A 230,686-nucleotide genomic window follows, 5' to 3' on the forward strand; every position below is an offset into this window, starting at 1 on the left:
ATTTTAAGCTGAAATATTTTGCGAAATCAATATTCTCTTTTACCAATTCATCCAAAACTTTCCAAAGGTTTTCAGGGTTTCTGAGTTGTTCCAAAACACCGATATAGCTTAGAGTAAACTTATCCTTCAATATGTTTTCAGTTTGTATTTTTGGTTTGTCGGAGTCACTTTCATCAAATCCATTGGTAATGCATACTGAATTAGCTCCTGCTTTACGGAAATTTTCAGCATCCGTATAACTTGTAGCAAGTGTAATGTCTGCATTTTTGAATACTGCACTTTCCAGTTGGCGGTGTTTTTTATCAGAGCTTTTGGTTAATTTTAAGTGCTTGTAATAGGAAATTTCAGTCCATGGATCACGAAAGTCAGCAATCCACTTAAGATTGGGGAATTTATCTTTTAATCCTAATCCAATCAGGTGAAGAGAGTGGGGCGGACCTGAAGTTACAATCGTATCAATATTATTTTCTTGTATGTATTTCTCAAGAAACTGAATGGAAGGTTTTACCCAGAAAACTCTTGCATCAGGAATGAAAAAGTTTCCTCTTACCCAAATAGATAATTTAGATTTCCAGCTTTGATTTTTACCAACATCAAATTGTCCTGCCTTAAATTTTTTATTGCTTTTATTAAGCTTTTCAGCCAGCTGATAAGGTTCCCATATTTTAGTTCTTACGATTTCAATATCTTCAGGAACGTCCTTCATTAGGGTCTCATCCAGTAATGGATAACTTGGATTTTCAGGAGTGTAAATGACCGGTTTCCAGCCGAATTCTGGCAGATATTTTGCAAACTTCAGCCATCTTTGAACACCAGGACCTCCCGCAGGAGGCCAGTAATAGGTGATGATCAATATTTTCTTTTGTTCCATTATTTATGAATCGTCTATTATTCATTTGTCATTCTGAACGGAGGGAAGCGTAGTGAAGAATCTCATTCTATCTCTTCATTCAGAAATTTCCAATCGGAATTAAATTCTGTAATTAAGGTTTCTTTCTTTTTCCGAGTCCAACCTTTTATTTGTTTTTCTCTCGCTATTGCGGTCTCAATGTCATCAAAATGTTCAAAATAAATTAAATAGAAGCATTTATATTTTGAGGTGAAACTTTTGTCAATAGCTTCTGGATGTTGATGCCAATATAATCTGTTTTTCAAATCATTAGTAACTCCTGTTTATAATACTGTTTTTATTTTGTTGGTCAGTATATAAACATAGTAATTATGAGTTCCTAGGGTTTTCATTTTAAGAGATTCTTCATTGTGCTATGCTTCATTCAGAATGACACAAAGCAACATTAGGCAGTTGGTTCAACTAAAGCTTCTTTCTTTTTGTTTTTATTCATCCAGAAAATTCCAAATGCTGCCAATGCAATGAATAGTCCGAAGCTAAGAAGAGAAAGCCATTTTCCTTTTTCAATTACCTCAGGTTCGAAAATCATTCTGATTTGGTGACTTCCTGCCGGTACATGCACTGCACGCAATAAATAATCTGCTTTAATATAAGGAACTTCTTTTCCGTCTACAGAAACTTTCCATCCGTGAGGATAATAAATTTCAGAGAAAACAGCAAGCTGAGGGGTTTTCGACTGAGATTTGAATTCAAGTTCATTCGGTTCATACTTCGTCAGATTGATGAATGCCGTAGAATCTGCCTGAACAGGTTTATTATCGAAATAAGCTTTGTCAGAAGAAGCTACAACAGCTGTCTTTTTATTATCGATAACACCGATTGACTTGATTTCTTCATTAGGAGTTTCTACAAACTTAATGTCGCTTACAAACCATGCGTTTCCGTTAGCTTTTGGATTAGGAACAACCTGTGGCTGTTCAGGACCTCCGAAAACCATATACTTTGCATTCAATAGATTGAGAACGTTTGGTGTTTTTACACTGTCAATACTATTGATATACTCATTAAGTACGTCGTCATATCTTCTCAGTTTTACAGCGTGATACCCCCCGATAGAAGCTTTGAAGTAAGAGGTATTTGTTTCGCTTGTTACCCCTAAAGTCTGGTTATAGATTCTGTAGTGTGCTTTGTCTTTATCAGCAATTGTTTCTAATGTCTTGTTGATATTTACTGTAGATAAAATAGATTCAAGGTTTGGATTTCCCTGTACTTTTTCTGCCAATAGATCAGAGCTTTCTGTTTGGAAAGGGTTTTCAGCAAAGATCTTGTCTACATAGTTTTCGTCATTTAAATAACGTTTGTTCACGCTCCATAGATCAAATAAACTTACTACGCCAATCACAACCAAAGCAATATTCTGGTTAAGTTTTTTCTTTAGACTTAAGAACAATGCCGCCGCAGTAATTGCAACATAGATGAATGCTTTGATGGCATCTATTCTGAACAGTTTATATCTTTCATCTACAAGATAATCCAGTAGGAAAGGAGGGAAGTATGTCTTCTCATTAGCTGTGGAGAATCCAAGTAAAGATTTTCCGAATACTAAAAGAATTAATAATAATCCCAATGTTCCACCACTTACATACATAAGGATTTTTTGTTTGTATTCCTCTGTAAGTTTTTCATCAGTAAAGAATCTGTATAGCCCTAAAATAGCAATTAAAGGGAATAGTAATTCAACTACGACAAGGATTGAAGATGGCGCTCTGAATTTGTTATAAAACGGAACGAAATCAATGAAGAAATCGGATAATGGCATAAAGTTGCTTCCCCAAGCCAATAAAACAGTCAGGATAGAAGCTCCTAAGATCCAGTAACGGTATTTTTTCGATGCAAAGAAAAATCCTAGCACAGCAAGGAAACATACAATAGCTCCTTGGTAAGCTGGTCCGGAAGTCCCGGGCTGATCTCCCCAATACGTCATTCCGCTGAAACCTTTTGAAATTCTGTCCATTTCAGCTTGTGAGCCTACATTTTCCTGTACAAGTTCCTGTACCCTGTTCATCATTGTTTTTGCTTCAGGCTCCTGACTTCCACCTCCCATTAATCTTGGGATGAATAGGTTTAATGTTTCAAGTTGTCCGTAGCTCCACATCAGCATACTTTCTTTATCCATTCCGGATTTCCCTGAAGTATGACTGTCGTTTGTTAAAATTTGTTTTCCACGTACGGTTTCTTTTACGTACTCAGAATTTGCCATGATTCTCTGAGAGTTCATTCCAACCCCGATTACACAAGATGCTGCAATGATTCCCGAAGAAATAAGGAAGTGCTTCATCGGTGTCTTTTTCTGAATCGCTCTGATCAGTTCAGACAGGAATAAAAATCCTAAGGCAATGAACAGATAATAGGTCATCTGCGGGTGGTTCGCTGCAATCTGAAGTCCCATAAAAAGGGTCGTTACAATGAATCCCCAGATATATTGTTTTCGGATATAAACTAATAAAATTCCGGCTAAAAGCGGAGCAAAATATTCAATGGTATTTACTTTTCCGTTGTGTCCCGCCGCAATAATAATATAGAAATAAGTGGAAAGTCCAAAGAACGTAGCACCCAGCAGGGCGTATTTCCAGTTTCTGACCACTACCATTCCCAAAAGGAAAAAACCTGCAAAAAGCAGGAAGAGATAATTAACCGGTCTTGGCAGAAAATTCAGATTGCTGTCGATTTTCTTGATGATATCACCTTTAAACTGGCTACCCATCTGATAAGTCGGCATTCCCCCGAACATGGAGTCACTCCAATAGGTTTCATTTCCTGTATTGGCTCTATAGTCTAGCAGTTCTTTTGCGCCTCCTCTGTATTGAACAATATCATGCTGAAAAAGCTGTTTACCTGAAAATACAGGGGTTGAATATAAAAATGCTAAAACTATAAATACTACTAATGAAATTGCAATATAAATTAAGTTTTTATTTTTTGCCATGCTGGTTATTATCTTTTATTTCTTGGATTTTCTACCTTTTGTCATTACTCTCTTTTACCTCTTCATAGTCTACGGTTTCAGCGTCCCATTTGAGGTTTTGTTTGTTATTCTTATTCGAGTTGTTGATGTCCTCATGTCTGTTATTATGGTTCTGATTATTGAACCTGTAGCTGTAAAAAGTCTTAAAGAAAATCCTTTTCAGAATATTCCAGACAAAGAAAATAACGATAGCAGAGAGTACTAACTCAAGAATGTACTTCATAACTTTTGAATTTAAAGTTCAAGGTTCAGTGTTTAATTGTTATACTGATTTTTGAACACTGAACCTCAAAAGTTTTGTTTTAATTATTTTGCAGAAGGGTTTACCATTACAGAAGAATTAGAAACACTTTTCATAGACTGTGATTGTTTTCCGTCAGAAAGCGTTTCAATCTGTGTTGTTTTTACAGTGATGTTCTGGTTGGTAATCCATCCTGAATTTTCATCAAATTTAATAGTTCCGTTCTGAACAAGTTCGCTGCTTAAGCTGTGAGTGATTCCTCCTTGGGTCTTCTTGTCAGCTTTTTTAGGGATACCACCTGTTACAGCAATTTCAGCAACTCCATTTCCTAAGCTTTTTAGTATGTAGTTTGAAGTTACTTTAATGTTTCCGCTTGGGTCAGCATTTTCAGAAGTTGTCCATTTTTCACCTATTTTTATTCCTTTTTTAGGAATAATAACAAGATTTTTATTGAATTGATCCTTCAATACTTTTTCGTTGAAAGATTCTTTTAAGCTTGCTACAACGCTTGCTTTCTCATTAGCATCTTTGATAAGCGTTCCTACAGCATTGGATACTTTGGTATAAACTGCATCAAAACCTGTGATAGAAATTACATTCCCTTTGTTGTCCATTTTCATGTCAAGCTTATTACTTGTAAGGGCTCTGTTGATATTCCAGATCATTTTAAGCTCATCTTCTTTAGGAATAGGAAGTTTTGTATCTACTACAATTGTTTTTCCCTGTGCAGACTGAGAGCTTCTTTTAGAAACAAGATTAAGGGTCATTTCATAGATATTTCCTTTAATATCATTAACGGTGAAGTTCATTTCATCTGTAGACTCCGAAGTAGCGGTCATAGATTTCCCCTGAGGATCAGTCATCGTTTTCGTGTCTCTCTGATACGTTGTAAGAGGATATGTTTTTCCTTTTTCAAGTTTAAAAGTTTGCGTAACGATACCAGCAGAGTCTTTAATAGCAGGGTTTTCTACAACCTTAGCCACAGAATCAGCCGGAACTTCTACGGTAACTGTTTTTCCGGTTTTAGGATCTACTTTGGTTACTTTTGCTGTTTCTTTTTTACAAGAAACAAGAGCTATAGATGAGAGTAGCGCTAATGCTGCTATGTTTTTCATTTTCTAATTTTTTTAAGTGTTGTGTTATTGGTACTAATTATTTCAACATTTTCTGTCTTACTGCTTCATATAAGATGGCTCCACATGCTACAGAAACGTTCAGTGATTGAGTTTTTCCCTCGATAGGAAGTTTTATTTTTTCATCAGAATGATGCAGTACTTCTTTAGAAATTCCGGTTTCCTCATTACCCATAACGATAGCGCATGGTTCTGTAAAGTTTACATCATAGATCAGCTTTTGTGCTTTTTCAGATGCTGCAAATACCGTAATTCCACTTTGTTGTAAGAAATCTACAGTATGGGCAAGGTTGTTTGCTTTACAGATTTTGATATTATAAATACCGCCTGCAGAAGTTTTGATCGCATCAGAATTAATAGGTGCTGCCCCTTTCTCGGGAATAATTACAGCGTCTACTCCTACACATTCTGCAGTTCTACAGATGGCTCCGAAGTTTCTTACATCAGTAAGTCTGTCCAAAATCAATAAGAAAGGAGTCTTTCCTTCCTCAAATAATTGTGGAACAATATCCTCCACTTTATGAAACGGAACATCCGAAATAAAAGCAACCACACCTTGGTGATTTTTTCTTGTAAAACGGTTCAGTTTTTCAACCGGAACATAATTGGGACGGATTTTATTTTTTGCTAAAATTGCTTTCAGTTCAGCATAAATAGGACCCTGAAGTGCATTTTGCACAAAGATCTTGTCAATCGTTTTTCCCGCTTCAATTGCTTCAATCACGGGACGCAGCCCGAAAATAAAATCGTCTTTCATTGAAAATTTGTTATATAGTTACAGAGTGAATAGTCAATCGTTAATTTTACCTTGTAAGCCAATTTGGTTGATGTATATTCACATTTGACCATTGACTTACTTTGCAAAATTTACTATCTCCCTTTTTCTCCTAAAATTGCTCTTTTCTGCGCCATTACATATCCATAATGCAGGCTTTCATGCATGTTGTTAAAGATAATGGCATCCTGAATACTCTTCAAATCCATGCCAAAACTGGTTGTATATGGAGTATAATCTGAAAAGAAATCACTGTCATAATCTTTCATCAGAATTTTTGAGGTTTCAGTAAGTAAAAACTCAAGATCCTCCACTTCCGATTTTTGAACATTTAAATTAGGTAATGTTCCTTTTTTGTAGGTTTCAATCCAGTATTTATCAATACGGAAAGGGTTTCCACTAAGGTAATAATGCAGCAGCTGCTGTGTGGCAACGGTATGAGCAATATTCCAGTAAATATTATTGTTGAAACCATCCGGAATCAGCAACAGATCCTCGTGAGAGGTGTTCTGTAGGATGTCTAAAAGATTTTTTCTTACCTGTCTGTGTGCTTGAAAATGATAATTCATTTTGCAGAAATTTTAATCTCCAAAAATAGTTTAATAATCTGGGAATGACAATTTTTTGTCTGAAGGATTAAAGCAAAAATTTTTGATTCGTGAAAAAAAGTATTATTTATTATTTTCTTTTTATGGAAAAAAATGATGGGATTGTAATTGCTTTTAGAAAATTTAACTTTGATCGTCTATTGAATTACCTGTTTTTATGAATGAAAATCCCTCTCGTGAAAATATTCAAAAGAGGGAATTATATTGTTTTTTTTGACTGTTTTTTATGATTTTCTTTGGAATAATTTAAGAATTTACAGTTTATTTCTTGATAATCTTATGTTTGAAGGAGACTCCGTTTTTCAATACAATATTCAAAAAGTAGACTCCTGCACTGTATGATGAAAGATTAATTCTGTTTTCTCTGAATGTTTCTGCTAATTTGCGCCCATCCATGCTAAAAAGAGTCATTGATGCAACATCTTCTTTGGATTTAATATTGACAAAATCAACGGTAGGATTAGGATAGATATTGACATCTATCGTTTTAACATCCTGAACGTTCAGTGAAGCATTACTTTTCCCCTGCATATATACAGAAAGATAAACATCACCTTTCTGTTGATTGAAAACTGCTGTAGGTATGCTGTGTTTTAAAGTGTGATTTCCTGCTGATAAACTTGGTAAAGTAAATCCTCTGATGGGAACAGAATTTCCCGGGCACCAATTATTCCATGATGTCCATTCAGCAAATGATGAAGGTGTAGTTCCATAAATACCGTTGCCTTGGGTATTGTATACTCGGTAAGGTTCACAGGAAGTTCCTCCCGGGGTATAAGTGAGCATCTGCACATCGTCCAGATAGGTGTAATTTTGTCTTCTGATATATTCTTCACCACCACTATCAGCTCCGTGAGGAGTGGAAATGACAAAAAACTTTGCATTGTTAACTGATTCCGGAAGATTGAAGTTGACAAGTCTTACTGTTTCACCAGTAACATCTGTGCTGTTATAGTTGTTTAATCGGTTATAGCTAAGAAGCGGAACAAGAGTGTTGTAATCACTTGGAGTGGCACCGTTATCTGTTGAGAAAAAAGTAAGCGTTCCTGAAAAGACATCAATCCTGTTGGCGCATCCCTGAACCTGTGTTTGAGCGGCATAAGGAACTCCAAAAACATCCAGTTCCATATATAAGTCATAAGCGTTACGGAGAGTGGTATCGTGAAATACACTGTAGAGATTGCTGATGTCGTAAGTGTAAGGAACCTCAATTGGGGAGCGATTCTTGTTCATAAAAGGGGTGATGTATCTCCCGACCTCAATTCTTTTTACATTAGGATCATTCATCTCATAGGTTGCCTGATTTTTAGGCACCATAGCCAGAAATACTTCTCCAAGTCGGTCATAATTGTCGCACAAAGCACCTATTGTTACTCTCATGGCAATTTTTGCTTTAAAGGAATTTAATTCAGCATCCGTCAGTTTTCGGGCGTATCGGGTATTTCCTAATCTTATTAAGCCTGGAGGGACAGGCGTAGATACGGTGGCTGCGTAACCATCATAATATACAGCATCCGAAATCAAATTGGTCATGCTGGTAGATTGCGATTTGAATAGCCCGGATAATAAGAGACCTGAAAAAAGTAATCTTTTAAACATATCATTGATATTTGTTGTAAATATATTAAAATATGCACTTTAATTTGTTTTTATTGAGTATTATTTTTGTTGTTTATGATGTTTTGTTGAATAAAATTTAAATTTCTTGAATTTTTTAAAATTAAAATATCATTTATTATGAATTTATATGATGAATATTTTTTTTATTATAGTAATTTCTGTTTTTATTATTAAATTAGCAAGGTAATTATTGTTAATATTATTAATAATGAAAAGAATTTTACTTTTGTCTTTCTTGTTTGCAGTGTTGAATATAAATGCTCAAATTAATTTAAATATTGGAAGTTCAGCTGTAGGTAGCGCCCCTGTAAGTAGCTTTTTTTCCTATTCCTATGTTCAGCAGATATATCCTAAACAGGAAATCAATGCTAGTGCAGCTGGAAATATTACAGGTTTTACTTTTTATGTTGATCCTTCTGCTACGATAAATGATTCCTCAAACTGGACAATTTATCTTGGGAATACCTCAAAAATGACTTTCACATCCGGTACAGACTGGATTCCTTCCTCACAGCTTACACAAGTATTTGCAGGTACTGTAACTAAGAATAATAACAAAGTTGAAGTCGTTTTTACAACTCCATTCGCTTATAATAATACTGATAACCTGGTTATTGCAGTGAAAGAAAACTCGCCAAGTATTGACATTAATAATTTTGATGAAGCTTTCAAAGTTTATCCATATTTACAGAATTCTACACTTGTTTATAAAGGTGATCGTGCTGTAGTAGATCCCGCGTCTCCTCCAGGTGGAATAAGAGTAGATTATAAATCTGCAATAAGTATAACAGGATTAACGGCTAATCTTGCCCCAGGGTGCCCGATTGTTATGTATCCTTCCAATAATGCACAATTTATTTCTTTATCACCTACCATTACCTGGCAGCAGGTTTTAGGAGCTGATTCTTATAGGATTTCTTTAGGTACAAGTCCAGGGGCAACAGATGTGATCAATCATCAGACTGTAAATGGAACAAGCTTTAGCCTTTCTCCATCTATTGTTCTTAATCGTAATACTAATTACTATTTAAAAGTTACCTCTTTTTCAGTTAATGGTGAATCTTCCGGCTGTACTGATTATACTTTTAAAACAATTCCTCCTATCCCTGCAAATGATGCGTGTTCCGGAGCGTTGCAAATTTCTGAATATCCTTATACATATGTGCAGTCAGACGGAATGTCTTCCACTAATAATGGCGGATTTGCATTGGCTTGCGCAAATGACGGTATGAACGATGGTTTATGGTTTAAGTTTACAGGAAACGGAACACCGTATACTATTAAAGTAAGTCCCGGAGTGGCTTCTTTTGATCCTAAAATAGGAGTATACAACGGAACATGTGATAATTTAGTTTGTGTGGGAACAATGGATAATAATGGTGGAGGTTCATCTGAAACAATTGTAGTGCAAACAACCGCAGGAACTGAATATTATGTAAACGTCGGTTCTTACGAAGATTCTGTAGATAAACCGGAAGATGTATTTACAATAAATATTACAAGACCTTAATTTTTCATTTTAAGAAAACTTTTAAATTCAAATAAAAATGTTGTGGTATTGATTTATCACAACATTTTTTATAACAGATTGAATGATAATATAAAAGATGATAATGAACAACAGAAACTATGTCGTAGAATTCATGTCATCTCGATGTAGAATTCTAAAAGGCTTGTTAAACCCGGAATTTTTAACAAACTTTAACTCAAATATGGCATTCATTGTGTTGATTAATGCAAGTATTTATCAGAAATTTACCACTTATTTTAAATCAAGCTATGTCAGATATACATCAAGCAGAAGATATCCGTCAGTTGACGGAAAAAGTAAAAGAAAAAAACTACTTATTTTCTCTTCTGAGACAAGAAATCAACAAGGTTATTATTGGGCAGGAATATATGATAGACCGTCTTTTGGTAGGGCTTTTAGGAAATGGTCACGTTCTTCTTGAAGGAGTTCCCGGGCTGGCGAAAACCTTAGCCATTAAAACCTTGGCGGATGCTGTTCATGGTGAGTTTTCAAGAATTCAGTTTACACCGGATTTGCTGCCTGCAGACGTTGTGGGAACAATGATCTACAACATCAAAGACAATGATTTCTCTATAAAAAAAGGTCCCGTATTTGCCAACTTTGTACTTGCGGATGAGATTAACCGTGCTCCGGCAAAGGTACAATCTGCACTTTTAGAGGTGATGCAGGAAAAGCAGGTGACTATCGGTGATGAAACCATGAAGCTTCCAAAGCCTTTCTTAGTTTTAGCAACACAGAACCCTATCGATCAGGAAGGAACTTATCTGTTGCCAGAAGCACAAAGTGACCGTTTCATGCTGAAATGTACTATCGATTATCCTTCTTTTGAAGACGAAAGACAGGTGATGAGAATGGTTTCCACATCCCATCAGCCAACGGTAAAACCAGTTGTTTCACTTCAGGATATTGTAGATGCTAAAGAATTGATCAATCAGATCTATCTTGATGAAAAAATAGAAAAATATATTCTGGATATGGTATTTGCAACCCGTTATCCTGAAAACTACGGATTGTCTGAACTGAAGAATTATATCAGCTTCGGAGCCTCTCCAAGAGCTTCTATTAACCTTGCTATTGCTTCAAGAGCTTATGCATTCTTAAAAGGAAGAGCCTTCGTTATTCCTGAAGATGTAAAAGCGCTGGCAAAAGATGTTTTGAGACATAGAATGGGCTTAACATTTGAAGCTGAAGCGGAGGAAATTACGACAGAAGAAATTATCAACAGAATCTTAGCAAAAATTCAGGCGCCATAATGAATGATGTGATGATAAGAAAAGCAGTTCAGGAGGACTGTGCTTCAATGCTGGAGCTAATTAAAGAACTTGCAGAATACGAAAAAGCATTACACGAAGTTACTGTAACATTAGATGAGTTTACAGCAGATGGCTTTGGTGCATCCCCCGTTTGGGGAGCTTTTGTGGCTGAATTAAATGGCGAAATTGTTGGAATTTCATTGTACTATGACAGATATTCTACCTGGAAAGGCAGAAGGTTGTATCTTGAAGATCTTGTTGTGACAGAAAGAATGAGAGGGAAAAAGATCGGAAAACTATTGTTTGATGCTACTTTAGAATACGGAAAGTCAAACCAGTACAGTGGAATGGTATTTCAAGTGTTGAACTGGAATGAATCCGCAATCAATTTTTATAAAAAATACAGTCCGAAATTTGATGATGAATGGCTGAATGTTTCGATAGAGTTTAAGTAAGAATTAAAACATAAGGAAATTCCGGAACTCGAATCCCGGAAGCCCTTAAAGATAATCCCTTTATGCAGATAAAAGATATTGTAAAGAAAGTAAAGCAGATAGAAATCCGTACCAGAAAAAAGACGGAGGCTGCTTTGATGGGGCAATATCACAGTGCCTTTAAAGGACAGGGAATGACTTTTTCAGAAGTGCGCCCTTACCAGTTTGGCGATGAGATCAGAAGAATAGACTGGAACAAAACAGCACGTTTCCGTGAACCTTTCGTAAAGGTGATGGAAGAGGAAAGAGAACTTACGATGATGATTTTGGTGGATATTTCCGCTTCAATGGATTATGGAACCAAAATTCAGTTGAAAAGAGAATATGTAGCGGAAATCGCAGCAAGTTTAGGATTTTCAGCAGCCGGGAATAATGATAAAGTAGGATTGATTCTGTTTGCAGATAAAGTATACAAAGTGATTCCTCCACAAAAAGGAAGAAAACATATTCTTTCCATTATCAGCAATATTCTGACAGCAGATTACGTTCCAGCTGAATCCAAAATAGATAAAGCTTTGGAATATATGATGGGAATCTTTAAAAGAAAATCCCTTGTTTTTTTATTTTCAGACTTTGAAGACGAATATGATTCCAAAATGCTGAGAGTAGCATCCAAGAAACATCAGCTGTTGGGAATGAGAGTATTCGATGAAAAAGATAACGAAATTCCTGATGTAGGATATACTTTATTATATGATGCGGAAACAGGAAAACAAATATGGGCAAATACTTCCAGTGCAAGATGGAGATATACTTTCGCGGAAGCCCAAAAGCAAAAACTGAGAGCATTGGAAGAAGACTTTGCAAATAGTTCAGCTAGTTTTATGAACATTAATACAGGCTCGGATTATTCAAAATTGTTGTATAATTACTTTCAGAAAAAGTAAATCGGGTTTTATCCACATTAAAACATAAGGTTATACCTTTATTATTTATTGAACATTGAGAAAAATATTTTTAATACTGTCTTTTCTAATCTGTGCGAATGCTTTTTCACAGATATTGTCTTCCAATGTAGAGAAGAAGACTATTGCCTTGGGAGAAATCAATCATCTTATTATTAAGGTTGATAATCTGCGTGGGCAAGAAGTGATTTCTGCACCTAAAAATGAATTGCTTCCTTTTCATTTTGAAGAAACCAAGGACAGCATCGGACAGAATATTAACCTATACGAGAGAAAAATAGAGTTTGCTGTTTTTGAAGAAGGAAAATTTACGATTCCTGAACTTGACTTTAAAGTAGGCGACAAAGTTCTTAAAACAATTCCTTACGAGATTGAAGTCATTAATACAGCCCAAAAAGCTGACCAGATTAATGATATTATGAAAAATAAGGAAGTAAAACTGCAAGCAGAAGATTATTGGGAGCTTTATAAATTCTATATTCTGGCTGCAATCGCTGGAATAGCACTTATACTTGCTATCATTATGATTGTAAAATGGGGCAGAAAAGCTAAGAGTAATCCTGCTGTAGCGACCAATCATACCTTAAAGGAACTAGATTCTCTAAAAAAGAAAAAGTATATAGAAGCTGGAAACTTCCGTTCATTTTATGTTGAACTGATTGATATTTCCAGAAACTTTATCACCAAACAATATCATCTTCCGGCAGATGTTCTTCTTACGGATGATCTTATTGATGTGATGAAAAAGAATAATACCATTTCTCAGGACAATGAAAAAATTGTGGAAGACGTTTTCCTTAGAGGAGACTTGGTGAAATTCGCAAAAACCTTTCCCGATCAGGAAACCATGGAAAAAGACTTTGCTAATATCAGAGATTTTGTGAAAAGATCATCCAAGGACTTAGAATTTGAAAACTTAAGAAAAGATGTTTGATTTTGAGTTTTATAGTCCGTGGTTCTTATTGCTTTTTCTGCTGTTTATTCCGCTCTTTATAAAAGATGTCAGAAAACAGAAAAGAAAAGGTATAAAAGTTCCTACCACAAAAAATATGGATGCCAGTGGCGGAATTCAGGGTGTACTTTTTTTATTGAAAATATCAAAGTATATCATACTTTCCGCTCTGATCATTGCTATGGCAAGACCCAGAACCTTTACCGTTTCACAAGATAGAGACGATACAAAAGGAGTAGATATAATGCTTTCTATTGACGTTTCTCTCAGTATGCTGGCAAAAGACCTTAATCCTGATCGTATCACTGCATTAAAGGATATTGCCATAAAATTTGTACAAAAACGTCCCAATGATAGGATAGGAGTTGTGGCATATGCTGCAGAAGCCTTTACAAAAGTTCCGGTAACATCAGATCACCAGGTTGTTATTGATGAAATTAAAAACCTGAACTCAGCAGGGCTTGAACCCGGAACAGCAATTGGAGAAGGACTTTCCGTTGCGGTAAACCATTTGGTTAAAAGTAAAGCAAAAAGTAAAGTGATCATTCTGATGACGGATGGAGTAAGTAATATTGAAAACGCTATTCCGCCACAGCTTGCTGCTGAACTTGCAAAAAATAATGATATTAAAGTATACACTATTGGTATCGGAACAAACGGATACGCACTGATGCCTACTGCGGTAGATTTTTTCGGTGACCTTATCTTTACTGAAACAGAAGTTACTATCGATGAAAATACATTGAGAGAAATTGCCGAAACTACAGGTGGTAAATACTTCAGAGCAACTTCAAACAGCAGTCTTGAAGAAGTGTATGATGAAATCAACCAGTTGGAAAAATCAGATGTGAAGGTTTCAAGGCTTTACAACTATCAGGAATACTTTACAGTTTTTCTTTGGATAGCATTGGGAGTCCTCTTTTTTGATGCGTTGTTGAGATGGGTTTTTTATAAAATTTTAAGCTGATGAGTTGGTCGTTAGGAAATTATTGGTATTTATTTTTACTGTTGCTTCTGCCGCTGTTAGCTTCCTTTTTGATCCGTTTTTTAAAATGGAGAAAGAAAAAAAGAGATCTCTTTGCAGCAAGCCAGTTTCATGATCATTTATTTGAAAAGAATTCAGGATTTACAAAGTTTTTTCCTGCATTATATCTCTTAGGCACATTGTTCCTGATATTCTCTATTATTGATCTACTGAATGGTTCAGAAGAAGTAAAGAGCAATCAGAAACTGAATAATGTGATCTTTATGCTGGATGTCTCCAATTCTATGAATGCGGAAGATATTGAGCCAAGCCGTCTCGTTGAGGCTAAAAACCTCATGATACAAACCATGCAGAAAATGAATAATGATAAGATAGGAATTGTCATTTTTGCAGGACAGGCGACTTCAATCATGCCATTAACCACAGACTATAGTTCCGCCGAAACCTACGTTACAGGAATAGAAACCAATTCCATGAAAATTCAGGGAACAGACTTTCTGAAAGGAATGCAGGCGGCAGCGGAAAAATTTAAAAATGTAAGCAAAGGGTCAAGAAAGGTTATATTGTTGAGTGATGGTGAAGATAATGAAGGAAATGACAACGCAGCTATAAGACTTGCTAATAAAGAAGGAATAACTATCACTTCTGTTGGAATAGGCTCAGACGAAGGGGCACCTGTTCCGGAATATACTGCCGGACAGCTGATGGGTTACAAATCTGACATAAACGGCAATACGGTAATCTCAAAAAGACAGACAGAAGCCTTAAACAAATTGGCAGGATCTACAGGGGGGACTTACATTGATGGAAATAATATCAATGAAGCACCGGACAGAATCATTGAAGCTATCAATAAGAAGTCTTCCGGATCAGAAACGCTTGTGAAATCACAGAATGCCAATCATTATTACCAATATTTTTTGGCTGTATCTATCCTGTTTTTCTTTTTAATTTATATTTTTAATCCTAAAAATGACTTTAATGTTTAGTCTCCCTATTATGGATAATGATTATAAAGACTACTTTAACCGAATTTTAACAAATAAAACCCTGTTTCTTAACATATAAAGGAATAATTTTGCAAGTGATGAATACTAAAATCATATTTTTAGCGTTAATAGTTGCTTTCTCCTTCTCAGGCATTATGTTTGGGCAGGAAAACTATAGAACATTGGTTCATGAAGGCAACCAGAAATTTGATGGTAAAGACTATGATGGAGCTTCCTCCAAATATATGGAAGCTGTAAAATCCAACGAAAAAGATTTTACGGCTCACTACAATATGGGAAATGCATTATATAAGAGTAAAAAATATGAAGAGGCAAAAGCAGAGTTTGAAAAAGCAGAACAGCTTTCACAGACTCTATCTGATAAATCAGCTGCACTTCATAATTTAGGAAATACTTATATGCAGATGAACCAGCCGGAAAAAGCGGCAGATTATTATAAAAAAGCTCTGAAGCAAAACCCATACAGTGAAGCAACCCGAAAAAATTATGAGATTGCGAAGCTGAAGGAAAAAGAAAACGAACAGAAGAAAAACCAGCAGAATAGCTCAGGAAAAGGTGGCGGTGGAAATGATCAGAATAAAGGTGACGATCAGAAAGGAGATAAAGACCAAAAACAGGATCAGGGAAAAGGTCAGCAGAATGAAGGTAAAAGCGATCAGGGAAATAACCCTCAGCAGAATCAGAATAATGAAGGGAAAATGCCAAAGAACCTCGAAGATGCTCTTTTGGATAAAATAAACAATAAGGAAAAAGAAACCGCCAAAAGAATTTTAAATAAGAATTCTTATTCGATGCCTGAAAGCAACGAGAAAGATTGGTGATGCAGAACAAATGGATTTACATATTGCTTACTCTAGCATCCGTAATTACTTACGGACAGGTAAACCTTACTCTGGACGCAGATAAAAATGAATACGGTGGAAAAGATATTGTAAACCTTACCATCGTTCTTGAACTGAACGGAAGCGATCTTGTTCAGCAAACAGGTTTCCAGCTTCCTGACCTTTCTAAATTTAATATTATAGGCAGCGGATCCGTTACCAATACTGTAATAGACCCGGCAACCAATACACTGATTACTCAAAAAGTATCCAGAATCGCTCTTGAGCCAAAGAAAAAAGGAAAAATAAAGATAGGTTCCGTTCTGGTGACCGTTAATAACAAAATCTACAAAACAGAACCTTTTGACGTCAATATTCGTGATATTGTTGACAAAAGATCGTTGGCAAGTAATACTTCCAATGAAGTATATCTGAATATGGAGATTGAAGACAGGGAAGTATACCAGGATCAGCCTACGATTGCTGTTCTTAAAGTATATTCCAGAAACATGGATAATCTTCGAAAAGTAAAGAATATCCGTCTTCCTCAGCAGGATAATATCAATGTACATCCTATCAATTTCGCGAAATCAGAAATAGACCCTTCCGGTAATGGGAATATGGCATCTCAGGTATTGGCAATGTTTATGGTGTTTCCAAACGAAGCAGGATATGTAGAAGTTCCCGGAGTATCCGCTTCGGTAAGCAGTTATTCTCACAAAAATAAAATAGTTTCCAACAAGGTAAAACTGAATGTCAGAAAACTTCCTGAAGGTGCTCCTGAAAGCTTTAAAAATGCTGTAGGAAACTTCAATGTGAGTGTTTACGGTACTTCAAAAGAAAAGCCGGAAGCAAAAAAACCGATGAATGTTGTGGTAAAAGTAGCTGGAGAAGGAAATTTACCTGACCTGGAACTTCCTAAAATTGCAGCATCTCCGGATTATGAAATTTTTGCCCCTAAAATTACCACTAAAGTATCTCCGGGTACTACTGGGATGAAAGGAGTAGTTCTTGCTAATTATGTGATCATTCCAAATAAATCAGGAGAGATTTCAATTAAAACAGAACCATTTGCTTTTTTTGATCCTCAGGATCGAGACTATGTAGACGTTGGGCAAAAGACTTTGGCTGTAAAAACTTTTTCTCATGATCAGATCATGGAGTCCCGAACTACGGTGGAGAAAGTAAATGAATACACCAATAATCTGCTTGAAACGGTAAATACCCCTGTTTTAAAAACCACTTCATTTAAAGTAAAAGAAAAGAGTAAATTCCATTGGAGTATTCTTTTGACCAATATTGCTATTCTTTTAGGTTTATTTATTGTCTATCTTTTATTTAAAACTTGGCAAAAAAAACGTACATTAGTTAGGGAAACCGTATCTCAGAAACCATTAGGTTCTGTAGCGGAAACAGAAAAGGAAATCAGAGAGTTGATGAAAACAGACATCAATGATTATTTCGGATATCTTGAAAATCTTAAAGACAACAATGATTATGATAAGTTCTTTGTAACATTGGAAGAGTTGGATCAGGAAGTAAGAAATCAGTATTTCAAAGGCTCTGTTACGGAGTTTAAGACTTTTCTAGAAAAGCACAAAGGTTCTTCTGTGGCAGAGGAATATGGAAATTTGCAGCAAAGAATTGAAATGGAGAAATATTCACCTGTGAAATCTTCGGAAGGAATTGAAGAACTTTTGAAAACTATTGTTAATTTATATTCACAAATTAGCAAATAGTTAATTTATTTTCATATTTTTGCGAAATTTTTAATTACAAAGGGATGGAAATTCTTGATGGATTCTCTTTCAAAGAGATCGTTACCAGCTTTATGGTTCTATTTGCCGTTATTGATATAATCGGTTCAGTTCCTATTATCGTAAGCCTTCAGCAAAAATTTGGAAAAATTGAGGCTGGTAAAGCAGCAATCACTGCCGGAGCAATTATGATTGTTTTCCTGTTTGTAGGAAACAAAATTCTTAAACTGATCGGAGTGGATGTAAATTCCTTCGCCATTGCCGGAGCTTTTGTGATTTTTGTCATAGCTTTGGAAATGATTTTAGGAATTGAAATCAACAAAACAACAGAAGCAAAGGCTGCATCCATCGTTCCCATCGCATTTCCACTGGTTGCAGGTGCGGGAACTTTAACGACTGCCTTATCTCTTAGAGCTGAATTTCATGATATTAATATTATCTGCGGAATTATTCTTAATACAATTTTCGTATATTTGGTGCTGAAATCAGCGAAATGGTTAGAGAAGAAAATTGGAGATGCTACATTGATGATTCTTCAGAAAGTTTTCGGTATTATCCTTTTAGCAATTTCAATTAAATTATTCACTGCAAATTTTGCCCAATTGGTGCTGAATTATGTTAATTTTTAAAAATTATGAAGAAGTTTTATAAAGTATTTTTAGTACTGTTCATCGTTTTCATCGCTATTAATTTGTATGCTATCAACTGGCAGAATGACCTTATCGCTGATGAAGACAACATTAAGTTTGTGTTTTCTGCAGCTGCAGCTGCTATAGGTCTTATCTTACTTTTTGTAATGGATACCTGGAGCAGAATCGGTGTGAAAAAATAATTCATATACTGATATTATAGATATAGCCTCTTTCGTTTTGAAAGAGGTTTTTTTATGGTAGAAAGTATTGCTGTTAAACATCGGTTTCGTTATCTATGATATCAATTACACGACTTTAGCCAAAACATGATATTTAAACACAACTATTACCAATGATTTCATAAATTTAGACCAATATTTTCTGTGTTGATTACAAAAAAGATACGCAAACATCTGTGAAAGTTTGCGTAAATTATATCAATGAAAAACTTATTATTTAAGAGATAGAAACCAGGTTCTTAAGAATCGCTTCAGATTTAAGCTCTGTTTCAATCCATTCTTTTTCTGGGTTACTTTGTGCAGTAATTCCGCCTCCTACAAAAATATGTACAGAATCTTTGTAAAGTCTTGCACATCTAAGATTCACAAAATATAAAATACTTTCCTCAGTTTCTATTTTAATATATCCAGCATAGAATTCACGTGGGAATTTTTCATACTTACGGATGTTCTCATTACAGAAATCTTTTGGAATACCACAAACAGCCGGAGTAGGATGGAGATCCTTGATCACACTGCCAAGATCTTCAGGTTTGATAACTGTTTTAAAATCTGTACGAAGATGTTTTATATTTCCGGAAATATGATCATAAGTTTCAGATTGTTGAATCTGGTTTGAATAGTTTTTAAGAATATTCTGAATATAACTGGTAACGGGTTTCTGTTCTTCAATTTCCTTTTCAGACCATTCTTCAGAGACAGGAAGAGTGCCTGCTAATGCCATAGTTTCAAACTCATGGGTTGTCTTATTGAATTTTCCCAAAACCTCCGAAAAAGCCCCCATCCATGCGTTTTCTCCATCATTGAATAAGTATCTGAATGCATTTGGATAAGTGTGGCAAAGATTATTGAAACTTTCTTTATAATCAATTCCTTTAAAGTCTGTAAAGATTTTTCTTCTGGAATAGACCAATTTGGGTAGATTGTTCTCTTTGATCACTTCAATAACCTGTTCTAATGTATTGCAATACTCTTCTCTGGTTTCAGGAGTAAAACCGGTAGTATCATGTATCAATAGATCGTTTGTTATTGAATTACTGTTGAATTCATCAGTCTTGACTTCAATACTATTTCCTTTGAAGCTGATTTGATTAAGGCTGTTGTATGAATAAAAATCGACAGCATTTGTATTGGTTTCTTCGTTTACAGAATATAATCCTTCGTTAAAGGGGAATTTGAAATAAATCATTAGCTATGAATGGATTTTGAAAAATCAGTGTCCGGAAATAATATAGGAAACTCCGAAGTTGATTTTCCTTTCTGCAAAGGTATTATTAGTCTGAAAAATGTCAAAATTATAAGAGCTGTTTTTTAATGAAACATTTCTCATTTTGTATTCCTGATATTCAAGTGATAAGAGAACCTTTTTCATAAGCTGATATTGCAGACCTAAAGAAAACCCTAGATTGATCTGTTGAGATTTAAAATCATCCAATTTAGTCATAACCATATGGTCAGGAACCAGGAACTGCATTTTATAGACGTTTTTATTGCCTAAAATTCCAATAAAAGGGCGGATGTTTTTCCATTTGTATTGTAGTTTGAGCTGCATGGCATATTCAACATGCTTATTATTAAATTTTTGGAAGAGCAAAGGCTGTGCATCTTCTGAAAAATAGTATCCATTTAGCCATGTGTCTTCTTTATTACCATCCAGATCAAAGGTGGAATTCCATTGATACATATGGGCAGATAATATTAATGAGAAATTATTGAAAATAGGCTTCGAAAGCCATAATCCCAGATTAAATCCTGTTTGTATATCTTTTCCTGCATCTTTAGCCCACGAGCTTTTTTTAAACCCAAATCCTGCTTCTATACCCAATTGAACCCTTTTATTTACATATTCCGTCTTTCCCTCTATTTTGTCTTTTATTGGAGTAAATTCTGTAATATCATTTGAAGACATGCTGAATTGCTTTATGGACATCTCTTTTGGCTTTAGTTTTATGGCTTTTTCCAGATAGATTGTGTCATAAACAATTACTTTTTCGTAGACATATACAGTATCTGCTTTTTTTCTTTGAGCATTAAAGGTTTGTAAAAAAATAAGAAACAGTATAAAAATAGTTTTCTTTAAAAGTAGGGTTGGTTTTAGGTTATCTTTCAACATATATCGTATCTCTCTGTATGATTTTCTTTACCACAATGATTTTTTGAGGAGTGTCATCTTTAACTGTATCCTTTACAGGTATGTGATGCTCTTTTTGTTTTATTTTGATGGTTTTTTCTTCCTGAATTTTGTATTTTTCGGAGATATTATCTTCGGTAACAATTCCTTGGTTTCGAGTATGCTGATCCTCAGTATTTAAAATAATATCATCTGTGTTTTCAATGAAAATTTCTTCTTTTTTCTGTTCTGTTTCCGGTTCTTTATCACGATTGGTATCATTGAAAACGCTGTTGTTATTCGGGCGGAAAATAATGACAACACTCACCGTAATGATTACAAGTGCAATACTTCCTGTAATAACACCAATTTTCGGAATAGCTGCTGAAGTGGTGGGAACAGTAAAGCTTTGAGAAGAAATAAGATCAGGTATTTCAAAATTTCGGGATGGAGATACTGAAAAATCTGAAAATTTGTTTTTAAAGGTTTGTGCCCATAATAATCCTCCAAACCCAAAGAAAATGAGCAGTTGGGTAATTTTTTTTCTGTTTTTCGGGGTTTCAGTATTTACTGTTTTGAGCAGAAAATTTTGTACTGCTTTTTTAGCTCTTAACAGATGAGATTTTGACGTGTTTACAGTGATTCCCAATTGGCTGGCTATCTCTGAATGGGAATAGTTTTCAATAAAGTATAAATTAAAAACAGATTTATGGTGATGAGGAAGACTGTCAATAGAAGACAAAAATTCTTCCTGTGTAAAGTCATAGGCAAGAACATGGTTTTTTTCTTCATTACTGTTCATAGCAAATAATGTTTCAGGGATTTCTGAAGGTTCTTCTGTAATAAATGTTTCTTTACTGCTTTTTCGGAGATGTTGTAACGCATTATTTACTACAATTTTTTTTAACCAGGCAAAAATCATCTTTTCATCCTTCAGTTGATGAACATTTTGAATCGCTGTTATAAAGCTGTCCTGAAGAATGTCTTCCGCTGCATGAGTATCCTGTATATATCTACGGCAAATCCCCAGTAATTTTGGGGAATATTCACTGTAAATTTTTTGCCAGTCATTGGTTTTTACCATCAAATATTTAGTTTTTTTATTGCAAATATAGAGGCGAATCTATTTTAGCAATTAAGTTGTTGATCTGTTTTCTAAAGTAAATTTTTTTCATAGTATGGATTTATAAAGTAGAGTATAATGAAGTTACGATGGTATAGTAAAGAAAGAAAAACCTATAGCAAAATTCCTGGTATTTATGAGGATTCTGCTATATGGCTTCAGTCTGAATGAAAAAGTTTAATTGTTTTTTACCACAAAAATTGAATTAAAGCACCCTTTCGAAATGTCAGGCAGGCTCTGTGCTTCCACATCATTGATATAAAACTTCACTGAGCTCATAGAAGGATGTAGTCTTGTCGTATAAATATTTTGATCTTTAACAGCAAAATGAGAAATATTATTGAATCCGTTTGAATTATTCATCTGGATAAGTGTATTGTTTTTGTAATAGAAATCTTTACCTATATAATATTTATCCGTACCTTCAGCATACATATCTATTATGCCACTTTGGATAATATTAGCGGGAATCTGTATATCATTCCCTGAAATAATATCTTTTACAGTATAGATATATTGAGAAAAATAAGAAGGGTTTGGATTTCTTGTTGATAAATAAAATTGAGAGGAACTAGATGGGTTTTTTATAAAATTCTGGAAGACAAGAGAATTGGATACAACATGAAATGTATTGTTTTTATAGTAACCCAAGTCCCAGCTAGGGGTATTATTAGTATACTGGAAGTTTTTACGGGAAGCTATATAAACATCATTATTAAAAATTTCAAGTCCACCTGAAAAAATAGCATTGGCATGGGAGTCCAAAATTGTTTTTATTCCGTTTTTCCAATAGCAATGTTGGTAGGTGTTTTGTCCGGTACTCGGGTTATAATGTCTGATAACGCCTGAAAAATAGACATCTCCGTTATTTACTTTTATCTGGCTTGCCAGAAATAGTTTATCATTGTCTGTTGCTGTATTGGGTTCTACATTTAAGTATTCTGCAACATTGTGTTTTACCCCGTTCTTCCAGAAATACCATTCTTTTATTTGATTCATAGGTTGAATAGTGGTTGCTAGCAGATAAATATCATTGTTATCTACCACTACCTGTATTACGTTCAGGTTTTCCCCTCCCGGAACAAATGTCTGTTGTCCGTTTTTCCAGTAGCAGGCTTTGTATTCATCAGTTCCTCCAAGATAGACATCATAGGAAGCTGTTTTCTTTTCCAAAGGATCGGAATTCTCATCACTGCAGGAGGCGCAGAATAAGAATAAAGTTAAGAATGCTAAAATTTGAGTTTTCATGGTTATTGTTTCTTATAAGATGCAAAAAAATAAAAAGGTTGCAGTAAGAATATAAAAAAAGACTCAAAAAAATTGAGCCTTGTATTTTCTTACCGGTTTCTGATTACCTCAAAATGATGTTATTGGTCATCGTTGTATGATTGATAAGAGTTCCTTTCTCATCCCTGATCTCAATTTCAGAAACATGCATTGTTTTTCCTTTTCTTATAAAACGTGCAGTAGCTGTTACCACTCCGTCTTTCTTACTTCTCAGGTGATTGGAGTTGATATTTGTTCCTACACCATAATATTTATCACCATCAATAAAGATATTGGATAGGCTTGAACCTAAAGTCTCAGCTAAAACACAGCTGGCTCCTCCATGCATGATCCCAAAAGGCTGATGCGTTCTCGGAAGTACAGGCATTGTTGCTGTAAGGGTTTCATTTTCAAGATCAATATCTATGAATTTTATTTCAAGTGTCTTTGCCAAGGTTACATCACCCCAGTTATTGATGAATTCTAATATTTCTTCTTTTGTTTTACCTTTCATTTTTTAATAATTATAATTAATGATTAGTTTCCTGCTTCTTCTCCATTCCCCATAATGTTGGGATTCCAGTTGGCAGGAATCTTAGGAGTGATATCATTCTTTATATAATATTCCTGAATTTCCTGCATGATCTCTGTAAAAGTAGCTGTTGCAAGTCTTTCATAAGGAATAGTATAGCCCAGATAAACAATATTTCTTTTAAAATCTCCGGCAGCCAATACAATAGGAACTTTTGCAGCCAGCGCCATATGATAGAACCCTTTTCTCCATTTCGGAACCCAGCTTCTGGTCCCTTCAGGAGTGATAACAAGACTAAAATCTTCTTTCTCGAATTGCTTTGCAACGAAGTTAACGAGGTCATTTTTCTGGCTTCTGTCGATTCCGATTCCGCCAAGTCCTTTTACAACACTTCCATACCATGCTTTGGTATGAGCGTCTTTAATGATAATCTTTAACGGCTTTTGTAAGGACCAATAGGCAAGGTTCCCTAAAATGTACTCCATATTGTGTGTATGTGGAGCAACCACAAGGATACACCTGTTCAGGCTGTTAACATCGCCCTGTAGCACGACTTTCCACCCTAATAATTTTAACATCAGTTTGCCTATCAGCTTTTTCATAGATTCTTGGATTAAAAACAAAAAAGTATAACCAAATATTGGTTATACTTTTACAAATATATTGAAATATTATTGCTCTTAAAACAAACCGTTAATTAAATCTACGATTTTCATTACGAATTCCATTGCAAATTGTATCATGATAAGAGTGTGTTTTTGGTTGATTGGTTATTAAATTTTTAACTATACGAAATTAAAACATTTTTTTCATATGAAGAACTAAATATGAATCTTTTTCACTTTTCTGAGAGAAGAAGGATGTGAATTTCAAACAATTGCCATCCATTCACATCTTCTACCACTCTCTGAAGTTAATTATTTAGTTTGTATGGAAATTTCGTTTTTTCCGTCTTTGATTTTGATGTCTACATCCTTGTTGATTTTTTTAATATCGGATGCTACAGAATCAATAACTTTCTTAGCCTGGTTATTAGGAACTTTCTTTCCGTTGATAATGATGCTGTCTTTATCATCAGAATTGTATTCTATGCTTGAGCCATTTATTGTGATCTTGTTTTTCTCAACTCTGATCCCGTTATGGTTTTCATTTTCGTAGTTATCATCATCATCTATTCCGTCTCCGTTTAGATCTCCATCAAAGCTGATATGGTCTTTTTTCACAGGAATTACAATGGTTCTTTGAGGAACTACAAGCTCATAATCTACTCTGTAATCTCTAAATCTTTGATCATAAGGATATTTGATGAAGTTTGGAAGCATTACTTTATTTCCGATGATCTCTACAGGAACTGTTACCTGAACAGGGATGTTGTATCCGTCACCTTCTTTCTTAATGATTAGATAAGGGGTTTTAATATCCGTCTTTCTAATTACATCTACAGAGATATAGTCTTCTTCATACACTGTTTTCTTATCAGAATAGATATCATCGTCATAAGCTTTGAAGTTCTGAGGAATCACTACCTGTTTTACATCTACATAAAGAGTATCTGATGTAGTATTGATGGCGATGTTTTCTGTATCTTCCTTGCTGCCTTTGTAGATTAGGTTTTTCTTCGCCATGCTTACTCCGAAATAAGCTCCCAGTCCAAGTAATAAAAGGAATACACCTCCTAATACCCAGCCAATGTTTCTTAATTTCGTCTTTGGAGAAAAGATTTTGATACTTAATAAGCTGAAAATGATTGCCGGAATTAAGCTTCCTAAGATCATGATTGCTACTAAAACTTTATCAAGACCGTTTTCACCCATGTAGAATTCAATCTTATTTGCTCCAGGAAAATCTGCACCTGTTCCAAAAAGTCCGAAGATTACAAAGATTCCGATAATGCTTCCTACCGCCATCAATACGAAAATTCCTCCTATGATATACTTTAGAATATTCCATACTCCACTTCCTGCATTGCTGATGTGAGGTTTGCTTTCGTTGTATATTTCTCCGACCCTCTGAGTAGATTCATTGGCAAATTGCACCAATTTATTAGACTCATTCTTAAGATTGTCGAAGTTCATAGGCTTTCCCTGCATTTTCAGGAAATCTGCTGCTGTTTCAGCTTTTGGAAGTACGATCCAAAGGATTACATATAAAAGACCGATCAATGAAGAAGAGATGGCTGCTGTGAAAATTCCCAGAATGAAAATTCCCAACCAGATTGCTCTCATTGCAGTAATATCCATTCCTACATATTGAGCTAAACCTGCGCATACACCTGCTACTTTTTGTTTTTCAGGGTCACGGAATAATTGTTTTTTGTCTGTGTAATTCGTTCCTGAATTAGTGTTCTTAGTTGTATTTTTTTCAGAAAAATAAGCTTCTTCCTGTTCTTCGATTTTTTCAGGAGTCCCGATCTGTGCGATTACTTTTTCTACATCCGTATCGTTGATCACTTCACGTTTTCCCAGAGAATCTCTGAATATCTCCACCATTCTTATTTCTATGTCATGCATTACCTCATCTGCTTCAGAAGCATCCAATGAGCTTCTTAGAGCATTCAGGTAGTCGCTGAGCTTTATATATGCGTGTTCTTCTATTGTAAAAGAAAAACCTGCGAGTCCTATTGAGAGTGTCTTGTTCATAGCTTTGTTTTTTAATTTTGTTGGGTGATTTGGTTTACTGAGGCGGTCAGCTCATTCCACGTATTTTGAAGTTCATCCAGAAACAGTTTTCCTTTATCTGTTATCTGATAATATTTTCTGGGTGGTCCTCCAGTTGATTCTTCCCATCTGTAAGAGAGAAACTCTCCGTTTTTCAATCTTGTAAGAAGAGGGTAGAGGGTCCCTTCCACTACATCCAGTTTTCCTTTTTTCAGTTCATCTATAAGATCGGAAACATACATTTCTCGATTATTGATGAGACTTAGAATACAGAATTCCAGAATCCCTTTTCGCATTTGCGCTTTGGTATTTTCAGTATTCATCTTTGATAAGTTTTGTTAATTAGTTATATTCTTAGAAAAATGCTCCTAGCTAGCTGAGCCTATTCTAATTTTACATTACAAAGATATGTAAATAAAATGGTATTATGCAATACAAAGTAGTGAAATTTTGAAAATTAAAGATTTAATCAATTGATAATCAGTTAAATAATTTTTATTATTGTTTTTGACTCCAATAGGTTTTGATCAAAAATATCTAAAAAAGCTAAAATTATAAGAATAAAAAGAGAGGTTTTATTATAATTCTTCCCTAATGAATTTTGAAATCGGGATCTTGATTCGTATTTTTGTTAGAAGACTAAAAAAACACTTAAATCCATTTTACTATTATCATGAATATTTTAAATTACTACAGAAGCATATCTGCATTTGTTTTACTGGGACCTCTATGTTTTGGACAATATCAGTTTGAGGTTAAAGATGCATCGAAAAATTATGATGCGATCATTCACATTGAAAATTGTTTTGGCGATCAATGTAAAGATAGAGGAACGGTGGAACTTTTTGATAACAAAAATACTAAGGTACAGTCATTCACTTCCGATGATCTGGTACTGTATCTGGATCAGGGACAGAGGCTGACACGCGGAAAAATGATAACATTGTCAAAAGAAAAAAGTCCCGTTATTTTCGGAGATTTTAATTTCGACGGAACTGAAGATGTTGCAATAAGAAACGGAAATTTGGGAAATTATAGCAGTGCATCTTATGATGTGTATGTATTCAACAGTACCAGAATGGCTTTTGTAAAAAGTGCAGAATTGACAGAGCTAGCATCAGATTCTTTTGATTTCTTTGAAACAGATCCGGTTCGTAAACGTCTGATAGCCTTTGGAAAATCCGGATGTTGCAATCTTTTCACTACAGAATATCAAGTGATTCCTGGGAAAGGTTTAGATAAAGTGCTGGTAAAAGAAGAAGATATGAGCGAAGAAGGGTATGTAAAAGTAACAACCGAAGAGAAAATAAAAAATAAATGGGTTACCAGAACCAAGGTATATCCATCAGATGAATATAATAAAGAAAAGTAAGATGAAGATACAGAAAGAGATCGATTTTATCTTGGCAGTGGATGCCCTGAAAAATGTACAGAGAAGAAATTATAATGCAGATGATTCCAGAAGAGAGAATACAGCTGAGCATTCATGGCAGATTATTATTCTTGCACAGATTCTTTATCCCTACGCAAAAAACCGCGCGGATATAGATTTGTTGAGAGTCATAAGAATGTTATCGATCCATGATTTGGTGGAGATTGAGGCAGGAGATACTTTCCTTTTTGATGAAGCGGCAATGGTAGGGAAGTTTGAAAGAGAAAAAATTTCAGCGCAAAAGATTTTCGGAATTTTAGATGAACCTTTGAGAACGGAATTCTTTAATCTGTGGCTTGAATTTGAGGAAGAAAAAACTCCTGATGCTATTTTTGCATGTTCTATCGACAGAATTATGCCTTTTATTCTTAATTCCTATACTTCAGGTAAAAGCTGGACGGAGGCTGGTGTTACCGAGAAACAGATCAGAAATATGCTTGAAAACGCAATTACCAGAGCTTCAGATGAAATGGGAGAGGCGTTTGAATTGCTCTTAAGCAAAAACCTGGAGACAGAAAAAGTACTGAAATAACAATAAACATAAATATTTAGGGGCAGCCTTTGGCTGCCCCTAAATATTTTATTATAGAATTTGAATTGGTTTCTTAAATTCATCAATTGCCACAAATGTGAAATCACCCACGATTGCTTTTTCTCTTTCATAAGAGTACATCTGCTCCGTATAGATCTCTACATTTACCTTCATACTTGTTTTTCCGACATAGGAAACCTTTCCGATCAGCTCTACAATCGTTCCGGCAGGAATAGGTTTTTTAAAATCGATCTTGTCACTGCTTACGGTTACCACTCTTTTTCTTGCAAATCGGGTAGCAGCAATAAAGGCAACTTCATCCATCAGCTGCATCGCAGTACCTCCGAAAAGAGTATCGTAATGATTGGTAGTGTTAGGAAAAACCGCTTTAAAAATTCTGGTTTCGGCAGCTTGAATTCTTTCTTCTGTAGTCATATTTCATTATTAATTAATGCGAAATGAAATAGTATCAAAACAACAGAATAATGACAGGAACTTTGGAAATCCCTGAAACAATCCATCAGATCAATAAAACTTCAAATCGCGAAAGTTTTTTGTTTAAGAAATCGGCAGGTCTCCTGACTTGTAACATCTTTTATCTCCTTCCCATGCCTCGCACAGTGGATCTTTTGATAAAGATTTCAGTTACTTACAGTTGCGCGACAGTCCGTGATTTTCACACGGTTCCCTTTTAATCTGCGGTTATGCAGAACCAGTTTCTGTGATGAATAAGCGTTAAAACTTTTCGGTGCAAAAATAATGAATTTATTCCGGATTATGATAAATAATCTGGCTGATGACTTTTCCCTTCTTGATGGTCCACAGTGTTGTATATCTATTTTCTCCTGAACCATTGATCATATAAAGGAAAATGTTGTCATTGTCTAATGAAGTGACTCCTATATTTTCGAAATCCATTGTAGGCTGGAACATATTTTTAATGGCTTCTCTTACAAAAACAGAACCTCTTCCGGGTTGCTGAACTCGGATCGATTTAATCTCCGTCATTCCTTCAGGCAGATCATTGCTGATTCCCCATGGCTTTACCTTATCAATGGTAAGAAGTTTACCGTCTGCATCTTTTTCTTTCTTACGATACCCTGCATTGGATGGGTAAACATCAATAACTACTTTGCTTCTTTGAGCTGTTGGAATCTTCGGATCAGAATTATCTGTGAAAATAAGAGATTTTCCATTTTTAGATTTTGAAGGAGTATAAGCAGGAAGCTGATCAATATAAGCAATACGGTCTTTGTTTACCATTCCTTCTTTGTCAAGAGTTTCATAACGTACAAACGGTTTGTCTTCGTCCTGCTTTTCCGGATATTTGATCCAGATCCATTCCGTTTCTCCCGGAGCAGGCTTTACATAAACAAAAACATCCCCTTTACGCATACGGATTTTATCTACAATTTTTCTGTAATTATCCTTATGTACACGTACATTGGCATAACCTTCTTCTGCTTTTACAACACCAAAAGGAACTTTATTCTGACCTTTAACGAAAGCTAAGGAAAAAATACTGAAAGCAGATAGGTACAATGCTTTGTTTACTGAAATCATCTTAACAAATTTTAGATCCCCAAATATATAAATTAAATGCTTTTCAGCAGTATGCAGACTATTTTTTAATTTGATTAATATCCAGTGTATAAATTTCGTTTGCCAAAATTTTATCAAGGACAAATTGAGGTTGAGTATAAATGTCAACTTTATCTATTACCTGTACAGAGAACTGCCCGGTTCCGATCATTTTTTCAACTTTTTCTTTCTTATTTTCATCAGACATCATAAAGAAGAGTGATTTAAGTTTCTTTCCTCCATAGTGACCAGAGTAAAGATTTTCTTCGCGTTCAAAATTTTTATCTTCAGAGTATTTTGCATTGTCGATAAGCCTTTCTCTGCCTTTTCCTTTCATATTATCTAATAATAAAAGGTCTTTTTGTTTACTCACAAAAGCTCTTGGAAATAGGAAGCTTACCACCGGGCTTGAAAGTAGTTTACTGAATAATACACTTCCTATGAATCTGGGCTCGGTTTCAGGATAAAACATAAAAGATTTTACAATAGATAAATCCATCCAGTTAAAAGCTTCCGCTCCCAATAGCCCTGAACATCCGTTTGCCACAATACGTACTTCTTCAATATGCTGTCTTTCCTGTTTCAGAATTTCTTTAGGGATAATAGAGCTTACATAATCTGCCTTTTCACCAAACTCTTCCTTTTCAATAGGGAAAATTTCATTGCCATTATTTTCTCTTTTAGGAAGATAGGTTCCACCAAATCCAATTCGGTCAACAGCTATGACATGAAATATTTTGTTTATATCCTTATTTTTAAAGTAATCTAGAAAATAACCGGAATTTTTACCGCTGTCATGAATTAAGAAAAGATAAGGTTTCTTGCGTCCTGTCTCTGGATTGGGAGAAACATTTTCATTTCCTCTATTAGTAAGATAACGGATATTGTAGCCTCTTAAATTTATAGAATCATAAACCGGAGCTTTAAGGTTTTCCTTTTTAAAAATGTCATTGATTTCTTCCTGAGAATAATTGGGGTATAAAAAATGATATTTGGTCCAGATAAAAATGATCCAAATAAAAACGAAAGCAAGAATTTCCAGGGTTATTTTTTTCAACATTTTCTTTGAAAGATACAAAAAGCTGAATAATTAAGGGAAATTATTAGCAATTGTACTTCGAAACTATAAACAAAAAGAGTGTTTGATTCAAACACTCTTTTTTATATCCACACTGATTTTACTTTAAGATTCTGTTTTTTGATCGGATGAACCATAAATAGCTTTTGGATCATTTTTGAGATAATAGGAAAATGCTCCATAAAATAAGAGAATAACCAGGAACAACGCTCCACAAAGGTAAAATGCGGTTCCAAAACCATAACTGATGGTCACTCCGCTACCTAATCCCATCCCGACTTTGTTATTGCCAAGTCCTTCCATTTTGGATTGGAATGTCAGGTAGAAAACCAAGAGAGAGACCAATCCCACCAGTGAAATGATGATATGGTACATGTATTTTTTCTTAATACTCTTTATAAACTGGATAATAATTCCGGCAACTGCAGCTAAAAATGCAATAATAACAAAAGGACTTGGAGGAATGTTCTCATTATCCTTTTTATCCTTGGAACCGGTAAGTGGAGTATATTCACTATCAGAATTTGAAGACGAGCTATCAGATTCATTTCCAAATGCAGAGCCAAAAGGAGAGCTGTTTTTCAGGCTTTCTTTCATCCTTTCATTCATTGTTTGTTTGGAAACTCCGGTTACCAGATCGGTTCCTTTGATAGACATTAAAGTGGTATCACCACATTTTATCAGGAAGAACGGGAAAAAGAAACATAGAATGATAACGGTATAACTCGGTATTGGAATAAGATCGGAAATTGCTTTTAGTGGTTTCATAATTATTGTTTTTGTTAAAAATAGGAAAATTATTGAGACTGACAATAAAAGAAAAAGAGAGTATCTTTAGACACTCTCTCTTGTTATTAGTATTCTTTTAATTTGAAATTCTCAAATTGATGTTTTTTCAAGCTGATTAAATTCTCTCAAGTTCATCCGCATCAATCGTTGTTTTGAAAGTTCCATAGTTGACAATTACCTTATTTCGGGAAATTTTTTCAATGGTTCCTACACTTGTACTTCCGGTAATACGAACACGTTGTCCAATCTTCATCCAAACTGCACGGTCACTTTTACGTTTTTCTTCCAGTTTTTCATTGGTTTCAGCAATTTTTTCAATGACATCCTCCTTTTTAAGTTGTTGTGTGATCTTTCTTTTAACGACCTGAAGACGTTTTGATTCATCCTTGTCAGCTCCAAGTTTTCTAAACTTTTCCTGTTCCAACAACTTCACGAAGTCTTTTACCACATCCTTTCTGGATTTTCCTTTGGTATAACTTTCGATGAACGTTTCAATCTTATTCCCAAACTGTAATTTTCTATGCTCTTCTTCATAAAGCTTTTGGAAATTGAACAGTTTCTGCTGAAGTTGGTCATTCAGTTTCTGAAGGTTATCACGCTTATCTTCTACAGATTCTTTCCTTTCAGCAAGATCGGACTTCAGTTTTTCAACTTCAAATTTTTCCTGTTGTAGCTTTACAATCGTCTTATCAAGGTTTACAATATCATGTTCTACCTTTTTCTTAGCAGAATGAATGATGAATCTTGGAATCTTATTCTTCTCTGCAACTTCAAAAGTAAAAGAGCTTCCTGCTTGTCCTACTTCCAGTTTGTACATTGGTTCCAGCGTTTCTTCATTGAAAAGCATGGCTGCATTCTGAGCATTCGGAAGCTGTTCTATGACTAATTTAATATTGGTATAGTGCGTTGTAATGATCGCAAAACTTTTCTTATCATAGAAAAACTCCATAAAGCTTTCTGCCAGAGCACCTCCAAGCTCAGGATCAGATCCTGTTCCAAACTCATCAATCAGTAAAAGAGTATTAGCATCAGCCTCACGGATGATTCCGGACATTTTCTTTAATCTCGAAGAGTAAGTGGATAAATGATTTTCAATAGATTGATTATCACCAATATCGGTCATGATCTTTTCAAAGAAAAACATCTCTGATTTCGGATGTACAGGAACAAGGATACCACTCTGAATCATCAGTTGAAGCAATCCTACCGTTTTCAAGGTAATTGATTTTCCACCGGCATTCGGTCCGGAAATACAGATAATTCTGTTGTGATCCGTTAAAGTGAGTGTCTGGGAGTGAATTATTTTATTTTCAACCTTGTTTCTCAACCATAATAAAGGGTGATAAGCATCCTTTAATCTCAATGTTTTATGGTGATTGATCTTTGGAAGAACTCCGTTGATGAGGTCTGCAAATTTCGCTTTAGCTCTTGTAAGGTCAAGATCAAAAATATAAACCTGATATCTCCAAAGCTGAGGCTGGAATTCTGCAAGTTCTGCAGTAAGTTGTCTCAAAACCTTATCAATTTCTTTTTTCTCTTCTTCTTCATTTTCACGAAGTTTGAAGTAATGCTTTACCACACTATCCGGTTGGATGTAAGTGATAGAACCTGTTTTTGAAATTCCCAATGTTCTTCCGGGAACTCTTTTCTTAAATCCTGATTTTACTGCTAAAACTCTTTGATCATCAATGATTGTTTCCCTGATGTCATCCAAAAAGTCACTCTGTCCATACGTGGTAAGAGCACGGTTGAAATTTTCCTGGATAGCTTTTTTAGCATGCTGTATTTCAGTTCTCAAGCCTTTTAGAGCGGGAGAAGCTTCACTTTTTACTTCACCAAAACGGTTGAAAACTTTGTCAACCTTGTCAATGATCTCTTTCTTGAATTCCAGTACAGAAACCTCTTCCAGTAAGGTTGGAAATGTTTCCGGCATGGTAGGGAAGAACTTCTGTAATCTTCCGATCTGTTCCGTGATGGTTTTTATTTTGATGAAAGCACTGTTTTCCAGACGGTAATTCTCAATCAGCATCAGTTTCAGCTCACTTTCAATATCTTCATATTCATCAAACGGAATCGCATTTGAACTTTCAAAACTAGACAGATATTCTGATGTTTTTTTCAATGAAAGTTCCGCCTCGTCAATTTCCATCGGACGAAGTTGAAGAATTTTTTCTCTTGTTTTGGGAGAATACGCAAATGGGGAGACTTCCGCGAGCAATTGCGGAAACTCTAATTCGTCTAAATCTTCTTTATCTATATACACAGTGCAAATTTAGTGAGAATTTTGATTATTACGTATATCTGAGCGATTTACAAAATAGATTAATGAAGAATTTTAGGCTTATTTTACAATTTCTGATGAGAAACCGAAGAATTTTAGGACTGAGAAAATATATTTTGAAGAAAATGCGGATTAATCTTATATTGCAATAGCTAAAATATATCCATGAAATACTTACTGCTTATATTACTTTTTTTATCCACCGGAATGAATGCACAGATGAGGAAAGCAATCCCGGGAAAAGTAAAGAAAATTGAAAAGAAATCTGGTTTTAAGAAGAATAAGAAAACCGGGTTTAAAAAGTATAGTATGAAAAACTTCAGGGATGAAGATATAAAGAGGATTATTAATCTCAGTCAGCAAAATGATACGCCTAAAAAAGAAATCGTAAAGAAAAACAATAGCGGCGGTGGATCAATTATTTATGAAGAAACTTCTTCTATGAAATATAAAATGTATCTGTTTATAGGTCTTGATGCTAGTAAGTCAGGTTCGTTATATGACGAGAAACTTGTAATTAGAGATATTTAATAAAGGTTTTTATCCACTTTAATAAATAAGGGCTAGGAAAAACAAGAAAGAGAAAAGGAGAGAATATATATGATACTGGAAACCGAAAGATTGATCCTGAGGCAGATCAATGAAAATCATACGGATGATATTCTGAAAATCAGAAGTAATGAAGTCATCAACCAATATGTGAAAAGAAACTCTCCAAAAACCAATTATGATGCCTTAGCATTTATCTTACACATTAAAAAGAAAACTCAGGATAAAGAAATTATTTTCTGGGGAATTTCATATAAAGATCATCCAAAACTTATCGGTACTATTTGCCTTTGGAACTTTTCCGATGATAGAAAAATAGCAGAGGTTGGATATGAGCTGCTTCCTGATTATCATAAAAAAGGAATCATGTCGGAAGCCTTCAGGAATGTTTTAATCTTTGGTTTTAATGATTTACAGTTACAGAAAATTTTAGCCTTTACGAATCAGTTTAACCACGACTCTCAAACATTACTTGTCAAACATGGGTTTGTTTTGGACGAAAAAATGAAAGGCAAGGAAATCCCGGACAATATTATTTTTAGTTTAAAAAATCCACTTTAAAGGAATTATTCTTGAATTTATTTTAGTTTTTTTTATCTTTTTTTATCTTTGTCGCCACGCGTATTGATATTATAAACTAGACATGAAAAATGAAATAAAATCCTTAACCGGATTAAGAGGAATTGTAGCACTATGGGTAACCTTTTTTCATTTTAACTGTTTCACCAATTATTTTATCGAAAGTATTACAGGAAAAGGATATTTAGCAGTAGATATTTTCTTTGTTTTAAGTGCCTTTCTATTAACGATTTCTTATTCCGGGAGATTTAAAAGTCTGACATTTAAAAATATTACAGATTTTTATAAAAAGAGAGTGAACAGGATTTATCCAGTGTATATTTTGTCGGTTATTATCATAGCATTATTTCTTGTAGATACTTCTAAAACCAAGTTTTTAATCAATGCAGCATTAGTACAATGCTTTTATAATCCTAATTACTCTCTTAATATTGTTTATTGGTCATTAAGTACAGAATGGATCTGCTATCTGATATTTCCTTTCTTACTTTTCTTTATTATACGCTTTAAAATACGTTGGGAAATACTCATTATACTAAGTCTGATATTAAGGTTCAGCTTGTTATATATTCCTGATAATCTGTATTTACAATCTGATCTTCCCCTTAAAACCGGAGAATCTTCAAGGTATATGGATGTTTCACATGGGTTAAGTTCTCTTGTAAGGACGATCTCTTCTTATTTTCTGGGAATAGGAGCCGCTCTTTTACCGAGGATCAATTCGGAAAATAAAAAAAACAATTACATCATGTATGCCTCTTCACTGGTATTTCTACTCTTGTTATATACTGAAAAAGGATTGTTTTTTATTCCATTAGTTTCTGCCGTAATCATTAAATCTCTGTATATAGGAGGAACCAATTATGTAAAAACATTGATGGAGAGCAAAGCCGTTTATTTTTTAGGAAACATTTCATATTCACTCTATATCATACATTATATTATCGTTCAGCATGTTGTTAAAGGAACCTATTTTACACTTACATCCTCGCATCTTCTGAATAGTTTTTTCTTAATAGCGGTTTCTATACTATTATCTTACTTTTCTTATATTCTGATTGAAAGAAAAGTGAAGATATTTAAAGTCTGAGTTGTGCTTTTGTTTTAATATTAATTACTTTTGCAGTATGACCTGGACAGAAATTTTAGCACCGATAAAGAGTACGGAATACTTTACAACCCTTTGGGAAAAAGTAAAAAATGAATATGCAACTACAACGGTTTTTCCACCTAAAAGTCAGATTTTCCGTGCATTGGAACTTACAGCATTTGATGATGTTGAGGTCGTTATTATTGGGCAGGATCCTTACCATAATGATTACCAGGCAAATGGTTTGTGTTTTTCCGTTTCTGAACAAGTTACAGCACCGCCATCCCTTAAGAATATTTTTATTGAATTAAAAGATGATCTTGGTGTAGTGAGAACCTCCAAAGAGTTGGATGATTGGGGAAAACAAGGCGTTCTTCTACTGAATGCAACACTTACAGTTCGTGCCCATTCACCAAACTCTCATAAAGATTTAGGTTGGGAAAAGTTTACGAACTATATTATTAAAGAAATTTCCGATAAAAAAGAAAACGTAGTCTTTGTATTGTGGGGCGCTTTTGCACAGAAAAAAGCCGAACTCATCGATCCGGCTAAGCATTTTATCATAAAATCGGCGCACCCGTCACCATTCTCTGTGTATAGAGGGTTTTTCGGAAGCAAACCTTTTTCAAAAATTAACGAATATCTTACATCAAAAGGGAAAAATCCTATTTCTTGGTAGAGTCGGAAGGAATTTCCATATTTTTGATACTAATTCCGATCTTATATTTTCCGGCTAAAGCACTTGTTCCGCCTTCTGCTTTTGGATAAGGAGTAACTTCCTCTAATGTAATGGTACGTCCATTGAAATCAGCAGACTGGCGATAGTTTTTCCCCGGATGATTCATCGTGGCAAGATATAACATCATGGGGCGGGTAGAAGTTCCCATTACCTCTACCTGAGCTACTGCAACACCAGCCCAGATACAATTTACACCTTCAGGACATCTGCTATCCTCCGAAATTCCTTTAAAGGTAACATTCATATCAGAATCTCTGAGAAATTTATTTTCTCCCTCATTCAAATAAATGATGCCATTCTTTTGGTCAGAAGTCGTAGTGTTCGTAGACATTTCAGTGTTTTTTTTGTCTGCTTTTGTTTTCTTTTGGGCATCGCATCCTGTTAATGCAAAAATTCCCAGACTGAATATGATGGCTTTATGGAACATGATTTCTATTTTTTTAGGTTAAATAATATCAAACATATTAAGAAGTACCACCAAAAACATTGCCACACCTACTACAAAGCTGAAACCGGTTCCATAAATAAATCCAATAAAAGCTCCTTTGGTAGATTGTAATGCCTTATTCATATCCTTGCTGTCATGGAGTAATTCACCAATGAAGACTCCGGCAAACATTCCGATCAGGAAGCCTAAAGGAATAGGAATAAAGATCCCGACAATAGTTCCAATCACCGATCCTATGCTTCCCCAGCGCGTACCACCATATTTTCTGTTGGTTTTTGCAGGGATTACATAGCTTAATACAACAGAAGCTGCTGTAAGAATTCCAAATGCCCAGATATAGATCATCGGAAGATCTGCATCTGTCCCGAATTTATAGATCAAAAGCCCGCAAATACTGAGTAAAAGCCCCGGTAGAACAGGAAGAAAAGTTCCCAGTATTCCAACAAATAATAAAATAAGACAGAGAATATTAATAATAGTGTTATCCATTCTTTAAAATATAAACGAAGATAAGAAAAAAGTGAAATTATGAAAGGTTTTAAAATTTGGGATGAAAATTGATTGGGAATAGTAAATTCATCATTCTTAATTTTATAAATTTGCTGTAATGAAAGATGACCTTCAAGATACCAGGAACTATTTGCAGGAATTAAGCGAACAGTTGTACATTTATATCACACAGATTTCTCCTACCGGGCTGGATTGGGTGATTCATATAATTGTAAAGCTGGCGCTGCTTTGTGCTGTATTTCTGATTGTAGATTTTGTACTGAAGTTTGCCATCAATTTTGTTTTTCGTCTTTTTCATGATGAAACAAAATTTCCGATTCTGAAATCAATTTATCAGTCTAAGATCACCAATTCCGTTGCTCATTTTATAGCACTTACCATTGCAGGAGGGATACAGGGATCTATATTTCCCGAAGGAGCTTTACCTAAAACAACCATTTTCATCATACGATGTATTAATCTGGGATTAGTAATGATTCTTGCGGGAATGCTTTACAGATCATTGTCTGCATTCAGGAATTATTTCTCCATCAAGCAGGATTTTTATAAAATAATGGCACTCAATGCCATCTCAGAAACTGTGAAAATCTTAGGGATTTTTGTGTTTTCTGTTGTAGGACTTTGTGTAATCTTCGGGATCAAAGGAACTACAATCGTAGGAAGTCTTGGGGCAATAACAGCAGTTTTAGTACTTGTTTTCAGAGATACTATTCTGGGATTTGTTACCGGTATTCACGTAGCTACGTCCAAGAATCTTAAAGTAGGAGACTGGATCAGCATTCCCAAATACAGCATAGAAGGAAATATTACAGAAATAAGCCTTCTGACTACAAAAATCACCAATTTTGATAAAACAATTTCTACCATTCCTACCTATGATTTCCTCACTACGGAGATTAAAAATATGCAGGTAATGTCTGAATCCAATAATAGAAGGATTAAGAAATCTATTTATTTTAACATCAATTCTTTTAAATTTCTTAACGAAGAAGATATTGACCGCTTAAAAGAGATTAATCTTATTGCAGATTATCTTGAGCAGAAAAGAGTTGAAATAAGAAGAGAAAAAGAAAGCCTGAGCAATAACGATAAAACGATTAACGGAAGACAATTAACCAACATCGGAGTCTTCAGATATTATGCACAGAAATATATAGAAAATGATCCTGATGTAGAGAAAAATGCCACAAGAATGGTTCGTCAGCTGGAAATTACACCACAAGGACTTCCTCTTGAGATCTATTGTTTTGCAAATGATTCCAAATGGGAACACTTTGAACAGATTCAGGCAGATATTTTTGATCATTTGCTGGTAGCTTCAAAAGAGTTTGAGCTTCAAGTAATGCAGGTAAGTGTAAAAGTATAAAAAGAGAAAGGTAATACTTACTCAAAAAAAATAAATTCAACTTAAGTGATAATGGAATTAGAACATCAAAAAAGAAGTAATAAGTCTGGAATTACTCCCAGCATCCAACTTCAAGGTTCTAACATCCTTTGTCTAATATCTAAATAAAAACATGACAAAACTAAGCGTAAACATCAATAAGATTGCGACCTTAAGAAATGCTAGAGGAGGTGAAACACCAAGTGTGACAGAAGCAGCTATTAAAATTCAGGAATTTGGAGGACAGGGAATTACCATTCACCCAAGACCCGACGAAAGACATATCACAAGAAAAGACGTTTATGATCTGAAACCATTTGTAACTACTGAATTTAATATTGAAGGAAATCCGCATCAGTCTTTTATTGATATGGTTTTAGATGTGAAACCTGAGCAGGTAACTTTAGTTCCTGATGCAGATGATGCCATTACTTCAAATGCCGGTTGGGATACCAAAAAACATTTAGACTATCTTACAGAAATCGTTGCTGAATTCAAGAATGCAGGAATCCGTACCTCAATTTTCCTTGATCCGATGCCGGAATTGGTAGAGTATGCCGCAAAAACTGGAACAGACAGAATTGAGCTGTACACAGAAGCATATGCAAAAAATTACCTTTCCAATAAAGAACAGGCGATAAAACCTTATTATGATACAGCTGTTGTGGCAAATGAATTCGGATTAGGAATCAATGCCGGACATGATTTAAGCTTAGAGAATCTGAAATATTTTGCAGACAACATTCCGAACCTGTTGGAAGTTTCTATTGGTCATGCTTTGGTCTCTGAAGCATTATATATGGGATTGGAAAATACAGTTCAGTCTTATTTGAAGAGATTAGCAAAATGGTAATTTTCACATGTAACATTTAAAATATGGAAATCTTAAACTCAAAAATATTTGGCGAAGAATCTACAGCTACGCCACTTTTGGTATTTCACGGATTATTTGGAATGCTTGACAACTGGGGAAGCTTTGGAAAAGACCTTGGAGAATATCTTCCGGTACACCTGATTGATCTTAGAAATCATGGAAGAAGCTTCCATTCAGATGATATGTCTCACGATGATCTGGCGGATGATATTGTACGTTATATGGATTATTACGGGATTCAGAAAGCCCATGTTTTAGGACATTCTTTAGGGGGGAAAGCGGTAATGCAGTTTGCTATAAAATATCCTGAGAGAGTAGAGAAATTAATCGTTGTTGATATTTCACCAAAAGCATATCCTCCACATCATCAGGGGATTATTAAAGCTTTGGAAACAGTGGATTTTAATACTGTTTCGTCAAGAAACGATGTAGAAGCTGTTTTGAATCAATATATTCCGGAGAAATCTACGATACAGTTTTTAACTAAGAACCTTTATTGGGATGATAATAAAAAGCTGAACTGGAGATTTAACCTTAAAACCTTAGCAGAAAAATATACTGAATTCGTTTCTAATGCTGTAAAGTTTGGAGTATTCAACGGTGAAGCTTTGTTTATTGCAGGATCAAAATCCAATTATATCTTACCACAGGATGAATTTGGAATAAAGCAACAGTTCCCTAAAGCAAAAATTGTTACTGTACAAAATGCAGGACATTGGGTTCAGGCAGAAAATCCAATTGATTTCGCTAACGTTGTTAAAGATTTTCTTGGTTTGAATTAATTATTTACGCTTTATTTTGAGTAAATGTTAAAATTTTCTTAAAATCTAAAAATATTTCTCCATAAGTTGAAAATTGTGTATTTTAGATTATCAAAAAATCAAAGATATTTACTTATGGAAAACAAAAATTCAAAAAAGAAGCCGTTTTTCGCTGCATTTCTTGAAAAACAAATTAAAGATCCTGAAACTGTAAAAGGAGGAACTGATATCATTACTATTCCGGAAAGAGACGTTATTACAAAACCTAGCGTAGATACTGTAACCTCTCCATCAACAGACCTGGAACATACTATGAAGTATCCTTCTGACGGTGATGATGATGCTATTTTATTGTAAAATGGACTATTTATAGTAACATATTAACAAAATTGTAATAATAAGGAAACTTAAACTATTTAAGTTTCCTTTTTTAATAAAAACTGGCAAATGATTCTCTGTATCACCCACTCGCAGGATTTTTATACTATAGATCTTTTCTTTGAATATCTTTCTTCCAAAAACATACCTTATTTCAGACTGAACTCAGACAAGCTGAATCACTTTCAGAAAATAAGTGTTGATCAAAACTCGTTTGAGATCATTGACGAATCCGGTAATGGGATTCATTCTGATGATATTCAGGGAGTATGGCATAGAAAAGCATGGAGAATAAGTATTCCTGAAGAACTGGATCAGGATTATGAAAACGTTTTTCTAAAAGAATATACTAGTCTTCGTTATAATCTTTTCACTGTTCTTGAAGATATTCCATGGATCAATCCTTATGAAAAGGAAAAAAAGATGGATGGAAACAAAATGCTTCAGCTGAAAATTGCTCAAAAGAATAATCTTACCATTCCGAAAACCATTTTTTCCAATGATGAAGGGAAAGTAAAAGCTTTTTTCCATGAGTATTGTTCAGGAAAAGCGATTGCAAAACTTCATGATGCTACAATCAAAACAATGAATGGTGAAAATCTGATTTCTACTATGATTATTGAAGAAGAAACATTGGAGTATCTTTCGGATATTGTTTATTGCCCAATGATTTTTCAACCTTATATTGAAAAAGAGTATGAGTTGCGTATCATGTATATAGACGGAGAATTCTTTACAGGTAAAATTAACAACAGTGAAAATGCAGACTGGAGAGTAAGCCAGAAAGGCTATTTCTGGTCAGATTATGAGCTGCCGCAAAATATCAAAGAAAACCTGACTTTCATGATGAAAGAAATGGGACTTTATATGGGCGCAATTGATATGATAAAAGGAAAAGATGGGAAGTATTATTTCCTCGAAGTTAATCCGCAGGGGGAATGGGGAATGCTGCAAAAAGAACTGGGCTTTCCTATAGCAGAAAGAATCGCCGATAACCTTATAAACCGAATCAATTTCCATGAATAAAATTTTAATTATAACACATACAGCAGACAATTTTTCAATTGAAAAAGTAACAGAATATATTGATAAGAATAACTGTAAGGTCATTCGTTTCGATGTTGATTTATATCCTTTGCAAAATAAACTTTCCACTGTATTTCAGGACGGAGAATGGGTAAGTTTTCTTGAAACTTCCAAAACAAAGTATCGTCTCGATGATATCTCCGCGGTTTGGTACCGTAGAGCTTATAATATTGGAAAAGACTTGAAAGAAGAATTAGACCCAAAATTCTTTGGGGCTGCTATGGGAGAGATCCGAAATACATTGTTTGGCTTCCTTGAATCTGTGGATGCTTATGCATTAGGAAAACCTAGTGTTTACAGAAGATTGGACAGTAAAGAAGAGCAACTGAAGATTGCTGATAAAATAGGACTTACCATTCCGGAAACCTGCCTTACCAATAATCCTGAAGATGCTAGAAAATTTATTTTAAAACATAAAAATGTTGTTGCAAAGATGCAGACAGGATTTGCAATCTATGAAGACGGAGTGGAAAACGTTGTGTTTACTAATGTTGTTCATGAAGATAAGCTTGAGGAACTGGATTCACTTTTGTATTGTCCGATGCAGTTTCAGAAAATGATTGAAAAGAAAAAAGAACTTAGAATAACTGTAGTTGGTAGAGATGTTTATGCTTTTGAAGTAGACTCTCAGCAATTTGAAGATGCTAAAGTGGATTGGAGGAAAGACGGTGTTAATCTAATCGATAAATGGACCAGAACAGAGCTTCCGAAAGATATCGAAGGAAAACTTTTGGACCTTCTTGATGTTTACAATGTAGATTACGGAGCTATTGACATGATCGTTTCCCCTGAAGATGAGTATTATTTCATTGAGATCAATGCTGCAGGAGAATTTTTCTGGCTGGATAATCTTACAGAAGGAAATCTTATCTCTAAAAGTATTGCAGACCTTCTTTGTGATAAAGCTCCGAGAAGAAATAATATGGTTTTAGCTTAAATAAAATATTCTTTTAATATCAGGTCCTGGAAGTTTTTTCAGGACTTTTTGCTTTTAAAGAGATTTATATTAAAACCATTTTGTAAAAAATTTAAAGCTCTTCCAAAGGAGTAAGATTTTCAAGTCTTCAGTTGTGATCTTCAGGAAAAGCGGAGATTTTTATAAAACTCTTCTCATCCACCCAGCTTTTAACTTGAAAGTATCTTAAGTGTTAAAAAAAATATGTCTTTTGATTTCGTTAAATCTTTAATTTGGAGTTAAAATAAAGATGCTCACTTTTTCAATTCAAGTTTTATCGTTTTCAGAATGATAATATTGGTTAAATAAACTTGAATTTTGCTTTAAAAATCGCAAATTTGCAAAAGCAGTTTTTCAATGGAACTTTTGCAGGAACCTGAAGAATTGCCGGATAAAAAATATTGTCATATTTTAGTCAGCAATCAAGTAAAATAATTAATGGTTTTTGTAACGGGTGCAACCGGAATTCTGGGAAGAATAATCGTGCTGGAGCTTCTTAAAAGAGGTAAAAATGTGCGCGCTTCCAAAAGACCGGGTAGCAATTTAAACGAAGTAAGGCATTCATACAGCTTTTATATAGATAATCCGGATGATTTTTTCAATAAAATCGAATGGGTAAATGTTGATTTTGATGATTTGAATTCATTGAATGATGCATTAAAAGATGTAGATGAGGTCTATCACTGTGCCGCAAAAGTAAGTTTTCATCCTAAGGATGAGAAAGAAATGTATCATACCAATATTAAAGGTACAGAGAACTTATTATTTGCCTGTGAGGGATCCGATGTTAAAAAGTTTCTTCATGTAAGTTCTGTTGCCGTTTTAGATAATTTTAATGAAAAAGGAGAGCTGGACGAAGAGTCTGATTTTAATCCGAAACTGGAACATTCTGCGTATGCTATTTCCAAACATTTATCTGAGATGGAAGCATGGAGAGCTTCTGCAGAAGGTTTAAATGTGGTGATTATCAATCCTGGAATGATCATAGGAAGTGGAAACTGGACCCAAAGCAGTGGTGAACTTTTTTCAACTTTTGAAGACAACAGTTTTACATTTGAAGGCGGTTCTGCTTATGTAGACGTAAGAGATGTTGCAAAAACAGCCATCGAACTGATGGAAAATAATATTTTTGGAGAAAGATTTATTATTGTTTCCGAAAATAATAAATACGCAGACTTAGCAAAACAGATCAGAACAAGATTAGGTCTTAAAGAGGCAAGAATTCTGACGAGGTCTCAATTAAATATTGGAAAACTAGCCAACACCCTTTTAGGATGGCTGATTCCAAAACTGAGAATGGCTACAGAATCGAATATTGAAGCTATCTCTTCATTCAATACCATTTCCAATCACAAAGTCAAGGAAAAACTGAACTATCAGTTTATTCCAACAAAAGAAAGTATAGACTTTCACCTGAACAATTATATTAACGACAAAAAGCTGAAGAAATGAATCTTGCAGAGGCAATAATCCTTAAAAACGTAGAAAAACACCCTATAAAAGCGGCAATCGGTTTTAAAAAGAAAGATGAAGCCTGGAAAGAACTGAGCTGGAAAAAATTTGGTGAAATTATTTTTAAAACAGCCAATGCATTCAAAGCAGCAGGAGTTCAGGAAAACGATAAAGTGGCAATCTATTCGGATAACTCTTCCGAATGGGTGATTGTAGATTTGGCAGCAATGGCTATTGGAGCTATTACAGTTCCTATCTATTCTACAAACAATGCTGAACAGGCGGAATATATTATAAATGATTCAGGGGCAAAGGTAATTCTGGTTGGAAATCAGATGCAGTATGATGCTTGTCAGGAAATATTACAGAAAGAAGAAAATAATCTTGAAACCATCATTGTTTCTAAAAAAGCAGTATGGATTAAGAAAGAATTCAATAGCTTTTATCTTGAAGACTTTATTGCAAACTCTTCCTCGGAACTGGAAATCTGCAAAAGAGAAAACGATGATACAGCTACATTGATTTATACTTCCGGAACCACCGGAACACCAAAAGGAGTAATGCTTACTCATGGAAATTTCATTAAGGCATTCGATTCCCACTTTGAGTTTTTTAAATTTAAAAATTTTGAAGAAGAACTTTCCCTGGCTTTTTTACCATTAAGTCACGTTTTTGAAAGAAGCTGGAGCTTACTGTGTTTATACGGTGGAGCAAGAGTTTATTTCTTAGAAGATCCAAAAAATGTAGCGAAAGCATTGGAAGATGTAAAACCTACAGCCATGTGTGCTGTGCCTAGATTCTTCCAGAAAGTATACGCAGGAGTATTAGAAAAAGCTGAAGAAGGATCACCATTAAAGGAAAAAATCTTTGATTGGGCATTAAAAACCGGATGGGAAACTGCTGAATTAAGAAGAAATGAAAGACCAATTCCTTTTGGATTAAAATTCAAACAATCTATCGCTGATGCTTTGGTTTTCAGTAAGATCAAAAATAAAATGGGTGGGAGATTATGGTTCTTACCTTGTGGAGGAGCTTCATTATCTCCTGAAGTGACGAAATTTTTCGAATCTGTGGGCATCCACGTGACTGTCGGATATGGATTGACTGAAACGACAGCTACTTTAACACTTTTCCCTTTGACACATTTTGAACATGCTACCAGTGGAAAACCATTGCCAGGTGTAGAGATCAGAATCGGAGAAAGTGATGAGATCCAGGCAAGAGGAAACGGAATCATGAAAGGGTACTATAACAGACCTGAAGAAACTCAGAAAGTATTTACAGAAGACGGCTGGTTTAAAACCGGTGACGCAGGAAAACTGGATGATAAAGGAAACCTGATCATCACGGACAGGCTTAAAGATCTGATGAAAACTTCCAACGGAAAATACATTGCTCCGCAGCAGATTGAAAATCTTCTTACCAATAATAATTTTATCCAGCAAATCATGTTGGTAGCAGAAGGAAGACAGTTTGTTTCAGCCTTAATTGTTCCGAATTTTGAATTCTTACAGGATTATATTAAAAAGAATAATATTCCTTTTACCAATTGGGAGGATGCTGTAAAAAATGAGAAGATAATCCATCTTTATAAAGAAAAGATCAAAGAATTACAAAGTCATCTTGCCGACTATGAAAAAGTAAAGAAATTTACTTTAATGCCAGCAGAGTTTGACATCAACACGGGAGAAATTACTCCTACATTGAAAGTGAAAAGAAATGTGGTTCTTAAAAAATATGCAGATATAATAGAGAAGATGTATTAAATGACTTGAAAACTACAAAGGCAAAAGTTTTAAACACTTAAAAGCTGGGCGGTCAAGTCTCAATCACTTAAATTAAACTATGACAACACAATTTATAGGAAAAGAAAATTTCACCATTCATACACAAACAGTTTCAGAAAGTTGTCCATCTAATATTGCATTGATTAAATATTGGGGGAAATATGACAACCAGATTCCGGCGAATCCAAGTGTCAGCTATACTTTGAATCATTGTAAAACCAATACAAGTATGGAATTTCTGGCAAATGAACCATTTTCTGTTCAGACTTTTCTGGCGGGAAATGAAGAAGTGAAGTTTGCTGAAAAAATCGAAAAGTATTTTAGAAATATTGAGCCATATCTTCCATGGATTTTGAAAGGAAAATACATTATCAGAACAGAAAATACATTTCCTCACAGTTCGGGAATTGCAAGCTCAGCTTCAGGCTTTGGAGCTATTGCAAAATGTCTGATGGCACTGGATGAAGAGTTTTCCGGAAAAACTTCAGAAGAAGAATCTCTGAAAAAAGCTTCATTTCTGGCAAGATTAGGAAGTGGAAGTGCATGCAGAAGTTTATACAACGGGCTTATTGTATGGGGAGAAACTGAAGAAGTAGAAGGAAGTTCCGACCTATTTGCTGTACAATATCCTGATGCTGAAATTCATGAAATATTCAAAAACTTCAACGATTGGGTTTTACTGATTCATGAAGGGCAGAAAAGTGTTTCTTCAACGGTAGGACACGGTTTGATGAATACAAATCCTTATGCGGAAAGAAGATTTCAGGAAGCAAGAGAGAATTTCGTTCCAATGAAGGAAATTTTAAAGAAGGGTGATATGGAAAGCTTTATTAAACTGGTAGAACATGAAGCGCTTACTCTTCATGCAATGATGATGATGAGTGATCCTGCATTTATACTGATGAAGACAGGAACTCTTGAGGTAATTAATAAAATATGGGATTTCAGAAGAGAAACAGGATTACCATTATTCTTTACGCTGGATGCCGGAGCAAACGTACACTTACTATTTCCAAGCAACGGTTCAGAAGAAAAGATAAAGACATTTATTGAAAGAGAATTATTGCAGCACACTCAAAAGAATGGGGTAGTGAAGGATGTGATGAGGTTTTAAAGACAAATATAATATTCAATAGAAGTGGGCTTTAGCCCACTTTTTTATTTATAAAATCCAAAGGCTTTAGCCCAAACATATTTTCCTTATTTTTATGATATAAAAAAAAACTATGAACAAAATCACCGCGATCTTTCTTCTCTTAGGTGGATTCTTTTTCGGACAACAGAATCAGGATATTGAAAAGCCTGTCCGTAATCTGTTTCTTGGGATGAAAAATGCTGATCCTGTACTTCTTAAAAGTGTTTTTACAGAAAATGCAATTATGCAGACCATTACAAAAGATGGTATGGTGAAAAGTGATAGTGTTCAGGACTTTATTGCTTCCATATCCAAGTTCTCAGCAGGTGATTTGGAAGAGAAAATCATCATTGATGCTATTCATGTCGATGGAAATCTGGCAAGTGTTTTTACTCCATATTCCTTTTACCTGAAAGGAAAATTTTCACATTGTGGAGCCAATAGCTTTCAGCTGGTTAAACAGAATAATGAATGGAAAATCCAATATATTATTGATACCAGAAGAAAAGAAAACTGTAAAGAAATTAAATAATAAGAAAGAAAAAAATATAAAATGAAGATTCACCATATAGCGATTATCTGTTCAGATTATGAGGTATCAAAGAAATTCTATACAGAGATTTTAAACTTAAATATTATCCGTGAGGTGTATCGTGAAGAAAGGCAGTCTTACAAGCTAGATCTGGCAATTGGAGAACATTATGTCATCGAACTTTTTTCATTTCTAGATCCTCTCAAAAGACCTTCCCGCCCGGAAGCATGTGGTTTAAGACATTTGGCTTTTTCCGTTGAAAATATAACAGGAAAAAGAAACGAATTGGTAGAAAAAGGTCTGGTTTGCGAAGAAATTCGAATTGATGAGTTCACAGGAAAAGAATTTTTCTTTACCCAAGACCCGGATCAGTTACCGTTAGAGTTTTATGAAATGTAAATTAATGTGCGTAGCCTGCAAAGAAGCTCACCGCCATGATAGCAAGGACAATTGAAGAAATGACTACATATACGTAGTCTTTTTCTTTTAAATAGCCTATTAAAGCGAAAATAATTCTCATCAATGGCGTAAAGATCAATAACAGGATTCCCAATTGAATGATTGCCATTCCTTCTCCTTTGCATAAAGAATCCCAAAACTGACCCCAAACTTTCTCAGAAGAAGTGCCTACCACTAGGCTGGTATATTTCTCAGGCATTACAAAACCTTCTGTGAACAGTTTAATAAAACCAATCAGGGAAGTTGCCACAGATAGAATAACGCCCAATCTCAAAAGATTTCCTACGGAGCGGTTTAGATCAACGTCTGTAAAATTCTTTTTCATTATCTGAAGCTTTTGTTGATACCGTTATACATCATGTAAATGGAAAGAATGGTAATAACAATCGCAAAAAATACTTTTAGTTTTTTGGTCTTTGATACCATCAGGGTTTTTGATCCTATGAAACTTCCTATTACAACCCCAATCAATACAGGGGCTACAATTACCGGAATGATTTCACCTCTCTGGAAATAAATCAGAGCACTTGCCACAGCGGTTACCCCAATCATAAAATTACTTGTTGTAGTAGAAACCTTGAAAGGTAGTTTCATCATATTATCCATTGCCAATACTTTCAATGCGCCAGAACCTATTCCTAAAAGCCCGGACATTGCTCCTGCAAACATCATCATAAAGAATCCCGGAACGGTATTTCTTGCAGAATAATGTTTTAAAACTCCTTTATCAGGGAATGTTCCGTATAGTTTTAGTTTTTCCTCTAAACTTCCTTTGATCAAAGGTTCCTGGTGGTCAGGTTTTCCTTTAAGATTTAAAACAACGGTCAGAAGAAGGATACTTGCGAAAATAATTCCGATTGTATTTGGATTAAGCATTCCTGAGACCAAGGCACCTACAATAGCACCGGCTGTGGTTGCTATTTCGAGAAACATCCCGACTCTCATATTGGTAAAACCTTCTTTAACGAAAGCTACAGCAGCACCGGAAGAAGTTCCGATTACAGAGATAAGAGAAGCACCGATAGCATAATGCATTGGAACGCCAAAACCTAGCGTTAATAAAGGAATAATGATAACTCCCCCTCCCAGCCCTGTAAGTGAGCCCAAAAGACCCGCAGAAATAGCGCCAAAGAAGAGTATGATGATTTCTGACATACTACAATTAATGTTACAAATATAAAATTATTGTAGTAGTCTGCCAAACATTTGAAAAAGATAAATTTAACGTATTTTTGCATGCATGAAAAGTGAAATGAAATTATTTTATGTCATCCTTGGGGCAACCCCTAAAGGACGTAATATTGAACAGCACGATGTGTTTTTCGGGATTGCAGAAAGTCTAAAGGACCTGGTTCCTGATATGAAAGACTTCTGGAAAGAGGCAGAAGGTAAGATCCATTTGGATTGTTATCAGGAAGTAAGATTTGCTGACGGATATGAAGTGAAGATCGTTGAAAAAGGAGAAATGGTATCTGAAAATCAGTTGTTTTTTCTTAATTTGGGAGGGTACAAACCTGGTTTTTTTGAAGAATTCCATGAGCAGCATTTAATGGTGGGACAGTCAATGGGTGAAATTGTAAAGAGAGCAAAAGCTACAGAATTTTACCAGACGATGGGATTTGAAGGAGCTGTAAGCCATATTGATGATAAGCATGGGGTAGATATTGATGATATTTTCAATGTGAATGATATTCTTCCGGAAGCAATGAAAGAAAAATATTCTATCATTCTTACAAAATCTGATGCTGAAAATCAGGAAAATCCAATGGGCTTGGGTTATTTAAAAATTGATAAAATTCAATAAGAGTAAATCTAATAAAAATAAGAAATGAAAATAGGAATTCTGGGAGGCGGACAGCTGGGAAGAATGTTGATACAAAGTGCGTTGAAGTATGATGATGAGTTTTATACTCTGGATCCGGCTTCTGATGCACCATGCCATAATATCTCATATTTTACGCAAGGAAATTTCAATGATTATGAAACCGTTCTGAATTTTGGAAAAGATAAAGACGTTGTAACCATTGAAATAGAACACGTAAATGCTGATGCATTGGCAGAACTGGAAAAGCAGGGAATCAGAGTGGTTCCGAATGCCAATATTATTAAAACTATTCAACAAAAAATTCTTCAGAAGGAATTTTATAAAGCTCATAATATCCCAAGCCCTGAATTCCAGGTGGTTTGGAACAGCGATGAAAAGATCATCATGCCTTTGCCATTCGTTCAGAAAATGAATACCGGCGGATATGACGGAAAAGGAGTACAGGTTATTAAAACAGAAGACGATTTCCAGAATCTATGGAAAGAAGCATCTGTGATCGAAAACATGGTTGATATTGACAAAGAACTTTCTGTAATCGTTGCAAGAAATGAAAAAGGAGAAACTAATACTTTCCCTGTAACAGAAATGGTTGCCGATCCTAAACTGAATTTATTAGATTTTAATGTGTGTCCGGTTTTGTTAACAGAAGATGTTCAGGAGCAAATTGATGCAATTACAGAAAAATTTTTGAATGCAGTAAATTCTCCGGGACTGTTTGCCATTGAATTATTCCTTGATAAAGAAGGCAAAATTTGGGTGAATGAAACAGCACCAAGACTACATAATTCAGGGCATCAGACTCAGGAAGGAAATACAAATTCACAATTTGAACAGATGTATCGTGTGGTAAAGAATCTTCCTTTAGCAGATACAGATGCCATTACTTACAGCGGAATGCTGAATCTGGTAGGAGCAGAAGGCTACTCTGGAAAGGTAGTATACGAAGGAATGGAAGATGTTCTTAAATTACCGGAAACTTATGTTCACCTATATGGAAAAACAGAAACTAAGCCTGGAAGAAAAATGGGGCACATCAATGTTCTTGCAGATTGCAGGGAAGAGTTGATGGAAAAACTTGTGAAAGTGAAGGGAATGATCAGGGTGATTTCAGAATAACTGAATTAAAATATATAAAATAGCTGTAGTGTTTTCTACAGCTATTTTTGTTTTTCTATTTCTCTCAGGTTCCAAAATTATCTGCTGAATTTGCTCAATCAGCGACAGACATTTTTAAAAAGGAATCTCCAAAGTTCTTCCTTTATATTCACCTTTTTCAATTGTAAAAAGAGCCACGTAAGTTCCTGCACCATCAGAATTCAGCATGGATATGTATAAAATATCATTGGCGCGGTCATAATAACAAGTTGTATTTTTATTATCAACCTGAAACAGATTTTCAATTTCTTTGGCTGGAATTTGAACTGTTTTGTCGCCTATTTGTGCCGTGATAGAAAGATAATGTGTCTTAGGAATGGTTCCGTCTAATCCCCAAACCTGCTGTTCTTTATAGTAATCTCCATCTAACGTAGAAGTAAAGTCTTTTTCATTTTCCTTAAAATTAAATTTTCCGGAAGCGATATTTACTTTAATATTTCCTGATTTAAAAATTGCTTTGTTGGCATCACGAACCGTTGGCGGAACAGATTCATACGATTTTATATATTTCAGTCTTGAATTATGAACATACCCATTGCTTACATTCGCCCAATTCTTATTGTCAGGCTCAAATATATAGACAATCTCATCCGAATTAAGCTTTCCGATGATTTTACTGTTTGCATCTGCATTTTCCCTTACGTTGACATAGCCGTCTTTATCTACAATTTTTGCAAACTGAGCAAATGATAATTGTACACTTAAAGCTGATACTAAAAGGAATATCTTCTTTGTTTTCAATGAATTTTAATTTTAAACAAAATTAGACTTATTATTTGAAAGTTGGAAGCTGGAAAAATAACAGAAGACTATTTATCTTACTCATTAACTTCCAGCTTCTTTTCTTCCTTACTTAAATATCTTCTGAATCACATTTCCAATTTCCATGAAATCCCCGTGATTACCTACAGAACGTATTTCCGGGCTATTTTTATCATATTCGGAGAATGGGAAGATCAACAGGTAATTATTGTCATTCAGATATCTGTTTAATAGCTCAGGGATGAGTCTCATTCTAGGAATATAAGATTGCATTCCGCGTTTTGCCATAAAAATGATAAGTGCTTCATCATCTTTAAGCTGAGTTGCCGTTCTTTCACCATCCTGCCATGTATTCATGATGATGAATTCAGCTTCTATATTGGCTTTTTTAATGATCTTCTGAAGGATATCCAAAATGTTTTCAGGAGCGTAAAACACAACGGTTGCACCAGAGTTTCTGGCAATATTCCAAACCCTTAAAAGTGCATGGAAGAATCCTGCTTCCTTATGTGCATTTTCAGGAATCATCACAGCATATCTTTTAATAGTCGAAAGAGGTTGTGCAGCGTGATATACCAATACATTTACATCATCATTCTGAAGATAACCATTGTAAAGATTGTATACGAAAGAAGGAGAGAACCCTTTTTCATCCTCAAGTCCAATGATAAGATCGGTAACATTCTGTTCTTTGATTACATTATTAACTCCATTGATGACGTCATTGTCGTATCTTTTGAGAGCTTGTAATTTCACATCTGCCGCTGCTGCGGTATCTGCTGCCTGGTGTAGTAATTTTTCCGCATTCTTTACTGAAGACTCGTTTTTATCTTCATTGATGACATTTAAAGCAAATAAATCTTCCGTATTGGAGTGGGCTTTGATCAGAATTCCAAGATTCACCATTCTTTCAACGGTTTCTTCGTGATTGATCGCCAGTAATATATTCTCTTCTTCATGACTGTTTCCGGAAACGGTATCTTCATTATCACTTTCAGCAATCTTTTGAGCACTAGCCATAGAGATGAAAGATGAAATGGTACATGAAATAAGGATCAATAAAATACTTCCGTTAAGAACGTGTTCGTTTAATAATCTTACAGGTTCTCCCGTTTCAGTTTCAGAAAGGATAATGTTATAACCTACCATTACAGAAGCAAGTGTTGCCGCCGCAGAAGCAGAACTTAATCCGAAGATCAGTTTTCCTTCTTCTTTAGTGAGTCTGAAGGTTTTTTGTGTAGCAACGGCAGCAAGATATTTCCCTCCGATAGAAGCTACAAGCATGATTCCGGCAACCTCAAGAGTTTCCCAGCTTTTGAAAAACACTTTAAAATCAATCAGCATCCCTACACTGATAAGGAAGAAAGGGATAAAAATAGCATTTCCTACAAATTCTACCCTGTTCATCAGAGAAGAAGTATGAGGAATCAGTCTGTTTAAAGCAAGCCCAGCAAAGAAGGCACCGATAATAGCTTCTACACCCGCAAGTTCAGCAAGCATTGCCGCAAGATAGATCATCACCAGTACAAAAATATATTGGGAAATTTTATCATCAACCCTTTTGAAGAACCAACGTCCTATGATGGGGAAAACAATAAGTACAATCAATGCAAAAACAATAAATGATACGGATAATTTAACCCAAAATTCTGTTCCCACATCCCCCTGAGACATTCCTACGATTATGGCAAGTACCAATAAGGCAAGAATATCTGTAATCATGGTACCACCAACCGTAATATTGACGGCTTTATTTTTTGCAATTCCCAACTTACTTACCAATGGATAGGCGATAAGGGTATGAGAAGAGAAAAGACTCGCAAATAATATGGAAGTCAACATAGAGAAATGAAGCAGGTAATACCCACCCAGATAGCCTAATACAAACGGGACAATAAAGGTATAGAGCCCGAAGGTGAGACTTTTCCACTTGTTTTTCTTGAAATCTCCCATATCAATTTCCAGCCCGGCGAGAAACATGATATATAAAAGTCCTGTAGTTCCTGTCACTACAATACTGCTGTCTCTTGACAAAACATTAAATCCGTTAGGACCAATGATGGCACCGGCGATGATAAGCCCGAGCAAGTGGGGAACTTTAATTTTATTCAGTAGTAGAGGAGCTGCAAGGATGATGACGAGTACCAATAGGAACTTCAGCACCGGATCTTCTATAGGAAGACTCAGATTGTGTATACTCAGTAAAATCATATGTGTTTATTTTGTGGAACGTACTAATTCAACAGAGAACTTAGCTGTGCAGCCGTCAGAAGTAATGGTTCTGGTTCCCTTGATTTTGTTGTCAGAGATATCATTAAGAAGAACACTCATTTCGACATTCTTTTTAGCAGTAGAATCTGTTTTGAAAGAAAGCTTGATTTCATTATTTTCAAACTTGCCGGAATAAAGTCTTACGAGATTATTGTTGTTTATGATTTTGGTAATAGGCTGTGTAGAATCATTATCGAATTCCCAAAGGTCTGTACGCTGATCACCTACTGCATAATCGCTGCAATTGGATTCTGTACAGATTACTTTCCCGTTCCAGGCTCCGGAAATCTCAGCAGGCCATACCGCTACCTTTACCGAATCTTTTTTTGTGAAAATGCTGTCTCTCATTTTTAGGAGCGACTGATATTCAGATTCTTTCTTAGCAAATGTTTTTTCCTTTTCTAATAATTGTTTTTCTCTGTCTGTCAGGTTTTTCTCCTTTTCCTTATAATCACAGCTCATCAAAAGAAATGAAGCTGCAAGAAGGATAAAAAATGTGTTTTTAAGCATATCGTATAGGTTGAGTATACAATATAGGAAAAAAATAAAAACGAGGCAAATTAACCCTTATATGAACTTCATAGAACTATCTATTTTTAGCACTAATGCACGAATAAAATCCCATAGTTCAAAACAATCATTTTATTAACAGATTGATATTTTTTGACCGCATAGAGACATAGGTTTGATGCGGTGTAAATGATGTATTCCTGGCATTTAATAAACAGTATACAATTTTGTCGCAGATAAAATCCTTGCGTCTTAAAACATTATGCAGGCAATCTTATTCGCGCCTTTGCGTAATCCAATATTAAATTATGCAACTTTCTGTCTCTTGAACATTTCCGGTTTGTAATTAATGATAAACACACCACAAATAATAAGTGCCGTAGCAATAATAAATTTGAAAGAAATTTGTTCATCCATAATCAGCCAACCCAGAAAAATAGCAATGATCGTATTGATATAAGCTAATATAGAAACCTGTACAGGAGAAATCTTCGTGAGTGCATAGTGGAAAGCAAAAAAGGCAGCTACCGATCCAAAAATAGAAAGATATAGCATTGCTGAAATACTTTTCAGCGTCCAGTTTCCAAAATTATAATTTTCAGAAAACAGAAAAGCAAAGATGATTTGAACAACCCCTGCAAATAAAAACTGATAAAACAGGTTTAAGGTAATATTACCGCTCTGAATATTCAGCTTTTTGGTGAAAATGGTTCCTGAAGCCCACCCTGAAATGGCACAGAAAAGGAAAAGCATTCCGGTTCTGTAATCTGGGTTTGCAAGGTCTTTAAGCCCATCCCAGAAAACGAAAAGGACTCCACTGAAACATATCAGAACTCCTGCCATAGCGCGAAGACTGAATTTTTGTAAACCAATAGCAAGACTCCCTAAAAATACCAGAATAGGAGCACAGGCACTGATAAGTGATGCAAGACTACTGGAAACGCTTTCTTCGGCTACAGTTACCATTCCGTTGGCTATGATCAGCATCAGTGAAGAAAAGATAATCTGATATTTAAGATTTTTCCAGCCGATCCATTTGAACTCTTTTCTTGAAAGAAGTACGAAAAGCATGATAATTGAAGCAAAAAGCTGACGAATTCCGGCAACAAACCATGCAGGAATAGTTTCTACGGCGATACGGATAGCTAAAAATGTGGTTCCCCATACAATAGCAACAGTAAGGACGGCAAAAATAAGTTTATAATCTTTCAAGGGAATAAAAGTAGTGTAATGTGCAAATTTACCGGTTTAAAATTAAATGCTATGGATTCAGTTGCTTTATTTTTTACAGACACAGATTTTAGAAAAGTGAATTTTTATACTATTATTGATAATGTAGTTGATTATTTAAATCTATTCTGTGTTTTTGATTTGTATTTTAAAATTTAATTTTAAATTTTAACTACAGTTTTAAATTTTTTATCTTTGAACATCTAATAAAAATTGAAGATGGTAGGTATTATTATGGGCAGTCAGAGTGATCTGCCGATCATGGAACAGGCAGCAAATTTCCTTAAAAGCCTAGAAATTCCATATGAATTGACCGTAGTTTCAGCGCACAGAACACCGGAAAGAATGTTCGATTACGCAAAAACAGCTCAGGAAAGGGGGCTTAAAGTAATTATCGCAGGAGCTGGAGGAGCGGCACACCTTCCGGGAATGGTAGCTAGCTGTACAACGCTTCCAGTGATCGGAGTCCCGATTTTATCCAGTAATTCTATTGACGGATGGGATTCTGTTCTGTCTATTCTTCAGATGCCGGGTGGAATACCTGTAGCGACAGTAGCTTTAAACGGAGCGTTGAATGCAGGGATTTTAGCTGCAAAAATTTTAGGAAGCGGTAACGAAGAGGTTGCAGGAAAACTTCAGCAATACCAGGATTCTTTGAAAGATAAAGTTTTAGGAACAGTGGCAGATATTAAAAACCAACATCCTAATCATTTTGATAAATAGTTTTCAACTTATGTAAATATAAAGCCTCGCTGTTTCAGTGAGGCTTTCTTATTTTATTTTTTTATGAATTTAAAAGTATGGTCTTTGTCTTTTGTAATAATCCGTACTATATAATTCCCCGGAAGTAAAGGTTCCACTGATAGTCTGCCTGCATGTAAAAGTCCTTTTGTAATCATTCTGCCATTCATATCATGAATTGTATAGCTTTCAGGATTCAGTATATTTTTAAGATAAATGATGTCTTTTGCTGGATTTGGGTAAATACCTGTGTTGCTCTTTTTCTGTGTTTCGGAAGTGGAAAGTATTGATTGGCATTGTGGGTTGTAGGTATCACCGGAAATTGTCCATCCTTTATTATTCAATAGATAATTTCTTGCGGTAACAGCTCCCGGATTGGAATATACAGAAGGAGAAGTATTGGAAAGATTAATATTATTGGGCGTTAAAGGGTTTAAACTCCATCCATATAACGTGTTGTCGTAATTCTGACAACTCATTGCTGAATTATGAAACATATCAGTAGCGGTAGTCAATAAAGCTAAATTCCATGATCCTATGTTTTTATTAAAAGCAGTTCCGCTAAACATTTCGTTCATGTTAGTGACTTTTGATGTATCCCATTTTTCCAGTTCCTGATTGAAATTCTGAGCAAGGTGAAACATATGTTCCATGGTTGTTACTTTTGAAGTATCCCATGCTCCGATAGGTTGATTGAAAAGAGTATCGTCAAACATATAAGCCATATTGGTTACATTTGATGTATCCCAGTTTCCTACAGGCTGATTAAAATAGTAGGCAGCTCCAAACATGTTATACATATCTGTAATGGTTGAGGTATCCCAATTATTAATAGACGGATTTCCTATAAAGCTGCTACAGATATAAAACATTTCTCTCAAATTCGTAACCAATCTGAGATCTGGTGCATCAGTGGCAGTCACGTCCATTGCATTGCAGAACACAAAGGCATTGTCAAAGGATTTCCATTTAATGTTTCCCCATTGTGCAATTTGAATGATTTTTACCCTATCTGCAGGGACGTATGCCGGGGTAACTGTGTTATCAAAAAACCTTACCTGATCAAAATGACCGTTTCCATCGCTAATTTTGATTCGATAGGTAGCTTGAGATGGATTAGGATTTAAAGGAGTTCCGAAATTTACAGTGAATTCAAGTGTTGAGGTGACATTGTCCATTGTTCCGTTGTGTTGAGAATACCCAATTTCTTCCCAGTACACCCTGAAATTTTCTCCTCTTCCCGGAAATTTAATTTGTTGAGAATTTTGTGGCTTCCATACGGTGATGAATTCGTTTTGAGCTTTTGTAAGCTGAAAAAGTAGCGTACAAAAGACAAATAGTAAAAATTTTCTATGCATGTCATTAGTTTATGATATAAATATACTTAAATAATATAATGTTAGTATATTTTTCATTTTAATGACTGTATTATTGTATTTTATAAATAAAAAAAAGCTCCGAAACCAGAGCTTTTTCAATTTGTTATTCCTGAAGCATATTGTCCCTTGTATTTTTCTGGACGGCAATAGCACCGAAAAGAGCCAGAAGGAAGGCAAATGCATAAAACCCTTTTTCACTAGGAAGTATGGTAGCGTTCCAAAGTCCGATGGCAAGTAATACGATGGAAGATAAGGTGGCAAACCAGCAAATTCCATAGTAAATATCAGTTACCTGAATGTTTTCTAATTTATCACGGACAGCTTTCTGTAAAGAAACAACTGCAAATAAACCGTATAATAAGATGGTAAAATAATAGCCTTTTTCATTTAATTGCATTTCTGCTCTTGCAAGTCCCACAATGTAACCGATCATTCCTGCTCCTAACGCGACCCATGATGCTGCAACGAATGCATTCGATACTCTTTGTTTTTTCATGTATTAATGTTTTGTTTAAAAAGCTAAATATATTCATTTTTTGCTAATTTCACTATAATGCTGAAAAAATATGGGTAAAATACGGATGGAGATAAAAAATGGAATGATTTTTTTGATAGGTTTTGGCTAAAGCCCTTTCCTATTGAATACTGTAACTGATTTTTGGTGTTGGAAATTTATAATGTTAATTTTTTCTAGCCCCGATAGTAGCGGTTACCCCGGAACATGAGTTGGAGGGTGTAGGATAGGGTGGGGAAGGTATTGGGGTGAGGAGTATGAACGTATAGCGGGAAATAGCTTCTACTAATAAAAAACTCTCCTGATATTGGAGAGTTATATGATCGGTTTATTGAGTAATATATTCATAATTGTATTGAACATATTTTTTTCCATTGGCTTCTGTTCCAATAACCTGAACGGGAAGTTGAGAACTATTGTACTGAATACTGTAAGTGATATTTTGATTATTACTCCAATCACCATTTTTGCTTTTATGGGTTATTTTTTCTGTTATATAATTGTTCATACTTATGCCGTATGCTCCACCAATTATAATTCTCAGATACTTGTTGACATTGGTATATGGGTTTAGTTTATTGTCATAGGTAAATTCTCTTTTATAGGTATTACTTTCCCAAAAATTATTGGTTTCTACAGTGATATTATCTCCGTTATAGGCTAATGAAGAGGTCGTTGGCTCTTTACAGTCTGGAGATTCACAATGTGTAGAATGTATAATTTTACCATTCGAGTCATAGCCATATGTAACAGAAGAATTATTAATCGAATTCATATAGTTATACTGAACATTTGCCAGCTGATCTCCATTATAGCTGGAAACAGAATAATATTCTAGTTGCTGTTCTTTATTGTAATGACTGCTTTTTACAAGCTTTCCATTGCTGTACTCGAATGCAGAAGTATTATATGTCGTTTTAATTTTTATAACTTCTCCTTTATCGTTGTATTCAAGTATCATTTCTTCAGGAGTAGGAGTGGAAGTATTATCATAGTAAGCAGTAGTTACTTTGCTAAGCAATAGTTTTTGCCCCGAATTATCATCATTACTGCTACAGCTGTTAAAGAATACAACTGCACCCATCATCCCTAGAAATAAGTAGTTTTTCATGTTTTTTTGCAAAAATAAAGAATGCTCTGAGGTTGAGGTACAAAAAAATCCCACTATTTCAAAATAGTGGGATTTTATCATATTTTTATGAATCTTAGTATCTGTAGTATTCCGGTTTGAATGGACCTTTTACATCTACTCCGATATACTCAGCCTGCTCAGGAGAAAGCGTTTCAAGCTCTACGCTTAATTTCTTAAGGTGTAAAGCCGCTACTTTTTCATCTAAGTGCTTAGGAAGCATGTATACTTCGTTTCCGTAAGCTGCAGAGTTGTTCCAAAGTTCGATCTGAGCCAAAGTCTGGTTAGAGAAAGAGTTAGACATTACAAAACTTGGGTGTCCAGTTGCACATCCTAAGTTTACCAATCTTCCTTCTGCAAGGATGATGATTTCTTTTCCTTCTACAGTGTAGATATCAACTTGAGGTTTAACTTCAGATTTTGTAGAACCGTAGTTTTCGTTTAACCAAGCCATATCGATTTCGTTATCGAAGTGACCGATGTTACAAACGATAGCTTTATCTTTCATCTTAAGGAAGTGCTCTCCTCTTACGATGTTAAAGTTACCTGTTGTAGTGATTACGATATCAGCATTGTCTACTACAGTGTCTAATCTTTTTACTTCATAACCGTCCATTGCAGCCTGAAGCGCACAGATTGGGTCAATTTCAGTAACCGTAACGATAGAACCAGCTCCTCTGAAAGATGCAGCAGTACCTTTACCTACGTCTCCGTATCCGCAAACTACCACTCTTTTTCCAGCTAACATTACGTCTGTAGCTCTTCTTACAGCATCTACTGCAGATTCTTTACATCCGTATTTGTTGTCGAATTTAGATTTAGTAACTGAATCGTTTACGTTGATTGCAGGCATTACTAAAGTTCCGTTCTTCATTCTTTCATAAAGTCTGTGAACTCCGGTAGTCGTTTCTTCAGAAAGACCTTTAATATCTTTTGTGAATTCAGGGTATTTATCAAAAACCATGTTTGTTAAATCTCCACCATCATCCAAGATCATGTTTAATGGCTTTCTGTCTTCTCCAAAGAATAAAGTCTGCTCAATACACCAATCAAAATCCTCAGCATTTAAACCTTTCCAAGCATATACCGGAATTCCTGCAGCAGCAATAGCAGCAGCAGCGTGATCCTGTGTAGAGAAAATATTACAAGATGACCAAGTAACTTCAGCTCCTAAAGCTACCAATGTCTCGATAAGCACAGCCGTTTGGATTGTCATGTGAAGACATCCAGCGATTCTTGCTCCTTTAAGCGGTTGAGATGGTCCGTATTCTTCACGGATAGCCATCAAACCTGGCATTTCTGCTTCTGCAAGGGTAATTTCTTTTCTTCCCCATTCTGCAAGGGAGATATCCTTAACTTTATAAGGAACGTATTGCGTTGTAGTACTCATATGTAATGAATAATTTTTAATTCAAGTGATTACGAAAGGCAAAATTACAATTTATAATTAAGATAAAAAAACGACAAATGAATTTCAGTTTCATGAGATTAAACATGGCTTAAAATTATTTAGTCTTAATCTAAATAACTATTTTTATCTCATAAATTATATCTTATGAATCATACACATACAGAGAAAAAAGCAAAGCCTGTAGCTCCAAAAGTTAAAGAACTTATCGATCGTACTAAGAGTGTTATTTTAGCCACTGTAGATGCAGAAGGAAATCCTAATTCCAGCTATGCGCCATTTGTACAGGTAGAAAATACTTTTTATATTCTGGTTTCTTTTATGGCAAAACATACCAAAAACCTTTCGGAAGGAAGAAAAACTTCTGTTATGTTTATTGAAGATGAATCTGCTACCAAACAGATCTATGCCCGTGAACGTTTGACATTGGAAGCTGCAACTTCACAAATAGAAAGAGACTCCGAAACATGGAATACTGTAGTGACAAAATTGAAAGAAGACCACGGAAAGGTAGTAGACGTTATTTCTGAAATGGGAGATTTTATTCTTATTGCTCTACAGCCGATAAAAGGTTCTTATGTAAACGGATTCGGAAGTGCTTATTTTGTAGATGCTAATCTGGAAATTATTGAACATAGAAATGATGTAAACCATCAGTCTAAATAGATAAGAAGCGGGCTGGAAGACGGAAGCTGGAGGTTGTCGTAGTTAAGTCAGGCAGTTAACACACTTTTGCATAGATTTTCTAACTAAATTTCCATTTGTTTTATTGAGAAATATAAACTTCTATCTTCCTGCTCCCATCTTCCATCCTTTTTCCTTATTTTTGTCCAATAAAAAAAGAATGCCCCTTTACCGAGATTTTTCTGATGATAATGCTACAATTTTAGTCTGGAAGTATGATGAAAGTGAAGAACTTGATATCAATGAGCTTCTGGAACCGGAAAATGCTGAGAAGGTAAAGGATTACCATCCTAAAAAATTATTGGAGGTGCTTATGGTTCGCAAACTTCTTAAAGGTTTAAAACCAGACTCCAAAATTCTATACCGAGAAAGAGAACCTTTTCTTTCTCCTAGTGACGCAGAAATTTCCATCACGCATTCATTTCCTTTTGCAGCCATTGCTATTTCTAAAAATAAAATAGGAATAGACGTTGAAAAGTTTAATCCTAAAATTTTGAGGGTAATTGATAAATTCACCTATGAAAATGAAAGAGGGTTCATTCCTGCGGACAAAGCCGATACTTTTTACACCATTATCTGGAGTGTAAAGGAAAGTATGTACAAGATTCATCATTCTAAGTACTGGTCTTTAAAGAAGAATTATGAAGTAAAGCCTTTTGAGCTGAAACACCTTCATAAGATTAGCTGCCGTGTTTATGATGAGCAGTTTTCAGACGAATTTAAAGCAAGAGTGGAATTTTTTGATGACTATTGCTTTACGATTGTGGAGGAGTAGTAGCATGTTTTTCGCTTCTGTATTTCTCAATCACTTTTCTCTGTTCCTTGGCAACATCATAGATCAGTTCAAGGATGTCATGAATGTTTTTAAGTTCCGTTAAATGTGATATTTTATCCGGATCTCTTCTGTCTACGATATCGTTTTCCTCAATTTCGGTCTTTCTTTTCGTAAGCATGTCTTCAATAGAGGAATCTTCCGGTTCAAGACGGCTTTCCATTTTAAGGGTTTCGTCAATGTCATCACCGTTCAGTAAAGCTGAAACCTGTTGCATTTCGGCTTCTATTTTTCTACTCCAGCTTTCCGCATCAATTTCGGGATATTGTTCATTGTTTTTAGAGTATTGAGACAATGAAGCGGTGTAGGCTGTGATCAGATGTGATGTTGCCACAAACTGATGAACAACTTCCAGTTTTTTCTGTTGATTTTTAGGATCAGAAATCATTCGTTGGAAATTATCCGAAAGGTTTGCCAGAGAAATGATTGCATTTTTTCTTTTTACTTTATAATCTTCAATATCGAAATCTCCTTTCAGAAATTTTGAAATCACACTTTGAAAATAAATAAGATTATCCGTTGCCGATTTTTTCATCAAATCAAGATTCTGCGTATGTTCCCAAACAGGTAATACAATATAAGACACGGCAAATGCAATAATTCCGGCAATGGCTGTATCAACAATTCTGTCTTTAAAGATGATATTTACTTTTCCCGGATTTAAGAAATTAAAGCTTAAGAAAACATAAATTGTCATGAATAAAACTGCCCAAAAATATCGTCCTTTCAGAAAACTGAAACACATGATCATACTGATCAGAAGGATGGCAAGCAATATACTATTGATATGTATAAAATGTAGGATTATATAAGCAATTGTAGCCCCAGTGACTGTTCCGTAGAGACGAAGAAGGTTTCTTTTTTTAGTAATAGAATAAGCGGGTTTTAAGATCGCTGTAATGGTAATTAATATCCAATAGGTATGTCCTAATCCAAGAAAATCAAACATAGAGAAAAGATACCCCAGAAACAACGCTGTTGTAATTCTGATAGCATGACGGAAATGAGATGAAGATAATGAGATATTATTCCTTAAAACCTTAGAGTTAAGCTTCGGCTCATTAGGCATGAATTTTTTCAAGTCTAATCCGGTGGATAAACTTTTAGCAAGCTTTACGTTTTGTGAAAATACTTTATAAATCTCGTTGATTTCCTTTGTGATTTCATTGATACGCATTAAAATCTGACGTAAAACCATGAAATTTTCCAGGCTATCCGGAGAAAGCTGTTTATTTCTGAGCTCGAAGTAATTATAATTAAGGTTCTTTAATTCTAGTTCTAGATTAAACATTGGCTTTGCTCTTGTTCCGCTTTGCAGGGCAATACCAATATTGGTGATCTCTTCTGCTAAAAGATTCAGATAATCATGGATATTAACCAGAATCATGCTGTCATCAAAGCTTTGTTGCAACTTTTGATAATCACTTTCAGAAGTCATGAGCTTTTCATGAAGGTCCATAGAATTAAGAAACATCAACATTAATAGACGGCTGGTTGTCGTTGATTCATTGACAATGGTTCTTGTTTTGAAAACGGTTTCTCTGGTTTCTTCCTGAAGGTTTTTTATTTCAATCTGTTTGGCAATTACCTGAGTGGTAAGTTTGTCAAAATCGGGATTCTTTTGATAGTAATTTGCTTTTATTTTTAAAAACTCTGCAAGCTGAAGATAGTTTTCACCAATCATCTGTCCGGCAAGTTTATACGGTCTAATAGTAGTTACTATAAGGAAAATGAGCAGGAACCATATACAGCCGCTGGCAAAGATCAGTAAGCTTTTCAGTATATCACTTCCTGTAAGATGACCGTCAATAAAGATTGCGAGTACAACAAGTGATAGAGATCCTACCGCAGCTAGTCGCTGTCCATAGACGCCAATCAGGGAAAAGAACATCCCGAATATAAGGATCTCGAGGATTACAAATATCTTGAAGTTCATCACAAGACTTGCAATAGATGCTACAAATACAAAGCAGCAAATGGCAAAAGCGAGAGCGTTTCTTCTTCTGATAAAAGGTCCGGGCTGATCGGTAAGTGCTACAAAGCTGGTTCCGAGAGGGAATAGGAAATATTCCTTTAAAATTCCAAAGTGAGCAAGAACTAAACAAGGAAGAACAGTCGCTAATGTAATTCTGATTGCAGAATACAGATACTGACTGGTTACAAATTTTTTTAGCTCTGCCGAATAGTTCATACTACAAAAATAGTTATTGAATTTAACAAAATAACCATAAAGGAGAGACTTTTGTAAACTTAAATATTATTTTTATTTAATAATGATATTTTGAAAAGTAGAAGATGAATTTTTGCTGTGCAAAGCGAGTAATGAATATCAGTTGTGTTATAGAAATTGACGAGCGCAGCGGATTGAAGATTCAGAATTTTATTTTGCCATGCTCCATCTGCAATAAAAAAGCCTCATACATATTGATGAGGCTTTATATAGTTGTTGTGATTCTTAACGTTCGTTGTTGGATGTTTCATCTCCAATGTTCCAGGTAAGCCCGAAACGAAGAGTGTTATCCAATGCACTGTTCACTTTTGACATATTGATCAGATAAGAAAGATCTAATCCGAAAGAACGGTACTTCAATCCGATACCTGCTGTAGCGAACTGTCTTGCACCCTGCTCTTCACTTTCATGGAAGTAACCTCCTCTTACAGAAAATGCATTGTCATATGAATATTCTAAAGCACCACTATACATGATACTGTTTTTATTTTTGAATGATTTTCCGATACCTGCCATTGGACCTACGTTAGGAATTGCGTATATAGGTTTTCTGTTGGCATCTACTCCTGCATATTCAGATCCGGGAACTAAAAGCTTTGAACCTTCTACAGTAAGTCCCACTCTGTTTAAGTCATCAAGGTACATATCGTATCCAATACCTAATCTTGCCATGGTAGGAAGATAAGATCTGGATTCTTCATTTCCGGTATAGTCTAATTTCGGACCTAAATTTTGTACAGCAAAACCAGCATTTAATTTACCGTCATATCCTCCAAAACTGGAGAATCTTTCAGAAGAGTAGTATCCTGAAACATCTACAGCAAAAGAGTTTGCTGCTTTAAGTGTAGTATCTGTATTGAATCCTCCGGCTAAGTCTGAACGAATAAATCTACCAGTTACAGCCATTGAGTAAGAATCAGAAAGTTTCAAAGCATAGGCAACATCAATTGAGAATTCGTTAGGCTTTGATATCCCCATTGAAGCAACATCTGAACCTACAAGCTGAGTCAGGTCTACCTGTCCCATATTAAAATAGTAGATACTTGCTGAGATCGTAGATCTCTCATCCTGTCCCAGGAATTTATGGAATGCTCCGTATAATAAGAATACATCATTGGTTAGTTTTCCCATATATGGAGTGTAGTTAAGCCCAATGGAAGAACTTGTTCTGCTAAAAGGATATTTAGCTGCATTCCAGAATTGTGAAAATGCATCAGGAGAGGTTACCACCCCTTGATCTCCCATACCTCCTGATCTTGCGTCTGGTGCAATCCTTAGGAAAGGAGCTCCGGTAAGTACGGGGTTTATTTTACCTAAATCTTGCGAATAGCCTAGAAAACCAGCACTTAACCCAAATCCTAAAAGCAGTTTAGTAGTTAAATTCATATGTTGTCTTTTATATATTATCAGTTTTTTATTAATATTATTATCTATGTATTATCTAATTATTTCAAAAGTACCATTTTTTCTACAGCTGTAGCACTTCCTTTGCATTTTTCTTGATTTTGACTTTTTGCAAATATCTTAAAAATATATGTACCTTTTGCTACTGTAGCCCCAAAATCATCTCTTCCGTCCCATTCTATTGCCTGACGAGGGGTTCTGAAGCCTTGCAGGAATGGTTCTGCAACCACCGGTTGAGATAAAGTTCTTACCAATCTTCCGGTAATTGTATAGATCTGTACATTCACATCCAATATATCATCACAATTGTGCTCAAACTGAATATACGTCTTATTGGTGAATGGATTAGGCCAGTTCAGCGGACGGTTGATCGTCAGATGCTGGTCAGATTCATCCTTAACCTCAAAGTTTAACGTAGCAGTTGTAGAATTATTGTTTATATCCCAAACTTTAAATGTTAATTGATGTTGTCCTATGGCAAGATTTCTGAATGGATAAGTCACATTTCCTTTCTGATAGTCAGCAAGACTTGGATTTAAACAGCCGTTTCCTTCTCCGGCAGCATAAAAATCATTAAGGATAACTGTATTGATAATCTGACCGTCCAGATATACTGTAATATCATGACCAATACCTGATCCTGTAGAGTTGATTCCGGTATCATCAGTAAGGCATGCAAGAAGCATTGGATTCTGATTGGTAATTCCTCCGTCTGCAAAATTGGTATTATTCATATAGAGTTTTACCTTCGGAGGCTGGTTGTCATTTACACCATTAGGATTAATGTCACCTACCTGTACAGCCTGGTTATTGAATACATCGGTTACCTTATTATCTGCATATCCTAATATTCTTCCTTCACCTACTGCATAATTAATATCTTTAGGAACATAGAATTCTGCAGTAAAGACTCCATTCACTGCAGTTCCGGATGCTTTTACAATAGGACTTCCTTCTTCAGTATACTGTAATATAGGAGAGAGGCTTCCGTTATTATTAAGTGTCTTTTTGTTGAGTCTTTTATCAAAAATATTGATTGATACTTTTCCGTTGAATGTATTATTTAAAGTTCCATTAGGATTATTGATGTGTCCTTTTACTTTAACGAAGTCCAAACCTCTGATCAATCCTGGTACCGGAGTTTCAATATCATCAATAACCAATAATCTTTGCGGTCTGCTTAATGTCATAGCAGGATCACCAAGGAAATTTACTCTTAAGTGGTTGGCATTAGGTCCTTTTTCTTTTTTTGCATTTAAATGAGCATATCCAAGCGTATTAAACTCATCATTGTTCAGTTTAAAAATATTCTTGGTAAAAACATCTGTAAAAGTTCTACCGTAATCAATACCAATAGCACGGCTGGAAGTAATCATTGCGGCAGGACCTCCTTGCTTAAGTTTAATGAACTGTTCTCCCGCAGAATTAGTTGCAGGTTCATCCCATAAAGTAAATTCACATGTTATGGTAGAGACAAGCGGGAATCTGCTGTATACATTGGAGAAGTTATTGGAGTTCTGAATTTCTGTGCTGGTAAGGATCCTTTCCTGTGCCCAACCGTTGATTCCTCCATGTCCGAAATAGAATAGGTATAAACTATTTCCTATACTGTTCGATATTGCCTGATTCACCTGTGGGTATCGAGGACCTCCTGATGTGCTCTGCATTGTAAATGCATCCTGATACAGTTTTTTTACATTATATTCTTTTAATGACTGCGTTCCGGTCTGTTCAAATATACTGGACAAGGTGTTGTTCATCACATCGTGGAAAGGTGGTCCGCCTTCACCATTGTCATCCACTGCAAAATCAAGCCTCATACGCCATTCTCCAAAAGGACTGGATTGTCCCGGAAGAGCATTATAATAAGCAAGCGTTTTATCGATCATATTGGCTGCTTCAGTTACATTGGCAGCAGGAATTCTTCCTACGGGCAGATTAGGAATATTGTGCTCAACAAAAAGTGTATTCTGAGGCTGGGTCATTACAATATAATCATCCGTCACATAAGATCCTACGTAATCTGAAGAATGCTCACTTTCGTAAGCAGTAACAACATTTGTATTATTAGGAACTCTGTTTTTATAATCATAAGAAGCATCTCCAATAATCAATACGTATCTTAGTCTTCCTGCAGGTGTATTTAGTTTTGTGACAAAATCTCTTACGGCAGTAAGATCTTTACTTCCGTTTCCAAATTCTTCATAAACTTTATTGACATCTACAATTTCTACCTTATAATTATTCTTTGTCTGATGATAGTTGGCAAGTCTCTGAGCCTGTCCCATCATTTCAGGTACGGTAAGGATCAGATAATCTACTCCCTGAATTGCAGAAAGATTCTGGTTTCCTATTCTTCCTACAAATTGAGGAGTGAAAGCCCCATCAGAACGGAAAGCTACAAACTCATTATTAAAGTTAATATCAGATGCAGTATAAGCAAAATTAAAAGATCCGCCACCTGCTTTATTTACTCTTCTGTTTGCATTGGTAATATCTGTAACGTCCCATACCTGTTCCACATTAGAAGCATTGGAAATACTAAAACCGTAATTTGTATTACTTCCCGTAGCAATAGAGAAGTCTCTGAAGCTTAATTGAGAACCATTAAAAGCAAGGTTTTCCTTATACTGTGCTTCTATATAATCCAGATAGAAAGTTCCATTAGGATTTTTTGCAATATTCGGAGTATAGGTAAAAGTAATCTGATTTCCGGTTTGATTGGTCATTACCCCGGAATATCTTATTGGATAGAAGCTATACTGATAGGTAGAAGTATCTGTAAGAACAGTCTCATTTAAAGGCTGGAAGTTATTTGCCTTAATTTCAATAGAGTTTTGTTGCGATCTGTAACCTATAACTCGTGTTTTGAACCTTATTAAATCACTAGCCTGGATAGGAGAGTTGGTGGTAAGAGTAACTGTTTTTTCAGTAGTAAAAGGAGGGTCTTCTACCCATGTTCTTCCTACTTTTAATAAGTTTTTTTGATCGTTATTGATAACCTGATAGCTATCATATCTTGTAATCATTTGAGCAGGAAGATTTCCGTCAATAGTCTGGACTCTTTTTCCTGAACCTTTATCAAAGTTAATATAATAGTATGCAAAATCATCATATATATTCTTAAGGTTATCACTCGAATCAGATCTTGTTTCCTGTCTCTTTACACCATTTCCGTTGGTGGTGTCATAAAGGTTGTATCCGTTTGGTCCCTGTGCATAGAATAGAGCATAGTCATTATCATTCCATACACCATCTTCTTCTCCTACAACCTGAATAGCATTTTCCTGTAAAGAATTATATCTTGGGTCCTGATTATATTCAGGGAGCATATTTCCTCCGTTTCCATAAATTCTCATGTTTCTGGGATTTACAGAAGATGGGTTAATGCCATTATCTCTTAAAAATTGTGAGGTGATTTTAAATATCCCGGATTTATCAACTTTTATTTTATAAAAGTTACCAGCTGCCAGCGGATTTCCGGTAGTACCTATTCTATTAGTACTGCCAAAAGTAGCTACTTGAGCTGAAGCTTCTGAAACATTAAATGAAGAAAGTCTTTGAACACGACCTTTTATATTTTTGAATAATGCAATACTGATGCTGGCATATCTTTCTCCCTCTATAGTATAATAGGTAATATCAGCAATATCACGATCAGGAAGGTTGCTTTTGTCCAATTCGAATAAATCCTGATTGGAAACTCCATCCCAAACCATGTCTGAAACTTTCAGCTGCTTTTCTCCAATTTTTTGCTTAGTTACTATAAAAACATTATTTTGGCTGAAAGAAAAACCTTCATTATTAAAATTTGGAAGATTTAATTTTGTGTCACCAAAGTCCTGAATTTTAGAACCATTCCATTCTATGGTGTTTCTTTGGGCGTAAAGTGTTGATGCAAAAGCGATTAAAGATAAAAGCGTGATTTTTCGTCTCATGTTTATTATTGAAATTGCTAAATTACAAAATAAATGAAAATTTTAGAATTAAATTGTAAGACAATAAAATTAATTTGTTATCGTTGTTCAAAAAAATCAAATCTTTATTTGATTTATTGAATAATTTATTTTTTCTTTGTACTCTTGAAAATATTTATATCGACTATGAAAAAACTACAGTTGTTTTCATTAATAGCATTAAGTTCTACACTTGCATTAACCAGTTGTGGCGGATCAGGAACCAGCAAAGGTGGTGGTACCAAAAAATTTGTCAGTAAAACAGGTTGGAAACCAAACGAAAAACAGGGTTGGTTTTTTGCAGGAAAGCAACAGAAGCAGAAAGGTTGGCCGGGAATGGTATATGTAGAAGGTGGAACTTTTACAATGGGATTAGTGAAAGATGATGTTATGCACGATTGGAATAACACACCGCGAAGAATGCAGGTGAGTTCATTCTTTATCGGAGAAACTGAAATTACTAACTACGAATACCGCGAATACCTTACATGGTTGAAGTATGTATTCCCACCAAGTGATCCTAGTTTTAAGGAAATCTATAACGGTGCTTTACCGGATACCTTATTATGGGACAACAAACTAGCTAGAAACGATTATAATGAAACTTATCTGCGTTCTCCGGAATTCGATTATTATCCGGTAGTAGGAGTTTCTTGGACTCAGGCAAACAGATACTGTGAATGGCTTACAGACAGAGCAAACGAAAAAGCTTTGATGCAGGCTGGTGTTATTGCTAAAGATCTATATATCAACGAATCTAACAATCAGGGTGGTACTGCATTTAACATGGATAAATTCAAAGCGAATGATCCTGAAATGCAAGGATATATCAATGAGAAAAGAATGCAGCAAAAATCTGGTATGAAAACTACCAACCAAAGATTGTTATCTGCAAACAGAGCTCCAAACTCTGCAATGGTTCAGAAGTTCAGACTTCCTACAGAAGTTGAATGGGAATACGCAGCATTGGGGATGGCTAAAAACAGAGAATATAACCAATACTTAGGTAAAAAACCTCAGATCGAAAGATTAAGAGGTACCAAAGGTAAAGAAAGAGGAATGTTCCTTGAAAACTTTAAAATGGGTAGAGGAGATTACTCTGGTATCGCTGGATGGAAAAATGACGGTTCTGCTCAGACTTCTGATGTAAGACAATATCCATCTAATGACCTTGGAATCTACGGTATGTATGGTAACGTTGCAGAATGGACTGCCGATGTATACAGACCTATCATTGATGAAGATTTCAACGACTACAACTATTATAGAGGAAATATGCCTCAGGCAATCGTAAAGAACGGTGACGGAACTTACAAAATGATTGACGAAGGTACTATTAAATATGATACATTAGCAGACGGAAGATTAGTTTATAAAGGTCTTCCTGGACAATTCGAAAGAGAAACAATTGCTGATTACAGAAACTATAGAGATGGTGACAGACAATCTTCACTTGAATATTATAGAGCTTCCGATTCTGCAGCTGGATTTGATATGTACAACGCTCCTAAGAAAAGCTTTGTTGTAGATGCAAACGGTAGAGTGAAGATGCAAAAAGACACCAGAGACAGAACTTCTGCAATCTCTAACGAGGTGAGAGTAGTAAAAGGTGGTTCTTGGCAAGACACTGCATACTGGTTAGATCCGGGGCAAAGAAGATATAAGAATCAAGGTAGAGCTTATGGTTGGATTGGTTTCCGTGTTGCACAGGATGCCAGAACTAATGATAAGAACAGAACTAGAAGATAATATTTATCAAAAAATACTTATAAAAAACCTTCCGTATTTTCGGAAGGTTTTTTTATTTTTGAAACATGAAATCGCATGGGTTGAAAAGTCTAAAGACACTCTTATAGATTTGGCAATTGCATGTGAATTCCCTAAAAAAATATACATATATTTCCACATGAATATAGAACAGTTTTATCCTCTATTTTTACAGGCTGATAAAGTAACCATCGATAGCCGAAAAATAGCCAGAAATGATATCTTTTTTGCCTTTTCCGGTGATAATTTTAATGCAGCTACACTTGCTGAAAAAGCTATAGATGATGGAGCATTAGCTGTAATTGTAGAACAGCCGGAATTTGAAAATAAGGATAGAAATATCTTCTATGTTCCGTCCACTCTTGAATTCCTGCAACAATTATCGATCCACCACAGAACTCATTTGAACATCCCTTTTATCGGGCTTACGGGGAGTAATGGTAAAACGACTACAAAAGAACTGATTCATGCTGTGCTTTCCGAGAAATTTAACGTACAATATACTTACGGGAATCTTAACAATCACATCGGAGTTCCGTTAACTATTCTTTCTATTAAGCCAGAGCATGAAATGGCTGTGATAGAAATGGGTGCCAATCATCAGAAAGAAATTGAATTCCTTTGTACAATCGCAAGACCGGATTTTGGATATATTACCAATTTTGGTAAAGCTCATTTAGAAGGCTTTGGAGGTTTTGAAGGGGTTATTAAAGGAAAATCAGAGCTTTATGCTTATCTGAAAAATAATCATCAGACAATTGTTGTTAATGAAAATGATCCTATTCAGGTTGAGAAGACTGAAGGATATTCTCCTAAAATCACATTCGGAAAAGAAGATGCAGATTATAACTTTGAATCCTTTTCTGAAGAGCATTTTGTAGGATTGATCTATCAGGGAGAAAAAGCGGTATCAAAATTAACAGGTGACTACAACTTTACGAATCTTTGTGTAGCGGCAAGTCTGGGGCTTCATTTCGGGATCAGTTTTGAGCAGATAAAACACGCTGTAGAACAATATACTCCAACGAATATGCGTTCGCAGGTTGTGAAAAAAGACAACAGAACTTTGGTACTGGATACTTACAATGCTAACCCAAGTTCAATGACAGCTTCATTGCATAACTTTATCACTTTTGAAGGTAGTAAAACCATTATTATTGGTGATATGCTGGAATTAGGTATTGAAAGTGAAAAAGAGCATCAGAGTATTTTAAAGCTGGCTCATGATCTGCATTTTGATGAGATTATTACCGTGGGAAATCATTTTAAAGCGGTTAATTCGTCAGAGCTTGCTTTTGAAAATACAGCTCAACTTGCCGAATATCTGCAACAGCATAAAATTCAGTCAGAAAACATCTTGTTGAAAGGCTCAAGAGGAATAGCGCTGGAAAAGGTAATAGATTTTATTTAGCCTTTAAAGCCCAAAACTCTTTTACAATAAGCTTAATATTCTTGAATGTGCTTGGGAAAACTTCATCCTTAATTTGGTCGGTGTTTTTCCAGGCAACTTCAGTAATTCCTTCCTCAATCTGTGGTTTGGAAGTATCTTCACCACTGAAATTCATTTCAAACCAATGCGTACATTTTAAGATCTTTTCTCCGTTTCTTTCAATGTAAATATGATAAGTCGTATTGATGAATTCTACCAGTTCTACGTCTTTCAATCCGGTTTCTTCTTCTATTTCCCTTACAGCAGACTCTTCTCTGGATTCTCCTTTTTCCATTTTCCCTTTAGGAAGATCCCATTTACCTAATCTTTTGATAAAAAGCATTTTTCCGTCAGGATTATTCACAAGACCTCCTGCAGCTTCTATGATCCTGAAAAGATTCTGGAACTCCTGCCAGATTTTATCAATATTTTCGCCATAAACATTAAGCTCGTTTACAGACGTATTTTCTAAAAGATCCAATGCAATTTCTAAAGTTGTGAAGCTTTCATACTCAAGGTTTTTTTCAAGTCCTTCAGGATGTTTAGAAATCAATAATTTTTTTTCGTTCACAAAAACTTTATACATATCAGAAATTTATAGTTAATATTGATCTTAGGGGTAATAATTTAAAGACGTGAAAACAGGATGTTTTTATTACGCTTTCTACTATAATTTACTCGCAAATATATCAAATTATAGGAATAAAACCCCTTAATTACCGAGCTTTATTTTTCTAAATGCCTTCAAAATTATCCTTGAATGAAGGATTCCTCATCCTAAAAAAAGTAGATTTAATGGTTAAAGGCTCTCCAGAGGGAGATTAAGTCTCCCAAAAATAGAAAAGTTTCTTGTTGTTTATCATTTATTTCTTTTCAGTTGAGTATTCTGTCTTTAAAAGTATGCTTTGGGTGATGCCTTTGTGGTTTTTTTTTATAATTTTGTTGTTATAGTAAACAATTGTAAGAATTTAAATACAAAATAAAAAAATGAATTTAGAAGGACGAAAAATTATTGTCAATAAATCATCGAAAGAGCTAAGTGAATTATTGAAAACACCGGAAAATTACAAAGATTTTATGCCGGATGGTCTTCAGAAATTTGAAACAAGAGATAACGGTTTTAAATTCGGATTACAGGGAATGCCTGAAATCGCTTTAAAAATAGATGAAGTGGATGATCAGAAAGCTGTTTTGAAGTCTGCAAGCTCAAGCCTTGATTTCTCATTAACAGCAACTTTAAATCCTATCAATGAAAACCAGACGGAAGTTCAGATGCTGTTTGAAGGAAAATTCAATCCGTTCATCAAAATGATGGTAGAAAAACCATTACAGAACTTTATCAATACATTGACAGATAAGATCGAAGCTTACAAATAATAAATAAAAAACCTTCAGAAATGAAGGTTTTTTTATGTTTTTAGATAAAGTTGTTTTAAACAATAATCCCGGAGCTGTGGTTGGAAGTGCTTCCCGTAGTTGAAGATAGAATATTGATTTTATTATGCATTCTTAGAACTCCCATAAACGCAAAGATCAGAGCTTCCTTGTATTCCACGATCTCTTTTTCCGGAATGATGATCTCAGCGGCAGTATTTTTCTTTATTTTTTCAATCAGAAAAGCATTATAAGCACCTCCTCCGGTTACTAATATATCCTTGATATTGCTTTTATTGATAACAGCCGAAATTTGCTCTGCAATATGCTCTGTAAATGTGGCTAAAGAATCTAAAGAATCAATGTTTACAAGCTTTGGGAAAACATGTTCATTGCACCATTCTACGCCCAGAGACTTCGGATATGGCTGTTTATAAAAGTCTAAAGAATTGAGCTGGTTCAACAAGGTTTCGTTTATTTTGCCTTTTCTTGCCAGATCACCATTTTCGTCAAAATTTTTATCTAATTGTTGAGCAAGATGGTTCAAAACGATATTCACAGGAGCTATATCAAAAGCAATTCTTTTGTTGTTTAGTTTTAATGAAATGTTTGAAAATCCTCCCAGATTAAGACAAGCGCCATACTCTGAAAAAAGCAGTTCGTCACCTATAGGAACCAATGGAGCTCCATTTCCTTCCATCAGAACATCCTGACTTCTGAAATCATAAATGACCGGAATGTTAGTCTCTGTTTTGATTGCTCTTCCATCTCCGATTTGAAGAGTGAATTTTCTATGTGGCTGATGAAATACCGTATGACCGTGAGACGCAATAAGGTCTATATGCTCAATCTGATGTCTTGACATAAATTCTTTGACCTGCTTACCCAAATAAAAACCATATTCAGAATTAAGTGCTAAAAGATCGGGAGCAGAAAGATGGATAGAATTCCTAAGCTTATGTTCCCAGTCATTGGAATAGGAGAGGGTTTCTGATTTTATGATTCGGAAAGTCCATTGTTCTTTCTTCTCAAATTCAGCAAAGCAGATATCCAGACCGTCCAGGCTTGTCCCGGACATGAGCCCAATGGCAACGGTTTTCATGGTAAAAGAATTTATTTTTTCTTCTCGGAAATTCTTTTGGAATTAAAATCTCCGGTATTGTTATAAAAAGTATATTCAGAAAAATCATCCTTGGCAGTCATTCCATTGGCACCTACCAATGTAGAACCGTCTTCCATCGTTACGTAAACAGTATCCGTGGTGTAGATTCTTTTTTTTCTCTGATCCCAATAGATCGTCTGCATAGCAAATTTTTGCCCTTCGTTTGTGGTAATCCTTACGTCGCCTTTGGCTTCATAGAATTTTTTGTATTCAAAAATACGGGCATATTTTGCAGTGATCTTTCCCGGAACTTTCGGTTTCTTTTTATCGAAGAATTCTATATTGATTCCTTTTCTTGCGACAACATAAGGGCTATCAATTAACTCGTATTTTTCAATAATAGGAGCCTTTGCCTTTAAAGTTACAAAGCCGGAATCACGCTGTACAATATCAGCATTATTGATAATCTGTGAAGGGAAGTTTTTACTTTGATTTCCATTTCTCTTGGTAAGATCTTCCTCACAGGATGTCAGTATAAAAAATATAGCACAACTAAAAAGGCATGCTATATTTTTATATGATATTTTTTTTGAAAAGTTCATTAGTTATAAAGTGACTTTCTGAACCATTTATCAGCAAAATTGAAGCCGACTCTCAGGTTGATGAAATTCTGGTTGATCAAGTTATTCTTAACAGTACCTCTTTTACCTACTTCTACTCCGATTTCAAGACCACTCATTCTGGTAATACTACTGTTTTTGAACGGAAGCATTACTCCGGCTGAGATACCAAATTTATTAATGTTGGTTCCATCAATTTTCAAGTTTCCTTTTTCATAGAAAGCACCATATCTATAGATAACTCTTGAAAAATAATTTCTGAAGTTGTTATAGTTTGGCAAATACCATCCTCCGGCAGAAATTCTGTAAGTATCATGTAGATTAAAAGTATCTCCGAAATAAGAAATGTTTTCTCCTTTTTTATAATCAAGCTGTCCGGAAAGGAACCAATGATTTTCACTTCCATATCCTACACCCACGGATGCCTGTAAAGGAATAAGGTTTTTAGATTTTACATCCTGTTGGTCAATGATACTAATATCAGTTTTAGTTCCTGCAGTTGCATCAATGTATCTGTAAGTACTATTTGTATACTCAGTTATCATATTGCTGGTATTTCCAAACGTAGCTGTAGCACCGATCGTTAATTTTTTATCAGTACGTGTATTAAGCTTCTGGTAGCTGGTACCTAAAGTGAAATTAAAATTTCTTACTCTGTTTTTAGTTTCAAAACCGTTTACATACTCAGAGTTTGAAGCACGGAACTCAGTAAGATCATAAAGATCACCAAAGTATAAGTTTGCTCTTGCCCCTACGGAGAACTCCTGATTAATTTTGTAAGACAAAGCTACGGCAGCAGTATTTAATGTACCGCTTCCTTTAAATCCGTTTTGATAATAGACAGATCCTTTTTGGTCTTCAGTTACAATATCATAGCTTTTTGAGCTGTATGGCTGATAGGTAAGTCCCATTTTAATTTTCGAAGAAATAGGAAATGCCAGAGAGATATTAGAAAGATACGTAGAATGCTTTGTAGATTTCATATCGTTGAAGTTCGATTTGAAATAATTGTTTTCGTTGGTAGCTTCCAGTCTGATACTTGTCAATTCGAAGTTAGTGTTGTTTGCAGGGTTTGCAAAGTTGAAACTACTGGTAAAATCACTTATAAAAGCAGTAGATATACCTCCCATGGAAGCAGTTTCGATCGTATTATCATATTTTACATCTCCAATTCCATATTTTGCATAGGGAGAGTTGCTTAGACTCTGTGCATTCAGAAAATAGCCTACTGATATAAATGATACTACAAAGATTTTTTTCATTCTTTATTTTTAAAACAATGCGCAAATATCTTAAATATTAATGAATTGTAAAAATTATATGTGGTTAAAGTTTGTTAAGGGCTGATATACTGGGGAATTTTTGCATTTATATATAAATTAATGTCACTAGTGAATCACTAGTTTATAGAGTTTATCAGGTTTTATAATTTACTGTTTGTGTTTACTTTAAATAGCGCATAATCAATATGTTTCTATTGTAAGTTCCTTGAATATGCATATTCATTATTGATTTTATATAGCAAAAATTGACGATTGATCATTCCTGAATTTACTCCCTATTTCTTATCTTTGAAACATGAATTGGGAAAACATCGCCGGACAGGAGAACCTTAAAAAACTTCTTAGAGAAAGTATCGCTGAAAACAGAGTAAGCCATGCCCAACTTTTTGTAGGAAAAGAAGGATATGGTACATTACCCATGGTATTGGCATATGCAAAAGAAATTTTAGGTCAGGAAAATGAACATGCTGCTTCAAAGATTGAGCACCTGAACCATTTAGACTTACATTTCAGTTTTCCTGTTTTTACGGATAATAAAAATTCCTTAAGTAAAAATAAATTTGATGAATTCCGGGAAATGATTCTTGCATCACCTTATGCAAGCTATGATGACTGGACAGCTTTCCTGGAGTCCGAAAACAAACAACTTTTTATCTCAGCAGATGAAATAGATGATCAAAACCAGAAGTTTTCATTAAAAAGCTACGAAGGAGGAACGAAAATCCTTATCGTATGGCGAGCTGACAAAATGAATATTGCTGCATCAAACAAGTTCTTGAAATTTTTAGAAGAACCCCCGGCAAAAACCATTATTCTTCTTACCGCAGAAAGTACCAATGATATTCTTCCTACTATTCTTTCCAGAACACAAGTAGTGGAAGTTCCAAGAATCAATGATGAAGATCTTGGAGGATATTTAAAAAAGAACTTATCCGTTTCCGATGAAAAAGTAAGAGAGATTGTTCATGAAGCCCAAGGGAATCTTAATGAAGCCATAAAACTGTTGAATTCGGGAGATAAGAGCAATGAATTTGAAAAACTCTTCGTACAGTGGGTTCGTGACGCTTTTATGGTAAAGAAGAAACCGGAATATCTCAGAAGCATTATTTTCTGGGCGAGAGAAATAGCAGGCTGGAACAGAGAGAAACAAAAGAACTTTTTGAATTATTGCTCCGAAATTTTCAGGCTGGCATTGCTTCAGAACTATCAGTCGGAAAACCTTGTATATAAAAAGATCAATGCGAACGGGTTCAATTGGGCTGGCTTTTCAAAGTTTATCAGTGGTGCTAATATTGAAAGTATTCTGGAAGAAATCAATGCAGCAGATCTGCATCTTACCCGAAACGGAAATCCTAAAATAGTATGGACAGATCTTGGAATAAAACTCTCAAGGTATATTCATAAAAGTACATAAAATATAAAACTCCGGAGATTTTCCGGATTTTTTATTTTTCTGGGATAATAAAATTTAAGCTGTTTTCTTATCCTTAGTCTTTTTTTTATCTTTTGATTTTTGAGTATTCTCAGCAGTTTTGGTCTTTGCATCACAACCTTTATGATGAGCATCAGAACAAGCCTTTTTATCTTTTACTGAGCATTCTTTTTTATCCTTTCCGGCGCAGCATCCACCTTCCTTAGGTTTTTCCTGAGCATAGCTGAATGTAAATAAACCGATAGCAAGAATTGAGATGAATTTTTTCATGGTTTTTAAATTTTTAAGTCACTAAATGTAATACTTTTTTGATTACTTGATCTGAACTGTAAAAAGATTGTTGATTGAAATGTCAAAGATATTAGTTAAATGCAATGTTTGTAAAGTGATATGATCAAATATTTCTAAAGAATCTTGTTCAGTAAAGAAGGCTAACATAGCTGATTGAAACGTCTTTGCGATCAAAAAAAAATCAAGTTCAAATTCTTTTTTATCATTACGCTTAAAAGAGATAAGAAATTTATTTTTGGGTTTTTAACGATGCCTGAAATTCCTGAAGCTCTTTTTCCATAAAATCGGGATTATCGAGTTGTTTTCTCATAGATTTAATATTACCGATGGTACTTTCCACAGCCAATCTGAACCACGGGAACTCCTGACTCAAAGAAGTAAGTTTTGCCAAAGCTCTCATTGGGTTTTCAGTTTGTGATAACTGTACAGCATGTTCATATCTAAAAACAGGGCAGTAGTAGTATTCTTCTGCTACATTATCCCATGCATCATTATCAGCCTCCGTATTAATCAGATATACCATCGCAAAAATAGAAGAGTCTGTATATCCTTCTGAGAATTTGAAACAGTCAAAAACAGATGCAGTATCATTTTGTTGTATTTTTTTGTCAAATACTTCATGAAATACCTCATGTGAATGTTCTTTTTCATAGTGATTCCCAATGATATGAAGAACCGTTGCATATTCTACCTTTACGGCATCGTCCTCCGGATGATTTTTGTAGGCAGTTTCGATATATTCTTTGGCGGTAGGATTATCCAGTAGCACGCGGTGAAGTTTTGAAAGAGAAATAAGTTCTTCCTTGCTTAGATCTCTTCTGTCAGACATATTTTTCTCAAAATGAAGAAGAGCCTTTTTAGGATAGCGATCTTTTACAAATCTTTCAATTATTTGCCAGTGTTCAAGCTTTTCAAACTGAGACTGATCCCAGAAACGATAGAATATTGACATACGATCCCATTTTGACTGAATTTCTTTCCATTCTTTAAATAGATCATTATAAGCTTGATAAGCAGGAAGTGTATTACCTCTTTCATCTTCAATTTGAATATTCACCTCGAGGCTCGGATCACAATGATATCTTTTAAAAGCCTCAATAATTTCAAGGTTGAAACGATTCCCAGCTTCATCAATGGCTGGAATTGTGATTTCCTCTGCTACAACAGGAGTTTCTTCCTTTAATGTAGGGTTTACTTCTTTGTTTATTGGAGGAGTTGGTTGTTCCAATGGAACGAAAATCTCTTCATTAATTGGAGCAATATTTTCTTCAATAGGAGACTCATTTTTAAAAGTTACTTCATTTGTCTGATTTTTTTTCTTCCTCTTAAAAAGGAAATCAAATAGGCCCATACCTTTAGTTTTTTGTAAATATAAATTAAATCTATATTAAAAAATCAATCAATCGTTTGATTTTATGAAAAACTTATGTAAATTTGCCCCCTGAAAAATGGAAGTGATATGATTTCAAAAGAAGAAAATATATTATTTGCTGCAGAAAAACTCTTTGCTGAAAAGGGTTTTGACGGAACTTCTACCAGGGAAATATCCAAGGCAGCAAATGTAAATATCTCTATGATCTCTTACTATTTTGGATCTAAGGAAAAACTTTATGAAAAATTAGTAGAATACAGAATGAATGAAGGACAGTTTTTCTCAAGGGATATTGTAGGAAGAACTGACCTTAATGACTGGCAAAAGATTGAAAAAATAATAGATCAGTTTTCAAACAGGATAAGAACCCAGAAATGTTTTTACAGGATCATGCAGCGTGAACAGCTTCACACAGACAATCCACAGATCGTAGCATTTTTGAAAGAAACCAAAATGTCATTCCTTTCTATGTATTCCAGAATACTGGAAAGCGGGCTGAAGAGTGGCGTTTTTACAAAAAATCCTCCTATTTATCTGCTTCATTCTACTATAAGCGGAACTCTTTTTTATGCATTCAATGCCAAAGAAATGTACAAGGAATTCCTGAATGATACAGATGATGAGGAAACTTTTGACGAAAAATTTTATACAGAACTTAATAGACATATAAAACATTTACTAAAAGACCTTTTAGGTTATGAAGAGAATAAATAACTCAGTGATTGCATTATCACTATTCGTAGGGATAGCAAATGCAAATGCTCAGGAGAAAAAGACCCTTTCTCTTGATGAAGCTGTGCAGCTGGGAATCCAGAACAGCAAAAATCTCAAGATCGATGCAGCCAAGATCGAAGAGGCTACAGCTGACCTTTTGGAAGCTAAGAACAGACAACTTCCCGAATTGAAGATTTCAGGAAGCTATATGTATCTTCCGATAAAGCCAAACGTAGATATTAAACTTCCGGGAGTTTCCGGTGGAGCAGGAGGTCCGGAAATACATCAGGTAGTGTATGGTTCTGCTAATTTAAGTGTTCCGATCTATAGTGGTGGAAGGATAAAATACGGAATTCAGTCCGCAAAATATCTGGTAGAAGCTTCAAAATTAAGTACGGAAAATGACAAAATAGCCATTGCTTACAACGTTGCCCAGGCGTATAATAATTTGTTTAAAGCCAATCAATCCATCAAAGTTTTTGAAGAAAATCTTGCCGCTTCTCAAAAGAGAGATGAGACTTTCATGAAAATGGAAAATAACGGATTGATCGCCAGAAATGACAGATTAAAAGCGAATCTTCAGACATCCAATATTGAACTTCAGTTACTTGAAGCTAAAAACAACTACAATATTGCCAATATCAATATGGATTTGTTATTAGGACTTTCTGAAACTACAGAGCTTGAAGTGGATGAGAACTATATTGAAGAAGGTGCGGAAGTGAAGCCCGTTAATTTCTATGTGAATGAAGCCCGAGAAAACCGTAAAGATCTTCAGGCTTTGGCTCAGCAAAGAAAAGCTGCAGAATTGGGAACAAAGGCAGCAAAAGCAGAAAACCTTCCTTCATTGGCATTTACAGGTGGATATGTAGCAGCAGATATTCCTAAATTTCTTACAGTTTACAATGCTGTGAATGTAGGAATCGGACTTTCGTATAATCTATCCAATATCTGGAAAGAAAATTCATCATTAAAACAGTCTCAGGCGAGAGAAAAACAACTTGCTGCTACCGATGAACTACTGAATGATAACATTAAGCTTGACGTAAACAGAGAATATCAGAATAACGATTACTCTCATAAAAGAATCGCGGTTTTTGAGAAATCAGCTGAACAGGCTAATGAAAACTACAGAATTACAAAAAATAAATACGACAACGGTCTTGCAACCATGACAGAATTACTGGATGCAGATGCAGCTCAGATTGCAGCTAACGTTGGAGTAATCAATGCAAAAGCAGACGCAGCTTTAGCTTACAGAAAACTATTACAAACAACAGGTACTTTAACATTTAAATAATCAGATCGAAACCAAAATGGAAAATAATAATACACAGGCAGTTGAACCTAAAAAGAAAAAAAGCTTAGTTTTTCCTATCATTTTAGCAGCTGTAGTAATCGGAGGAGGTATCTATGGTTACAGAGCATATAGCTACGGACAGTATCATGAAGAAACTGACGATGCTCAGATTACATCCAATATGGCACCGGTAATTTCCAAAATTTCAGGATATGTAGCTGAGGTGAAGGTAAAGGATAACCAATTCGTAAAGAAAGGAGATACCCTTGTCATCTTAGACAACAGAGATCAGAAAATGGCTCTTGAACAATCTCAGGCGGCTTTAACAACTGCAAAAAGCAATATCTCTACAGCAGAAGCTACTACAACAGCTACTTCTAAGAATATCAACAGCTCTGAAGCAGCAGTAGCTACAGCAAATGCACAGATTGAAGCAGCAAAAGTAAATGTTTGGAAAACGTCTCAGGATTTAAAAAGATATGCAAACCTTGTAAAAGATCATTCTATTACGGAACAGCAATATGAGCAGGCTTTAGCAGCAAAACAATCTGCGGATAAACAACTTCAGGTATTGGTAGAGCAAAGAAACCAAATTGCTCAGCAGACTACCATCGCTTCTTCTCAGACAGCAGCAAGCTCTCAACAAATTAGCGTTGCGAATTCTGTTGCAAAGCAAAGAGAGGTGGATGTAGAAAACGCGAGATTAAACTTATCATACACAGTAATTTTAGCTCCTGAAGACGGATATGTTGGAAAAGTATCTACACAGGCAGGTCAGTATTTACAGGCGGGAGCTCAGTTGTTTTCTTTGGTTAAAAACGACCAGAAATGGGTAGTGGCAAACTTTAAAGAAACACAGGTAGATAAAATGGTGGAAGGACAAAAAGTGAAAATTGAAATTGATGCTTTCCCTGATAAAGAATTTGATGGAGTGGTAAGTTCATTCTCTCCGGCTACCGGTGCTACATTCTCTATTCTTCCTCCGGATAATGCGAGTGGTAACTTCGTAAAAGTAGTACAGAGACTTCCTGTAAAAATCGATTTTGTAAATCTTGATAAGAATATCGCAAAAAGATTAAGAACAGGAATGAATGTGAAAGCAGAAGTTTCATTGAAATAATACTTAAAACTGTTTAAAAGTCAATTAACCTCGTTATGAATAGTGAATGTATTTTGTGGCATTAAATAAAATAGGCTGCTTTAAAATTCATTATCTATTACGAATCAAAATTGATCATTGGCTTTTTAACATCGTAAAAAACTTATGCAAGATTCATTAGTAGAATATGGAGCCCGAAGAGTGATCATTACGATCACAGCAATTCTTTGTGCTCTGCTTGAGATTGTGGACTCCACGATTGTGAACGTTGCCCTTAATGAAATGAAGGGTAACCTTGGGGCTACACTTTCAGAAGTGGGCTGGGTGATTACTGCCTATGCGATCGGAAACGTAATTATCGTACCGATGACCAGCTGGCTTTCTCAGCAGTTCGGACGTAGAAATTACTTTGCAGCTTCCATTATCATATTTACCATATTTTCATTCCTCTGCGGAAACGCAACGAATATCTGGGAATTGGTATTTTTCAGACTGATGCAGGGAATTGGTGGGGGAGCCCTTTTAGTAACCTCACAGACAATCATCACAGAGTCTTACCCTATTGAAAAAAGAAGTATGGCTCAGGCGATTTATGGATTGGGAGTAATCATTGGTCCTACATTGGGACCACCGCTGGGAGGATACATCGTTGATAATTATAGCTGGCCGTATATTTTCTATATCAATATTCCGATCGGGATTGCAGCAACTTTAATGACGCTTCAGTTCGTAAGAAGTCCAAAATATGCAGAAAAACGTAGAGTTTCAGATGTAGACTGGATTGGTATTGCTTTGTTGGCAGTAACGGTAGGTTCATTACAGTTCATCCTGGAGAGAGGTCATGAAGAAGACTGGTTTGAAAGTGGAATGATCGTAGCCTTTACAGTGGCAGCCGTATTAGGATTTATATTATTCCTTTGGCGGGAACTTACTTTTAAATATCCGATTGTAGAGCTCAGGGTATTAAAAAATGGAAACTTAAGAATCGGAACGGTGATGTCGTTTGTGTTGGGATTTGGGTTGTATGGATCTACATTTATCGTTCCGCTTTATACACAGAGTATTTTGGGGTGGACGGCACTTCAGTCGGGAGCATTGATGATTCCGGCAGCATTGACAACAGCTTTCATGATGCCGATTATCGGAAAATTGTTAACGAAAGGTGCAAAACAGCAGATCTTGGTTTCTCTGGGACTGTTCATCTTCTTTATCTATAGCTTCTGGGGGTATAAAATTCTAACTCCTGATACAAGTAAAGAAGCCTTCTTCTGGATGCTTATTGTGAGAGGTGCTGGTTTAGGACTATTATTTATTCCAATTACCTCACTATCATTAAGTACTTTGAAAGGTCAGGAAATCGGACAGGGAGCAGCCTTTACAGGGATGATGAGACAGCTGGGCGGATCTTTTGGGATTGCAGCCATCACAACCTTTATTGCGAATGCCGGGCAGACATACAGGAATAATTTGATTTCCCATCTGGATTCAAATAGTTTTGAAGTTCAGCAAAGAATTAATGCTTTAAAAGCAAACTTTATAGCAAAAGGAATGACACCTGATGCAGCACTGAATGCAGCTTATAAAATGCTTGATCTATCCGTAACCAAACAGGCAACTGTATTGTCTTATATGGATGTATTTCTTTACCTCGGGGTAATATTTTTAATATGTATTCCGTTTATCTTATTTATTAAAGAAAGAAAAAGTAAAGAAAAGATAGATTTGAGTGAAGCCATGCACTAAATTTTAATCAAAACCTCCGAGAATATCGGAGGTTTTTTTGTAAATGAAAATATGGATATTTCTCTGTTAATCAATATCAATATCAATATCAATATCAATATCAATATCAATAGGAGCGGGTTTTAGCCCGTTCTCATTATAAATTCCCACATCCATTCGGCTTTAGCCAAAATTTAAAAACATTTGTTTATAAACTATTGCTGTATGGCTTGTACCCATTCAAGCCCACTGATGTCAATCAGTTTTAAAGTATGGATCGCGTCTTTTTGAATAATATCATTAATCCTAATATTCATATCTGCTTTTGCCCCCAATGGAATAACAAGACTGTGCTTCCCTGGTTTCACTTTGGCTACATAATGGTTTTTGATATTATCTTTGGAGAACTTTGAAAGCTCTTTATGATCTATTTCTTTTAAAATCTTTCCGTTTTTATCCAGAATGTGAATCCCTATGAGGAAAGAACCATATACATCTGCGCCTTCTGTTCTATAGACCTCAAATTTTAAATCTGAATTATTATGCGAAATATTTGAGATTTCAAGTTTCGGTTTTACAGACTTATTGTGTAAAGTTCCCCAGACACCGCCATGAAAATACTGATTGGTGTAAAGTGTAAGCCCGAAAATAATAAGAGAACCTATTAATACAAAAACTTTAGGTTGAGAAATAGGAAGTTTTCCGGATCCCAGCCATTGAAACCACTTCGTTTGAGTAAAAGTCTTATTTTTCCTTATCAAATAATTGTCAAGAGAATAATCACCACTTCCGCTAAGGAACAAAACAAAGCCGCCTGCAACTCCCAAAACCCCGATTTGCCATTCATCCAGACAGGTAGTTCCCAACCAGCCCGAACCTAATAAAATTCCCAAAGCAAGACTGAAAATACCAATGCTCATCAATCGGGTAAACAGTCCAAGGATAATAAATAATCCTACAATAGCCTCAATGATAGTAAACATCATCATAGATCTTTGTAACGCATCAGGGTGAGTAACCAGATATTCGATTATAGGTTTTATTCCTAAAGCATTGGGTAAAAAATGATTAAACTTTTCACCGATATATCCTTTTTCATCAGGAATAAGCTTGTTTTCAAGGATAAGTCTGCGCCAGAAAGCAGAAAAATAAGTCCATCCGATAACCATACGGAGGGATAAAGTATATAAACCAGCCAGATTAGAAGACTGACTGTTTGTAGTATGTTTCATTGAAATTAATATTATATTGTAAAAAACTGATTGTAATGGATTAAAAAGTTTTTTAAACCAGATTTAATTTCAGTCTTTTAAATAAAATATATTTCGGTGGGCTGTTTCCGGTAGTATGCCCTGAATAGTCGTTAAAAGTAAGATTTCCTTCCTGGATATTTTTCACAGAAGCAGTAAAGTCCAAAAAGGCATTAGAATGTTTAGCTTTAATTACTGTTTTTGAAACCGATATTTTAGAGGAAATAGAGGTGAAATCACAGCTTGATGCAAGATTAGATGTTGTTTTAACCTTATTTAAGCCACTGATATACTGAATGTCAAAAATATCAAGAACATTCCTTTTTACAGAACACGGAGATAATGAAAACGCTAATATAAGCATCATTATGATGGCTTTGTAGGTCTTCATATGGATCTTGGTGTCTGACATTGCTACAAAACTACACTTTATTTTAATTTCTGCTCAATAAATTTCAAAAATTCATTCTGCTGATCTACAAATAAATAGTGAGAACAGTTATCTATAAGTTTAAAATTATCTTTTCTGACAATATTTTTAAGGTTATTCAACTGTTTTTGAGAGAATATTCCATCATTTTTTCCATAAACAGCGAAGATGGGAATACCTTTTCTTTTGATTTCTTTTAAAACACTTGTATTATCAAGGTTATTACGTTTTTCATTTTGATAAAATGTAATGGGCGAATTGGCATTTCTGATGTTGTTTTTATAAAACTCACCATCTTTATATTGTTTTCTCAAACTTTCACTTTCCGGAGTAGGGATGGGCATATCAAAAAAGTTCATTTTTCCTGCTATTTCGTAACATCTTTTTCTGTAAGCTGCAGAGTTTTTATCAAGACTTTCTACTTCAGAAATTTCCTTTAATTGAACCGGATCGTTTTTGAAGTGTTCTTTTGCCTGATTCAGAATATGATTATACGTTTCCTGTTGGGTAAATAATGCTCCGGCTAAAGTTAAAGTTTTTACTTTTTCAGTAAATTGATGAGTAAAAAGAGTTCCGATGATTCCTCCAAAGCTATGGGTGAGTATGTGTGCTTTTTTGAGATGATAGGTATTATAAATTTGATTCAAATCATCAAAACTTTCCTTAAAAGTCATCGTGGCATTCTCATCCTTTGAGCGTCCTTCACCGCGTCTGTCATATACAATGACATAAAATCCTTTATCAGCAAGATTTTGAGCGGTTGTTCCTTCAAATAAAGTTGCATTTCCACTGGGTCCGCCATGAATAAAAATAACAGCTGGATTCTGTTGACTTCCATAAGCTTTTGAATAAATATTCTGAGCGTACACTGAAATTATGAATAAAGAAAACAGAAGAGATAGAAATGATTTCATAGCTGGTATTTGAGGTTGCTAATCTAATTAATATTTCTGAAGTATTGAGGAGAATTTTATGGCGGAATGTTGTAAACCACCCTGTCAAAAATTCTTTGAATTTTCGCCACCCTTCCAAAGGATAGGAATTTTCACACCTTCAATTGTGATTTTACGGATAACTTGGAAAATAGTTTATTGAATAAATTATCAGAGGTAATTTCAAACTTTTTTAACTTCCATCTTCTTTTGTTTTAAAAAATAAGTCCTACTGACTAACAGTTGTCACAAAGCTGCCTTATCTTTATCCCGATATTAAAAAAAACTTCAATGAGTTATTGTTTGGCAATAGACGGAATGCAGCCTGAAAGCAGAAAAGAACTGCACAAAAACTATCACGATAATTATTACGGATTTCCAATTCATGATGATAATGAATTGTTCGGAAGGCTTATTTTGGAAATTAATCAGGCAGGGCTGAGCTGGGAAACTGTTTTAAAAAAGGAAGAAAGCTTTAGAAAGGCTTATGATAACTTTGATATTCAAAAAATAGCGGCTTACACAGAAGAAGACCGTGAGAGGCTTTTGAGCGATAGTGGAATTGTCAGAAATAAACTGAAAGTGAATGCGGCAATTGAAAATGCAAAGGCAATTATTGAACTGCAAAAAGAATTCGGTTCATTTGAAAAATGGCTGGAGCATCATCACCCCAAAACATTGCCGGAATGGATGAAACTTTTCAAGAAAACATTCAAGTTTACAGGCGGTGAGATCGTAAATGAATTCCTGATGAGTACAGGTTATCTGAAAGGCGCACATCATGAGACCTGTCCAATTCATACAAAAGTATTGGAACAAAATCCTTTGTGGAAAAAGAAATAGAAAGTTTCAGATGTCACGAATGTACAAATAATTCTGAGCAAATATTTATGTGCCTATATAGTTGAAAAATTACCACATAGGCACATAGAAAATAAGTTTGAACTGTAAGAGTAACTTTTACTTTAAGCTTCTTACGGTAACATCAGGTTTTTCACCTTGAGGGACAATAAAAATAGCATTATCATCAATAGTATCTCCCGGATCAAAATAATAACTTCCAGTCACAGGGATTGTACTTGTAGTAAACTTTCCTGATTTATCATAGGCAGAATAAGTCACGTTGATCATCTGAGCCTTCATTTTCAGCTCAATCTTTTTAGAAGTAAGTCTTGCACCGGTTGCATTAATACAATCTAATTCTACCAATCCTATATTGCTTACAATCTGAGGAAAAGCAGATAATCTGATATTGTATCCTTTATCAGATTTATTTTTCACAGAAGCAGAAACTTTATATCGATCATATTGCTTGCCACCTGATTCAACGCTTTCTTTGTTGAGAATATTGAAGGTGACACTCATACCATTAACGTCTATGGTTTGACCATCAGAAATCTTTTGTGCATTTGCTGAGATTCCTAGCAAGAAAACTGTTGTGAGGGAAAATAAAAAAGTCAGGTTTTTCATGATATTAATTTGTGTGATTGTTGGTTATTAAATTTACATAAAATAATAAAATGAAGTATAATTTACTTTTAAATTGTTGTATTTATATGTTTTATATTTTGTTTTAAAGATTCAGACTTCTATTCTTCTTCGGATGATTGTTCGATTAATTGTTTGTGTGCTTTTCCCCATTTTTCAAATTCAAGAATAATAGGTTTCAATTTATACCCAATTTCTGTAAGTTCATATTCTACTCGTGGTGGAACTTCGGCATATACTGTTCTTGTAATAATTTTATCCTCTTCTAATCTGCGAAGTTGTAGTGTTAACATACGTTCTGTAATATTCTGAAGTCGTTTCTTTAATTCCCCAAATCTCATTTTACCATTGACGAGGTAACAACAGATGGCAAGCGCCCACTGCCCACCAATAATATTAGATGCATAAACTTCCGGACATTCGTCTGCAAGAGCTTTTTTATTGGCAAAATTGGTTGAGGTTTCCTTTATTTTAGTCATTACTTACATTTTTTATAGTACCCTACAATAGGTTGCTAATGTACGAAATGTAAGTAATATGTAATATTTTTGTTGTAGAAATTTAAACATAATGAAAACATTAATTATTGTCACTCACCCTGATATAGAAGAATCTGTTATTAACAAAAGGTGGATTGAAGAATTAAATAAACACCCGGAAAAATACACTGTTCATCAATTGTATAAAGCCTATCCTGATGGAAAAATCAATGTTGCTAAAGAGCAGGAGATTATGGAGGCTCATGATAACATTGTTTTCCAGTTTCCTTTTTACTGGTTCAGCAGCCCACCTCTTTTGAAGCAATGGCTGGATGAGGTTATTTTATATGGTTGGGCATATGGAAGCAATAGTGGCTATAAGCTTGCCGGAAAAAAAATGACTTTAGCTGTTACTGCCGGAATAGATGAAGATGTATATTCTGCTTCAGGAAAATATAAATATACTATGAAGGAACTTCTCAGACCTTATGAACTGACCTTTGATTATATTAAGGCAGAATATGAAGAACCTTTTGTTTACTATGGTATAGAGCGCGATCCTTCAGATGAATGGATTGGAAAAAGTGTTCCGATGTATCTTGAATTTTTAGATAATTTATAAAAAAATAATGGGAATCTATTTGGATGTCTTTTTCAGATAGATTCCTATCCCACCGTAGGCGTATCTTCTTCTTTCAATATTTTTTTCTCTTTCATGGTCAGCATCATTCGTTCATACTTGTATTTTTCCCAATCAAATTGGTTTAAGAAATCAAGTGCTGCCTGAAACCCTCGGTTGAAAAGTTCCTCTTTTTCTTCTCTTTTCATAAAGAAATTAAGCCAGCTGCTGGTACCACAATTGACTGTCTGGATGCTGTATAAGCGGTAGAAAGTATGTTTGGTAAGAAAAGTTTTATCATTAAATCCTTTTAATGTGCTGATGATATTTCCAGCGTAGCTGAAGGGTGTTTTAAGAATTTCTTCACTCGTTTTTCCCTTATCAGAAAGAATGTCAGAATCACTGGTTAATTGTACTCCAAAAAGTGGCATTCTGGGATAAAAAACTTCATCCGCATGGAATAGGTCTATAGGAAAATTGGAAATACTTCCTCCATCAATGAAAACCCCAACGGGATTGATGTCTTCCTGTTTAGTATTCATCCAGAACCTCCATGCATATTTCACAGAACTTTCATTCTTATCAATCCGTTTCTGGAAAGGTTCAAAGAAAAAAGGTACAGACATGGAGGCTCTTACAAATTCTGCAGGGCTGGCGTGTTTCAATTCTTCTTCAGACCAATATAAATTTGCCATTGTAGGAAGCTCTACTTTGATTTTAGCATTGATGTCTGTAGTAACAATCACATATTCAGATTGAAGTAAATAAAAAGGATTGTTTTTGTAATAATCGTTATTTACAGCACTGTCATAAAAGATCTTATACCTTGTCTGATCAATATGTTCAAGGTTTTTAGTCTTAATTTTTTCAATATTGTTTAAAGCGGCTGTATAGTATTCCTGTTCGTTTCCATAGCGGTAATTGAGATTGAGATCATGTTCTTTCTGAATAAACTTTTCATTAAGACTAGCCACAGTTTTAACTCCGAAATTATCCAAAGCATTTTTCATCGTATTCAGAAAAATATTTCCGGGATTAAGTCCGCTGTTTTCTTTTGTGAAATTATGATACAGTTTTTTGATACAGAAAAAAAGGATGATAGCCGGAACCAAAGGAATTAAAAACATCAGCTTAGCACCCAAAATACTATTGGATGGAGCAGCAAAAGGAATACTGACGAGAATAATGAATAAAATAGCCGCAATAATCGCGTTGATTTTAAAGAAATTCTTGTTATTCAACATTCCATGGAGTGTAGTTTTTACATAGGTTTTACCATCCATAAAATCCGCAAAATCCCAACTGAAAAGAACATCTTTAATCAGTTCACTTTTGGCTTCTTCCTTAGTTTTGCAGGCTGCAATAAGCATGGTATTGATCGCTCCTGCACTCGTCCCAGCAACTTTCAGAAAACGGATTCCAAAGATTTCCAGTCCGTAAAGGTAACCCACCAATGCGCTGCCCCAAACACCGCCGCCTTCCTGTACAAATTCTATATACTGATTCCCATATGCATCCAAAAGATCAGAAAATTCTTTTGTAGAAATGTTCTCATGCAGCGCAATAAGCTTATCTTTTGATGTCTGCGAAAGAGATTGGTCTTCCAGAATAGTCTTAAGATCTTCAGTTTTCATAGTGATTTGTTTGGTAATGGCAGGTTTTTATTAACCTAGTAAGCAGTCACTAAATTACTGTTTATTTGGAAATCAAAAGACTATTTATGCAGTTGTTGCAGCAAATTCTTTAAACACAAATTTTCCACAAACAAGCACAAAGCGTAGCGTAATCTACGATAGACTAAATCACCACTGCTTACGTCTCACATAAATAAATGTACTGATAACTACCGTTGCCATTGCTCCTAATGTGATAAAATAACCATATTTATGATGAAGCTCTGGCATAAAGTCAAAGTTCATTCCGTAAACTCCTGCGATAAAGGTAATTGGTAAGAAGTAGACAGAATAAATAGCCAAAACCTTCATGACTTGGTTGGCTTTCTGATCAGATAGTGCCAGGAACATCGAAATAAGGTTGGTGATCTGTATATTCAAATGATCAAAATCGGCAACTACATCCTTATGTTTGTCTTTTAAATCCACTATTTCAGAGTCCTGTAAATCTAAAAGCTTAAATTTATCAATAGCGTCCGTAGAAATGACCAATACCCGGGAATTCAGCCCCGATTTTCGTTTTAATTTATATAATCTTCGGATCTGGCTGGTATGATTGGTATTCTTCAGAAAAATCTCATTCTCAATATTGTCCATGGTTTCCAATAGACTGATTGATTCATCATCGAAGCTTTTCATAATCAGAATCGTGATCATTAAAGCAATTTTCTGAGGAGTCATTTCTTCCTGTGAAAGCGAAAGTTGCTTTTTCGTCTCAGTAATACTTCTGGTTTTCATCCTATGGATAGTGATAATCGTTTTATCAAGGATAAATATGGCGATCTTCGTACTGATATCACTGATGGTATTCAGGTTTTTCCTTTCAAGCTCGGTGCTTTCACGAAGAAGGAAGAATTTTACATTTCCATCTTCTTCATATTTAGGTAAGTGATTGGGGTCTATAGTGTCTTCCAGAAGAAGGTTGTTGATTTCATATCGTTCATGAAGAAACTTAAGGTCTTCTGCGGTAGGAGCCTCTACATCTACCCATTCACAGTGGGTGCTTCTGTATATCGTATTAATTGGCATAAAGTAAAAATACTAATATTTTGAAATACTATGTTTTAAATAAGTTTTATCTTTGCCAAAATTATAAAACTATATGATTAAAAGTACAATAAAAGGAGTAGGATTTTATGTTCCTGATAACGTTGTTACAAATGATGATTTAGCCAAACTAATGACTACTAATGATGAATGGATTACGGAAAGAACAGGCATCAAGGAACGAAGACACAGAAAAAACAGGTATGATTCTCAGGAAACCAGCGCTTATTTAGGTTTCAAAGCATCTGAAAAAGCAATTCAGAATGCGGGGCTTACCTCAAAAGATATCGATTATATTATTTTCGCAACCCTTTCGCCGGATTATTATTTCCCTGGATGTGGTGTTTTGCTTCAGGATATGCTGGGATGTGATACAATTGGAGCTTTAGATGTAAGAAACCAGTGTTCAGGGTTTGTATATTCTATGAGTGTGGCAAATGCATTTATCAAATCAGGGATATACAAAAATATTCTTGTTGTAGGAGCAGAGGTTCATTCTTTTGGACTGGATTTTTCTGATGAAGGAAGAGGTGTTTCTGTTATTTTCGGTGACGGGGCAGGAGCAATCGTACTTTCTGCTACGAGGATGAAAATGCTGGTGATATTTTAGCTGTAAATATGCATTCTGAAGGTAAATATGCAGACGATCTTTGTACTCAGTTCCCAGGTTCTAAGTTCGGATGGAGCGACAGAATGAGAAAAGATCCTGAAAATGTAACGGATAAGGAAGTGTATCCGATTATGAACGGAAACTTTGTATTCAAGCACGCTGTTACCAGATTCCCGGAAACGATGATGGAAGCCTTAAACAAGGCAGGAAAAACAATTGAAGACCTTGATATGTTTATTCCACATCAGGCAAACCTTAGAATTGCTCAATTTGTTCAGCAGAAGTTCGGATTACCAGATGAAAAGATCTTCAACAATATCCAGAAATACGGAAATACGACGGCAGCTTCCATTCCAATTGCTTTAAGTGAGGCAATTGAACAAGGGAAAATCAAAAGAGGTGATTTAGTACTTCTTTCTGCTTTCGGAAGCGGATTTACCTGGGGAAGTGTATTATTTGAATATTAATATCAGGCTTTCATAAAAAATAAAAAACCGCAGATCACTCTGCGGTTTTTATTTTATCATTAATTGTTAATTAAAGGCTTTTCAATAATGTTTCAGTATCAGAGGAATCCTGTCCTGCACTTTTTGCCAGTTCAATCGCCTTTTCAGCCCACATTTTTGCATTTTTTTTGTCCCCAACCTTGTTATAAAGATTTGCCAGTGTATCCGTATTGGCATAATTCTGATCTTTCTTTACAGATTCCTGTGCCCATGCAATTGCCTTTTCCAAAGACGTTTTATTACTTACATTTTCAAAGAAATTCCACGCAAGAGAATTCAATTCATCAGATTTTGCTGTAGAATAGTCCTTATAAAGATCAAGCGTTAGTTTTTCATAAGTTGGAATATCCTTGTTTTTTAAGGCTCTGTTTGCCTTCATTCTCTTCAGAATTTTATCAGCTTCCTCTTTGCTTAAAAATGATTGTGTTGCTGACATAAAATAAGCATCATCCCATGTTTTTGTATCAGCATTGTATGCTTTTTTAGCAACTGTATTCAGTTTTATGTTTTTATCCAGTTTTTCATACTGGTCTCCAGGAAAAAGCTTAATAAAGTCAGCTTTTTTGTTTTGGAAGATTTTATACAAAGGGCTTTCCGTACTTTGTGTTCCGGCAATAAGCATTTGAATATCTTCCTGGTCAAGAGTCGCTTTCTGTTCGAAATAACGGTTCATTACCTTACCTGCAAATTCACTATCATTGTACATAGTAAGCATCGCAAGATTCTTTAAGAACTCAGGATTTTTTTCTCCTTTTTCAAACTGAAGCTTTAAAGAAGTAAGTCTTTTGCTTGGATCTCCGGCATCTTTTGCAAACTGAATGAAATCTTTTTCTTCCACATATCCTAATGTTCTATGTACAGCTTCACCATTTCCGTCAATGAATAGATATGTTGGGAATGCTTTTACATTATATTTCTTTGCAATCTCAATTCCTTCGCCTTTTTCCATATCAATTTTAGCATTGATGAAATGAGAATTATAATAATCACCCACAGATTGAAGCGGGAAAATATTTTTCACCATAAGTTTACATGGTCCACACCATGAAGCATAAGCATCAATAAAAACCAGTTTGTTTTCCTTTTTTGCTTTAGCAAGAATAGAAGCGAAGTTTCCTTCCTCGAATTTGATGCCCTGCGCCCATGCAAACACACCTATAAATAGAGCTGAAAGTATTGTTAATTTTTTCATATAAACTTTTTATTCCCTGCAAATGTAATAAATATGATGACATTTGAGCAGTTCACATTGAAAATAATTATCAGAGAACTTTGTTTTTAATACAGATTTAGGCTTCTATGAAAGATAATCGTCTATTGTTTTAAGGATATTGTTAAAATTAATGTAAATCACTATTTTAGTTAAATGATTAAATTTCAGCAGAATATTTTAATTAAAAGCAAAATATTAGTAGTTTTGTAAAAAACAAAAAGACACTCGTGAAAAAATGATGAATTATTATAAGAATAATAATTTGTTTTTTTATGTCTAATAATCTACTGAAACTTTTGTTTTTGCTGATCACAGCAATCCCCATATTTGCCCAAAAAAAGAACAGCTTCGACCAGGCTTGTGAAAGAACATCTACCATTACCGCATATAAAGACTTATCAAAAGCTATAAAAACAGCAGATTCCCTTTATATGTCTGCAAATAAGCCCTCAGAAAAGGTAAAAAGCCTTATGCTATCATCAGAACTTTATCACCACGCAGGAGAAATCAAAAAAGCCATATGTTACAGTGAAAATGCACATTCATTAGTTAATCAGAGTAATGATGCAGAACGGATGGCAAGTGTAAGCAGATTATTGGCGAGACAATATAGACAGGTAGGGTTATACGAAAGAGCAAAAAAATACATCTTCAAAGGGCTTGTAGCAGCCGGAAAAATCCCCGATTTTCAAATGAAAAATGAAGCTGAAGGGCTACTAAATCAGGAAATGGCTTTCTATGAAATGGAAGTGGGAAATTATACTAATGCTATAGACCACATCCAGCTTTCACTAAAGAATTTTGAAAAAATAAACAGTAAGATTGAAGATCGTACAGAGGCAGCTTCTTATCAATTATTGGGAGATGTTTACTTTAAACTGGATGATTATAAAACCTCTGAAAGTTACTATAGAAAAGCAGAAGAATTGCTTAAAGCAGGAAGCTGCACTCTTGGACTGGTTTATAATGGACTGGGTGGAATTCGTGTAAAACAAAAGAACTGGAAAGACGCTGAAGTATATCTAAAAAAAGCAGAGAAAATTGCAGACACTTCAAGAAGTTTAAAACTTAAAAAAGCTGTGTACTCCAATATCAATGATTATTATGAAGGAACCGGAGATAATTATAAAGCCTCACTTTATGCTGTAAAATATGTAAGAGCCTACGACAGTATTGCAGCCCGTAATCAGGCTTTCACAGGTAAGACAAATATTTCAGTTGCAAAAACCGGGAAAACCGGACAAATGAACATCGCAAAAAATGCGACTATTATTGTACTTTTTGTTTCATTAGTGGGATTGATTATATTTATCAGAACCAAACAAAAAAAGCAACGTTCAAAACTTAGGAATATTATAAGAAGCCAGATTAATATGATTAGTAGTCATCGAAGTCAGATGATAAGGCAGTCTGATAATTCAGAGTTTTCGAATATATCCGTAGAGGAAATTGAGGAAAAAGACAGTGAAACAGACCGAAAAAGAAATGATTCTCTGATGACTTCTGAAACGGAAACTAAACTGCTTGAGCTTCTTGAAAACTTTGAAAAAGGAGATCTTTATAACAATAAGGGAATGTCTCTTTCTTTCCTTGCCGGTGAGCTCAATACCAATACGAAGTATCTTTCTTATGTAATCAATCAGCATAAAAGTGCAGATTTTAAAACGTATATCAACAGGTTAAGAATCAATTATATTGTAGATAAACTTATCAATGATGAGAAGTACAGACAATACAAGATCAGTATCCTTGCTGATGAATGTGGCTTTTCGTCTCACAGTAAATTTGCTGCTGTATTCAAGGCAGTTACAGATCTTTCTCCATCATCATATATTAAGTATCTTGACGCTGAAAATCAATCAGATAAAAATGTTCATTTTCGTGAAAATGATAAAGAATAAGTAGCATTTTTCATGCTATCTTACCATTTTTCATGAAAATGGATAACCTATTGTTTTTCGTAAGAGTGCAGCTGCTATATCTTTGCGACAGTTTTACGGAAATGATTACATTCATATTACATCTTATCTCTTTTATTTTTGAAGGAATCCTTTTTTTCCTGAAATAAAAAGCGATGATTAAAATCCTACAACAAGCCAAACCATGGAACTTTAGATATGGAACATGTACATGTTTTGTTTTCATGAGATAGTCACTGTTCCTCTTTTATGTCATAGAATATTCTGATAAGGAATATAAATCATACCATATAATCGGGGTTGATTGCCCGGTTTTTTTTCAGTCAAGTTTTTTTAAGTGCAAATCCACAGAAAGTCTGTGGATTTGCGATTTTATTTAGTTTTCGTACTGTCGGTTTTGATTTTTAAAGTATCCGGTGACGGCTTAGAATTTGCCACGGCAGAATCTCCCATACTATTTCTTATAGATTCTTTATTATGAGCATCTTTGTATTCCTCTCTTTTTTCTTTGTTCTGAGCACAACTTCCAAGGAAAAGAAGTCCAAGAATTGCTCCTATCCATAGTTTTTTCATAATAATACTTTTTTATGGTTGGTGTTGATCAAATATAATGATTTTATGATAGATAAAAGATAAAAGATAAAAGATAAAAGATAAAAGATAAAAGATAAAAGATAAAAGATAAAAGATAAAAGATCTTGTCATTAAACATTTATTATTATCCTTTTATCATTATCCAGATATCAACATCAATAGGAGCGGGCTTTAGCCCGCTCTCATATAATCAACATCCATCTGGCTTTAGTCCAAATCTCAATATATCATTTCAATAATTAAATTAAACCATTTATTCTTTAGCTTTTCATCAAAAAAAAATCTGCAGCGCTTTGAACTACAGATTTTCCATTTTTAAATTAAACGTATTTAATACTATTTGGCAGGATGTGTTGCCATCGAATCCTTTTTCATTTTAATGCTGTCCGGATTCTTCATTTTTGTAGTCATAGTATCTGTTGTAGCAGGTGATGCAGTCTGTGTATTCTCTACATTTACCGAATCCCGATTACTGGTTGACATTGATGACTCTTTGGTTCCACAGCTCACTGCAAATAATCCTATTCCAACGGCTGTTAACAATAACTTTTTCATACAATTTTATTTTGGGGTGTAGTGATGAAAAAACAACTATTATTCCTAACAAGGGTATTGAAGTCGTAAAATATAGGTATAGTTTGTTAAAAGATGTTAGGTAAGGTGGAGTGAAAGGGTGGGAGAGTATTAGAATGTACGTGGGCTAAAATACTTTTTATAACTATAATTAACCTTAAACCTTAAATCCCGTACCTCGTAACATCCCATAAAAAAGCCCCGAAACCGAAATTCCGAGGCTGTATTGTAAGAATAGATAATAATTACTATTACCTATTACTCATTATTTATTATCCTAAATATGGGTATTTGTAGTCTTTTGGAGAAACAAATGTTTCTTTCACGCTTCTTACAGATGTCCATCTAAGAAGGTTCATTTTAGAACCTGCTTTATCATTAGTTCCAGAAGCTCTACCACCACCGAAAGGTTGTTGCCCTACTACAGCACCAGTTGGTTTGTCGTTGATGTAGAAGTTACCAGATGCATTTTCTAATGCCTTGTAAGCTTCAGCAATTGCATAACGGTCTTGAGAGAATACGGAACCAGTTAATGAATAAGGAGAAGAAGAATCCACTACTTTAAGAGTTTCTTTCCAGTCTGCATCTTCATAAACAAATACAGATAAGATTGGTCCGAAGATTTCTTCTACCATACTTTCGTATTGAGGATTTGTAGTTTCGATCACTGTTGGGTGTACAAACCATCCTTTAGAATTATCACAAGTTCCACCGATAGCTACAGTAGCTTCACCAGAAGCATTTGCTCTGTCGATGTATCCTTTACATTTTTCGAAAGAATTTTTGTCGATTACCGCGTTTACGAAGTTTGATGGATCTTCAGGAGAACCGATTTTAATAGTAGCCATTTGAGCTTCCATTACTTTTTTCACATCAGCCCAAAGAGACTTAGGAACATAAGCTCTTGAAGCCGCAGAACATTTCTGTCCTTGATATTCGAAAGCACCTCTTACTAAAGCAGTAGCTACTGCTTCTACGTTAGCAGATGGGTGAGCAATTACAAAGTCTTTACCACCAGTTTCTCCAACAATTCTTGGATATGTTCTGTAGTTGTGGATATTATCACCGATCATTTTCCACATTCCCTGGAACACCTTCGTAGAACCTGTGAAGTGAAGACCTGCAAAATCTCTGTGAGCCAATACCTTTTCAGCAGTTTCTTTACCATCTGTAAAGATCATGTTGATAACCCCAGCAGGAAGACCAGCCTCGATTAATACATCCATGATTACTTTTGCAGAGTAAACCTGCTTATCAGAAGGCTTCCATACGACAACGTTTCCTAACATTGCCATACAAGTAGGAAGGTTTCCTGAAATTGCTGTAAAGTTGAAAGGAGTTACTGCAAAACAGAATCCTTCTAATGGTCTGTACTCTACGCGGTTCCAGATTCCGTTGTCAGAAACTGGCTGCTCAGAATACATTTCTGTCATGAACTCTACATTGAATCTTAAGAAATCGATGAACTCACAAGCAGAATCAATCTCAGCCTGGTGAACATTCTTCGACTGTCCGATCATTGTAGCTGCATTGATTACATCTCTGTAAGGACCAGCCAATAAATCAGCTGCCTTTAAGAAAATAGCTGCACGTTGTTCCCAACCTAGCGCATTCCATGCTTCTTTAGCTGCCAATGCCGCATTAATAGCGTCATCTACATGCTGCATACCACCTTGGTAGTAAAATCCGAAGTCGTGAGCATGATCCTGAGGAGACTGAAGCTGTACTTTGTTATCAGTTTTTACTTCCTTTCCGTTGATGATCATTGGAATTTCTACCCTTTCAGCCCACATTTTTTTATAAGTATTGATAAGGCTTTTAACTTCTGGAGATCCCGGTACATATGAATTTACCGGCTCGTTTACCGCTAATGGTACTTGCGAAATTGCTTTTGACATATTACGTTTTATTATTTTTTATTAAATTAAATAAGTATGTTGGTATACAAATTTACGATAATTATAAAGAAAGAAAAAATCCCATGTATTTTTGTTAAATAAACTTTATTTACTTGATAATGTTATTATATATCGCTTTTTTGATGATGAAAATTAAATATTTATATTGAATTTGTTTAATATGTTATAGAGAAACAAAAAACATATAGATTTGTGATAATTATTGGAATAAGGACAAAGATATATTTGTCATAGTTGATAATATACTCTTAATAGTTGTAAATAAAGGATTTATAAAGAAATGTTAAATTTATATAAAATTCACTTTGTTGCGATTTTGAACATTTTAAATAATTTTTTTGATAGCCTGAGATTTAAGATTGTTCTAATTTTACACCATTATTATCAGACATGAAAAAAAGAGTCCTGTTTTTCTCTTTTGTATTATTTTTCTCAGCTTTATGTGTAGGTTTTCTTACACATACGGGAAAAACTAAATCATACTCTGATCTCTTATCAAAAATTCATCTTCTTCAGCAAAAATCCGATCAGCAGACTCAGCCTGAAATTTACAGTTTTTCAGATGCCCAGGATGCCCAGGATGCGAATGATTGGGAGAAAATAAAATTTGATTATTCAATACTTGCAGAGCAATGGCTGAACTATTTCTTTGCTGGCTATTCTTATAATACTAAAGTTGCTTCGGTTCAAACCGGAGTTTATATTACTGCACCAAGATACATCCTGTATCATTCCCTGCAGATAGCACGCTGCTAATTCTTTTTTAACTTTTAATGATTCATTATGATTTGTATTCTATAATACTGATCTGTGAACATCATTACTTCATTTTACACTTTTGAACACTTCTATTTGCCTTTTTAGAAAGGCAGACAGAATACTGTTTGTCCAATTTTAAATAAAAATACTATGCACTTAACACCGAGAGAAACGGAAAAGCTTATGCTATTTCTGGCAGGAGAACTCGCTCTAAAAAGAAAGGCTAGAGGTCTTAAATTAAACTACCCAGAATCTATCGCATTAATCAGTCACTTTTTGCTTGAAGGAGCAAGAGATGGAAAAAAAGTAGCCGAACTGATGCAGGAAGGCGCCAACCTTCTTACGAAAGAAGACGTAATGCCGGGCGTGGCAGAAATGATCCACGATGTTCAGATTGAAGCTACATTCCCTGATGGAACTAAGCTGGTAACCGTACACAACCCAATCCGTTAATCCTATTTATTATTATGATACCAGGAGAAATTTTTGTAAAAGAAGGCACTATTATCTGCAATGAAGGCAGAGAAACTGTCAAAATCAAAGTAACCAATACAGGAGACCGTCCTATTCAGGTAGGTTCACACTTTCACTTTTTCGAAGTAAACAAGGCGATGAGCTTTGACCGTGAAAAAGCTTTCGGAAAGAGACTGAATATTGTAGCTAGCACTGCAGTGCGCTTCGAACCAGGAGAAGAAAAAGAAGTGGAATTGGTAGAAATAGGAGGAACCAAAAAAGCAATGGGCTTCAATAACCTTGTTGATGGACAGGTGGATTCTGAAGATCAGAAAAAAGCAAGCCTTGCAAAAGTTCAGGAGTTAAACTTTAAAAATCAGTAAGATGAGCTTACACGTAGACAGAAAACAATACGCAAATATATTAGGTCCTACAGCTGGAGATAAAATCAGACTGGGTGACACTGAAATTATCATTGAAATCGAAAAAGATTTCACGCATTACGGAGACGAAGCCGTTTTCGGAGGAGGAAAAACTGTACGTGATGGAATGGGACAAAATGTTACTGCCAAAAGAGATGAAGGGGTTCTTGACCTTTGTATCACTGGTGCAGTAATCATCGACCATTGGGGAATTGTAAAAGGAGATATCGGGATTAAAGATGGTAAGATCGTAGGAATCGGAAAAGCTGGAAATCCTGATACAATGGACGGTGTAAGTCCTAACATGATTATCGGTGCTTCTACTGAAGTTCACGGTGGAAAAGGATATATCGTAACTGCCGGAGGTATTGATACCCACATTCACTACATCTGTCCGCAACAGATTGAAACCTCTTTATACAGTGGTATTACTACGATGATTGGAGGTGGAACTGGACCGAATGACGGAACAAATGCAACAACGGTAGCTCCAGGAAAATTCAATATGCAGAAAATGCTTGAGGCAGCAGAAGAATATCCAATGAACTTAGGATTTTTCGGAAAAGGAAACTGTTCTGCAGAAGAACCTATCGAAGAGCAAGTTGAAGCCGGAGCATTAGGAGTAAAGATTCACGAAGACTGGGGAGCAACGCCTGCAACGATTGATGCAGCACTAAAAGTAGCTGATAAATATGATGTTCAGGTTGCTATCCACACAGATACTTTGAATGAAGGAGGTTTCCTTGAAGATACCATGAGAGCGATCAACGGAAGAGTAATTCACACTTTCCATACAGAAGGAGCAGGTGGAGGTCACGCGCCGGACATCATCAAAGCAGCGATGTATCCAAACGTATTACCGGCTTCTACAAACCCTACACGTCCTTACACAGTCAATACAATCGATGAGCACTTAGATATGCTGATGGTTTGCCACCACTTGAGCAAAAATATTCCTGAAGATGTGGCATTCGCAGATTCACGTATCCGTCCTGAAACTATTGCAGCAGAAGATATTCTTCACGATATGGGAGTTTTCAGTATCATGAGTTCAGACTCTCAAGCAATGGGTAGACCGGGGGAAGTGATCACGAGAACCTGGCAGACGGCAAGCAAAATGAAGGAGCAAAGAGGTGATTTAGTGGAAGATCAAGATAGCGGAAACGATAACTACCGTGCTAAAAGATATGTAGCTAAGTATACGATCAATCCTGCTATTGCACATGGTATTTCAGAATATGTAGGATCTCTTGAAGAAGGGAAACTAGCGGATTTGGTAATCTGGAAACCAGCATTATTCGGAGTGAAACCTGAAATGATTGTAAAAGGAGGATTCGTAATCGCTGCTAAAATGGGTGATCCGAATGCTTCTATCCCAACACCACAACCTATTATCTACAGAAATATGTTCGGAGCTCACGGAAAAGCCAAATATGGTATTTGTGCGAACTTTGTTTCTCAGATCTCTATCGATAACGGAACGATCGCTTCTTACGGCTTAGAAAAAATGATTCTTCCGGTGAAAAACTGTAGAAATATTGGTAAAAAGGACCTTATCCATAACGATAAAACTCCTTTAATCGAAGTGAATCCTGAAAACTATAAAGTAACGGTAGACGGTGAATATATCACTTGTGAACCAGCAGAAACACTTCCATTAACTCAGTTGTATTACTTATTCTAAGATAAATTTTAAAGCAGAGTGTCTGAAAATGTCATTCTGACGAAGGAAGAATCTCTTTGATAATTCCATTGAGATTCTTCACTACACTATATTTCGTTCAGAATGACAAAAACCAAATAAGTTGAATTTTCAGACACTCGCTTTATTCAAAATTTATCCCAATAGAATTTAAAAACAATTAATTATACAACTAAGTTTAGAATGAAATATTTAAATAAAACAGTTTTTTCTCTTGCTATAGCCGGAATATCTCTGCTTTCAGGAAATTTAAGCGCTCAGTTTCTTGGCGGACACAGACTTAAAAGTGATGAAGATGGACCAAAAGGACAGTTCATGGTTTATGGTTCTTTAGATTATTCAAAAGTTACCACGCCTACCAACAGTAGCAGTACAGTTTCCAGTGCACCTCTTGGAGTAGGATATTTTATCAATAATAATGATCTGATCGGGGTTAATTATGCCTATTCTCAAAACTCTGTTAACCATAATGTTGTATACAAACAAAATGAAGCAGGAGTTTGGTACAGTCCGTCGGTAATGCTTGGGAAATATTTTGTATTGATCGGACAGATCGATGCACATTATGTTTGGGGACAGCAACAGGCTACTACAGCTGATGCCATGGAGAATTTTAACGGATTCCGTCTTCGTGCCTATCCTTTGATCGGAATTGTACTTGGTGGAGGCTGGGCTCTGAAATTCAAATTTGCAGAACTTTCAATGCTTCAGACCAAAACAAAAGAAGAAGGCTGGACCAAAAGCTATGTGGCAGGAATCAGTGGCTCAACATTCGGAGTAGGTATCTCTAAAAACTTAGACTTCAGAAAAAAATCGGCTAAAGATGATAATTAATCAAATTATAGGCAATCTAACCGAAAATCCTACATCAAAAACCATAGATTATCTTGATCTGGAATGGTTTGAGACTACGAAAAGAATCCAACGCAAAAAAACCAGAAATGGAGCAGATGTTGCCATCAAATTTTTAAAAGAAGGACAACGTTTACGTGAAGGTGATATTCTTTTTGAGGATGCAGAAAAAGTAATAGCAATCAATGTTCTGGAAACAGAGGCAATTGTAATGGTTCCCGGATCTTTATTGGAAATGGGTACTGTATGCTACGAAATAGGAAACAAACATATTCCGCTTTTCATTCAGGAGGATAAAGTATTGCTTCCGTTTGAAATGCCGATGTTCAGATGGCTGGAAGCAAGCGGTTTCAAACCGAAAAAACAATCCGTAAAGCTATTGAATCTCCTTAAATCCAATGTAGAACCTCACGGACACGGAAGTCTTGGTTCCACAATTTTTACTAAAATCTTAAAAATGGCAGCTCCAAAAGATGAATAATATTATGAATATCAATTTTTTATCAGGACTACTTCATCTTGCAGATCCTACGCTTCCTATTGGTGGTTATACTCATTCCAACGGACTTGAAACCTATGTGCAGGAAAGAATTGTACATAATGTAGAGACAGCGAAGGAATTTGTACAGAACATGCTTCAGTACAATCTTAAATTCAATGATGGAGCTTTTGCGAAATTGGCTTATGAAGCTGCGGGAAAAGGAGATTTACAGACCCTTTTAGATCTTGACAATGAATGTAATGCAATAAAATGCCCAAAAGAAATCCGCCAAGCCAGCCAAAAATTGGGATTAAGACTGATCAAAATTTTCAAAAGAAGAGAAAATTTCCCATTGATGGAAGCATTTGAGAAAGCAGTTCAGAATAAACAAGCCAATTCTCATTACTGTATTGTATTTGGGATCTATGCTTATCTCATGAAAATCCCTTTATATGAAGGATTATTAGGGTTTTATTATACCTCCGTTGCCGGAATGATTACCAATGCTGTAAAGCTAGTGCCACTTGGACAACTTGATGGACAGGACATATTATTTGCATTGTATCCGGTTATGGAAAAAACAGTTTTAGAAACTATTGAACTGGACAGAGATATGGTAGGACTTTGTAATACAGCTTTTGATATCCGATGTATGCAGCACGAAAGACTATATTCAAGACTTTATATGTCCTAAAAAAGATAAAGGGGTAAAATGTACATAACCTTTGCTGAGTGAAACGCCCTTGCGAACGAAAAATCTTCACAATCAATCAAAAACCTTAGCGCACTTAGCGTTAAAAAACAACAAACAAAGTAAAATTTAGAAAAAATGGAAAATAGAAAATACATAAAAGTAGGAGTTGCAGGACCTGTTGGTTCAGGAAAAACTGCATTATTGGAACGTTTAAGCAGAAAATTATTCGGGACTTACGATCTTGGAGTAATTACCAACGATATTTACACAAAAGAAGATGCCGAATTTATGGCTAAAAACAGTCTTCTTCCCCACGACAGAATCATTGGAGTAGAAACAGGAGGCTGTCCTCACACTGCGATTCGTGAAGATGCAAGTATGAACCTTGAAGCTGTAGATGAACTGGCAGCACGTTTCCCTGAAATTGAATTGGTTCTTATTGAAAGTGGAGGTGATAATCTTTCTGCTACATTCAGCCCAGACCTTGCAGACGTTACAATCTTTATTATTGACGTTGCAGAAGGAGAAAAAATCCCTAGAAAAGGTGGTCCCGGTATTACAAGATCAGACCTTTTGATTATTAATAAAATTGACCTTGCGCCTCATGTAGGAGCCAGCCTAGAAGTAATGGAGAATGATGCAAGAAGAATGAGAAAAGGAAATCCTTTTGTGTTTACCAACCTTAAAACAGATGAAGGTTTGGATAAAGTAATCGGGTGGATCAAAAAATACGCTCTTTTAGAAGAAATTGAAGAACCGAACCTAGTAAGATAAATGGATAGTCGTTTAAAAATTATTGCAGGATTCAAGGGAGGAGAATCATATGTGAAGGATCTTTATGTTTCATTACCTTTCAGAGTAGTTTCTGTAGGACAACGAAAGACAGATAAGAAACTGTATCAGATGGTGATGAGCTCCTCTCCGGGAATTCTGGATGGAGATCATTATTACCTGGATGTATCCTTGGAAAAAGGTTCTTCCCTTCAATTACAGTCACAATCGTATCAGAGACTTTTCAATATGAAGGATAAAGCTCTCCAGGAGTTAAATGTAACCATGGAAGATGACACTTCTTTTGCTTACGTTCCCCATCCGATTGTTCCTCATGAAGATTCCAATTTTAAAAGTAAAGCCAATATCCATATCGGAAATGACAGCCAGATTATCATCAGCGAGATCATTACCTGTGGAAGAAAGCATTACGGAGAGGTTTTTAAGCTGAAACGTTTTCAGAATTTAATGGAAATCTACCATAACAACAGATTGGTAGTGAAGGATAACGTTGTCATTGAACCGGAATTGATCCCGATCAGCAGTATTGGTAATCTGGAGCAGTATACCCATCAGGGAACTCTGATATTCTACAGTACAAAAGACAATGTAGATAAAAATGGGTTGATTGAAGAGATTGTGGAAGCTGCAGCACAGCATATTGAAGAAATGGAAGTAGGAGTATCGGCAATGGAAGATAATGGTTTTGTGGTAAGAGCTTTAGGACATGGCGGTGAATTGATGTACAATTTCTTCCTGCATGTTCAGGAAATTCTTTGGTCATTGGAGTAAAAGAATATTGCTTTAATGACTTTGTCACCCTGAGCGGAGTCGAAAGGTGCTAATAAGGACGAAAGATTTTAATCGCTTGCTGATTGAGTAGATGAAGTAGATTTTATTGTAAGCTTTGTATAGAACGATTTGCAAAACCTCTAAAATCCGTAAGAAATAGATTCAATAGAAGCGGGCTATAATCCTGAGCTTAGCCGAAGGAAGCCCGCATAAATAAAAGAAATTTTCCACTGGCTTTAGCCAAAACTTAAAAAAGGAATTAAAAATAGAAAATGGACAGTACAGTTTGGGCACTCCTCTTAAGTGCCGTTTCAATAAGTTTTATACATACAGCTTCAGGACCGGATCATTACCTGCCCTTCATTGTGATCTCAAAATCAAAAAAATGGAGCGGAATGAAAACCGCAGTTTTAACCGTAGTTTGCGGATTGGGACATGTGTTTAGCTCATTAATTTTAGGTTTTATCGGTGTGTTTCTGGGTTGGCAGCTGAATAAGATCTCCTGGTTTCAGGATATCCGAGGTAATTTCTCAGGATGGGCATTGCTGATCTTTGGTGGAGTTTATCTGGTATACGGTCTTGTTCAGGCAATCAGAAATAAACCTCACAAACATTTCGATGTCATGGGGGATGATGTTTATGTGTATGAACATAATCATAGTGAAGTCGTAATGCCTCAAACAAGAATAAAAGTAACACCGCTTGTTCTTTTTATGATCTTCGTAATGGGACCAAGTGAACCTTTGATTCCTTTATTATTCTACTCAGGGGTAAAACATTCCATGTCTGAAATCGCTGTTCTGGTGACTTCATTCACGGTAACCACTGTTTTAACCATGCTTGGAATGGTTCTTTTAGGACGTTATGGCTACTCAACATTATTCAATACCGAAAAGCTGGAAAGATATATGGGAGTGGTAAGCGGAGCTGTAGTAACTGTTTGCGGAGTTGGAATGGTCTTTCTTGGATGGTAGGCGAGTTTGAGAATGGAACTTTTTAAAGTTCAAAGTCATTATTCTTTCATGGGTAATTGACAATTGACCTTTAGGTCTACATGTATCTCTTTATCTCCAATTTTATTTTCAATCAATATTACAATTAAAAAAACTATGAACGAATTTTTCAAAAAAATCCCTTTTTTAGATAATATTTTAAAAGGAATCGGGCAGATTATGCTTCAGGAAAACAGATGGACGGGGCTACTGTTTCTTATAGGAATCTTTATGGGTAGCTGGCAATGTGGAGTCGCAGTATTGCTTTCAACAGCTGCTGGAACTTTTACCGCGATGACGCTGAAATATGATAAATCTGAAATCAAAGCAGGATTATATGGCTTCAGTGCAGCGCTTGTAGGAGTGGCTTTGGCTTTCTTATTTGAAACAACAGTCTTGATTTGGTTTCTTATTATATTAGGTGGAGCATTGGCTACAATTATTCAACACTTTTTTATCCAAAAGAAAATTCCGGTGTTTACCTTTCCTTTCATTGTAATTACATGGATATTGGTATTTGTTTTACATCATTTTACACATATTCCGCCTTCAGCTATGCTGAGCGCTGAGGTTGTACCTTCAAAATATGATGATTTCCTTACCTGTACCAATGGTTTTGGTGAAGTAATCTTCCAGGGAGGAGTACTTTCGGGAGTTATTTTCTTTATTGCTGTTTTTATAGGTTCTCCAATTGCTGCTCTATACGGACTTGCCGCTTCTATTCTAGGCGCAGGATTATCACAGTTAAATGGTGAACCCATTAAAGAAATTCATATGGGGCTATTTGGATTCAACGCTGTTCTTTCGGCAATCGTATTTTCAGGTATTAAAAGAACAGATGGGTTATGGGTATTAATTGCTGTTTTGCTAACGATCATAATTGACGATCTTTTGATAGACAATCACTGTCTGGATGCAGTAGGCGGAGTATTTACTTTTCCATTCGTAGCAGGAACTTGGATCACGCTTTTAATTCAAAAGATATTTCTTAAAGCGAAAGCATAGACTAAGGTTTGAGAATGTTAGAGTTTGAGAGCTTCGAGATAAAATCCTTTCACTTCAAATTGATAATTCACTTACGAAGCAAAATTGACCATTGACCTTTAAGTCTACCATTTCTATCATCTCTCCGCCTATTATCTTTCCTCCAAATTAATAATTTAACAAAAAATGAAAATAACTAAAATAGCAGCCGCTTTTCTTGTCATGGCATTCAGTGGAAAAATGATGGCGCAGGAAGTAGAAAAACAGTTGTTAATCAAAGATGCAGATGACAAATTTCCAATCGCAGATGTATTGGTAAAATATGATCACGGAAACAGCCATACGCACACAGGAACAGACGGTACTTTTGCCATTCCTGTAAAATCTCTTCCGGATACACTGGTAATCAGCCGACAGGGATATGATGAAGTAAAATGGGTAGTTACCAACGACGAGGATAAAAGCAAAGTTATCTTTTTACAGCATAAACCTTTTCAGATCTCAGAAGTAGCTATTAATCACAGTTCATTTTTATCAGCCATTACAAAAGTAGATCTGAATAAATTTCCGGTGAATTCAGCTCAGGACTTATTGAGAAAAGTTCCGGGATTGTTCATTGCACAACATGCAGGAGGCGGAAAGGCAGAACAACTTTTCTTACGAGGATTTGATGCTGATCATGGAACAGATGTAAGCGTAAATGTAGACGGAATGCCTGTGAATATTGTATCTCATGCCCACGGACAGGGATATTCTGATCTTCACTTTGTGATCCCTGAAACGGTAAATAATATCGATTTCGGAAAAGGATCTTATTATATGGATCGTGGAGATTTTAATACTGCTGGTTATGTAGATTTTCAGACTTATAGCGGATTGAAAAATAGCATGATCAAACTTGAAGGCGGTTCTTTCAACTCAAAAAGAGTATTGGGAATGTTCAATATTCTACATGATGACCTGGGAAGAAAAAATGCCTACATCGCCGCAGAATATAACTATACAGATGGTCCTTTTGATGTGAAACAAAACTTCAACAGGGTAAATATTTTCGGAAAATACAATCAATGGCTTACGGATAACGATTACTTCAATATCCAGTTTTCAACATTCAATTCCTCATGGAATGCATCCGGGCAAATTCCTGAACGTGCTGTAGATGAAGGAATCATTGGCAGATGGGGAAGCATAGATCCTACTGAAGGTGGAAAGACTTCCAGAACCAATCTTCAGATGAATTTTAAGCATATCATTTCTCCGTCTGAACAGATTGATGCGATGGCTTTTTATTCAAAATATAATTTCAATCTGTATTCCGATTTTACTTTCTATTTAAAAGATAAAGATCATGGCGATGAAATTCAACAAACGGACGGAAGAAATATCTATGGAGCGGAAGTAAAATATACCAAAAGCTTCTCTCTTGCAAATAGCTCCCTGAACTGGATCTCAGGAATAGGGTTAAGAAATGATGATATCAATACCTTACAACTCAACCATGTTTATCACAGAGATATGCTACTGGACAGACTGTCTGATGTAAACGGAACGGAAACCAATCTTCATGCATATTCAGGTCTAGTCTGGAAAACCGGAAAATGGACGATTAATCCTGCTGTAAGAGTAGATCACTTTATCTTTAACATGCATAATTTGCTGGATCCTGAGCAATTGCCTTCAGGACAATCAAAAGAAGCAACAAGAGTAAGCCCTAAGTTAAACTTTTCTTACGCTCAGAACGATAATGTAATGTGGTTCCTGAAAACAGGCATGGGATTCCATTCCAATGATGTGAGAGTAGTAGTAACCAATAAGAATGAAAATACACTTCCTTATTCCATCGGAGCAGATTTCGGAGTAAGATTACATCCGTTTAAATCTTTAATCATTACACCTGCTTTATGGTATATGGATCTTCAACAGGAATTTGTGTATGTAGGAGACGATGCTGTAGTAGAGCCATCCGGAAAATCCAGACGTTTCGGAGCAGATCTGGGAATCCGTTTTCAGCCCTTGGAAAACTTCTACCTGAATGCAGACATTAATTATTCTCATGCAAGGTTTATTGAAGAAGAAAAAGGACAGGATTATATTCCGCTGGCACCTGTGGTTACCAGTACAGGCTCTGTGAATTGGGATTTCCTTCATGGGTTCTCTTTAGGACTTCAATATCGTTACTTGGGAGAAAGACCGGCAGTTGAAGACAATAGTATTAAGACAAAAGCTTACTTTGTAAATGATCTGGTATTGTCTTATAACCGTCAGAAATGGGGTGCGAATATTCAGGTGAACAATCTTTTCAATGTAAAATGGAATGAAGCCCAGTTTGCAACAGAAACCCAATTGAAAGGAGAAGCAGAACCTATTACAGATCTTACGTATACGCCGGGAAGCCCGTTTGGTGTGAGAGTGGGAGTGTATTACAAGTTTTAGAGTGAGAAGGTAAGAGGGTTTGAGAGTCTTAGAGCTGATGAGTAAAAGGTATTTTCAAATTGACTCATTCTCAAATTTTCAAATTCTCTTCTTTCTACGTTACAAATTTTGTCTAACTTTAATTAATCATAATATCGGATATGGAAGTATTATCCAATTTTCAGTACAAAAAACTATTTCTACCGAATATCACGGAGAAAATTTTAGCCAATAATGCGGATATACAGCTTTACCGGATAGAAAATTACCTTAAGGGGATTTTAATGCCTGTGATTCCGTACCGTACAACCTTTAACTTTATTATCTTCGTTACCAACGGACATATCAAACAATATCTTGAAAATAAAGAATACCATGCCGAAAAAGGAGGGGTAATCTTTATCAAACAGGGAACAATTACCGCAACCGTAGAACTTTCCGATGATATTGAAGGTTTTTTCCTCGCTTATGAAAATAATATTCTTTCTGAACAGGAATTACCAAAGCATAAAAGCAGTATTTTCTTTATGACTCCTTTTCTGAATCTGGATAGTCTCACGTACGGAACTATTACCCAGCTTCTTCCCATTATGGAACAGGAATTATGGCTGAATAACCTCAATGTGAATGACGTTGTCGTTACCATGCTTCACCTGATTCTGATTAAAATGTTAAGCACAGATTCAGATACCCATCATAAATCTGCAACACGCCCGATGGAATTGTCTCTTCAGTTCCGGGACCTTTTGTTTAAATATCATGTGGGAGAAAAACGGGTAGCGTTTTATGCAGATAAACTGTCAGTAACAGAAAGCTATCTGAATAAATGCGTAAAAAGTGTTACCCAAAAATCACCAAAACAATGGATCAACGAAATTGATATCAATTACAGTAAAGCATTGCTTCACTCAAGTAAAGATATCGCTGAGATAGCTTACGAATTAAACTTTCATACAGCATCTCACTTCACACAGCTTTTCAAAAAAATTGCAGGGATTACCCCAAAGGAATACAGAACTCAGTTTTTGAGCAATAGTAGAGTGAAGGGGTAATTCTGAGGTTGGATGCTGGGAGAGGGAAGGTGGAAGTCTTTGAAGTCTCCAAAATCAATTGTTGACTCTTTACAGATTTATATTCATCTACAGGCTTATTGGATAACTTTTATGTACTCATAGTCTTCTGTCATTCTGACGAAGGAAGAATCTCATATACAAATAGTACCTCCAGCTTCCCTCTTCCAGCTCAAAAACTACATTTTTTCCTTTTCCAAAATCTTAATCACCAGTTTCTCTTCTTTCGTCAGATCCGCTTTTCCGTCATTTTCTTCAATGATTTCCAGCTCGTCAAGATATTTTTTAATGGAATTATTTTCGTAAAGGTTGATGACTAAAGGATGAACATAATACTTCTTACAGACAGCAATTGTATTTCCAAGATGCTCAGCAACGATATCTAAAGCTTCTTTCACTTTCTTCTTATATTCCGAATCGTTTTCAGCATAACCGATTTCTTTAAAAGCAATCAAAGCACTTACGGTCCCCGACCATGTTCTGAAATCTTTAGCAGTAAAATCTTCACCACTGATCTCCTTAATGTATTCGTTCACCATTCCGGAATCTATAGAATGGCAGTTTCCATCATCATCAAAGTATTGAAAAAGTTCTTTTCCAGGAATATCCTTACATTTTTGTACCAATCTTGCCAATCTTTTACTTCTGAGATCCACATGATGCATAACTCCTTTTTTTCCTTTAAATGAGAATGTGATTTTCTGCCCTTTTACCTCTACATGCTTATCCTTTAAAGTAGTTAATCCAAAAGATCCGTAAAGCTTTTCATAGACATTATTCCCAATGCGGATATTGGTGCGCTGCATCAGGCTGACGATCAAAGCCAGTATTTTTCGTTTTTCAAAATTCCTCAGCGCAAGATCCTGCTCCATTTGAAGTCGAATATTAGGTAATGCATACCCAAACTGAAGCATTCTGTAAAATTTTGTATGATTTCTCAGAGCACTCCATAAGGAATGATATCTGTATTGTTTCCTTTTCTTTACGTCAAAACCCGTTGCCTGAAGATGCCCGTTTTCTAAAGCACATATCCATACATTTTCCCATGCCGGAGGGATAACCAGTTTGTTGATACGGTTTATTTCATCCTTATCTCTGATCTTTTCGCCGTCTTTATAATAAGAATATGTTGTACCGGTTTTCTTACGGGTAATTCCGGCAGTCTCCGCATCGGTGGTATATACAAGATGTACCGCCTTTGCAGATGCTTCCGGATCCTTCATGATTTTAACAATCTTTGATGGCTTGAGGTGGGAGATAATCTCCAGATCAGTATTCTTCTCCATAGAAAATGGTTAAGAGTTTTTACCCTTCGAAAAAATAAGGAAAAGAATCACTATGATTATACCCACTAAGAAAATTCCCCACCACATTCCGGCTTTAAAAATTGTTCCTACTGCTTCACAACTTGTTAGTGTTAACAAACTTAATATCGTAATACTGTAAATGCTCCACTTTTTCATAGGTATAATATTTTATTGGTGTACGTTAAATTCTGAGTCTATCAGCTTTCCAGTTTTTAATAGATCTCTTGATCTCATCGCCGGAAATATTTTCATGAAGAGCCTTGTATAAAAGCTCTTTAAATTCATCATCATATGTAAATCTCAGTGCTGCAATCTGGTCAAACCTCAACTTCTCAACAGTTTCATCGGATCTTATATTAAAAATCTCGAAATACCTTTGTTTAAATTCAAGGATCACCATACGGTTCTGAAGTCCCAATGCATAATGCTGTCTTGTCATAAATGCAAGATAAAAAAGCAGAAAAATCACAATTGAAAATAATATCCAGACCAACTGGTTACCGGGATCCTCCCAGATTTTATAGATTCCTAAAATCTCCAGTACAATTAACAAAGGGAGATAAATAAAATGATGTGGTGGATAGAATTTTCTGTGGTTATTATAGTTCTGCTGTTTCATAGGATGTATTGCAGCAATAATCTTTCCAAAATATTATTATTTTAATAAAAATTAATGTTTTATGGTATGAATTTTATTTTTTTTGAAAGAAATGAATAAGTGAAACATCATAATCTCTAGGTCAGCAAAACATGTTCTTTGTATTCTTAACCAGAATTCATAAAAAATTACAGATCATCAATAAATAGGGCTTTTATTTAATCCTCCGACTTCAAATTTTTCGTAACTTTCGGTGTTTAAAAATGAAAAAAATGACTTCAAAGGAAAAAGTTGCTGCGCTTCGTGAAGAAATGCAGAAAAATAATGTTGATGCATTTATCGTATATTCTGCAGATCCCCACATGAGTGAGTACCTTCCTGAAGAATGGCAGGAAAGAGCTTGGCTTTCAGGATTCTTAGGTTCTGCCGGTTTTGTGGTAGTGACTAAAGATAAAGCCGGGCTTTGGACAGACGGAAGATATTTTACACAGGCTGCCATTGAATTGGATGGTTCAGGAATCGACCTTTTCAAAGACGGAATAGAAGGAACTCCCAATTATATCGATTGGATTATTTCAGAAATTCCTGCAGGCGGTAAAGTTGCTGTAAATGCTGTAGCGGCTTCAAATGCCAACTGGGAACTACTTTCTCAAAAATTTAATTCAAAAAATATAACCCTTACGGATATCCCTCTTCTAAAAGAAGTTTGGAAAGAAAGAGGAACACCTTCTGCTAATCCTATTTTTGTGCATCCTGTAGAAAGAGCCGGAAAATCTGTAACAGACAAACTTGCTGCAATCCGTCAAAAAATGGAAGAGCAGGAAGCTACCGTTCATATTATTTCAAGCTTAGATGATGTTGCATGGACATTGAACCTTCGAGGAAGTGACGTACAAAGCAATCCTGTATTTTTAGGATATATTGTGATCACTAAAAATGATGCAGTGTTATTCACAGGCTTGGAAAAACTGGAAGTAGCAGCAAGAAAACAAATGGATGATTCTTTCGTAAAAATGATGCCTTACGAAGAGTTCTATAACTACCTGAAAGTATTCAAAAATGAAAAAGTATTGGTTTCTCCAAACAGCAACCAGCAGATTTTTGAAACATTAAAAGCAGATAACCAATTTATCAAAGCTCCGGTACCAGGAAATCTGATGAAAGCTCAGAAAAATGAAACTGAATTGGAAGGTTTCAGAACTGTAATGGTAAGAGACGGAGTTGCGATGGTAAAATTCCTTTACTGGCTGACTCACAATGCAGGAAAAGAAGCCATGAATGAATATTCTATCGGTGAAAAACTGAGAGGTTTCCGTGCTGAAGGAGAAAACTTTGTGGGAGAAAGCTTCGGCTCTATCGTTGGATACAAAGACAATGGAGCGATCATGCACTATTCTGCAAAAAAAGAAGGTAGCAAAGAAGTAACCAATGCGGAAACAATTTTGGTAGATTCAGGAGGTCAGTATCTTGAAGGAACTACAGATATTACAAGAACTTTTGCATTAGGAACTCCATCTGAAGAATTCAAAAGAAACTCTACATTGGTATTACAGGGATTAATCCGTTTATCGATGGTAAAATTCCCGAAAGGAACAAAAGGAGTACACCTTGATGCTATTGCAAGGCTTCCGTTATGGATGGAAGGAAAAGATTTCAACCACGGAACAGGACATGGGGTAGGAAGCTTTATGAACGTTCATGAAGGACCTCAAAATATCAGAAAAGACCTGAATCCTCAGGATCTTCTTCCGGGAATGGTGCTATCCAATGAGCCTGGATATTATCTTGAAGGGCACTACGGAATTCGCCATGAGAACCTTATTGCAGTAAAAGAAGCAGAAAAAACAATTCATGGAACTTTCTATGAATTTGAAACATTAACTTTCTGCCCGTTCTTTAAAGACGATGTTGTAAAAGAAATTCTTTCCGAAAAGGAAATCGCATGGTTAAATGATTACCATAAAACATGTGAAGAAAAAATTGCTCCTTATTTAGAAGGAGAAGTGAAAGAATGGTTCTTGCAACTCGTAAGCCCGCTTTAATAAATACTAAACAAAATAATTGTTAGATTAGCAAAAGTCCTGTAAGTTATTTTTTGCAGGGCTTTTCTTTTATGCAACCGTATTTTTACGGATAAAAATTTAGGGATTCCCCTGAGGAGAAAGAAATGCTTAGGCTTTACCTTTGTGACAACAAACATCATTCATATCTTCATATAAATAACTTAGTCAATTCAAAACGGTAGATCATCCCATCCTGGGATGGTTTTTTGTTTTATGATGAGAAATGTCCCTGTTTTTATTTATTTTCGCTGCATAACTAAAGATAATGATACGGGATTTTTTTCAAAGCTTTAATTTATTTTCAGAAGATGAGGTTGAAACATTTTTACAATTTTTTGAAATGAGGAAAGTAAATAAAAATGAATATTTCATCCAGGAAGGTGAAAAATGTAAAGAAGTAGCGTTGATCAGATCTGGTATTTTCCGTTCTTTCTACCTTTCCGACGACGGAAAAGATATGACGTATTGTTTTAGGTTTCCTAATACGATGATGGCTGCATATTCATCATTTATTTCAGGATCTCTGAGCAGAGAAAATATGCAGGCAATTACAGATGCGGAGCTTTTTGTTCTGAAAAAAGAAACATTTGATGAAATAGCGCAGGATAATCTGAACTGGGCAAAGTTTTTAAAAATCATCGCCGAACAGGAATACCTTGAATTGGAAAACAGATTCTTCCAATTGCAGAGAGACAGTGCCAGCCAGCGTTATGTAAGTCTTATTAAAAATTATCCGGATTATATCCAGAATATTCCATTGCAATATCTTGCCTCTTATCTGGGGATTACTCAAAGACATTTAAGCCGAATAAGAAAGGAGGTTTCTTTTTAGACATTTGTCCTGTTAATTGGTTTCCGGGCTCTATACTTTTGTCAAAAAAAGATATGGAACATAATATTCTCATTATTGGAGGAAACGGATTAGTAGGAAAAACAATAGCCCGTATATTACAATCCCGGAACCCTGATATTACTATTTTTATTGGTGGAAGAAAAGGTGGAAAGACAGAGCGGGACCTGAAAATTGATGTCACAGATCCAAACTCCCTCCAGATTATCTCCGATAAAAAAATTAATCTGATTATTCTTTCTGTAAATGATCAATCAGATCATGTACTCAGATATGCCATACATCACCATATTGATTATCTGGATATAACCAAACCTACTCCTGATCTCGTAAAAGCTTATGCTATTGCAGGAAAATCCGATGTGAACAGCCGAATTGTTTTCAGCTCCGGCTGGATGGGAGGAATTGTTCCGGGATTAGTGAATGCCATTTCAAAAAATACACAGGATATTTTAGAAATAAAGCTTTTCGTATATTATTCTGTGAAAGACCTTGCAGGAGAGAGCTCAGCTCATTTTATGGCAGAAAATGTGTCCGTTCCTTTCTCTAATTATAAGAATGATCGACCTGTTTCTGTAAGGCATTTTTTAAATAAAGAAACCTTTGATTTTTCTTTTGGAATAGGAAAAAGAGTTGCTTACAATTTTGATGTTCCTGATCTTTATATCTTAAACAAAGTTGAAAGAGTGCCCAGTGTCAATGTGAAAATGACTTATAGTTCTAAATTTATCACATGGTTGCTTGGTGGTTTTCAGTATATCAGATTGTTTGATATTTTATCTTTAAAAGAAAGAAGAGCTATTTTTAGTGCCAGTGGAAATGGAGATCAATCCGTTTTCGAAATTGTAGTGAAAAATAAGATCGGAGAGAAAAAATTAAGCCTTCAAAGTACAAAAGGACAGGCAGAACTTACTGCTCTATCGGCAGTTTTACATACTGAAGAATTATTGAGAAACCCTCACGAGAATCATGTGTATTTCAGTCATCAGCTGCATGAACCCCAATTGTTATTGGCACAGCTTAACGCTTACGAAACCATTCATATCAATACTCCATCATGAAAAAAATAGCCATTATCAATGGGCATCCCAATAAAGAATCTTTTAATGTTGGTGTTATTGAAGCTTATAAACAAGGAGCAAGGCAGGCAGGAGCAGAAGTAAAGGAAATTGTCATTGCAGATTTAAACTTTAATCCCAATTTACAATTCGGTTATCAAAAAAGAATGGAATTGGAGCCTGATCTTATCAAAGCTTGGGAAATTATTCAGTGGGCAGATCATTTAGTTTGGGTACATCCTGTTTGGTGGGGTGGTTTACCTGCTATTACAAAAGGTTTTATAGATCGGCTTTTTTTATCGGGAATGGCTTATAAATATCGTGAAAACTCAGTATGGTGGGACAAACTTTTAAAAGGTAAAACCGGACATATTATCACCACACTGGATCAGCCGGGATGGTATTACCGACTTATGTACGGAAGACCAAGTGTGAATCAGCTTAAAAAATCAACGTTGGAATTTTGTGGCGTAAAACCGGTTAAAGTAACCTATATCGGAATTATTAGAAACTCAAAAGAAGAGCAGAGAATTCAATGGCTTCAAAAAATAAAAAAACTGGGAGAAAAACTTAAGTAAAGAATAAGAAAACCGGAAGCAGATTAATTCTCTTCCGGTTTCAGTTTTATAATCCCTTTTTTCCCTCTATCCAATATGCCTGTGATCTTATACATTTAGGCGAAACTCCTTTCGCTTTGAGAAACTTTCTTATCAATGACATCCTGTCTCCGTTTCCGGTGAGATAAAAAGCAACTTCGTCACGATAAATAGATTCTTTTTCTTCTCTCAAAAAGTCGGTTAAGGCTTCTATCATTCGCATTGTACTGTTTTTTGGACTATGATATCCATAAAGATTAAGGCTTTCAAGAGCAGAAGCCTCTTCCAGTTCATGAAGACATATAAATTGAGATCCCAATTCTTCCACAGCTTCTTTGATGGAAAGAGAACTTCCCAAAGATGTTTCATCTCCAATAGAAAAGTGAATTCTTGCGTTGGATTCGAAAAAACGTTTTCCGCGTGGCATTAAAATTTTTATAGAACCTCCTACATATAAACTGTTTACAAAATTACTGCCCACAGCATGAGAATCATGTACATGAAATATCACTTCAAAACTGCCTCTGTCTCTATTGAAATTAAAGGGAGAATAATTACGGAAATCCCTGTCATTGATTCTTATTCCTATAGCGTAAGCCGGTTCAAAATCAACATCCTGTAAATCAGTTTGAAAATAGACTCTTCGAAGATCAGGAGCAATAATTTCGATATGGGTAACGGTACAATCTTTAAACTTTGAGGACCAAACATTTTCTACGGTGTCATTGATCCATTTTGGTAAGCTTGGCATAAATATTTTTATTGCAAAGGAAGCTGTAAAATCAAAATTGAGCGATAGCAGTTTCAGGGAATTAATTGGACAATTCGTGGTTATGGTAGATGTAGGTTATTTTACACCTGAGATTTCCTGAATGCCGAAGGAGTCTGGTCTTCCAATTTGGAAAATAACCGCGTGAAATAGGCATGATCAGTATAACCTAATTCATAGGCAATTTCCTTTACCGTAAGATGAGTAAATGCCAGTAGACGTTTTGCTTCAATTAAAATTTCCTGATGAATCCAGTGCTGAGCAGGCTTACCTGTAACTTCACGGATAACTTCTGTAAGGTAACCTCTTGAAATATTAAGTTTGTCAGCATATTCAGATGGACTTTTCATGGTTTTATAGTTTTGACGCACCATGATTTTAAATTCCCGGCTCAGTTGCAAAGAACGACTTTCTCCGACAGTTTGAGAGTAATTTTCCTTTGAATATTTAAAAGCAAACATTCCTATAAAAGAATGGAGTAAAGATTGAATCACCATAAAGCCCTCTTTGGAAGCCAGCGTTTCTTCCTTATAAAAAGAGTGGAGTAGAGTTGCTGTGTTATTGAATTTTTCCACCCAGTTTTTATCAATCGTTAAAGGTTGTATTCCTTCCAGAAATTCTTCAAAAACAGACCGTACCGAATCAGGGACCAGATCAGATTTTATAGCAACAAACCATCCATTTACCTGATCCATTAAAATCCCCTGATGCACCTGTCCTGGCAGCACACAGAAAATAGTAGATTCTTTAGCTTCAATAATGTTAAAATCAACCATCATTTTCACGTGACCGCTTTCCATACAGGTAAAAATATAGTGGCTGTCCCGATGTATTCCTTTATCTTTAAGAATATCTTCAGTATCATAGGTATGCTGATCCATTCTCTTGATGTGAAAACGATGCTTGGAAATATCACTCAGGTCATACGTTGGAATTGTCTGTTTCATATTTCTAAAACCGATTCTACAAAGCTACAAATAACTCTCATCATACTCCAAGTTTAATATGAGACTACTTATTCTAATAAACTGCGAGTAAATACTCATCTCGGAAATTACGTATTTATACGGGGTTCAAAATGTTTTATTTATCTCATATTTGTGATATAATATTGCTTTAGAGCAAAAAAACAAATGATGAAAACTGATGTTTAAGAATTTTAAATCAAACTTTTAAAACCATAAACTATGTCAAAAATCCCTCATTCAATGAAAAAACTCTGGCGATTTTTCGTGTTTTCGGCAGCTGTTTCTGCTATTTCCATGGGATGTACCTCTCAAAAAGGAGCAGACCAGATCTTTATCAACGGAGATATCCTCACAATGAAAGGTGATAAGGCTTCTTATGTGGAAGCACTTGTAGTAACCGACGGAAAAATCACTTTTGCAGGACCGAAATCCCAAGCTTTGGAAATGAAAGGTAGCAGTACTAAGATGGTAGATCTGAACGGACGTACACTGATGCCAGGATTTATAGATGCCCACGGACATGTTTCTCAATATGCTACAGCATCTCAAATGATCAATTTGCAGCCTGAACCTTACGGGGAAGTGATGTCTATTCCGGATTTACAGAAAGTTCTTAAAGACTTTATCATCCAAAATAATATTAAACCCGGTGTAATGATTGTCGGCAATGGGTATGATGATGCTATTATGGAAGAACATAAACACCCTACAGCAAAGCAACTTGATTCGGTATCTTCTGTAAATCCAATTTATATAGAACATGCTTCAGGACACATGGGAGTAGGGAATTCACTATTCCTAAAAAATATGGGGGTTACTTATGATACAGAAATTTCAGGAGGAGTTATAGGAAAAGATCCTAATACCAAAGAACTTACAGGAAAAATGCAGGAAAATGCGAACATTGAAGCTTTACAGTATCTCACAAGTCAATTACCGAAGCCTGCCGAAAAAGATAAGTTTAAATCTTTACTGGATGCCGAAAACGAGTGGTTTGCCAACGGACAGACGACCATTTGTGAAGGACGTGCCACACCAGCTAATATCAATCATATCTTTGAAGCGAATGACAAAAAACTACTGCGTGGAGATTATATCATTCTGCCGGATTATGATACCAACGCTGATAAGCTTGAACATTGGAAAGATTATTATCAGAAATACACAGGACGTGTAAAGATAGGAGGTGTAAAAATGACCTTTGACGGATCTCCGCAGGGAAAATCAGCATGGCTCAAAGAACAGTATCTGGTCGCTCCGGATGGAGAAGAACAAGGCTTCAAAGGACATCCTATTTACTCGAGAGAAAATGCTTATAAAGGATTAAAAGCTATTTTTAAAGCAGGAATGCAGGCACATATCCATTGCAACGGTGATGCGGCTATTGATGAGGGGCTTAGCCTTATGGAGGTTCTTAAAAATGAAAAATTACTTACAGATAGTATGCGTTGTGTGTTGATTCATAGTCAGGTATGTCGTGAAGATCAGGTTCCCCGTTATAAGAAAATAGGAATCATGCCAAGCTGGTTTCCTACTCACGTTTATCTTTGGGGAGATTGGCATCGCGAAAATGTATTGGGAGAAGAAAGAGCCAAGAGAATAAGCCCATTGAAAGAAGGTTTGGATCAGGGAATTCGCTTTACCATCCATCATGATTCTCCAGTTACTCCTCCTGATTTAATTGCTGCTGTGTACGCTGCCGTAAACAGGAAAACACGTTCAGGATACTTATTAGGTCCGGAGCAGCGTGTCAGCCCTTATGAAGCTCTCAAAGCAATTACCATCAATGCGGCGTGGCAATGGGGAGAAGAACATGAAAAAGGAAGTTTGGAACAGAATAAGAGAGCAGATCTTGTTATTTTAGATAAAAATCCTGTGAAGATAGATCCATTGGGTGTCAAAGATATCCGGGTAATGGAAACCTATAAAGATGGAGTTCAGGTCTATAAGAAAAATTAAGTTTTTACGATTTTAATAAAAAAAAGCATCCTGCTTATTGTAAGATGCTGTTTTTATATTCAGTATTGAGAATTCATTATTTTGCCTTTGAAAAAGCCATTCTGATGGCAAGATATGTAAGAACACTTGCCATAAACCACTTTTGAACTTTTATCCATGCAGGATTATTGCTGAAAAATAAAGCAACTCTTGAAGCAGTCAGTACAATTAAAAAATTAACACTAAAACTTACCAAAACCTGAACAACACCGAGTTCCAGACTCTGAGTGAGCACAGATCCGTATTCCGGTTTGATGAATTGCGGGAAAAATGAAAGATAGAAAACTGCTACTTTAGGATTAAGGACATTTGTGAGGAATCCAACGGTAAAAAGCTTTTTAGGACTGTCATACGATGTATTTTTATCAACATCAAAAATGTTCTTGCTATTGGGTTTAATAGCTTGATAGGCAAGGTATAAAAGATAAATTGTTCCCAATGTTTTAAGAATGGTATAAGCAAAAGGAACCGCCAATAATACAGCCGTTAAACCAAAAGACACCATGATAATGTGAAACAAAAACCCACACACCACACCTGTCAATGAAATGAAACCTGATTTTTTACCTTGTGTTATTGATTTTGAGATCAGGTAAATCATATTAGGACCGGGGCTGATCACTAAGATAAGAGCAGCCAAAATAAAAAATGAAAGTTCGTGAAGAGGGATCATTAATTTTTATGCAAATATCTTATTAATTGAGAAAATGAACAATAGTTTTTAAATAATCCTTAGAATATAATTTTAGAACTTTGCATTAAAAATAACATTTCAATCCCTATTTAACCTTTTGTTTTAAATCTTGAAAAAACTGTAAATTAGCCAACAGAAAATAGTAAAAAACACTTTTTAAGAAACCCAAAATGTCCAAGCTGAAAATTGCACGAGAACAGAAAAATCTAACTCAGGAAGAATTGGCAGAAAAATCAAAAATTTCTGTGAGAACAATTCAAAGGATTGAAGCAGGGACAGAGCCGAAAGGACATACGCTGAGAGCATTGGCTGCTGCCCTGGAAATAGAAGAAACCTTATTACAGGATCCAGAGAAGATTTCCGAAGTGGAAAGCACAACAATAGATGAACCAGCAATAATATCAGAAGAGAAAGATGCAGAAACATTACCAACAGATGGTATCAATTATTCTCAGATCAAAATGATTAATCTTTCCTCATTATTTTTCACAATTGTCCCACCTTTAAATATTTTCGTTCCTCTTCTGCTGATGTTTATTTTAAAGCAAAAAAACAGTCTTGCCAGACAAATTATTTCAGTACAGATGATATGGACGGTAATGGCGCCTATTATTTTCATGCTGGGTATCTTTTTAAAGTTGGGAAGACAGTTTACTCTTATTCTGATGATCCTTATTGTTCTTTCCAATGTATGTATCATTCTTCGAAATGCAGCAGAGATTGATAAAAAGAAAAAATTATATTTTAGTCTGAAATTCAGTGTGATATAAAACCTGTCAGTACTTTGTCGGGTTATTGTCGGGTTCATTTTTAGGCTTAAAACAATTGAAAACCTAACCTTTGTCAAAAAATTAATAATGACAAAGACTATTCGTTTTATACTTCTTTTCTTCATCCTATTTTTGGGTAGCTTATATGCACAATTGCCAAAAACAGATCCGCTTTATAACACCATTATGTCAAAAGATAGTCTGCTTTTTTCAGTGGGATTTAATACCTGTAATGTCAAACAGACAGAAGCTATGCTAAGCGATCGTCTCGAATTTTATCATGACAAAGGCGGTTTTTCAGATAAAAAGAAGTTCATCACAGATTTTAAAAACGGATTATGTAAATCACCTTCAGATTATCGTTCAAGAAGAGTACTGGATAATGAAAGTACACAAATATTTCCATTATATCAGAACGGGAAACTTTATGCGGCTATACAAAACGGTAGTCATTTCTTTTATGAAAAAGAAGGATCATCAACTGAAAAATTAGTCGGAGAAGCTAAGTTTACCAATCTTTGGTTGCTTGAAAACGGAGAATGGAAATTAACGAGATCTTTAAGTTTTGATCATCACGCAAAAGAATCAATAGATCAAAAAACTGTTTTTAATAATGATCAGCAAATAGAAAGCTGGTTGAAGGAAAATAAAATTCCAACCCTTGGACTGGGAATTATAGAATCAGGAGAGTTGAAACAGGTAAAAGTCTTTGGAAATAGTAAAGAAAATATTCCAGCCCCTTACAATACTTATTTCAACGTTGCTTCTCTTACCAAACCTGTGACTGCAATGGTTGCATTGCGTCTGATAAGCTTAGGGAAATGGAAATTGGATGAACCTTTAGATAAATATTGGATAGATCCAGACATTTCAAATGATCCAAAACATAAAAAATTAACCACACGAATTATTCTTAGCCATCAAACAGGCTTCCCCAATTGGAGATGGATGAATACAGACAAAAAATTGAACTTTCAATTTGAACCCGGCACAAAATATCAATATTCGGGAGAAGGTTTTGAATATCTGCGAAAAGCATTGGAAGCCAAATTCAAGAAATCATTGGAGCAACTTGCTCAGGAACTGATTTTTCAACCTTATAAAATGTACGATACAGGGTATATTTGGGGGCAGCATATTGATGAAAAAAGATTTGCCATCGGATACAATGAAAAAGGAATATCATATCCCACAGAAAAAAATAAAACACCCAATGCTGCCGATGATTTGCACACAACAATAGAAGATTATGGAAACTTTATGGTGAATGTGATGAAAGGAAAAGGTTTGATGTCAGATGTATTCCGGGAAATGATCAGAAAACAGATAAAAACCAAAGAAAATAAATACTTCGGATTAGGCTTTGAAATCTATGATCTCGGAAACGAAGACTATGCATTATCTCATGGCGGTGCAGACCAAGGAACAAGATGTATTGCTTTTATCTTACCAAAATCAGGGAAAGGGCTTCTCATTTTTACCAATGTAGATGACGGATACAAAGTCTATGAAAAACTGGTTCTGCATTATTTGGGGGAAGAAGGAAAGAAAATTGTGAATATAGAAAACAGTAAATAATGATATTTAATTTTCCTGTTTTTAAGTGAAATCTTATATTTGATATTACTCTTATTATAGTTTTAGTTATGTTGTATCCAGGGAAATTACTTGTGATTATTTTATTGTTTCTGTTTGTAAATGCCTTTTCTCAAAATCAGAGATTCGTATACGAATATCAATACATTCCGGATTCTGCTAATCTTGAAAGTAAAAAATCAGAACTGATGTACCTTGATATTATGCCTAAATTTTCTAAGTATTATAGCAGGGAAACCTTTAAGAATGACTCTGTTGCTCAAGCGATTCTTGACAAGCAGATGAAGGCAACAGGAAAAATTGAAAATATACCACAATTGGCAGCTTCTAAAAGTAATACGGTTAAATATACTGTCATTAAAGATTATTCTGAAAGTAAACAGCTTTTCGTTACCAGAATGGGAAGAACTAAATATAATGTGTCAGATAACCGGCTTATGCAATGGTCTGTTCATCTCGAAAAGAATACAGTTAAAGGATATAACGTTCAGAAAGCAACAGCTGATTTTGGTGGCAGAAAATGGACGGCTTGGTTTTGTGCAGATATTCCTGTGCAAGATGGTCCTTATAAATTCAGGGGTCTTCCGGGGATGATCCTGAAAATAGAAGATTCTACAGGAAGCCATTCTTTTACTTTGGTGGGAATCAAAAAACTTTCAGATCAGGAAATTGAAAAAATATCTCCTACAGGAAATTTTGTCTTTGACTTTGGAGATAAAATGGATATTGATTTAGACCAATACAAACAGCTCTTTTTAGAATCCAGAAAAGATCCTGCTAAGTCATTGAAAATTACACTTCATGATCTGGATAAGGTAAACATGAATGGAACAATGGTAGACAAAAGTGCTTATATCAGGGAAAGAGAAATGCAGATGAAAAAAACAATAAAAGAGGATAATAATAACATTGAATTAGATCTGCTTCAGTAGTATAGTTTGAGTTTTATCTGTTTGAAAAAAAAAATTAAGTGTTGTTTTTCGCATTTTAGAAAAAATTATAATAAATAAAAGCCTGTCTTCACAATGAAGGACAGGCTTTGTAATTTTTATTTCACCTTTTCCAAAAGGTATAATTTTGCACCAGAAAATGCCAGTTTAGGCATCAGGTTTCCTTCCAAAACCATTGTTTTATTATTGACATCAATAACGGAAATATAATTATTGGAATTGTATTCAATATAGTTTTCTTTTTCCTTCGTGATAGGGTTTTTCCCGAATTCCAAAGAGTATTTTACCCAGTCTTCCTTTTCAGAACTGCAATGTACAGGCTTAAATTTGGATTTTTTAGCTTTAAAAATGATCTGATCAAAGCTTTCTGTACAGTCAGAAGTAAATGTACTTTCCGGATTCTGATCCTTCGAAAAATCTTCAAAAGAACCTTTATAAACACCTACAACCTTCCAGGTCCCGTCCAGACGGTCTTCAGATATTTTACCTTTCGCTTTGCTCACCGCCCAGCTTATTCCGTTTACGGTTCCTTTTACCGCTTTATAGCCTACACTTACCGCTCCGGAAACTACTTTTGTAGCAGTTCTTACCACACAGGAATTCAGTACAAGCACGGCAGAAGCCAGAAATATCATTTTTTTCATATTGTCAAATTTTTTACGAAGATAATATTTTATGCTGAGTTTTGAGGATTAGGGAAGATGGGAACAGAAAGGAGGAAGAATGAAATTATCCGATTCATGACCTTTTCAAACACGTTTTTTAGCCGGAAATTACTATTCGGATTCTATTCATCCTATTTTTTGTATTTTTAAAGAAGATTAATAATGATGAACACCAAATCCAATTATTTCATGTTTAAGTGTACAAAAGAACTTAAAACGCTCTTTTCTGTACTGCTTTTTCTGTTTGTATATTCCTGCTCACCAAAGATGATCAGAATAGCGACTTCAGAAGATAAAGCCAATTTCGGAATCTCCAAACCTACAAAAGCCGTTTTCTTCGTAGAAAATGAAAATAGGACTGCTTCAGAAAATCAAATCAATGATCATAAGAATACAGCTGATAAGATCTATACACAGTTTGGAGGAGCTACCGAACGCGTAATGGTAGGACGAACCAATGCCAAGACCTTTACGTTTTCAAATGGAGATATAACTTGGTTTGTAGATGTTCAAAAGCTTCCAAAACGTACAGCGATGATTCTTTTCGACGGAAAAAACGAACCGATTATCGAATACAATACCAAGAAATATGAACGTCTGGTTCAAAAATATATGCCTGAAGAGCTGAAAAAGGTTGGGCAATCTCAAAAAGAATCCCAAATAATAAAAAAAGAAACAAAAAGTATTCTGGATTCCATTTGGGCAATTCCTTTTATTCCTGATCAGAAATATGCTGACAGGATCATTAATCAAAGCAATACCATTTATTATCCTCTTCCTTTTTTTGAAGACAGCGGAATGTGTAATGGACGTTATCAAACGGTATTTTACAAAGATGCAAAGGAAAAAGAAATAAGCTATACCTCTAAAGTGACCTATCGAAACGGAAGAGTATTAAGCTATGAATATCTGCGGGATGGAATTGAAAGTACACAGAAGTATTACCTTGGAAATACAGGGCTTTTGGATTCAATAGCATATTACAATCAAAACGGTAAAAGAGAGATGAAACTGAATTTTAAATATCTCCCAGATCAGTTTATTGTTCATGATATCAATTTCGGTTCCAGAGAAGAATTCCATCTGAATACCAAAGGACAGGTCATAGAGAAAGCCGATTTTGATAAAAAAAGCAAGCTTAAAAGAAAAATATATTATACCTATGATCAACTGGGACGGGTTTTAAATGAGAAATCAATGGTAGATGATGAGACAGAAAGCAAGAGCTTATACCAATATAATTCTGATACTAAAAGAATGTACTCAAAACTGGTTTTAGAAGAAAAAGGAGGTAAAATAATTTCTGAAAATACCACTGAAAATATTGGCGGTAAAGATATATTCAGTACAATTTCCGATGGAAAAATACAATATAAATCTGTTTCAACCCTGAACAAAAACTGCGAAGGAAAAGTCACCACTTATGACGGGAACGGGAAAGTTGTTTCAGTATATGTACAGAAAAAACTCTGATTGTCTTGCAGGTATTCAATCGAGGGAAATCAACACCAGAAAACGAAAAATTAATGATGAAAAAACGATATTTACTTCTTAGTATATTATATATTCCAACCCATTTTTTTGCACAAAATAAAACCGTTTATTTTGATTCAGACTGGAAGGAAACGCAAAAAAGCAACGCAAAATATTACCGTCGCCTCCCTCTTCTTAAATTAGGGAACATGGAACTGATTCAGGATCATTATGTAAAAGGAGATTCACCTCAGATGCAGGGATATTTTGTGACTGGAGATGAAAAAAACAAAGTTGGAGATGTCTTTTGGTTTTATCAGGATCAGACGGATGCATCAGGAACTTCTTATATCAATAAGACAGCACAAAAAAAACTGACGTATTACTTTGATGATGGCAAAGTCTGGAAAACCATTCAGTATGGAGACAGTTTAAAAGTAGGTAAGACCATTGAATATAAACCGGATGGAAGTATTTTAGGAGAAGCCATATATAAAGACGGCTATATTCAATCAGGAGTTGTAGGGACGTTGTTTTCCAGAAATGGATATCGTTCATATAATAAAAAAACTCAGTCTGACGATATGGTTCAGCTTCCCGAGAAAGAAGAAAAAAACTCAGAATACAAGCAGATCTATTACTGGAAACATAATCTGAAAACAGCCGTTGAATACTCCTATCGCAACGGTAAATGTATATTGGAAATGAACTTTGATAAAGATGGTAATCTTGTTCAGAAGCTGGATAGCACATCCTATTATATTTCCAGTAAAAACTTGAAAAACGGTAAAAGTTTCTATTACCGAACTCAAAAAAGTGGAGTGGTAGATGAACCGCTTTATAGAGAGTACAAAAGCTTCCCGTTCTCAAACGTTACCATGGAAAATGTAAGTCACATTATTCTTCATCGTGGAACTGTCAATTTTATTGAAAAACATCCTACAAAGGACGTATATAGAGAAATTGAGTATCGGTTTTTTACAGAAAATGGTTTACAAACGATGAGATTAGAAAGGGATTTCCAAAATGAAAAAGCTTGGAAACCCATGCAGGAATATAAAAATACAGAAACCTCTATTGTTTCCGTCTCTGAAATTGAACCCTTATCCATAGAAAAGATTTTTCAAAAATTTGGTAAAAGAAAATGGATCAATCCGTATTTCAAAAATAAACCCTTCACAGAATATATATACTTTTCATCTCCTGAATTTATGGGTAAAACAATACAGAATTCTTCATCGGGAAAAATACAGACCAATGACAAGGAATCTGTACTCATTTATGTAAGCCTTATTCCCGGAAAATATATGATACTCCGCGAAAATGGCGGGTATTTTATTCCGAAAACTACAGGCGACCTTATTGAAATTCCAAACTATGTTCAGGAATAATTTTTCCATTTTAAAACTGATTTTCATGAAATTTTCATTCAAAATATATTGTATTATATCATTGCTGTCGTTTACTTATTTGTTTTCGCAAATTCCTGTGCATAAGCGGAGCAATAAGTCGCAGCTTAAAGTTTCACTACAGAAGAATCAACCTTCAGATTCCAGAATGTCTTTAAGAGATTCCATTCAGAAAGAAATTCTGACGATGGTAGATGAAGGTGATTTGGAGAAAGATGATTTAGATGAAGAAGAATATATAGAATCACAGCATGATCAGATTATGATTTTCCGAAAAAAAATAAACGAATCCAAAGGGTTGCGGAAAGCTGTTTTTCAATATTATCTTGCCAATATTTATATTTCTTCTCTTACCTTTTATGGAAGAACCTCAAATAAGAATGATATTACACCCCTTGATCAGCTTCCGGAAGATTACAAACAATGGGGAGTCAATGATTTTTATAGAGAAGCAGACAGACTTTATACCAGCGCGCTTACCGATAAATCTGTTTTACAGGCTGAAAAAACAGAACTATGGAGTGAGATTATTGACCGACTGGAATTTGCAAAGTATAAACCTACATTATACGATCTCATTGCAACGAATTATCTTAAATTTTTAAATGAGTTACCATTTGATTATGACCAATCTGCAAAGAAAAAAATAGCTTCGATTAAAGAGAATTTAAATCTGTTTCATGCCAATGACAAGGATAAAACAGCATTGCTTTATCTGAAAAGTACTGAAATAGAAGGCGATTCCAAAAAACAGGCAAAAGAACTTCAGAACTTGGCTGCTAATTTCCCTGAAGAACCTTTTTCAGCCTATCTGTTGTATCAGGCAGCGAGTCTTTTACAATATGAAAATGAAGAAAATAGCTTTCTCAATGCCTTCAAGACCTGCCAGAAAGCAATTGATAAATTCCCGTCCTCAGATTGGAGTAATCATTGTAAAAAATTGATCAATGAACTCGAAGGTTCTTCAATGAGCATCAAACTCCCAACCAGAAACCTTCCCGGTGAATATATCCCCCTAGAAACGACTTATAAAAATACAGACAAGGTAAAAATAGAACTGGTAAAAAAATCAGGAATTATAGATTTTGATAAAGAACCGTTATGGAGAGGGTTTCATGAGGAAGAAAAACTGTTTTCCTTTATTCATAATGAGTTGGACGAACATAGCTTTCGTACTGAAATTTTCCCTTTAAAGAAGTTTGATGACTACAGGTTTCATAAGACGATTCTTGCTCTTCCGCCATTGGAAGAGGGTTTGTATGAAATGAATTCTGTTTCTGAAGACTCAGAACGTTCCACGATGTTTGCGGTTTCAGACTTGTTTTATGTCAAAAGATTTGAAGACGATACAAAAGTAACCTTTCAGGCGATCAATACTAAAACCGGAAAAGCTATTGACAATTCAGAATATATAATGTATCAGAACGTCTATGATTATGAACATGATTATAAGAACAGGAAAAAAGACAATCAACTGATCAGAACTGGAAACGGAACTACTGATAAACAAGGAATTTTCTCTTTGCCAAAATCAAAAAACAGGGAATATGACAATAGCATTATTTATTTTCCTCAACTGAAAAAGTATTTTGTTATTGATTATAATTACAATGAAGTAAGAAATGTAAAAAAAGAGGAAGAGCCAATTGAAGAACCGGTCAACAGAGACTTTATCATCTTTACAGACCGTGCTATTTACCGTCCCGGGCAGAAAATGTTCTACAAAGGCATTTTGAAGCAGGAATACTTTGAGAAAACAGGAATTCTCCCAAAACAAAAGGTAGTGGTGACTTTAAAAGATTCCAATTACCAGGATATTTCAAAAGCTGAGGCTGTTACCAATGAATTCGGAAGTATTACCGGAGCCTTTATCATTCCGTCACAAGGGCTTACAGGAAATTATTATATAAGTATGGAAGCTGATTTTGGAGAACAGAAAGATAAAGAGGAGAATAACATAGTCCTTGGAAGTAAATATATTAAAGTAGAAGAATATAAAAGACCAAAATTCCGGGTGGTGGTCAATCCGGTGAAAGAAGCTTACAAGTTGGAGGAAGAGGTAAAAGTAAGCGGGAAGGCAGAAGCTTTTTCAGGCGCTGATATTCCTGGAGCAACTGTGAAATATGAAGTTAAGAGAAAGAGAATCCGCCTTTGGCGAAATTATTATCAAAGGTATTATTACCCACATTTTAACGAAAGAGAAACTGATATTACTCATGGAGAAACTACTACAGACAGCAACGGGAATTTCAATATTACCTTTCATGCACAAGCAGATGAAAAAACCAATGATGATACAAGAAATTATCAGTATTTCGTTTCATTTTATGTAACCGATGTCAATGGAGAATCACAGAGCGGACAGATTAAAATCAATATCGGAGAGGTAAAAGCGAAGATCAATGTTGATATGCCTAATCTTGTGCTTCAGAATGAATGGGAATTTCTGAAAATCTCGATGAGCAACCTCAATGATCAGAAAATAAACGGCAAAGGAAACCTTACCATCACCAGAATTCCGGAAGAAAAAAAGATCATTTTACCTAAGTTTACCGAAAAAGAAGAAAACAGAGCCTATTATGCCGGAAATACTGAAGAAAAGGCTTTATCATATTCATCTTATGACAAAGAACTTTTTGATGTTTACTTCCCACATCTAAGCTATCTGCAAAATGATAACTCTAAGACTCAGAAGGGAGAACTGTTCTTTTCAAAATCATTCAATACTGAAGAAACCGGAACCATTCTACTCAAGAAAAATCCAGAACCAGGAAAATATCTTGTGGAAGCAGAATCTATTGTAGATCATGATACCATTAAAGCCTTTAAAATAATTGAAGTTTTTGATAATATAACATTCAGAAACGGGAAACCTTCATTTTTCGGGATCCGTACAGATAAAGAATTGTATAAGGTAGGAGAAAAAGCAAAAGTTACTTTCTATTCAGATTTCAAAGAAGGTTTTGTCAATTATCGTTTCATCCGAAACGGAAAGAAAGAAGACTATCAGCAGATTGCTATGAATAAAGGGTCAGTAAATATTACATTTACAGTAACCGATACCGATCTGAAAAAACAACTCTTTCTGGATTATGATTTTGTGCATGACAATGATTATACAAAAGGAAATACAGAATTTAAGATCAAAGAAAATATCAATCGTGACCTGGAAATTACCACTCAGGTTTTCCGCGATAGAATTCAGCCGGGAGTTCCGGAGAAATGGATTCTTACCATTAAAGGAAAAGATAAAGAAAAGATCAATGCAGAAGTATTGGCTTCCATGTATGATGCTTCTTTGGATGTATTTGCCAAAAATGATTACCGCTTTACCCGTTACACCCCTTATTCATATGATAGCTATGATGATTATGATCCCTACCGTATAGAAGCGGATGATTTCTTTGATGGACTGACTTCTTTTAACTCAATTAATAATGATAAGATATACAACAGATATCCTATTCAGTCAGATAAGTTTCCTACCCCGGAATCACCTTATTTTCAATATACGGTGGCTAAAATTGTAAGGAGGGCATACATTACAAAATCAGTAGCAGCTAATGCAGTAGCTCAAGAAGTTGTAGTTTTGGGATATCAAAGAAAAAAATCTGAAAATATTCCAATTCTATATGTGATTGATGGGAAACCAATGAAAAACAATATTCCCGAAGAGGAAATTGCTGAGATTAAAAAACTGAACAGTGCTGAAGCAATAGCTTTATATGGAAGTGAAGCCTCAGGCGGAGCATATATTGTGACCTCTAAAAGAGCAGTGAGAGAAGAGTTGCTCAAAAAAGTAAAAGCAAGAACCAATCTGGATGAAACAGCATTTTTCTTCCCTAATCTTTATACCGATGCAGAAGGAAACGTTACACTGGAATTCAATACCCCTGAAGCCCTCACAGAATGGAAACTGATCCTCTTCGCACACACCAAAGACCTGAAAACAGGCTCCGCAGAATTCTTAACAAAGACTCAGAAAGAACTTATGGTAACTCCCAATCCACCAAGGTTCCTGAGACAGGGAGATCATATCGAACTTTCAGCAAAAATTGATAACCTGTCAGGCAAAGAACTCAAAGGAGACATGATGCTGTACCTTTTTGATCCCAAAACATCCCAGCCATTAGATTCCGCATTTTTGAATACCAATTCTCTCAAAAAAATCAGTGTGGCAGCCAAAGGATCAACACAGGCAAGCTGGGAAATTAAAGTTCCTTATGCAATAGACCATGTGGGTTATAAAATTCTTGCCAAAACCAAAGACTTTTCAGACGGAGAAGAAAATGTACTGCCAATACTTTCTGACAGAATGCTGGTGACACAAACCATTCCGATTTCCATCAAAGAAGGACAGCATAAAACCTATACGATGGAAGGACTGGCAAATAATACCTCATCTTCAGCTGCAAATTTTAACCTTAGCGTAGAGCTTACTTCCAATCCGCTATGGTTTGCTGTGATGTCTATTCCGTATTTAAGATCATTCCCCCACGAATGTTCTGAGCAGCTTTTCAGCAGATTGTACGGAAATATGCTTTCAACATACATTATGAATTCATCCCCGAAGATCAAGAAGATATTTGACGAATGGAATGCCAAAGAAACGACATCCAATCCTCTGGAAGCAAATGAAAACCTTAAAGCCATTCTTATAGGAGAAACTCCTTGGCTAAGTACCATTAAAGATCAGAACGAGCAGATGCAACAGCTTTCTCTGTTCTTTGATCTGAACAAAATGCAACGCGATCTTAAAAAAGCCCAACGCGATCTGGTAGACCGTCAAAATCCTGATGGAAGCTTTTCATGGTTTCCGGGTGGCGGTAAAGATAAAACCATTTCCGGACACGTTCTTGCAGGCTTTGGAAAGCTTGACAAAATGCTGAAAGGACAATCCGGTGAGTATTTCACCAACGAAATCAACCGTGTTATTAGAAATACCGTTGATTATCTGGATAAGGAATACAAAGAGCAATTGGCTAAAAATCAAAAAGAAAACAAGGAACTAGATCTCAATGACTATTCTGCCTATTTTTACTATAGAAGCTTCTGGACGAAAAAAGAAATTCCGGCAGAGCTGAAAAAGATACTTCCTACTTTAGCCAATACCTATACAAAAGATTTTAAAGAATACAGTCTCTATCATCAGGTAATGATTGCAACACTACTACAACGCTACGGCTATCATGATTTAGCTAAAAAATGTATTGCAGACCTGAAGAAAACTTCAAGAAAATCCGAAGAAAACGGAATGTACTGGGAGAATAATTATTCCGGTTGGTATTGGTATCAGGCACCTATTGAAACTCAGGCAATGCTTATCGAAGCCTTTTCAGAGATTACACCGGAAGACACAGCCAGTGTAGAAGAAATGAAAGTCTGGCTTTTAAAAAATAAACAGACAGAAGGTTGGGGAACTACTAAATCTACTACTGAAGCGGTCTACGCACTGCTGAACTACGGGAAATCATGGCTGGATGCAGAAAAAGGAATTACCATGAAACTAGGAAACGAAACTATTTTCCCTGCCCATGACGGATCAAAAACCTCAGAAGCAGGATTTTTTAAGAAATCTTACTATTGGAAAGACATCACTCCGGAGAAAGGGAAATTAGAGATTCAAAAAAACAGCCCCGGAGTAGCATGGGGCGGAATGTACCGACTGTATTATGAAAATATGGACAAAGTGATGGCAAACAACTCTTCCAATGTTTCCATTGAAAAGAAACTCTTCCTGAAAATGTTTGACGGAAAAGAAGGTAAGCTTAAAGAAGTGACTTCAGAAACTCCAATTAAATTAGGAGACTTAGTTGTTGTCAGAATCGTGATCCATACCGATAAACATATGCAGTATATTCATCTCAAAGACATGCGGGCAAGTGGTTTTGAGCCGGTGAATGTTCTTTCTACCTACAAATGGCAGAACGGAGCGGGATACTATGAAAGCACCAAAGATGCTGCCACTCATTTCTTTTTTAATGACTTACCGAAAGGAACCTATGTTTTCGAATACGAAGTAAAAGCCAATAATGCAGGCGAATTTTCAAACGGAATCACTTCCTTCCAGAACATGTATGCTCCGGCAATGGGCGCTCATTCAGAAGGGATGAGAGTGAAAATAGTAAAGTAAATCTTTTATACACATCAATTTAAAAAACCACCTCAACTTCAGTTGAGGTGGTTTTCATTTTTATAATAGTAAAATTAAGATAGAGAAAATACCTTTACATACTCTTTCGGCATCCACATAAAGCAGACCACTAATGTTGCAATTAATAACAATGATAAAATTAACGTAGCCACCTTAAAACCATCCAATCTGAACTCTTTTTGAGGTTGATTTCTGCCTGAGCTGTAAAACTCTGCAATGTCTTTTCCATAAGGTAAATTGTTTCGGGGATTTTCCTGAGTTCTTGCAACGGATGATAAAGAAGGAAGTGTTTCTATACCCTTATTTTGGTTGATGGTATTGGCAAATGACCGTTTATTCTCCTGATGTCGTTTTTTCGCAGACTCTACCTTTCCTTCAGTTGTAAGGAAACTTATTACTTCATCTATTTTCTTTGAATACTGGTCATATTCTTTACTAATGATCTCAATTCCGTTTTTAGATTCCTTTATCCTGGTTTCATTGTCCTGATGTCTTTTTTCATTTTGTGAAACCTGGCTGTTAAGGAGTTCCAGAAGTTGTATTTTTTCATCCTTTAAACTTTCTTTTTCCCTTTCAAGATCAGCAATAGAATTTTGAATTGCCCGAAGTCTTTCCTCATGAAGATTCTCAATTTCCTTCTTAAAACCATTGGCGTCAACGATTTTAAAAATTCCTTTCTGCCTTACAAACTCACCAATTTCGTGGCTTTGTGTAAAATAGATTGTATCATACATGTTCAGAAGCTCAAAAGCCTGATTAAAAAAAATCTGCAACTGTGCTGCATTCGTTTCACAATAAACCACGAGATAATTATTGCTGGTTTGAGTAAAATTAAGATCTTCCATCTCCCGGATATTAAAACCGATCTTATCAAAATCCATAGGCTTATGAATGGAAAACTGATCAGAATGATTGATGGTAATAATTCCGTCCTGCACATTACTTTTCTCAAGATTACTGTGAAAATCGTTCAGGGTATTGATGATAAGACTTTCTGACGTTATTTTATCAACAAAAAGAAGACTTGAACCAATAAACGTTCCGCCTCTGTCCGAATTCTGTTCCTTAGCAAATGTATAAACAGAGTAGGAGATGAGGTTACATCCGCCGGCATAATCCTTCCGTATTGAATAAATGCTGGTTTGCGGAAACAGTTTAATAGCATCAGTTTTTAAATCAAACGTTCTGATCTCTTTCGCTATCGCTTTATTTCCGCCCAGAAAAAAAGATTGTCTGAAGCCATTCGGGTTTCCGAACGTACCAAATGCCGAGAAAAAATAAGTACTGCTCATTAATTTGTAAAGCTAAATTTTAAACGTTCCCAAAATGTTCCTTCATAATCAAGATCGTAGCCTACAATGCTTCTGTACAGCCATTTTGAAAGTACCTCAGCCGTAGAAAGATTCAACAGACTGATTCTTTCACTTCCGGTTGCATTCTGAACACTTCCCACTGTGTAATAGGTTTTACTTAGCCCATACGTATCAATACGCTGTGAAGTCATTGGTAAATGATCAGAGATAAAACTGTCCAGCGCTTCAGCACTTTCCACATCCATCCTTCCGGATTTATCCCATTTGGAAATCACCAAAATAGCATTCACAGACTTTAAGTTTTTCCCTTTTCTTTCCAGCTCATCCAGAAATTCATTGATTAAAGAATCGTCCTTATAAGCAGACTCATAGCTCGTCACAATAATGAATGTAAGAGGAATATTCGCATTAAGGAAAGTCTCTATGCTGCTGTGATAGTTTCCTCCTCGTCTGATATCATTATGATTTTCCCCGGAAGTTTCCAGAAAAGTAAGATCAATAGGAACCACTCTTTTTGATTTGTTATTCGGTTCAAAAACAAGATCCAGACGGGTTACCTGATCCCTTGTCGTTCTGTTCGGAAGAACGCCCTGCCTTATGTTTTCAAAGAAATCAGAAAGAAGAACATTAGCTTCCTTAGAGTTTGGGGTTCCAAGCTTAGGTCTTAAGACTCCGGCATATGACCTCAAATAATAAAGCATTGACGATAGAATCACAGACTTTCCTGATTCGGCAGTTCCAAAGAAGAATACAAAATTACTTTCCTTGTTCTTGATATCGTTGGAAATCGTTTTTGCAATCGGAACAAAATCTTCCTTAGTATCATTTTGAAAATCAAACGAAAGAGGTTTTAAAGTTTCCTCCGTTTCAAAATTCAGAGGTTTTAAATGATCTTGAGTTTCCATAGTTTAGTTATTAGGGATGATGGTTTTACCGCTTCTTTTATTATTAAATACACTTCTGTTGTTGTTTCCATTATAATTTCCTGAATCCGTTACCAGTAAAATGATAATAACGATTACAAAATCAAGCAGAATACAACCAGCCAGCACTACAAATTGATACATTCCGAAATTTTTAATCGCATGCTCAAAAGCAAACCCGATTTTACCCACCTGCTGTGTTTTTGAAACAATAGGCTCAAAATGTATCTTATCATTTCCAAGAACCGTCTGGGCACGGCTTCCCAGTTTATTGTAATCCGAAAGTGATTCATCAATCAGCCCTTGGGACAATCCGTCTTTTTCCTTTTTTGATAAAAGAAGAAGATCCTGAATTGTTTTATTCCATTTGAAAGCCGCAGTATTGATATCCGATTTCAGCGCTCTTTCCTCAGGAGATAAATCCGAAACTATATTATCAATCTGTTTTCCCATTCTTTCCGCAAGATCTTCATAATCTTCACCTACAGGAGTCAGAAAATCAACCTTTTGACCCGTTAATCTCTCTATATCCTTGATCAATAGCTGAGCCCTGCTTCCGATTCCTTTATTTCCGGGATCCTTGATCTGCTCCATCATCTGTTTCTTCTTTATCTCAATATTTTGAGTAGTCGCTTTATTGTATTTATAACTTAATTTTGATTCCACATCATTCTCTAGTGTCGTGAAATTTTTATTAATATCCCGAAGTTCGTCGGTATAAATATCCGTTTTCATAAACCTTGTATACAAGGCATTGAAATTAGCAATGAAGCAAAAAGAAGCAATGAAAATGTAGATCCAGACAAGACTGCCTGTTGGTTTTCCTTCCAATTTTGCATTTCTCAACATCCAGCAAAGGAACAGGAGAAGCAATGATAGAACTAAAGCAATGACAAATGATGCCGGACCAAAAATCTGTTGCAGACCCAGCCAGGTCTGATAAAAACTTACACTGATCAGTAATAAAGCAAGAATTCCCAAAAAGAGATCTGCAGGAGTCGTTTTTTTATTCATAATGTATTCGTTGTTTTGTTGAATAAGCTTATAAAAACATGCTGTTTTATAATGTTCGAAACTACAAACAACGAGCAGAAGAAAATTACGGGAACCCGTAAATAGAAGTGCTTCTGATCTAGTCTGAATGGTGTTTATGAATTTATTCTCACGCAGATTTTTCAGATCCTGCAGATGAGTTTTCTATGTATTAAAGCGAGAATTGTATGGAATAGATTTTTCTAAACAAATGAATATTAAAAGCCACTAATTCACGAATTTTTTATTCATTCATGCATTCGTGGCTAAAAAAATATCTTCAAGTATTTCGAAATTTTATATTAAAATCTGTGCAGATCTGAACAAATCTGTGGTTTTTTAAAAAAAATGGACCATTAATGTTTTTAAGCGAATAAGTCTAGCTGATGAATCATAACTTTCCTTAAAATCTTCACTGTTCTTAATTGCTAAATTTTTTCACGCAAAGATTTCTATAATCTTGCTGGCGTATTTTAGGAAGCAAAGGGTTGAATCCAATTTCATTGATTCTTTCTAAGCTGCTGTATAAAAGTTAGCCACTAATTCACGAATTTTTTATTCATTAGTGCATTAGTGGCTAAAAAAATATCTTCAAGTATTTCGAAATTTTTGTATTAAAATCTGTGTAGATCTGAGAAAATCTGTGGTTTAAAAAACTACTTTTCTTCCGCCTTTAATTTATTCACCAAAGGATTAGCATACATAGCCATGAAATATTCTTTGGAAACAGGATCAGACGGATCAATACGCATTTCCTGTCTTCGGATAAACAACTGCTTTTCCTGTTCAGTGTAGTGTGAAGAATAGGTGTCTGTATTGTTGATCAGATCGTAAGCTATATATTTTGTAGGCCAAAGCTTGTAATTTTGAATGATAGAATCATCAATCAACTGTACAATAGCCTGCAGCAGCTTGTTTTTATTCTCAATCGTAGCGGCGATATCATCCAGTTCAGTATCAATAACATCACCGGCATGTATATGAATTCTTTTCTTTTGTCCTAAAATTCCGCTGAGTATTGTCGTAAAATCTTCGTTTTTACCTTTAACATATTCCTCTTCCCTGTGTTGTGCCAGCAATTGAGGCATTTTTAAGGAATCTGTAGGATCATATTCATAGGAGATGGAGATAGGAACAATTTTTAATGTTTTAAAATAATCTATCAGAAATTGGTCTCCGGCTGCCATAGCAAGCATTTTTAAAACCCCTTGTTGAGTGGCATCATTTCCGTCTTTAGCACGGCCTTCACGCTGGGCAATCCATACGGAGCGGTTTTCTTGAAGCAATTGTTCCTTAATGTATTCGGACATCACCTGTGAACTTGTAAGCTGATCACGAAGGGAAAGTCCTCTCTGAACTAAAAAATTACGGTTTAGCTTAGCTAATACATTTAAAAATTTTCTTTTTACAAGATTATCTCCAATAGCTGAAGCCGTCATAACATAGCCTCCTTCCAGCAGAACCAGATTGAGCAGGGAAGTATCCAGTACAATATCTCTGTGATTGGAAATGTAAAGGTAAGAAGTGTTTTTATCAAGTTTATCAAACCCTGAAGTCGTTAATCCTTCAGAACTCTTGGCAAGAATCTGACGAACGGCATAGGCTACAAACTGATGCTGAAAATCACTTATAGAATGAACATCTTTAAACTGTTCCAGCCAAACCTGCTCATCCACACCGGGAAAAGTAAAGGTCATCAGTGCCTTCATCATGGGATCACGGGCTATGCTCTGTAACTTTTCATTTACTTCCTGGTCGTGAAAATACCGGATTTCATCAAACTTCGACATGTTATGGTAAAAATTAAAACTTTTTGCAAAAGAACGAAAATTTATCTGGGGATAGGGTATAAAGGTTGTTAAAGTATTATGAATGGCGTAGAACTTAGGAAAATCATCTGGTGAACTTGGATTGTTTCTGCCATTTGTTTGACTATATTTTAACCACAAATCGAAGATTATCTCCTGCTAGCCGATGAATGTTATTTTGACGAAATAAAAAGTTACATAATTTTTTATTAAAAACACTTTAGTTAGCTTACAATGATACTATATTGTTTGAACTCAATTCTTTCAATATTGAAAACTCAATAGGAACAGGTTTTAGATAATTTTAAGGCTGGGCAATATTTGTCAAAATACGCCCTGTATTTCATCTAAAGTCTACTTTACAATATTTTTCTTCAGGTTGAATATCAAATCAATTTTCTTTTTATTTAAATTTTTGATTATCAGTGTATTTAATTAAGTTTTCAACAAATCTAACGTTGTAGATAAATTCTATATTTGGATGAAACAAACACAAATGTAATGTCAGAAAATAAAAACCTTATCATCATAGGAAGTGATAAACCTGTGATAGGAACAAAAGAAATGTACTCCGTTTCTTCAGTAAACGACTGGCTGGATACTCTCAAGCCCATCAAGAATCCATTGCAGGTTCCGAAAACGCACTGGGAAGTTATGGTAGAGACCAAAACAGGTTGGAGAAAAGGCGGAAGCGATAAAGAAGGACAAACTGTACCTTTTACCTTTGGACAGAAAAGCTTATTTCATAAAGGAATAAAGATCATTGCACGCCAGGGAGCAGACTATGCAGAGCTTATTGTACATCCGCAAAGAGCAAAAGAACCTAAAATAACCAGAGTAGAGCTTCTGGATGCCAATTATAAACCTATTCCAAAAGGTAAAAAGCTGAGCTATCAAGATACCATAATTGCAAGAGCCTATTGTGTAGAAATGTTCGGGATGAATATTGCTTTTACCCTTTGGGAAGATGATGCCCAGGGAGAAGGACATAATCCTATAATAAATGCGTTGAACAAAATTAATCCAGTTCCTGTACTTAGTAGAGTGAACGAGAAAGGAATGGCAGAAGGTGTTTTCAGATTACCTTTTTACACGATGGCTGTATTGATTGCCAATGCACGCACTGCATCAGGAAATAAAAGCGAGGGACCAACTCACGAATATTATGTAACGGCTGATGTAGTGAGTAAACATATACAAAAAGCAAGTTCCAATGTAAATGTAGTTAACCCTACTCATAACCCAGAACCTCCAAGAAAAAGAGAATGGCCTAAAGGACATATTCCCTCACCAACAAAACCCAAACCTAAGTCTGAAAAGCTAAAACCAAATCCGGATTCTCCAAAGTTTCCCGTAACGACAGGAGGAAAAAAGAATGATGATGCCCAAGGGAAGATCCTGAGTGCTGAATTTGTAGATAATAATGGTAACAGGCTCCATTCTTCGAAAGTAGGAACTAATGTAAGAATAAAGATTGTTGCTAAGGAGATGAGAGACAAAAAAGTAAAGGTAAAAATATGGGAAGAAGATAATGTCAAATGGACTCATGATTTGATTTTTGAGAAAAATTGCGTTTTAATTGGTGATAACAATTACATTAATAATGTACAACTTACAAAGCAAATGTTTGATAAAGCCAAAGACGGCGGCACTGATAGCACAAGGCAGGATTATTTTATTGAAGTAATACACCATGATACGTCTGTGACTTCTGAGGTGATGCCTGTGAGTGTAGATGCTGAGCCTACAAAAGTAGAGAGTGGGAGAAGTCCAGCGATCATTAAGGAACCGAAACAGGAAAAGAAAAAAGAGGAAAAGGAGACAGATAATTGTACATGCTTTTGTGATAGAGCAATTAATGCCAAGGAATTAAAAGAAATGGTAATTGCAATGAGAAAAGCTACTTTTGATGAAGCTGGGGAAAATTTCTATAAATGGAACAAAGACAATTTATTTACAGGTGGACATGAGCAATTTGATGATAAATCTTATGAAAAATTTGCTGAAGTATTAAACAAAACTTTTGAAAATTATGAAATAACTTCCTGTATTAGAAAAATACATTTCTTAGGACAATGTTACCATGAAACTGGAGCTTTTATGAAAAGTGTAGAAGGGAAGAGAAATCAAGAATATTCTTATGATCCCTATAGAGGTAGAGGATTTATACATTTAACATTACAGGGAAATTATCAAAAATTTAAAGATAATTCCGGATATGATGTTGTAAAAAATCCTAAATTGGTTTCTACAAATATTGAAATAGCAGCCATGTCAAGCGGATGGTATTGGAAATATAATGATAAAGGAAATATTAATCCATTTGCTGATAAAGATAGTATTTTTGATACTTCCAGAATGGTTAATAAACCTAATGCAACCAAATCATCCTCAATCAATGGCTATAATCAGCGGGTTAATGCGATAAATGCATTAAAAACAGTTTTTCAATATCCTCAAAATTGTTGTAATCTAAATAAAAAAGAAAAACCAAAAGAGAATAAACTTTGTCCAAATGGCTTAGATGATTGTATTTGTAGTATAACATTTGATGTGAAAAACGGTTTTATAGAACATGTAAGAGTTATGAAGAACCATGTTCCTGTTATTGAGCACGGAAATTTTAAAGACTCAAAAGCAAATGTTCAAAAAATAATTTTACACAGAACAGCGGGAGGAACTACCCAGGCTTGTATCAATGCTTTTAAAGGTGGGAGAAAAAATAAAAAAGGAGGTATAGACTATTATGGGACACATTTTGTTGTTGGAAAAGATGGAGTAATTACTCAAACAGCTAATTTATCAAAAATAACTTGGCATTGTGCTGGATGGAATTCAAAATCTGTAGGAATTGAAGTAGTCGGTTTTGCAGTAGATAAAAATGGCAAACCTACATTAGGATTAAAGGGACAAAATCCAGTTGCTGGATGGGAAAACTTAACTGAGGAACAAGCTAAATCTGTAGCATGTCTTGTTATGGCACTTTTAAGTTTTTATAGCTTAGATAAAAGTAAAATTGACTGTCATGAGCATCTAGCAGCAAAAGAAGTTGGGGAAGGACAAATTGTATATAATGCTATTAAAGACTATTTAAAATAATGAGAAATATTATAATTTTATCTTTATTATTTTCAGTTATCTTATCTTGTAAAGGACAAGATAAAGATGAGAATAAAAAGACCCAAGTAACAACATACTTTGCAAAATGTGAAGGGCAATATTCAACCGGAGAAAAATTAAATCAAAAAGATAAAATATGGTCTCTTAATAGTGATGATGTAGATAAAATTATGAGTTTAGCTACATCTATCACCGAAGATGAATGGCATTTTTCATACTTAATTACACCCTGTAATATTGATGTAAATAATTATTTATACAAAGGGAAAAAATATGACTTACAAATTAATGGGGGATCATATATATCCCTTTTTAATGGTAAAACAACCATACTTTTAGGTTGTGACTTGCCGGAATGTAAAAAGTATTTTTTAAAGTCAAAAGAAAGTATGGAAGAAGATACAACTTCTCTTTCAAATAATGATTCAAATGAGCTCGGGCAAACTAAGAGCTATAAAGTAGATTTTAATAAAAGTGATTATCAGGATATAATTATTGTAGAAAAAAAAGCGGAAGGTTATAATGTCGAAGCAAAATCTAATAATGTAATTTTTTTTAATAAAAACTTTATCTGTGATTATATAGATATTGAAACAAAAACGAAAAACAATCAAGCTTTCAATTTAATCTTGAGTTTTATTGATCAATATCAAAATATATTCAGAAAAGTTGTCATTCCAGTTTTTTTCAAAAATAATAATCTGTATATCGAGAAAATATTTATTGCAACCTTAGGAACTAGTGCAAGAACAGGGGAAGAAGAATGGATAAAAAAAGAAGTCTCTAAAAAGACACCTCTTAAACAGCTTGATTTAAATGAATTTTTATCAAAATAAAAATGCTCAAACTGTTGTAGTATCAATACCGCTAAAACAACTTGATGGTGTATGGTCTTCTGATTGTTAATCAAATCTTCATGTATCTCTTTCTTCAACAATTACTAATGCTCAATTTTTAATCCCCGGCCGATTTGCAGTAAATACCCAATTGAAGAGAATTGATACTAACAAGTATGAATTGTATTTTACAGATTTTCCACCAATAATTCCTTTACCTGACAATATGGAGGTTTGGGATAATATGGATAATAAAAAACCTGTGGGTATTATTGAATTTATCAGAGAAACAAAACTGAATTTAACATGGTATGGGTTTTATCATAAGAAATTGAAAAAAAATATTGAAATAGAAAACCCATTTGATCGTAAGAAGAAAACAGTAAGTCTAAAAAAATGTTCTAATGAATAATGATTCTGGATTTGAAAGCTAAAATGGAAGAATCCATCACTTAGAATGGGCACAAAATAGGGAAGTTTACATCGGCAATATTATTCAATTATATTTCTAAATTTTTTAGCTGAATTCCTGTCTCTGTTTTCCATTCCAATGGTCCACTTGCAGATCTTGCCAACGTAGCGGCAGCTGCTCTTGAGGATCAATTAAAAATATAATCCTTGGTGAGTTTATAGAACCCGTTTTCCAGTTGTAATATTCCGTCTGAAATCATTTTATTTCGTTCCAATACAATACCTTCATTTAACGAAGGCTGTTCTGTTACCATCAGTAGAGAATCTTTATAGACAACAAAACCTTCAGTAGAAGGGCTGCCTTTACTGTTTGCTCCAGCTCCATTTTTACAGAATAACATCAGTTGATGGGTTCCATTCCGTTCAATAGTTTCTTCTACATATGAAAGAATACTTCAACAGTAATAGCAAATGATTAATAAGTTAGAGAAGTTAATACAAGATAAATAGTAAATCCTGAGAGTGATCTCAGGATTTTTCTATTAATGCTTTTCCAAACCTGTTAGCCAAGTTTTTAGTTCATCTATAATCTGTGCATCTCTAGCAGGTATCTGATTAATTACTAAAGAATTGAGTTTCTCCACATATATATTTGTTGTCAGCCATCCAGTTTTACGATTGAAATTCTGTTCCAAATATTTTCTGCCTGCACCACGAGTTCTGCAAGCATTGATAACAATATCAATATCATTATCATTTTCCTTTAATAATTTCTCAATTTTTTTAACTTGAGCTAAATCGTCACCAGCACTTATAAATCCAATACGAAGTTTATTAACTTGAAGGGTTCCTAAAATTTCGCCCTGAGTAATATCTATATTATGTGGATTTCTTACAGGATAATTATCAATTACCCATTGAGCAATTTGTTTAACTTTTGTCGTTTTACCTGTATTCGAAACACCACGCAATGTGAACATTTTTTTCATATCATTAATGTGCTTTATTTATCAATTCCTCAAGTTCACATACTTTATCATATTCTTTATTGTGAATTTTACCGCTGGTATAATCAATTTGTACAGTTTCGAGAAATTCCCTGAAATCCTTGTTCATAGCTAACTTATTTATCGTCTCAAAATCTAAATCCTTTTTATGCTTTGCGGGAATTATCAATTCAGAAGAATGGGGATCCTCAGTATCCAATTCGATGACTCCTATTCCAAAGGATAATGAAAGACGTTCAAGCTCATTCATAAAATCTTCATCCTCAGATACTCTTGCGGCAACAAGATATGATTCGTTTGCCCAAGAAGAATTAGATACACATTGAAAAAAACTTTCTCGCAAGTTAGCAAAACTCAATTCTCTTTTAATTTCAAAAGAATATAAAACAATGGATCTAATGCCTATTGCATTGCTGAAATTTCCAACTTCTTTTTTCCAGTCCTGAGTTCTGTAATAACATCCTACCATATCGGGATGCACCCATTCACCAAACTCTTTTTTACTGGAAATATTATGATTTATCGTTTTAGTATAACATTGCATATAATAATATGCATGAAATGTCAGGTGCTTATGAAGATCTTTTTCCAAAAAATCAAATTTCTTCTTTTTTACTATTGGTTCCTCTGGAATCGTATTTTCGTAAAGGTCAATTTTACCCTCCATATTTTTAAGATAAAACCTTTTGGGTCTTGAATCTGTTTTTAAAAATATTGACTTCGGATTGTCTTTTACATTCACATAAATTAATGCTCCTAAAGTGGCCCAAGGCGTTTTCCCTTGAGAATTAAGCTGTTGATCATATTCTTTTTTTACAGCTATATTCCAGATTTCATTTGATGTTAAAGGTTTATTTTCTTCCTTTATTACTAATTCTGCTAATTCTAGAAAAGTCATTTGGTTTTTATTAGTTTTTTTAATTTAAATCTCTTCCAGTCCCAATTCTCTCAAGAATGCATTATGCTTTGAAAGTCGGGTATTGGTATGGTTATAGGTTTTAACAGGCAATTATAGTAAAAATATTTAAATCTCATCTACGGGAAAGCATAAAAGGCGATTAAAGCACCCCTTAAAAAGGGCTTAGCCATTTCCAAAGTGTCTCTAGGTATTTCAATACCGATCTATAGGCACTTCTGCAGAGTCTTTAACCCCTTGGTGAAGTGCTGATACCCCCTTACCTAAGGGGGTGTCGCGGGTTGCATAACGGGCTATCGGGGCTTGTGAAAGGTCTCTAGGTTGTTGTTTAACGGTCTGGAGCTACTTATGTAAATCCTTAGAGGGACTTTAAGGGCAGGTTGAAGGGGGATAACATAAAAAAGCACGTGAAAACGTGCTTTGTCATGTAACTGTTATTTTAATGTTAGCTTTGCGGGGTGTCATTATTGGTGGCCGGTGGTGGGGCAGTCTGGGGTTGTTGAGCTGTTATAAAGAACTGTTTCATATCCTCATAGACAACATTGGTACCCGGAACATTTTCTTCAGATAGGAACCTGATGTTTCTGTAAAAACTGATGGAATTGTGGTAATTGTCATGATCCAATAAGACTTTGGTATCAGACAGCTGCTCTGTGAGCGAATCTAATAGTTGTAACCGTTGTTCTATTTGTTCTCTTGCGATATAATCCCTGTCGAATTCTGCTTTGTCCAGAAATCCCGGAACATGCTGTGCGTACTGCTCCATATAGCTTTTGGCTTTGTTTACGAAAAGCTTGTTCTGCTCTGCAATTCTCCCGTACTGTTGTCTCTGGTCCGGAGTAAGGTTAATGGTTTTTCCTGTAAGGACAGTTTGGATGTCCTGAATAGCTTTGTCAATAGTTTCTAAATCACTTTTAGAAAAACTTACACTGATTAAATTGTCTAGTGCCATAATATCGTGTTTTTTGATTTGTTCCTTCCAAATATAATAAGGAAGAGGTTTGAAAAAGCGGTGACATAGTAACTTTTCAGGGGGCATTCATGAGATAATGAAAATGGGATAATGGGGTTTATATTTTGTAGATTTTTGATGTAAAAAAGACTTCATAAAAAGAAAAATAAAGAAGATCGCTCAAAGGCCAATGAGAAAGCAGGTAACAAAAGAGATATAAATCTTAATTATGCTGTTTTTTAGAGATCACTTTTATAAATATTTTTCTATATTTAAACCTCATAAATGTTGATTTATCATGGAACATAAAATACATCAAGGCCGAAATGTAAAACGATTCAGGGAAATGCTGGGCATCAAGCAGGAGGCATTAGCTCTTGACCTTGGGGATGACTGGAACCAGAAGAAAGTTTCTCTGCTGGAACAGAAAGAAATTATTGAAGATCCTTTACTAAAAAGAATTTCTGAAGTATTGAAAATTCCGGTGGAAGCGTTTCAGAATTTTAATGAAGAACAAGCTATCAATATCATTTCAAATACTTTCCATGATTTCAAAGATAACTCTGTTGCTTCTGCAATGAACTATAATTGTACATTTAATCCAATAGATAAAATTGTAGAATTGTATGATGAAAAGGTTGCTCTTTATGAGAGGATGCTGAAGGAGAAGGATGAAATGATGGTGAGGCTAGAGAGGTTGATTGAGAAGGGATAAATTATATAAGATAAATAAAAAGGTTCAGCAGATGCTGAACCTTTTTATTTAATTTAAATTGAAACTATCTTGTCTGCTTACAAAACTACTTACAGTCAATCTATGTACACCTAAGATTCTTCCAATTGCAGAATATGATACTTTTTTATCAAGTAATTCCTGAATTTTCTTTTCTTGTCCTGTAAGTTTAGTTTTTGAAGATTTGCTTCCTTTAGGCCTTCCTAAAATGACTCCTTCTGCTCGTTTTCTAGCCAATGCTTCTTTAGTACGCTGAGAAATTAAATTTCTTTCAATCTCTGCAGAAAGGCCAAAAGCAAAAGCCAATACTTTGGAGCTAATATCACTTCCCAGTCGGTAATTATCTTTGATAGTCCACACTTGTATATCCCGATTCATGCATTCATTAAGAATACCCATAATCATTAATAGATTTCTTCCTAGTCTGGAAAGCTCAGAGCAAATAAGAATATCTCCCTTCTTCATCTTTTTTAAAAGCTTACCCAGCTTTCTATCATCTACATTTTTTGCACCAGAGATTGTTTCTTCAATCCATTTGTCTACTATCGTTTCTTGGTGTTGGCAAAATTGATTGATTTCAAAACGTTGGTTCTCTACTGTTTGTTTGTCGGTGCTTACTCTGATGTATCCGTAAATCATTGTATTTGTTGTTAAAAATTATTATGCTATTTTGATTTAATTTATACCTATACTGTCTAAAATAATTCTATGCAATAATAATAACAAGGAAATGAGCGATTATTTTAGACAGTTTGCTACTCTTACAGATTTTAGTTCTTCAGAAAGTTGGGTGGTTCTATCATCTATTGAAAAAGAAATTAAAAAGAAAATAGAATCAGTTGGAACGCCATTGAAAGATTGGGATATTAATATCTATCGTGGGATATTGACTGGATATAATGAGGCCTTCATTATTGATGGAAAAAAGAAAGAAGAGTTAATTGCTGAAGATCCGAAATCTGTCGAAATCATACGACCTATTTTACGCGGCAGAGACATTAAAAGATATGGGTATGACTTTGCTGATTTATATCTTTTATTCATTCCATGGCATTTTCCAGTACATAATGATCCAAATATTAAAGGAGCTTCTTTGGATGCAGAAAAAGTATTTGAAAATCAATATCCTGCAATATTTAGACACCTACTTAAATATAAGCATGAACTTTCTAATCGTAATAAAGCAGAAACGGGAATTCGCTATGAATGGTATGCATTGCAACGATGGGGTGCAAATTATTGGGAGGATTTTTTTAGACCAAAAATAATCTTTCAAGAAATGGTACAAGAACCCAGTTTCATTCTTGATTTAAATGGAGACTATATGTGCTTAGATACAGCTCGAATTATTACAGGAGAAAACTTAGAAGTGTTAATTTCTATACTTAACTCTAAATTATTCTTTTATGCTGTAAAGTCATTTTATGGAGGCGGGAGTCTAGGAGAGTCTGGTATTCGTATGAAACATACTTTTTTTGAAAACTTTCCAATGCCTTCATTTCCAAAAGAGATACAATTTGAATTAAGAAAATTAGTTAATAATATCAATGATGATGGCCTAAATGAGATAAATAAAATCATACATAATTTTTTCAATCTAACAAGTGAAGAAATAGAGTTTATTGAATCTCAATAAACTCTATTTCTTCTTCAGAAAAATTAAATATTTTATAAATTAATTTATCTATTTGATCTGACAAGACAGAATAATTTTTGTCATTTTTAATATATTCTATAATTTCTAATGTAATCTTTTCAAATTGCTCTAGCAAAGCAATAGAAACTTTTGGAACATACAGTTGTTCAATTGTAAATTTTTTCCATCTAACAGTTCCTACACCAGTTGTAGTTCCTATTTTTGAAAAAAAATATTCTGATAATTTAGAATTGAGATATGATACTAGATATAATAAATTGTCTCCAACCATTAAGAAAGTTGTTGCTTCATTCATATATTTTCCATCTAGTTCAATTGAAAACTTGGTTCTGTCTGATATTTCTCCCCATACTATTTTCTGGTTAGAGAAATCTGTTATATAAGCACAGTTTCTTAAGTTATATGGAGTATCCCCTTTATCTGTCCTTTTTTCCAACTGTAAGTAAAATTGATTTAAATACTTTTTAACAGCTGGATAATCATCTATTTCTACACGTTTTATATTCTTTTCTTTTATTCCGTTATGTGTATTAATTATCCATATGTCAGCAAAGTCATACCCATATCTTTTAATGTCTCTGCCGCGTAAAATAGGTCGTATGATTTCGGCAGATTTTGGATCTTCTTCGATAAGTTCTTTTCGCTTTATTCCGTCTATAATAAAAGCTTCATTGTAACCTGTTTTGATACCATAATTAATTTTAATATTCCAATCTTTCAATGGAGTTCCAATTGTTTCAATTTTAGTTTTTATATTCTGTTCAACATCATTTAAAATGATCCAACTTCCAGAACTTATAAAATTAGACTTTACAGCAAACTGTCTAAAATAATCGCTCAAATTATTTAACATCTTTTCTTTTATAGTACAAGCTAAAGTTTGTTGTCTATTTTTATCCCTTGAAAACATCAGAATGTTGGTATCAACGGTAGCTGTATCAAATATCTGAGTGCCACCAAAATCTATAAGAATTTCAGGATTAGTTTTATCTGCAAAAAATTTTCTTAGACTTTCCCCATAGGCTGCACGCATCCACTTGTTAGAGGTTATAAATGTAAGAAGCCCCTTTTCTTTTAAGACATTATATCCTAGCTCATAAAATAAGCTGTAAATATCTCCAGTTCTGGCAAAAGTTTCGTAGCCTAATGTTTGCAATGCATCACTTGCAGTTCCCATTTTCTGTAATTGAATGTACGGGGGATTCCCGATAATGACATCAAAACCTGTGAAGTTACCATCATCATCCAGTACTTCTGGAAATTCAAAACGCCATTCAAAAGCATGACGATAAATAGCATTATTTAGAATTTCTTCTTTTTGTTTTTTAGCTTGTTCAGCCTTGATTTTGAGTTTTTTGAGTTTATCTTTTTCTGCCTTTTTTATGGTTTCTCCAAAAGCAATTAAGTTATTTTGTCTTTGTTCTTCATTTTGATATTCTCCTAATGCTTTAGAAACTTTTTCTTTTTCCTTATTGTCAAGACTGGATTTGAGATTGTTTTTGATAGTACTGATGATATCTTCAATCTCTCTCTTTTTAGTTTTGGAGTTGGTGGTTTTGTAGTCTTTTACTGCTTGTTTGTAATCTTCGACTGAGAATGTAATTTCCTTGCTTTTAAACGCACTCTTTAAACTGTCATTCAATTTAAACTTACTGATGAGTGAATTTCCGCACTTAATATTAATGTCAATATTAGGAAGGGTTTGGAGTTCTCCTTCATCTGTATAATAAGCATTTTTAAGGAGTTCGATCCAGAGTCTCAGTCTGCAGATATTTACTGAGTTAGGGTTAATATCTACACCAAATAAACAGTTTTCAATAAGAGTTTCCTTTTCATGAAAAATTGCTTTTTGAATTTTTAAGCTTTGTGGGTCTTTACGGTTATAGCTGAATAATTCTCCATCAGCATCAGAAATATAGATTTCATCGTTATCAATTTCTATTGTACATGGCAGTTTTTTCCCGTCTTCATCTCCTAAAATTCCCAATTCACTTTTAATGACAATCATTTCATTAAGAGCAGAAACAAGGAAATGTCCTGATCCTACCGCAGGATCGCAAATTCTGATAGAGTTAACTACTTCATTGAATTTTTTACGATCTTCCTTCTTGAAAAAAGTATTGCAATAATCAATAACATCTTCAAATGTTTCAATGGTTTCTGTAATTTCCTCTTTAAATTTTTGAACTACAGATTTTCTCAGTGTTTCTTTACACATGAACATGGTAATAGTACCAGGAGTATAGAAAGATCCATCTTTATAACCATTGATTTTTTCAAAAATTAACCCCAAAACAGAGGCATTAATTAATGTTTTATTTTGTTGCTTATCATTAATTTCAACAGATGCATCCGCAGAAAAATCATAAGCATCTAAAAACTTGAACAGATATTCTAAAGTATTAAGTTTTCCAGTCTGTTTTTTTCCATTGGAATTTTTTAATACTGTGGATGAAAAAACTTCCATTTCCTCATCCATTAATGCTGTAATGTCAAATGTAAGGTCTTCGAGCTCACTCTTTTCAAATAAGCTACTGTTCAGATAAGGAATATATTTAAACTTTTCTGCGTATCGTTGATGACGTTCTTTTATTGGCTTTGCTAATGCTGAGAAAAACATCTCATTAAGTGCATCAAAACCAGGGATGAATTCTGAATTTAAAAATTTATATTCCGGAGAATCATTATTATAACTTCTCAATTGGGATTCCAGTAACTTTAAGAAAAGAATTCTGTTAACCCATGTCAGACAAAGTTCTAAGCCAACCGTAAAAGATTTTTCTTCACTATTAGGAATATTTTTAACCTTGATAAGATAATCTTTGTCTTCAAGGGTAAAAATTGCATTCTCTAATAATGGACCGTAATCTGCTTCTTTATTCTTTTTTCTTTGGATAATTTTCTTACCACTTTCTTTTACTTCCTCAAGCCCTATGATATGAAGTAATTCATTATAAAAAGCTTTATTAAGTTGATTACTGTCATTACCAAAGCTTTTTCCTAGTAAATGAACATCAGAGAATAATTTATAAATATTAACAAGCTCTTTATCTTTGAATTTTGAAACTTCTTTATTTCTAAAATCAAGATAAACAAACGGAAGAGTATCTTCTACTTTTTCTATATATTTTTTTGCTATTTCATTATAGAAAAGTTCGTTCTTTATGGTGTCTTTTAGACCATCTCTAAACGCTTTGTATTCTTTAATTAATTCACTGTTTTTATAAAATAAGTTGTAGAAATCACTTGCATTGAAAAAGAACCATTCAAAACCATTGGTTATGATAAGGTGCTTAATATTGTTGTTCTTATAATCAACTCTTTCTCTAAGGTAATATAACAGCATTTCCTGAAATGCCTTTTTATTGAGTTGTTTTTCTGTCGGGAATTCAGTTCTGTTACTAGGTTTTTTTGCTTCTATTAAAACTCCAACGTCAGAAGTTGCATCTTTACCCAAATAGATTGCTAGATCAATTCTTTCTTTTGTATTGATTTCATTTTCAGAATAGAACGTAGACGAAAGAAATTTTGATATTGGAGATTTTAGATGCTCTTCACTCTCATTTCTACTGTCAACTAAATTGATAGCATTGATACAGTCTTGAAGTTTCGCTGAAAAACCATCAATATCTGCTCTTGAAGGTTTAAATTTTTTATATGCTGGGTTTAATGCTTTCTGAGGCTCAAGCTTATTAATTTTCATGGTTGTTTTTGTCTAATAAAAGAGGGGATTAATTTAGACAAAATTGTAGTATGAAACAAGCGGGAAACCTTACTATGTCTCCATTTTATGAATTAATTCTGATTATAATATTATAATAGGATGAATACTAAGTTAGTTTATAATTAAATTCCTTCTGTATTTAGAGAATTTGTAGGTATGGATTTACACATCCACCTCCTCAACCTCCAAACCGGCAAATACACAAACACCACAGACAAAATCCCAGCCAATATCCCCACAACAACAGCCATCGCCGTAGCATCAAGCCTATAATCCTTTGAAAAATTATACTGGCCTAAAAAAAGCATTGCTAACACCAGAGAACAGGTAATTACGCCATGCAGAATACTCAGCTTGGTCATTAGCTTTTTAATATTCAACTGTCCATCTACGGTAAACTCGATGGCGCCTTGTCCGGCGGCATCGGTTACTCTTTTGAGGATGTCTATGGTGAGGACAACGGGGAGAAATAGGGCCATGGGTAGGGTAAGGCGGGCCAGATTCTGTTCGCCGGAGAAAAAATGGGTGTAGCCTAATTCTTTGAAGCTGGCATAGGCGATGATGAAATTGAAAAATACATTGGGAAGGACATAATAAATCGTACGCTTGATGAGAAAGCGTTTAAGGGTTGTTTTTTTGAGCTTTTTAGGTGGCTTCGGCTTAAATTTCAATTTCATTAGGTGGTCATGAGCGCTATGGCTTTCTCTTTTATTTTAGCGGCTTCCGCTTTGGGAAGGAAGTCTTCGTTGGACAAAAATATAAAATCCATCTGATGGTTGTACGTACTCGTTACCAAAGTGTTTGAGTTTAGCCATGGGAAGGCTACTGTAGGGCTGAAAATGGTATCGATGCTGAAATTTTTGTAATCGTTCGGGATATTGATCTTGCCCATATTGGATAGGGTTACATCATGGCCGCCATTACTTGATTTGAGCATTGAGATCATACGGTCAACAATCGGGTGCATCTGTTCACCCATCCACAGCAGTTCACGGGCTTCCATTTTTCCTATTTTCTGAGTAAGGTCTTCTTTGATGTGCTTGGCATTGTTCAACAGATCGGAACTTCCTTTTTTAATCGCAAGATCAACCGTTGGGGCAAAAGCAAATAAATGATCCTCTTTGATCTCCGGAATAAAATGACGCACATCCACCGGACTGATCACTTTTCCTTTGGCTTCTTTTCCTTTTACTTCCTGGAATGCCTGCATAAACGCAGAACAAAGCAAAGCATGTACGGAAACTCCATTGGCTTTACATCTTTCAGTGATCTGAGCTGTGGTTGTCGGATCCAGTTTTTGGTGAAGAACATAGTCTTTTCCAAGGTTTCTCTTTTTGCTTTTTTGCTGGAGCATAAAGAAGAACCTGGCAAAAGTCAGATAAAGTTTGGCTTTGAATTTTTTACTTTTTACATTAAAGTTGGAAGGGAGAAATTCATCTACTGAAGTGAAAGCCTCATAAGATTCTAATTCCAAAGCAGGGTTGTCCAAAAGCTGAAGAAGCTCCTTCATTAATGTTACTCCAGTTGTTCCGTCTGAAATGCAATGAGGGATGGCCCAAAATACTTCAGAAACATCCTGTCCTCTTACCCAGACTACACGGGCAAGCGGTGTTTTCTCTTCCTCAAATAAGATTTTCCATTCTTTTTGAGACTCTGTCAGCCAGTCCTGGTCTGTTTTTCTTTCTACGATGCGGAGTGGGATAGGAGCAATCTCTTTTTCTTCTATAAAAAAAGGATATTTCTCACTTGTAGAGTCTATAACCACTCTTAGCAACGCATGTTTCTGCTGGATTTTTTCCAGAGCAGTTTTAAAATTCTGCTCCGGAAGTTCACCTTTTATTTTGGCTGCAAATATGCAATTTACGGGCGTTTCGGGATCTACATACATGATCCTTTCCACCATCATTAGTTTTCTTTTGATCATGATACAGCGATATATTCCAGTTGGGTTTTAATAATCTTCATAACTTCATCACGGATGGCGAGGGCATCAGTATAAGGCAAATACCCTTCACTTCCTACAAAAGAAAAATCCATTTTTCCACGGTACGTTGAAACTACCATTGTTGTTGTATTCCCTAACGGACCAATGACCGAAGGACTGAAAATAGTATCAACACTAAATTCTTTATACTCGTGAGGAATCTGAATGCGTCCCAGATTGGAAAACATACAGTCGTTGGATGATTTTCCGTTCTTTAAAAGCTTGGTGAAATTATTCAGCGCATCATGCCCGGATTCCATTACCATCATGGTAATATAAGGGTCAAGCTTAGAGGTTTTACGCTCTACAGAAGCCTGCATGGCATGTAAATTCTCTATAAAACTCAGTTTTTCATTAGCAGAAACTACGATCATCAGCCCAAAAGCAAAAATATGGTCGTTCTTCACCTGCGTAGCAAAACGTCTGATATCTACAGGACAGGACACTTTATTGAAAGCTCCGGTTCCTTTTATTTTCTTGAATGCCTGAAGCAAAGCAGCACTTAAAAACGTGTTCACGGTAGCACCATTGGCTTTGCAATAGGAAATCAGTTGCTGGCTTACGCTTTCATCTACTTTCCAATTGATTAAATAATCATTTTGACGGTCAATAGATTTTTTGCCAGTAGGAATAACTTTAATGGCTGTAGCCGCTAATCTTCCAATGAATTTGGCTTTTAATTTTTTCTTCCGGCTGTTTAAAATATTTGCCGGAACTACATCCTGAATACCTAAAATTGGACTTTCTATCCCAATATCGGCTTTCGGATTATCCAATACCTTTAAAAACTCATAAAGGAAGGCCATTGCAGAACCACCATCGCATAAACAATGGTGGAACGCAAACAGCATGTCAGAAACGTCTTCCCCCTTGATCCAGACAAACCGGATAAGAGGCAATTTTTTAGGATCGAATAACGTATTCCATTCCCTTTTGGATTCTTCCTGCCACTGATCTTCTCCTTTTCTAGCAATAATTCGCACCGGAATGGAGATCGGGTTTTCAGGAACATCAAACCAAGGGATATTTTGATCATCGTGAGCAATAAGGGCTCTTAACCACGGATGTTTTTGCTGGATCTGAGCCAAAGCCTGCTGGATATCCTTCAATGTAAAGGTACCTCTGAGCCTGAAAGGGATCACCGCATTGAACGGTTCTGTTCCGTCTCCCAGTAACATTCGCTCACCAAATAATAATCTTCTTTTAATAGGTTGGTTCATAGGCTATACAGACGCTAATGTGGAATGTTCCTGTACAAAGTTTTCCAATAATTCTACTGCTTTATCATTACCTCCGGCAAGATTGAATGTATTTCGTACTTCCTGGGCTGCAGCTCTGTATTTAGGATTTTCCAGTAATTCAAAAACGGTTTCACGAAGAGCCTCTACACGCAGTCTCTTGTATCGGATGCTGATTCCGCAGCCTGCCTGCTCAATTAATTTCGCAATATGGAAATGGTCATAAGCAATAGGCGTGATCAACATCGGTAACCCATTACGGAAAGTATCATTTACTGTATTGAAACCTCCGTGGCAAATGACCATATCCATTCTTTGCATCACTGCAGATTGGGGCACGAAGCTGTTTACAATAAAATTCTCCGGCCATTCTTCAAAAATTTCCGGTGGAGTAGCGGCAATCACGGTTACCGGCTGATCTTTAAATGCAGCAATAATCTTTTCAAAGAAAGCTTTTCTGATGTCTACCAATAAAGTTCCCAGTGATACAAAGATCTTTGGAGTGGTAGAAGCATTTAATTTATCCCAGTCAAAAGGAGCATCGTTCGGACGACCTTTTACAGGACCTACAAATTTCATATGCGATGGTACCGTATCAAAACCGGCAAAGGCTTGTGACGTAAATACCATATTCAGTTTATGCGAATGGATGTAAATACCTTCCTCATGAATGCCTACTTCTTTTTGTAGGTCTTTGATGAGGTTTTGCTGCCATTCCCAGATTTTAGGGGCACTTTTTTCAGTATCTCCCATCACGTCCGGTGGAACAGGGGTAGTCGTTACGCAAGGAATATTATGTTTGTGAGCGAAAAGTGCACCTCCAAAAGTGATACAGTCATTCACGATCACATCAGGCATCCAGCTTTCTGTTAATCGAGTTAATCCTGGCATCATCATTTTAGCGAAAGGAACATACGTTTCTTCTAGTGCTAATTTCATCACTTCAGGACCTGAACAAGCTGGTCCGTCATCCTGTCTTTTTAAAATACGGGCAATTTCTTCCTGATACGGGATAAGATCTTCTTCAGGGTAGAAGTAAGAACCTCCTTCCGGAATATGTTTGCTGTCTAAAAGCGTAATTCCGAACCATTTTACTTCATGGCCACGGGCAATCAGACTGGCTCCCACACTTAATGTAGGGCTTACATGTCCGAAAAACGGCGGAACAACGAATAAAAATTTAGACGGTTTTTCTGGTTTTGAAGTCTTTGTGATCGCTTCTTCCAATAAATTAGCGGCTGTAGATGCTCCTCCTGCTTCCATAAAAGATTGTCCTACTTTTTGAGCTGCCTCACGATAGCCCGGGTTATGTAATATTTGCTGTACTGCCTCTCTCAAATGATTGGCTTTAAATCTGTTGAAATTAAGTCTCTCACCTGCTTCCGTACGGACCACACGTCCTGCAACATGCGACTGGTCATAGGCAATAGGAATGACTACCAAAGGAATCCCGTTGGATAAGGTTTCAGAAACGGTATTGTGACCGCCATGGCAAACCACACCATCTAGATGAGGTAACAGATCCAATTGAGGAACCTGCTGATAGACCATAAAATTATCCGGCCATTGCTCGAAAAGTTGTGGATCAGAAACTACAACAACGGTTAAATCTTCCTCTTTAAAAGCATCCACAACCTTTTGGAAGAATGCTTTTTTATGATCGTGATCGAAAGTGGTTCCGATGCTTACTAAAATCTTTTTGTTGGTGGCATTTTTCAATCTGTCCCAATCAAACTCACAAGAGATACGACGCTCTGTAAGAACGGGTCCTGTGAATTTGTATTGAGGTTCCAGATCTTCCATTTCCCCAAAGAAATAATTTGAAGTTAAAACAAGGGCCAAAAGATCTGAAGTGGCCAGAGAACGCTCTTCATGAAAACCTAATTCTTTCTGCAGATCAATGATCTGATTGACTTCCCATTCGTGAACTTTAGGTAGTTCATTCATGATTTTAATGGCAGCCGGAGCGGTAACGGAAGTTGCACAAGGAATTCCTAATGCTTTGGCAGCTACCGGAGCTGCAAATAACTGATGATCACCGATGATTAAATCGGGTTGGTATGTTTTTAATAAAGCAACAAGTCCATTATAGCAATGTCTGTTCAACGGAATAAGAACTTCTTCGTAAAGGAACTTCACGCTGTCGATTCCGTAGACTACTTTTTTGGAAATAATATCGAGATACTGTTCGCTTTCTTTCTTTTCTGCGTCGGTCTGATCGTATTGGATCAGTAATAATTTTCCGCCCTCCGGAAGTTTAGCCTCTAACGTAGGGTCAAGGCTGATCCATGCTACTTCGTGCCCTCTTTCCAACAGAGTAGCACCGATGCTTAGGGTAGGATTGACATGTCCTGTCAAGGGTGGAACTATAAATGCAAATTTAGCCATGGTTCTTCGTTAAAATATTAGATAAAAACTGAGCGATCGTCTCTGCAATAAGCTGAGGTTCCTGAATCGGAATATTGTGATCGCCGGAGATTAATTCAAGTTCGGATGAACCGATTTGAGCCTGCAGCCATTCTCCTGTAGGTCTGCAGTTGGAATCAGCACCGTAAAGCAATAAAGTAGAAGCTGTCAATCCATTGAAATCGGCTTCGCCAAGGAAATGTTTTTCCTTAATCATATCTGCTTTGATGCTGGTTTGATTAAACAGAAACTCATACATACGATGGTTCTTTTCCATTTGTCTTTTGCCCATCTGCACTTTGGTAGTATCTGTAAAATTGGCTACATAATGCTCAAGGAATTCCTTGCTGTATTCATCAATGATGTTACGGGCTTTTTCGTCCTGAGGATCCGGAGCTTCCATCACCACCAGTTGATTAACGCGTTCAGGGTATTTCAATGCTGTTTTTAAAGCAATAAGACCGCCGAAGCTATAGCCTACAAGATGTACTTTTTCCAGTTGAAGGTGATCTATTAAACCAATCAGATCGGATGACATGTTTTCAAGGTCGTACCCATCCAAAAAACGTTCACTCATACCGTGACTTTTCAGATCGTACATCACCACATGGAAATGTTTTGCCAGAATAGGGGCAATATTAAAATAATAAATGGACAGGTTACTGAACATACCGTGGATTAAGACCACGGTTTGTTCGGCTCCTTTATTGAGTTCCTGTATATGAACTTGTCTGTTATTGACAGTGATTATTGGCATTCGTAGATATAATTGATGATCATACTAAGGTCAAGATTAATAAGCTGGTCAAGATCCATAGAAGATAACCAACCTGTAAAGTCGATCTGATCGCCAAAATGCGCCTTGATCTTTTCAGAGAAAGAGACAATCTCGATGCTGTCCATTTCAAGATCTTTGGTGAATGAACTTTCCGGAGTAATGTCCATCTCCTCTACAAATTCAGCACCTATCACTTCAGTAATAAAACCTTTTAATAATGTAAAAAGTTCTTCGTGGTTCATTTTTAATGTTGCGTTTACAGTGTCCATCCGATAATATAATTTTTATGTTTAATAGTTTTGATTTCAATAGTGTTGATCCACAAGTGATCGTCTTTTATTTGTTCTACTTCGAAGGCTTTTGGATTTCCTTTCAATCCGGTTCCTAAGAATTTTCCGTAGGCTTCTTTGGCTACCCAGAAACGGGTGGTCCATTCTGCCTGATCTTTTCCTTTTAATAAGGCTAATTCGTTGTCTGTAAATACCAAATCATAGAATCCTTCGCTGCGTTCTTCCATGAGTTCCATATCGATTCCTACAGATTTGCCATATCTTGCAATTCCCACAGCTTCTTTTCCTTTGTGAGCGAGTGAAATATGAATGTCCTCTGTAAAATCACTGATGAGGTAAGGTTTCCCCACTTCATCGGAACGGATTTCAAAGGTAATCGGGAAGCAGGCATGATTTTTTTCCTGACGAAGAAGGTTTCTCACGGCATCTTTCACGGCAACACGGCTTACCATCCAGTTTTTCTTCTTGTTGGGTAATAATTGCAGATGATGTTGTTTTTCCGTTTGGTTGAAATATCTTTTCAGGATAAAATCCCATGAAGCGACTCTGGTATAGGCCTGGTGGAAGAAAAATACTTCCGGAGCAATCTCTTCAGAAAGTCGGTTGTGCAATGGCGACATAGAAACATTCCATAGTGCGGCATCAATTTCCAGTCTTCTGTTCTGCCAGCCTGTGATGGCACACCATACTTTTCCGTCTCTTTTCAGGATAATATTGGCGATGGCAAATTCATCGTTAAGCCCAGTCTGCATACAGGTGCATTCAAAAATACCTTCCTGATCGTGCATGTCTCCGAAGAATTCAATATCTCTGATCTTCACCGGGAAGGCGATACGGTCTTTCACTAAAGTAAGCTGCAGCCAAAGTCCGAATAACTGTCCGGCATTATCCAATAGAGAACCTTTTCCGCCATTTCCTTTGATCTTTCCTATAATTCCTTTAGTTCCAACCGCTGAAACTTCAGTAATTCCCTGGTATTTGTCACCATGGAACATGTGCATGTCGTAGATTTCTTCAGGGGTTCTTTCAATCGGTAAAAGATCACCAATGGAAAGATTGAAGGTTGGAGTAGGAACAGGTCCTGATTTTAAGGTGACTTCTGCATTGGCGAAGTTCTCAATATCCAGATACGCATGATTTTCATCACGCCATTGTCCTTTCACGGTTTTCTCAAAAGGCTGCGCTACGTTCATCCATTGGAATACACTTACATTCATGATTTTATGAACCTGTGTTCCCGGGATTTCCGCTTCTGCAATTTCTGCTAACTGTTCAAAGATCATGGTCATCGGGATGACCGGTTCCATATCCGCTACATGAGCCCATCCTTTAGGCTGTCTCAATAAGCTGTGATCGATCAGGTATGGATGACTTTCCAGCGTTACATACAGATCTTTTGTGAAAGTTTTACTTTTCGGTGCTTGTGGAGCAGCATATTGTGCTACAGGAGCAACCTGAGCAGGACGTGGAATGGTAATCTCCGGACGGTTTTGGAATAGAGTAAGAACTTCTTCCTGCATACGGATCATATCGTTAACATTGTCCTGGAATGCCTGTACCAACGGATGACCACTTTTGGCAGTCATGGCTGAAGCTGAGGCAGTGTATTGTTTTGGTGTTTCAAAGGCTTGAGCTAAGGTTTTTACTTCCTTGAAATTTCGGATAATAGGTGATCCTAATTCCAGTTTAATGCCTTTTCCTGATGCTTTTTTTGATTGCTGTTGAAGCTCTAAAAAGTCAAGAGCAGTGGTTTTTCCTTCTACAAATAACGAAGCGACAACACGTTGTAGCTGTGCCAATGCAGAACGGGTAGGAACACTGGAAGGAATAGTGCTGAATGATTTTCCTTTCAAGGTATCATCAATAAATCCGATCAGTCCGCCAGTACCCACCTGAATGAATACTCTGGCTCCTTCTTCGTATAGTTTATCTGTCAGCTCACGGAAACGAACAGGCTCTACCAAATGCTCGGCACTCAGTTTTCTGATCGCTGCCTGATCTGCAGGATAAGGTTCTAAAGTCGTTGCAGACCATAACGGAATCTTCGTTTTCTGGAACTGTGCTTTTTCCATTCCGGCAAGGATTACATCCAGTTTATCAGCGATAAATGGAGAGTGGAATCCAGATTGGAAAGGCAGTACCTGATGGAAGATCTGTTTTGATTTTAATAATGGAACCAATTCATCCAATGCGGCATTGCTACCACAAAGAATCACCTGATTAGGGCAGTTGTCATTAGAAATATACAGGTCTGAAATTTCTGAAATAAAAGGCTGTACAACATCAATTCCGGCTCCGATGGCAATGAATTTAGAATCTTTTAATTCAAAAGTTTCTGGATTCAATACATCGATTAAAGCTTTTACAGAATTGGCTTCTGCTAACTCTGATGAATATCCTGCCAGCCATTCTCCTAAACTGTGTCCTGCATTCATGTCTGGGATGATTCCCAATTTTTTCAATGAATTATCAAGGATACTACAGTTGTTGAAAATGTTTAAAGCATCGGTTAAAAGACCTTCACCTTCAGTTTCTATAGGAGCTGTTAATCCGAAATAACGGCTAACGCTATCTACTTCACCTTTTGCCAGACCATCTAAACCAGGAAATACAAAGGCTACTTTACCGCCGTCCTTTAATAACGGGGTAGAAGTGTACCAAATGTCCTGTTTATTTTTCCAGATCAGGTTTTTAGAAACAATTTTAATCGCTTTTTCTACTCTTGCAGGAGTCGGATCAAATATGGCTACTCTGAAATCTCCTTCTCCTAAAGTCGTATCGTTATTTTGTAATGCAGAAACCAATTCTGCATGAGTCGGTCTTGCCAATAGCAATACTTTGTCTTTTTTCGGCATATCATAGCCTTCAAGAACAACGTGTGCATTGATTCCTCCAAAACCGAAAGCGTTTACCGCTGCTACTTTTGGAAGTCCGGTTTTTGACCAGTTTTTAGCTTCCTGTACAGGCTCGAATCTTGTATTCTGCATGTCTGCAGTAGGATTCTCACAGTACAATGTTGGTGGTAAAGTGTCATGATGTAAAGCTAGACAGGTTTTAATCAATCCTGCGATTCCGGCAGCCGGCATGGCATGTCCGATATTGGATTTTACAGAACCGATTCCTGCTACCGGAGCAGCTTCTTCTTTTCCAAAGAACTGTGCTAAGGTCTGAAGTTCTGTTTTATCTCCAAGCGGAGTACCGGTACCATGGGCCTCAAGGTAACCCACTTTATTTTTATCCAGATCAGCATTGATCCAAGCTTGTTCTAAAGCTTTCAACTGACCTTTTACGGATGGGCTCATTACGCTGGTTCCGTTACCGTCACTGCTTACTCCCACGCCTTTAATCACTGCATAGATTTTATCCTGATCACGAACAGCGTCTTCCAGTCGTTTTAACACGACGAAACCACAACCTTCCCCAATCAGTAATCCATCAGCATCCATACTGAACGGTTTGATCTGTTCCTGACGGGACATAGCTCCCAATTGAGCAAAAATACTCCAGAAAGCAGCGTTTTGTCCGGTGTGAACTCCTCCGGCGATCATCATATCGGAACGTCCTCTCTGAAGTTCCTGTACGGCATGATCTACAGCAATTAAAGCACTGGCACAAGCGGCATCCACTGTAAAAGCAACACCTCCAAGATCAAAACGGTTGGCTACCAATGAAGCTACCAGATTAGGAATTAATCCCATGGCAGTATCGGCAGCGAAACGTCCTTTGCGTTCCTGAAAAGCATGCTTTACTTTTTCAATATCAGCGGAAGATACCTGAGGCAGAAGTTCCTGCAATAAAGAGGAAATCTGTTCTCCGGTTCTTACAATTTCAATGGCACGGGTAGCTCCCGGCCCGGTATAATTTCCTTTCCCGATGATAATTCCTGCTTTTTCAAGAGATGTTTTCTTTTGAAATACACCTGCATCTTCTAAAGCTTTCTGAACTAAGTCAAGGGTCAGTAAATGATCGGGTTCTGTTCCTTCCACCGCAAGGGGTAAAATCCCAAAAGTGGTAGGATTGAACTCATAATCAGGAATAAACCCGCCTCGTTTGCAATAGAAACGATCGACAGGGTTGGTGGCATCGCTAAAATGCACCGGATCTATCCTATCTGCCGGAGCGGATTGGGTAGAGTCTACTTTATTGACAATATTCTGCCAAAAAGTTTGGGCATCCTGCGCCCCGGGAAAGACGCAGGATAGTCCAACTACAGCAACATCTGTTTTTTTCATGCTTAGTGTATACAGAGGGTTACCAATTATTTCCTGACATGATAAGCACTTGGCTTTCAGTTCCGTATTTTATTTCGTTAAGGAATATTTCTTTTCCTTTATCCAATGGGATCATGGAAATTCCTCTGCGTTCGTATTCAGATTCAAGGGTGGAAGAAACCATTCCTGCTCCCTTCCAAGGTCCCCAGTTGATGGAGATTACTTTTCCTTTTAATCTTTTATTCAAAGCGTTAGCGTAATCATCCAGTACACTGTTGGCAGCAGCATAATCTGTCTGGCCTTTGTTACCATATACGGATGCGATACTTGAGAATAAAACAACGAACTGGCAGTCTGTACGAAGTTGTTCAGCCAATACACGAAGGGGTTTTACTTTGGTATCAAATACACGTCCGAAAGAAGAGGTTGTCTTTTGTTTGAATAATTTATCTTCTAAAAGACCTGCTCCGTGAATCACTCCATCTAAACGGCCGTATTTTTCATAAATACTGCTGATTAAATTGCTTAATCCTTCTTCGTCACAAAGATCTAAAGATTGATAGATAATCGTATTTCCAAGCGCTTCCATATCACGGATGGTGCGTAGTATCTGATTGTTTTTGTAAATTTTTGTGGTCTCTTTTTCAATTTCAGCAGGTGAAGTGAATTTTCCGGATTTAATCAGGTAAGCTCTGATTTCCTCTTTAGTCTTCATGGCTTCCAATTCTTTCGCAGAATCTTCATTTCTTGGATCTGCTGATCTTCCTACTAAAATATAAGTACATGGATAAGCCTGAGACATGTGTTTCACCAATTCTGCAGTGATTCCCTGTGCACCACCAAGTACCAATACTACTGATTTCTGGTCTAACTGAATGTGAGCTTCATTTAAACTTGTAGACAATGGGGAAGGGATAATGTCTACCTTATGTCTTGTTTCGTTTTTATAAATAACTTCAGCAGGTTTATCGTTGGTTAAGATTTCCTTTAAAGTAATATCAGCGATCTGATCTACTTCCTGAGGAGTACTTAAACTGATGAATCTACAAGTAGTATGATCGAATTCTCTTGCCAAACTTTTGAGAAGTCCCGGATAACCTTGGTGATGACGTAGAACGCTTACATCAGTTACTTCCTGAATATGAGCAGCGATGTCTGAAATTAAATACACCCATTTTGCTTTGTCGAAATCCAGTTTTTTAATCAAATCTACGTGATCAATGATGCTTGGTTTATCTGTTGCTGAGAACAGGTCTAGCATGATTAATCCGTCAACATGTGAAAGATCTTTGTCTGCCTCTACCAATTCTACGATAGCTCCATGTTTTTCCAATTCAGTTTTGATCGCTGAAGTTTGTTTACTGTCATCCTGAGTGATGGCGAAACGTTTTCCCTGCAGAACATCTGTATTTTGTACTGAAGAAGCATCTGTAGGTGTGATGTCAAAACGAAGACGTGATAATACATTGTTAGTCGGTTCAGAAGTTACTTCTTCCTTTGCTTCGTTTTTTGTTTCAGTAGTGTCACCGCTCATTTCACTGATCCAGCTTGCCAATCCGCGAAGGGTTTTGATGGCTGCTAGTTTTTCCATTACATCATCAGCCTGCTCAAGATTTTCTCCGAAACCGATCTTGTTTTTAAGATCTGCAATGATCTCCATACGTTTGATGGAATCAATACTAAGGTCTGCTTCTAAATCTAAGTCTAATCCTAGCATTTCTTTCGGATACCCTGTTTTCTCACTTACGATATTTAAAATACCGTTTTGAAGGTCTTCTACTGATAATGTAGATTTAGCCTGTGGCGTTGAAACCACTTCAGCTGCTGTTCCGTTTTTTTCAGGAGCAGTTGTAGCTTCAGCTCCTGAGAATTCAGTAAGCCATGAAACTAATCCGCTTAACGTTTTGATGGCTGCCAATTGTTCCATCACCATATCTTCATTGGTGTTTCCGTTGGCTAATGTTCCTAGCTCGCTGCGAAGTGTTCCGATGATTTCTACTCTTTTGATAGAGTCGATACTTAAATCAGCTTCAAGGTCCATTTCCATCCCCAGCATTTCTTGCGGATATCCTGTTTTGTCGCTTACAACTTGTAGTAATAATGCTTTGATATCTCTTGTTGGAGCTGCTTTTACAGCAACGGCAGTAGCAGCCACAGCCACAGTTCTTTCCTGCTGAACTGCTTGTACCGGAATAGTACGTTCAGGGGCAGGAGCTGGCATTGGAGTATTGTAAACAGGCATAGGGTTTACCTGAGGATTCTGTCCCATAAAGGAAAGCATCACATCACGTTGTGCCTGTATCATTAGTTTCATGCTGTTCAAATATTCCTGCAGCATACGTTCTGCCGTAGATAGGCTTTCCGGTGCAGGAGCTTGCGTATTATGATTGGTAAAATTGTTCATAGGAATAGGATTTATGATAGGGAGTGCACCATTAGCAGGCAATGAACCTGTTGTCGGATGTGCAGCTTGTCCGTTAACACGCCAGATGGCAGGGCTTTTCTTGTACAATTCAGGCTGATTAATGTCAACGAGCTGAACGAAACGGCCATCAAAAAGTTTTTCAATATTGAAGCTGCGGCCTGTTCCTAAATACTGGGCTAACATGCACAGTAAATGGGTGAATTTATTGCGGCTGCTGTCTTCAACATATAAAGTCAACTGGTCTTTTTCAAGACATGATTTCGCCAATCCTGTAAGAACTTTTCCTGGTCCTACCTCGATGAAGATTCTAGCTCCGTCGTTATACATCGCCTGCATCTGTTCTACGAATCTTACAGGCTGTACCAAATGCTCAGTCAGTCTTTCTTTGATGTCTGACGGATTTGCAGGATATACTTCTGCTGTGGTATTAGACCATACAGGGATCTGCATTTCCTGGAAAGGAACGTCTTTTAATACATCAGCATATAAACCTTTAGATTTTGCCAATAATGGGCTATGGAATGCACATGCCACTTCTAGTTTTTTAGCAGAAATGCCTTCCTGTTTAAGAACTTCCAGTAATTTATTGATAGCTTCCGTACTTCCAGCGATAACACATTGAGTAGGTGCGTTGAAGTTAACCGGATAACATCCTGGCACCTTAGCAATGATCGGTTGTAAACGTTCGTGAGTAGCACTTGCAGCTAACATAGAACCCGGATCACCTCCTTCTACTGAGTTTAGAATAGATTGAGCTCTCTGGATACTTAAATCAACCAATTGATCTTCTGTAAATACGCCTGAGAAACATAAAGCTGGTAATTCACCATAGCTGTGACCTGCCAGCATATCAGGGATAATTCCCAGTGATTCTAAGAATTTAGCCAATGCAAGATCAACAATTCCTAAAAGTGGTTGTGCCAGACGGGTATCTTTAATGGTTTCTTTCTGTTGCTTTAAATCTGCTTCATTGAATGTTGTAGAAGGGAAAACCACTTTTTCAAGTTCAGGATAGTTGTCGATAATCTGACGCATAGCCGGGAAGACTACGAATAGATCACGAGCCATATTGATTCTCTGACTTCCTTGTCCAGGGAATGTAAAGGCTACTTTACCTTCTTTTTTACTGACAGTGAAAGTATCTTTAGTCTCTATTCCTAGTAATACTAATTCAATTTTCATCATCAGATCTACAGCGGTATCAGCTACGATACTGAATTGAATTGGTTTCTCTGAAACAATACTTAAGCTGTAAGCAATATCTTTTAATGGAACTTCATCGTTGATTTCCAATAATGTTTTGATCTGGCTTGATTGTTCTTTGGCTTCTTCATAAGTATCCCCACGGAATACAAATAATTCTGAAGGCCAAGACTGCATTGCAATTGAGTCATCTTTTTTCGGATGATTAGCAATTACAGTGTGGAAGTTTGTTCCTCCAAATCCAAAAGCACTGATTCCTGCATAACGGTTTTTCTCTGTCCATAACCCGGTTTCAGCATGGAAAGAGAATGGGCTTGTTTGTGCATTATAATAAGCGTTCGGATTCTTAAGGTGAAGGGTGGGAGGTTTCACACCATGGTAAACGGCAAGAGAAGCTTTGATTAAACCTGCTAATCCTGCGGCACACTTGGTATGTCCGATTTGGGTCTTCACAGAACCTAAATGCGTTTGTCCCGGTAGTGCTCCTGAACGGCTGAATAAGTTTGTCAAGGCACTTAATTCTGTTTTGTCACCAACAACAGTTCCGGTACCGTGAGCTTCTACCAATCCTACAGCGGCAGCACTGATTCCTGCCTGAGTATAAGCGCGTTCTAATGCTCTTACCTGACCTACTTTTCTAGGAGCAGTCAATCCAAGGGCTTTACCGTCACTAGATCCGCCAACACCTTTAATTACAGAGTAGATACGGTCGCCATCGTTGATCGCATCTTCATATCTTTTCAGAACAAGGATAGCGATTCCTTCCCCAAGGGCAATTCCGTCTGCTTCACTGTCGAATGTAGCACATCTTCCTTTTCTGGAAAGGGCATGGGTGCTGGAGAACATCAGGTAATCATTGATTCCGTTATGTAAATCTGCACCTCCGGCAAGAACCATATCAGATTTTCCTAATACAAGTTCCTGACAAGCTAAGTCTAAGGCAGCTAAAGACGAAGCACATGCTGCATCTACTGTGAAATTTCTTCCCCCTAAATCTAGACGGTTCGTAATCCTACCTGCGATCACGTTAGCCAAAATACCAGGGAAAGAATCCTCTGTCGTGTGTGGGAAGGCTTCTTTTACTTCTTCGTGAAGTTCTCCGAAAACTTGTTTATAATATCCTCTGAAACTATAGCTGTTGGCAAGGTCGTTCCCGCCTTCAGCTCCGATAATTACAGAGATGTTTTCTCTATTGATATGTTTTTCGCCATATCCTGCATCTTCCATGGCACGTTTTGCAACCAATAGCGTAAGCAATTGTGTAGGTTCAATAGCTGCTAATGATTGTGGCGGAATACCGAATGCCAATGGATCAAAATCAATTTTTGGAATGAAACCACCCCATTTTGAATGAGACACATCTGCTTCGTCAGAATCCGGCTTATAATAAAGTTCTTTGTTCCATCTTTCGTCCGGAACTTCAGTCACGCTGTCTTTTCCTAGGATGATGTTTCTCCAGAATTCATCCAGGTTTTTAGCACCTGGGAAAATACATTCCATTCCAACAATTGCGATATCCAATGGTTTTTCGCTGGATGTAGGTAGCTCTGACAATTCTGCTTCTTGAATGTATTCGTAATTCCCAATACTAACGTTTTGGTGAAGTTCTTCAAGAGTAAGCACTTTGTTTTGCATCGTGGCGATCTGTCCGATCATGTACATTCCAAGATCCAGCTGATCGTCTTTAGGAATGTTGACCAACTGATCTCCCTGACGTTCGATTCCTTTTGCGGCAATTCTTAAACGACCTACATTAAGCTTTTCTAGCTTTTCCCAAACTTCTTTTTTATCTGTTCCGGCTGCCATAAGTTTGGCTTTCTCGGTATTGAAGTGGTTAGCAAATGCTGTATTTAAACAACGGGTTTCGTGTCCTGGAGCTGTTTCTAATAAGACTGTATCTTTAGCCTGCATAGCCTGTACCTGGAATTCCTCCTGAATAGCTCCGGTTTGTACGGCTTCCTGAGTGTACAGATATGCGGTTCCCATCAAAACACCCACTTTTACCCCTCTGGCAGCTAATGGAGCAGCCATGATGGAAACGAATGCAGTTGAGAAATCATTATGGATTCCACCCGCGAAAAAAACACTGATATTTTCTGGATGGTCTTCTTTTAATATTCTTTCAATTTGTTTTTCCCAAAGAACCATGCTTGATAATGGACCAACGTGTCCACCACACTCACGACCTTCGAAAATGAAGCTTTTTGCTCCTTCTTTAAGGAAAATATCCAATAGGGCAGGAGACGGAACATGTAAAAATGTCTTTATTCCTGCTTTTTCAAATACTTTAGCCTGTGCCGGTCTTCCGCCTGCGATTAAAACTACAGGAGGTTTTGCTTCTAATATATAAGAAGTCTGTTCATCTCTTAATTCTTGAGGAGCAAATCCTAAAATTCCTACCCCCCATGTTTTGTTACCTGCCAGTTCTTTGGTTTCCATTACCAGAGACTTCGCTGATTTACCCGTAAGCAATGATAAAGCAACAAAAGGTAAAGCTCCTGCTTCTGCTACTGCATTGGCAAATCCGGGAACATCACTTACACGGGTCATTGGTCCCTGTGCAATTGGGTAAGTAAGTCCAAGTTCTTGTGCTAAAGGATTATTCTGATCAATAACCTGAAGTGCTTTTGCTTGTTTCAGGTGACCATGCATGGCTTCTTTAAGTCCGAAAGCCATTTTTTTCAGGGTTCTGAACTCTTCATATAAATCTACAGCTAATGAGATGTCTTGCCCCATTGGGATGTAGCTTTTGCTTACATCAAGATCTGTAAAATACTGCTGAAGAACTTCTGCCGTTACATCATCTGGTAATGAAGGTGAATTAGGTCTTACCAACACTCTGTGATTGGCAATAATCTTAGTCTCTGTTCCATTCAGCTTTGAGGATAGATCCTTAATTTCCTGTGGAACGGAACTTTCAGGGAATAAAGCAAGTTGGCTATCCAAAATAACTCCTGCTGCTCCTAATGCTTTTACAGCCGCTGCGGTGTGAAGTCCTATTCCTCCTTGCACCCATACAGGGATGTTCTTGATTTCTTTGATAATGCGTTGAAACAGTACAAAAGTAGACTCGTATCCGATTTTTCCTCCGGCTTCATTTCCTTTGATAATAATTCCTTTAGCTCCTGATTGTTCAGCCTGTCTTGCTTCTTCTAAGCTGGTGATCTGATAGATAATATCCAGAGAAGGGCTTGGGTTGATTGATGCACCGAATGGCAGAATTACAAATTTCACATTCTCGGGAAATTGAATAGCCAAAAAATGTTCGTTGGAAATGTGAATACCGTAAGAAGGTATATCTAATTGGTCAAGTCGACTTATGGCTTCCTCGGCAGTTGCCAATTCATACCCTAAGCTCAGAACAGGAAATATACCCGCCTGATGCATCTTAGGCATAAGATTGACATCCGGCCTTTCGAAAGGCGTTAGTCCGATAATAGTTAAGTTTTTCATGGCGTTGATATGTTAGTAAAAAGTTGCACAACAAACATCAAACTCTTTAATATATAGAGCGATGTTTACTATGAACAAATAAAATTGGTTCTTGTTATATCTTTAAAAGTAAAGTCTTTTTGATGATTATTTTTCAATAATAAACTGTCAACCCAGAAGTGATTGTGGGGAAGGTTGATTTTCGGCTTTTTAAAAGGCGTTAGCCTTACATTGGTCAAGTTTTTCATTTCATCTATAGTATTGAAAATAATATATTGATCTCATTAATTATCTTTAATCCTATAGGAATAAAGGGTAATTATCAATTATGAGTGAATAAAAATAATAAAATTATAATATATTTTCAACCATAAATACAATTTAGTAATGATTTTTTAATACAAAAATATTAATTGTTCAAATGCTATTAAAATACATGGTTTTATTACTTATTCTTATAAACAAGCCGGTACAGTCGCAGTAATCACAAAATATAAATAATTATAATTAAAGGAACGTCAAGCAAAGATAGGAATAAAAAATAAAATATTTCAAAAAGTAGAGATTTGTTTTTTTATATATTACATAATAATAACATTCGGAGAAGGCGATGAAATCTACAAAAATTGAAGTTATGAAAAATATAAAAAATTCTGAATTATGTCGCATTAAATTGAATTGTAATAGTATAGAAGAAAAAAAAAGATATGCGATTTGTGACTTATTTAATTGGTTTGATTAAGAAAATGATAATTTTAATATTAATGGATTTAGTCTATTGTGTTAATAGGTCTGTTTTTGTATCACTAAGCAAGTAAATACTTCTGTTATTTTAAAGAAAAACTAAGGATTTTTGCTTTAATTAATCTTGCTGTATTATTGTTAGATATATTCCGATTTGCTTATAATCATTTTTTTAAGTCAGATAAATATATTGTAAACAGTGTGTAAATTATTTTATAACTGCATTTATTGGCAAATAAAAAAGGTAACTCAAAAATAGAGCTACCTTTCTTATAGTGTGATTACAGAGAAGGTCAAAACGACCCATCGTCTGTTTTTAATAATGTTTGTATTTGAGAACTTAAGACTAGAAAATACTTAAGTTGTACTGCTTTACCAGATCCAAAATCATATGATAACCAGCTAATGAGTTTCCGTGCTGATCTAAAGCGGGGCTGAATACTCCAATACCTATTTTACCAGGAACACTTACAGTAATTCCACCACCTACACCGGATTTACTTGGTAGTCCTACTGTTCTTGAGTATTCTCCACTGAATTCATACATTCCTGCGGTCAGCATTTGAGATTCTATCAGTTTTGCTATTTCTGCATTTTTATAAGTAGAATCTCCATCAAAACGAACACATTGGTTAGCAAAGAAATAACCGATTTTGGCTAAATCCTCAGCTGTTAGTTCAATGGAGCATTGCTTGAAGTAATTGTCCAACTGATCTTCATTTCCAGAGATCAATCCACTGTTTTTCATAATATAAAACATTCCACGGTTACGGTGTCCTGTAAATTTTTCAGATTCATATACAGATTTACTGTAATCAATTGTAGGATTTTTAGTGATATAGCGAACCATGTCCAGAACTTTTAGGAATGGTTTTTCGCCATCTCCTGAAATCAGAGAAGTGGTAAGGATAGCTCCCGCGTTCATCATAGGATTAAGCGGTTTTCCTGTTGTTTCAAGATTGGAAAAATGATTGAAAGGTCTGTCAGAACCGAAGTATCCCATTTTATCGAAAACATTGGCTTCACCTTTTTCATTGACGGCAACCATCAAAGCGATAATTTTGGAGATACTCTGCATGGTGAATTTCTTGCTGACATCACCTGTATTAAATACTTTACCGTTCTTATCTACCACTGAAAAAGCAATTGCTTTTGCGTCCATTTTTCCAAGTTCAGGAATGTAATCTGCTACTTTACCTTGAGAAGAATAGGTTCTGTTTTTTTCCAGGATACTGCTTAAGGTTTTTTCCGAAATGGTTGAAATATCTGCTGTTTTTTGAGCATGCATTACTGTGTTCAGGGATAAAAACCCGGCTATAAGAATTCCTTTTGCAGAAAATAAAAAGCTATTTTTTTTCATGTAGAATATTTTCGAATAAAAGTTTTAATGTTAAGTCTCGAAAAAACAAAGATAAGGTATTTCATTTTTTATGCAATCTTTGATGCAAATTCTGGTGAGAAGGTTATCAAAGATGGAAGGATTGGATTTCTTTATTTTATAGTAGGAATTTCAGTCTAATGCCAATCTTATCTGTTTAATTCAAAATCTTTGTAAAACAATATTCCGTACTGATCTAGTATATGATTTTTCTCGTTTTCAATTTTACCGTCTATTGTATTGATATAATAGAGTTTCGTTTTTTTATTAATAATAGCTTCTTCCTGTTTTTTAGAGAGATTTTTAATGATTTCTATATGAGTGTTTTTATCAAATTTTCCTACCAGCATAATTTGTTCAGATAGGTTGCCTACATGAAAGATAGTTTGTTGATCTTTAGATAGCTTTTTGATTTCCTGCACCAGATTGTTGCAATGTTGTAACCCCTGATCTTCATAATCTTCATTCATTAATACAATGCCTTTAAAACGAATTTTTTCAGCCGTGATATGAATAAAAAACGGGGATAGAAGCAGAGCGCATAAAACAAATTTCATAATCTGTTCCTTCATTATATATTGCAAAAGGATCAGAACAAATGGAACTGACGGAATGAGATAGCCGGGTTCTAACGGATATTTTACAAAGAAAATAAGGTTAGAAATAATCATGATAACACAGAATATCATGAAGTGATCTTTAGGAAGTTCTTTTATTCTTTGAAAGCCTCTTGTGAAAATTTGTGTCATTAAACCTAGTCCAATGGTAAGAATTCCTATGGGTCCATATACATATAATGTGGCTAAGCTCAGAATACTTGCTAAATTGAATTCTGAATCTCCTGAATTTTGCAGAAAATGAGGTCCGTATTTTATAATGACAGGTGAGAATAAGATACAAGTAAAAAGAATGGATAAAAATGAGTATAAGAGAGTCTTTTTAATGTTTTTTCCCATATAAAAGTAGGTAAGGAAAAGTAGGGCAGGCAGAAAAATAATATTATTAAATCTTGTACTTACCATGAATCCGAAAAAAAGAGCGGAAATCCAGAGGTTTTTCTTTATAATGCAATAAATGGCGCCCAGTAAAAAAAACAAAGACCAATTGTATTCCATTGCTATTGTGCTGTTCAGGTAAATGACTGGTACAAAAGAGAATACTATGGAGATTAACCATGAGAATTTTGCTTTCAGGAAATCCAGTATTTTAAAAAGAAACAAACTACAACCAGCTGTGAAAAGAACTGACAATAAATTGATACACCAATACGGAGCTTCATATATTAATGAATACGCAAATTCAGGAAACGGATATCCTGGAAAGCGGGACACCTGATAAATATGTTCTTCATGCAATAGTTTTCCGGTATATACTTCTCTCCAGCCATCCAGATCAGAGCCAAGGCTATTGAAAATAAAAGGTAATCGTGATAGAATTACAATGAAAACGATCATTATTTCCTTAAAATGTTTTTTCATGGCAGCCAATGTTTTTTTTTCGCAAAATAAGCTCTTTTTACTAATATAATATAGAGTTTGTTTATAATTATCTGTATTGGAAGAAAATCAAATGCAATATTTTATTCTCTTCCGAAAACTTGAAAGTTTTGAATATTGGATTAATATTTAAATAAAAACAGGTTGAAACTTTTTTGTAATATTACCTTTATTATCGATAAATGCAACTTCAACTACTTATTAAATTATAAAGATATAATGAAAAAAATACTATTATTTTCTGTTTTTACAATGATGGTTTCCTGCAAAGGACAGAAGCAGGTTCAGCCTATTGGTGAAGCTTCTTTAAATCTGGAAAATTTTGACTTTAATACCAATGTTTCCACTTTATTTCCTGAAAAGAATAAGGCTAACACCTATGATAATGCATTTGAAATAAAAACGAATGATTCGGAAACGGTTATGTTTCAAAAAGATACCACGTTTGTCTTTTCCGACAGCAGAAAACCTATTGGCTTTGAATACCGTCAGATCAATTGGAGTTTAAGATATTCATTGGCTGATTTTCAGGAATATTCTTTTCAGAAAATAAATGTTGCTACTACAATGGATGGTAAAATAAAGATTATCGGAGCTGTAGCGGACGAAATATCATCGGTAGATAACAATAAGCTTTTAAAGTTATTAAATACTAAATACGGAACTCCGAAAAAGCTGAACGGAAGCTGGAAAGATGGGCTGGTTATTTTTGAGTGGACAAAGAAAGACAAAATCATCAGATTTGTAACTGTTCGTGATAATGAAGAAAGTACTTTAAAAATTGAAATTGATCCTGCAAAGACAAAGATTGCTGAAGGTAAAAAGAATCCGCATCTTAAAAGCTACTTGTTTATCATCAATCCTGTTTTTAAGAATGAAGTTTTTGGGAAGTTGAATACTGGTGATTTTGTGTATCTCGATAATGAATAGTATAAAATAATTATAAGGTTATTATAAAAATCGTTTTCAGGAATGGGAATGATTTTTTTTTGTTTTAATACCATCTGTTATTAGAAATTTTCATGTTTATTTTTATAATATTTTTTTTGGTATTTACGTAATTATTGTATTTTATGGTGATATTTTGTGAATTTTTTACTTTGATTTGATTGTAAAAAGTGAATAAAATTCACATTATTTCTCTTAGGATGAAAATAAATTAGTTATCCAAAGATAATTATAAAGTGTGTGAAATAACATATAACTATGATTTTTGCTATATTGTTGATATATAAGTTGTATTTTGTTTATATTTTTCACTTATAAATGATTTTTGTGTTATTATTTTTGTTAATTTCCAAATGAAAATTAATACATTTTAATAACCATGAAAAACACCACTTATGTCAGTAGACAGCTCGTCTTCGGATGGCTGCTACTCTGTTGGCTTTTGATTCCCTGGGGATTACGAGCCCAAACATCAACAATTATTACATGGGATTCTCAGGTCGGATGTCAGGAATTCCGAGGAGAGAAAGGGGAGGATAATAATGAAACCTCCACTCCCAGTATTAAACCCGGAGACTGTGTCCGTGTATGTGCCGGAAGTACGGTAAAGTATACATTGAATGGCTCCAATGTTTCTAAAGTTGAATGGACTGCTTCGGGAGGTAATTTATCTGTGATCCCGGCAACAGGAAGTACACAGGTAAAGGTAGCTTGGGGAGATCCTGGAAGCGGTTCTGTACAGGCTGTCATTACTTTTACTGACGGAAATGTCGAAACTCAGAATATCTGCATTGAAAAAATGAATAGCCCGATTGCGGATTTCAAATTGATGAATCTGGAAAAATTCGCATGTAAAAACACTGAAATTCATTTTGATAATCTTTCTCAGCAAAATGGAGGGGCGGATATCATCAACTATTTCTGGGACTTTGGAGACGGAACGACTTCTACAGCTTTCGAACCTTCTCATTCTTATAGTTCTCCCGGAATCAAAACTATTAAATTAACGGTTACCAACAAATGTGGATGCTCGTCTACCACTGAGAGGGATATTGAGATTCTTGAATCTCCACCGGTGCAGATCAACTGTGCATCAGTGGTTTGTGAAGGAAGTGTTGAAAAATATAGTGTTGAGGATGGATGTAGAGAAGGTAAATGGGAGGTAATCGGAGGAACCATTATGAATAACTATGGTAAAGAAATTGAGGTAAGATGGGATCATGTAGATCCTTCTGACGGATTCGGATATGTAATGTATAAATCTGAATGCGGATGCCCTGAATGGACTACCATTAAGATTCCTGTCATTTTAAAAAATGCCAAAATCAAAGGCGAAGAGTTTGTATGTACGAATAAACAATACAAATATTCTCTTCCACAATGGCCTACCACTGATATTAATTGGAAATTATATGGTCCAGGAGGTGGTTATTTGACTTATAATCAACAGAGAAATGAAATTCTTTTCACGGCTACTCAGCCGGGGAATTATACTCTTGAAGCGAATTATACCAATACTTTATTATTCTGCAAAGGAGAGACAAAAATGTCTATTACTGTAGAAGAGCCTGTAGTAATAAGCGGAGGAGCAGACGAAATTTGTAAAGGAGCAAATCAGACTTTTACAGCAACACCCAACATGCCTGTTGTTTGGAAAGTAACCCGTGGAGGTACGCCTGTGAATATTACACAGCCTGTAGGGGGAGGTCCACTTACCTATAATTTCCCAATTTATGGTTCTTATGTAATTACGGCTATTAATCAAGGTGGAGGATGTGAAAGTAAACCAATCTTTATAAAAGTGGTTGAAACTCCGGATGCTCCTAAAGGACCTATTATCGGAGATGAATTAATCTGCCCTGGAAAACCTTATATCTATAAATTGGATACGGTTCCACCAGGAAGAATACCAGTATGGAGTGTAGGAGGAGGAACAATACAAGGAAGTAATACAGGAAATTCTGTAACGGTTGTATTTAACTCTGGACCTTCAGCATATGAAGTAGCAGTACGCTACAGAACGCTGGGAACAGCAGCTTGTCTTTCCTCAGAGTTATCTATGAAAGTAAAACCAATAGATCTTAAATCAATTTCCATTAAGCCTAATCCTGGACCCTTCTGTCCAAGTAGCACACAGAAATTTACAGCTATTCTGAATGGTATTGTTCCAGACTTTATGGAATGGAAATTCACTGATAGCCCTAATTTTGGAAGTTTTGTTTCAGGGCAGGGTACGGCAGATGTTGTTGTAAATCTGAACGAAGTTTCGGGGAATGTATATGGTACGAGATTGTATTTAAGAATTGTAAAGTGTGGGCAGGAAAGAATTATCTTTATTCCTGTGTCTAAGCTAAAGCTTCCGGTAATCAACTTTACGAATGTTGGAAAAATATGTTTAGGTTCACCAATCACTTTTACTGTTGATCAGGGAACAATTACTTCAGCTTCTGGTGTTACGTTCACCTTTGCGAATAATTCTACTTACACTACAACGTTTAATGCAAGCGGAACGTATACGATTCCAAATGGATATATTCAGAATAATACGGGAGCAGATATTTCCCAGTCGGTTACAGTGACTTATTCCGGAACAAACGGATGTAAATATAAGCCTACAGCAACAGCTAACTTTATTATTCTACCGGAAACCAAAATTACTATTTCACCAGTATATAACATTGGAGTATGTGATCCAAATCTGTTTAACTATACTTTCACAGCGAATAGTTCTACCGGGCTTACCAATATCCAGGAATGGCAGTGGTTCCACGACGGTCTTGAAATACTAGGAGCCAATTCAAATTCTTACACCATTGGTGGTGGACCTATCTTTGGTGTGTACAAAGTAAGAGCTAAGGATATTAACGGTTGTATCGTTTATTCACAGGATATCACTGTATTCCAGTCTTGTGGAACAGGTACGGGATGTACTGTTCCTCCTAAGGTTTTATTTGAGCCTCAATGGACTGGTTGTAATACAATTTCGGTAAACAATTTAACTTATAACCTCACTCCGGATGAAATCCAATGGGGATCTGACAGTGTGCTTACTTTGGTGAGTGCTCAAGGACAGAATACAGCTCAATATCAGACCAATCTTGCAGGAGCACATATTGTAACTGTTCGTTTAAGATATGGATCATGCTGGTATAGCTTTACACGAGAGGTTAAGAAACATTATGAACCTAAATTTAATATCAGCCAGACTTGTAATGGTAACGGATATAATGTAACACTACATAATACATCTACAATATTTGATATTGATCCAAATGCAATTAATTATTCGTTCAGTGGTACCGGACTTCCAGTTCAAAACGGACAAACGGTAACTTACAATAATCTTGCACCGGGTACTTATACCTTTACAATGACGATGTCTGCACCATCTGTACCGAATACTCAACCGTGTACGATTACACAGACGATTACATTGAAGCCTATTCCAAGTACAAACTTCTTCTCTCCTGTTTTTACGTGTATGGGTAGTGTGAATATGTTCACAGCCGGATCTTATGATCCTGCTAATATTTATACATGGTACTTTGACGGGACTGCATATATAGCCCCAGGTGCTACAGCTAATATTACATACAACACGGCGGGTCCGAAAACAATCAGACTTGAAGTGAAGACGCCTCAAGGATGTGTTTATAGCTCGGCTGATAAAAATATTACAGTGATAAGTGCTAATTTTGGAGGAAGTCTTACGCCGCCAAACCTGATCGCATGTGAAGGAAGTGTACCAGCTATTGTACATAATCCGTCATTAGGTTTCCCTACACAATATATATGGATGAATGGTTCTCAACCAGTAAACGGAGCTCCTAACTCAATGTCTTTCACACCGACTCAATCAGGAAGCTACTGGCCTGTCATGGTATCATTAGAAGGATGTAGAGATTATAGTATGAGTGTTACTCCGGCAGTTGTTACCATAAAAACAGCTCCGTATGTAAGTATCTTAGGAAAATCAAATATCTGTGCAGGAAGTTCTGCAACTTTAGCAGGCATTGTGACTGATAATACATTGGAATATCAATGGAGTATAGGCTCTACTATATTAGGACCTTGGACGCTTGCTACTTCTCCGATCAGTTATATTACGCCAGCATTATCAGCGGGTACTTACACGTATACTTTACAGGTACGTAATCCGGGAGCAGGAGGCTGTATTGCATCCAAAAACTTTACGGTTACAGTAAGTAATCCACCGTCTGTACCTAATATTACTTATACTTTAGCTCAGTGTCAGCCATATACGGTTCAGCTTACAGCATCAGGACCGTCTGTAGGAGAGTATAACTGGAGCAATGGAATGACCGGACAGACGATTACAGTGAATGAAGGAGGTGCTTATGAGGTGATCTATACAGCTCCAAGCGGTTGTAAGGTTTCTAGTCAGGTGGTTGTGCCATTAAGTCTTGAAAGTCTGATGTGGGTATTCCCTACAGGATGTTATGATGAATGCCCTGATAAAGAACGTAAGATTTTAGGACCAAAAGGAATCTTTAAGCACCATGACTGGCAATTGTTTACAAACAATATCCAGAGTGGTACCAACGATGTTATCCATCCACTGAATTTAGATTTTATAGGAACTTATAAGCTTAAAATTGAGAATTTTGGATGTGAGTTTTCTTCAGGACCTATGAATTACTATCCAAGTAAGGATTGTGGAATAGAGTACGACTGCAGATTGGTTCCTAGTATTGAAACCATGAAGTGGGAAGGTGATCATTATGTAGTTCTTGGTTCTATATCCAATGGTGGATGGTTCCCAATGAGCGTTACGGTTTCCAGTCTTAATGGCTATGGAGCTTATGTACCGTCTATAATTACCATTCCGGGAGGAGGAACTTATGACTTCAGTACCAACCCATTGCTGTTCTATCCGAATGCCAGTTTCCCTGGAGGTATGGATGAGATACTATTTGCATCTGGTGATTGTAAGGTAGTTGCAGGAGTACAAAGCTTTGGGAAAACCACAGTAGCGAATCCTGAGATTACTGCAAAAATCAAATCAGAATCTTCTCTGAAAATTATGCCAAATCCTGCGAAGGAAAAAGCAAAAATCTCTTACAATACAGGCAGTGAAAGAATACTTGCTAATCAAATTACAGTTTTTGATGCCCGAGGCACTATCAAATACCGTAAAGAACTGAAAGCCGCTTCCGGTGAAGTAGAGCTCGAAGTTTCAGATTGGTTACAGGGTGTTTACATTGTCATTGTACAGACAGGAGATGTATCACTTCAAGGTAAGCTGATTAAGAACTAATCAATTATTAAAAAAACAGTGTTCTCCTTATGGAGGGCACTGCTTTTTATAATGTATAATAATTAAAACTGAATTTTATGAAACAATTTAAAAGTAAACTATGGCTGTTGTTTTTGATGTTGCCGGTATTATCTTTTAGCCAAAATTATCAATGGCAATGGGCAAAGCAGGCAGGTGGACAAGCAGGTGCTAGTACTTTGTTTTTTAATTATCTGGATGATGAATCAATAAGGGATATTGCTGTAGACAGTAACAATAATGCATATTATCTGGCAAGTATCTGGAACCAGGATCAAAATTTAGACAATACACCCGTGACCAGCTATGGGCTTCGTGATCTTATTGTTTTTTCTACTGACTGTCAGGGGAATATAAGATGGTCAAGAACTATAGGTGGTAGTGGGTTTAACGAATTTGCCTGGAATATAGAAGTAGATAACAATGGCGGATTGTACATTATGGGACGGTTCCTTAATGAAGCTTATACAGGAGATCCTAATGCTGTTCCTATTCATTTTGATGATACTCATACGATGCCTTTCATCACTTTTGTTGATCAGAATACAGTAGATGCCGGAAGTAAAACTAGTCATTTGCTGAAATTTAATACATCTGATGGTACATTAGCTTGGAGTAAACCTTTACAGGGAGATGTGAGTCTGGCATTACGTCAGTCTGACACGCAGATGATGTATATGGATTCTTCCAAAAATATTCATGCAATTGTAGGTTTTAAAACAGGAACACATTTAGGAGGCTTGATCAATGTTCCGGCTTCTTACCCTTTGCCATATCAATATTATCTGATAAAATTCAATTATGATAATGGAAATATGACGCCGGGAGGTTCATTATTACTGCCTATCACGGGCGATTTAAGTTTAGGAGTAGTAGACGGAAAAGTAAATCTATTATATGATAAAACGTTGAACCGCTATTATCTTGCAGGCAAAAGAATGTATGGCGATTACGGAAATGCAATGGCTGATTTTTCATACAATAACATCCCTTTTACGAAAGATGCTTACTTGTTGGCATTTGACGGAACTAGCGGAAGCGAAGTATGGAGAAAAGAATTCAATACAGGTATTACTCTTTTAGATGACGAAATTCATTCCATTATTAAAGATATGAATACTTCCGATATTTATATTTCCGGGCGTTATTATAAAGGAGCTGGTGCCACAACATTCGGAAATTATACACTTCCTTCATCTAATTATCAAGGACAAACACCTTTTGTAATGAGACTTGGAGCCGATGGTAATGTGAAGTGGGCAAAAATTCCTGACGGAATAACAGGTGGTGCAGGATATCGCTTTATGAAAGGAAAGATAGCCCTCAACGGAAATGAGATTGCATTTGCAAAAGGAAGCAAAAATGATATTTGGGGAAACTATTCTATGATCCGCCAGGATACAGATTTGGCAGACCCTTTACTAGTCCGTTTAAATAAAGAAGATGGCTCTGTAATAGGAGCTGGAGAAATTCACAGTGATTTTGAAGTTCAGGATGAATTTACGGCAATAGCTGTAGACAGAGATGGTAATTATTTACTGGGAGGTTTCTTCCATAGCCAGTTATTTACCGATTCAAATGATGGTGTCAATACAATGACCGTAAATGTAAGCGGAGGAAAATCCCAATCATTTTTCACAAAATATGCTAAATCTGCATGCAGCCAGTTGTCGGTTGTAGAAACGTCAGCTTCTCAGGCAGGAATACAGCTTTATCCGAACCCTGTACAGGATATTCTTTATATCAAAAGCAAAGAACCTTTGGAATCTTATGAAATTTATGGAGCAACAGGACAGGCTGTAAAACAAGGCAGGTTCAATTCAATACAGGAACAATTGATATTATCCTCTCTTCAGACAGGAGTTTATTACATTAAGCTTAAAACAAAATCAGCAGTGGTCACTGAAAAATTTATCAAGAAATAAAACCTTTAATCAATTAATAACTTTACAGATAGTGTTCTTTAAAAAGAGCACTGTCTTTTATAAAAAGCAAAAGAAATCTATGAAAAAACTCTACAATTTAGGATGGATTTTACTCTTGTTGATGCCGATATTATCTTTCAGCCAGAATTATCAGTGGCAATGGGCAAAACAGGTTGGTGGTGTTTTTGGCTCTCCGGATAGTTGGTTTGATTATTCATATGATGAATCCATCCGTGATATCGCGGTAGATAATGATAATAATGTTTACTACCTTACAACCATTGGTAACCAGGATCAGAACTTGGATGGAATACCGGTTACACATTATGGAGTTAGAGACTTACTTCTTTTTTCTACCGATTGCCTGGGAAATATAAGATGGTCTACCACGATAGGGGGCTCCGGAAATAAAGAAAGTGCATGGCATATTGAATTAGATAATAATGGTGGATTATATATACTGGCTACACTTTATAGTTTTGCAGATACCACAGACCCGAACAGCATTCCTATCCATTTTGATGAGACTCATACTGTTCCTCCTTTTACTTATGTAGACATGGATACAACAGACCCAGGATATAAATCTGCTTATCTTCTGAAATACAAAACATCAGACGGAAAATTGACATGGAGTAAATCTTTACACGGCGATGTGAATATTCTGAGTCGCTTTTGTGATATTCATATGACCTATATGGATTCTGCTAAAAATATACATTCTATCATGGGATTTAGAAAAGGAACTCACCTGAATGGAATGATTACAGTGCCAGACAGCTATACTTCATCGTATCAATATTATTTGGTTAAATTTAATTATGATAATGGAAATATGACCCTTCAGCCGCCATTACTTCTTCCGATCACCGGGGGAATAAGTGCTGCGGAGCCGTTCGGGCGTGTGAACTTATTATATGATGAAAACTTAAATCAATATTACCTTGCCGGAAAAAGAATATGGGGCGAATATACCACTCAGTTTGAAGACTTTTCCTATAATAATATTCCATTTACAAAAAATGCTTACCTGCTGGCTTTTAACGGAACTACGGGAGCAGAATTATGGAGAAAAGAATTTACAACCACTACGCCAAATTCAAAAGATGATGAAATTCATTCTATTATAAAAGATACTTCTTCCTCAGATATTTATATTTCAGGACGTTATTATGATCTTACTACGGATGTTACTTTTGGAAACTATACCTTTCCTTTGCGTCCCTATGGAGGACAAACCCCTTTTGTAATGAGACTTGGGGCAGACGGAGCTGTAAAATGGGCGAAAATTCCTGATGGAATTACCTCTTTCGGTGGATACCGAAGTATGAAAGGAGTAATTGCCATTAATGGAAATGAAATTGGATTTGCTAAAGGAAGCTGGAATGACATCTGGGGAAATTATGCGATGTCCAGACCTAATGGAGATTATCAGGATCCTTTATTAGTACGTTTCAATAAAGAAACAGGAGATGTAATAGGAGCGGGGGAAATTCTTAGTGATTTTAAAAGAGAGGATGAATTTACGGCAATAGCTGTAGACAGAGACGGAAATTATATTCTGGGAGGTTTTTTTCATAATAATCTTTTTGTTGATCCTAATGATGGAGTTAATGCCATGACAGTCAATGTTATTGGAGGTGAGTCTCAGTCATTTTTTACAAAATACGCTAAATCTGCATGCGTCCAGTTGTCTGTGGAAGAGATTCCGGCTTCTCAGGCAGGAATAGAGCTGTATCCAAACCCAGTACAGGATATTCTTCATATCAAAAGCAAGGAACCTTTGATTTCCTATGAAATTTACGGATCAACAGGGCAGTATGTACAACAAGGCAATTTGGCTTCAACTCAGGAGAAGTTAATGCTATCTTCTTTCCAGACAGGTATATATTATATTAAGCTTAAGACAAAATCTGCTACAGTAACAGAGAAAATAATCAAAAAGTAATATCATCTTAAAAAAAATAATAACTACAGTTTTGCTTCTAACAGAAGTAATTGTATAAACAACGAAATGGATTTTATGAAACAAGTTAGAAAAAATATATATCAGCTATTTCTTTTACTATTACCTGTATTATCCTTTAGCCAGAATTATCAATGGCAGTGGGCAAAACAGGCGGGTGGGGTAAACGGTTCTGTTGATTGGGGGTTTAATTATATCTATGATCAGTCTATTAAAGATATTGCAGTGGATAATAACAATAATGTCTATTATCTGATGTCTATGAATTCCCAGAGTCAAAATGTGGATGGGATACCTGTAACCAATTATGGTCTCAGAGATTTATTCCTTTTTTCTACTGATTGTGCCGGTAATGTAAGATGGTCAAGAGCAATAGGAGGCTCACAGGACGGAGAGTATGGCTGGAATATAAAGCTGGATAATAATGGAGGTTTATATATTTTATCTATAATGTTTAATGCAGCCATGGTCGGTGATCCCACTGGTGTACCTATTCATTTTGATGACACCCATATTATTCCACCTTTTACTTATGTTGATCAAACTACGGTAGATCCCAACTTAAGAGCTTCTTATTTACTGAAATATAATACATCCAATGGTAATTTAGTTTGGAGTAAACCTTTACAGGGAGATGTGAGTGTTCAGACACGTAATACAGATTCTTATCTGATGTATATGGATTCATCCAAAAATATCCATACTATTATAGGACTCAGAGCAGGAACTCATCTGAATGGGACAGTTACAGTACCTTCAACATATATCTGGGAATATCAGTATTATCTGGTGAAGTTTAATTATGATAATGGTAATATGACAATGGCTACACCACTTTTGTTACCAATGACTGGCGGGGTAGCGATAGGAATGTTTAATGGTAAAACAAATTTAATCTATGATGAAAGCTTAAACCGTTATTATCTGGAAGGAAACAGGCTTAACGGAAGCAGCGTGCTAGAAGATTTCTCATACAACAATACTCCCATTACAAAAGGGGCATTTGTATTGGCATTTGATGGTACAACCGGTGCCGAAATATGGAGAAAAGAATTGAATTGTGGATATACAGTGGCGGATGAAGAAATTCACTCCATCATAAAAGATTCCGGTTCTTCAGATCTTTATCTTTCAGGACATTACTTTAATGGAACACCGGCTCCTGCTACCTTTGGAAACTATACCTTTCCTCCGAGAAGTTATAATGAAACGATTCCATTTGTGATGAAGCTTAATGCAGACGGAATTGTACAATGGACAACAACACCGGAAACAATGACGAATAATTTCGGATTCCGTTTTGCAAAAGGAAGATTGGCGCTTAATGGAGATGAGATTGCATTCGCAAAAGGAAGTCGATCTGATGTTTGGGGAAACTTTGCAATGGAAGCCCGTCTTTATGCAGATCCTTTAATTGTACGTCTTAATAAAAATACCGGGGCAATAATAGGCACTCAGGAGATTCACAGCCAGCCTGGAAGCTGGGACGAATTCACGGCTATTACTACAGATCATGATGGAAATTATATTCTGGGGGGCTTCTTCCACAATAATTTATTCGCAAACCCTAGTGATGGATTAAGCATGATGACTAAAAATGTGATAGGAAGCAAATCCCAGGCTTTCTTTGCAAAATATGGAAAAACAGTATGCAGTCAGCTTTCTGTAGCAGAAATTCCTGCATCTCCGGCAGGAATACAGTTGTATCCGAACCCTGTACAGGATATTCTTTATATTAAAAGTAAAGAACCATTAGTTTCTTACGAACTTTATGGAGCTACCGGACAATTGATAACACAAAACAATTTATCAGCAACAGAAGAAAAGATAAGCCTTTCTTCACTTCAGACAGGTATATATTATATTAAAATTCAGACTAAATCAGCGGTTGTAACAGAGAAAATTATTAAAAAATAACCCCTTTTCGATAATAGTTACTTTAAAGAATCAGCGGGCTCCGAAGGAGCCCGCTGATGTTTTTATAAATACAAGAAAATATATTCATTAATACATTTCCTCACTATAAATCTTTTTCCCAAGATAAAAAAGCTCATGTCTTCGTACATTTACATTATCCTCAAAAATGTCATGAACAAAACTCACCAATTCATTCACTTTTTCTCTTTGTGTAATTCTTATTCGGGATTCAAAATTGGAAGTAAACCCACTTTTCGTGTAATTCAACGACCCCAGATACGCTACTTTTCGATCAATCACATATATTTTTGAATGAATGAATTTGCTGTCATAACGACTGTTTCGGATAAATTTGAAATTCAGTTTTTCAGAATAATGATACGTGTAGATTTCCATTTTTTCAACCACCGCTTTCATTTCCCAGCATTTGTAAAAACCAAAAAAAGATCCAAGGGAAACAAGTATAGCAAGAAAGTTATTGGAGTTTGTAAAATCATCTACCACATGCATCCCAAAATAAATAAGTGAGAAAATTCCCAGACAGAATAATGCAACAGAAGAGAAGAACAGCATATTTTTCTGGCTGTCTCTTTTCTCTTTTTTCTTGACATCAGTTACCTTGTGCTGATGAATCAGTTTCGTAAGAATTTCCCTGTATTGCTCAGGTCGAAGATCACTGAATGCCAGTCTTACATTGATATTTCTGTTTTTTAAAGCGATGAGGTCATCCAGTTTTACTTCATCGATATAAGGCGAAATAATTAAAACTTCCTCTTTTGCATTCAGAATATCATTATTCAATTGAGTCCCTGCATTTTGCCCCACAAAAACTTCAACCCCTTCGCTGGGTTCAGTATCAATTCTAAAATAAAATCTTTTGTTTTCTTTAAACATTTATATTTCTTTGGTAGTATCCCAGTTAAACGGGCGTCAAATATACATTTTTCTTAAACAGTATTATTGGAAAGAAAATCAGGTTTAATACTTTTTAAACATCAAACTTACATTTCTTTCAAGCTGGTATTTTACGGTTTCCCGTAAATCAATAAAATATTTTCCTGCATTTCTATATATTTGTGAAGTATTAAACTCTGCTTTACAAGAAAATCAGCGTAGTTACAGATTGAAACCATCATAAAATAAACCATGTCTAAACCATCAAAATTAAGCCTTCTTGCTACTGCTCTACACATTCTTTTAGCCATATTATTTTTTAAATATGATGAATGGCTGTATACCTATGATCTGGAAAATCTTGCCATATTTATTCTTATTTCGTTAGTCATAGCAGCTTTGATGTTAGCTATACAATCAAGAAAGACCTTATTAGGTGTTTTGTTGATTATTGCGAATAGTATTTGTTTGGTATTCGGTCTTTTTCTATGGTATTTTGCTGTCAATTATACTTTTAAGGTTTAGGTAGGTTAAAGTTAATGTGTTTTATAATCAATGATTTAGGTTTTTATCTAAATAAAAAGGCTGTTACCCATTTATTGTAACAACCTTTTTGATAATTAAAAATACTTTGAGCATATTCCCGGAATATGATATTATTTTAAGGTAACAGAATTTTTGAAAACTTCAAACAAAATGTCTTCGTAAATGTTTTGCCAATTGTATTGAACAGCTGTAATTTCAAAGCTATAGATTCCGTTATTTTGACTTTCTATTTTTTGAATGGGGAGCAAAATATCAGTATTGTTTTTAGTTAGAATATAGCCATTGTTCTTATCAGATTTTATTAAGGTTTTCATTAAATCATCACCTTCTTTATTTTCTTTAAAACTAAATAGAATTGTATCTTTTTTACGGTATTCTGCCGCCTGTTCCTCAGAGATTTGTTCTTTTCCTTTATAATTTAAATCATATACAGCCTTTACAATTTTCATGTTTTGAAATAAAAGCGCGGAATTTATTTTTTTTCCAACATAAATATTAGCTGTGTAATCACTTCCTTTTGGTGTTAAGACAAAATAAAAAAGGTCGTTATCGGTAGGTGAACAAGTCTTTCTAAATTCTTTAAAATAAGTTTTATAATCTATTTGCTCGTCATTTGGAAAAGATAAATAGTTGCCTTCAATAGAACTATTTACTATTTTTTTCTTTTTCATTTGATCTTGAATGCAATTATAAACAGTGTGAGTAATCTTCTCATCCGGAATAGGGTAGATGGCTAAGATGTTTTCTTTGATTACACGTTCTCCAGCTTTTCGTTCTGCATCTGTTTTAAAATGAATGGTAAATTCATTATAAGAAGGTTTTTCTAAAGTGAAATCATGGATGTTATTTCTTTGCAAGGCATTTTTCATAAAAGAAATATCAAATGTTCTGTTCACTACATCCTGATACATTTCAATCATATTAGATTTTGCAATTTCAGGTTTCATCGCTTCCCATTCTTCCTTATCCTGTTTACTTAATAGATTCGTATTCTTATCATTTTGCTTTTTGGCTCGATCAACAAGTATTTTTCCGAGTACTGAAACATAGTTTTGGTCAGTTTTTTTTATCCATACAGAATCTGACTCTGCAATAATCTGAGATACTATTTCATTTTTTAAATTGCTTGTAAGGAAGCTAGAAAGAAAATCTTTTTCATTGAATTTCACATTCAAATTATATTCTCTATTCTGAGAATATAAGAAACCTGATGTAAGGATTGAGATTAATAATATTTTTTTCATTATTTAAAATTTTACATTCATATAATTAATATCTGAAGAGGTGTTCTGGTTTTAATTGTTCTGGAAAAAAGATAAAAAAGAGGCGCACCTTTGGTGCCGCCTCTTATCATTGAAAGAAGTTCAGATTACTTTACTATTAATTTGAATGATTTTGTAATACCATTAGCGTTTACTTTTAGAATATAAAGACCAGCAGTAAGAGTATCAGTAGAAATTCTACCTCTTGTCTGAATATCTCCAGATTTTACAACAGCACCTCTGGAATCATAAATTACAAATTGTCCTTCTAGTGTATCAGTAGAACCAAAAGCAATATCTTCACCTGCTTTTACAGGATTTGGATAGATTTTAAGATCTCCCAATACTTTCTTTTCTTCTTCTAATGAAGCAGTCATAGTTCTTTTGAAAGAATTAGCTGTCATTTTTGCCGTAGCATAAGGTGAAAAAGGTGAGCCTGGTGCCCCAAATATAGCTTTGTTTGTATCTGCAGGATCCGTTACAGAAGCATCTCTTGCATCCATAATACCATCATTGTCTGCATCCACAATTGGAGTAATAAATCCGGCTCCTATTAAATCAAGGTTTTGTTTTCCAATAGCATACAGGTCATATGTATTAGAATTACTTGAAACATCTAAATAATCAGGAATACCATTACCATTTGTATCAGCTAAAGGATATTTCATCACTCCTGAATCAGGAGAAGTCTCCAGAATATCTGCAATACCATTATTTCCTACTGCAACATCAGAATCAATTACCCCATTTTTATCTTTGTCAATTGTATTAATGACAGATAAAGGAATACCAGATTCAAAAAGATCTAAAATGCCATCATTGTCGGAATCTAAATCTCTGTAGTTCGGTACAGAATCTCCTAACGTACTGATGAAATTCAAATCACCCTCTTTATCGTCATCTGTATATAGACCATTTTTATTGGTGTCTTCAACAGCATCAGGAATGCCATCATTATCAGAATCTTCATCACATGAATCTTTAAAGCCATCACCATCTGAGTCTGTAGAATTAGACTTGTCATTCACATTGCTACATTTTTCAGCACAGTCAGGAATACCATTACCATTAGTATCAATAGCGTCATTCCCACCAGGGCATCTATCATTACAATCCGGAACACCATCACCGTCAGAATCTACCTGTACAAAAGAATTATAAATATAGTATTGATGTCCGGTACCCAATGTTAATCCAGGAGCAACTGTAATTTTCATTCTGTCAAAAGGTGCAGGAGCAGTCATAGCTACCCAATACATATTGGATTGTGCTACGAAAAATTGTCCACTAAACAATTCACCAGCAGATTTGCTTCCTACCAGTGTTTCTCCTTTATATAGCTCAATAGTAACCATTCTTAAGAAGTCGATTGATGCCAGTGTTGCACTTTTTATGACATTAAATCCGGCAAACGTTCCTTTCGGATATACCTTTCCTTCTGTATTTTTTACAGTAGCATAAGCTCTTGGAATGAGTATGTTGATAGGAGCAATATTTATTGTAGCATAATTATTGACGTTAGTATCAACAATTCTTTCTGAATTCTGAATATTGGTTAGATTTAAAAATGGTAAATTTCCAGATTGCCCAGTCCAGTTATAACCGGAAACAATATTTCCTTTTTGAGAAGAACCTGATGTCTGAAGATACTCATTACAGTTATTACATGTTATAGGTTCCTCAAATGCATAATATACCTTTAACGTTCCTAAATTAAATCCAAATGTCTGATTTATTCTTAAACGGATTTCATTGAATGGTTTTGTTGTAGTTAAGGATATTTTTTGTTTAAAGCTCCCGAAGCTTAAAGCCTTTATATTGATAAGACCACCTCCATCTAAAATTGTTTTAGAATCCTGTAATTTACCGTGGAGATAAGTTTCAATCACCATATTCTTTAAAAATTCGGCAGATAAAATTTTACCTTGATCATCAGGTTCAATTACCCATCCTGCTTTTACGCCAGCCGGATATACCTGATCTTTATCAAGAACTCCCACAGAATAAGACCCTAAAAGACCTAGAGGTAAGAAAATTTTTGCGGCAGAGTTTTTATCACCATCTCCAATGTTTTGATGATCAAAAACATAAGAGAACGGAGCAACAAGAGAACCTTTGCTGTCAATAATTGTATCTGTACCAGATCCTCCAATAATATCATCACAAATATTATTATCTTCTACAGGTACTTTATTCGGATCGAAAGCAAACGCATAATAAGCATTCATCGAACTGAATAATGATACTAAAGTAGTTTGATATAATCTTACTTCATTAAAAGGTTTAGTAGTTCTTAAATGTAAAAAATTAGTATTATTCAATCCTCCAAATGCAGGAATGGATATTAAAGAACCATTGATTGAAACCTCTTGAATTTGCCCATTAAGATATGTAGCTACACGTAAAGAACTTAACAGTTCTGCGGTGATTAAGTTGCCCCCGGTATCTACTTTAAAACCTGTTACATAACCTGCAGGGTAAACAATATTTGTATTTTTTACTGAAATTCCAGTTCCACTTACCAGATTAGCAAAACTACCCATACTTACTTTGTTGGTAAGATCCGAATCAATTAAAGGATTTAAACTGCCATTGTAGCATCCCAGACAAATTCCAGCCTGACCCACTGGATTTGCCTCAATACCTATTCCACGAATAGGGGTGTATCCCTGTGCAAATGCCTTCATAGAAAACACGGTCAGCACCAAGATCATTAAACTTGTAAAAAAGTTTTTTTTCATTCCATTGTATTTAAAAAGTTAATATTTAAAGAATTGCCTGAGCAATTCTGAATTAGTATAAATTTTGCCAGGTAGAACCGTCACATCCTTGGTGTTTTTTCGTAGTCGCATTATAGCGTATAGCACCTTCACTGGCAGGGTCGCAACTTGAGTTTGGGGTCTGAGGGACAATACGAATAGAGGTATTAACCGTTATGTCACTTTGAATAGCACTTCCTCCAGGAGTAAATGTTGATGGGTCTATATTAATACCAACTATCGTTTTTGTGTTGGTAGCTGTACTTTTGAAATAGTGAATATCATTGCTGTAAACAGTATTGAATGATTTTCCGGAGATAGTTCCATTGTTACCCAGAACCATACTTCCAGAAGATGCTCCTATGATACCATTCTGTGAACCAAAAATATAACCTCCACTATTAGAAGTATTATTGGTTCCAACTGTATATCCGCTACCAATAGGATTCGATAACGTTCCGTTCCTGTCACCAATCACCATTCCTGATTGATTAGTGAAGTTACTGCCACCAATAACAGTTGTGTTTGCACTTGGTACACTATTGTCATTTCCTAAAACAAAGGTTCCTCCTTGGAATGATATACCTGTATTAGAAGAGGTTATTACATTTCTAAGACCTAATACAAAGTTTTTCTGCCCTGATACGGTATTTCCATATCCAAGAGCCATTGAATATGATCCGGAGTTAGTATTGTTTGTCCCAGCAGCATCATATCCAATTGCTATGGAGTTCGTGGATGATGCACTATTATTACTTCCTATCGCTATAGAATTATTACCGATGGCATTATTACCTGTACCTAAGGCAACAGATGTTGTTCCGCTTGCTGTATTATTTGCTCCCCATGAAAAGGAATTCAATGTTCCACCACCACCGTTCAGAGAGCCGTCTGTTCCTAGAATAGCTCTGGTGATATTATTAGTAGCAAATGCTAGTGTTTTAGCATCTTTAGTTCCGATGTAGTTTGTAGAAGCTGTTCCTAATGTTCCAGCTCCTGAAGTTGTGGTATTTCCTGTTAATTTCCAGTCACTGGTATCTGCAGTTGCAGGAATAGTATTTACTACAGTTGCACCAAGAGTTCCAGTAACGTTTCCTGCTAATGGTAGATTAGCAGCGGAAAAATAAGAGGGAGCCGCCGCCGCCGCCGTATTGTTACCTAGAATAGTATTAGCACCTGCATTGGTCAGAGTAAAGTTCAATTCAGGTGTCGTTGTTGTTGTATTTTCAGTTGTTGTAAACAATGGAGCGAGGTCCCCTGCTGAAAAATTAGTAACAGTTCCTGGGTTTGTGGTAATTGTTGTCCAAGTACCTTTACCATCTGCATCAGAAACCAGTATCTTACCGTTACCTGCATCAGCATTTTCTAATCTGAAAGTACCTTTTACATGAAGTGTTTCGGTTGGAGTTGTTGTATTGATACCAACACCTTTTTGTGCATTAGCATTAGATAACCCTAATGCAAGAATTGCGATTGTAAATATATTTTTTTTCATAATTAAATATGTTTAAAAGTTGTTTTTTTTTTTTTTAAAATGTGTGTGTTTTATATTTATTTTTTCTGAAGAACAAGGGGGATATATGTAAATTGCTTATTGTTTTATGGATTCTGATTAAACGGTTTATAAGTATTCTATGATCAGATTGCTATTTGAATATTCTCAATCAATTTGTTACTTGAAATTTTTTGTTTAATAGTAATATGATTTGAATCTGTGTTGGCAGAATGTCTTCTTTATAATATTCTGATCAATATTTCTAGTCCAATCCTTAAATATCATTATTCTAATTATTGGAAATATTCTTAAAGAACGATCCCTGATAATTAGAATTAATTATTTAGCTGAATAAGGAAATAGAAAATTATTTACTCAATTCAGAGGATGAGAAGTGATGTTCTCTAAATTTGGTTTTAATGATTTACAGAAAATTGCATATTGGAAGTATTAATGCAATAGTGTGCTGAATACGAGGTAATAAGACCTGGAATGGGATCGTGATTTTTTTTCATAATTTTTGTCTTTAAAGTCATCATTTTGTAATGCGAAGTTAATATGAGAACTCAATTGGTGATTCAATGTTGTTGTTAAATTTCATGTACAATGGTGAATTATTTTATATACAATCTGTGTATATTTTTATGTATTTTATTGATATTTAAATAATTAGTATTTTTTAAATTTCTAATTATTACAATTGCTTTTTGAATATAAAATAAAATTTACCGTTGTGAGGAGTAAATTGTTGCTATAATCGTTTTATAGCTTATTGACATTTAGTCTTATATTGAGTTTTGGAGTATTATTGATGAATTACATTGAATAGTCTTGAGAAAATCTTGTACTATGTAATTTTACTCTTTAAAATTTTTTGAATGTTTTTTATTGTCTTAAGAATTGATTGGAAGAAAGAGAAGCATTTTATATATTTTACAAATTGAAATAATCCATAAAATATATATGACCATGTACTTTTGTAATGATATGATGTTTTTTTATTTGAATAATTAATGTTATTAGAGCCTCTATTTGTTTCATTCGTTGCTGCATAATGGAAATGTTATTAATTGTTATGTATACAAAGTGTATACATAAATGTTTTAATTATATCATATGTTATTTGTTTTCAGTAAGTTGTTTGTTTTATTGGTTGTAGTTTTCTTGATGCTGCATTAGTAGGATTCTGTACAAAAGCTGAAATATTTATTCTAATTTTGACATGGTAATTATACTTTAGGTGTAATTCCTTAACAAAAACACAAGCTAAATTGATGAAAAGAAATACTTTTTTTTTGATAGTAATATTATTGCTGGGATCTGGTATATTACACGCACAGAGTGATAAGGATGAAGATCAGCAAACCTTATATACATTGCTTTATGCAAAACAATATCCTCAGGCAAAAAAAATAATAGAAGATAAATTTCTCCGATCCAATGATAATTCCAGAAAAGTAATAGGTTACGCATATCTAGTTAATTATTATTCTTTTTCAAAGGATAATGAAATCAAAAAAATTGAAGCATTGGAAAAAGCTAAAAAACTTGCTAAGGCTTCCAAAGACGAACTCGATGATGCTTATGTAGAATTTGGGAATGCTTTATATTATGAAAATCTGGAGCTTAACGATCCGTTTGTAAAGTCGGTTAATAGAAGTATTAATATTTTTAGTAAATATTCTGACGAAAACTTTATGCTTTCTGTATTGTACTTTATAAAATATCGTTTTATAAATCGAAATTATATTAATGTTGAAAATGAATATGTTCAATCGGATATTATTCAGACAAATAAATATGCAAAGAAGTCGGGAAATGCACTTCTGATCAATCATAGTTATAATATTCTTGCTTATTATTATCATAAAAAATTTTATGAAAATAAGACAAAGACTTCTGATGAAAGAACAAAACTTCTCGATTCTGCAGATATATATTATCAGAAATCATATGAATTTGCCAAGAAAGTTATTGAGCCGGCAGCCCAAAAAAAAGCTTTAGTTACTTATTTTTCAAACTACAGTAGTTTACTTCTTGCTATAACTCCTCTTGATAAGCAGAAGTGCCTGGATATGTATAATAATGTTTTGAAATTGAGTTTAGGGGACACTCAGCTTATCGATTTTACCTGTGGAGCTTATAATGATATGGGGTATCTATATGAAGCAATGGGGGATTATAAATTATCAGAAAAGTATTATTTAAAGGCTTATGATATAGCTATTACTTCTAATAATCTTGGATTGACTAACAAGATTGCTGTTTTTGATAATCTTTCAAGATTGTATCAACGTATGGGGCAGTACGGAAAGGCATTTCATCTTGAAAGACGTGCAAGAAAGGAAACTGAGATGAGCATTGAAAAACTGACAAACAGCACAAGATCTCTCGATGTATTTTACCGTACTGAAAGAAAAAACCAATTGATCAACCAATTAGAAAAAGAGAAAAAATCTTTGGTCAGAGAGAACTTGCTTTATCTTGGGATGATGCTAATTTCTATTGTTGCACTTATATTCCTGATCCGTTTAACAAAATTCAGACAAAAATTAAGCATGCAAAAAAATGAATTACTGGAAGCTGAAAAACAGGAAACCCAGCTTATATTACAACTGGAAAGAGAAGAAAAAGCCCGGATAAAAGCAGAACAGGATTTACTCGTAGCCAATCAGGAAAAATTAAAAAAGATTGCCCTGACTACTTCTATGCGGCTGAATTATAAGACTAGCTTCATTAAAGATCTTAAGAGCAGGATGAATGATAAGCCTGATATTAAATTACAGCAAATCCTTAAAGAAGATCAGTTAAATGATAATGACTTCTCAGAAATGGAAAATTTAATAGAGAATATTGATCCTGATTTTCACAAACGTCTGAAAGAGGTGTCAAAGAGCAGACTCTCAAATATGGATTTTAAATATGCATCTTATTTATATCTTAATATGAGTAATCAACAGATTGCAAATATATTAAAGGTGGATTCCAATACAGTGCGTGTTACAAAATACAGATTAAAGCAAAAAATTGGATTGGGTAAAGATGAGGATTTGCAGGCTTATATTCAAAATTTAAACTAATTATGATCCATTCCTCTAAAATTTATTTTATGATATGAAACATTTTATTTTCATATTTTGACTTCTTGGTTAATTCTTATTTTTGCAAGAAATTAAGTAACAAAACCAGCTGTAAATATGAGTGAAATGTTTTCTGATAATAAACAAACTGCAATAGTTTCTGATTTTTCGGAGCTGGTTCATACTAATTTCCAGGGAACTGTGAATGCAATTTGCTGGGAAAGAAATTTAGAAGGTGATTTTAAAGAAATTGTATCTAAACTTGAGCTGAAAGATAATATTACAGTAGTTTCTCCTGAAAATCTTTTAGCATTACAATTGTCAGGAAAAGGAAGCAAGGCAAGGGATATTATTCTAAATGATTTAAAATTGTTGACGGATTTTGGAGCATTACCTTCGCTTAATCTGCTGAAAAACTATGAACGGGATGAGGAATTCGATTTCATTTCAACAGACGTTTATTCATATCATGTGGATCGTTCACCTATTGGAACAGATACTTTTTTATGTACCTACTATGGTGCTGCAAGTGATATTTTGCCTAATGAACATGCTGTGCAAAAGGTACTTATTCCTGAAGTTCGGGCAAAAATCAAGGAGTTACATGACGGACCAGAGGATGAATTTGAAGAATTTTTGAAAGACTGTTTCTTTGATCTACATTATCAGGCTAAACCGGATGCAAAACCTACCAATCTGGGATTAGGACATCTTTGGCGATTGGCTGTAGATCACCCGGCACAAAAGGTTTTACCTTGCGTACATAGAGCACCTGTCGAAAATGAGGGAGAATATCGTCTACTTTTGATTTGTTAAGTTATTTGAATAAAGTAATACTGTTTATTGTATTTGTTTTTTTATTTAAAATAAGTATATTTAAAAGATATTATTCCTATTTTACGGTCAATGGACTTGTAAAATTAATACTACAAACTGTATTGAATTTTGATGATTAATGAATAGATCGATTGTAACTTTAATTTTCTTTTTATGTGGTTTTTTCTTCTTAAATGCACAGGAAAAGAAAGATTCACTTTATTATAAAATAGAAGAGTTTTCGGATAAAAGAAAAGTCACTAAATTTCTCCATCGTTTCATATTTCGTAGAGAAGCAGATTCAACTTCTGTAAAATCCAGAACTGAAAAATTATCACAAGAAACTTATAATAAAAAATATATCCGAAACATAAGAATCGAAACTATTGATCCTTTCGGATATGATTCCAAAGACCAGAAAGAAAAACTGAAGTGGTATGATTGGTTTGCGGATCACCTTCATGCTACTACAAGAACTTCTACTGTTAATAATTATTTGCTTTTTAAAGAAGGAGAGGAGTATAATGCTCAGAAACTTTATGAATCTGAACGTTTGCTAAGAACAATGCCTTTTATAAACAGAGTGAATATAAGTGTTTCAGAGGATACTGCTGATCAAGATTCTATTGATGTTGTGGTAAAGGTTCTTGATTCCTGGAGCTTAAAACCTAGAGTAAGTTATTCTGGAAGTAAAATCGGATTGGGGGTTACCGAAGAAAATGTATTGGGTTTAGGACATACATTAGATTTTCTTTACAGAAATGACTCTAAAGAAAAACAGGACTATGTTTTAGGAAGCTATACTACTTATAATCTTTTTGGAACTTATATGAGTGCCCAGATTCTCGGAGAGAGGGATTTCTCAAGAAATGAAAGGATTAATTTCAATGTTAGAAGAGATTTTTTCTCTCCTCTTACCAAATGGGCAGGTGGTTTTACTTTTGAATATTTTATGCGGAATGTTTTACTTCCTATAGAAACTGATAATGCAGAATTTCCAGAAGCTCGAATCAAGGTATACAGTCAGGATCTGTGGGGAGGTTATCAGATACCTGTTGCATCTGATCCCAGTGAAAAAGTTACCAGCAATATTGCTGTCATAGGAAGATTCCAGAATTATCAATATAAAGATAGTCCTGGAATTGATCAATATAAGTATTTCAGTTCCTACAATAGCTTTCTGATGTCTGTGGGACTTATTAACAGACGATTTTCGGTTCAGAAGAATATTTTTCAGTATGATTTGCCTGAGGATATTGCTTATGGAAACTCTGTAAACCTTATTGCAGGAGGCTTATCAAGAAATAAAGAGGTAAATCCCTATGTTGGAGTTTCAGCATCTTATGGTCGCTTTACAAAGTTGGGTTATTTTACTTTAAAAGCTCAGTTTGGAAGATTTTTTAATGAAGATAATGAAAATAGAGAGTCTTTCCGTATAGATGGTACCTATTTTACAAATCTTACGGATTGGAAATTTGCGAAAGTAAGACATTTCTTTTCTCCTACATTAGCTTTAGGAAATCCGCAACATAATTATTCGTATAAAGATAGAATTAATCTTTCTTCATCAGATGAGTTTCCTGTTTATAATGCTGATTATATCGGAACGAAAAAAATGGTCTTAAGATATCAGCTTCAGATGTTTATTAATAAAACATGGAAAAATTTTCATTTTAGTCCCTATTTAACAATGGCGGTAGGCTGGTTGGGGATGCCGGATGAAAAACTTTTAAGTACCCATGCAAATACTAAAATAGGAGTGGGGGTTTTGATTAATAATCCGTTTTTGGTTTTCAACAGAATTCAGATTTCCTTCACCTATTATCCACGTGTTCCTTTTGATAATAACTCAATGTTTGATTTTAACAGTAACCGAAACAATCTTCTTCCGATGAACAACTTTGCAACGGAGATACCCCATTTTGTGAACTTTGGAAATTGATAGTTAATAAAATTCAACAAGTTAAATATAGCATCTGCAATTCCCATTTTCTTGTTGAAATGAATAAAGTAGAAGTCTTCTCCGAATAAGGTTTCCATTAATTCAAGCTATGGTTATTCTCCACGATCCTGAGTAATTGATTTCTCCAATGTTTTGTTTTACATTCTTCGTTATATTTTATTTGACGATTTGTTTTTTTTCAATGTATAATATATGATAACAGCACTTAAAATCATCAAAATAGAAGCTAAAAAAAACGGAGCCCCTGAAAATTTAAACGGAGCCTTATCATGAGTGAAATAGTAAAAAAGATGAGTCATAATAGGTGGTCCAATGATTGAAGTTGCACTTACCAGACTTGTTAATGCTCCCTGAAGCTCACCTTGTTGATTTGAAGAAATACTTTTACTAATCATCGACTGAAGTGAAGGACCACAAATGCCACCCAATGAATAAGGAATAAGAAACAGAATCATCATCCAGCCCTCACTTGCAAAAGAAAATAATAATAAACCTAGTGCATAAAAAATCAAGCCAGAATAGATGCTTTTTTGTTCACCTAATTTAGGTGCTGTCCATCTTATTAAAACACCTTGAACCAATCCAAGCAACAGCCCTAGTACCCCTAGCGACAAACCTACTGTTCTTTCTGACCAATTAAATTGATACATCGTAAAAAAATGCCAGTTACTTTGTACAGCTTGTAGCCCAATATATACTAAAATTAAAGCAGTCACTAAATTTGAAATTTTTGGATGTTTTGCTAAAAATTTCAGGGACCCAATTGGATTTGCGCGCCTCCAATCAAATGGTCGTCTTTTGTTTTTATCTAAACTCTCGGGAAGAATGAAATAACCATAGAGAAAGTTCAATAAACATAGAACCGATGCGACATAAAAAGGAATTCTGGCACCATAGTGTCCTAGCAATCCTCCCATGATTGGTCCTATGATGAATCCTAAACCAAATGCAGCACCGATTAATCCAAAATTCTTAGTTCTGGTTTCATCGGTAGATACATCGGCAATATAAGCACTTGCCGTTGAGATACTAGCCACAGTGAGCCCCGCAATGATTCGTCCGGCAAATAACCACCCAATGGAAGGAGCTACTGCAAGTAACAGGTAATCTAATGCAAATCCCAGAAGAGAAATTAATAGGATAGGACGTCTTCCGTATTTGTCACTAAGATTACCAACTATAGGTGAAAATATGAACTGAGTAAAAGCATAAGCAAAACCCAGCCACCCACCATAGGTCGCTGCTTCAGTAATATCACCATGAATAAGCTCTCCAATAAGTTTAGGTACAACAGGTAGTATAATTCCCCAACCTGTAATATCAATCAGCAAAGTGATAAATATAAAACCAACTGCTGCTTTTTTATCTGTTTTTTTCATGCCATAAAAATAGACACAGTCAAAAAAGTAGACATTGACACGTTAATGGGTTTTACGTACAATTTGTAAAGTGATTGGCGAATTACCTATGGAAGTCTGGCTATTGTCTCTTGATCTCTATATGATTTTGGAGATACCCCTGTTATTCTTTTAAAATATCTACAGAAAACGCTTGTCTCCCCAAAGTTTAATTTGTTGCTGATTTCCTTGATTGATAAATTTGTTGATTTGAGTAGTGTTTTGGCTTCCAATATCAAAATATGATCAATCCATTGCGATACAGATCTACCCGTTTTTTCTTTTAGAAAGGTGGAAAGATACTGAGGGGTTAAGTGAAGTTTCTCTGCATAAAAATTAACATTTCTTTGTTCCTTGGTGTATTTTAAAATTAATTGATAAAAGTCATCTATAATTTCGTGTGTTCGACTTTTTGACGAACCATTAGATTTGGGCATCTCAGTATATACTTCGGAAATCATATTGATCACTACCATGACAAGATGTCGAAGAATTTCAGCTTTATTTGGACTTGGCTTTTTATTGTGAAAATTTTTTATTAAAGTTATTAATTCATTTTGTAATATTATTTCATCCTCTCGAAGCCTTATTACTGGTTGCCATCGTATCTGATTATTCATTACAAATTCACGTAGTATTGGAAATGCTGACATGAAATCTAAAGAGATACCAATTGTTACTATTTCTGCGTCGTCACTCAAGTATTTTGTATCAATTAATAACTGTGGTGGTAACACTGCTATATCACCTGCATTTATTTCGTAATCTAGGAAATGGATCTGCATGTTCATGGAGCCATTAATCATGAAGCCAAGTAATAATCCATCAAATAAACGGCTATGTTCGGTATATCCATTACTTGAGTGGGGTAATTGGTGGAATATAACTATTCCGTCTGTCTTTTTTGAAGGATCAATATTATATAATTGATAAACGTTATCCAGAGTTATAAATAATGCCATGTACAAATATTGGAAAAATATTTTTTTAAATAAAACAGAAAACAAATAAAAAACCCCTTAAACATTACATTTAAAGGATTTTTCGTATTGTTGTAATTGTAATCTATATACAATCTAAAACATAGTCTACTTTCCGATACAAAAAATAATAAAATCTATAAATCAATAAGTTGTATAAAATAGGTACAAATAAGATACAAAATCTAACAAATTGTCAAAAAAAACCACAAAGTAAGATGAGATTTTCGGAAATATTTAAAGTGTAACCTTATTCACTTTCCTCGAATAACATTACTCTCCACATATCAGGAAAATATGGTGTTTTATAATGAAAATGCGCAAGGTCTCTTAAAAAACTATATCCAGCTTTATCTGTTCTATACTCATATTCAAACTCATCCTTCCTTTTCAATAACTTTTCTTTGAACTCTTGAAAATTAATATCAGCATTTAATTCAAAGTTTTCATAATCTACTTTAGATATTTTCAAATCTGATTGATAACCATCGTTTACAGATTTTGAAAATAATTGTTCATCCAAATCCAGTTCTTTTTCCTCTATCAAATGTAAAGATTTAGAGTGTTTATTAAGATGAGGTACAAACAATCCCAAATCAATTTGATTATCATTTATAAATTTTTTCATAATTGAAAATCTATCCTCAATTCCTAATATTACCAAGTATTCCATTATTACATTTAAAAGTGGGGAAGTAGAATCTGAATAATATATTGGTTTAACTCTCGATTCTGTAAATTTTATTACACTTGCAATACTATTATTAGCATCGGGTAAAATTTTATAATCCCTATGCCTTAATGTAATATAACCACATACTTCTATCAAATATTTTTTTGCTGATTCTATATCGTTAAGTGCAATAAAGAAGTTCAAAACACTTATTATCGTTTGGGAATGAATATCAATTAAGGGTCTTACTGAAACATTGTTTACTCGCAAAATTTCCGCTAAAATATTTCGAGCAATATTTTTATCAAAATTTGGATTGAATAATATTGATAGTTTAAGATAATGCGTTAAATAGAAAATATAATCAAAAGTTCTAACAGTATAACCTATTTGTTCATATCTCCCACCTGTTTCACAAAATAAGCCGTCTTTCAATTTTGCTATCGGCAAAGTCCTAAAGAAGTATTCATCCAATAAATCGTAATAAAAAAGAAATATTTGATTATAGTAGAACAATATCTTTTTATCATTCTCCAGTTTGTTTTTAAGAATCCAAAACCAAAATCTGATTACAACAAAAGAAATATATTTTTTTGCTATTTCTAAATTGTTGTATTCTTTTGATTCGGTATATATTATAAAAGATATTAATTTTAAAGATTGAAAAATAAGTTTCCATTTTCTTGGGATTACAGTTTTGTATCCTTTCCAAACCTCATCAAACAATAAAGCATTAACAAGCAATTCGAAATCATTTTGAATATCATCATTTACATTTAGATTAATAAGAACCTTGTTAAAAAGTTTTGTATTCTTTTTATTGGTCAAAAGATTAACCCCAAACAAATCTTCCGAAAAGAGTTTTGTAAGTTCTGAAATACCCCATCTTTCGAATTCTATATTTCCGCCTTCTGGAAATTCTTGCTTTATAAATCCATCAAATGTTTCGGAAATATTGGCTTTCATTTCTCCATTATGAACCAAAACAAGTTTCAAGGGTAGATTATAGAAATTCTTTCGGGAAGTAATAAATTCTCTATGTTTTGCTTCTCGTAAAGATTCAACAATTCCGTCTTTTTTATGAAAAGTAGTAGTAGTTACATCTCTATCTTCCCCGCCTTTTATCTCAAAATAAAATCGTTTTAGTATTCCGTCTTCATCTTTTCCAACTGCAACTACATCTTTTCCGTACTGAGGGAAGCCTTTATATTCTTTGGGTTTTGAAAGAATAGTGAATCCTTTTGATTCTAAAAGTATTGGAAAAAGTGAATCTAATTCATCGCTTTCAGTCAATGATTCTAAATATTCTCGAACAATGATTGGTTTAATATCCATTAATTATCATATTTGCTTTTATCTGAATTTAAGATATATTCATATAAATCGGGGTTTTTATATGTTCTACCGTCTAAATAAACGGAGTACTGATGACCGGTTAAAGCTCCCACATTGTCTTGCCCGTCTGATTTCCAAGCATTACCTCTTACAATAACATTTGTTTTTCCTAAATGTTCTAAAAAAGTCCCTTTACCATCTTTTATTTCTTCCATCATCTTTGCTTGATTTTCGTGTTCCAATCTATAGTATAAGTCCATCAAATTACTTTCATTATGATGAGGTGACAGGTCATTGATTTTACCTTTAAACTCACACATTTTATTGTAACTATCTAAAATTTGGGTGAAATATTTTTTTAATTTTTTATCCGAATTTGAATTGGTTAATTGGCTTACAATAATGTTATAAATATATTCGTGATAGGCTTCAAAAATCAATCTTCCCAAAGTCAATCTACATTCTTCTTTAACGGATTTATAATTCGAATTTCTTAATTGTAATAGAAAAGGGACTGTTTTTTCAATGCTGTGAGGGAATCGTTCAAAACCTTCTATTGTTCTTAATTGTCCTATTTCCGAATCAACATTTAAGGCATTTATAGGAAAAATGCCCATTAAAAGCAAATGTATTCCACCCAATCTTAGTATAATGCTTTCGGTTGATAGAAATTCCAAAATATATTTTTCTGTTTCTATTCTATTTGTCTTCCAAAAGTTTCTTATTCCGTATTTAAATAATGATAAGTTTGTTCTAAACTCCAATTTACTATAGGCAAATTGAAATAAATGAAAGTAATATTTCGGATCTTTGAATTTGTCAAAATAATGTTCTATTATTCTAATGTTCTTTGTTGTATTTAGGATATGATGTAAAAAATTGTACCTTTCATATTCAAATCCATCAATATCTCTTATTAAAATGTGTATAATCCAACCTCTAATATTTTCGTCATTTTTATCAAAATATTCGTAGAGTTTTTCAAACACTTTATTTTTTATTTCTTCCGAATCTGATTTTATTTTTAATAACTTTCCATAAAATTGAACTATTTCAGAACCACAAAGATTGTTCTCTAGTTCTATTTTTTCAACAAAAGTAATAGCAGTTTTCAAGTCATCATCATTCTGATAGTCTATGTCCGCAAGAAAATTTATCAAAATTTTTGGATGAATTTCAAAAACTTCAAATGCTTTTTTAAAAATCGTATGGTCTTGTTTATATAAATTGGAAAGAATAATTTTTTGCAAATATTTGAATGATAAATCGAATTCATCACCTCTCCAATATTCTACAAGTTCATTTGCGAAAATTGGTTTTTTCTCACAAATTTGATTAGCATATTGAGTTGTGTAAAACCTATGAATTTCGTCATTAATAGAATGTTTTATAGCTTTACTGATAGTTTCTTTATCAGTTTCTAGCTTTAATTGTGCATTATAATAGTGTTTCTCATAATCATAAAGATGCTTTTCTTGGTCACGCCCTTCTTCGGTTAAATTCAATAAAAATTGAGTAATTTCTTTACCATTACTATTACGTTTAGCCAAAACAAAAGCAGCGAAATTTTCTATGATTATATTATAAGAATTTGCAAATGGAGCATTATTAATCTTTTTTATTTCTTCATGAAAACTTTGACAAAATAAAAGTGAATCAGAAATTTCGCTAGGAAACTTTAAGTTTAAAATACTTTCAGCATAACTAATTAAATATTCAAAAATTAAATCCGTTTTAAGATTAACAGTTAGAAAATTTCCTTCTTTAATTAAAATGTTTTCTTTAATTAGTTGCTCCTTATTCTGAATATCTTTATTACAAAACTGTAATTTATCATATTTAAAAATTAAGTCAAAAAGCTCTTTAATATCGAATCTCATCAAAAATAATTTGATATAAATTTAAAGAAAAATATAATTTATTAGGTAGAGTTAATCTTCTATTTTAATATTATTGTATTCAATTTTTCTAAGACCTTTTTAAATTTATTTAGTTATTAATCTTAGGAATTGTTAACTTTAACAAAAACTCAATAATGTCAGGAAAAAATTTTTATTACTTTATAGATGAAAGTGGGCATATTAATAATAATCAAGATATATTCTTATTTGGGTGTATTAAGACCGACACTCCAATATTAAGCGAAGAGACGATTGAAGCTCTTAGAGAAGAATTAAAAAGTGAATTATATTTTGAAGATTATCAAGATGCCCTAAATAATCCTTTTCATGCAGTGGATGACCATCCTGATGTAAGAACTGCATTTTATAAAATAATACCATTTTTAAATTTTAGAGCTTTCTTTGAAGTCATTATAAAAAAAACAAAATATTTTAGTGACTTAAAAGCTAATAAAAATGACCATGAGATAATTAAAGAAATGATTAGGAGATTAATTAGACCTCGTGTTTTGTTAAATCCAACTGATAAACATATTATCTTTATAGAAACTTTAGAGGTTGAAAATAAATCCCTAAAAATAATTGTAGATGAAATAAAGACTGAATTTACTAATATTGATATAGAAATTACAATTTTAGACAAAGGAAATCATAATTTATCTTTAATTGATTATTTAAATTATATAATTTTTAATATTTTTGAAAAGGATAAAAAAAAGTTTGAAAAAAATCTGAGACAACAACAGAATTTTAATATTATTAAAGAAAAAATTGCTTTAATTCACATTTGGAATTCTGATGAATACTTTAGCAGAAGGTCATCCGAAATTAGTTTAGATAATTTAAGAAAAATTTTGGAGGAAGAGTGAGGGTAATTATAGAATATGATTCCGTATTCGATTGGAAATAAACATTTACTTCTTACCTCATCTTCCTCCGTTTATTAATATGAATCCACAAATTATTACTGACACTAAACAATTAAGCAACGCTCTAAGAATTAATGAGGAAAGTCTTAATGAATTATCACAAAATGAATATTTAATTGATGACACGTGTGCAAAGACATTTAACTTACATCCCGATAGTATTTTAAATTTAAAAAAATTCTGCATTCCTAAGAGAAATAAAAAGTTTGGTGAAAGGGAAGTTTATGAACCTATTGCAGAAACCTTAAAAAATTTGTTAAAAGTAACTAATTCTGGACTAAATAAAGTTTATGTAGCTCCAACCTCTGTACATGGTTTTGTAAAAGGAAAAAACATTCGAACAAACGCAACACCTCATCTCGAGAAAAAATATTTATTATCTATTGATATCGAGAATTTCTTTGAATCAATTAATAAAGAAATGGTTATTAATTGTTTTAAAGAATATGAATTTATAGAATCAATTGCCAAAGTATTAGCGAATATAACAACTGTGGATAATAAATTAATTCAAGGATTTCATACAAGTCCTACAATTGCCAATATGTATTTCAAAAAAATTGATTTAATTTTTGAAACAGTATTTCCTAATCTTACTTATTCTAGATATGCTGATGATTTATCGTTTTCTTCCAATGAAGAAATAACTGTGACACAAGTTACAGACATAATAAAGATTATAAATGATTTTGGTTTTAGTATAAATCATGATAAAACCAAAATTATGAAAAGAGGGAGAAATCAATATGTAACTGGTCTCACTATTTTTGATGGTACACTCCCACGAGTTCCCAAAAGAATAAAAAGGAAATTAAGATTACAAATATTTTATATTAATAAGTACGGGTATAGGAATCATATATTAAAAAAATTAGGACGTAAACCGCACGAATATTTCAAAAATTCAAGAGTAAAGGAAAGTGTAGATTCATATGAGGATTATTTACATAATAATATTGTAGGTTGGCTTATGTATATAAAATCTATAGAACCACAATTTGCGGCACTTCATCTAGAATTATTAAATAATAGAAGAAGAGATTAAATATCAACTTTAATTTAAAAATATAATATAAGCCCAATCTTAAGATTGGGCTTTTAAATTACAATGACAAATTACCAATTATTGCTTTTTGCCGTCTCATTTTGATTATAAATATAATCGTGTAGATTTTGATTTAAAGAATTAATATATCTTGCGATTTTTGGCATAGTATCTTTATACTGGTCACGAACTTCTCCATTACTTTTAAAATTCATCCAACCTTTTTTAAATGTAATTTCACTCCAACCTATAATATTTCCATATTTACTTGTCTCTGCACTTTCCAATTTCACAACATCAAACTTATATTTTCCATCCTTTACAGAAATTTCAATTTCATATCGTATGTCTTCACAAATCAAAACCATTGGTTTCCTGCAATATCCTTTTGATTCTAAACCCTGAAAACGGATATAATTATTTTCCACTTGTGCTTTTATCACTTCGTTCGGCTTGTTATAGGTCTTATTAATCCATTCGACTATTTTTTTATAAAGTTCTTCTCTTGCTTTTCCTTCACAGGGAATAACAATAAAGTCAGTCAATTGTTGTTCATTATTAACTATAAATTCCGTTGGGGAGGGTGTTTCTGTGGGATTTGCTTCCTGCGAAAATACATTGTTGGAAAATACTAAAAATAACAGCGTATAAAAAGCATAGTTTCTTCGTTTCATAATTTTTGTCTTTATATTGTTAAGTTTGAATTATTTTGTGAAAAGCAAATAAAGTATTTTGCACAAAACATCCCTACGGAAAACCATAATTGACAAAGGAATAATGTAAAATACTTTTATCATTTTAAAAAGTTATTCTACCAGTTCCGAAAGTAGAGGTTATCACAATGCAAAAGGTACGGAACTAAAGCCAGTCTGCTACTGAGGTACTGCGAAGAACCCAAAAGACAAGAAAGACTTAGCCCGTACCAGTAATTAGGCACGGGCGTAAGTCTATCGAGTTTTGTCTTTTTGAAGATTCGCAGTTTTCAGTAGCCAAAACGATAGCTTACGCTTGTGTAATCGTTAAAATTAATGTTCCAAATTTAGCATTTTTTTTAATATTTTTTGATCCTATCAGAAAATATTAAAAAAATATATTCCCTTTTGTAATGTTAATTTTTTTGCATGTGTTTTTAATATTGATGATGAATTTTTATCCAATGATCTGATCTATAATCGAAATGATATTAAGACCGTATTCGATTTTCAAACATGGGCGAAACAGCGTTTTAAACCATGTTCGATTTCATGTTATGGGCTAGAATGCATTGTGAACCGTATTCGATTTTCAAACATGGGCGAAACAGCGTTTTAAACCATGTTCGATTTCATGTTATGGACTAGAATGCATTGTGAACTGTATTCGATTTTCAAACATGGGCGAAACAGCGTTTTAAACCATGTTCGATTTCATGTTATGGGCTAGAATGCATTGTGAACCGTATTCGATTTTCAAACATGGGCGAAACAGCGTTTTAAACCATGTTCGATTTCATGTTATGGACTAGAATGCATTGTGAACCGTATTCGATTTTCAAACATGGGCGAAACAGCGTTTTAAACCATGTTCGATTTCATGTTATGGGCTAGAATGCATTGTGAACCGTATTCGATTTTCAAACATGGGCGAAACAGCGTTTTAAACCATGTTCGATTTCGTGTTATGGACTAGAATGCATTTAAACTGAATATTACTAGACTAGAAAAGCATTGTAAAATAGTAACTTTCATTTCAGTTGTATTACTTAGTAACTTTTTTCGGTTTACGTTGTAAAACAAAACACCAATAAAACCTTTATTCATAATGTTTACACACACATTTTTTGTCGCCCGAAATGATTTCAAAAAAATATTTGACTTTTTACACCTTATTATTTTTATAATTGGTGAATCTAAAAATACATTTAACGAAAATATTAAAGATTTATTTATAGTTATTAAAGCTAGTAATTTTTTAAAAGGCATCAAAATTAAAAAAACATTTAAACTACCTATTGATAATACTTACAAGTAATGTTTAAATCAAAAAAGCGCTTTTACACTAACTATTATTTTTTTAAGCTAATTATTAGAATAGATTTGTAATTTTTAAAGGAGTTTCTTTGACGTAATTATATTTAATTCTAAAGGTGGAGTGTGATTTTATTATTTACTATACCTTTTCTACTTGTTTTCATTAGTGAGCTTTAAGGTTGTATTTTCAGGGGCTTTTCTATTAAGGTGGGTAGAAATATCTAATTTATTTACTAAATATTAAAATGTGCAGATTATCCGTTTATCTCTTTTATGATGGATTTCTCAGAATAAAGATTTCCTTTATTAGTAAGGTGTCCTTGTGAGAAGTATGCACATTTTTGCAAATCAATTAGTTTATCAATTATTTGTCCTTTTATTTTCGTGTGTAGATTACCTTTTCCGCTCAAAAGTTTGTAGTATTTAACTTTGTTTTCTCCAAATGTATTGCGGTGTTTTTCCGTTATTAATTCACGCCAAAAATCTTTTTCATTCGTTTTTTGAATAAATTCCACTTCAGTTTTTTTTAAGCCGCTAAAATCAGAACTCTTATTGATTAATAATATATGTTCCCATTCAGCTATAATTTCTTGCGCTAGTCTTTGGTAAGTTTCTGGTTTAAATAAATCTATTGCGGTATCTATTCCATATTTTTTAATATTCGCGCTTTTTTTACTTTTGATCTCGAAACGAAAAGTATTAGCATCAATTTCGGGTGCGTTTAAAACTTCATGACAATGTAAACCTTTAGCGTATGCTTTTATTTGTTTGTATTTCGTTGTATTGGTAATTTTAAAATAGGGGATTTCAGAATTGGGAACTACAAAAGATGTTTTCTTACTGTATAAAATCCAATTGATGAGACTTTTAATATCCATTTCGGGAACAATATTTAAACCAAATTCGATATTTACTATTTTTAATAGGCTGTACTCATGGGGTTTTATCCTTAAATATGTTAGAATATCGAGTATGGTTTTAATACAGTTTTCAGGCGTGAAATCGTTTCCATTGTGTTGGTAATTATTAAAATGATAATGAGGGCTTATCGAAATTTCCACATGATGAAAACCTATTAGTTTGCCATTTTCAAACACCTTTCTAAAATCTAACCTCATCAATCTACCATATTTACACAGTCCTATATAATTATTATTTCGATGTTGGTAACGTTCAAAACTCTGCATATCTAATAGTTGGCTTATTATCGTTTGGCTTTCGGAGGAAAATTTGAGGTAATCTATCATTCTAATCATCTTTTTGGGGTCAATGGATTACTTACTGTCTTCCATTTTTTTTAGAATTTGATAAATAAAGTTCTGCTTCTGCATCAATTTCTGCAGAAGATTTTCTTTTACCAGCTTTTAGATATTGTATAAGTTCGGTTCGGGAAAAGTACAGGCGTTTGCTTCTCTTCATTACAGGAAGCTCACCTTTTGAAACTTTACTATACATAGTGGGTACAGTAAGATTCAAAAGTTCTCCTGCTTCTTGAATATTTAAAAGTTTTTCGGGTTGCTGGATAGGTTGCTGCTCACTTTTATTGATTAAAAGTTGTTTTAGTTCGCTAACTTCTTTGGTTAGCCTTGTTACCGCTTCGGGTAACTGTTCAAATGTTAACTTTTCCATTGCTACATATTTTTTGTAAAGCTGTCGCAAAGGAATAAAGCAAAGAATACCCCTATCAATATCCTTTTAGTATATGGGGCATATTGGGGGTATCGTATTTTATGTTTTTTTGGCTTTATGTTTCTCTGTTTCTTTGAGAATAACTTTTAAAAGGTAAAATATCACAAACGCAAATTCTTTCTGATGGTTTTGGTTGACCTTTATCCTTTGTGAGAATATCCCAAACAGAATTCGGATTGAATTTTTCAAGAGTTTTCGATACTCCTTTCGTTTTTGTGTACATAAAGTTCGAACAAATCCAGCTTTTTATTTCTGTTGATGAACTTAAAATAAAACCATTATACTTAGCTCTTTTGAAAACTTCAACAAACTTATTCTGATTACTTGGAAATAATAATAACCTTTTAATTGATTGTCCTTTCAAAACTTTTAGTAATTCATTTTCGGAATTTTCGAAATAGTCTTTCAATAAGGAATGTAGAACTTCTATTATTTCGTTATTTGAAAATCGTATTGATTTTTCTAGTATTTCTGGTAATTGCTTTTCAATTTTCGGAGCTGATGGAGCATTAAAAGAAAATAAATGCTTTAAATGCATTAGCTTTTTTAAAAAGTAATCGTTCGAACTCTTTATATTAATTAAAACTGGATCTGCTAAATCAACCTCAACACTTAAAATTAAGCTATCAATTATGTACAAAATTTTTTCTTTCTTTCCTCCATCATCTATAATTTCTTTAAATGATTTAGTTAATTCCTCAATCAGTAAATCAAAATAAGTTGTCGCTGTATAATTAGAAGGTATATCTGCAATTGACATACTAACTCCTGCTAAACGTTTTTTATCGATTTCTAAAAGCCTTAAGAAAATTGTATTTTCATTTATAAAGTTTTCATCTTTTTCATCTGAATTATTATGGGAAATCATTGTATTATTTTTTTTAATAAATAAAAGTAATCACGTTTGTTTGTTGAGTTCTCATCATTAGAATAAACTTAATTGATTTGATTTTGGCGAATAATCAGGGTTTGTTGAAAGATACCAAGCTTCAAAGCCTGTTACTTTGCATTTCCTTTTTTCAATTTCCCAGAGCCTTCCAGCTTTTTCCAAATCTCTCTTATATCTACAAATATTTTTTTGAGGAACTCCTGTTGCTTCTGCAATCATTGAAGCCGTTGCAATATGATGTTGCAAATATTGAAATATGGTTTTCAATTGGCTTTCAATAGTTAAAAGCTTTTCAGGTTGTTGCTCATTTTTGTTTGTATTTAAAATGTTTGCAGTAGCTTTTTTCTCAATACTATTAATAAGTATTTTTAGTTCAATAGGACTTAATGTAACATTGTGCATAATCTTTAATTTTTAAATTATGCAGTAAAATTGAGTAGGGATTTTGGTGAGGATTCTTAGGGATTTTTCCCTGTTATTCCTCTATTAAATTTTGCTTTTTCAAATACTGTTGTGTTTTTATCCAATTATTAGATAATTTTTCAACTGCATTAAGCCAATCTTTTGATATAGCTTGTAAATCTTTTATTTTGTTTAAATCAAACTTCAAAACACTTATTACTGCTCTATAAAATGTATCAGGACGAGAAAAACCTCTAAGTGAACCTATTCGTTTTAATTCCATAGCATTATAACCTCCATCTATTACATTTACCGGTATCACTTCGCCTTTAGCATACAAATCAAAAATGTATGCTAAAGCATTTTCTTTCGCAATATATTTTCGATCAGTTTTTATTACATATAAATTATTTTCTGTTATTGTATTTTGTTTCGGCTGTTCTAATTTTAAGTTAGTGAGATTTTCATTTGCAATATCTCGTTTTCTTAATCCTTCTAAAGTTTTTAAATATACATCAATGTCAATTAAAGATTTTTTATGGAATTTTCTCATTTCTTTGAATTTATTTTCAATAGACAAATTAACTATACCTTCAATTTCACAACCTTTATCTATTTCAGAATCTAAGGCAACTGAAAAAATGCTTTTGATTTGATTAAACTGTCGCTCTAATAAATCATAATATGAAATTTCTTTGGATGCATTTGTTGCTAAAAGCATTTTTGAAACTAAATCAGATACTCGTTTTTTACCATTTGCTAAATTTTCTTCATAATTACGGTAAATAGATTGGTTATGTATTTCACATTTTCTTTTTTGTGTCGCCCAATCATCATTAACATCAAAATTCTCAGGTATTGAAAAATAACCTATCGTTTCCTTAATTTGCTGAAATGGCAAAGATTTTACGTCTGAAAACAAAGTCTTTTCCTCTTTGTTTAAATCATTTGAACGCCTAAATATATCACTTTTGTTTTTTGCACTATTGTAAAGGTTTTCATATTCAAAATATAATTTGCTAATTGCAATTACAGGGTTTAATCCTCCATTATATTTGGTTTTATAATTTTCATTAGTAAATGATAACATTAGCTTATGCTTAAAATCTTTTACTGCACTTTCAGATAATTCTTTTATCTCATCAATTTCACTTTGAAAAGTGCTGTTTTCTAATTTTAATTTTCGTTGTTCTAATAATCTTTTTGCTTCGCTATGCCTTTCATCTATTTCCACATCATTAAATTTTGTTTTGAAGTAATTCAAAAATTCAGGGAAAGTTTCAAAGTGTAAGTTATTTGAATTGCTTGTTAATTTTGTTACTGCTTTTGCTATTCCTTGCTCATCTAAACTTTCAACAGTTACAATATTTGTTTGAAGTTTACTAAATTCATTAAAATCTCCATCTTTAAAAAACTCATAAAATTCATTTAAAGTTCTGTCTAATTCAAAGAAAAAGAATTGCAAATAAAAATCAAAATTCGTTTCATTTCTAAAGTTTAGATATTTTTGTTTCGCTTCAAATATTGAGTGTAAATCATCTTCATTAAAATTTCTTTGAAGTTCAAATAAATCAGATTGTGCTGTCAAATTTATTATCGGTGTACTAATATCTGCAATATTCAATTCCTTTATTTTTTCTTTTAAAGGAAGTATTATTTCTGCATCAACAATATCAAACTGCTCTGCTATTTGTATTTGTAGCTTATCATACTCAATTTTAGACTTATAATTTTCCCTTGGTCTTATAGAACTTCGTTTTTCAAGCAATTCGTTTGTTTTATTAATCAAATTTTGTTTGCTCAATAAATAGTCAATTTTCGAATGCAGGAAGTCAATAAATTTGAATAAATTTTTAACGTTTTCTGTAAGCATTGTATCTTAATGATTTTAAATTTTACAAATCTAATTTTATTTTATCTGCGGCATTTCGCTTCTTCTCATCAACTATTTTAGCATAAATCTGCGTTGTTTTCAAATTTTTATGTCCTAACATTTTGGAAACTGTGTAAATATCTGTTCCGTTATAAAGCTGCAAAGTTGCAAACGTATGGCGAAAATTATGAAAGGATATTTTTTTTGTTATTCCAGCTTCTAAAATCCATTTTGCTAATTGTTTGTTGTGATAAGCTGAATAAGTTAGATTCTCAAAAACGTTTTTGTTTTGCTCCATCTCTTTGGGGTTTTCACTACCTTTCGTTAGATTGTACGCTTGTTCTGAAATTGGATAGACTTCAACACCTTTAGTTTTTTTATGATCAAAATTAATAAAGTAGCCTTGTCCATTTATATACTCCATCTCCCTCCAAACCATTTTTTTCACATCTGAAAATCGTAATCCTGTCAATGCAGAAAATAATACTGCCCGTTTATACAAATCATTTTTAAAAGGCGTTTTTACCAATTCGTTAAGTTCTTCAATAGTAAGATACTCTCTTCGGGTCTCTTCGGGTTTTATGGGGCTAATTTTAGCATTGAGGTCGGTTTGTAAAATCCCATCTTTAAAAGCCTGTTTTAGTGTTGCCTTGATTTTGTTAAAATATGAAACTGCTGAATTCCGAGAAAGAATTGCTTTATCACTTTTTTTGCTTTTGGTGGTTAGTAGAAAATCTTTGAAATCTTCTAAAACAGATTCGTTAAGGTCGACAAATTTTAAATTCCCATCAGTAAACGTTTCGAGATAATAAAGCGCAGAAATCCAGTTATCATAATTACTTGCTTTACGTTTATTTGCCAACTTTTGGAAATATTCAACAAAATTTATTTCTCCTTGTTCTTTAATTTTCAGTTGTTGCTTTTCATACTCGCTGTATATCTCAGGTTTATTCAAAAGGTTTTCTCGTTTTTGTCTTATGCTTTCAGCAATCTTTATCGTTTCAGAATTATGCTGCTTATCTATTACTGCTCTAGCTTTATCAATAACATAAAGCCCTAAAAATTCTCTACGAGTCGGCTTCCCAGTTTTTGGATGTGGTATTGCTGGATAAAAATCTAAATAAAGACTTTTACGCCCCTTAGAAATAAGCTTATCTCTTAGTGTAACTTTGGTTATCATTTTTTACCTTTTGATTTACTTAAAAATATCATTAATAATTACCTTAGGAACATATACAAACTTTCCTTCTTTCATTTTTTGAATATTATTTCTTTTTATAATATTCTGCAATGCAGATTGAGAAACTTTAAATTTATCCTGTACTTCCGAAATTGTATAACATTCTGAAACTTCCAGCGGTTTTATAATTTCCTGCTTTTGTTTTGGTGTATTAAATAATTTATCAATTTCCGAACGTTTTATAATTGTCTTTTTTATTAAAATATTAGTTGCTTTTAACTTTCCTGTATTGATGAGTTTATAAATATTCTGTTTTGAGCAACCAATTAATTTTGCAACTTGCATAACGGTTAAAAATTCTCTCGTTCTTAAGTCCTCATTTCGCCTTTCTTTAATATGTTGTGTTTCAGTAATAGAAACATTTATTTTCTCCGCACGTTTACGTGCTTTGTAGGCACGTTTAGCACAATCATCCGAACAACATTTTGTTACAGTAGTTCTTGCAGTAAATTCTTTACTACAATACTCGCAAATACGTTGTATTTTTATTCTGCTACTCATTTCACTTTGTTTTGCATCAAATTGTATTAAAGTTTTTAATATTGTGTAAAAGTGACAACCAAAAAACCTAAAAAAATCGAAATCCATTTAAAATTTCGTTTGAGGTACAGCAAAGGTACAAATTTGTACCAATTATAACAAAACAACGCAAAAGAAACATATATTTGTAAAAAAGAAAAAAGCCTTATAAATAAGGCTTTTAAATGTATTAATACAGGTTTTTTGATTGTATATTTTGTAATAGTTACTTTCCGATACAAAACTTAGAGAAAATATTTCCTAATACCTCATCATTTGTCACTTCTCCGGAAATTTCACCGAGATGCTCTAATGCATTTCTTAATTCATATGCCAGTAATTCAGTAGAAATCTGGAAAGAAATAGCTTCTTTTACTTTATTTACAGCATCCAATGATTTTTGAAGTGCTTCAAAATGACGTTGATTAGTAATCACAACATTATTCTCCTCAGATTTTAAATGCTCAACATAAGATGATAATTCATTTTTTAAATCCTGAATGTTTTGATTTTCAACAGCTGATATTTTAATGAAGTCAAACTCATGAGAAATAGCAGTTCTGAAGATATCTTCTACAGCCTCATATTTTGTAGGAGTAACCTCATCAATCTTTGTAGCACAGATAATTAATTTCAGATCTTCTCTCAATAAAGATTGGATCATCTCAATATCTTCAGCAAAATCTTCCGTAGCAGCATCCGCCAGATATACTAGGATATTGGCATTTTCTACCTTTTCCTTAGCTTTTTTCACCCCAATGGCTTCAATTTCATCTACAGTTTCACGTAAACCTGCAGTATCGATTAGACGAAAAGCATGACCTTTAATATGAAGAATTTCTTCAATAGTATCTCTTGTAGTTCCGGCGATATTACTTACAATAGCTCTTTCCTCCTTTAGTAAAGCGTTCAGTAGGGTAGATTTTCCGGCATTGGGTTTTCCGATGATAGCTACTGCTGTTCCGTTCTTAATGGCATTTCCATATTGGAAGCTTTCAATAAGAGAGATCAGTTTATGATCAATTTTATCCAGTAATCCGCTTAAAGCAGTTCTGTCTGCAAACTCTACATCTTCTTCAGCGAAATCTAGTTCCAGCTCTATCAGTGAAACAAAATTCAATAAGTCAGTTCTTAATAAAGATATTTCGTTGGTAATTCCACCCTTCAATTGATTGATTGCTACCTTTCTAGAGGCTTCGTTTTCAGACGCAATTACATCAGCAATGGCTTCCGCCTGGGAAAGGTCAATTCTCCCATTAATAAAAGCACGAAGGGTAAATTCTCCAGCTTTAGCCATTCTTGCGCCATTTTTAATAAGAGTCTCAAGAATACGTTTTCCAATATGTGGTGAACCGTGAAAAGCAATCTCTACAGAATTTTCTGTAGTGAAACTCTTCGGAGCCAGGAAAATCGAAAGCATAACCTCATCAATAGCTTCCTCACCATCCATAAAATATCCGTAATGAATAGTATGAGACTTCTGTTTTTCCAGTTTTTTTGTTGGAAAACTCTTCTGAACTATTGGTAAAGCATCATCTCCTGATACTCTGATAATGCCTAAGGCACCTATTCCATTGGCTGTAGCCAGTGCACAAATGGTATCGTTATTCATGGTGCAAATTTACGGTTTTTAAAGTAAATTTTATTCAGATAAAACAATTCAGAGAATCTTTCACTTTTGAATTTGATGATTGAGATTATGAATATATAGGTTAAAACTATCAACTTTCATAGTTAAATTTTAGATCAATACGTGTGTGATATGCGAATAAAGTGTCTGAAGTTTTGTTTTTTAATGAAATTCATAAAGACGAGCCTTGTTTTTTCGCTATCAGTAAACATATATAAATGACAACTATATTGAAATTTTAAATAATATAAAAAGATATCTTAAATATATCTTAATTTTAAGTAGATAAAATGTTGCTCTTTAGTTGTTTGTATTTCTTTTGTATTTGATGTTATAAAAAAGTATTCTTCAATAACCGAAAAATTAGGCACAGTATTATATTGTTATTTTACTGTTGGTTACAAGTTTGGTATGTTAATTGTTGATTAGGCGATCGTGGATATGGAAATATCATATTTTTATCAATAAAATGAAAATAATTCGTTAAAATACTATAAAAAGACATGGGGGATTTAAATTTTTTCAATATTAATAAGAAAATGATTTTTCTGTTAATGGTTGCCTTTTACAGCGTCATAAACGCACAGTGTATACCGTATACAGGGCAGGTTATGACAAGTGGAAATACATATTGTATCAATGGAGGTTATACAACACTCAGTGGTGCAAATATTCCTAATGGAGCGACCCTTATTGTACAGTCCGGGCAGTTTCAGGTTTCAGGTGTTCAGGTAATGGGTACTCTTGAAATTGCTGATGGAGCAAGTGTGAAATCTAATGGGTCCATTATAATCGGGGTGTATGGAAGTAATATGGACTCAAGAGTTAAGTTGGGCACAAAATCATTTCTTTCTCTAACGGGAGCTGTAGTTCAGGGAGATCCAAGTCAAGCCGAATTTTATCCGGGGCGTACTTCTATGATTGAGATGGGAACTAATAGTGTGGTAGAGATATGTGGAACCTTTACGCAGCAATCTACTACATATCCATCGGTTAAGTACGTAGGTATACCTACAGGTAAGGCTTACTGTATTGCCAAGGCAGATGTAAGTGGGGGTGGTGGAGCCTCTGTAATAAGTAACGACAGTCAGATTGTGGCAATCGCTATGGGGTCTGTTGTGGGATTAGGTATGGGAAATGCAAGTTTCTGTGGTCCGAATGCTACGTCAGCTACATGTCCATCTCTTTGGCCAAGTGGATTGTCAGATGATAAAGACGTTTGTGGAAATGCACCAGTGATTATTAATGAAATAGATTCATTCTGTACGAAGGCTGGAACAACAGGAACTCCTGATAGTTTTACCAAATTCGGAATTACAGTACAGGAGAAAAACAATGCGTGGCCAGAAAATGTTCCTAATGGTTTCCTTGCTATGGAGGCAAAAAATAAAGGTTTTGTGATTACAAGAGTTCAGCACGTAAGCCAGACCCCACAACCTGGAGATGCTATTACAGACCCAAAAGAAGGAATGTTATTATATGATATCCAGGATAAATGTGTAAAGCTTTATAATGGTACTGTGTGGAAATGTGTAGAAAGAAGTTGTAACGATTAATCTAATTGATAAAGTATTATGAAAAATATAAGAAATATAAGTATAGTAGCTGCACTTGTTATTTTTAATCTTTCTATTGCTCAAGTAGCCATTGGAAAACAAGTGGTAGACGGCAATAGCACGGTTTTGGATTTCAATAATGTGGCTGGGAATACAAAAGGATTAATCCTTCCAGCAACGTCAGGACTTCCTACCGGAACTCTGGTAAATGGAACTTTTATTTTTGATGTGACTGATAATAAAGTGAAAGTGTATGAAAATGATACATGGAAACCACTTTCCGATGCTGGAAACTCTAGTGCTGTTGTTGCGAATACATCTGCAGAACTAGGGAAGGGAGTAATAATGGGGGCTGCCACCAGTACAGCAGACGGCGTACTGGTATTGGAATCTTCAGATAAGGCGATGATCCTTCCTCAGATAGCAACACCTCATGTAAATGTTAAAAATCCATATCCGGGGATGATATGTTATGATACAACCAGTAAAACACTGGCTATATTTGACGGAACCGTTTGGAATTACTGGAAATAATAAAAGATAAATTATGCCGGAAAGCCGGCTTATATAAGTTTATAATGTGTATTGAAGCAGTGGTATAATGTAGTTATATCGCTGCTTTTTTATAAGACTGTATTTAATAAAAAAATAAGAGATTACAATCAGGTAATTGTAATCTCTTTTTAGCTAAACAAATAATGTAGATTACATACCTTACAAGATATCTGTTTCATCGTAGAGTATTGTGTTAATCTGGACCTCTTTTTTCTTCGTTTGTATTTTTGCAGATATTATTTAAAAGAAATCTCGTTTCTTAGGTTTTTCATGAATTAAAAGACGGATTTACTGTATCAGGAATTAAGTGAATTGCCTTTTGAGTAAATTTTTAAATGTTGATGCTTTTCACGTGACAAACATATTTAATAATCATAAATGTCTCCAAAAAAACACCTACGACACAGATACACTATATATGTGTTTATTGGTTTAATGGTTTGATTTCCAATTTGTTTAAATTGATTATGGTAAATTGAAAAAGTTTAAGATAGGCTACTAAAATAATTGAAAAATAACTTGTATATCAATATCTACTTAATCTGTGTGTGTGAATCAATTGTTTGCGATTTTTAAATAGTTGAGTGTTGTTGGTGTAATTTCTATCTATACAATCTGGGCACTTTCTTTAATACTGCTCATCACAAAAATACTTTTGGTCTGTCCAATCCCTTCGATTTCTGATAATTTATTGATGAAAAATTCATGAAATTCATCCATATTGGGAGCTAGGATTTTCAGCATGAAATCAAAATCACCACTAATATTATAAAACTCAACAACTTCTTTCAGTTTGCTTACTTCTTCAATGAATTTTCCAGCAGTTTTTTTATTGTGGACATTCAAAGCGATCATACAGATAACCATCATCCCTTTGTTTACTTTTTTGCGGTCCACAACAGCTGTATATTCTTTAATAATCCCTGATTTTTCCATACGTTTGATACGCTCATGGGTAGGAGTAGGGCTGAGATTGATCCTTGCAGAAATATCACGAACGCTCATTTTAGCATCTCTTTGAAGAAGCCTTAAAATAGAAAGATCTTTTTCGTCTGGAGTATAATTTTCTGTTGCCATTTGTTCTGTTTTATGAATATTATTGTATTGAAACAGTTGTTTTGTTCTTTTTGTATAGTTTTTATTTGTACTTTGTTCCAAATTTAATATAAAATTTTCACATATGTTCTGTTAATTTTAATTTTGCAGGAAATTTGAACGTATGGATACAAGGAAGAATATAATATTAATTTTAGCATCAGTAGGAACTTTTGTAGAGGCTTTGGATATTGCCATTATTAATTTAACAATTCCTTCTATCCAGGAACAGTTTCATATTGGAGCGGGAACCGTTCAATGGTTGCAAACCCTTTATGTCTTGTTTTTTGGAGGCTTTCTTATCATTGGTGGAAAACTTTCCGATCAGATAGGTAGAAAGAAAATGTTTCTATGGGGAGCGCTTATTTTCATGTTAACATCATTGGGAGCAGGCTTGTCTCAAAGTTTTGAAATGTTAGCATTATTCAGAGCTTTACAAGGATTAGGTGCTGCGTTTGTGATGCCGTCTGCGTTATCCATTGTTACCAATACTTTCAGAGGTGAGCAGGAGAGAAATCGTGCGATAGGAGTTTTCAGTTCCTTTGCAGCGATTGGTTCAGGAAGTGGTCTTTCAGTAGGAGGGATTATCAGTACATATCTAAGCTGGCATTGGGTATTCCTTATTAATGTTCCGATTCTTCTGATCACATTGATCTTGTCTTATTATTACTTGCCAACAGATGAGAAAAATGAAAATAGACAGAAAACAGATGTTATTTCCGGGATATTAATGGTGATTGGACTTTTAAGTTTAACATATGGAACGCACGAATTGGTTCATATTAAAGAACAGCCTTTTCTTGTAGTAGGCTCATTAGTGGCGGCAGTAGTACTTTTAGTAATGGTATTTTATCGATTAAGATCCGTTGCAGAGCCATTATTCGATTTAAAACTGTTTAAACACGGTTCGTTAGTGGTTTCTAATGCTGCTTTCTTTACTCTGGGAGCATTTTTTATCGGGTTTTTATTCCTGATTTCATTAATGCTACAAAAGGATATGGGGCATAGTGCTGCCTCCGCAGGATTAATGCTTGTTCCTTTCAGTATTTTATCAGCTTTAACGGCAAAGTTTGTTTTACCACATATTTCAAAACGATTAAATTCTTCTCAAATGGGAGTTTTCGGATGGTCTTTTATGTTGATGGGAGGTGTGTTATTATTGATTTCTGTGTTTACAGGTCATCCGCTGACTGTCGTTCTTCTGGGAGCGGCATGTATCTCAGGAGTTGGAATGACATTCTGTTTTACAGCATTGTCTGTGCTTGGAATTCAGGATGTAGAGGCTTCAAATTATGGATTGGCATCAAGTTTGAGTTCTACAAGTTACTTCTTGGGAGCCGGAATCGGATTATCATTTATGACGTTAATGAGTCAGGTTTTTCCTTCGGAATTTGCGGTAGGAAGTCTTAATCTTATCATCTTAATTGGTTATGCTCTTTTGGCACTGGGAATGTTATCCTATTTTATATTGAAAAGCTTAAAAGTGAAGCAGACAGAAGTAGCTGTTTCATCATAAGCGACCTTAAAATTACACAAACTATATGATAAAGGAATCGGTGCTTTAGGTGTCGGTTCTTTTTTTGCCTTTCGTTGATTGTACTTTTTCAAAATTTCACCTTTTTCATTACCTTCGTATACTATAATCCGTTTTCCATGGCTAAAAAACTCAGAAAAGAACCTCTTCCAGAATCCGATTTCGTCTCAAAATTAGCTTTTGATGAAGTTTTGCAACAGGTAGGGTTTGATCTTAGGATCAAAGAGTTTGTGGTAATGGAAATTGAGAAGGCGAATTATATTATAAAACCGAATATTCCTTACCGTTCAGATTATTTCTGTATTTTTCTTGTGCAGGAGGGAAGTATTGGTTTCAGGCTGGATGATAAAAGCTATGAATTGTTTCAAGGAGATGCTATTTTTTGTCCCATGTTAGAAACCTTTTGGTTGGAAGATGTTTCGGAAAAATATAGAGCAACGTATATTTTCTTTTCAGTCGATTTTATTTCGCAGGCGGGTTTCAATTATAAGTCAAACAATGTTCTGAAGAGTCTTTCATCAGATCCTACTCATATTATCAGGAATGAACCTGACTTATTCAGGAAACTTAATTTTCATCTTGGCGAATTGAAACACCTGAATAATAAGGAAAAAGATAATTATTACTTTAATGAAATGATCTGGTATCACTTCTCGCTGGTGATTTATGAAATAGACAATTACTTCAAGAAAATTGAAAAACCTCTTGTCGTTACCCATAGAGAAGATGAACTTACAACAAGTTTCTTTACACTGGTACAGGAGCATTTTAAAGAAGAACATAATGTGCAATTCTATGCGGATAAGCTATTTATCAGCCGTAAATACCTTACGAAGGTCATTAATAAAACAATGAGTAAATCGCCGCGGGATATCATTCATCAGGTATTGGCGGTAGAAGCAAGGCTCTTGCTTAAAAATCCCAATCTTAACGTTAGTGAAGTTGCTGCTCAGCTTAAATTTTCAGATCAGGCATCATTCAGCAAATTTTTCAAAAAACATACCGGAAGGTCACCTTTGGAATATAGAAAAGATGATTTATATTGAAAATGAGTTGATTGTGTTTTAGATGTCTTTTTGATAAAATTAACGCTGAATTCTGATTTAAAATATAGAAATATCTTATTTAAATTATCTATGAATGATATTTCTCAGGTTTTTAAAAATAAGGAGTCTTTTTGACAAAACAAGGAGTTTTTTGAATAATCCGATTGAATTTTTTTCGTTCGAATTTTGTCCGGAAAATTTAAAAGGACTATTGTTATGCAAAGATTTTTTATTCAGAAATCAACCATACTTTTCCTCTCGCTCATCGTCTTGGCGGGATGTAGGAAAAACAACCAAAACCAATCTTATCAACAGCAGGCACCAGAACTTCCTGTAGAAATAGTAAAACAGGGAGATGCTACTGTTTCCAGAGAATATGCAGCATCCATTGAAGGTATTTCCAATGTAGAAATAAGACCGCAGGTAACCGGATATTTAAGCAAAATTTTTGTAGATGAAGGAGATTATGTGAGAGCAGGGCAGCCTTTATTCAAAATTGAAGACAGGATATTCGCTGAACAGCTAAAAAGTGCTCAGGCAGCTTTGATTACAGCACAAGCTAATCTTTCAACTTCAAGAATTAATCTGGATAGAAAAAAGGAGCTTTTCAGAAATAAAATGGTTTCCGAAATTCAGGTGAAAGAAGCGGAGGCAGCTTATAATGCAGCAAGAGGTGCAGTAAGCCAGTCAACATCTTCTATTGAATCAGCAAAGATCAATCTTAATTTCTCAACAATTAAAGCTCCGGTGAGCGGATTTATCGGAAGGTTTAATTACCGTTTGGGAAGTTTAATGACACCAGGTAATCAGGAACCGATTACGTTGTTATCAGACATTCATCAGGTGTTTACTTATTTCAGTTTAAGTGAAAATGATTTCAACAATTTTCAGAAACAATATGAAGGAAGCAATATTGACGAGGTGATTAAAAATACTCCTGCAGTATCTCTATTGCTTTCTGGTGGTGAAAAATATGCTGAAGCTGGAAGAATTGATGCCGTGGAAGGACAGTTTAATAAAACTACAGGTTCTATCACGTTAAGAGCAAGATTCAACAATCCGAATAATACTTTAAGAAGCGGAAACACAGGGAAGATCTTATTAAACCAGTTTTACAGCAATGTGGTTTTACTTCCTATCGCATCTACCAGAACTATTCAGGATAAAGTTTTCGTGTTTACTATCAAAAATGGAAAAGCAGAAATGCTTCCTGTAGAGGTGAATGGAAAAGCTGGTGATAATTTCATTGTATCCAAAGGGTTGAAGGCTGGAGATCAGTATATCGTTTCCGGTTTCGACAGATTGCAGCCGGGAACTCCTGTAGTGGCACAAAAGAAAAATGCTCAACAGAAAAAATCGTAAGAAGAAATCATGTTAAAGAAAATTATAAAAAGACCCGTACTGGCAACGGTTATTTCCGTATTGCTGGTGATTCTCGGGATCGTCGGTATGGTCAGCTTGCCGATTACAAAATTCCCGGACATTGCACCGCCTACCGTTATGGTAACAGCTGCTTATCCGGGAGCCAATGCTGAAACGATTGCAAGATCTGTGGCACCACCATTGGAAAATGCAATCAATGGGGTGGAAAATATGGACTATATTACTTCTACAGCAAGTAATGACGGTACTTTGAGTATCACTGTTATCTTTAAATTGGGAACAGATCCCGATCAGGCGGCAATTAACGTTCAGAACAGGGTGGCACAGGTAACAAACCAGCTTCCTGCTGAGGTAATTCAAGCCGGAATCACCACTGTGAAAAGGCAGAACAGTATGATCGCGATGGTTTCCCTCACAAGTAAAGATGGTTCTATGAATGATCTCTTTCTTGAAAACTATGCGAAAATCAATATTGTTCCGGAACTAAAAAGGGTAAAAGGAGTAGGAGATGCCATGGTGTACGGAAACAAAGATTACTCAATGCGTATCTGGCTTGATCCTAATAAACTGACCTCTTATAATCTCACACCTTCAGATGTTTCCAGAGCAATTCAGAGTCAAAACCTTGAAGCAGCACCCGGAAGACTGGGAGAAAGAAGTAAAGAGGTGATGGAATATGTTCTTCGTTACAAAGGAAAATTCACGGAGCCTGAACAATATGAAAATATCACGATTAAAGCATTGAACGACGGTTCTGTTTTAAAATTAAAAGATATAGCAAAAGTTGAATTCGGAGCTTACAGTTATACCGTTTCCTCTAATTTCAACAAGAAGGCTTCTGTAACGATGGCAATTTTCCAGATGGCTGGATCAAATGCGAATGAAGTACAGATCGCTCTTCAGGAAAGAATGAAAGAACTGGAAAAATCTTTCCCTGCAGGAATGGATTATGAAATTCCTTATGCAACAAAAGAAGCTTTGGATCAGTCTATTGAACAGGTAATTCATACATTGATTGAAGCATTTATTCTTGTATTCATTGTAGTGTATATTTTCTTACAGGATTTCAGATCAACATTGATTCCGGCAATTGCGGTTCCGGTTTCTATCGTAGGAACGTTCTTCTTTATGAAGATTTTTGGATTCTCTATCAATATTCTTACGCTATTTGCCCTCGTGCTCGCCATTGGTATTGTGGTAGATGACGCGATTGTTGTAGTAGAAGCGGTTCATGCTAAAATGGAACATAAGAAATTGAACCCGAGGGCGGCAACCATGTCGGCAATGAGTGAGATTACGGGAGCAATTGTTTCCATTACTTTAATCATGTCTGCGGTATTCGTTCCGGTGGCATTCATGAGTGGTTCCACAGGATTGTTCTATCAGCAGTTTGCATTAACATTAGCAATTGCAATTGTAATTTCGGCAATTAATGCATTGACATTGAGCCCGGCTTTATGTGCTTTGTTCTTAAAACAACATCATGGCGGAGCCCATGAAAAAATGAATTTCAAAGACCGTTTCTTTGCAGGATTTAATGCAAGTTTCAATAAACTGACATTCCGATACGGAAAAGCAGTATTATTCCTTTTAAAGAAAAAATGGATCGCATTGGCAATGATTGTTGCTTTCGGAGGATTGTTTGTCTGGATGTCTATGACTACACCAAAAGGATTTATTCCGGACGAAGATCAGAGTTTTATCATTGTGACAGCCAATCTGGCTCCGGGAGCCTCTAAAGACAGAACATCCAAAGTGGTTTCAGATACAGAAGATCTTTTAATGAAAAATCCGGCGGTAGATAAAGTGATTTCAGTAGACGGGCTGAACCTGTTCAGTGGTTCGATGTCATCTTCGGCGGCTTCTATTTTCGTTAAATTAAAAAACTCAGGAGAAAGAGGTGCTGTTAACAATATTAATGATATTATCGGGCAGACCCAAGGAATGCTTTCTCAGGATAAAAGAGCGAATTTCCTTGTGATCAATACACCAACCGTTGATGGTTTCGGAAACACAAGTGGAATGGAACTGGTGCTTCAGGACCGTACCAACGGAGAACTTCAGAACCTTGGAAATATCTCTTACGGAATGATGGGTGCTTTG

The 230,686-nt window shown here is 34.9% G+C and carries 186 protein-coding genes, 2 pseudogenes and 1 riboswitch (2 of these 189 only partly in view); of the genes and pseudogenes, 91 read left to right on the plus strand and 97 right to left on the minus strand.

Annotated elements, in window-relative coordinates; all coding sequences use genetic code 11:
• The 8 genes and pseudogenes from BW983_RS00480 to BW983_RS00515 form a co-directional block, all read right to left on the minus strand.
• A protein-coding gene (locus BW983_RS00480; RefSeq protein WP_076549063.1) for a glycosyltransferase family protein crosses the window boundary here: on the minus strand, nucleotides 1-871 show its 5' portion. 425 nt of this gene lie to the left of the window's left edge; only the first 871 of its 1,296 coding nucleotides appear in the window; its start codon is at nucleotides 869-871; its stop codon lies beyond the left edge, outside the window.
• 62 nt (nucleotides 872-933) lie between these two features.
• Nucleotides 934-1,161, minus strand: a pseudogene (locus tag BW983_RS00485) (GIY-YIG nuclease family protein); the annotation flags it as partial.
• Nucleotides 1,162-1,295: 134 nt separating this feature from the next.
• Nucleotides 1,296-3,836, minus strand: coding sequence for a YfhO family protein (locus BW983_RS00490; protein ID WP_076549065.1), 2,541 nt, complete (start codon nucleotides 3,834-3,836; stop codon nucleotides 1,296-1,298).
• Nucleotides 3,837-3,867: 31 nt separating this feature from the next.
• Complete coding sequence (locus BW983_RS00495) at nucleotides 3,868-4,098, minus strand: hypothetical protein (RefSeq protein WP_076549066.1); 231 nt, start codon at nucleotides 4,096-4,098, stop codon at nucleotides 3,868-3,870.
• Between the two features lie 83 nt (nucleotides 4,099-4,181).
• Nucleotides 4,182-5,231: a DUF6263 family protein gene (locus BW983_RS00500; RefSeq protein ID WP_076549068.1), complete on the minus strand. Its 1,050-nt coding sequence runs from the start codon at nucleotides 5,229-5,231 to the stop codon at nucleotides 4,182-4,184.
• A gap of 37 nt (nucleotides 5,232-5,268) precedes the next feature.
• Complete coding sequence (gene rlmB / locus BW983_RS00505) at nucleotides 5,269-6,006, minus strand: 23S rRNA (guanosine(2251)-2'-O)-methyltransferase RlmB (RefSeq protein WP_076549069.1); 738 nt, start codon at nucleotides 6,004-6,006, stop codon at nucleotides 5,269-5,271.
• A gap of 113 nt (nucleotides 6,007-6,119) precedes the next feature.
• On the minus strand, nucleotides 6,120-6,593 hold the full coding sequence (locus tag BW983_RS00510; RefSeq protein ID WP_076549071.1) for a DinB family protein: 474 nt from the start codon (nucleotides 6,591-6,593) through the stop codon (nucleotides 6,120-6,122).
• A 300-nt stretch (nucleotides 6,594-6,893) separates the two neighbouring features.
• Nucleotides 6,894-8,231, minus strand: coding sequence for a peptide-N-glycosidase F-related protein (locus BW983_RS00515; protein WP_076549072.1), 1,338 nt, complete (start codon nucleotides 8,229-8,231; stop codon nucleotides 6,894-6,896).
• 229 nt (nucleotides 8,232-8,460) lie between these two features.
• Between BW983_RS00515 and BW983_RS00520 the strand changes: the two genes are divergently transcribed.
• The 11 genes from BW983_RS00520 (at nucleotide 8,461) to BW983_RS00570 (ending at nucleotide 18,792) form a co-directional block, all read left to right on the plus strand.
• Nucleotides 8,461-9,762, plus strand: a complete 1,302-nt coding sequence (locus BW983_RS00520) for a hypothetical protein (protein ID WP_076549074.1) — start codon at nucleotides 8,461-8,463, stop codon at nucleotides 9,760-9,762.
• A gap of 269 nt (nucleotides 9,763-10,031) precedes the next feature.
• On the plus strand, nucleotides 10,032-11,036 hold the full coding sequence (locus BW983_RS00525; RefSeq protein WP_076550749.1) for an AAA family ATPase: 1,005 nt from the start codon (nucleotides 10,032-10,034) through the stop codon (nucleotides 11,034-11,036).
• A gap of 11 nt (nucleotides 11,037-11,047) precedes the next feature.
• Nucleotides 11,048-11,491, plus strand: a complete 444-nt coding sequence (locus BW983_RS00530; RefSeq protein WP_228408926.1) for a GNAT family N-acetyltransferase — start codon at nucleotides 11,048-11,050, stop codon at nucleotides 11,489-11,491.
• A 62-nt stretch (nucleotides 11,492-11,553) separates the two neighbouring features.
• Nucleotides 11,554-12,417, plus strand: coding sequence for a DUF58 domain-containing protein (locus tag BW983_RS00535; protein WP_076549077.1), 864 nt, complete (start codon nucleotides 11,554-11,556; stop codon nucleotides 12,415-12,417).
• Between the two features lie 55 nt (nucleotides 12,418-12,472).
• A complete protein-coding gene (locus BW983_RS00540) occupies nucleotides 12,473-13,369 on the plus strand; it encodes a BatD family protein (protein WP_076549078.1) in 897 nt (298 codons plus the stop codon).
• The gene (locus tag BW983_RS00545; protein WP_076549080.1) at nucleotides 13,362-14,354 is read left to right on the plus strand and encodes a VWA domain-containing protein; all 993 of its coding nucleotides are present in this window, start codon (nucleotides 13,362-13,364) and stop codon (nucleotides 14,352-14,354) included. The genes BW983_RS00540 and BW983_RS00545 overlap by 8 nt, the downstream gene beginning before the upstream one ends.
• Complete coding sequence (locus BW983_RS00550; protein ID WP_076549083.1) at nucleotides 14,354-15,361, plus strand: vWA domain-containing protein; 1,008 nt, start codon at nucleotides 14,354-14,356, stop codon at nucleotides 15,359-15,361. The genes BW983_RS00545 and BW983_RS00550 overlap by 1 nt, the downstream gene beginning before the upstream one ends.
• A 98-nt stretch (nucleotides 15,362-15,459) precedes the next feature.
• The gene (locus tag BW983_RS00555) at nucleotides 15,460-16,203 is read left to right on the plus strand and encodes a tetratricopeptide repeat protein (protein ID WP_084184253.1); all 744 of its coding nucleotides are present in this window, start codon (nucleotides 15,460-15,462) and stop codon (nucleotides 16,201-16,203) included.
• Nucleotides 16,203-17,942, plus strand: coding sequence for a BatD family protein (locus BW983_RS00560; RefSeq protein ID WP_076549086.1), 1,740 nt, complete (start codon nucleotides 16,203-16,205; stop codon nucleotides 17,940-17,942). The genes BW983_RS00555 and BW983_RS00560 overlap by 1 nt, the downstream gene beginning before the upstream one ends.
• Nucleotides 17,943-17,986: 44 nt before the next feature.
• A complete protein-coding gene (locus BW983_RS00565) occupies nucleotides 17,987-18,589 on the plus strand; it encodes a MarC family protein (RefSeq protein WP_065392691.1) in 603 nt (200 codons plus the stop codon).
• Between the two features lie 5 nt (nucleotides 18,590-18,594).
• The gene (locus tag BW983_RS00570) at nucleotides 18,595-18,792 is read left to right on the plus strand and encodes a hypothetical protein (protein WP_076549088.1); all 198 of its coding nucleotides are present in this window, start codon (nucleotides 18,595-18,597) and stop codon (nucleotides 18,790-18,792) included.
• A 256-nt stretch (nucleotides 18,793-19,048) separates the two neighbouring features.
• Here the strand turns inward: BW983_RS00570 and BW983_RS00575 are convergent, their stop codons facing one another.
• From BW983_RS00575 to BW983_RS00610, 8 genes are all read right to left on the minus strand, one after another.
• On the minus strand, nucleotides 19,049-20,020 hold the full coding sequence (locus BW983_RS00575) for a chorismate-binding protein (RefSeq protein WP_076549090.1): 972 nt from the start codon (nucleotides 20,018-20,020) through the stop codon (nucleotides 19,049-19,051).
• Between the two features lie 24 nt (nucleotides 20,021-20,044).
• Nucleotides 20,045-20,944, minus strand: coding sequence for a hypothetical protein (locus BW983_RS00580; RefSeq protein WP_076549092.1), 900 nt, complete (start codon nucleotides 20,942-20,944; stop codon nucleotides 20,045-20,047).
• Nucleotides 20,931-22,025 carry an RNA polymerase sigma factor gene (locus BW983_RS00585; protein ID WP_076549094.1) on the minus strand — a complete coding sequence of 365 codons (1,095 nt, stop codon included), beginning with the start codon at nucleotides 22,023-22,025 and terminating at the stop codon, nucleotides 20,931-20,933. Before BW983_RS00585 ends, BW983_RS00580 begins: the two co-directional genes overlap by 14 nt.
• 216 nt (nucleotides 22,026-22,241) lie before the next feature.
• A complete protein-coding gene (locus BW983_RS00590) occupies nucleotides 22,242-23,312 on the minus strand; it encodes a hypothetical protein (protein WP_076549095.1) in 1,071 nt (356 codons plus the stop codon).
• Nucleotides 23,313-23,415: 103 nt separating this feature from the next.
• On the minus strand, nucleotides 23,416-23,844 hold the full coding sequence (locus BW983_RS00595) for a PaaI family thioesterase (RefSeq protein WP_065392697.1): 429 nt from the start codon (nucleotides 23,842-23,844) through the stop codon (nucleotides 23,416-23,418).
• Nucleotides 23,845-23,867: 23 nt separating this feature from the next.
• Nucleotides 23,868-24,464: a 1-acyl-sn-glycerol-3-phosphate acyltransferase gene (locus tag BW983_RS00600; protein WP_076549097.1), complete on the minus strand. Its 597-nt coding sequence runs from the start codon at nucleotides 24,462-24,464 to the stop codon at nucleotides 23,868-23,870.
• Between the two features lie 315 nt (nucleotides 24,465-24,779).
• Nucleotides 24,780-26,501 carry a PspC domain-containing protein gene (locus BW983_RS00605; RefSeq protein ID WP_076549098.1) on the minus strand — a complete coding sequence of 574 codons (1,722 nt, stop codon included), beginning with the start codon at nucleotides 26,499-26,501 and terminating at the stop codon, nucleotides 24,780-24,782.
• 11 nt (nucleotides 26,502-26,512) lie between these two features.
• Nucleotides 26,513-26,842, minus strand: a complete 330-nt coding sequence (locus BW983_RS00610; RefSeq protein ID WP_065392700.1) for a PadR family transcriptional regulator — start codon at nucleotides 26,840-26,842, stop codon at nucleotides 26,513-26,515.
• 350 nt (nucleotides 26,843-27,192) lie between these two features.
• On the opposite strand from BW983_RS00610, the gene BW983_RS00615 reads away from it, so the two are divergent.
• Both BW983_RS00615 and BW983_RS00620 read left to right on the plus strand, forming a co-directional pair.
• On the plus strand, nucleotides 27,193-27,891 hold the full coding sequence (locus BW983_RS00615; protein WP_076549100.1) for an XAC2610-related protein: 699 nt from the start codon (nucleotides 27,193-27,195) through the stop codon (nucleotides 27,889-27,891).
• A gap of 1 nt (nucleotide 27,892) precedes the next feature.
• Entirely contained in the window at nucleotides 27,893-28,483 is a 591-nt protein-coding gene (locus BW983_RS00620) for an HD domain-containing protein (RefSeq protein ID WP_076550750.1), read from the plus strand.
• Nucleotides 28,484-28,534: 51 nt separating this feature from the next.
• On the opposite strand, the gene BW983_RS00625 is transcribed toward BW983_RS00620, so the two are convergent.
• The 5 genes from BW983_RS00625 to BW983_RS00645 form a co-directional block, all read right to left on the minus strand.
• Entirely contained in the window at nucleotides 28,535-28,918 is a 384-nt protein-coding gene (locus BW983_RS00625) for an acyl-CoA thioesterase (protein ID WP_065392702.1), read from the minus strand.
• Between the two features lie 116 nt (nucleotides 28,919-29,034).
• A riboswitch (cobalamin riboswitch) is annotated at nucleotides 29,035-29,215 on the minus strand.
• Between the two features lie 33 nt (nucleotides 29,216-29,248).
• Nucleotides 29,249-30,046, minus strand: a complete 798-nt coding sequence (locus BW983_RS00630) for a hypothetical protein (protein WP_076549102.1) — start codon at nucleotides 30,044-30,046, stop codon at nucleotides 29,249-29,251.
• 58 nt (nucleotides 30,047-30,104) lie between these two features.
• The gene (locus BW983_RS00635; protein WP_076549103.1) at nucleotides 30,105-31,124 is read right to left on the minus strand and encodes a hypothetical protein; all 1,020 of its coding nucleotides are present in this window, start codon (nucleotides 31,122-31,124) and stop codon (nucleotides 30,105-30,107) included.
• A gap of 123 nt (nucleotides 31,125-31,247) precedes the next feature.
• A complete protein-coding gene (locus BW983_RS00640; protein ID WP_076549105.1) occupies nucleotides 31,248-31,910 on the minus strand; it encodes a hypothetical protein in 663 nt (220 codons plus the stop codon).
• A gap of 136 nt (nucleotides 31,911-32,046) precedes the next feature.
• Nucleotides 32,047-34,194, minus strand: coding sequence for an endonuclease MutS2 (locus tag BW983_RS00645; protein WP_076549106.1), 2,148 nt, complete (start codon nucleotides 34,192-34,194; stop codon nucleotides 32,047-32,049).
• Between the two features lie 183 nt (nucleotides 34,195-34,377).
• On the opposite strand from BW983_RS00645, the gene BW983_RS00650 reads away from it, so the two are divergent.
• The 4 genes from BW983_RS00650 to BW983_RS00665 all read left to right on the plus strand — a co-directional run bounded on the left by BW983_RS00650 (nucleotide 34,378) and on the right by BW983_RS00665 (nucleotide 37,109).
• Entirely contained in the window at nucleotides 34,378-34,743 is a 366-nt protein-coding gene (locus BW983_RS00650; RefSeq protein ID WP_076549108.1) for a hypothetical protein, read from the plus strand.
• A 69-nt stretch (nucleotides 34,744-34,812) separates the two neighbouring features.
• Complete coding sequence (locus tag BW983_RS00655; RefSeq protein ID WP_084184255.1) at nucleotides 34,813-35,322, plus strand: GNAT family N-acetyltransferase; 510 nt, start codon at nucleotides 34,813-34,815, stop codon at nucleotides 35,320-35,322.
• Nucleotides 35,323-35,404: 82 nt separating this feature from the next.
• Nucleotides 35,405-36,430 (plus strand): acyltransferase family protein, encoded by a 1,026-nt coding sequence (locus BW983_RS00660; RefSeq protein WP_076549111.1) that lies wholly within the window; start codon nucleotides 35,405-35,407, stop codon nucleotides 36,428-36,430.
• Between the two features lie 37 nt (nucleotides 36,431-36,467).
• Nucleotides 36,468-37,109 (plus strand): uracil-DNA glycosylase, encoded by a 642-nt coding sequence (locus tag BW983_RS00665; RefSeq protein ID WP_076549113.1) that lies wholly within the window; start codon nucleotides 36,468-36,470, stop codon nucleotides 37,107-37,109.
• Here the strand turns inward: BW983_RS00665 and BW983_RS00670 are convergent.
• Together BW983_RS00670 and BW983_RS00675 are read right to left on the minus strand one after the other, a co-directional pair.
• Nucleotides 37,096-37,596 (minus strand): hypothetical protein, encoded by a 501-nt coding sequence (locus BW983_RS00670; protein ID WP_076549114.1) that lies wholly within the window; start codon nucleotides 37,594-37,596, stop codon nucleotides 37,096-37,098. The genes BW983_RS00665 and BW983_RS00670 overlap by 14 nt on opposite strands.
• Before the next feature lie 18 nt (nucleotides 37,597-37,614).
• The gene (locus BW983_RS00675) at nucleotides 37,615-38,106 is read right to left on the minus strand and encodes a DUF456 domain-containing protein (protein WP_076549116.1); all 492 of its coding nucleotides are present in this window, start codon (nucleotides 38,104-38,106) and stop codon (nucleotides 37,615-37,617) included.
• Between the two features lie 118 nt (nucleotides 38,107-38,224).
• Between BW983_RS00675 and BW983_RS00680 the strand changes: the two genes are divergently transcribed.
• The 11 genes from BW983_RS00680 to gloA2 all read left to right on the plus strand — a co-directional run bounded on the left by BW983_RS00680 (nucleotide 38,225) and on the right by gloA2 (nucleotide 48,870).
• Nucleotides 38,225-39,493 (plus strand): mechanosensitive ion channel family protein, encoded by a 1,269-nt coding sequence (locus tag BW983_RS00680; RefSeq protein ID WP_076549118.1) that lies wholly within the window; start codon nucleotides 38,225-38,227, stop codon nucleotides 39,491-39,493.
• A 151-nt stretch (nucleotides 39,494-39,644) separates the two neighbouring features.
• A complete protein-coding gene (locus BW983_RS00685; RefSeq protein ID WP_076549119.1) occupies nucleotides 39,645-40,364 on the plus strand; it encodes a pyridoxine 5'-phosphate synthase in 720 nt (239 codons plus the stop codon).
• 23 nt (nucleotides 40,365-40,387) lie between these two features.
• The gene (locus tag BW983_RS00690; RefSeq protein ID WP_076549121.1) at nucleotides 40,388-41,167 is read left to right on the plus strand and encodes an alpha/beta fold hydrolase; all 780 of its coding nucleotides are present in this window, start codon (nucleotides 40,388-40,390) and stop codon (nucleotides 41,165-41,167) included.
• 114 nt (nucleotides 41,168-41,281) lie between these two features.
• Nucleotides 41,282-41,503: a microviridin/marinostatin family tricyclic proteinase inhibitor gene (locus BW983_RS00695; RefSeq protein ID WP_076549122.1), complete on the plus strand. Its 222-nt coding sequence runs from the start codon at nucleotides 41,282-41,284 to the stop codon at nucleotides 41,501-41,503.
• Between the two features lie 90 nt (nucleotides 41,504-41,593).
• On the plus strand, nucleotides 41,594-42,550 hold the full coding sequence (locus BW983_RS00700; protein ID WP_076549124.1) for an MvdC/MvdD family ATP grasp protein: 957 nt from the start codon (nucleotides 41,594-41,596) through the stop codon (nucleotides 42,548-42,550).
• Entirely contained in the window at nucleotides 42,543-43,547 is a 1,005-nt protein-coding gene (locus BW983_RS00705; protein WP_076549125.1) for an MvdD family ATP-grasp ribosomal peptide maturase, read from the plus strand. Before BW983_RS00700 ends, BW983_RS00705 begins: the two co-directional genes overlap by 8 nt.
• A gap of 456 nt (nucleotides 43,548-44,003) precedes the next feature.
• On the plus strand, nucleotides 44,004-45,017 hold the full coding sequence (locus tag BW983_RS00710) for an NAD-dependent epimerase/dehydratase family protein (protein WP_076549127.1): 1,014 nt from the start codon (nucleotides 44,004-44,006) through the stop codon (nucleotides 45,015-45,017).
• Entirely contained in the window at nucleotides 45,014-46,783 is a 1,770-nt protein-coding gene (locus BW983_RS00715; RefSeq protein WP_076549129.1) for an AMP-dependent synthetase/ligase, read from the plus strand. Before BW983_RS00710 ends, BW983_RS00715 begins: the two co-directional genes overlap by 4 nt.
• Before the next feature lie 79 nt (nucleotides 46,784-46,862).
• Nucleotides 46,863-47,918, plus strand: coding sequence for a diphosphomevalonate decarboxylase (locus tag BW983_RS00720; protein ID WP_076549130.1), 1,056 nt, complete (start codon nucleotides 46,863-46,865; stop codon nucleotides 47,916-47,918).
• Nucleotides 47,919-48,030: 112 nt separating this feature from the next.
• Nucleotides 48,031-48,471 (plus strand): nuclear transport factor 2 family protein, encoded by a 441-nt coding sequence (locus BW983_RS00725; protein ID WP_076549132.1) that lies wholly within the window; start codon nucleotides 48,031-48,033, stop codon nucleotides 48,469-48,471.
• Between the two features lie 21 nt (nucleotides 48,472-48,492).
• Nucleotides 48,493-48,870 carry an SMU1112c/YaeR family gloxylase I-like metalloprotein gene (gene gloA2 / locus BW983_RS00730; protein ID WP_076549133.1) on the plus strand — a complete coding sequence of 126 codons (378 nt, stop codon included), beginning with the start codon at nucleotides 48,493-48,495 and terminating at the stop codon, nucleotides 48,868-48,870.
• Nucleotide 48,871: 1 nt separating this feature from the next.
• Here gloA2 and BW983_RS00735 read toward each other — a convergent pair whose 3' ends face one another.
• Together BW983_RS00735 and BW983_RS00740 are read right to left on the minus strand one after the other, a co-directional pair.
• On the minus strand, nucleotides 48,872-49,255 hold the full coding sequence (locus tag BW983_RS00735; RefSeq protein ID WP_076549135.1) for a DUF1634 domain-containing protein: 384 nt from the start codon (nucleotides 49,253-49,255) through the stop codon (nucleotides 48,872-48,874).
• Nucleotides 49,255-50,085, minus strand: a complete 831-nt coding sequence (locus BW983_RS00740) for a sulfite exporter TauE/SafE family protein (RefSeq protein ID WP_065392724.1) — start codon at nucleotides 50,083-50,085, stop codon at nucleotides 49,255-49,257. Before BW983_RS00740 ends, BW983_RS00735 begins: the two co-directional genes overlap by 1 nt.
• Nucleotides 50,086-50,182: 97 nt before the next feature.
• On the opposite strand from BW983_RS00740, the gene BW983_RS00745 reads away from it, so the two are divergent.
• Together BW983_RS00745 and BW983_RS00750 are read left to right on the plus strand one after the other, a co-directional pair.
• Complete coding sequence (locus BW983_RS00745; RefSeq protein WP_076550752.1) at nucleotides 50,183-50,734, plus strand: DUF1543 domain-containing protein; 552 nt, start codon at nucleotides 50,183-50,185, stop codon at nucleotides 50,732-50,734.
• 24 nt (nucleotides 50,735-50,758) lie between these two features.
• The gene (locus BW983_RS00750) at nucleotides 50,759-51,871 is read left to right on the plus strand and encodes a 5-(carboxyamino)imidazole ribonucleotide synthase (RefSeq protein WP_076549136.1); all 1,113 of its coding nucleotides are present in this window, start codon (nucleotides 50,759-50,761) and stop codon (nucleotides 51,869-51,871) included.
• A 114-nt stretch (nucleotides 51,872-51,985) separates the two neighbouring features.
• Here the strand turns inward: BW983_RS00750 and BW983_RS00755 are convergent, their stop codons facing one another.
• The 4 genes from BW983_RS00755 to BW983_RS00770 form a co-directional block, all read right to left on the minus strand.
• On the minus strand, nucleotides 51,986-52,651 hold the full coding sequence (locus BW983_RS00755; protein ID WP_076549138.1) for an SH3 domain-containing protein: 666 nt from the start codon (nucleotides 52,649-52,651) through the stop codon (nucleotides 51,986-51,988).
• 108 nt (nucleotides 52,652-52,759) lie between these two features.
• The gene (locus BW983_RS00760; RefSeq protein WP_076549139.1) at nucleotides 52,760-54,883 is read right to left on the minus strand and encodes a cation:proton antiporter; all 2,124 of its coding nucleotides are present in this window, start codon (nucleotides 54,881-54,883) and stop codon (nucleotides 52,760-52,762) included.
• A gap of 6 nt (nucleotides 54,884-54,889) precedes the next feature.
• Nucleotides 54,890-55,453 (minus strand): hypothetical protein, encoded by a 564-nt coding sequence (locus BW983_RS00765; protein ID WP_076549141.1) that lies wholly within the window; start codon nucleotides 55,451-55,453, stop codon nucleotides 54,890-54,892.
• A gap of 306 nt (nucleotides 55,454-55,759) precedes the next feature.
• Complete coding sequence (locus BW983_RS00770) at nucleotides 55,760-56,665, minus strand: DMT family transporter (protein WP_076549142.1); 906 nt, start codon at nucleotides 56,663-56,665, stop codon at nucleotides 55,760-55,762.
• 237 nt (nucleotides 56,666-56,902) lie between these two features.
• On the opposite strand from BW983_RS00770, the gene purE reads away from it, so the two are divergent.
• On the plus strand, nucleotides 56,903-57,406 hold the full coding sequence (gene purE / locus BW983_RS00775) for a 5-(carboxyamino)imidazole ribonucleotide mutase (RefSeq protein WP_076549144.1): 504 nt from the start codon (nucleotides 56,903-56,905) through the stop codon (nucleotides 57,404-57,406).
• Nucleotides 57,407-57,459: 53 nt separating this feature from the next.
• Here the strand turns inward: purE and BW983_RS00780 are convergent, their stop codons facing one another.
• The 4 genes from BW983_RS00780 to ahcY form a co-directional block, all read right to left on the minus strand.
• Nucleotides 57,460-58,782 carry a BspA family leucine-rich repeat surface protein gene (locus BW983_RS00780; RefSeq protein ID WP_076549145.1) on the minus strand — a complete coding sequence of 441 codons (1,323 nt, stop codon included), beginning with the start codon at nucleotides 58,780-58,782 and terminating at the stop codon, nucleotides 57,460-57,462.
• 124 nt (nucleotides 58,783-58,906) lie between these two features.
• Nucleotides 58,907-59,299 (minus strand): inner membrane protein YiaA, encoded by a 393-nt coding sequence (yiaA, locus tag BW983_RS00785; protein WP_065392731.1) that lies wholly within the window; start codon nucleotides 59,297-59,299, stop codon nucleotides 58,907-58,909.
• A 346-nt stretch (nucleotides 59,300-59,645) separates the two neighbouring features.
• A complete protein-coding gene (locus tag BW983_RS00790) occupies nucleotides 59,646-60,428 on the minus strand; it encodes a hypothetical protein (protein ID WP_139329196.1) in 783 nt (260 codons plus the stop codon).
• Nucleotides 60,429-60,522: 94 nt separating this feature from the next.
• The gene (ahcY, locus tag BW983_RS00795) at nucleotides 60,523-61,836 is read right to left on the minus strand and encodes an adenosylhomocysteinase (RefSeq protein ID WP_076549148.1); all 1,314 of its coding nucleotides are present in this window, start codon (nucleotides 61,834-61,836) and stop codon (nucleotides 60,523-60,525) included.
• 165 nt (nucleotides 61,837-62,001) lie between these two features.
• Here ahcY and BW983_RS00800 point away from each other — a divergent pair, with 165 nt between their 5' ends.
• Nucleotides 62,002-62,520, plus strand: coding sequence for a pyridoxamine 5'-phosphate oxidase family protein (locus BW983_RS00800; RefSeq protein WP_076549150.1), 519 nt, complete (start codon nucleotides 62,002-62,004; stop codon nucleotides 62,518-62,520).
• 178 nt (nucleotides 62,521-62,698) lie between these two features.
• Nucleotides 62,699-63,313, plus strand: a complete 615-nt coding sequence (locus BW983_RS00805; RefSeq protein WP_076550753.1) for a 4'-phosphopantetheinyl transferase family protein — start codon at nucleotides 62,699-62,701, stop codon at nucleotides 63,311-63,313.
• On the opposite strand, the gene BW983_RS00810 is transcribed toward BW983_RS00805, so the two are convergent.
• The 3 genes from BW983_RS00810 to porU all read right to left on the minus strand — a co-directional run bounded on the left by BW983_RS00810 (nucleotide 63,294) and on the right by porU (nucleotide 70,942).
• Nucleotides 63,294-65,561 carry an FUSC family protein gene (locus BW983_RS00810; RefSeq protein ID WP_076549152.1) on the minus strand — a complete coding sequence of 756 codons (2,268 nt, stop codon included), beginning with the start codon at nucleotides 65,559-65,561 and terminating at the stop codon, nucleotides 63,294-63,296. The genes BW983_RS00805 and BW983_RS00810 overlap by 20 nt on opposite strands.
• A gap of 264 nt (nucleotides 65,562-65,825) precedes the next feature.
• Nucleotides 65,826-66,986 (minus strand): type IX secretion system outer membrane channel protein PorV, encoded by a 1,161-nt coding sequence (gene porV, locus BW983_RS00815; RefSeq protein WP_076549153.1) that lies wholly within the window; start codon nucleotides 66,984-66,986, stop codon nucleotides 65,826-65,828.
• Nucleotides 66,987-67,045: 59 nt separating this feature from the next.
• Nucleotides 67,046-70,942 (minus strand): type IX secretion system sortase PorU, encoded by a 3,897-nt coding sequence (gene porU / locus BW983_RS00820; protein ID WP_076549155.1) that lies wholly within the window; start codon nucleotides 70,940-70,942, stop codon nucleotides 67,046-67,048.
• 165 nt (nucleotides 70,943-71,107) lie between these two features.
• Here porU and gldJ point away from each other — a divergent pair, with 165 nt between their 5' ends.
• Nucleotides 71,108-72,709 (plus strand): gliding motility lipoprotein GldJ, encoded by a 1,602-nt coding sequence (gldJ, locus tag BW983_RS00825; protein WP_076549157.1) that lies wholly within the window; start codon nucleotides 71,108-71,110, stop codon nucleotides 72,707-72,709.
• A 157-nt stretch (nucleotides 72,710-72,866) separates the two neighbouring features.
• Nucleotides 72,867-74,138, plus strand: a complete 1,272-nt coding sequence (locus BW983_RS00830; RefSeq protein ID WP_076550755.1) for a UDP-N-acetylmuramoyl-tripeptide--D-alanyl-D-alanine ligase — start codon at nucleotides 72,867-72,869, stop codon at nucleotides 74,136-74,138.
• On the opposite strand, the gene BW983_RS00835 is transcribed toward BW983_RS00830, so the two are convergent.
• A complete protein-coding gene (locus tag BW983_RS00835; protein ID WP_076549158.1) occupies nucleotides 74,131-74,742 on the minus strand; it encodes an NUDIX hydrolase in 612 nt (203 codons plus the stop codon). The genes BW983_RS00830 and BW983_RS00835 overlap by 8 nt on opposite strands.
• A gap of 401 nt (nucleotides 74,743-75,143) precedes the next feature.
• Here BW983_RS00835 and BW983_RS00840 point away from each other — a divergent pair, with 401 nt between their 5' ends.
• Nucleotides 75,144-75,533 carry a hypothetical protein gene (locus tag BW983_RS00840; RefSeq protein ID WP_045499550.1) on the plus strand — a complete coding sequence of 130 codons (390 nt, stop codon included), beginning with the start codon at nucleotides 75,144-75,146 and terminating at the stop codon, nucleotides 75,531-75,533.
• 55 nt (nucleotides 75,534-75,588) lie between these two features.
• Here the strand turns inward: BW983_RS00840 and BW983_RS00845 are convergent, their stop codons facing one another.
• Genes BW983_RS00845 through BW983_RS00855 form a run of 3 tightly spaced genes read right to left on the minus strand, consistent with a single transcriptional unit; the run spans nucleotide 75,589 to nucleotide 78,514 of the window.
• On the minus strand, nucleotides 75,589-76,632 hold the full coding sequence (locus tag BW983_RS00845) for an anhydro-N-acetylmuramic acid kinase (RefSeq protein ID WP_076549160.1): 1,044 nt from the start codon (nucleotides 76,630-76,632) through the stop codon (nucleotides 75,589-75,591).
• An 11-nt stretch (nucleotides 76,633-76,643) separates the two neighbouring features.
• Entirely contained in the window at nucleotides 76,644-77,234 is a 591-nt protein-coding gene (gene lptC / locus BW983_RS00850; RefSeq protein WP_076549161.1) for an LPS export ABC transporter periplasmic protein LptC, read from the minus strand.
• Nucleotides 77,234-78,514 carry a hypothetical protein gene (locus BW983_RS00855; RefSeq protein ID WP_076549163.1) on the minus strand — a complete coding sequence of 427 codons (1,281 nt, stop codon included), beginning with the start codon at nucleotides 78,512-78,514 and terminating at the stop codon, nucleotides 77,234-77,236. Before BW983_RS00855 ends, lptC begins: the two co-directional genes overlap by 1 nt.
• Before the next feature lie 316 nt (nucleotides 78,515-78,830).
• Here BW983_RS00855 and BW983_RS00860 point away from each other — a divergent pair, with 316 nt between their 5' ends.
• A complete protein-coding gene (locus BW983_RS00860; protein WP_076549165.1) occupies nucleotides 78,831-79,949 on the plus strand; it encodes a DNA polymerase III subunit in 1,119 nt (372 codons plus the stop codon).
• Between the two features lie 54 nt (nucleotides 79,950-80,003).
• Here the strand turns inward: BW983_RS00860 and BW983_RS00865 are convergent, their stop codons facing one another.
• Nucleotides 80,004-80,237 carry a hypothetical protein gene (locus tag BW983_RS00865; protein ID WP_076549167.1) on the minus strand — a complete coding sequence of 78 codons (234 nt, stop codon included), beginning with the start codon at nucleotides 80,235-80,237 and terminating at the stop codon, nucleotides 80,004-80,006.
• A gap of 250 nt (nucleotides 80,238-80,487) precedes the next feature.
• Entirely contained in the window at nucleotides 80,488-81,609 is a 1,122-nt protein-coding gene (locus BW983_RS00870; RefSeq protein WP_076549168.1) for a hypothetical protein, read from the minus strand.
• Nucleotides 81,610-81,717: 108 nt separating this feature from the next.
• Between BW983_RS00870 and BW983_RS00875 the strand changes: the two genes are divergently transcribed.
• The 4 genes from BW983_RS00875 (at nucleotide 81,718) to BW983_RS00890 (ending at nucleotide 86,486) form a co-directional block, all read left to right on the plus strand.
• A complete protein-coding gene (locus BW983_RS00875) occupies nucleotides 81,718-82,344 on the plus strand; it encodes a TetR/AcrR family transcriptional regulator (RefSeq protein ID WP_076549170.1) in 627 nt (208 codons plus the stop codon).
• On the plus strand, nucleotides 82,328-83,644 hold the full coding sequence (locus BW983_RS00880; protein ID WP_076549172.1) for a TolC family protein: 1,317 nt from the start codon (nucleotides 82,328-82,330) through the stop codon (nucleotides 83,642-83,644). Before BW983_RS00875 ends, BW983_RS00880 begins: the two co-directional genes overlap by 17 nt.
• A 16-nt stretch (nucleotides 83,645-83,660) precedes the next feature.
• Complete coding sequence (locus BW983_RS00885) at nucleotides 83,661-84,764, plus strand: HlyD family secretion protein (protein ID WP_076549174.1); 1,104 nt, start codon at nucleotides 83,661-83,663, stop codon at nucleotides 84,762-84,764.
• 144 nt (nucleotides 84,765-84,908) lie between these two features.
• A complete protein-coding gene (locus tag BW983_RS00890; protein WP_076549176.1) occupies nucleotides 84,909-86,486 on the plus strand; it encodes a DHA2 family efflux MFS transporter permease subunit in 1,578 nt (525 codons plus the stop codon).
• A 194-nt stretch (nucleotides 86,487-86,680) separates the two neighbouring features.
• Here the strand turns inward: BW983_RS00890 and BW983_RS00895 are convergent, their stop codons facing one another.
• From BW983_RS00895 to BW983_RS00905, 3 genes are read right to left on the minus strand one after another with little or no spacing between them, the layout of a single operon-like run.
• The gene (locus tag BW983_RS00895; protein ID WP_076549177.1) at nucleotides 86,681-87,697 is read right to left on the minus strand and encodes a TQO small subunit DoxD; all 1,017 of its coding nucleotides are present in this window, start codon (nucleotides 87,695-87,697) and stop codon (nucleotides 86,681-86,683) included.
• A 52-nt stretch (nucleotides 87,698-87,749) separates the two neighbouring features.
• A complete protein-coding gene (locus BW983_RS00900; protein WP_076549179.1) occupies nucleotides 87,750-88,127 on the minus strand; it encodes a hypothetical protein in 378 nt (125 codons plus the stop codon).
• Between the two features lie 17 nt (nucleotides 88,128-88,144).
• On the minus strand, nucleotides 88,145-89,059 hold the full coding sequence (locus BW983_RS00905; RefSeq protein WP_076549181.1) for an alpha/beta hydrolase: 915 nt from the start codon (nucleotides 89,057-89,059) through the stop codon (nucleotides 88,145-88,147).
• Nucleotides 89,060-89,368: 309 nt separating this feature from the next.
• On the opposite strand from BW983_RS00905, the gene BW983_RS00910 reads away from it, so the two are divergent.
• Nucleotides 89,369-89,920 carry a DNA-3-methyladenine glycosylase I gene (locus BW983_RS00910; protein WP_076549182.1) on the plus strand — a complete coding sequence of 184 codons (552 nt, stop codon included), beginning with the start codon at nucleotides 89,369-89,371 and terminating at the stop codon, nucleotides 89,918-89,920.
• A gap of 117 nt (nucleotides 89,921-90,037) precedes the next feature.
• Here the strand turns inward: BW983_RS00910 and BW983_RS00915 are convergent, their stop codons facing one another.
• Nucleotides 90,038-90,547 carry a hypothetical protein gene (locus BW983_RS00915; RefSeq protein WP_076549185.1) on the minus strand — a complete coding sequence of 170 codons (510 nt, stop codon included), beginning with the start codon at nucleotides 90,545-90,547 and terminating at the stop codon, nucleotides 90,038-90,040.
• A gap of 119 nt (nucleotides 90,548-90,666) precedes the next feature.
• Nucleotides 90,667-91,044: a winged helix-turn-helix transcriptional regulator gene (locus tag BW983_RS00920; protein ID WP_076549187.1), complete on the minus strand. Its 378-nt coding sequence runs from the start codon at nucleotides 91,042-91,044 to the stop codon at nucleotides 90,667-90,669.
• A 91-nt stretch (nucleotides 91,045-91,135) separates the two neighbouring features.
• Here BW983_RS00920 and BW983_RS00925 point away from each other — a divergent pair, with 91 nt between their 5' ends.
• Nucleotides 91,136-91,666, plus strand: coding sequence for an NAD(P)H-dependent oxidoreductase (locus BW983_RS00925; protein ID WP_076549188.1), 531 nt, complete (start codon nucleotides 91,136-91,138; stop codon nucleotides 91,664-91,666).
• A 44-nt stretch (nucleotides 91,667-91,710) separates the two neighbouring features.
• On the opposite strand, the gene BW983_RS00930 is transcribed toward BW983_RS00925, so the two are convergent.
• Both BW983_RS00930 and BW983_RS00935 read right to left on the minus strand, forming a co-directional pair.
• Nucleotides 91,711-93,297 carry a patatin-like phospholipase family protein gene (locus tag BW983_RS00930; RefSeq protein WP_076549190.1) on the minus strand — a complete coding sequence of 529 codons (1,587 nt, stop codon included), beginning with the start codon at nucleotides 93,295-93,297 and terminating at the stop codon, nucleotides 91,711-91,713.
• Between the two features lie 168 nt (nucleotides 93,298-93,465).
• Nucleotides 93,466-94,365, minus strand: coding sequence for a magnesium transporter CorA family protein (locus tag BW983_RS00935; RefSeq protein ID WP_076549192.1), 900 nt, complete (start codon nucleotides 94,363-94,365; stop codon nucleotides 93,466-93,468).
• A gap of 73 nt (nucleotides 94,366-94,438) precedes the next feature.
• Between BW983_RS00935 and BW983_RS00940 the strand changes: the two are divergent.
• Nucleotides 94,439-95,460: pseudogene (locus BW983_RS00940) on the plus strand (3-oxoacyl-ACP synthase III family protein).
• 70 nt (nucleotides 95,461-95,530) lie between these two features.
• On the opposite strand, the gene BW983_RS00945 reads toward BW983_RS00940, so the two are convergent.
• Nucleotides 95,531-96,691, minus strand: coding sequence for a thioredoxin family protein (locus BW983_RS00945; protein WP_076549193.1), 1,161 nt, complete (start codon nucleotides 96,689-96,691; stop codon nucleotides 95,531-95,533).
• 293 nt (nucleotides 96,692-96,984) lie between these two features.
• Here BW983_RS00945 and BW983_RS00950 point away from each other — a divergent pair, with 293 nt between their 5' ends.
• Nucleotides 96,985-98,613 carry an AraC family transcriptional regulator gene (locus BW983_RS00950; protein ID WP_076549195.1) on the plus strand — a complete coding sequence of 543 codons (1,629 nt, stop codon included), beginning with the start codon at nucleotides 96,985-96,987 and terminating at the stop codon, nucleotides 98,611-98,613.
• A gap of 390 nt (nucleotides 98,614-99,003) precedes the next feature.
• Here the strand turns inward: BW983_RS00950 and BW983_RS00955 are convergent, their stop codons facing one another.
• From BW983_RS00955 to pruA, 3 genes are all read right to left on the minus strand, one after another.
• Complete coding sequence (locus tag BW983_RS00955; protein ID WP_076549198.1) at nucleotides 99,004-99,204, minus strand: hypothetical protein; 201 nt, start codon at nucleotides 99,202-99,204, stop codon at nucleotides 99,004-99,006.
• Nucleotides 99,205-99,561: 357 nt separating this feature from the next.
• The gene (locus tag BW983_RS00960; RefSeq protein WP_076549200.1) at nucleotides 99,562-99,780 is read right to left on the minus strand and encodes a cytochrome C551; all 219 of its coding nucleotides are present in this window, start codon (nucleotides 99,778-99,780) and stop codon (nucleotides 99,562-99,564) included.
• Between the two features lie 290 nt (nucleotides 99,781-100,070).
• The gene (pruA, locus tag BW983_RS00965; protein ID WP_076549202.1) at nucleotides 100,071-101,696 is read right to left on the minus strand and encodes an L-glutamate gamma-semialdehyde dehydrogenase; all 1,626 of its coding nucleotides are present in this window, start codon (nucleotides 101,694-101,696) and stop codon (nucleotides 100,071-100,073) included.
• Nucleotides 101,697-102,107: 411 nt separating this feature from the next.
• Here pruA and BW983_RS00970 point away from each other — a divergent pair, with 411 nt between their 5' ends.
• The 13 genes from BW983_RS00970 (at nucleotide 102,108) to BW983_RS01030 (ending at nucleotide 114,083) form a co-directional block, all read left to right on the plus strand.
• Nucleotides 102,108-102,473 (plus strand): hypothetical protein, encoded by a 366-nt coding sequence (locus BW983_RS00970; protein WP_076549203.1) that lies wholly within the window; start codon nucleotides 102,108-102,110, stop codon nucleotides 102,471-102,473.
• 153 nt (nucleotides 102,474-102,626) lie between these two features.
• Complete coding sequence (gene ureA / locus BW983_RS00975; RefSeq protein ID WP_002977652.1) at nucleotides 102,627-102,929, plus strand: urease subunit gamma; 303 nt, start codon at nucleotides 102,627-102,629, stop codon at nucleotides 102,927-102,929.
• A 14-nt stretch (nucleotides 102,930-102,943) separates the two neighbouring features.
• The gene (gene ureB, locus BW983_RS00980) at nucleotides 102,944-103,312 is read left to right on the plus strand and encodes an urease subunit beta (protein WP_027374325.1); all 369 of its coding nucleotides are present in this window, start codon (nucleotides 102,944-102,946) and stop codon (nucleotides 103,310-103,312) included.
• 1 nt (nucleotide 103,313) lies between these two features.
• Nucleotides 103,314-105,035, plus strand: coding sequence for an urease subunit alpha (gene ureC, locus BW983_RS00985; protein ID WP_076549205.1), 1,722 nt, complete (start codon nucleotides 103,314-103,316; stop codon nucleotides 105,033-105,035).
• A gap of 201 nt (nucleotides 105,036-105,236) precedes the next feature.
• The gene (locus BW983_RS00990; protein WP_076549207.1) at nucleotides 105,237-105,887 is read left to right on the plus strand and encodes a hypothetical protein; all 651 of its coding nucleotides are present in this window, start codon (nucleotides 105,237-105,239) and stop codon (nucleotides 105,885-105,887) included.
• Nucleotides 105,877-106,386: an urease accessory protein UreE gene (gene ureE / locus BW983_RS00995; RefSeq protein ID WP_076549209.1), complete on the plus strand. Its 510-nt coding sequence runs from the start codon at nucleotides 105,877-105,879 to the stop codon at nucleotides 106,384-106,386. Before BW983_RS00990 ends, ureE begins: the two co-directional genes overlap by 11 nt.
• Nucleotides 106,387-106,390: 4 nt before the next feature.
• Entirely contained in the window at nucleotides 106,391-107,080 is a 690-nt protein-coding gene (locus BW983_RS01000; RefSeq protein ID WP_076550757.1) for an urease accessory protein UreF, read from the plus strand.
• A gap of 135 nt (nucleotides 107,081-107,215) precedes the next feature.
• Nucleotides 107,216-107,854 (plus strand): urease accessory protein UreG, encoded by a 639-nt coding sequence (gene ureG, locus BW983_RS01005; protein ID WP_034697252.1) that lies wholly within the window; start codon nucleotides 107,216-107,218, stop codon nucleotides 107,852-107,854.
• Nucleotides 107,855-108,643, plus strand: a complete 789-nt coding sequence (locus BW983_RS01010; RefSeq protein ID WP_076549211.1) for an urease accessory protein UreD — start codon at nucleotides 107,855-107,857, stop codon at nucleotides 108,641-108,643. It begins immediately after the preceding gene.
• Between the two features lie 272 nt (nucleotides 108,644-108,915).
• A complete protein-coding gene (locus tag BW983_RS01015) occupies nucleotides 108,916-109,617 on the plus strand; it encodes a hypothetical protein (protein ID WP_076549213.1) in 702 nt (233 codons plus the stop codon).
• Nucleotides 109,618-109,752: 135 nt separating this feature from the next.
• Entirely contained in the window at nucleotides 109,753-110,640 is an 888-nt protein-coding gene (locus tag BW983_RS01020; protein WP_076549214.1) for an urea transporter, read from the plus strand.
• A gap of 165 nt (nucleotides 110,641-110,805) precedes the next feature.
• Entirely contained in the window at nucleotides 110,806-113,052 is a 2,247-nt protein-coding gene (locus BW983_RS01025) for a TonB-dependent receptor (protein WP_076549216.1), read from the plus strand.
• A 140-nt stretch (nucleotides 113,053-113,192) separates the two neighbouring features.
• Entirely contained in the window at nucleotides 113,193-114,083 is an 891-nt protein-coding gene (locus tag BW983_RS01030) for a helix-turn-helix domain-containing protein (RefSeq protein WP_076549218.1), read from the plus strand.
• Nucleotides 114,084-114,280: 197 nt separating this feature from the next.
• Here the strand turns inward: BW983_RS01030 and BW983_RS01035 are convergent, their stop codons facing one another.
• Both BW983_RS01035 and BW983_RS01045 read right to left on the minus strand, forming a co-directional pair.
• The gene (locus BW983_RS01035) at nucleotides 114,281-115,387 is read right to left on the minus strand and encodes a DNA topoisomerase IB (RefSeq protein WP_076549220.1); all 1,107 of its coding nucleotides are present in this window, start codon (nucleotides 115,385-115,387) and stop codon (nucleotides 114,281-114,283) included.
• 202 nt (nucleotides 115,388-115,589) lie between these two features.
• The gene (locus BW983_RS01045) at nucleotides 115,590-116,027 is read right to left on the minus strand and encodes a DUF6526 family protein (RefSeq protein ID WP_076549225.1); all 438 of its coding nucleotides are present in this window, start codon (nucleotides 116,025-116,027) and stop codon (nucleotides 115,590-115,592) included.
• A 251-nt stretch (nucleotides 116,028-116,278) separates the two neighbouring features.
• Here BW983_RS01045 and BW983_RS01050 point away from each other — a divergent pair, with 251 nt between their 5' ends.
• The 4 genes from BW983_RS01050 to BW983_RS01065 all read left to right on the plus strand — a co-directional run bounded on the left by BW983_RS01050 (nucleotide 116,279) and on the right by BW983_RS01065 (nucleotide 120,555).
• The gene (locus BW983_RS01050) at nucleotides 116,279-118,048 is read left to right on the plus strand and encodes an aminopeptidase P family protein (protein ID WP_076550759.1); all 1,770 of its coding nucleotides are present in this window, start codon (nucleotides 116,279-116,281) and stop codon (nucleotides 118,046-118,048) included.
• 286 nt (nucleotides 118,049-118,334) lie between these two features.
• Entirely contained in the window at nucleotides 118,335-118,901 is a 567-nt protein-coding gene (locus BW983_RS01055; protein WP_076549227.1) for a Crp/Fnr family transcriptional regulator, read from the plus strand.
• Nucleotides 118,902-118,954: 53 nt separating this feature from the next.
• Nucleotides 118,955-119,980 carry an NAD-dependent epimerase/dehydratase family protein gene (locus tag BW983_RS01060; RefSeq protein WP_076549228.1) on the plus strand — a complete coding sequence of 342 codons (1,026 nt, stop codon included), beginning with the start codon at nucleotides 118,955-118,957 and terminating at the stop codon, nucleotides 119,978-119,980.
• Nucleotides 119,977-120,555: an NAD(P)H-dependent oxidoreductase gene (locus BW983_RS01065; protein ID WP_076549230.1), complete on the plus strand. Its 579-nt coding sequence runs from the start codon at nucleotides 119,977-119,979 to the stop codon at nucleotides 120,553-120,555. Before BW983_RS01060 ends, BW983_RS01065 begins: the two co-directional genes overlap by 4 nt.
• Before the next feature lie 46 nt (nucleotides 120,556-120,601).
• On the opposite strand, the gene BW983_RS01070 is transcribed toward BW983_RS01065, so the two are convergent.
• Both BW983_RS01070 and BW983_RS01075 read right to left on the minus strand, forming a co-directional pair.
• Complete coding sequence (locus BW983_RS01070) at nucleotides 120,602-121,324, minus strand: siderophore-interacting protein (protein ID WP_076549231.1); 723 nt, start codon at nucleotides 121,322-121,324, stop codon at nucleotides 120,602-120,604.
• A gap of 101 nt (nucleotides 121,325-121,425) precedes the next feature.
• Nucleotides 121,426-122,289 carry a helix-turn-helix domain-containing protein gene (locus BW983_RS01075; RefSeq protein ID WP_076549233.1) on the minus strand — a complete coding sequence of 288 codons (864 nt, stop codon included), beginning with the start codon at nucleotides 122,287-122,289 and terminating at the stop codon, nucleotides 121,426-121,428.
• Nucleotides 122,290-122,550: 261 nt separating this feature from the next.
• Here BW983_RS01075 and BW983_RS01080 point away from each other — a divergent pair, with 261 nt between their 5' ends.
• Nucleotides 122,551-124,269, plus strand: coding sequence for an amidohydrolase (locus BW983_RS01080; RefSeq protein WP_076550761.1), 1,719 nt, complete (start codon nucleotides 122,551-122,553; stop codon nucleotides 124,267-124,269).
• A gap of 76 nt (nucleotides 124,270-124,345) precedes the next feature.
• Here the strand turns inward: BW983_RS01080 and BW983_RS01085 are convergent, their stop codons facing one another.
• Nucleotides 124,346-124,981, minus strand: coding sequence for a LysE family translocator (locus tag BW983_RS01085; protein WP_076549235.1), 636 nt, complete (start codon nucleotides 124,979-124,981; stop codon nucleotides 124,346-124,348).
• 191 nt (nucleotides 124,982-125,172) lie between these two features.
• Here BW983_RS01085 and BW983_RS01090 point away from each other — a divergent pair, with 191 nt between their 5' ends.
• The 3 genes from BW983_RS01090 (at nucleotide 125,173) to BW983_RS01100 (ending at nucleotide 128,300) form a co-directional block, all read left to right on the plus strand.
• Nucleotides 125,173-125,772 carry a helix-turn-helix domain-containing protein gene (locus tag BW983_RS01090; protein WP_076549236.1) on the plus strand — a complete coding sequence of 200 codons (600 nt, stop codon included), beginning with the start codon at nucleotides 125,173-125,175 and terminating at the stop codon, nucleotides 125,770-125,772.
• Between the two features lie 87 nt (nucleotides 125,773-125,859).
• Nucleotides 125,860-127,350, plus strand: coding sequence for a serine hydrolase (locus BW983_RS01095; RefSeq protein ID WP_076549238.1), 1,491 nt, complete (start codon nucleotides 125,860-125,862; stop codon nucleotides 127,348-127,350).
• Nucleotides 127,351-127,418: 68 nt separating this feature from the next.
• Nucleotides 127,419-128,300: a GLPGLI family protein gene (locus BW983_RS01100; protein ID WP_076549240.1), complete on the plus strand. Its 882-nt coding sequence runs from the start codon at nucleotides 127,419-127,421 to the stop codon at nucleotides 128,298-128,300.
• A gap of 116 nt (nucleotides 128,301-128,416) precedes the next feature.
• Here the strand turns inward: BW983_RS01100 and BW983_RS01105 are convergent, their stop codons facing one another.
• A complete protein-coding gene (locus BW983_RS01105; RefSeq protein ID WP_065392789.1) occupies nucleotides 128,417-128,962 on the minus strand; it encodes a hypothetical protein in 546 nt (181 codons plus the stop codon).
• A gap of 183 nt (nucleotides 128,963-129,145) precedes the next feature.
• Between BW983_RS01105 and BW983_RS01110 the strand changes: the two genes are divergently transcribed.
• From BW983_RS01110 to BW983_RS01120, 3 genes are read left to right on the plus strand one after another with little or no spacing between them, the layout of a single operon-like run.
• Nucleotides 129,146-130,456, plus strand: a complete 1,311-nt coding sequence (locus BW983_RS01110) for a hypothetical protein (protein ID WP_076549241.1) — start codon at nucleotides 129,146-129,148, stop codon at nucleotides 130,454-130,456.
• Nucleotides 130,457-130,509: 53 nt separating this feature from the next.
• On the plus strand, nucleotides 130,510-131,847 hold the full coding sequence (locus BW983_RS01115) for a hypothetical protein (protein WP_139329199.1): 1,338 nt from the start codon (nucleotides 130,510-130,512) through the stop codon (nucleotides 131,845-131,847).
• 25 nt (nucleotides 131,848-131,872) lie between these two features.
• A complete protein-coding gene (locus BW983_RS01120; RefSeq protein WP_167369942.1) occupies nucleotides 131,873-137,998 on the plus strand; it encodes an alpha-2-macroglobulin family protein in 6,126 nt (2,041 codons plus the stop codon).
• 74 nt (nucleotides 137,999-138,072) lie between these two features.
• Here the strand turns inward: BW983_RS01120 and BW983_RS01125 are convergent, their stop codons facing one another.
• From BW983_RS01125 to BW983_RS01140, 4 genes are all read right to left on the minus strand, one after another.
• Entirely contained in the window at nucleotides 138,073-139,311 is a 1,239-nt protein-coding gene (locus BW983_RS01125) for a hypothetical protein (protein WP_076549247.1), read from the minus strand.
• The gene (locus tag BW983_RS01130) at nucleotides 139,311-140,237 is read right to left on the minus strand and encodes a hypothetical protein (RefSeq protein ID WP_076549248.1); all 927 of its coding nucleotides are present in this window, start codon (nucleotides 140,235-140,237) and stop codon (nucleotides 139,311-139,313) included. Before BW983_RS01130 ends, BW983_RS01125 begins: the two co-directional genes overlap by 1 nt.
• Nucleotides 140,238-140,240: 3 nt before the next feature.
• Nucleotides 140,241-141,269: a hypothetical protein gene (locus BW983_RS01135; protein WP_076549250.1), complete on the minus strand. Its 1,029-nt coding sequence runs from the start codon at nucleotides 141,267-141,269 to the stop codon at nucleotides 140,241-140,243.
• A 674-nt stretch (nucleotides 141,270-141,943) separates the two neighbouring features.
• Nucleotides 141,944-143,077, minus strand: a complete 1,134-nt coding sequence (locus tag BW983_RS01140) for a 1-acyl-sn-glycerol-3-phosphate acyltransferase (protein WP_076549251.1) — start codon at nucleotides 143,075-143,077, stop codon at nucleotides 141,944-141,946.
• Nucleotides 143,078-143,596: 519 nt separating this feature from the next.
• Here BW983_RS01140 and BW983_RS01145 point away from each other — a divergent pair.
• The 3 genes from BW983_RS01145 (at nucleotide 143,597) to BW983_RS01155 (ending at nucleotide 147,463) form a co-directional block, all read left to right on the plus strand.
• Complete coding sequence (locus tag BW983_RS01145) at nucleotides 143,597-146,194, plus strand: N-acetylmuramoyl-L-alanine amidase (RefSeq protein ID WP_076549253.1); 2,598 nt, start codon at nucleotides 143,597-143,599, stop codon at nucleotides 146,192-146,194.
• Entirely contained in the window at nucleotides 146,194-147,051 is an 858-nt protein-coding gene (locus BW983_RS01150; RefSeq protein ID WP_076549255.1) for a hypothetical protein, read from the plus strand. The genes BW983_RS01145 and BW983_RS01150 overlap by 1 nt, the downstream gene beginning before the upstream one ends.
• Nucleotides 147,052-147,202: 151 nt before the next feature.
• On the plus strand, nucleotides 147,203-147,463 hold the full coding sequence (locus BW983_RS01155) for a hypothetical protein (protein ID WP_076549256.1): 261 nt from the start codon (nucleotides 147,203-147,205) through the stop codon (nucleotides 147,461-147,463).
• 187 nt (nucleotides 147,464-147,650) lie between these two features.
• On the opposite strand, the gene BW983_RS01160 is transcribed toward BW983_RS01155, so the two are convergent.
• The 4 genes from BW983_RS01160 to BW983_RS01175 form a co-directional block, all read right to left on the minus strand.
• The gene (locus BW983_RS01160) at nucleotides 147,651-147,863 is read right to left on the minus strand and encodes a DUF4357 domain-containing protein (RefSeq protein ID WP_076549258.1); all 213 of its coding nucleotides are present in this window, start codon (nucleotides 147,861-147,863) and stop codon (nucleotides 147,651-147,653) included.
• A gap of 141 nt (nucleotides 147,864-148,004) precedes the next feature.
• Nucleotides 148,005-148,451: a P-loop NTPase family protein gene (locus BW983_RS01165; RefSeq protein ID WP_076549260.1), complete on the minus strand. Its 447-nt coding sequence runs from the start codon at nucleotides 148,449-148,451 to the stop codon at nucleotides 148,005-148,007.
• A 4-nt stretch (nucleotides 148,452-148,455) separates the two neighbouring features.
• Nucleotides 148,456-149,367: a COG2958 family protein gene (locus tag BW983_RS01170; protein WP_076549262.1), complete on the minus strand. Its 912-nt coding sequence runs from the start codon at nucleotides 149,365-149,367 to the stop codon at nucleotides 148,456-148,458.
• 463 nt (nucleotides 149,368-149,830) lie between these two features.
• Nucleotides 149,831-150,337, minus strand: coding sequence for a hypothetical protein (locus tag BW983_RS01175; protein WP_076550763.1), 507 nt, complete (start codon nucleotides 150,335-150,337; stop codon nucleotides 149,831-149,833).
• A 298-nt stretch (nucleotides 150,338-150,635) separates the two neighbouring features.
• Here BW983_RS01175 and BW983_RS01180 point away from each other — a divergent pair, with 298 nt between their 5' ends.
• Nucleotides 150,636-151,052: a helix-turn-helix domain-containing protein gene (locus tag BW983_RS01180; protein ID WP_076549264.1), complete on the plus strand. Its 417-nt coding sequence runs from the start codon at nucleotides 150,636-150,638 to the stop codon at nucleotides 151,050-151,052.
• A gap of 48 nt (nucleotides 151,053-151,100) precedes the next feature.
• On the opposite strand, the gene BW983_RS01185 is transcribed toward BW983_RS01180, so the two are convergent.
• Nucleotides 151,101-151,709 carry a master DNA invertase Mpi family serine-type recombinase gene (locus BW983_RS01185; RefSeq protein WP_076549266.1) on the minus strand — a complete coding sequence of 203 codons (609 nt, stop codon included), beginning with the start codon at nucleotides 151,707-151,709 and terminating at the stop codon, nucleotides 151,101-151,103.
• A 91-nt stretch (nucleotides 151,710-151,800) separates the two neighbouring features.
• Here BW983_RS01185 and BW983_RS01190 point away from each other — a divergent pair, with 91 nt between their 5' ends.
• Nucleotides 151,801-152,706 (plus strand): TaqI-like C-terminal specificity domain-containing protein, encoded by a 906-nt coding sequence (locus BW983_RS01190; RefSeq protein ID WP_076549268.1) that lies wholly within the window; start codon nucleotides 151,801-151,803, stop codon nucleotides 152,704-152,706.
• On the opposite strand, the gene BW983_RS01195 is transcribed toward BW983_RS01190, so the two are convergent.
• The 11 genes from BW983_RS01195 to BW983_RS01245 form a co-directional block, all read right to left on the minus strand.
• Nucleotides 152,690-156,430 (minus strand): type IIG restriction enzyme/methyltransferase, encoded by a 3,741-nt coding sequence (locus BW983_RS01195; RefSeq protein WP_076549270.1) that lies wholly within the window; start codon nucleotides 156,428-156,430, stop codon nucleotides 152,690-152,692. The two genes, BW983_RS01190 and BW983_RS01195, sit on opposite strands and share 17 nt — an antisense overlap.
• Nucleotides 156,431-156,573: 143 nt before the next feature.
• Nucleotides 156,574-157,128 (minus strand): hypothetical protein, encoded by a 555-nt coding sequence (locus BW983_RS01200; protein ID WP_076549272.1) that lies wholly within the window; start codon nucleotides 157,126-157,128, stop codon nucleotides 156,574-156,576.
• Entirely contained in the window at nucleotides 157,128-158,375 is a 1,248-nt protein-coding gene (locus BW983_RS01205; RefSeq protein ID WP_076549274.1) for a condensation domain-containing protein, read from the minus strand. The genes BW983_RS01200 and BW983_RS01205 overlap by 1 nt, the downstream gene beginning before the upstream one ends.
• Nucleotides 158,372-159,655, minus strand: coding sequence for a condensation domain-containing protein (locus tag BW983_RS01210; protein ID WP_076549276.1), 1,284 nt, complete (start codon nucleotides 159,653-159,655; stop codon nucleotides 158,372-158,374). Before BW983_RS01210 ends, BW983_RS01205 begins: the two co-directional genes overlap by 4 nt.
• A gap of 3 nt (nucleotides 159,656-159,658) precedes the next feature.
• Nucleotides 159,659-162,061: a glycosyltransferase gene (locus BW983_RS01215; protein WP_076549278.1), complete on the minus strand. Its 2,403-nt coding sequence runs from the start codon at nucleotides 162,059-162,061 to the stop codon at nucleotides 159,659-159,661.
• A complete protein-coding gene (locus BW983_RS01220) occupies nucleotides 162,054-162,836 on the minus strand; it encodes an alpha/beta fold hydrolase (protein WP_065392807.1) in 783 nt (260 codons plus the stop codon). The genes BW983_RS01215 and BW983_RS01220 overlap by 8 nt, the downstream gene beginning before the upstream one ends.
• On the minus strand, nucleotides 162,827-163,126 hold the full coding sequence (locus BW983_RS01225; protein WP_002977699.1) for an acyl carrier protein: 300 nt from the start codon (nucleotides 163,124-163,126) through the stop codon (nucleotides 162,827-162,829). Before BW983_RS01225 ends, BW983_RS01220 begins: the two co-directional genes overlap by 10 nt.
• Nucleotides 163,114-167,379, minus strand: a complete 4,266-nt coding sequence (locus BW983_RS01230; protein ID WP_076549280.1) for a type I polyketide synthase — start codon at nucleotides 167,377-167,379, stop codon at nucleotides 163,114-163,116. Before BW983_RS01230 ends, BW983_RS01225 begins: the two co-directional genes overlap by 13 nt.
• 19 nt (nucleotides 167,380-167,398) lie before the next feature.
• Nucleotides 167,399-174,439: a type I polyketide synthase gene (locus BW983_RS01235; RefSeq protein WP_076549283.1), complete on the minus strand. Its 7,041-nt coding sequence runs from the start codon at nucleotides 174,437-174,439 to the stop codon at nucleotides 167,399-167,401.
• 1,069 nt (nucleotides 174,440-175,508) lie between these two features.
• Complete coding sequence (gene glsA, locus BW983_RS01240) at nucleotides 175,509-176,522, minus strand: glutaminase A (protein WP_076549285.1); 1,014 nt, start codon at nucleotides 176,520-176,522, stop codon at nucleotides 175,509-175,511.
• A gap of 167 nt (nucleotides 176,523-176,689) precedes the next feature.
• Nucleotides 176,690-178,018 (minus strand): glycosyltransferase family protein, encoded by a 1,329-nt coding sequence (locus tag BW983_RS01245; RefSeq protein ID WP_076549287.1) that lies wholly within the window; start codon nucleotides 178,016-178,018, stop codon nucleotides 176,690-176,692.
• 237 nt (nucleotides 178,019-178,255) lie between these two features.
• Here BW983_RS01245 and BW983_RS01250 point away from each other — a divergent pair, with 237 nt between their 5' ends.
• From BW983_RS01250 to BW983_RS01270, 5 genes are all read left to right on the plus strand, one after another.
• The gene (locus BW983_RS01250; RefSeq protein WP_139329200.1) at nucleotides 178,256-178,966 is read left to right on the plus strand and encodes a hypothetical protein; all 711 of its coding nucleotides are present in this window, start codon (nucleotides 178,256-178,258) and stop codon (nucleotides 178,964-178,966) included.
• 397 nt (nucleotides 178,967-179,363) lie between these two features.
• The gene (locus tag BW983_RS01255) at nucleotides 179,364-184,262 is read left to right on the plus strand and encodes a PKD domain-containing protein (RefSeq protein WP_076549292.1); all 4,899 of its coding nucleotides are present in this window, start codon (nucleotides 179,364-179,366) and stop codon (nucleotides 184,260-184,262) included.
• Nucleotides 184,263-184,339: 77 nt separating this feature from the next.
• The gene (locus BW983_RS01260; protein ID WP_076549294.1) at nucleotides 184,340-186,205 is read left to right on the plus strand and encodes a T9SS type A sorting domain-containing protein; all 1,866 of its coding nucleotides are present in this window, start codon (nucleotides 184,340-184,342) and stop codon (nucleotides 186,203-186,205) included.
• 79 nt (nucleotides 186,206-186,284) lie between these two features.
• Nucleotides 186,285-188,153, plus strand: a complete 1,869-nt coding sequence (locus BW983_RS01265; RefSeq protein WP_076549295.1) for a T9SS type A sorting domain-containing protein — start codon at nucleotides 186,285-186,287, stop codon at nucleotides 188,151-188,153.
• Nucleotides 188,154-188,228: 75 nt separating this feature from the next.
• A complete protein-coding gene (locus BW983_RS01270; protein WP_167369943.1) occupies nucleotides 188,229-190,088 on the plus strand; it encodes a T9SS type A sorting domain-containing protein in 1,860 nt (619 codons plus the stop codon).
• Between the two features lie 87 nt (nucleotides 190,089-190,175).
• On the opposite strand, the gene BW983_RS24240 is transcribed toward BW983_RS01270, so the two are convergent.
• Nucleotides 190,176-190,982, minus strand: a complete 807-nt coding sequence (locus tag BW983_RS24240; protein ID WP_084184259.1) for a phospholipase D-like domain-containing protein — start codon at nucleotides 190,980-190,982, stop codon at nucleotides 190,176-190,178.
• 252 nt (nucleotides 190,983-191,234) lie between these two features.
• On the opposite strand from BW983_RS24240, the gene BW983_RS01280 reads away from it, so the two are divergent.
• Entirely contained in the window at nucleotides 191,235-191,507 is a 273-nt protein-coding gene (locus BW983_RS01280) for a hypothetical protein (protein ID WP_076549299.1), read from the plus strand.
• A 131-nt stretch (nucleotides 191,508-191,638) separates the two neighbouring features.
• Here the strand turns inward: BW983_RS01280 and BW983_RS01285 are convergent, their stop codons facing one another.
• From BW983_RS01285 to BW983_RS01295, 3 genes are all read right to left on the minus strand, one after another.
• A complete protein-coding gene (locus BW983_RS01285) occupies nucleotides 191,639-192,697 on the minus strand; it encodes a hypothetical protein (protein ID WP_139329201.1) in 1,059 nt (352 codons plus the stop codon).
• 200 nt (nucleotides 192,698-192,897) lie between these two features.
• Complete coding sequence (locus tag BW983_RS01290; RefSeq protein WP_076549304.1) at nucleotides 192,898-195,531, minus strand: T9SS type A sorting domain-containing protein; 2,634 nt, start codon at nucleotides 195,529-195,531, stop codon at nucleotides 192,898-192,900.
• A 52-nt stretch (nucleotides 195,532-195,583) separates the two neighbouring features.
• Nucleotides 195,584-197,044, minus strand: coding sequence for a hypothetical protein (locus BW983_RS01295; protein WP_076549306.1), 1,461 nt, complete (start codon nucleotides 197,042-197,044; stop codon nucleotides 195,584-195,586).
• Between the two features lie 1,295 nt (nucleotides 197,045-198,339).
• Between BW983_RS01295 and BW983_RS01300 the strand changes: the two genes are divergently transcribed.
• The 3 genes from BW983_RS01300 (at nucleotide 198,340) to BW983_RS01310 (ending at nucleotide 202,882) form a co-directional block, all read left to right on the plus strand.
• Nucleotides 198,340-200,124 carry a tetratricopeptide repeat protein gene (locus BW983_RS01300; protein WP_228408927.1) on the plus strand — a complete coding sequence of 595 codons (1,785 nt, stop codon included), beginning with the start codon at nucleotides 198,340-198,342 and terminating at the stop codon, nucleotides 200,122-200,124.
• Between the two features lie 117 nt (nucleotides 200,125-200,241).
• Nucleotides 200,242-200,940, plus strand: coding sequence for a DUF1826 domain-containing protein (locus tag BW983_RS01305; protein WP_076549309.1), 699 nt, complete (start codon nucleotides 200,242-200,244; stop codon nucleotides 200,938-200,940).
• Between the two features lie 139 nt (nucleotides 200,941-201,079).
• Entirely contained in the window at nucleotides 201,080-202,882 is a 1,803-nt protein-coding gene (locus BW983_RS01310) for a POTRA domain-containing protein (RefSeq protein ID WP_076549310.1), read from the plus strand.
• A gap of 170 nt (nucleotides 202,883-203,052) precedes the next feature.
• On the opposite strand, the gene BW983_RS01315 is transcribed toward BW983_RS01310, so the two are convergent.
• The 4 genes from BW983_RS01315 to BW983_RS01330 form a co-directional block, all read right to left on the minus strand.
• Nucleotides 203,053-204,282 carry a TCR/Tet family MFS transporter gene (locus BW983_RS01315; RefSeq protein WP_076549312.1) on the minus strand — a complete coding sequence of 410 codons (1,230 nt, stop codon included), beginning with the start codon at nucleotides 204,280-204,282 and terminating at the stop codon, nucleotides 203,053-203,055.
• A gap of 86 nt (nucleotides 204,283-204,368) precedes the next feature.
• Nucleotides 204,369-205,262, minus strand: coding sequence for a helix-turn-helix domain-containing protein (locus tag BW983_RS01320; RefSeq protein ID WP_076549313.1), 894 nt, complete (start codon nucleotides 205,260-205,262; stop codon nucleotides 204,369-204,371).
• A 268-nt stretch (nucleotides 205,263-205,530) separates the two neighbouring features.
• Nucleotides 205,531-207,288 carry a hypothetical protein gene (locus tag BW983_RS01325; protein ID WP_076549315.1) on the minus strand — a complete coding sequence of 586 codons (1,758 nt, stop codon included), beginning with the start codon at nucleotides 207,286-207,288 and terminating at the stop codon, nucleotides 205,531-205,533.
• Entirely contained in the window at nucleotides 207,288-209,168 is a 1,881-nt protein-coding gene (locus BW983_RS01330; RefSeq protein WP_076549317.1) for a hypothetical protein, read from the minus strand. The genes BW983_RS01325 and BW983_RS01330 overlap by 1 nt, the downstream gene beginning before the upstream one ends.
• 155 nt (nucleotides 209,169-209,323) lie before the next feature.
• Between BW983_RS01330 and BW983_RS01335 the strand changes: the two genes are divergently transcribed.
• Both BW983_RS01335 and BW983_RS01340 read left to right on the plus strand, forming a co-directional pair.
• Nucleotides 209,324-210,058, plus strand: coding sequence for a DUF3800 domain-containing protein (locus BW983_RS01335; protein ID WP_076549318.1), 735 nt, complete (start codon nucleotides 209,324-209,326; stop codon nucleotides 210,056-210,058).
• A gap of 79 nt (nucleotides 210,059-210,137) precedes the next feature.
• A complete protein-coding gene (locus BW983_RS01340; RefSeq protein ID WP_084184261.1) occupies nucleotides 210,138-211,163 on the plus strand; it encodes a reverse transcriptase family protein in 1,026 nt (341 codons plus the stop codon).
• 71 nt (nucleotides 211,164-211,234) lie between these two features.
• On the opposite strand, the gene BW983_RS01345 is transcribed toward BW983_RS01340, so the two are convergent.
• The 9 genes from BW983_RS01345 to mnmE form a co-directional block, all read right to left on the minus strand.
• Nucleotides 211,235-211,837 carry a DUF4468 domain-containing protein gene (locus tag BW983_RS01345; protein ID WP_076549321.1) on the minus strand — a complete coding sequence of 201 codons (603 nt, stop codon included), beginning with the start codon at nucleotides 211,835-211,837 and terminating at the stop codon, nucleotides 211,235-211,237.
• Between the two features lie 1,589 nt (nucleotides 211,838-213,426).
• Nucleotides 213,427-214,419: a hypothetical protein gene (locus BW983_RS01355; RefSeq protein WP_076549325.1), complete on the minus strand. Its 993-nt coding sequence runs from the start codon at nucleotides 214,417-214,419 to the stop codon at nucleotides 213,427-213,429.
• 31 nt (nucleotides 214,420-214,450) lie between these two features.
• On the minus strand, nucleotides 214,451-214,801 hold the full coding sequence (locus BW983_RS01360) for a helix-turn-helix domain-containing protein (protein ID WP_076549326.1): 351 nt from the start codon (nucleotides 214,799-214,801) through the stop codon (nucleotides 214,451-214,453).
• 115 nt (nucleotides 214,802-214,916) lie between these two features.
• A complete protein-coding gene (locus BW983_RS01365; RefSeq protein ID WP_076549328.1) occupies nucleotides 214,917-215,729 on the minus strand; it encodes a hypothetical protein in 813 nt (270 codons plus the stop codon).
• Nucleotides 215,730-215,786: 57 nt separating this feature from the next.
• On the minus strand, nucleotides 215,787-216,152 hold the full coding sequence (locus BW983_RS01370) for a hypothetical protein (RefSeq protein WP_228408928.1): 366 nt from the start codon (nucleotides 216,150-216,152) through the stop codon (nucleotides 215,787-215,789).
• Nucleotides 216,153-216,225: 73 nt separating this feature from the next.
• Nucleotides 216,226-218,025, minus strand: coding sequence for a hypothetical protein (locus tag BW983_RS01375; RefSeq protein ID WP_076549329.1), 1,800 nt, complete (start codon nucleotides 218,023-218,025; stop codon nucleotides 216,226-216,228).
• A 22-nt stretch (nucleotides 218,026-218,047) separates the two neighbouring features.
• Nucleotides 218,048-219,205 (minus strand): tyrosine-type recombinase/integrase, encoded by a 1,158-nt coding sequence (locus BW983_RS01380; protein WP_076549331.1) that lies wholly within the window; start codon nucleotides 219,203-219,205, stop codon nucleotides 218,048-218,050.
• A 15-nt stretch (nucleotides 219,206-219,220) separates the two neighbouring features.
• Nucleotides 219,221-219,766 (minus strand): helix-turn-helix domain-containing protein, encoded by a 546-nt coding sequence (locus BW983_RS01385; RefSeq protein ID WP_076550769.1) that lies wholly within the window; start codon nucleotides 219,764-219,766, stop codon nucleotides 219,221-219,223.
• Nucleotides 219,767-220,010: 244 nt separating this feature from the next.
• Complete coding sequence (gene mnmE / locus BW983_RS01390; protein WP_076549332.1) at nucleotides 220,011-221,396, minus strand: tRNA uridine-5-carboxymethylaminomethyl(34) synthesis GTPase MnmE; 1,386 nt, start codon at nucleotides 221,394-221,396, stop codon at nucleotides 220,011-220,013.
• Nucleotides 221,397-222,025: 629 nt separating this feature from the next.
• On the opposite strand from mnmE, the gene BW983_RS01395 reads away from it, so the two are divergent.
• Together BW983_RS01395 and BW983_RS01400 are read left to right on the plus strand one after the other, a co-directional pair.
• Nucleotides 222,026-222,970: a hypothetical protein gene (locus tag BW983_RS01395; RefSeq protein ID WP_167369944.1), complete on the plus strand. Its 945-nt coding sequence runs from the start codon at nucleotides 222,026-222,028 to the stop codon at nucleotides 222,968-222,970.
• An 18-nt stretch (nucleotides 222,971-222,988) separates the two neighbouring features.
• Nucleotides 222,989-223,504, plus strand: coding sequence for a hypothetical protein (locus BW983_RS01400; protein ID WP_076549335.1), 516 nt, complete (start codon nucleotides 222,989-222,991; stop codon nucleotides 223,502-223,504).
• 627 nt (nucleotides 223,505-224,131) lie between these two features.
• Here BW983_RS01400 and BW983_RS01405 read toward each other — a convergent pair.
• Nucleotides 224,132-224,602 carry an Lrp/AsnC family transcriptional regulator gene (locus BW983_RS01405; protein ID WP_076550771.1) on the minus strand — a complete coding sequence of 157 codons (471 nt, stop codon included), beginning with the start codon at nucleotides 224,600-224,602 and terminating at the stop codon, nucleotides 224,132-224,134.
• Between the two features lie 142 nt (nucleotides 224,603-224,744).
• On the opposite strand from BW983_RS01405, the gene BW983_RS01410 reads away from it, so the two are divergent.
• From BW983_RS01410 to BW983_RS01425, 4 genes are all read left to right on the plus strand, one after another.
• The gene (locus BW983_RS01410) at nucleotides 224,745-226,136 is read left to right on the plus strand and encodes an MFS transporter (RefSeq protein WP_076549337.1); all 1,392 of its coding nucleotides are present in this window, start codon (nucleotides 224,745-224,747) and stop codon (nucleotides 226,134-226,136) included.
• Nucleotides 226,137-226,273: 137 nt separating this feature from the next.
• The gene (locus BW983_RS01415) at nucleotides 226,274-227,200 is read left to right on the plus strand and encodes a helix-turn-helix domain-containing protein (protein WP_076549338.1); all 927 of its coding nucleotides are present in this window, start codon (nucleotides 226,274-226,276) and stop codon (nucleotides 227,198-227,200) included.
• Nucleotides 227,201-227,416: 216 nt separating this feature from the next.
• Complete coding sequence (locus BW983_RS01420; RefSeq protein ID WP_076549340.1) at nucleotides 227,417-228,562, plus strand: efflux RND transporter periplasmic adaptor subunit; 1,146 nt, start codon at nucleotides 227,417-227,419, stop codon at nucleotides 228,560-228,562.
• 9 nt (nucleotides 228,563-228,571) lie between these two features.
• Nucleotides 228,572-230,686: the 5' portion of an efflux RND transporter permease subunit gene (locus tag BW983_RS01425; RefSeq protein WP_076549341.1), read on the plus strand. 1,026 nt of this gene lie beyond the right edge of the window; only the first 2,115 of its 3,141 coding nucleotides appear in the window; the start codon lies at nucleotides 228,572-228,574; its stop codon lies beyond the right edge, outside the window.

The organism is Chryseobacterium ureilyticum, assembly GCF_900156735.1.
Taxonomy (GTDB): Bacteria; Bacteroidota; Bacteroidia; order Flavobacteriales; family Weeksellaceae; genus Chryseobacterium; species Chryseobacterium ureilyticum.

Coding starts and splice junctions, on each gene's coding strand:
- BW983_RS00490 (WP_076549065.1), bottom strand. CDS start 3,836: ATGGCAAAAAATAAAAACTTAATTTATATTGCAATTTCATTAGTAGTA.
- BW983_RS00495 (WP_076549066.1), bottom strand. CDS start 4,098: ATGAAGTACATTCTTGAGTTAGTACTCTCTGCTATCGTTATTTTCTTT.
- BW983_RS00500 (WP_076549068.1), bottom strand. CDS start 5,231: ATGAAAAACATAGCAGCATTAGCGCTACTCTCATCTATAGCTCTTGTT.
- rlmB (WP_076549069.1), bottom strand. CDS start 6,006: ATGAAAGACGATTTTATTTTCGGGCTGCGTCCCGTGATTGAAGCAATT.
- BW983_RS00510 (WP_076549071.1), bottom strand. CDS start 6,593: ATGAATTATCATTTTCAAGCACACAGACAGGTAAGAAAAAATCTTTTA.
- BW983_RS00515 (WP_076549072.1), bottom strand. CDS start 8,231: ATGTTTAAAAGATTACTTTTTTCAGGTCTCTTATTATCCGGGCTATTC.
- BW983_RS00520 (WP_076549074.1), top strand. CDS start 8,461: ATGAAAAGAATTTTACTTTTGTCTTTCTTGTTTGCAGTGTTGAATATA.
- BW983_RS00525 (WP_076550749.1), top strand. CDS start 10,032: ATGTCAGATATACATCAAGCAGAAGATATCCGTCAGTTGACGGAAAAA.
- BW983_RS00530 (WP_228408926.1), top strand. CDS start 11,048: ATGATAAGAAAAGCAGTTCAGGAGGACTGTGCTTCAATGCTGGAGCTA.
- BW983_RS00535 (WP_076549077.1), top strand. CDS start 11,554: ATGCAGATAAAAGATATTGTAAAGAAAGTAAAGCAGATAGAAATCCGT.
- BW983_RS00545 (WP_076549080.1), top strand. CDS start 13,362: ATGTTTGATTTTGAGTTTTATAGTCCGTGGTTCTTATTGCTTTTTCTG.
- BW983_RS00550 (WP_076549083.1), top strand. CDS start 14,354: ATGAGTTGGTCGTTAGGAAATTATTGGTATTTATTTTTACTGTTGCTT.
- BW983_RS00555 (WP_084184253.1), top strand. CDS start 15,460: ATGAATACTAAAATCATATTTTTAGCGTTAATAGTTGCTTTCTCCTTC.
- BW983_RS00560 (WP_076549086.1), top strand. CDS start 16,203: ATGCAGAACAAATGGATTTACATATTGCTTACTCTAGCATCCGTAATT.
- BW983_RS00565 (WP_065392691.1), top strand. CDS start 17,987: ATGGAAATTCTTGATGGATTCTCTTTCAAAGAGATCGTTACCAGCTTT.
- BW983_RS00570 (WP_076549088.1), top strand. CDS start 18,595: ATGAAGAAGTTTTATAAAGTATTTTTAGTACTGTTCATCGTTTTCATC.
- BW983_RS00575 (WP_076549090.1), bottom strand. CDS start 20,020: ATGATTTATTTCAAATTCCCCTTTAACGAAGGATTATATTCTGTAAAC.
- BW983_RS00580 (WP_076549092.1), bottom strand. CDS start 20,944: ATGTTGAAAGATAACCTAAAACCAACCCTACTTTTAAAGAAAACTATT.
- BW983_RS00585 (WP_076549094.1), bottom strand. CDS start 22,025: ATGGTAAAAACCAATGACTGGCAAAAAATTTACAGTGAATATTCCCCA.
- BW983_RS00590 (WP_076549095.1), bottom strand. CDS start 23,312: ATGAAAACTCAAATTTTAGCATTCTTAACTTTATTCTTATTCTGCGCC.
- BW983_RS00595 (WP_065392697.1), bottom strand. CDS start 23,844: ATGAAAGGTAAAACAAAAGAAGAAATATTAGAATTCATCAATAACTGG.
- BW983_RS00600 (WP_076549097.1), bottom strand. CDS start 24,464: ATGAAAAAGCTGATAGGCAAACTGATGTTAAAATTATTAGGGTGGAAA.
- BW983_RS00605 (WP_076549098.1), bottom strand. CDS start 26,501: ATGAACAAGACACTCTCAATAGGACTCGCAGGTTTTTCTTTTACAATA.
- BW983_RS00610 (WP_065392700.1), bottom strand. CDS start 26,842: ATGAATACTGAAAATACCAAAGCGCAAATGCGAAAAGGGATTCTGGAA.
- BW983_RS00615 (WP_076549100.1), top strand. CDS start 27,193: ATGAATATTTTAAATTACTACAGAAGCATATCTGCATTTGTTTTACTG.
- BW983_RS00620 (WP_076550750.1), top strand. CDS start 27,893: ATGAAGATACAGAAAGAGATCGATTTTATCTTGGCAGTGGATGCCCTG.
- BW983_RS00625 (WP_065392702.1), bottom strand. CDS start 28,918: ATGACTACAGAAGAAAGAATTCAAGCTGCCGAAACCAGAATTTTTAAA.
- BW983_RS00630 (WP_076549102.1), bottom strand. CDS start 30,046: ATGATTTCAGTAAACAAAGCATTGTACCTATCTGCTTTCAGTATTTTT.
- BW983_RS00635 (WP_076549103.1), bottom strand. CDS start 31,124: ATGTTGAAAAAAATAACCCTGGAAATTCTTGCTTTCGTTTTTATTTGG.
- BW983_RS00640 (WP_076549105.1), bottom strand. CDS start 31,910: ATGAAACCACTAAAAGCAATTTCCGATCTTATTCCAATACCGAGTTAT.
- BW983_RS00650 (WP_076549108.1), top strand. CDS start 34,378: ATGAAATACTTACTGCTTATATTACTTTTTTTATCCACCGGAATGAAT.
- BW983_RS00655 (WP_084184255.1), top strand. CDS start 34,813: ATGATACTGGAAACCGAAAGATTGATCCTGAGGCAGATCAATGAAAAT.
- BW983_RS00660 (WP_076549111.1), top strand. CDS start 35,405: ATGAAAAATGAAATAAAATCCTTAACCGGATTAAGAGGAATTGTAGCA.
- BW983_RS00665 (WP_076549113.1), top strand. CDS start 36,468: ATGACCTGGACAGAAATTTTAGCACCGATAAAGAGTACGGAATACTTT.
- BW983_RS00670 (WP_076549114.1), bottom strand. CDS start 37,596: ATGTTCCATAAAGCCATCATATTCAGTCTGGGAATTTTTGCATTAACA.
- BW983_RS00675 (WP_076549116.1), bottom strand. CDS start 38,106: ATGGATAACACTATTATTAATATTCTCTGTCTTATTTTATTATTTGTT.
- BW983_RS00680 (WP_076549118.1), top strand. CDS start 38,225: ATGAAAGATGACCTTCAAGATACCAGGAACTATTTGCAGGAATTAAGC.
- BW983_RS00685 (WP_076549119.1), top strand. CDS start 39,645: ATGACAAAACTAAGCGTAAACATCAATAAGATTGCGACCTTAAGAAAT.
- BW983_RS00690 (WP_076549121.1), top strand. CDS start 40,388: ATGGAAATCTTAAACTCAAAAATATTTGGCGAAGAATCTACAGCTACG.
- BW983_RS00695 (WP_076549122.1), top strand. CDS start 41,282: ATGGAAAACAAAAATTCAAAAAAGAAGCCGTTTTTCGCTGCATTTCTT.
- BW983_RS00700 (WP_076549124.1), top strand. CDS start 41,594: ATGATTCTCTGTATCACCCACTCGCAGGATTTTTATACTATAGATCTT.
- BW983_RS00705 (WP_076549125.1), top strand. CDS start 42,543: ATGAATAAAATTTTAATTATAACACATACAGCAGACAATTTTTCAATT.
- BW983_RS00710 (WP_076549127.1), top strand. CDS start 44,004: ATGGTTTTTGTAACGGGTGCAACCGGAATTCTGGGAAGAATAATCGTG.
- BW983_RS00715 (WP_076549129.1), top strand. CDS start 45,014: ATGAATCTTGCAGAGGCAATAATCCTTAAAAACGTAGAAAAACACCCT.
- BW983_RS00720 (WP_076549130.1), top strand. CDS start 46,863: ATGACAACACAATTTATAGGAAAAGAAAATTTCACCATTCATACACAA.
- BW983_RS00725 (WP_076549132.1), top strand. CDS start 48,031: ATGAACAAAATCACCGCGATCTTTCTTCTCTTAGGTGGATTCTTTTTC.
- gloA2 (WP_076549133.1), top strand. CDS start 48,493: ATGAAGATTCACCATATAGCGATTATCTGTTCAGATTATGAGGTATCA.
- BW983_RS00735 (WP_076549135.1), bottom strand. CDS start 49,255: ATGAAAAAGAATTTTACAGACGTTGATCTAAACCGCTCCGTAGGAAAT.
- BW983_RS00740 (WP_065392724.1), bottom strand. CDS start 50,085: ATGTCAGAAATCATCATACTCTTCTTTGGCGCTATTTCTGCGGGTCTT.
- BW983_RS00745 (WP_076550752.1), top strand. CDS start 50,183: ATGAAATTATTTTATGTCATCCTTGGGGCAACCCCTAAAGGACGTAAT.
- BW983_RS00750 (WP_076549136.1), top strand. CDS start 50,759: ATGAAAATAGGAATTCTGGGAGGCGGACAGCTGGGAAGAATGTTGATA.
- BW983_RS00760 (WP_076549139.1), bottom strand. CDS start 54,883: ATGATTTTACTGAGTATACACAATCTGAGTCTTCCTATAGAAGATCCG.
- BW983_RS00765 (WP_076549141.1), bottom strand. CDS start 55,453: ATGCTTAAAAACACATTTTTTATCCTTCTTGCAGCTTCATTTCTTTTG.
- purE (WP_076549144.1), top strand. CDS start 56,903: ATGGTAGGTATTATTATGGGCAGTCAGAGTGATCTGCCGATCATGGAA.
- BW983_RS00780 (WP_076549145.1), bottom strand. CDS start 58,782: ATGCATAGAAAATTTTTACTATTTGTCTTTTGTACGCTACTTTTTCAG.
- yiaA (WP_065392731.1), bottom strand. CDS start 59,299: ATGAAAAAACAAAGAGTATCGAATGCATTCGTTGCAGCATCATGGGTC.
- BW983_RS00790 (WP_139329196.1), bottom strand. CDS start 60,428: ATGAAAAACTACTTATTTCTAGGGATGATGGGTGCAGTTGTATTCTTT.
- ahcY (WP_076549148.1), bottom strand. CDS start 61,836: ATGAGTACTACAACGCAATACGTTCCTTATAAAGTTAAGGATATCTCC.
- BW983_RS00800 (WP_076549150.1), top strand. CDS start 62,002: ATGAATCATACACATACAGAGAAAAAAGCAAAGCCTGTAGCTCCAAAA.
- BW983_RS00805 (WP_076550753.1), top strand. CDS start 62,699: ATGCCCCTTTACCGAGATTTTTCTGATGATAATGCTACAATTTTAGTC.
- BW983_RS00810 (WP_076549152.1), bottom strand. CDS start 65,561: ATGAACTATTCGGCAGAGCTAAAAAAATTTGTAACCAGTCAGTATCTG.
- porV (WP_076549153.1), bottom strand. CDS start 66,986: ATGAATTTAACTACTAAACTGCTTTTAGGATTTGGGTTAAGTGCTGGT.
- porU (WP_076549155.1), bottom strand. CDS start 70,942: ATGAGACGAAAAATCACGCTTTTATCTTTAATCGCTTTTGCATCAACA.
- gldJ (WP_076549157.1), top strand. CDS start 71,108: ATGAAAAAACTACAGTTGTTTTCATTAATAGCATTAAGTTCTACACTT.
- BW983_RS00830 (WP_076550755.1), top strand. CDS start 72,867: ATGAATATAGAACAGTTTTATCCTCTATTTTTACAGGCTGATAAAGTA.
- BW983_RS00835 (WP_076549158.1), bottom strand. CDS start 74,742: ATGTATAAAGTTTTTGTGAACGAAAAAAAATTATTGATTTCTAAACAT.
- BW983_RS00840 (WP_045499550.1), top strand. CDS start 75,144: ATGAATTTAGAAGGACGAAAAATTATTGTCAATAAATCATCGAAAGAG.
- BW983_RS00845 (WP_076549160.1), bottom strand. CDS start 76,632: ATGAAAACCGTTGCCATTGGGCTCATGTCCGGGACAAGCCTGGACGGT.
- lptC (WP_076549161.1), bottom strand. CDS start 77,234: ATGAACTTTTCAAAAAAAATATCATATAAAAATATAGCATGCCTTTTT.
- BW983_RS00855 (WP_076549163.1), bottom strand. CDS start 78,514: ATGAAAAAAATCTTTGTAGTATCATTTATATCAGTAGGCTATTTTCTG.
- BW983_RS00860 (WP_076549165.1), top strand. CDS start 78,831: ATGAATTGGGAAAACATCGCCGGACAGGAGAACCTTAAAAAACTTCTT.
- BW983_RS00865 (WP_076549167.1), bottom strand. CDS start 80,237: ATGAAAAAATTCATCTCAATTCTTGCTATCGGTTTATTTACATTCAGC.
- BW983_RS00870 (WP_076549168.1), bottom strand. CDS start 81,609: ATGGGCCTATTTGATTTCCTTTTTAAGAGGAAGAAAAAAAATCAGACA.
- BW983_RS00875 (WP_076549170.1), top strand. CDS start 81,718: ATGATTTCAAAAGAAGAAAATATATTATTTGCTGCAGAAAAACTCTTT.
- BW983_RS00880 (WP_076549172.1), top strand. CDS start 82,328: ATGAAGAGAATAAATAACTCAGTGATTGCATTATCACTATTCGTAGGG.
- BW983_RS00885 (WP_076549174.1), top strand. CDS start 83,661: ATGGAAAATAATAATACACAGGCAGTTGAACCTAAAAAGAAAAAAAGC.
- BW983_RS00890 (WP_076549176.1), top strand. CDS start 84,909: ATGCAAGATTCATTAGTAGAATATGGAGCCCGAAGAGTGATCATTACG.
- BW983_RS00895 (WP_076549177.1), bottom strand. CDS start 87,697: ATGAAACATACTACAAACAGTCAGTCTTCTAATCTGGCTGGTTTATAT.
- BW983_RS00900 (WP_076549179.1), bottom strand. CDS start 88,127: ATGTCAGACACCAAGATCCATATGAAGACCTACAAAGCCATCATAATG.
- BW983_RS00905 (WP_076549181.1), bottom strand. CDS start 89,059: ATGAAATCATTTCTATCTCTTCTGTTTTCTTTATTCATAATTTCAGTG.
- BW983_RS00910 (WP_076549182.1), top strand. CDS start 89,369: ATGAGTTATTGTTTGGCAATAGACGGAATGCAGCCTGAAAGCAGAAAA.
- BW983_RS00915 (WP_076549185.1), bottom strand. CDS start 90,547: ATGAAAAACCTGACTTTTTTATTTTCCCTCACAACAGTTTTCTTGCTA.
- BW983_RS00920 (WP_076549187.1), bottom strand. CDS start 91,044: ATGACTAAAATAAAGGAAACCTCAACCAATTTTGCCAATAAAAAAGCT.
- BW983_RS00925 (WP_076549188.1), top strand. CDS start 91,136: ATGAAAACATTAATTATTGTCACTCACCCTGATATAGAAGAATCTGTT.
- BW983_RS00930 (WP_076549190.1), bottom strand. CDS start 93,297: ATGAAAACTGAAGATCTTAAGACTATTCTGGAAGACCAATCTCTTTCG.
- BW983_RS00935 (WP_076549192.1), bottom strand. CDS start 94,365: ATGCCAATTAATACGATATACAGAAGCACCCACTGTGAATGGGTAGAT.
- BW983_RS00945 (WP_076549193.1), bottom strand. CDS start 96,691: ATGAAAAAATTAACAATACTTTCAGCTCTATTTATAGGTGTGTTTGCA.
- BW983_RS00950 (WP_076549195.1), top strand. CDS start 96,985: ATGTCTAATAATCTACTGAAACTTTTGTTTTTGCTGATCACAGCAATC.
- BW983_RS00955 (WP_076549198.1), bottom strand. CDS start 99,204: ATGAAAAAACTATGGATAGGAGCAATTCTTGGACTTCTTTTCCTTGGA.
- BW983_RS00960 (WP_076549200.1), bottom strand. CDS start 99,780: ATGAAAAAGTTATTGTTAACAGCCGTTGGAATAGGATTATTTGCAGTG.
- pruA (WP_076549202.1), bottom strand. CDS start 101,696: ATGTCAAAAGCAATTTCGCAAGTACCATTAGCGGTAAACGAGCCGGTA.
- BW983_RS00970 (WP_076549203.1), top strand. CDS start 102,108: ATGAAAAAAAGAGTCCTGTTTTTCTCTTTTGTATTATTTTTCTCAGCT.
- ureA (WP_002977652.1), top strand. CDS start 102,627: ATGCACTTAACACCGAGAGAAACGGAAAAGCTTATGCTATTTCTGGCA.
- ureB (WP_027374325.1), top strand. CDS start 102,944: ATGATACCAGGAGAAATTTTTGTAAAAGAAGGCACTATTATCTGCAAT.
- ureC (WP_076549205.1), top strand. CDS start 103,314: ATGAGCTTACACGTAGACAGAAAACAATACGCAAATATATTAGGTCCT.
- BW983_RS00990 (WP_076549207.1), top strand. CDS start 105,237: ATGAAATATTTAAATAAAACAGTTTTTTCTCTTGCTATAGCCGGAATA.
- ureE (WP_076549209.1), top strand. CDS start 105,877: ATGATAATTAATCAAATTATAGGCAATCTAACCGAAAATCCTACATCA.
- BW983_RS01000 (WP_076550757.1), top strand. CDS start 106,391: ATGAATATCAATTTTTTATCAGGACTACTTCATCTTGCAGATCCTACG.
- ureG (WP_034697252.1), top strand. CDS start 107,216: ATGGAAAATAGAAAATACATAAAAGTAGGAGTTGCAGGACCTGTTGGT.
- BW983_RS01010 (WP_076549211.1), top strand. CDS start 107,855: ATGGATAGTCGTTTAAAAATTATTGCAGGATTCAAGGGAGGAGAATCA.
- BW983_RS01015 (WP_076549213.1), top strand. CDS start 108,916: ATGGACAGTACAGTTTGGGCACTCCTCTTAAGTGCCGTTTCAATAAGT.
- BW983_RS01020 (WP_076549214.1), top strand. CDS start 109,753: ATGAACGAATTTTTCAAAAAAATCCCTTTTTTAGATAATATTTTAAAA.
- BW983_RS01025 (WP_076549216.1), top strand. CDS start 110,806: ATGAAAATAACTAAAATAGCAGCCGCTTTTCTTGTCATGGCATTCAGT.
- BW983_RS01030 (WP_076549218.1), top strand. CDS start 113,193: ATGGAAGTATTATCCAATTTTCAGTACAAAAAACTATTTCTACCGAAT.
- BW983_RS01035 (WP_076549220.1), bottom strand. CDS start 115,387: ATGGAGAAGAATACTGATCTGGAGATTATCTCCCACCTCAAGCCATCA.
- BW983_RS01045 (WP_076549225.1), bottom strand. CDS start 116,027: ATGAAACAGCAGAACTATAATAACCACAGAAAATTCTATCCACCACAT.
- BW983_RS01050 (WP_076550759.1), top strand. CDS start 116,279: ATGACTTCAAAGGAAAAAGTTGCTGCGCTTCGTGAAGAAATGCAGAAA.
- BW983_RS01055 (WP_076549227.1), top strand. CDS start 118,335: ATGATACGGGATTTTTTTCAAAGCTTTAATTTATTTTCAGAAGATGAG.
- BW983_RS01060 (WP_076549228.1), top strand. CDS start 118,955: ATGGAACATAATATTCTCATTATTGGAGGAAACGGATTAGTAGGAAAA.
- BW983_RS01065 (WP_076549230.1), top strand. CDS start 119,977: ATGAAAAAAATAGCCATTATCAATGGGCATCCCAATAAAGAATCTTTT.
- BW983_RS01070 (WP_076549231.1), bottom strand. CDS start 121,324: ATGCCAAGCTTACCAAAATGGATCAATGACACCGTAGAAAATGTTTGG.
- BW983_RS01075 (WP_076549233.1), bottom strand. CDS start 122,289: ATGAAACAGACAATTCCAACGTATGACCTGAGTGATATTTCCAAGCAT.
- BW983_RS01080 (WP_076550761.1), top strand. CDS start 122,551: ATGAAAAAACTCTGGCGATTTTTCGTGTTTTCGGCAGCTGTTTCTGCT.
- BW983_RS01085 (WP_076549235.1), bottom strand. CDS start 124,981: ATGATCCCTCTTCACGAACTTTCATTTTTTATTTTGGCTGCTCTTATC.
- BW983_RS01090 (WP_076549236.1), top strand. CDS start 125,173: ATGTCCAAGCTGAAAATTGCACGAGAACAGAAAAATCTAACTCAGGAA.
- BW983_RS01095 (WP_076549238.1), top strand. CDS start 125,860: ATGACAAAGACTATTCGTTTTATACTTCTTTTCTTCATCCTATTTTTG.
- BW983_RS01100 (WP_076549240.1), top strand. CDS start 127,419: ATGTTGTATCCAGGGAAATTACTTGTGATTATTTTATTGTTTCTGTTT.
- BW983_RS01105 (WP_065392789.1), bottom strand. CDS start 128,962: ATGAAAAAAATGATATTTCTGGCTTCTGCCGTGCTTGTACTGAATTCC.
- BW983_RS01110 (WP_076549241.1), top strand. CDS start 129,146: ATGATGAACACCAAATCCAATTATTTCATGTTTAAGTGTACAAAAGAA.
- BW983_RS01115 (WP_139329199.1), top strand. CDS start 130,510: ATGATGAAAAAACGATATTTACTTCTTAGTATATTATATATTCCAACC.
- BW983_RS01120 (WP_167369942.1), top strand. CDS start 131,873: ATGAAATTTTCATTCAAAATATATTGTATTATATCATTGCTGTCGTTT.
- BW983_RS01125 (WP_076549247.1), bottom strand. CDS start 139,311: ATGAGCAGTACTTATTTTTTCTCGGCATTTGGTACGTTCGGAAACCCG.
- BW983_RS01130 (WP_076549248.1), bottom strand. CDS start 140,237: ATGGAAACTCAAGATCATTTAAAACCTCTGAATTTTGAAACGGAGGAA.
- BW983_RS01135 (WP_076549250.1), bottom strand. CDS start 141,269: ATGAATAAAAAAACGACTCCTGCAGATCTCTTTTTGGGAATTCTTGCT.
- BW983_RS01140 (WP_076549251.1), bottom strand. CDS start 143,077: ATGTCGAAGTTTGATGAAATCCGGTATTTTCACGACCAGGAAGTAAAT.
- BW983_RS01145 (WP_076549253.1), top strand. CDS start 143,597: ATGTCAGAAAATAAAAACCTTATCATCATAGGAAGTGATAAACCTGTG.
- BW983_RS01150 (WP_076549255.1), top strand. CDS start 146,194: ATGAGAAATATTATAATTTTATCTTTATTATTTTCAGTTATCTTATCT.
- BW983_RS01160 (WP_076549258.1), bottom strand. CDS start 147,863: ATGTTATTCTGTAAAAATGGAGCTGGAGCAAACAGTAAAGGCAGCCCT.
- BW983_RS01165 (WP_076549260.1), bottom strand. CDS start 148,451: ATGAAAAAAATGTTCACATTGCGTGGTGTTTCGAATACAGGTAAAACG.
- BW983_RS01170 (WP_076549262.1), bottom strand. CDS start 149,367: ATGACTTTTCTAGAATTAGCAGAATTAGTAATAAAGGAAGAAAATAAA.
- BW983_RS01175 (WP_076550763.1), bottom strand. CDS start 150,337: ATGGCACTAGACAATTTAATCAGTGTAAGTTTTTCTAAAAGTGATTTA.
- BW983_RS01180 (WP_076549264.1), top strand. CDS start 150,636: ATGGAACATAAAATACATCAAGGCCGAAATGTAAAACGATTCAGGGAA.
- BW983_RS01185 (WP_076549266.1), bottom strand. CDS start 151,709: ATGATTTACGGATACATCAGAGTAAGCACCGACAAACAAACAGTAGAG.
- BW983_RS01190 (WP_076549268.1), top strand. CDS start 151,801: ATGAGCGATTATTTTAGACAGTTTGCTACTCTTACAGATTTTAGTTCT.
- BW983_RS01195 (WP_076549270.1), bottom strand. CDS start 156,430: ATGAAAATTAATAAGCTTGAGCCTCAGAAAGCATTAAACCCAGCATAT.
- BW983_RS01200 (WP_076549272.1), bottom strand. CDS start 157,128: ATGAAATTGAAATTTAAGCCGAAGCCACCTAAAAAGCTCAAAAAAACA.
- BW983_RS01205 (WP_076549274.1), bottom strand. CDS start 158,375: ATGATCAAAAGAAAACTAATGATGGTGGAAAGGATCATGTATGTAGAT.
- BW983_RS01210 (WP_076549276.1), bottom strand. CDS start 159,655: ATGAACCAACCTATTAAAAGAAGATTATTATTTGGTGAGCGAATGTTA.
- BW983_RS01215 (WP_076549278.1), bottom strand. CDS start 162,061: ATGGCTAAATTTGCATTTATAGTTCCACCCTTGACAGGACATGTCAAT.
- BW983_RS01220 (WP_065392807.1), bottom strand. CDS start 162,836: ATGCCAATAATCACTGTCAATAACAGACAAGTTCATATACAGGAACTC.
- BW983_RS01225 (WP_002977699.1), bottom strand. CDS start 163,126: ATGGACACTGTAAACGCAACATTAAAAATGAACCACGAAGAACTTTTT.
- BW983_RS01230 (WP_076549280.1), bottom strand. CDS start 167,379: ATGAAAAAAACAGATGTTGCTGTAGTTGGACTATCCTGCGTCTTTCCC.
- BW983_RS01235 (WP_076549283.1), bottom strand. CDS start 174,439: ATGAAAAACTTAACTATTATCGGACTAACGCCTTTCGAAAGGCCGGAT.
- glsA (WP_076549285.1), bottom strand. CDS start 176,522: ATGAAAAAAAATAGCTTTTTATTTTCTGCAAAAGGAATTCTTATAGCC.
- BW983_RS01245 (WP_076549287.1), bottom strand. CDS start 178,018: ATGAAAAAACATTTTAAGGAAATAATGATCGTTTTCATTGTAATTCTA.
- BW983_RS01250 (WP_139329200.1), top strand. CDS start 178,256: ATGAAAAAAATACTATTATTTTCTGTTTTTACAATGATGGTTTCCTGC.
- BW983_RS01255 (WP_076549292.1), top strand. CDS start 179,364: ATGAAAAACACCACTTATGTCAGTAGACAGCTCGTCTTCGGATGGCTG.
- BW983_RS01260 (WP_076549294.1), top strand. CDS start 184,340: ATGAAACAATTTAAAAGTAAACTATGGCTGTTGTTTTTGATGTTGCCG.
- BW983_RS01265 (WP_076549295.1), top strand. CDS start 186,285: ATGAAAAAACTCTACAATTTAGGATGGATTTTACTCTTGTTGATGCCG.
- BW983_RS01270 (WP_167369943.1), top strand. CDS start 188,229: ATGAAACAAGTTAGAAAAAATATATATCAGCTATTTCTTTTACTATTA.
- BW983_RS24240 (WP_084184259.1), bottom strand. CDS start 190,982: ATGTTTAAAGAAAACAAAAGATTTTATTTTAGAATTGATACTGAACCC.
- BW983_RS01280 (WP_076549299.1), top strand. CDS start 191,235: ATGTCTAAACCATCAAAATTAAGCCTTCTTGCTACTGCTCTACACATT.
- BW983_RS01290 (WP_076549304.1), bottom strand. CDS start 195,531: ATGAAAAAAAACTTTTTTACAAGTTTAATGATCTTGGTGCTGACCGTG.
- BW983_RS01295 (WP_076549306.1), bottom strand. CDS start 197,044: ATGAAAAAAAATATATTTACAATCGCAATTCTTGCATTAGGGTTATCT.
- BW983_RS01305 (WP_076549309.1), top strand. CDS start 200,242: ATGAGTGAAATGTTTTCTGATAATAAACAAACTGCAATAGTTTCTGAT.
- BW983_RS01310 (WP_076549310.1), top strand. CDS start 201,080: ATGAATAGATCGATTGTAACTTTAATTTTCTTTTTATGTGGTTTTTTC.
- BW983_RS01315 (WP_076549312.1), bottom strand. CDS start 204,282: ATGAAAAAAACAGATAAAAAAGCAGCAGTTGGTTTTATATTTATCACT.
- BW983_RS01320 (WP_076549313.1), bottom strand. CDS start 205,262: ATGGCATTATTTATAACTCTGGATAACGTTTATCAATTATATAATATT.
- BW983_RS01325 (WP_076549315.1), bottom strand. CDS start 207,288: ATGGATATTAAACCAATCATTGTTCGAGAATATTTAGAATCATTGACT.
- BW983_RS01330 (WP_076549317.1), bottom strand. CDS start 209,168: ATGAGATTCGATATTAAAGAGCTTTTTGACTTAATTTTTAAATATGAT.
- BW983_RS01335 (WP_076549318.1), top strand. CDS start 209,324: ATGTCAGGAAAAAATTTTTATTACTTTATAGATGAAAGTGGGCATATT.
- BW983_RS01340 (WP_084184261.1), top strand. CDS start 210,138: ATGAATCCACAAATTATTACTGACACTAAACAATTAAGCAACGCTCTA.
- BW983_RS01345 (WP_076549321.1), bottom strand. CDS start 211,837: ATGAAACGAAGAAACTATGCTTTTTATACGCTGTTATTTTTAGTATTT.
- BW983_RS01355 (WP_076549325.1), bottom strand. CDS start 214,419: ATGATAGATTACCTCAAATTTTCCTCCGAAAGCCAAACGATAATAAGC.
- BW983_RS01360 (WP_076549326.1), bottom strand. CDS start 214,801: ATGGAAAAGTTAACATTTGAACAGTTACCCGAAGCGGTAACAAGGCTA.
- BW983_RS01365 (WP_076549328.1), bottom strand. CDS start 215,729: ATGATTTCCCATAATAATTCAGATGAAAAAGATGAAAACTTTATAAAT.
- BW983_RS01370 (WP_228408928.1), bottom strand. CDS start 216,152: ATGCACAATGTTACATTAAGTCCTATTGAACTAAAAATACTTATTAAT.
- BW983_RS01375 (WP_076549329.1), bottom strand. CDS start 218,025: ATGCTTACAGAAAACGTTAAAAATTTATTCAAATTTATTGACTTCCTG.
- BW983_RS01380 (WP_076549331.1), bottom strand. CDS start 219,205: ATGATAACCAAAGTTACACTAAGAGATAAGCTTATTTCTAAGGGGCGT.
- BW983_RS01385 (WP_076550769.1), bottom strand. CDS start 219,766: ATGAGTAGCAGAATAAAAATACAACGTATTTGCGAGTATTGTAGTAAA.
- mnmE (WP_076549332.1), bottom strand. CDS start 221,396: ATGAATAACGATACCATTTGTGCACTGGCTACAGCCAATGGAATAGGT.
- BW983_RS01395 (WP_167369944.1), top strand. CDS start 222,026: ATGACAAGTGGAAATACATATTGTATCAATGGAGGTTATACAACACTC.
- BW983_RS01400 (WP_076549335.1), top strand. CDS start 222,989: ATGAAAAATATAAGAAATATAAGTATAGTAGCTGCACTTGTTATTTTT.
- BW983_RS01405 (WP_076550771.1), bottom strand. CDS start 224,602: ATGGCAACAGAAAATTATACTCCAGACGAAAAAGATCTTTCTATTTTA.
- BW983_RS01410 (WP_076549337.1), top strand. CDS start 224,745: ATGGATACAAGGAAGAATATAATATTAATTTTAGCATCAGTAGGAACT.
- BW983_RS01415 (WP_076549338.1), top strand. CDS start 226,274: ATGGCTAAAAAACTCAGAAAAGAACCTCTTCCAGAATCCGATTTCGTC.
- BW983_RS01420 (WP_076549340.1), top strand. CDS start 227,417: ATGCAAAGATTTTTTATTCAGAAATCAACCATACTTTTCCTCTCGCTC.